This is a genomic window from Herbidospora sakaeratensis, assembly GCF_001570525.1.
Taxonomy (GTDB): domain Bacteria; phylum Actinomycetota; class Actinomycetes; order Streptosporangiales; family Streptosporangiaceae; genus Herbidospora; species Herbidospora sakaeratensis.
In genome coordinates, this window is record NZ_BBXC01000008.1 from 461841 (window position 1) to 690800 (window position 228960).

Annotated in this window: 211 protein-coding genes, 1 tRNA gene and 1 other RNA gene (1 of these 213 cut by a window edge); 110 read left to right on the plus strand and 103 right to left on the minus strand. The window is 71.5% G+C overall.

The window, feature by feature from the left end:
- Window positions 1-86: 86 nt before the first annotated feature.
- Window positions 87-437, plus strand: coding sequence for a hypothetical protein (locus tag AW271_RS42805; RefSeq protein WP_062334176.1), 351 nt, complete (start codon window positions 87-89; stop codon window positions 435-437).
- Here AW271_RS42805 and AW271_RS07910 read toward each other — a convergent pair.
- Window positions 434-1879 (minus strand): PH domain-containing protein, encoded by a 1446-nt coding sequence (locus AW271_RS07910; protein WP_245653011.1) that lies wholly within the window; start codon window positions 1877-1879, stop codon window positions 434-436. The two genes, AW271_RS42805 and AW271_RS07910, sit on opposite strands and share 4 nt — an antisense overlap.
- Window positions 1880-1881: 2 nt before the next feature.
- The gene (locus AW271_RS07915; RefSeq protein WP_062334179.1) at window positions 1882-2391 is read right to left on the minus strand and encodes a PH domain-containing protein; all 510 of its coding nucleotides are present in this window, start codon (window positions 2389-2391) and stop codon (window positions 1882-1884) included.
- Window positions 2392-2629: 238 nt separating this feature from the next.
- Between AW271_RS07915 and AW271_RS07920 the strand changes: the two genes are divergently transcribed.
- The 6 genes from AW271_RS07920 to AW271_RS07945 all read left to right on the plus strand — a co-directional run bounded on the left by AW271_RS07920 (window position 2630) and on the right by AW271_RS07945 (window position 10306).
- Complete coding sequence (locus AW271_RS07920; RefSeq protein ID WP_062334182.1) at window positions 2630-3187, plus strand: YbhB/YbcL family Raf kinase inhibitor-like protein; 558 nt, start codon at window positions 2630-2632, stop codon at window positions 3185-3187.
- 260 nt (window positions 3188-3447) lie between these two features.
- Window positions 3448-4878 carry a chromosomal replication initiator protein DnaA gene (locus tag AW271_RS07925; protein ID WP_218007995.1) on the plus strand — a complete coding sequence of 477 codons (1431 nt, stop codon included), beginning with the start codon at window positions 3448-3450 and terminating at the stop codon, window positions 4876-4878.
- A gap of 51 nt (window positions 4879-4929) precedes the next feature.
- Complete coding sequence (locus tag AW271_RS07930) at window positions 4930-7107, plus strand: SulP family inorganic anion transporter (protein WP_062334189.1); 2178 nt, start codon at window positions 4930-4932, stop codon at window positions 7105-7107.
- 58 nt (window positions 7108-7165) lie between these two features.
- Window positions 7166-8167 (plus strand): NAD-dependent epimerase/dehydratase family protein, encoded by a 1002-nt coding sequence (locus tag AW271_RS07935; RefSeq protein WP_062334192.1) that lies wholly within the window; start codon window positions 7166-7168, stop codon window positions 8165-8167.
- Between the two features lie 100 nt (window positions 8168-8267).
- Window positions 8268-10016 carry a hypothetical protein gene (locus AW271_RS07940; protein WP_062334195.1) on the plus strand — a complete coding sequence of 583 codons (1749 nt, stop codon included), beginning with the start codon at window positions 8268-8270 and terminating at the stop codon, window positions 10014-10016.
- A 14-nt stretch (window positions 10017-10030) separates the two neighbouring features.
- A complete protein-coding gene (locus AW271_RS07945; protein WP_062334213.1) occupies window positions 10031-10306 on the plus strand; it encodes a hypothetical protein in 276 nt (91 codons plus the stop codon).
- Here the strand turns inward: AW271_RS07945 and AW271_RS07950 are convergent.
- Entirely contained in the window at window positions 10303-10677 is a 375-nt protein-coding gene (locus AW271_RS07950) for a cupin domain-containing protein (protein WP_062334216.1), read from the minus strand. The two genes, AW271_RS07945 and AW271_RS07950, sit on opposite strands and share 4 nt — an antisense overlap.
- Before the next feature lie 57 nt (window positions 10678-10734).
- Here AW271_RS07950 and AW271_RS07955 point away from each other — a divergent pair, with 57 nt between their 5' ends.
- Window positions 10735-11190, plus strand: a complete 456-nt coding sequence (locus tag AW271_RS07955; protein WP_062334218.1) for a MarR family winged helix-turn-helix transcriptional regulator — start codon at window positions 10735-10737, stop codon at window positions 11188-11190.
- Here AW271_RS07955 and AW271_RS43090 read toward each other — a convergent pair.
- Together AW271_RS43090 and AW271_RS07965 are read right to left on the minus strand one after the other, a co-directional pair.
- The gene (locus tag AW271_RS43090; protein ID WP_083976285.1) at window positions 11187-12149 is read right to left on the minus strand and encodes a nitroreductase family deazaflavin-dependent oxidoreductase; all 963 of its coding nucleotides are present in this window, start codon (window positions 12147-12149) and stop codon (window positions 11187-11189) included. The genes AW271_RS07955 and AW271_RS43090 overlap by 4 nt on opposite strands.
- A complete protein-coding gene (locus AW271_RS07965; protein WP_062334221.1) occupies window positions 12142-12666 on the minus strand; it encodes an NADPH-dependent FMN reductase in 525 nt (174 codons plus the stop codon). The genes AW271_RS43090 and AW271_RS07965 overlap by 8 nt, the downstream gene beginning before the upstream one ends.
- Window positions 12667-12718: 52 nt before the next feature.
- Here AW271_RS07965 and soxR point away from each other — a divergent pair, with 52 nt between their 5' ends.
- Complete coding sequence (gene soxR / locus AW271_RS07970) at window positions 12719-13102, plus strand: redox-sensitive transcriptional activator SoxR (protein WP_062334224.1); 384 nt, start codon at window positions 12719-12721, stop codon at window positions 13100-13102.
- 37 nt (window positions 13103-13139) lie between these two features.
- Window positions 13140-14207 carry a YhaZ family DNA alkylation repair protein gene (locus tag AW271_RS07975; RefSeq protein WP_062334227.1) on the plus strand — a complete coding sequence of 356 codons (1068 nt, stop codon included), beginning with the start codon at window positions 13140-13142 and terminating at the stop codon, window positions 14205-14207.
- On the opposite strand, the gene AW271_RS07980 is transcribed toward AW271_RS07975, so the two are convergent.
- The 4 genes from AW271_RS07980 to AW271_RS07995 form a co-directional block, all read right to left on the minus strand.
- Window positions 14201-14989, minus strand: a complete 789-nt coding sequence (locus AW271_RS07980; protein WP_062334229.1) for a hypothetical protein — start codon at window positions 14987-14989, stop codon at window positions 14201-14203. The genes AW271_RS07975 and AW271_RS07980 overlap by 7 nt on opposite strands.
- A 64-nt stretch (window positions 14990-15053) precedes the next feature.
- On the minus strand, window positions 15054-15686 hold the full coding sequence (locus AW271_RS07985) for a response regulator (RefSeq protein ID WP_245652982.1): 633 nt from the start codon (window positions 15684-15686) through the stop codon (window positions 15054-15056).
- The gene (locus AW271_RS07990; protein WP_062334232.1) at window positions 15683-16783 is read right to left on the minus strand and encodes a sensor histidine kinase; all 1101 of its coding nucleotides are present in this window, start codon (window positions 16781-16783) and stop codon (window positions 15683-15685) included. The genes AW271_RS07985 and AW271_RS07990 overlap by 4 nt, the downstream gene beginning before the upstream one ends.
- A 4-nt stretch (window positions 16784-16787) precedes the next feature.
- Entirely contained in the window at window positions 16788-16979 is a 192-nt protein-coding gene (locus AW271_RS07995; RefSeq protein WP_062334235.1) for a hypothetical protein, read from the minus strand.
- An 81-nt stretch (window positions 16980-17060) separates the two neighbouring features.
- Here AW271_RS07995 and AW271_RS08000 point away from each other — a divergent pair, with 81 nt between their 5' ends.
- The 3 genes from AW271_RS08000 (at window position 17061) to grrM (ending at window position 19482) form a co-directional block, all read left to right on the plus strand.
- Complete coding sequence (locus AW271_RS08000; protein ID WP_063817906.1) at window positions 17061-17462, plus strand: hypothetical protein; 402 nt, start codon at window positions 17061-17063, stop codon at window positions 17460-17462.
- Window positions 17463-18034: 572 nt separating this feature from the next.
- Window positions 18035-18349: a hypothetical protein gene (locus AW271_RS08005; RefSeq protein WP_157553961.1), complete on the plus strand. Its 315-nt coding sequence runs from the start codon at window positions 18035-18037 to the stop codon at window positions 18347-18349.
- A gap of 11 nt (window positions 18350-18360) precedes the next feature.
- Window positions 18361-19482 (plus strand): cyclophane-forming radical SAM/SPASM peptide maturase GrrM/OscB, encoded by a 1122-nt coding sequence (gene grrM / locus AW271_RS08010; RefSeq protein WP_063817907.1) that lies wholly within the window; start codon window positions 18361-18363, stop codon window positions 19480-19482.
- A gap of 109 nt (window positions 19483-19591) precedes the next feature.
- Here grrM and AW271_RS08015 read toward each other — a convergent pair whose 3' ends face one another.
- Window positions 19592-19861, minus strand: a complete 270-nt coding sequence (locus AW271_RS08015; protein ID WP_157553962.1) for a hypothetical protein — start codon at window positions 19859-19861, stop codon at window positions 19592-19594.
- A 408-nt stretch (window positions 19862-20269) separates the two neighbouring features.
- Window positions 20270-20661, minus strand: an RNA gene (rnpB, locus tag AW271_RS08020) — RNase P RNA component class A.
- Window positions 20662-20889: 228 nt separating this feature from the next.
- Here rnpB and AW271_RS08025 point away from each other — a divergent pair.
- Window positions 20890-21471, plus strand: a complete 582-nt coding sequence (locus AW271_RS08025) for a GNAT family N-acetyltransferase (protein WP_083976288.1) — start codon at window positions 20890-20892, stop codon at window positions 21469-21471.
- On the opposite strand, the gene AW271_RS08030 is transcribed toward AW271_RS08025, so the two are convergent.
- The 3 genes from AW271_RS08030 to AW271_RS08040 are packed head-to-tail and all read right to left on the minus strand — an operon-like array spanning window position 21437 to window position 24219.
- Window positions 21437-22648, minus strand: coding sequence for a bifunctional RNase H/acid phosphatase (locus tag AW271_RS08030; RefSeq protein WP_062334250.1), 1212 nt, complete (start codon window positions 22646-22648; stop codon window positions 21437-21439). The two genes, AW271_RS08025 and AW271_RS08030, sit on opposite strands and share 35 nt — an antisense overlap.
- Window positions 22645-23385, minus strand: a complete 741-nt coding sequence (locus tag AW271_RS08035) for a zinc ribbon domain-containing protein (protein ID WP_062334253.1) — start codon at window positions 23383-23385, stop codon at window positions 22645-22647. The genes AW271_RS08030 and AW271_RS08035 overlap by 4 nt, the downstream gene beginning before the upstream one ends.
- Before the next feature lie 3 nt (window positions 23386-23388).
- Complete coding sequence (locus AW271_RS08040; RefSeq protein WP_174553076.1) at window positions 23389-24219, minus strand: Nif3-like dinuclear metal center hexameric protein; 831 nt, start codon at window positions 24217-24219, stop codon at window positions 23389-23391.
- A 38-nt stretch (window positions 24220-24257) separates the two neighbouring features.
- Here AW271_RS08040 and AW271_RS08045 point away from each other — a divergent pair, with 38 nt between their 5' ends.
- The 4 genes from AW271_RS08045 to AW271_RS08060 are packed head-to-tail and all read left to right on the plus strand — an operon-like array spanning window position 24258 to window position 28560.
- The gene (locus AW271_RS08045) at window positions 24258-25679 is read left to right on the plus strand and encodes a flavin-containing monooxygenase (RefSeq protein WP_062334255.1); all 1422 of its coding nucleotides are present in this window, start codon (window positions 24258-24260) and stop codon (window positions 25677-25679) included.
- A gap of 36 nt (window positions 25680-25715) precedes the next feature.
- Window positions 25716-26738, plus strand: a complete 1023-nt coding sequence (locus AW271_RS08050; RefSeq protein WP_062334258.1) for a dipeptidase — start codon at window positions 25716-25718, stop codon at window positions 26736-26738.
- Window positions 26735-27838, plus strand: coding sequence for a M20/M25/M40 family metallo-hydrolase (locus tag AW271_RS08055; protein ID WP_218007996.1), 1104 nt, complete (start codon window positions 26735-26737; stop codon window positions 27836-27838). Before AW271_RS08050 ends, AW271_RS08055 begins: the two co-directional genes overlap by 4 nt.
- On the plus strand, window positions 27835-28560 hold the full coding sequence (locus tag AW271_RS08060) for a hypothetical protein (RefSeq protein ID WP_062334264.1): 726 nt from the start codon (window positions 27835-27837) through the stop codon (window positions 28558-28560). Before AW271_RS08055 ends, AW271_RS08060 begins: the two co-directional genes overlap by 4 nt.
- Here the strand turns inward: AW271_RS08060 and AW271_RS08065 are convergent.
- Window positions 28542-31376 (minus strand): hypothetical protein, encoded by a 2835-nt coding sequence (locus AW271_RS08065; RefSeq protein ID WP_157553963.1) that lies wholly within the window; start codon window positions 31374-31376, stop codon window positions 28542-28544. The two genes, AW271_RS08060 and AW271_RS08065, sit on opposite strands and share 19 nt — an antisense overlap.
- A gap of 23 nt (window positions 31377-31399) precedes the next feature.
- Complete coding sequence (locus tag AW271_RS08075; RefSeq protein WP_062334273.1) at window positions 31400-32839, minus strand: AMP-binding protein; 1440 nt, start codon at window positions 32837-32839, stop codon at window positions 31400-31402.
- A 162-nt stretch (window positions 32840-33001) separates the two neighbouring features.
- Between AW271_RS08075 and AW271_RS08080 the strand changes: the two genes are divergently transcribed.
- Both AW271_RS08080 and AW271_RS08085 read left to right on the plus strand, forming a co-directional pair.
- Window positions 33002-34285 carry a sensor histidine kinase gene (locus tag AW271_RS08080; RefSeq protein WP_245652983.1) on the plus strand — a complete coding sequence of 428 codons (1284 nt, stop codon included), beginning with the start codon at window positions 33002-33004 and terminating at the stop codon, window positions 34283-34285.
- A 30-nt stretch (window positions 34286-34315) separates the two neighbouring features.
- The gene (locus AW271_RS08085) at window positions 34316-34897 is read left to right on the plus strand and encodes a TetR/AcrR family transcriptional regulator (RefSeq protein ID WP_245652984.1); all 582 of its coding nucleotides are present in this window, start codon (window positions 34316-34318) and stop codon (window positions 34895-34897) included.
- Here AW271_RS08085 and AW271_RS08090 read toward each other — a convergent pair.
- The 6 genes from AW271_RS08090 to AW271_RS08115 are packed head-to-tail and all read right to left on the minus strand — an operon-like array spanning window position 34885 to window position 42787.
- On the minus strand, window positions 34885-36837 hold the full coding sequence (locus tag AW271_RS08090; RefSeq protein WP_062334281.1) for an acetate--CoA ligase family protein: 1953 nt from the start codon (window positions 36835-36837) through the stop codon (window positions 34885-34887). The genes AW271_RS08085 and AW271_RS08090 overlap by 13 nt on opposite strands.
- Window positions 36834-37952, minus strand: coding sequence for a Glu/Leu/Phe/Val dehydrogenase dimerization domain-containing protein (locus AW271_RS08095; RefSeq protein WP_062334285.1), 1119 nt, complete (start codon window positions 37950-37952; stop codon window positions 36834-36836). Before AW271_RS08095 ends, AW271_RS08090 begins: the two co-directional genes overlap by 4 nt.
- Window positions 37949-39466 (minus strand): thiamine pyrophosphate-binding protein, encoded by a 1518-nt coding sequence (locus AW271_RS08100; protein ID WP_062334289.1) that lies wholly within the window; start codon window positions 39464-39466, stop codon window positions 37949-37951. Before AW271_RS08100 ends, AW271_RS08095 begins: the two co-directional genes overlap by 4 nt.
- A complete protein-coding gene (locus AW271_RS08105; protein WP_062334293.1) occupies window positions 39463-40629 on the minus strand; it encodes an acyl-CoA dehydrogenase family protein in 1167 nt (388 codons plus the stop codon). Before AW271_RS08105 ends, AW271_RS08100 begins: the two co-directional genes overlap by 4 nt.
- On the minus strand, window positions 40596-41567 hold the full coding sequence (locus tag AW271_RS08110) for a DMT family transporter (RefSeq protein WP_083976290.1): 972 nt from the start codon (window positions 41565-41567) through the stop codon (window positions 40596-40598). The genes AW271_RS08105 and AW271_RS08110 overlap by 34 nt, the downstream gene beginning before the upstream one ends.
- Window positions 41564-42787 carry a metal-dependent hydrolase family protein gene (locus tag AW271_RS08115; protein ID WP_083976293.1) on the minus strand — a complete coding sequence of 408 codons (1224 nt, stop codon included), beginning with the start codon at window positions 42785-42787 and terminating at the stop codon, window positions 41564-41566. Before AW271_RS08115 ends, AW271_RS08110 begins: the two co-directional genes overlap by 4 nt.
- Window positions 42788-42862: 75 nt before the next feature.
- Between AW271_RS08115 and AW271_RS08120 the strand changes: the two genes are divergently transcribed.
- Window positions 42863-44644: a S9 family peptidase gene (locus AW271_RS08120; RefSeq protein WP_062334296.1), complete on the plus strand. Its 1782-nt coding sequence runs from the start codon at window positions 42863-42865 to the stop codon at window positions 44642-44644.
- Between the two features lie 6 nt (window positions 44645-44650).
- Here AW271_RS08120 and AW271_RS08125 read toward each other — a convergent pair whose 3' ends face one another.
- The 4 genes from AW271_RS08125 to AW271_RS08140 form a co-directional block, all read right to left on the minus strand.
- Window positions 44651-45493, minus strand: a complete 843-nt coding sequence (locus AW271_RS08125) for a hypothetical protein (protein WP_062334299.1) — start codon at window positions 45491-45493, stop codon at window positions 44651-44653.
- A 65-nt stretch (window positions 45494-45558) separates the two neighbouring features.
- Window positions 45559-47091, minus strand: coding sequence for a glycoside hydrolase family 43 protein (locus tag AW271_RS08130; protein ID WP_062334303.1), 1533 nt, complete (start codon window positions 47089-47091; stop codon window positions 45559-45561).
- Between the two features lie 90 nt (window positions 47092-47181).
- The gene (locus AW271_RS08135) at window positions 47182-50052 is read right to left on the minus strand and encodes an endo-1,4-beta-xylanase (RefSeq protein ID WP_062334306.1); all 2871 of its coding nucleotides are present in this window, start codon (window positions 50050-50052) and stop codon (window positions 47182-47184) included.
- A gap of 84 nt (window positions 50053-50136) precedes the next feature.
- Window positions 50137-51507 (minus strand): glycoside hydrolase family 5 protein, encoded by a 1371-nt coding sequence (locus tag AW271_RS08140; RefSeq protein ID WP_062334309.1) that lies wholly within the window; start codon window positions 51505-51507, stop codon window positions 50137-50139.
- Window positions 51508-51664: 157 nt separating this feature from the next.
- Between AW271_RS08140 and AW271_RS08145 the strand changes: the two genes are divergently transcribed.
- Window positions 51665-52693 (plus strand): LacI family DNA-binding transcriptional regulator, encoded by a 1029-nt coding sequence (locus tag AW271_RS08145; protein WP_030454448.1) that lies wholly within the window; start codon window positions 51665-51667, stop codon window positions 52691-52693.
- Here the strand turns inward: AW271_RS08145 and AW271_RS08150 are convergent.
- The 3 genes from AW271_RS08150 to AW271_RS08160 are packed head-to-tail and all read right to left on the minus strand — an operon-like array spanning window position 52668 to window position 55823.
- Window positions 52668-53525: a carbohydrate ABC transporter permease gene (locus AW271_RS08150; protein ID WP_062334312.1), complete on the minus strand. Its 858-nt coding sequence runs from the start codon at window positions 53523-53525 to the stop codon at window positions 52668-52670. The two genes, AW271_RS08145 and AW271_RS08150, sit on opposite strands and share 26 nt — an antisense overlap.
- Entirely contained in the window at window positions 53522-54523 is a 1002-nt protein-coding gene (locus tag AW271_RS08155; protein ID WP_062334315.1) for a carbohydrate ABC transporter permease, read from the minus strand. The genes AW271_RS08150 and AW271_RS08155 overlap by 4 nt, the downstream gene beginning before the upstream one ends.
- A 7-nt stretch (window positions 54524-54530) precedes the next feature.
- Window positions 54531-55823, minus strand: a complete 1293-nt coding sequence (locus tag AW271_RS08160) for an extracellular solute-binding protein (RefSeq protein WP_062334318.1) — start codon at window positions 55821-55823, stop codon at window positions 54531-54533.
- A gap of 280 nt (window positions 55824-56103) precedes the next feature.
- On the opposite strand from AW271_RS08160, the gene AW271_RS08165 reads away from it, so the two are divergent.
- From AW271_RS08165 to AW271_RS08190, 6 genes are all read left to right on the plus strand, one after another.
- Window positions 56104-57855 (plus strand): alpha/beta fold hydrolase, encoded by a 1752-nt coding sequence (locus AW271_RS08165; RefSeq protein WP_157553964.1) that lies wholly within the window; start codon window positions 56104-56106, stop codon window positions 57853-57855.
- Between the two features lie 237 nt (window positions 57856-58092).
- Complete coding sequence (locus AW271_RS08170) at window positions 58093-59127, plus strand: Gfo/Idh/MocA family protein (protein WP_062334325.1); 1035 nt, start codon at window positions 58093-58095, stop codon at window positions 59125-59127.
- A complete protein-coding gene (locus AW271_RS08175) occupies window positions 59115-59954 on the plus strand; it encodes a DUF6807 domain-containing protein (protein ID WP_062334327.1) in 840 nt (279 codons plus the stop codon). The genes AW271_RS08170 and AW271_RS08175 overlap by 13 nt, the downstream gene beginning before the upstream one ends.
- Window positions 59942-60580, plus strand: coding sequence for a cupin domain-containing protein (locus AW271_RS08180; RefSeq protein WP_062334330.1), 639 nt, complete (start codon window positions 59942-59944; stop codon window positions 60578-60580). The genes AW271_RS08175 and AW271_RS08180 overlap by 13 nt, the downstream gene beginning before the upstream one ends.
- Window positions 60581-60761: 181 nt before the next feature.
- A complete protein-coding gene (locus tag AW271_RS08185; protein ID WP_062334332.1) occupies window positions 60762-61331 on the plus strand; it encodes a copper resistance CopC family protein in 570 nt (189 codons plus the stop codon).
- Window positions 61328-62350: a CopD family protein gene (locus tag AW271_RS08190; protein ID WP_062334335.1), complete on the plus strand. Its 1023-nt coding sequence runs from the start codon at window positions 61328-61330 to the stop codon at window positions 62348-62350. Before AW271_RS08185 ends, AW271_RS08190 begins: the two co-directional genes overlap by 4 nt.
- Here the strand turns inward: AW271_RS08190 and AW271_RS08195 are convergent.
- Window positions 62331-63449: a hypothetical protein gene (locus tag AW271_RS08195; RefSeq protein WP_245652985.1), complete on the minus strand. Its 1119-nt coding sequence runs from the start codon at window positions 63447-63449 to the stop codon at window positions 62331-62333. The two genes, AW271_RS08190 and AW271_RS08195, sit on opposite strands and share 20 nt — an antisense overlap.
- Before the next feature lie 57 nt (window positions 63450-63506).
- Between AW271_RS08195 and AW271_RS08200 the strand changes: the two genes are divergently transcribed.
- The 4 genes from AW271_RS08200 to AW271_RS08215 all read left to right on the plus strand — a co-directional run bounded on the left by AW271_RS08200 (window position 63507) and on the right by AW271_RS08215 (window position 70501).
- Window positions 63507-65798: a beta-glucosidase family protein gene (locus AW271_RS08200; RefSeq protein WP_083976300.1), complete on the plus strand. Its 2292-nt coding sequence runs from the start codon at window positions 63507-63509 to the stop codon at window positions 65796-65798.
- Window positions 65795-68365 carry an alpha/beta fold hydrolase gene (locus AW271_RS08205; RefSeq protein WP_062334337.1) on the plus strand — a complete coding sequence of 857 codons (2571 nt, stop codon included), beginning with the start codon at window positions 65795-65797 and terminating at the stop codon, window positions 68363-68365. The genes AW271_RS08200 and AW271_RS08205 overlap by 4 nt, the downstream gene beginning before the upstream one ends.
- The gene (locus AW271_RS08210) at window positions 68362-69204 is read left to right on the plus strand and encodes an ABC transporter permease (RefSeq protein WP_062334339.1); all 843 of its coding nucleotides are present in this window, start codon (window positions 68362-68364) and stop codon (window positions 69202-69204) included. The genes AW271_RS08205 and AW271_RS08210 overlap by 4 nt, the downstream gene beginning before the upstream one ends.
- A 298-nt stretch (window positions 69205-69502) precedes the next feature.
- The gene (locus AW271_RS08215) at window positions 69503-70501 is read left to right on the plus strand and encodes a terpene synthase family protein (protein WP_062334342.1); all 999 of its coding nucleotides are present in this window, start codon (window positions 69503-69505) and stop codon (window positions 70499-70501) included.
- Window positions 70502-70514: 13 nt separating this feature from the next.
- Here AW271_RS08215 and AW271_RS40595 read toward each other — a convergent pair whose 3' ends face one another.
- Complete coding sequence (locus AW271_RS40595) at window positions 70515-70679, minus strand: hypothetical protein (protein ID WP_169806296.1); 165 nt, start codon at window positions 70677-70679, stop codon at window positions 70515-70517.
- Window positions 70680-70806: 127 nt separating this feature from the next.
- Between AW271_RS40595 and AW271_RS08220 the strand changes: the two genes are divergently transcribed.
- Window positions 70807-72915: an ATP-binding protein gene (locus AW271_RS08220; protein ID WP_062334345.1), complete on the plus strand. Its 2109-nt coding sequence runs from the start codon at window positions 70807-70809 to the stop codon at window positions 72913-72915.
- On the opposite strand, the gene AW271_RS08225 is transcribed toward AW271_RS08220, so the two are convergent.
- Entirely contained in the window at window positions 72912-73298 is a 387-nt protein-coding gene (locus AW271_RS08225) for an ankyrin repeat domain-containing protein (RefSeq protein WP_062334348.1), read from the minus strand. The genes AW271_RS08220 and AW271_RS08225 overlap by 4 nt on opposite strands.
- A 102-nt stretch (window positions 73299-73400) precedes the next feature.
- Here AW271_RS08225 and AW271_RS08230 point away from each other — a divergent pair, with 102 nt between their 5' ends.
- Window positions 73401-74300 (plus strand): proteasome assembly chaperone family protein, encoded by a 900-nt coding sequence (locus AW271_RS08230; protein WP_062334351.1) that lies wholly within the window; start codon window positions 73401-73403, stop codon window positions 74298-74300.
- Window positions 74293-75303 carry a Gfo/Idh/MocA family oxidoreductase gene (locus tag AW271_RS08235; protein ID WP_062334354.1) on the plus strand — a complete coding sequence of 337 codons (1011 nt, stop codon included), beginning with the start codon at window positions 74293-74295 and terminating at the stop codon, window positions 75301-75303. Before AW271_RS08230 ends, AW271_RS08235 begins: the two co-directional genes overlap by 8 nt.
- On the opposite strand, the gene AW271_RS08240 is transcribed toward AW271_RS08235, so the two are convergent.
- The 3 genes from AW271_RS08240 to AW271_RS08250 all read right to left on the minus strand — a co-directional run bounded on the left by AW271_RS08240 (window position 75293) and on the right by AW271_RS08250 (window position 79435).
- A complete protein-coding gene (locus AW271_RS08240; protein ID WP_062334356.1) occupies window positions 75293-75745 on the minus strand; it encodes a hypothetical protein in 453 nt (150 codons plus the stop codon). The two genes, AW271_RS08235 and AW271_RS08240, sit on opposite strands and share 11 nt — an antisense overlap.
- Window positions 75746-75907: 162 nt before the next feature.
- A complete protein-coding gene (locus AW271_RS08245) occupies window positions 75908-76714 on the minus strand; it encodes a tyrosine-protein phosphatase (RefSeq protein WP_062334359.1) in 807 nt (268 codons plus the stop codon).
- A 123-nt stretch (window positions 76715-76837) separates the two neighbouring features.
- On the minus strand, window positions 76838-79435 hold the full coding sequence (locus AW271_RS08250) for an ATP-binding protein (protein WP_062334363.1): 2598 nt from the start codon (window positions 79433-79435) through the stop codon (window positions 76838-76840).
- Between the two features lie 157 nt (window positions 79436-79592).
- Between AW271_RS08250 and AW271_RS08255 the strand changes: the two genes are divergently transcribed.
- From AW271_RS08255 to AW271_RS08265, 3 genes are all read left to right on the plus strand, one after another.
- The gene (locus AW271_RS08255; protein WP_157553965.1) at window positions 79593-80747 is read left to right on the plus strand and encodes an SGNH/GDSL hydrolase family protein; all 1155 of its coding nucleotides are present in this window, start codon (window positions 79593-79595) and stop codon (window positions 80745-80747) included.
- Window positions 80748-80816: 69 nt separating this feature from the next.
- Entirely contained in the window at window positions 80817-82349 is a 1533-nt protein-coding gene (locus AW271_RS08260; protein WP_063817909.1) for a choice-of-anchor I family protein, read from the plus strand.
- 18 nt (window positions 82350-82367) lie between these two features.
- Window positions 82368-83948 carry a serine/threonine-protein kinase gene (locus AW271_RS08265; protein WP_062334374.1) on the plus strand — a complete coding sequence of 527 codons (1581 nt, stop codon included), beginning with the start codon at window positions 82368-82370 and terminating at the stop codon, window positions 83946-83948.
- On the opposite strand, the gene AW271_RS08270 is transcribed toward AW271_RS08265, so the two are convergent.
- The gene (locus tag AW271_RS08270; RefSeq protein WP_062334380.1) at window positions 83949-84593 is read right to left on the minus strand and encodes an HAD family hydrolase; all 645 of its coding nucleotides are present in this window, start codon (window positions 84591-84593) and stop codon (window positions 83949-83951) included.
- A 256-nt stretch (window positions 84594-84849) separates the two neighbouring features.
- Here AW271_RS08270 and AW271_RS08275 point away from each other — a divergent pair, with 256 nt between their 5' ends.
- Window positions 84850-86142: an MFS transporter gene (locus AW271_RS08275; protein ID WP_062334386.1), complete on the plus strand. Its 1293-nt coding sequence runs from the start codon at window positions 84850-84852 to the stop codon at window positions 86140-86142.
- Here AW271_RS08275 and hrpA read toward each other — a convergent pair.
- Window positions 86117-89950 (minus strand): ATP-dependent RNA helicase HrpA, encoded by a 3834-nt coding sequence (gene hrpA / locus AW271_RS08280; protein ID WP_062334391.1) that lies wholly within the window; start codon window positions 89948-89950, stop codon window positions 86117-86119. The genes AW271_RS08275 and hrpA overlap by 26 nt on opposite strands.
- Before the next feature lie 48 nt (window positions 89951-89998).
- Window positions 89999-90442 (minus strand): winged helix-turn-helix domain-containing protein, encoded by a 444-nt coding sequence (locus AW271_RS42810; RefSeq protein ID WP_063817910.1) that lies wholly within the window; start codon window positions 90440-90442, stop codon window positions 89999-90001.
- Between the two features lie 109 nt (window positions 90443-90551).
- Between AW271_RS42810 and AW271_RS08290 the strand changes: the two genes are divergently transcribed.
- Window positions 90552-91451, plus strand: a complete 900-nt coding sequence (locus AW271_RS08290) for a diacylglycerol/lipid kinase family protein (protein WP_245652986.1) — start codon at window positions 90552-90554, stop codon at window positions 91449-91451.
- A gap of 103 nt (window positions 91452-91554) precedes the next feature.
- Here AW271_RS08290 and ppgK read toward each other — a convergent pair whose 3' ends face one another.
- From ppgK to AW271_RS08305, 3 genes are read right to left on the minus strand one after another with little or no spacing between them, the layout of a single operon-like run.
- Window positions 91555-93030 (minus strand): polyphosphate--glucose phosphotransferase, encoded by a 1476-nt coding sequence (gene ppgK / locus AW271_RS43095; RefSeq protein ID WP_063817911.1) that lies wholly within the window; start codon window positions 93028-93030, stop codon window positions 91555-91557.
- A gap of 29 nt (window positions 93031-93059) precedes the next feature.
- On the minus strand, window positions 93060-93692 hold the full coding sequence (locus tag AW271_RS08300) for a response regulator transcription factor (RefSeq protein WP_062334407.1): 633 nt from the start codon (window positions 93690-93692) through the stop codon (window positions 93060-93062).
- A 2-nt stretch (window positions 93693-93694) separates the two neighbouring features.
- Window positions 93695-95647, minus strand: coding sequence for a sensor histidine kinase (locus AW271_RS08305; RefSeq protein ID WP_062334410.1), 1953 nt, complete (start codon window positions 95645-95647; stop codon window positions 93695-93697).
- A gap of 112 nt (window positions 95648-95759) precedes the next feature.
- On the opposite strand from AW271_RS08305, the gene AW271_RS08310 reads away from it, so the two are divergent.
- Window positions 95760-96323 carry a hypothetical protein gene (locus AW271_RS08310; RefSeq protein ID WP_157553966.1) on the plus strand — a complete coding sequence of 188 codons (564 nt, stop codon included), beginning with the start codon at window positions 95760-95762 and terminating at the stop codon, window positions 96321-96323.
- A gap of 56 nt (window positions 96324-96379) precedes the next feature.
- On the opposite strand, the gene AW271_RS08315 is transcribed toward AW271_RS08310, so the two are convergent.
- The gene (locus AW271_RS08315) at window positions 96380-96565 is read right to left on the minus strand and encodes a hypothetical protein (protein ID WP_157553967.1); all 186 of its coding nucleotides are present in this window, start codon (window positions 96563-96565) and stop codon (window positions 96380-96382) included.
- A 40-nt stretch (window positions 96566-96605) separates the two neighbouring features.
- On the minus strand, window positions 96606-97382 hold the full coding sequence (locus tag AW271_RS39550; RefSeq protein ID WP_157553968.1) for a hypothetical protein: 777 nt from the start codon (window positions 97380-97382) through the stop codon (window positions 96606-96608).
- Between the two features lie 13 nt (window positions 97383-97395).
- On the opposite strand from AW271_RS39550, the gene AW271_RS08325 reads away from it, so the two are divergent.
- Complete coding sequence (locus AW271_RS08325) at window positions 97396-98928, plus strand: HEAT repeat domain-containing protein (protein ID WP_157553969.1); 1533 nt, start codon at window positions 97396-97398, stop codon at window positions 98926-98928.
- 52 nt (window positions 98929-98980) lie between these two features.
- Here the strand turns inward: AW271_RS08325 and AW271_RS08330 are convergent, their stop codons facing one another.
- Window positions 98981-102376 (minus strand): discoidin domain-containing protein, encoded by a 3396-nt coding sequence (locus AW271_RS08330; RefSeq protein ID WP_157553970.1) that lies wholly within the window; start codon window positions 102374-102376, stop codon window positions 98981-98983.
- A 516-nt stretch (window positions 102377-102892) separates the two neighbouring features.
- Between AW271_RS08330 and AW271_RS08335 the strand changes: the two genes are divergently transcribed.
- The 9 genes from AW271_RS08335 to AW271_RS08375 all read left to right on the plus strand — a co-directional run bounded on the left by AW271_RS08335 (window position 102893) and on the right by AW271_RS08375 (window position 121200).
- Entirely contained in the window at window positions 102893-108082 is a 5190-nt protein-coding gene (locus tag AW271_RS08335) for a non-ribosomal peptide synthetase/MFS transporter (protein ID WP_245652987.1), read from the plus strand.
- Window positions 108079-108399 carry an acyl carrier protein gene (locus AW271_RS08340; protein ID WP_157553971.1) on the plus strand — a complete coding sequence of 107 codons (321 nt, stop codon included), beginning with the start codon at window positions 108079-108081 and terminating at the stop codon, window positions 108397-108399. The genes AW271_RS08335 and AW271_RS08340 overlap by 4 nt, the downstream gene beginning before the upstream one ends.
- The gene (locus tag AW271_RS08345) at window positions 108387-109625 is read left to right on the plus strand and encodes a glycosyltransferase (RefSeq protein ID WP_157553972.1); all 1239 of its coding nucleotides are present in this window, start codon (window positions 108387-108389) and stop codon (window positions 109623-109625) included. Before AW271_RS08340 ends, AW271_RS08345 begins: the two co-directional genes overlap by 13 nt.
- Window positions 109622-112657, plus strand: a complete 3036-nt coding sequence (locus AW271_RS08350; protein ID WP_062334432.1) for a non-ribosomal peptide synthetase — start codon at window positions 109622-109624, stop codon at window positions 112655-112657. Before AW271_RS08345 ends, AW271_RS08350 begins: the two co-directional genes overlap by 4 nt.
- Before the next feature lie 65 nt (window positions 112658-112722).
- Complete coding sequence (locus AW271_RS08355; RefSeq protein WP_062334436.1) at window positions 112723-115134, plus strand: glycoside hydrolase family 3 C-terminal domain-containing protein; 2412 nt, start codon at window positions 112723-112725, stop codon at window positions 115132-115134.
- Window positions 115135-115247: 113 nt separating this feature from the next.
- On the plus strand, window positions 115248-116135 hold the full coding sequence (locus AW271_RS08360) for a GNAT family N-acetyltransferase (protein WP_062334439.1): 888 nt from the start codon (window positions 115248-115250) through the stop codon (window positions 116133-116135).
- Between the two features lie 100 nt (window positions 116136-116235).
- On the plus strand, window positions 116236-117573 hold the full coding sequence (locus AW271_RS08365; RefSeq protein ID WP_062334443.1) for a DUF1996 domain-containing protein: 1338 nt from the start codon (window positions 116236-116238) through the stop codon (window positions 117571-117573).
- Between the two features lie 130 nt (window positions 117574-117703).
- On the plus strand, window positions 117704-120142 hold the full coding sequence (locus tag AW271_RS08370) for a LuxR C-terminal-related transcriptional regulator (protein ID WP_062334446.1): 2439 nt from the start codon (window positions 117704-117706) through the stop codon (window positions 120140-120142).
- 35 nt (window positions 120143-120177) lie between these two features.
- Window positions 120178-121200 carry a hypothetical protein gene (locus tag AW271_RS08375; protein ID WP_062334449.1) on the plus strand — a complete coding sequence of 341 codons (1023 nt, stop codon included), beginning with the start codon at window positions 120178-120180 and terminating at the stop codon, window positions 121198-121200.
- Here AW271_RS08375 and AW271_RS38310 read toward each other — a convergent pair.
- The 4 genes from AW271_RS38310 to AW271_RS08390 form a co-directional block, all read right to left on the minus strand.
- A complete protein-coding gene (locus AW271_RS38310) occupies window positions 121173-121856 on the minus strand; it encodes a lasso peptide biosynthesis B2 protein (protein ID WP_062334455.1) in 684 nt (227 codons plus the stop codon). The two genes, AW271_RS08375 and AW271_RS38310, sit on opposite strands and share 28 nt — an antisense overlap.
- A complete protein-coding gene (locus tag AW271_RS08385) occupies window positions 121853-123592 on the minus strand; it encodes an asparagine synthase-related protein (RefSeq protein ID WP_275935755.1) in 1740 nt (579 codons plus the stop codon). Before AW271_RS08385 ends, AW271_RS38310 begins: the two co-directional genes overlap by 4 nt.
- Before the next feature lie 88 nt (window positions 123593-123680).
- Complete coding sequence (locus tag AW271_RS42270) at window positions 123681-123824, minus strand: hypothetical protein (protein WP_157519762.1); 144 nt, start codon at window positions 123822-123824, stop codon at window positions 123681-123683.
- Between the two features lie 61 nt (window positions 123825-123885).
- Window positions 123886-125037 (minus strand): ROK family transcriptional regulator, encoded by a 1152-nt coding sequence (locus tag AW271_RS08390; protein WP_157553974.1) that lies wholly within the window; start codon window positions 125035-125037, stop codon window positions 123886-123888.
- A 281-nt stretch (window positions 125038-125318) separates the two neighbouring features.
- On the opposite strand from AW271_RS08390, the gene AW271_RS08395 reads away from it, so the two are divergent.
- From AW271_RS08395 to AW271_RS08430, 8 genes are all read left to right on the plus strand, one after another.
- Window positions 125319-127691: an ABC transporter substrate-binding protein gene (locus AW271_RS08395; RefSeq protein WP_062334469.1), complete on the plus strand. Its 2373-nt coding sequence runs from the start codon at window positions 125319-125321 to the stop codon at window positions 127689-127691.
- 101 nt (window positions 127692-127792) lie between these two features.
- A complete protein-coding gene (locus tag AW271_RS08400) occupies window positions 127793-128554 on the plus strand; it encodes a DeoR/GlpR family DNA-binding transcription regulator (RefSeq protein WP_062334474.1) in 762 nt (253 codons plus the stop codon).
- A 46-nt stretch (window positions 128555-128600) separates the two neighbouring features.
- Window positions 128601-129539: a 1-phosphofructokinase gene (gene pfkB / locus AW271_RS08405; protein ID WP_062334478.1), complete on the plus strand. Its 939-nt coding sequence runs from the start codon at window positions 128601-128603 to the stop codon at window positions 129537-129539.
- Window positions 129540-129597: 58 nt separating this feature from the next.
- On the plus strand, window positions 129598-130701 hold the full coding sequence (mtlA, locus tag AW271_RS08410) for a mannitol-specific PTS transporter subunit IIC (protein ID WP_062334481.1): 1104 nt from the start codon (window positions 129598-129600) through the stop codon (window positions 130699-130701).
- A 5-nt stretch (window positions 130702-130706) separates the two neighbouring features.
- Entirely contained in the window at window positions 130707-131018 is a 312-nt protein-coding gene (locus AW271_RS08415; protein ID WP_062335289.1) for a PTS sugar transporter subunit IIBC family protein, read from the plus strand.
- Window positions 131011-131448, plus strand: a complete 438-nt coding sequence (locus tag AW271_RS08420) for a PTS mannitol transporter subunit IIA (protein WP_062334484.1) — start codon at window positions 131011-131013, stop codon at window positions 131446-131448. The genes AW271_RS08415 and AW271_RS08420 overlap by 8 nt, the downstream gene beginning before the upstream one ends.
- Window positions 131445-132470 (plus strand): zinc-dependent dehydrogenase, encoded by a 1026-nt coding sequence (locus AW271_RS08425; protein WP_062334486.1) that lies wholly within the window; start codon window positions 131445-131447, stop codon window positions 132468-132470. The genes AW271_RS08420 and AW271_RS08425 overlap by 4 nt, the downstream gene beginning before the upstream one ends.
- On the plus strand, window positions 132470-132739 hold the full coding sequence (locus AW271_RS08430; protein ID WP_030454501.1) for an HPr family phosphocarrier protein: 270 nt from the start codon (window positions 132470-132472) through the stop codon (window positions 132737-132739). The genes AW271_RS08425 and AW271_RS08430 overlap by 1 nt, the downstream gene beginning before the upstream one ends.
- A 65-nt stretch (window positions 132740-132804) precedes the next feature.
- Here the strand turns inward: AW271_RS08430 and AW271_RS08435 are convergent, their stop codons facing one another.
- The 5 genes from AW271_RS08435 to AW271_RS08455 form a co-directional block, all read right to left on the minus strand.
- Window positions 132805-134067, minus strand: a complete 1263-nt coding sequence (locus AW271_RS08435; protein ID WP_245652988.1) for an ATP-binding protein — start codon at window positions 134065-134067, stop codon at window positions 132805-132807.
- 252 nt (window positions 134068-134319) lie between these two features.
- Window positions 134320-134994 (minus strand): hypothetical protein, encoded by a 675-nt coding sequence (locus tag AW271_RS08440; RefSeq protein ID WP_062334489.1) that lies wholly within the window; start codon window positions 134992-134994, stop codon window positions 134320-134322.
- 12 nt (window positions 134995-135006) lie between these two features.
- Window positions 135007-135216, minus strand: a complete 210-nt coding sequence (locus AW271_RS08445) for a hypothetical protein (protein ID WP_062334492.1) — start codon at window positions 135214-135216, stop codon at window positions 135007-135009.
- Between the two features lie 10 nt (window positions 135217-135226).
- Window positions 135227-135595, minus strand: a complete 369-nt coding sequence (locus tag AW271_RS08450) for an MmcQ/YjbR family DNA-binding protein (protein ID WP_083976303.1) — start codon at window positions 135593-135595, stop codon at window positions 135227-135229.
- Between the two features lie 31 nt (window positions 135596-135626).
- Complete coding sequence (locus AW271_RS08455; protein ID WP_062334495.1) at window positions 135627-136037, minus strand: MarR family winged helix-turn-helix transcriptional regulator; 411 nt, start codon at window positions 136035-136037, stop codon at window positions 135627-135629.
- A 52-nt stretch (window positions 136038-136089) separates the two neighbouring features.
- On the opposite strand from AW271_RS08455, the gene AW271_RS08460 reads away from it, so the two are divergent.
- Window positions 136090-137838 carry an ABC transporter ATP-binding protein gene (locus AW271_RS08460; protein WP_062335292.1) on the plus strand — a complete coding sequence of 583 codons (1749 nt, stop codon included), beginning with the start codon at window positions 136090-136092 and terminating at the stop codon, window positions 137836-137838.
- On the opposite strand, the gene AW271_RS42815 is transcribed toward AW271_RS08460, so the two are convergent.
- Window positions 137807-137935: a hypothetical protein gene (locus AW271_RS42815; protein WP_275935756.1), complete on the minus strand. Its 129-nt coding sequence runs from the start codon at window positions 137933-137935 to the stop codon at window positions 137807-137809. The two genes, AW271_RS08460 and AW271_RS42815, sit on opposite strands and share 32 nt — an antisense overlap.
- 270 nt (window positions 137936-138205) lie before the next feature.
- Here AW271_RS42815 and AW271_RS08465 point away from each other — a divergent pair, with 270 nt between their 5' ends.
- Entirely contained in the window at window positions 138206-138865 is a 660-nt protein-coding gene (locus AW271_RS08465) for a ThuA domain-containing protein (protein ID WP_062334497.1), read from the plus strand.
- On the plus strand, window positions 138850-139911 hold the full coding sequence (locus AW271_RS08470) for a Gfo/Idh/MocA family protein (protein WP_062334500.1): 1062 nt from the start codon (window positions 138850-138852) through the stop codon (window positions 139909-139911). The genes AW271_RS08465 and AW271_RS08470 overlap by 16 nt, the downstream gene beginning before the upstream one ends.
- On the opposite strand, the gene AW271_RS08475 is transcribed toward AW271_RS08470, so the two are convergent.
- From AW271_RS08475 to AW271_RS08485, 3 genes are read right to left on the minus strand one after another with little or no spacing between them, the layout of a single operon-like run.
- A complete protein-coding gene (locus tag AW271_RS08475) occupies window positions 139896-140582 on the minus strand; it encodes a response regulator transcription factor (RefSeq protein WP_083973832.1) in 687 nt (228 codons plus the stop codon). The two genes, AW271_RS08470 and AW271_RS08475, sit on opposite strands and share 16 nt — an antisense overlap.
- Complete coding sequence (locus AW271_RS08480; protein WP_157553975.1) at window positions 140579-141694, minus strand: hypothetical protein; 1116 nt, start codon at window positions 141692-141694, stop codon at window positions 140579-140581. The genes AW271_RS08475 and AW271_RS08480 overlap by 4 nt, the downstream gene beginning before the upstream one ends.
- The gene (locus tag AW271_RS08485) at window positions 141691-142827 is read right to left on the minus strand and encodes a sensor histidine kinase (RefSeq protein ID WP_157553976.1); all 1137 of its coding nucleotides are present in this window, start codon (window positions 142825-142827) and stop codon (window positions 141691-141693) included. Before AW271_RS08485 ends, AW271_RS08480 begins: the two co-directional genes overlap by 4 nt.
- 150 nt (window positions 142828-142977) lie before the next feature.
- Between AW271_RS08485 and AW271_RS08490 the strand changes: the two genes are divergently transcribed.
- From AW271_RS08490 to AW271_RS08505, 4 genes are all read left to right on the plus strand, one after another.
- A complete protein-coding gene (locus AW271_RS08490; RefSeq protein WP_062334512.1) occupies window positions 142978-143193 on the plus strand; it encodes a hypothetical protein in 216 nt (71 codons plus the stop codon).
- A 13-nt stretch (window positions 143194-143206) separates the two neighbouring features.
- Window positions 143207-144139: an alpha/beta hydrolase gene (locus AW271_RS08495; protein ID WP_062334514.1), complete on the plus strand. Its 933-nt coding sequence runs from the start codon at window positions 143207-143209 to the stop codon at window positions 144137-144139.
- Between the two features lie 10 nt (window positions 144140-144149).
- Window positions 144150-144839 carry a helix-turn-helix transcriptional regulator gene (locus AW271_RS08500; protein ID WP_062334517.1) on the plus strand — a complete coding sequence of 230 codons (690 nt, stop codon included), beginning with the start codon at window positions 144150-144152 and terminating at the stop codon, window positions 144837-144839.
- A 163-nt stretch (window positions 144840-145002) separates the two neighbouring features.
- Window positions 145003-145215, plus strand: a complete 213-nt coding sequence (locus AW271_RS08505; protein ID WP_062334524.1) for a hypothetical protein — start codon at window positions 145003-145005, stop codon at window positions 145213-145215.
- Window positions 145216-145327: 112 nt separating this feature from the next.
- Here the strand turns inward: AW271_RS08505 and AW271_RS08510 are convergent, their stop codons facing one another.
- The 7 genes from AW271_RS08510 to AW271_RS08540 all read right to left on the minus strand — a co-directional run bounded on the left by AW271_RS08510 (window position 145328) and on the right by AW271_RS08540 (window position 152415).
- Complete coding sequence (locus AW271_RS08510) at window positions 145328-146437, minus strand: sensor histidine kinase (protein WP_062334530.1); 1110 nt, start codon at window positions 146435-146437, stop codon at window positions 145328-145330.
- Window positions 146438-146442: 5 nt separating this feature from the next.
- The gene (locus tag AW271_RS08515; RefSeq protein ID WP_062334536.1) at window positions 146443-147096 is read right to left on the minus strand and encodes a response regulator transcription factor; all 654 of its coding nucleotides are present in this window, start codon (window positions 147094-147096) and stop codon (window positions 146443-146445) included.
- Window positions 147097-147131: 35 nt separating this feature from the next.
- Window positions 147132-148319: an ABC transporter permease gene (locus AW271_RS08520; protein WP_062334541.1), complete on the minus strand. Its 1188-nt coding sequence runs from the start codon at window positions 148317-148319 to the stop codon at window positions 147132-147134.
- A complete protein-coding gene (locus tag AW271_RS08525; RefSeq protein ID WP_062334546.1) occupies window positions 148312-148980 on the minus strand; it encodes an ABC transporter ATP-binding protein in 669 nt (222 codons plus the stop codon). The genes AW271_RS08520 and AW271_RS08525 overlap by 8 nt, the downstream gene beginning before the upstream one ends.
- On the minus strand, window positions 148977-149990 hold the full coding sequence (locus AW271_RS08530; RefSeq protein WP_063817912.1) for a peptidoglycan-binding protein: 1014 nt from the start codon (window positions 149988-149990) through the stop codon (window positions 148977-148979). Before AW271_RS08530 ends, AW271_RS08525 begins: the two co-directional genes overlap by 4 nt.
- A complete protein-coding gene (locus tag AW271_RS08535) occupies window positions 149987-150493 on the minus strand; it encodes a hypothetical protein (protein ID WP_063817913.1) in 507 nt (168 codons plus the stop codon). The genes AW271_RS08530 and AW271_RS08535 overlap by 4 nt, the downstream gene beginning before the upstream one ends.
- Before the next feature lie 158 nt (window positions 150494-150651).
- On the minus strand, window positions 150652-152415 hold the full coding sequence (locus tag AW271_RS08540) for a S1 family peptidase (protein ID WP_062334558.1): 1764 nt from the start codon (window positions 152413-152415) through the stop codon (window positions 150652-150654).
- 126 nt (window positions 152416-152541) lie between these two features.
- On the opposite strand from AW271_RS08540, the gene AW271_RS08545 reads away from it, so the two are divergent.
- Window positions 152542-154386: a C1 family peptidase gene (locus AW271_RS08545; protein WP_062334562.1), complete on the plus strand. Its 1845-nt coding sequence runs from the start codon at window positions 152542-152544 to the stop codon at window positions 154384-154386.
- Window positions 154387-154441: 55 nt separating this feature from the next.
- On the opposite strand, the gene aceE is transcribed toward AW271_RS08545, so the two are convergent.
- The gene (gene aceE, locus AW271_RS08550; protein WP_062334565.1) at window positions 154442-157189 is read right to left on the minus strand and encodes a pyruvate dehydrogenase (acetyl-transferring), homodimeric type; all 2748 of its coding nucleotides are present in this window, start codon (window positions 157187-157189) and stop codon (window positions 154442-154444) included.
- 268 nt (window positions 157190-157457) lie between these two features.
- On the opposite strand from aceE, the gene AW271_RS08555 reads away from it, so the two are divergent.
- The 5 genes from AW271_RS08555 to AW271_RS08575 all read left to right on the plus strand — a co-directional run bounded on the left by AW271_RS08555 (window position 157458) and on the right by AW271_RS08575 (window position 160172).
- Entirely contained in the window at window positions 157458-157868 is a 411-nt protein-coding gene (locus AW271_RS08555; protein ID WP_062334568.1) for a secondary thiamine-phosphate synthase enzyme YjbQ, read from the plus strand.
- Window positions 157869-157990: 122 nt separating this feature from the next.
- Entirely contained in the window at window positions 157991-158416 is a 426-nt protein-coding gene (locus AW271_RS08560) for a DUF3052 domain-containing protein (RefSeq protein WP_062334571.1), read from the plus strand.
- 66 nt (window positions 158417-158482) lie between these two features.
- Window positions 158483-158923, plus strand: a complete 441-nt coding sequence (locus tag AW271_RS08565) for a peroxiredoxin (RefSeq protein WP_062334574.1) — start codon at window positions 158483-158485, stop codon at window positions 158921-158923.
- An 80-nt stretch (window positions 158924-159003) separates the two neighbouring features.
- Window positions 159004-159243, plus strand: a complete 240-nt coding sequence (locus AW271_RS08570) for a hypothetical protein (RefSeq protein WP_245652989.1) — start codon at window positions 159004-159006, stop codon at window positions 159241-159243.
- Between the two features lie 14 nt (window positions 159244-159257).
- Entirely contained in the window at window positions 159258-160172 is a 915-nt protein-coding gene (locus tag AW271_RS08575) for an ROK family protein (protein ID WP_062334580.1), read from the plus strand.
- Window positions 160173-160294: 122 nt separating this feature from the next.
- Here the strand turns inward: AW271_RS08575 and AW271_RS08580 are convergent, their stop codons facing one another.
- A complete protein-coding gene (locus AW271_RS08580; protein WP_062334582.1) occupies window positions 160295-161686 on the minus strand; it encodes an amidohydrolase family protein in 1392 nt (463 codons plus the stop codon).
- A gap of 118 nt (window positions 161687-161804) precedes the next feature.
- Between AW271_RS08580 and AW271_RS08585 the strand changes: the two genes are divergently transcribed.
- The 8 genes from AW271_RS08585 to AW271_RS39555 all read left to right on the plus strand — a co-directional run bounded on the left by AW271_RS08585 (window position 161805) and on the right by AW271_RS39555 (window position 167421).
- A complete protein-coding gene (locus AW271_RS08585) occupies window positions 161805-162614 on the plus strand; it encodes an IclR family transcriptional regulator domain-containing protein (RefSeq protein WP_062334586.1) in 810 nt (269 codons plus the stop codon).
- A 69-nt stretch (window positions 162615-162683) separates the two neighbouring features.
- Window positions 162684-163790 (plus strand): CaiB/BaiF CoA transferase family protein, encoded by a 1107-nt coding sequence (locus AW271_RS08590; RefSeq protein ID WP_062334589.1) that lies wholly within the window; start codon window positions 162684-162686, stop codon window positions 163788-163790.
- Entirely contained in the window at window positions 163787-164545 is a 759-nt protein-coding gene (locus AW271_RS08595) for a citryl-CoA lyase (RefSeq protein ID WP_062334592.1), read from the plus strand. Before AW271_RS08590 ends, AW271_RS08595 begins: the two co-directional genes overlap by 4 nt.
- Before the next feature lie 13 nt (window positions 164546-164558).
- Window positions 164559-165422 (plus strand): DODA-type extradiol aromatic ring-opening family dioxygenase, encoded by an 864-nt coding sequence (locus AW271_RS08600; protein WP_062334594.1) that lies wholly within the window; start codon window positions 164559-164561, stop codon window positions 165420-165422.
- A complete protein-coding gene (locus tag AW271_RS08605) occupies window positions 165419-165781 on the plus strand; it encodes a hypothetical protein (RefSeq protein ID WP_062334597.1) in 363 nt (120 codons plus the stop codon). Before AW271_RS08600 ends, AW271_RS08605 begins: the two co-directional genes overlap by 4 nt.
- Window positions 165778-166725: a quinone oxidoreductase family protein gene (locus AW271_RS08610; RefSeq protein WP_157553978.1), complete on the plus strand. Its 948-nt coding sequence runs from the start codon at window positions 165778-165780 to the stop codon at window positions 166723-166725. Before AW271_RS08605 ends, AW271_RS08610 begins: the two co-directional genes overlap by 4 nt.
- 15 nt (window positions 166726-166740) lie before the next feature.
- Window positions 166741-166812 (plus strand) — tRNA-Val (locus AW271_RS08615).
- 456 nt (window positions 166813-167268) lie between these two features.
- Entirely contained in the window at window positions 167269-167421 is a 153-nt protein-coding gene (locus AW271_RS39555) for a hypothetical protein (protein WP_156045872.1), read from the plus strand.
- A 747-nt stretch (window positions 167422-168168) separates the two neighbouring features.
- On the opposite strand, the gene AW271_RS08620 is transcribed toward AW271_RS39555, so the two are convergent.
- Entirely contained in the window at window positions 168169-169560 is a 1392-nt protein-coding gene (locus AW271_RS08620) for an LVIVD repeat-containing protein (protein ID WP_062334600.1), read from the minus strand.
- A gap of 227 nt (window positions 169561-169787) precedes the next feature.
- Between AW271_RS08620 and AW271_RS08625 the strand changes: the two genes are divergently transcribed.
- Complete coding sequence (locus AW271_RS08625) at window positions 169788-170510, plus strand: DUF305 domain-containing protein (RefSeq protein WP_083976309.1); 723 nt, start codon at window positions 169788-169790, stop codon at window positions 170508-170510.
- A 249-nt stretch (window positions 170511-170759) separates the two neighbouring features.
- Here the strand turns inward: AW271_RS08625 and amaP are convergent, their stop codons facing one another.
- From amaP to AW271_RS39560, 10 genes are all read right to left on the minus strand, one after another.
- Entirely contained in the window at window positions 170760-171353 is a 594-nt protein-coding gene (gene amaP / locus AW271_RS08630) for an alkaline shock response membrane anchor protein AmaP (RefSeq protein WP_062334603.1), read from the minus strand.
- Window positions 171350-171964 (minus strand): DUF6286 domain-containing protein, encoded by a 615-nt coding sequence (locus AW271_RS08635; protein WP_157553979.1) that lies wholly within the window; start codon window positions 171962-171964, stop codon window positions 171350-171352. The genes amaP and AW271_RS08635 overlap by 4 nt, the downstream gene beginning before the upstream one ends.
- On the minus strand, window positions 171961-172215 hold the full coding sequence (locus AW271_RS08640; RefSeq protein WP_245652990.1) for an Asp23/Gls24 family envelope stress response protein: 255 nt from the start codon (window positions 172213-172215) through the stop codon (window positions 171961-171963). Before AW271_RS08640 ends, AW271_RS08635 begins: the two co-directional genes overlap by 4 nt.
- Window positions 172216-172262: 47 nt before the next feature.
- Window positions 172263-172448 carry a hypothetical protein gene (locus AW271_RS08645; protein WP_062334620.1) on the minus strand — a complete coding sequence of 62 codons (186 nt, stop codon included), beginning with the start codon at window positions 172446-172448 and terminating at the stop codon, window positions 172263-172265.
- Window positions 172445-172693 (minus strand): hypothetical protein, encoded by a 249-nt coding sequence (locus tag AW271_RS08650; protein WP_245652991.1) that lies wholly within the window; start codon window positions 172691-172693, stop codon window positions 172445-172447. The genes AW271_RS08645 and AW271_RS08650 overlap by 4 nt, the downstream gene beginning before the upstream one ends.
- 122 nt (window positions 172694-172815) lie before the next feature.
- A complete protein-coding gene (locus AW271_RS08655; RefSeq protein ID WP_245652992.1) occupies window positions 172816-173229 on the minus strand; it encodes an Asp23/Gls24 family envelope stress response protein in 414 nt (137 codons plus the stop codon).
- Window positions 173230-173917: 688 nt separating this feature from the next.
- Window positions 173918-174406: a hypothetical protein gene (locus tag AW271_RS08660; RefSeq protein ID WP_062334629.1), complete on the minus strand. Its 489-nt coding sequence runs from the start codon at window positions 174404-174406 to the stop codon at window positions 173918-173920.
- On the minus strand, window positions 174390-175142 hold the full coding sequence (locus AW271_RS08665; protein WP_062334634.1) for a hypothetical protein: 753 nt from the start codon (window positions 175140-175142) through the stop codon (window positions 174390-174392). Before AW271_RS08665 ends, AW271_RS08660 begins: the two co-directional genes overlap by 17 nt.
- Window positions 175143-175531: 389 nt before the next feature.
- Window positions 175532-175969 (minus strand): pentapeptide repeat-containing protein, encoded by a 438-nt coding sequence (locus AW271_RS08670; RefSeq protein WP_062334639.1) that lies wholly within the window; start codon window positions 175967-175969, stop codon window positions 175532-175534.
- A 338-nt stretch (window positions 175970-176307) separates the two neighbouring features.
- Window positions 176308-177129, minus strand: coding sequence for a hypothetical protein (locus AW271_RS39560; protein WP_157553980.1), 822 nt, complete (start codon window positions 177127-177129; stop codon window positions 176308-176310).
- Between the two features lie 733 nt (window positions 177130-177862).
- Here AW271_RS39560 and AW271_RS38315 point away from each other — a divergent pair.
- Window positions 177863-178444 (plus strand): DUF4352 domain-containing protein, encoded by a 582-nt coding sequence (locus AW271_RS38315; RefSeq protein ID WP_062334648.1) that lies wholly within the window; start codon window positions 177863-177865, stop codon window positions 178442-178444.
- Between the two features lie 2 nt (window positions 178445-178446).
- On the opposite strand, the gene AW271_RS08685 is transcribed toward AW271_RS38315, so the two are convergent.
- Complete coding sequence (locus AW271_RS08685; RefSeq protein ID WP_083976315.1) at window positions 178447-179175, minus strand: LysR family substrate-binding domain-containing protein; 729 nt, start codon at window positions 179173-179175, stop codon at window positions 178447-178449.
- A 54-nt stretch (window positions 179176-179229) separates the two neighbouring features.
- Between AW271_RS08685 and AW271_RS08690 the strand changes: the two genes are divergently transcribed.
- Together AW271_RS08690 and AW271_RS08695 are read left to right on the plus strand one after the other, a co-directional pair.
- On the plus strand, window positions 179230-179601 hold the full coding sequence (locus AW271_RS08690) for a DUF5997 family protein (protein ID WP_062334654.1): 372 nt from the start codon (window positions 179230-179232) through the stop codon (window positions 179599-179601).
- A 64-nt stretch (window positions 179602-179665) separates the two neighbouring features.
- Window positions 179666-180082, plus strand: coding sequence for a hypothetical protein (locus AW271_RS08695; RefSeq protein WP_157553981.1), 417 nt, complete (start codon window positions 179666-179668; stop codon window positions 180080-180082).
- A 237-nt stretch (window positions 180083-180319) separates the two neighbouring features.
- Here AW271_RS08695 and AW271_RS08700 read toward each other — a convergent pair whose 3' ends face one another.
- Entirely contained in the window at window positions 180320-180952 is a 633-nt protein-coding gene (locus AW271_RS08700; RefSeq protein WP_369408344.1) for a sigma factor, read from the minus strand.
- A 114-nt stretch (window positions 180953-181066) separates the two neighbouring features.
- Window positions 181067-183172: a TerD family protein gene (locus AW271_RS08705; protein ID WP_062334664.1), complete on the minus strand. Its 2106-nt coding sequence runs from the start codon at window positions 183170-183172 to the stop codon at window positions 181067-181069.
- Between the two features lie 122 nt (window positions 183173-183294).
- On the opposite strand from AW271_RS08705, the gene AW271_RS08710 reads away from it, so the two are divergent.
- A complete protein-coding gene (locus AW271_RS08710) occupies window positions 183295-184791 on the plus strand; it encodes an alkaline phosphatase PhoX (protein WP_062334667.1) in 1497 nt (498 codons plus the stop codon).
- Here AW271_RS08710 and AW271_RS08715 read toward each other — a convergent pair.
- Window positions 184779-185363: a hypothetical protein gene (locus AW271_RS08715; RefSeq protein ID WP_062334669.1), complete on the minus strand. Its 585-nt coding sequence runs from the start codon at window positions 185361-185363 to the stop codon at window positions 184779-184781. The two genes, AW271_RS08710 and AW271_RS08715, sit on opposite strands and share 13 nt — an antisense overlap.
- A 100-nt stretch (window positions 185364-185463) precedes the next feature.
- On the opposite strand from AW271_RS08715, the gene AW271_RS08720 reads away from it, so the two are divergent.
- From AW271_RS08720 to AW271_RS08745, 6 genes are read left to right on the plus strand one after another with little or no spacing between them, the layout of a single operon-like run.
- On the plus strand, window positions 185464-185859 hold the full coding sequence (locus AW271_RS08720; protein ID WP_062334673.1) for a GntR family transcriptional regulator: 396 nt from the start codon (window positions 185464-185466) through the stop codon (window positions 185857-185859).
- Window positions 185856-186737, plus strand: coding sequence for an ABC transporter ATP-binding protein (locus tag AW271_RS08725; protein ID WP_062334677.1), 882 nt, complete (start codon window positions 185856-185858; stop codon window positions 186735-186737). The genes AW271_RS08720 and AW271_RS08725 overlap by 4 nt, the downstream gene beginning before the upstream one ends.
- Window positions 186734-187783, plus strand: coding sequence for an ABC-2 membrane transporter-related protein (locus AW271_RS08730; protein WP_062334680.1), 1050 nt, complete (start codon window positions 186734-186736; stop codon window positions 187781-187783). Before AW271_RS08725 ends, AW271_RS08730 begins: the two co-directional genes overlap by 4 nt.
- Entirely contained in the window at window positions 187780-189087 is a 1308-nt protein-coding gene (locus AW271_RS08735; protein WP_062334683.1) for a S41 family peptidase, read from the plus strand. Before AW271_RS08730 ends, AW271_RS08735 begins: the two co-directional genes overlap by 4 nt.
- Window positions 189084-190181: an alpha/beta hydrolase family protein gene (locus tag AW271_RS08740; protein ID WP_062334686.1), complete on the plus strand. Its 1098-nt coding sequence runs from the start codon at window positions 189084-189086 to the stop codon at window positions 190179-190181. The genes AW271_RS08735 and AW271_RS08740 overlap by 4 nt, the downstream gene beginning before the upstream one ends.
- Window positions 190178-190507, plus strand: coding sequence for a hypothetical protein (locus AW271_RS08745; RefSeq protein WP_062334688.1), 330 nt, complete (start codon window positions 190178-190180; stop codon window positions 190505-190507). Before AW271_RS08740 ends, AW271_RS08745 begins: the two co-directional genes overlap by 4 nt.
- On the opposite strand, the gene AW271_RS08750 is transcribed toward AW271_RS08745, so the two are convergent.
- From AW271_RS08750 to AW271_RS08770, 6 genes are all read right to left on the minus strand, one after another.
- Entirely contained in the window at window positions 190482-190946 is a 465-nt protein-coding gene (locus AW271_RS08750; protein ID WP_062334690.1) for a MarR family winged helix-turn-helix transcriptional regulator, read from the minus strand. The genes AW271_RS08745 and AW271_RS08750 overlap by 26 nt on opposite strands.
- Window positions 190947-191012: 66 nt before the next feature.
- On the minus strand, window positions 191013-191150 hold the full coding sequence (locus tag AW271_RS39565; RefSeq protein WP_157553983.1) for a hypothetical protein: 138 nt from the start codon (window positions 191148-191150) through the stop codon (window positions 191013-191015).
- Between the two features lie 50 nt (window positions 191151-191200).
- Window positions 191201-191737, minus strand: a complete 537-nt coding sequence (locus AW271_RS08755) for a PDDEXK family nuclease (RefSeq protein ID WP_062334692.1) — start codon at window positions 191735-191737, stop codon at window positions 191201-191203.
- A gap of 59 nt (window positions 191738-191796) precedes the next feature.
- Window positions 191797-192252, minus strand: coding sequence for a hemerythrin domain-containing protein (locus tag AW271_RS08760; protein WP_062334694.1), 456 nt, complete (start codon window positions 192250-192252; stop codon window positions 191797-191799).
- 36 nt (window positions 192253-192288) lie between these two features.
- The gene (locus AW271_RS08765) at window positions 192289-192747 is read right to left on the minus strand and encodes a helix-turn-helix transcriptional regulator (RefSeq protein ID WP_062334696.1); all 459 of its coding nucleotides are present in this window, start codon (window positions 192745-192747) and stop codon (window positions 192289-192291) included.
- A 47-nt stretch (window positions 192748-192794) separates the two neighbouring features.
- Complete coding sequence (locus tag AW271_RS08770) at window positions 192795-193799, minus strand: PHP domain-containing protein (RefSeq protein ID WP_062334698.1); 1005 nt, start codon at window positions 193797-193799, stop codon at window positions 192795-192797.
- 93 nt (window positions 193800-193892) lie between these two features.
- On the opposite strand from AW271_RS08770, the gene AW271_RS08775 reads away from it, so the two are divergent.
- From AW271_RS08775 to AW271_RS08790, 4 genes are read left to right on the plus strand one after another with little or no spacing between them, the layout of a single operon-like run.
- Entirely contained in the window at window positions 193893-194324 is a 432-nt protein-coding gene (locus AW271_RS08775; protein WP_245652993.1) for a hypothetical protein, read from the plus strand.
- A 3-nt stretch (window positions 194325-194327) separates the two neighbouring features.
- Window positions 194328-195488, plus strand: a complete 1161-nt coding sequence (locus AW271_RS08780; RefSeq protein WP_062334702.1) for a glutathionylspermidine synthase family protein — start codon at window positions 194328-194330, stop codon at window positions 195486-195488.
- Window positions 195489-195512: 24 nt separating this feature from the next.
- Entirely contained in the window at window positions 195513-195953 is a 441-nt protein-coding gene (locus AW271_RS08785; protein WP_062334704.1) for a DUF350 domain-containing protein, read from the plus strand.
- 52 nt (window positions 195954-196005) lie between these two features.
- Window positions 196006-196392, plus strand: a complete 387-nt coding sequence (locus tag AW271_RS08790) for a VOC family protein (RefSeq protein ID WP_062334711.1) — start codon at window positions 196006-196008, stop codon at window positions 196390-196392.
- Here the strand turns inward: AW271_RS08790 and AW271_RS08795 are convergent.
- Window positions 196352-197026: a helix-turn-helix transcriptional regulator gene (locus AW271_RS08795; RefSeq protein WP_062334714.1), complete on the minus strand. Its 675-nt coding sequence runs from the start codon at window positions 197024-197026 to the stop codon at window positions 196352-196354. The two genes, AW271_RS08790 and AW271_RS08795, sit on opposite strands and share 41 nt — an antisense overlap.
- 112 nt (window positions 197027-197138) lie before the next feature.
- Between AW271_RS08795 and AW271_RS08800 the strand changes: the two genes are divergently transcribed.
- From AW271_RS08800 to AW271_RS08825, 6 genes are all read left to right on the plus strand, one after another.
- Window positions 197139-198239: a PucR family transcriptional regulator gene (locus tag AW271_RS08800; RefSeq protein WP_062335296.1), complete on the plus strand. Its 1101-nt coding sequence runs from the start codon at window positions 197139-197141 to the stop codon at window positions 198237-198239.
- A 116-nt stretch (window positions 198240-198355) separates the two neighbouring features.
- Window positions 198356-199267 carry an ACP S-malonyltransferase gene (locus tag AW271_RS08805; RefSeq protein ID WP_062334717.1) on the plus strand — a complete coding sequence of 304 codons (912 nt, stop codon included), beginning with the start codon at window positions 198356-198358 and terminating at the stop codon, window positions 199265-199267.
- On the plus strand, window positions 199264-200220 hold the full coding sequence (locus AW271_RS08810) for a beta-ketoacyl-ACP synthase III (protein WP_062334720.1): 957 nt from the start codon (window positions 199264-199266) through the stop codon (window positions 200218-200220). The genes AW271_RS08805 and AW271_RS08810 overlap by 4 nt, the downstream gene beginning before the upstream one ends.
- Before the next feature lie 55 nt (window positions 200221-200275).
- Window positions 200276-200515, plus strand: coding sequence for an acyl carrier protein (locus AW271_RS08815; RefSeq protein ID WP_062334723.1), 240 nt, complete (start codon window positions 200276-200278; stop codon window positions 200513-200515).
- A gap of 43 nt (window positions 200516-200558) precedes the next feature.
- Window positions 200559-201791 (plus strand): beta-ketoacyl-ACP synthase II, encoded by a 1233-nt coding sequence (gene fabF, locus AW271_RS08820; RefSeq protein WP_062334725.1) that lies wholly within the window; start codon window positions 200559-200561, stop codon window positions 201789-201791.
- A 22-nt stretch (window positions 201792-201813) separates the two neighbouring features.
- A complete protein-coding gene (locus tag AW271_RS08825) occupies window positions 201814-203238 on the plus strand; it encodes an acyl-CoA carboxylase subunit beta (protein WP_062334728.1) in 1425 nt (474 codons plus the stop codon).
- A gap of 1274 nt (window positions 203239-204512) precedes the next feature.
- Here AW271_RS08825 and AW271_RS08830 read toward each other — a convergent pair.
- Entirely contained in the window at window positions 204513-205010 is a 498-nt protein-coding gene (locus tag AW271_RS08830) for a DUF3145 domain-containing protein (RefSeq protein ID WP_062334731.1), read from the minus strand.
- A 310-nt stretch (window positions 205011-205320) separates the two neighbouring features.
- Here AW271_RS08830 and AW271_RS08835 point away from each other — a divergent pair, with 310 nt between their 5' ends.
- From AW271_RS08835 to AW271_RS08845, 3 genes are read left to right on the plus strand one after another with little or no spacing between them, the layout of a single operon-like run.
- A complete protein-coding gene (locus AW271_RS08835) occupies window positions 205321-205878 on the plus strand; it encodes an RNA polymerase sigma factor (RefSeq protein WP_062334733.1) in 558 nt (185 codons plus the stop codon).
- On the plus strand, window positions 205868-206329 hold the full coding sequence (locus AW271_RS08840) for a hypothetical protein (RefSeq protein ID WP_245652994.1): 462 nt from the start codon (window positions 205868-205870) through the stop codon (window positions 206327-206329). The genes AW271_RS08835 and AW271_RS08840 overlap by 11 nt, the downstream gene beginning before the upstream one ends.
- Window positions 206316-208523, plus strand: coding sequence for a CHAT domain-containing protein (locus AW271_RS08845; protein WP_062334736.1), 2208 nt, complete (start codon window positions 206316-206318; stop codon window positions 208521-208523). Before AW271_RS08840 ends, AW271_RS08845 begins: the two co-directional genes overlap by 14 nt.
- A 6-nt stretch (window positions 208524-208529) precedes the next feature.
- Here AW271_RS08845 and AW271_RS08850 read toward each other — a convergent pair whose 3' ends face one another.
- From AW271_RS08850 to AW271_RS08870, 5 genes are read right to left on the minus strand one after another with little or no spacing between them, the layout of a single operon-like run.
- Entirely contained in the window at window positions 208530-209522 is a 993-nt protein-coding gene (locus AW271_RS08850; protein WP_062334738.1) for an endonuclease/exonuclease/phosphatase family protein, read from the minus strand.
- On the minus strand, window positions 209483-210289 hold the full coding sequence (locus AW271_RS08855; protein WP_062334740.1) for a sulfurtransferase: 807 nt from the start codon (window positions 210287-210289) through the stop codon (window positions 209483-209485). The genes AW271_RS08850 and AW271_RS08855 overlap by 40 nt, the downstream gene beginning before the upstream one ends.
- The gene (locus tag AW271_RS08860) at window positions 210286-211371 is read right to left on the minus strand and encodes an alkaline phosphatase family protein (RefSeq protein WP_062334742.1); all 1086 of its coding nucleotides are present in this window, start codon (window positions 211369-211371) and stop codon (window positions 210286-210288) included. The genes AW271_RS08855 and AW271_RS08860 overlap by 4 nt, the downstream gene beginning before the upstream one ends.
- The gene (locus AW271_RS08865) at window positions 211371-211955 is read right to left on the minus strand and encodes a DUF5998 family protein (protein ID WP_030454595.1); all 585 of its coding nucleotides are present in this window, start codon (window positions 211953-211955) and stop codon (window positions 211371-211373) included. Before AW271_RS08865 ends, AW271_RS08860 begins: the two co-directional genes overlap by 1 nt.
- Before the next feature lie 43 nt (window positions 211956-211998).
- On the minus strand, window positions 211999-214569 hold the full coding sequence (locus tag AW271_RS08870; protein WP_245652995.1) for a bifunctional acetate--CoA ligase family protein/GNAT family N-acetyltransferase: 2571 nt from the start codon (window positions 214567-214569) through the stop codon (window positions 211999-212001).
- Between the two features lie 151 nt (window positions 214570-214720).
- Between AW271_RS08870 and AW271_RS08875 the strand changes: the two genes are divergently transcribed.
- Window positions 214721-215614 carry a carbohydrate kinase family protein gene (locus AW271_RS08875; protein WP_062334747.1) on the plus strand — a complete coding sequence of 298 codons (894 nt, stop codon included), beginning with the start codon at window positions 214721-214723 and terminating at the stop codon, window positions 215612-215614.
- Between the two features lie 94 nt (window positions 215615-215708).
- A complete protein-coding gene (locus tag AW271_RS08880) occupies window positions 215709-216332 on the plus strand; it encodes a DUF2306 domain-containing protein (protein WP_062334750.1) in 624 nt (207 codons plus the stop codon).
- On the opposite strand, the gene AW271_RS08885 is transcribed toward AW271_RS08880, so the two are convergent.
- From AW271_RS08885 to AW271_RS08900, 4 genes are read right to left on the minus strand one after another with little or no spacing between them, the layout of a single operon-like run.
- Window positions 216319-216954 (minus strand): response regulator transcription factor, encoded by a 636-nt coding sequence (locus AW271_RS08885; RefSeq protein WP_062334753.1) that lies wholly within the window; start codon window positions 216952-216954, stop codon window positions 216319-216321. The two genes, AW271_RS08880 and AW271_RS08885, sit on opposite strands and share 14 nt — an antisense overlap.
- Complete coding sequence (locus tag AW271_RS08890) at window positions 216951-218021, minus strand: sensor histidine kinase (RefSeq protein WP_062334756.1); 1071 nt, start codon at window positions 218019-218021, stop codon at window positions 216951-216953. Before AW271_RS08890 ends, AW271_RS08885 begins: the two co-directional genes overlap by 4 nt.
- Window positions 218022-218025: 4 nt before the next feature.
- Window positions 218026-219216, minus strand: a complete 1191-nt coding sequence (locus AW271_RS08895) for an endo-1,4-beta-xylanase (protein ID WP_062334758.1) — start codon at window positions 219214-219216, stop codon at window positions 218026-218028.
- Window positions 219217-219229: 13 nt separating this feature from the next.
- Complete coding sequence (locus AW271_RS08900; RefSeq protein ID WP_062335297.1) at window positions 219230-221287, minus strand: RecQ family ATP-dependent DNA helicase; 2058 nt, start codon at window positions 221285-221287, stop codon at window positions 219230-219232.
- A 44-nt stretch (window positions 221288-221331) separates the two neighbouring features.
- Here AW271_RS08900 and AW271_RS08905 point away from each other — a divergent pair, with 44 nt between their 5' ends.
- Together AW271_RS08905 and AW271_RS08910 are read left to right on the plus strand one after the other, a co-directional pair.
- Window positions 221332-221820 carry a GNAT family N-acetyltransferase gene (locus AW271_RS08905; RefSeq protein ID WP_083976318.1) on the plus strand — a complete coding sequence of 163 codons (489 nt, stop codon included), beginning with the start codon at window positions 221332-221334 and terminating at the stop codon, window positions 221818-221820.
- A 37-nt stretch (window positions 221821-221857) separates the two neighbouring features.
- The gene (locus AW271_RS08910; protein WP_062335298.1) at window positions 221858-224299 is read left to right on the plus strand and encodes a DNA gyrase/topoisomerase IV subunit A; all 2442 of its coding nucleotides are present in this window, start codon (window positions 221858-221860) and stop codon (window positions 224297-224299) included.
- Window position 224300: 1 nt separating this feature from the next.
- Here AW271_RS08910 and AW271_RS08915 read toward each other — a convergent pair whose 3' ends face one another.
- From AW271_RS08915 to AW271_RS08930, 4 genes are all read right to left on the minus strand, one after another.
- Window positions 224301-224792: an SRPBCC family protein gene (locus AW271_RS08915; RefSeq protein WP_062334761.1), complete on the minus strand. Its 492-nt coding sequence runs from the start codon at window positions 224790-224792 to the stop codon at window positions 224301-224303.
- 3 nt (window positions 224793-224795) lie between these two features.
- The gene (locus AW271_RS08920; RefSeq protein WP_245652996.1) at window positions 224796-225092 is read right to left on the minus strand and encodes an ArsR/SmtB family transcription factor; all 297 of its coding nucleotides are present in this window, start codon (window positions 225090-225092) and stop codon (window positions 224796-224798) included.
- 38 nt (window positions 225093-225130) lie between these two features.
- Window positions 225131-225493, minus strand: a complete 363-nt coding sequence (locus AW271_RS08925) for a VOC family protein (protein ID WP_062334765.1) — start codon at window positions 225491-225493, stop codon at window positions 225131-225133.
- A 107-nt stretch (window positions 225494-225600) separates the two neighbouring features.
- Window positions 225601-225888, minus strand: a complete 288-nt coding sequence (locus tag AW271_RS08930) for a hypothetical protein (RefSeq protein WP_062334767.1) — start codon at window positions 225886-225888, stop codon at window positions 225601-225603.
- A gap of 137 nt (window positions 225889-226025) precedes the next feature.
- Here AW271_RS08930 and AW271_RS08935 point away from each other — a divergent pair, with 137 nt between their 5' ends.
- The gene (locus AW271_RS08935; protein ID WP_062334769.1) at window positions 226026-226544 is read left to right on the plus strand and encodes a beta-class carbonic anhydrase; all 519 of its coding nucleotides are present in this window, start codon (window positions 226026-226028) and stop codon (window positions 226542-226544) included.
- Window positions 226544-227293, plus strand: a complete 750-nt coding sequence (locus AW271_RS08940) for a GNAT family N-acetyltransferase (RefSeq protein ID WP_062334771.1) — start codon at window positions 226544-226546, stop codon at window positions 227291-227293. Before AW271_RS08935 ends, AW271_RS08940 begins: the two co-directional genes overlap by 1 nt.
- A gap of 290 nt (window positions 227294-227583) precedes the next feature.
- On the opposite strand, the gene AW271_RS08945 is transcribed toward AW271_RS08940, so the two are convergent.
- A protein-coding gene (locus tag AW271_RS08945; RefSeq protein ID WP_245652997.1) for a DNA gyrase/topoisomerase IV subunit B crosses the window boundary here: on the minus strand, window positions 227584-228960 show its 3' portion. The gene runs 690 nt beyond the window's last position; the window shows 1377 of its 2067 coding nt (coding positions 691-2067); the start codon falls outside the window, past its right edge; it ends in the stop codon at window positions 227584-227586.

The following is a 228960-nucleotide window of genomic DNA, read 5'->3' on the forward strand; positions in this document are numbered from 1 at the left end:
CCCCCCCCCCCCCCCTCCCCACCCCCCCCCGGAAACCCCCGCCCCCGCGGCCCGCCCCCGCCGAGCCGCAGGCCGCCGCCGCGTCCGTGGACCGTGCCGTCGATGAGGCGCCCGCGTTCGTCGCGCCCGAGGCTCCCGCCGTGGTGCCGGCGCAGGCCGCGCCCGAGCCGGTCGCCGAGGAGCCCGTCAAGGTCGAGGAGCCGCCGACGCCGGCGGTCATGCCGAAGGCGGTCAAGCCCCGGCCCGCGCCGCCGCAGGCGAAGCCGCCCGCGCAGCGGCCCGCGCCGAAGGAGGAGAAGCCGGCCGAGCCGGTGCCCGCCGGCGCCGCGCCCGCTCCGGCGCCCAAGCCGCCGGCCCCGCGCCGCAAGTCGCGGGCCCGCCGCGCCTCGGTGCCGTCGTGGGACGAGATCATGTTCGGCGCGCCCAAGCAGGACTAGCGCTTCAGGAAGGGCGCCAGCCAGTCGGGGGTGACCTCGGCGGCGAAGGCGGCCCCCTGGGTCTCTCCGGCGTCGATCGCCTTGTAGCCGCCGCTGCCCGCGCCGACCCCGGCGATCACGGTCACCAGACCGGCGCGGCGCTGGAACCACGACTGCTCGATGGTCCAGCCGACGACCGCGCGGCGTTCGACGACCGCCTGGGCCCGGCGCAGCGAACCGGAGCGCACCGACAACCGGGTGCCGTCGTAGGTGTGGCCCAGCGACCGGTATCGGTCGAGGCCGAGGGCGATTCCGGCCACGGCCAGGACGGTGGCGGCGACGCCGATGAGGGCGTAGCCCAGGGCGTACATGACCAGGGCCAGGACCACCCACGGCGCGATCGCCCGGAACAGGCGGCGGCGGCGCGCGGCGGGCGGGTGGGGGCGCAGCGCCTCGCTGAACGGGCCGACGGCCTCGGCGGCGATGTCGTCGACGGCGGCGCGGGGGGCCACGGGGAGCAGCTGGCCCCGGGTCTGGGAGTCGCCGAGGCCGGTCACCACCGCCCACAGGCGGGCCACCCGGGCGCGGCGCTCCAGCGGGCTTTCGGCGATCTCGTAGCCGCGGATGCGGCGGCGTTCGAGGGAGACCACGCGCCGGTTGACCAGGCCGCGTTCGGCCACCAGGTGGTCGCCCCGGCCGAACAGCACGAAGTTCCAGTTGAAGACGGCGTACATGGCCGCGGCCAGGAACGGCATCAGCACGACCAGCACGATCGCGGCGCCGACGAGGAGCAGCGGGTGGCCCCAGAGCCACTCGCCGACGGCCACCGCGTCGTCTTCGTCGAGGCCGAGCTCGCCGCCCCACTGGAAGGCCAGGCCGACGGCGCCGGCGACCAGCGCGAACGGGGTGAACAGGTAGGCGCCGGACAGCGGGCCGTAGCGCAACCAGGCCCGGGGCACCGTGAGGAACACGTGGTCCCGCGGTGCGGTGGGCTGCTCGGGAGTGACCACGGCATGGTGGCGGGACAACAACACGGCGCGCAGCCGCTCGGCGTCCTCGACGGTGATGCCGTCGAGCTCGCCCTCCTGCTTGTCGCCCCCGGCGCCGGTGTCGAGCTTGAGCACGGCCAGGCCGAGCAGCCGGTGGAGGAAGGGCGTGGTGACGTCGACGCCGCGGATGCGCTCCAGCGGGATGACGCGGGTCGAGCGGCCGATGAAGGCGCGGGACAGTTCGAGCCGGCCGCCGGTGATGGTGTAGGAGAAGGTGGCCCAGCGCACGACGGCGTACAAGACCGAACCGGCGACGCCGAGCGCGGCCCAGATGAAGGAACGCGGCGAGAACCCCCCGGCGATCAGCACGCCCGCCAGCGGGACGAGCAGCGACGGCAGCACCCTGATCGGGTCGATGAGCAGCAGCCTGGGGCTGAGCCGGGCGGCCTCCGGCACCGGCTCGTGGACGGGCATGCTCACGTCGCGTCGTCCCTGAGTTCCTGGGCCCGGCGCGACAGCTCCTCGGCCAGCCGCGCGGCCACCTCGTAGTCGAGGCCCTTGATCGTGGACGACCCCGCGTAGGAGGCGGTGCGGATCTCGACGGTCGCCAGCCCGAAGAAGCGCTCCAGCCAGCCCTGCGCCTTGTCGACGGTCTGGATGCGGGACACCGGCACGAACACCCACTTGCGCGACAACCAGCCGGAGCGCGCGTAGACGACGTCGGCGGCCAGCTCCCAGCGGTGCACCGCGAACCGGACGACCGGCTCGGCGAGCACGAACGGGATCAGCAGCAGCCCGATGACCAGCGCGGCCACCCAGGTGCGGTCGAGCAGCCACTGGGGCAGGAACTCCCACCCCGTCATCCACATGGAGAGCAGCACCAGCCCGCCTGCCAGCAGCACCGTCACGATGACGGCCTCCGCGAACCAGAGCGACCTGGCCCTCGGCGAGACCTGGTTGGCGGGGTCACGCAGCGCGTCACGCATCTGGCATCACGATCCCACCCTAAATCGTCGGGATGTGCCGTTGGTCACCCCCCAACCCGCGCTTGAAGATTTCTACCGGCGAGTACCACTTCCCCACCAGAATCATAGGAATCCCAGGTCACATGGGTCCGTCCGGGGTGGACCATGGAACGAACCCGGCGAATATGGAGATTCTTCTCGCTGTGGATCATCGCGATCGGGTCGGCGCACCTGCGGGATCCGCGTAGCATCATCGGGCATGGGGTCGCTGACGAAGTCCGTTCGCACGCGCCGAGCCGCTCTCATTCCGGCGGCCGTCGCGGCGCTGACGGCATCGGCCTCGGGCTGCGGGATCGTGGGCGGAGGATCGCCCGCCGACCTCGACGTGATCAGTGTGTCGAGCCCGCAGTTCCGTGACGGCGACCCGCTGCCGTCGGGCTACTCGTGCAATGGAGACCTGGGCAATCCGCCCCTCCGGTGGTCGGGTACGTCGGGCGCCAAGTCGGTGGCCCTCGTGGTCGACGACAACGCCGCGGGAGACAAGGCGATGGTGCACTGGGTGGTGTTCAACATCGAGCCCGACACCACCGAACTCGCGGAGAACGGCATCCCCCGGGGTGCACGGCAGGGGCAGACGACTAGTGGAAAAGTCGGATATGTGCCCCCCTGCCAGCCCAATGACAGCTACCGTTTCACCGTCTACGCCCTGAACGAGAAACTGGACCTCCCGCAGGGTGCCCCCCTCTCGGAGAGTCTGGCCACGATCGCGTCGCACACGATCGCCCGAGGTCGCCTCACTGCGGCTGACATCGAGTGACATGCTGATGACCGGAGGTAGTAGTGGTGGACCAATCTTCGCCTAGGGTGTGACAACGGTCATTGTGGTCGAGCAGAATCGGATCCTGAATTGCTGAGCGCAGGTGATCACAGGGGGCAGGTCGCGTCGATGGCCGCGCGATCTCACCGGCGCCGCTGGAAGGCCATGGCCTTGAGGGTGGTGCTATGACCGCGGTCATTTTGGGCCTTGTCGCCGTTGTGCTGTTGGTGCTGATAGTCGTGGCACTCGGCATGCGGTCGATGAACCGGAGAGAGAGCGCGCTCTCCTCCGAGCGCATCAAGGCGATGGCCGAGGGCGCCGCGAAGAAGAAGGGCAGCCGGCCCGCCGAAGAGACCTTTTTCGAGAGCTTCCCCGAGGGCTTCGACGCCTTCGAGGAACCGAAGAAGGCTCCGCCGAAACCGGCGAAGGCCCCCGGTGCGCCGCCCCGTCCGGGCAGCCGCCAGGGCGCCAAGCAGCCCGCCGGCGCCGGCGCTCCCCGCGGCAAACGCGGGGTCGACGAGTGGGGCGCCGACGACGACTACGACGACGACTACTGGTCGCGCGTGCGCGCCGACGACGGGGCGTTCGGCGGCACCATCAAGCAGCGCATGGCCACCCCCCGCCCGGTCGAGGCCGAGCCCGCCGCGGCCGGCCCCGCCCCCATCGCGTCGGTCACCCCCATCAGCGCCGTCGACCCCAACGCCGCGACCGTCCAGGGCGTCCTCCCTCAGCGCCCGGCCGCGCAGCCGCCCGTCCAGCCCGCCCCGACCCCCGGCGTCGTGACCCCGATCGCCGCCGCGCTCACCCCCGGGGTGGTCACCCCGATCGCCGGTCTGTCGACCGGCCCGCTGAACACCGGAACCCCGTCCAACGGGTTCCTGTCCCCCGACACCGGCATGGTCGACGGCCTGCGTGCCACCCCCTCCTCGCAGCTGGCCGAGCAGAAGACCGTCACCTTCTCCGCGCCGACCCCCGACCTGAGCAGCCCGGCGACCGGGCCGTTCGTCCCGCCCGGCGCCTCGACCGGCCCGTTCTCCTCGGGCCCGTCGACCGGCATGTTCGAACGGCCGGCCAGCTACGACCAGCCCCCGACCGGACCGTTCCCCAGCCGTCCGGCCTACGACGGCGGCTACGACACCGGCTACACCAGCGGCAACTTCCCCGTGCCCGCCGCGCCGCAGCCCGAACCGATCCCGCCGGCCTACCCCGAACCGGCCGGCTGGCCCGCCCCGCCCGCCGGTGGCACCTACCAGCCGCCGGCCGCCGCGCCCTCGTGGGGCAGCACCAGCGGCGACGTGTTCGACGACCCCGAGCCGCCCCGTCAGGGCAGCGGATCGACCTGGTCGACCGGTGAGGCGGCGGGCTACCAGATGCCCGCGGCGCAGCCGTCCTACAACGACTTCTCGACCGGCGCCTACCAGACCGGCAACCTGCCGACCCCGGCGCCCGGCTCCTACGAGGTCAGCGCCGGCTGGGCGACGATCGACGACTCCGACTCGGTGGCCGGATCCTACGGCTACGACCAGCAGGGCTACCCCGGGGCCGTCCCGCCCGCCCCGCCGCAGAACAACGGCGGCAGCTGGCCCTCCTACGACGAGCTCTACGGCGAGCAGACCACCCGCAGCGGCGGCGGCCGCCGGGGCACCCATCGGAACGGCCCCGAGACCGACCAACCCGACTATTACCGCTGATTTCGGCGTTCCAAGTAGGACCCTCGGCTGACCTTGGCATAAGGTCGCCGCATGACCGGGGGTAACAGTTCGACCACGCAGCGTGCCATCTCCGTGCTGCGGCATGACGTACCGGCCTCACTCGTGGTGTTCCTGGTGGCGGTTCCGCTGTCACTGGGCATCGCGGTGGCGTCCGGGGCGCCGATCGCGGCCGGGCTGGTCGCGGCGATCGTCGGCGGCATCGTGGCGGGCGCGCTGGGCGGCTCCGTCGTCCAGGTGAGCGGTCCGGCGGCCGGGTTGTCGCTGGTGGTGGCCGATCTCGTGCAGGTCTACGGCTGGCGGGCCACCTGCGCCATCACCCTCGCGGCGGGGCTGCTGCAGATCGTGCTCGGCGCGTTCCGGGTGGCCAGGGCCGCCCTGGGGGTCTCCCCCGCCGTCATCCACGGCATGCTGGCCGGGGTCGGCGTCGTGATCGCGTTGTCGCAGCTCCACATCGTGCTGGGCGGCAGCCCGCAGCGGTCGGCGCTCGACAACCTGCTGGAGGTGCCGGCCCAGGTGGCCACCCTCCACGGCGACGCGGTGATGATCGGGCTGCTGACGATCGGCGTGCTGCTGATCTGGGACCGCATCCCCAAGGTCCGGCTGGTGCCCGCCCCGCTGGCGGCGCTCACCATCGCGACGGTGACGGCGGCGCTGGCGGGCTGGAAGTTCACCGAGGTCGACCTGGCCAACGGGCTGAGCCAGCTCGCCGGGCCGATCCTGCCCACCGGCGACTGGCACGCCATCGCGGCCTCGATCCTGCTGGTGGCCGTGCTGGCCGGCGTCGAGTCGCTGCTGACCTGCGTCGCGGCCGACCGCATGCACGACGGGCCGCGCGCCGACCTCGACCGGGAGTTGTGCGCGCAGGGCGTCGCCAACGTGGTGTCGGGCGGTCTGGGCGGCCTGCCGGTGTCGGGCGTGGTGGTCCGGACGACCACGAACGTCCGGGCGGGCGCGCGGTCGCGCTGGTCGACGGTGCTCCACGGGGTGTGGGTGCTGATCGCCACGATCGCGTTCGCGTCGGCGCTCGGGCTGATCCCGATGGAGGCGCTGGCGGCGCTGCTGCTGTTCATCGGCGTGAAGATGGTCAACCTGGGCACCGCGCGGGGGCTGCGCGGCCACGGCGAGATGCCGATCTACTTCCTGACCATGGGCGCGGTCGTGCTGGTGGGGCTGGCCGAGGGCATCGTCATCGGGCTGGGCCTGGCCGCGCTGCTGGCGCTGCGGCGGCTGACCTGGGTGTCGGTCGAGGTCACCGAGGGCGGCGGGCGCTGGCGGGTGGTGGTGACCGGGTCGCTGATCTTCATCGGGGTGCCCCGGCTGACCGACTCGCTGCGCACGATCCCGCGCGGCGCCGAGGTCGACCTGCTGCTCAACGTCGACTTCATGGACAACGCGGCGTTCGAGGCGCTGCACAACTGGCGGCTGGAGCACGAACGGGGTGGCGGCACCGTCGACATCGACGAACTCCACGACGACTGGTACACCGCCGCCGCCAGCGGGACCCGGGTCTTCCCGGCCAAGACGCCGCCCAAGCTCGACTGGTCGTGGTTGCCGTGGGCCTACCGGCGGCCCCCGGCGGCCGTGCCCGGCGACCTGCTGGAGGGCACCCGCGAATACCAGCGCCGGACCGCGCCGCTGATCCGGCCGCTGCTGACCCGCATGGCCCGCAAGCAGTCGCCGTCGCACCTGTTCATCACCTGCGCCGACTCGCGGGTGATGCCCTCGCTGATCACCGCGAGCGGGCCGGGCGACCTGTTCATGGTCCGCAACGTCGGCAACCTGGTGCCGCGCTTCGAGTCGGTGCCGGCCGACGACTCGGTGGCGGCGGCGATCGAGTACGCCGTCGGCGTCCTCGGCGTCAGCACGATCACGGTGTGCGGACACTCGGGGTGCGGCGCGATGGCGGCGCTGCTCGGTGACGCGCCCACGGGCCTGACGGCGGTCGGCAACTGGCTGCGCCACGGGCACCACTCGGTCGAGCGGTTCGAGAACACCCCCCACGGGCCCGAGCAGGCGCCGCTCGACCACCTGTGCCGGGTCAACGTGATCCAGCAGCTCGAGAACCTGCGCAGCAATCCGATGGTCGACCGGCTGGAACGTTCCGGGAAGCTGGAGCTGTCGGGGCTCTACTTCGACATCGCGACCGCCCGGGTGCACGTGCTGAACGAGGAGGGCTTCACGCCCGTGCCGGAGCTTCGCACAGGGTGAAATCGGCTCCCGGTGAAACGGGGCAGACCACCCGACACCGGGCACCCAGGATGGGGCCATGAGAATTCTGGTGATCGGCGGCTCGGTGTTCCTCGGCCGGGCCGTCGTCGAGGAGGCCCTCGCCCGGGGCCACGACGTGACCATGTTCAACCGGGGGGTGAGCCGCGCCGACCGTCCCGACGTCGAGTCGGTGCACGGCGACCGCGGCGTGCACGACGACCTGCTGCGCCTGGTCGAGGGCCGCGCGTGGGACGCCGTCGTCGACGTGTGCGGCTACACCCCGGCGACGGTGCTCGACGGGGTGCGGGTGCTGAACGGGCACGCCGCCCACTACACGTTCGTCTCCAGCATCAGCGCCTACCGGGGCTTCCCCGGCGAGATCGGCGTCAACGAGGAGTCGGAGCAGTTCCCGGGCGACCCCGAGGCGACCGAGGGCGAGTACGGCCCGCTCAAGTCGGGCTGCGAGCTGGCCGTCAGCGAGAACTTCGAGGGCGGCGTGCTCATCGTCCAGCCGGGCCTGATCCTCGGCCCCCACGAGAACGTCGGCCGGCTGCCGTGGTGGCTGACCCGGATCGAGCGCGGCGGCCGGGTGGTCGCGCCCGGCAACCCCGACCGGGAGATGCAGCTCATCGACGCCCGCGACATCGCGGCGTTCACGATCGCGCAGGTCGAGAAGGGCACGACCGGCACGTTCCTGACCGGCGGGGTCCCGGCCAACACCACCTACGGCCAGTGGTTGCGCGAGTGCGTCGAGGTCACCGGGTCGGACGCCGAACTGGTCTGGGTCGACGACGCGGTGCTGCACGAGCACGGGGCGCAGATGTGGACGGAGTTCCCGCTGTGGGCCGACGACAGCATGCCCGGCGTGTGGCTGAGCGACTCGTCGAAGGCGCACGCGGCCGGGCTGACGTGCCGCCCGGTGAGCGAGACCGTGCGCGACACCTGGGAGTGGCTGCGGCACGTCCCGGTGGAGGAGCGGGTGTTCGGGGCGCGGTTCAGCCACGGGATCGATCCGGACAAGGAGGCCGCGATCCTCGCCGACTGGGACAACCGGGGCTGACGACTTTCCCGGCATCCCCACCGAGAGCGGAACGCTGCCCCTAGGATTCACGAGCCGCGATCAGACGGCTACGCCACGTGATGACCCGGGAGAGCGTTTCATGGCAAGGTCCATCAAGGGGAACTCCGCCCTTGCCCGGCCCTACCGCGACCTCGTGTGGCTCGCCTATCTGACGCTGCCGCCCGACAGCGGCGAGCGGCGGGTGCTGCTCGCCCACCGTCTCGCCGCGCGGGCGCTACTACGGCGTCCCGGCGACCCCGCGCAGGCCCGTCTCGACGTGCTGAAGCGGGTGCTGAAGCGACGGCCCTATCCGCTGATCGGGTTCGGGCGCCGGCTTGAAGTGGTGCCCGCGGTCGTCCGCAGCGACGAGCGCGCGTTCACCGCCGCGCTGGAGGAGCTGCCGCCGGCCGCCCGCGCCGCCTACGCGCTCACCCGCATCGAGGGCCTCGACGCGGGCGAGGCCCGCCGCCTGCTGGGGGCGGCCGGGGTGGCCGAGCCGACGATCGCGCTGGCGCTGATCGACGCGCTCGACGACGAGCACGGCCGCCTGGAGGACCACCGCCCCGCCGCCGACCCGACGCTGGCCCGCATCTACGGCCGGGGCCCGTCCAAGGTCCTGATCACGCTGGCCGCCGCCGGGGGCCTGCTCGCCGTCGCGGGCGTGCCCCACCTGCTGGGCCTGCACGACGTCCGCGCGGCCACCGCCGCGCCCGCGTTGCCCGAGGTCAGCCGGGTCTCGCCGGGCACGTGGCGGACCACCACCACCCTCGACCTGCACACCTGGGAGCCCCGGGGCGACCTGACCGGCGACGACGGGCTCGTGGTCCGCGCGGTCCGGGCCTGGCAGGGCGAGGTGACCCCGCAACCGGTGTCGGGCGCGCTGCCCGGCCCGCCGGTCGCGCCCCAGCTGCTCTACGCGGGCCGCCTCGACGGCACCACGGTCGTGCTGCTGCGCGACTCCGGCCGGGTCGCCCGCTACGCCGAGACCGGCCGGTCGCGGTCGCTGGAGGTGTTCCCCGAGCCCCGGCTGAAGGCCGACGGGTCGACCCCGCTGAAGTTGTCGGGCGGCCGTTACCTGGTGCCGCCGTGGGTGACCGAGGCGTCGGCGGCCAACCTGAGCCGGCTGGGCGCGAAGTGGCGTCCGGTGGCGCTGGCCGGCGGGGTGACCGATCCGGTGCCGCAGGTCACGGCCGGTCCGTGCTGGCGCGGCCCGGTGTTGCGGCTGCGCGCGCCGGGGGTGGCCCACGGCATGGCGTACACGATGCTCGACCTGGGGCGGCTCGCGCTGGCGAACGTGACCCACCAGGCGCCGCCGCCCGCCGAGATCAACCGGATGGGGCCCGAGGAGATCGACGTGTCGCCCGGCGGGTTCAGCGCGTGGGCGCACCTGTCGTGCGCGTTGCCGTTCCCGCCGGTCGAGGCCGAGGCGGCGACGGCCTGGGAGTTCTGGTCGGGCGAGCTGCCCGAGTCGGCGCGGGCGCGGTGGATGTGCGCCCGGTTCGGCAACGCCGACGGAACGAGCTCGGTCAGGGCGGTGCTCGCCGTCGCGACGCCCGGCCGGACCGTGACGATCCCCACGGGCTCCCGCGCCGGCACGTGGGACTGCAGCCGCCTGAAGCGCCACGTGGTGGCGGCGACCTGGTGGCAGGCCCCCTCGGGCCAGTGGTACTACCTGGTCGCGGGCAGCCGCGACGTCGCCCGCATCACGGTGACCGGCCCGACGGTGAAGGACGTCCTGGCCGGACGCGGCCTCGTCGCGGCCCTGGGCCCGAACGGCGGCACGCAGCCGCCCGGCGAGGTCACGGTGACGGCCGGCACCACGACCGTGCTCCGCGAGACGGCGCCCTGACTATCGTGACCCCCGTGAACCAGTGCGTGTGCGGGCACGACGACCATCGGGCGCCGCTCGACAAGGCCGAGGGCCTGGTGCTGGCCGGGCACCTGCGCGTGATCGAACCCCTGCTGGAAGTGGTCGCCCGCGACGACTCGCGGTGGCTGGGCGTCCTGCGCTGCGGGTCGTGCGGCCGCTACTGGGCCGAAGACAGCATGACGTCGGGCCACGCCGACCTGTTCTTCGTCTATCCGGTCGACACAACCGACCCGCACGCCTGGCTGGCGGCGGCCCGGCCGCTCTTCTAGGCGATCCAGAGCGGGGTGCCGTGGACGGTCCCGTCGGGCAGGATCGCCTTCGCGTCCCCGGCGGCCGTGACGACGGCGGTGAAACCCCCGGCCGCGGCGGTGACCCGGCGGGCGGTGTGGGGCGGCATGACCACGGTGTCGCCCCCGGCGACCTCGAAGGTCTGGCCGCCGAGTTCGACGGTGGCGCCGCCGGTGACGAACGCCCAGATCTGCTCACGGTCGAAGTCGTGCCTCGGCCCGGCGGCGCCGGGCGTGGCGTCGACCCGCCAGACCGACTGGGCCGAGCCGCCCTGGCCGGGCGAGGCGAAGGTGGTCATGACCCCGGCGGGCGTCTCGGAGCGGCGGGCCTCTGCGGCGCGGATGACGGTCATCTCGATCCCCTACGATAGACAATGTCGTTGTCCATATAGTCAATCAGGTTGTCTTTCATGTCAAACGGGTTCGAGCTGCCGCTGCGGCTGCTGATGGCGTTCCGTGTGCTCATCGACGCCCTGCACGAGGAGCTCGCCGAGCGGGGCCACCCCGACATGCGGCCCATGCACGGCTTCGTGCTGCAGGCGGTCGCGCGCGGGGCCGACTCGGCCGCGTCGCTGGGCCGCACGCTGGGCGTCTCGAAGCAGGCGGCCGGCAAGACCGTCGAGACGCTGGAGGAGCTCGGCTACGTCACCCGGGTCCCCGATCCGGCCGACTCCCGCCGCAAGACGGTCGTGCTGACCGGCCGGGGGGTCGACGCCCTGCGGCAGTCGGCCGAGGTGTTCGACGAGCTGCGGGCGCGGTGGGCCGCCGAGCTCGGGGCCGGGCGACTCGACGACCTGGAGGACACGCTGCGCCGGATGACGCCAGACGACCTGTTCCGGCTCGACGTGCCCGGCTGGTTCGGCTAGCTCCCCCAGCCCGGGACCGTCTTCTCCAGGATCACCAGGGGCAGGTCGCGGGGGGATTTGGCCTCGTAGGAGGCGTACAGGGGGAAGATCTCGGTCATCGTCGGCCAGAGGGCGCGCTTCTCCTCCGGGGTCGCGGTGCGGGCGCGGGCGGTGAAGACCTCCGGGCCGACCTGGACCGTCACATGGGGGTCGGCGGTCAGGTTGAGATACCAGGCGGGGTGGGCCGGGGAGCCCGCGTTCGAGGCGACGAGCAGGTGGCGGGGGCCGTCGACGCCGTAGAAGAGGGCGGTGCGGCGGGGGCGGCCCGACCGGCGGCCGGTCGTGGTGAGCAGGAGGGCGGGTTTGCCCTGGTAGGTGTGGCCCTTCTGGCCGCCCGACTCCACGTAGGCCGCCACGTGGCTCGCGACCCAGCCCGTGGGGCTGGCCTCGATGTCGGCGCGCGGCCTGATGGGGGCGTACCGGCGGAAACCACCGCTGGTCATGCCGGGGAAGTCGTAGACCCGCTGCCAGGCCGGGCTGCGGAGGGTGAGCGCCTCCTCGTGGGCCTCGGCGCCGGTCCAGCCCGCCAGGTTGAGCATGCGGGTGCCGTCGAAGCTGGTGTGGAAGCGGCCCGAGACGCCGCCCGGATGGGGGTCTTCTGCGGCCATGGCCTCGAAGACGGTGTCGATCCAGCGGCGCAGCCGGTCGGGGTCGGGGCCGTCGAACTCCGCCTCGACCGCGACCACGCAGCCGGGCTCGCGTCCGTCGGCCGCGTGCCGGTAGAGGTGGTAGGCGGTGGGCTCGGCGCCGGTGAGGCCCGTCAGGAAGGCGGCGCCGTCGGTGGTCCATCGGCTGTACGTCATGACGGTGGCCGCGTCGAGGCTCTCGTACACCTCGAAGGAGACGAGCCCCTCGGGCCACGGCGCGGGCGGCCAGCCGTCGGCGGCGTTCGACTCGGTGGTGAAGAACAGGTCAGGCAACGGGAACTCCGTAGGGGTGGGCCCGGCGGGCCGACGCGAGCGCGTGGCCCCACCAGGTGAGCTGGTCGAGCAGCCGGTCGGCGGCGGCGCCGCACGGTCCGGGGTCGAGCGGACGGCCGTCGTCGCCGAACTGGCCCGGCGCCCAGATGAAGGAGACCGTCTCCCGGACGGTGACCGCGTGCAACTCGGCGAAGACCTGCCACAGGTGCTCGACCGCGCGCAGGCCGCCCGAGATGCCGCCATAGGAGACGAACCCTACGGGTTTGGCCTGCCACGGCGTGACATGCCGGTCGATGGCCGTCTTCAGCGGGCCCGGGAAACTGTGGTTGTACTCGGGCGTGACCACGACGAACATGTCGGCCGCCAGCAGCGCCTCTCCCCCGGGCTCGCCGTCGACCAGGTCGACGACCTCGACGGTCAGACCGGCGCGCTGCCGGGCGTGGCCGGTGAACCACTCGGCCACGACGGGCCCGAACCGGCCCTGGCGGGTGCTGCCGACGATCACGACGAGTCTCATGGCTCCACCCTGGGACCTCAACCGGGCTTGAGGTCAAGCTAGGGTGCGGGGCATGTCCCCGGAGATCACGATCGGCGAACTGGCCGACCGCAGCGGCGTGCCCCACTCGGCGCTGCGCTTCTACGAGAGCCAGGGCCTCATCCACAGCCGCCGGACCGCCGGCAACCAGCGGCGCTACGTGCGCGCCACCCTCCGGCGGGTGGCGTTCATCCGCGCCGCCCACCACCTCGGCATCCCGCTCTCGCAGGTCGGGGAGGTGCTGGCCCTGCTGCCGTCCGACGGGGCGCCCACCCGCGAGTTCTGGGAACGCGCCTCGCACTGCTGGCGCGCCCACCTCGACTCGCGCATCGACCGGCTGGAACGTATACGCGACCGGTTCACCCGGTGCGCCGGATGCGGCTGCCTGTCGTTCGACGGTTGCGCGCTGCTCGACTGACGACTTTGTCGGTGGCGGCTGGCAGCATGGGCGGGTTATGGCTGAACCGCTGAAAGACCAGATCAACGCCGCCTCGGTGACCGTGCTCGCCGACGGCCTGGCCGCCTGCTCCCCCGCCTTCCCCCGCGACCGCTTCGTCGCCGCCGCCCTGTCGGGCCTCGACGGTCTCGAACTCAAGGATCGGGTACGTTCCGTCGCCGCCGCCCTCGCCCCCGCGATGCCGGCCGACTTCCCCGAGGCCGCCGCGCTGCTCCGGGCGGCCGCCACGCGGGTGCGGCTCGACCTGTGGAGCGGCTGGCCCGCGACCGAATGGGTCGCGCTGGCCGGGCTCGGCCACCTGGCCGACGCGATGACGACACTGGGCGCGCTGACCCCCTACGCGACCGGCGAGTTCGCCGTCCGCCCCTTCCTGTCCCGGCACGGGGAGGAGGCCCTCGCGGTCATGCGCGGCTGGGCCGAGGCGGATGACGAGCATCTGCGGCGGCTGGCGTCGGAGGGCAGCCGTCCCCGGCTCCCGTGGGGGTCGCGGGTGCCGTGGCTGATGGGCGGCCCGACCGTGCCGATCCTCGACGCGCTGCGCGACGACCCGAGCGAATACGTGCGCCGGTCGGTCGCCAACCACGTCAACGACCTCACCAAAGACCATCCCGACCTGGCGCTCGACGTGCTCGACCGCTGGCGGGCCGAACCGGGCGAGCACACCCGGGCCGTGCTCCGCCACGCCCTGCGGGGGCTGCTGCGGGCCGGCCATCCGCGGGCGCTGACCCTGGTCGGGGCCACTCCGGGCGGCGGCTCGGTCGACGCCCTGACCGCCGAGTCGGCGACCGTCGAGATCGGCGGGCACCTGCGGTTCACGGTCACCGTCCGGGCCGACGCCCCCGGCCCGCTCGTGCTGCGCTACGCCGTCACCAGGGAACGTTCGCGGCGCGTCTTCCACCTGGGCGAACGGGTCGCGACGACCGCCGGGCAGACGTTCACGCTGACCAAGGCCCACTCGTTCCGCCCGGTCACCACGCGCAGCGAGCCGGTCGGAGACCGCCACCTGGAGATCATGGTGAACGGGGAGATCCGGGCGGGCCTGCCGTTCGTGCTGACCGGTCAGTAACCCGGCACCACCCGGCCCGCGAAGTCGACCACGACCCGGTTGCCGAGGGGTTCCTTCAGGGTGAGCGTCGCCTTGGTGAGCGGCGCGGCCACCCGCTGGTCGCAGCCGCCCGTCTCGGCGCCCGACACCTTGAGCCCGATCGAGACGAACGACGGATGCTCGACGACCGTCGGCACGATGCGCGGCTCCGTCGTCCCGGGGCAGGGCATGCCCCCGCTGACGGTGAAGGTCGCCGACACCGTCCGGCCGTCGACCGACAGGTCGCTGACCAATGTGGACGGCACGATCGAGCCCAGCCGCCAGAAATGGCTCGCCGTGAGGGCCGGCCAGCGCACCGTGCCGCCCTCGGCCAGGCGGAACTCCCAGGCCGGCAGGTCGACCGGGCCCCGGTCGGTGCTGAACGGGGAGACGGTCAGCGCCGTGCCGGTCACGTGGGCCTCCGGCCGGTCGGCGTGCGGGGTCTGGGAACGGATGGCGGCGAGCGCGTCGCGGGCGCTGGTGAGGGTGACGTACCGCGACAGGCCCTGAACGGTGAGCTGCCTCGACGGCGGCGCGGCCGACGACAACGCGGCCGAGGAGGCGGGCATCCGGCCCCGGGCCGCCTCGTCGGCGAGCGGCAGCGGGTCGAGCACGATGAGCGGGCGGTCGAGCGCCGAGGTGACCGGGAAGTCGCGCCAGAGGTCGGCGACCTTCGGGCCCGGCGCCTTCGGCGGCGCGGCCGGGTCGGGGGTGCAGGCGGCGACGGCGACCACGGCGGCCAGGAGCACGAGGAACCTGCGCATGACGCCTCCCGTTCCGGGCTCCCAACCCAAGAGACGGATTCGGCGGACGTGCGGTTCGGGACCCTCAGCCCAGATTCTCACGCGCGTAGACGGCGGCCTCCGTCCGGTTGCGGACACCGATCTTGGCGAAGGCGTTGTTGATGTGCGTCTTGACGGTCGTCTCGGCGATGAACAGGGCCGCCCCGATCTCGGTGTTGCTGAGCCCCCGCGCCACCAGCCGCAGCACCTCGGCCTCCCGCGCGGTCAGCCCGTCGGGCAGGGTCGCGCTCGGCGGCGGCGCGGCCCTGACCAGCGCCTCGACCAGCCGCCGCGACACCGCGGCCGTGAACGTCGACTGCCCGGCGGCGGCCGACCGGAGCGCGGCGGCGATCTCGGCCCGCCCGGCGTCCTTGGTCAGGTAGCCGCGTGCCCCGGCGAGCAGCGCCGAGTCGACCGACTGGTCGTCGTCGTAGGTGGTCAGCACCACGACCGCCGTGCCGGGATACCGCCGGGCGATGCGCCGGGTGGCCTCGACGCCGTCCATGACGGGCATGCGCAGATCCATCAGCACGACGTCGGGACGCGCCTCGGCCACCAGGCGCAGGGCGTCCTCCCCGTTGCCGGCGTCGCCGACGACCTCGACCCCGTCGACCAGCCCGAGCAGCGCGACCAGCCCCTCGCGCATGACCTGCTGGTCGTCGACGACCACGACCTTCACTCGGGCACCTCCGCGCGCACCACCCAGGCTCCGTGCGCCGCTCCGGCGGTCAGCGTCCCGCCGGCCAGGGCGAGCCGCTCCCCCATGCCGCGCAGCCCGTGCCCGGCGGCGCGGGGAACGCCGGAGCAGGGATTGCGCACCACCAGCCGGACCGCGTCGTCGCCGTAGGCGAGCTCGACCGTCACGGGCGTGTTCGCGGCGTGCCGGGCCGCGTTGGTCAGCGCCTCCCGCGCGGTCCGCAGCAGGCACACCTCCGCCGCCGGGGTGATCGGGCGGCGGGCGCCCTTCGTGCTGAGTTCGGCCGCGACGTCGTGGTCGCGGCGATGCTCGGCGACGAGCAGGCCCAGCGCCTCGGGCAGCGGCGGCACGTCCTCCCGCAGCGCCGCCACCGCCGACCGCGCCTCCAGCAGCCCCTCCCTGGCCAGCGCCCTGGATCGGCGGATCCGCGCGGCCGCGCCGTCGACGTCGCCCTTCTCGGTGAGCAGCGCCTCGGCGACCTCCAGCTGCACCCCGAGGGCCCCGAGGGAGTGCGCGAGCACGTCGTGGAGCTCCCGGGCGATGCGGGCCCGTTCGTCGAGGGCCATCGCCCGCATCCGGTCGTGCTGCGCCCGGCGGTAGTGGCGGCGGTGCAGGGCGAACAGCACCGCGCACGTCATGACGGCCCCGCTGACCACGATCGCCGACCGTGGTTGCGTCCACCAGAGCATGCTCGCGGCCATCAGCCCAAGATCCGCGGCGGTGACCACGACGATCGCCGCCATCGACGGCGTGCCGTGCGCCGCGAACAGCAGCAGCGTCGCGAACAGGAAGATCGTCGGCGCCGCCTCGGCCGACCCCGAGACGGCCGCGGCCGCGCCCGACGCGAGGCCGAGCAGGACCGCGGCCGTTCCCGGGCGGCGGGCGTCGAGCAGGACGAAGGCCAGCCAGCAGGCCATCGACACCCCGAGGGCCGACCAGACGAACACGGGAGCACGATCGGGCGAGGCGGTCGCCAGCGACCAGGCCAGCACCAGCGTCATCAGCAGCCTGACCAGGCGGCCCGTCTCCGGGTCGTCGGCCGCCAGCAGGCGCAGGACCCGTGCGCGCACCTCGGACATCGGCTTAGCCGGCGTCCTTCAGGGTCAGAATCATGTCCACCAAGATAAGGCGGAAGGCGACGAAGCCGACCACCACCAGGACAGCGACCACCACGATCGCGAGCAGGAGCTTGCCGTTCATCTTTCCCCCGTTGGCGTCCAGAAGCCGATGCAGCAGGTCGAGCCAGATGGCTGACCGGTTTGGGCGTTTGGTCATGGTGTGGACGGTATTGAGGGGGTGGGGTGGAGTCGGACCTTCGATGGGTGGAGACGGGGGTGGAGAGTTAGGTTGGCCCTCATGGCCATGCCGAGGAAGGGCTCCCGGCTCATCACCGTGGGCGGGACGGTCTACCGGTGGCGGGTTCGGCACAAGCCGACGTACTGCGAAGGGCTCTGCTGGGGTCCGCTGGCGTTCTCGGTGGAGCACGCGGAGCGGCCGGGGGGCGTCCTGAAGGTGACGCTGCCTTCTCCCCGGCCGGACAACTGGCTCGGCGAGAGGGCCATGGCGGTACGGCCGGTGCTGGTGGCATCGGTCATCCGGCGGGCGCTCGACGGGGGGTGGACGCCGGGCGCCGGGACTGTCCACGTCGCCGTCACGGAGGACGAGCTGCCGGAGCTGCTGGGCGGGTGTAATCCTTTCAGCCAGCCCCCATCCGCGCGTCTGGAGGGCGGCCCCGAGCGTCGCGTCCGGGCACGGTAGGCGGCCCGGTTTCCGCACATCTCGTAGGAGTGCCCCCGCGTGGTGTCGTAGAAGGCGTGTGAACAGTCCGTCGGCGGCGAGTTCCGCCACGGCGCGGACGACGCCGCCCACCACCGGCGAACCGGACACCCGTCATCGTCGCCGGGGACGACCTGGGCGACCGCATCTCGGCCGCCCTGGGAGGCGAGCGGTCGCGGCTGGCGTTCGACGGCACCGCCGACCCCGCGCATACGGCGGCGCTATTGCGAGCTCTGGAGGACGGCGGCACCGTCGTCACCTTCGCGGCCGTCACCGGTCAGGTGCCCGCCGTCCCGCTGGGCGACCTGATCTACCGCGGCATCGTCCGGCGTGCCTTCTTCATCCTCAATCGAGCGGGTGTACGCCGAACTGGCCGGACTGGTCGAGCAGGGGGTGCTGAGGGCGCCGGTCGAGGCGACGTACCCGCTGGAGGATCACCCGGCGGCCCTCGGTGCCAGAGCGCCCGTTTGAGCATGGGGCTACTCATTTCCGCTGCCGGCGACGGTGTTAAACCGGATCTACGCGAGGCACCCCATCACGCGAGAGAGGTCTTGATGAGCCAACCGATCAATCCGGCACGGCGACAGGAACTGCTGGAGAAACTGAGATCCATCGATCCGCGAAATCTCGACGCCCTTCGATTCCGTGTGATCACCGTGGCCGAGTCGTTCAGGGATTCCTTCACCGACTCGTTCTACGACTCCTTCTCGGACTCGTTCTCCGACCAATTCGGCGACGGCTTCACCGACGGCGCCCCCGACAGGCTCAGATTCCTCCCGGCGGAGAGGATGCTCAAGCAGATCACCACCCTGGGCCCCGAGCAACAACTGGTGTCGGTCGAATTCACGATCGCCAGGGATCAGGCCTGACGGACGCGCAGATGCTTCGCCAAGTGATCATGCAGCCGACCTCGTCGTGCAATCTGAACTGCACCTACTGCTACGTCCCGAACCGGCGGGACCGGACCCTCATGAGCCCGGAGGTGCTCGACCACGCCATCCGGAAAACGCTGCGCAGCGACCTCGTTCGGGGCCGCGTCGAATTCCTCTGGCACGCCGGCGAGCCGCTGATGGCGGGCCGACAGTTCTACGTGGACGCGATGCGGTCGGTCGCCACGCACAATCATCGCGGCATCGAGGTGCGCCAATCCCTCCAGACCAACGGAACCCTGGTGACGAGGGACTGGTGCGCCTTCCTGCAGGAGCACGGTTTCTCGGTCGGCCTCAGCGTCGACGGTCCCGCGGCGATCCACGACCGGAGCAGGCGCAACTGGAGCGGCGGCCGGTCCCACGAGAAGGTCATGCGCGGCTACGAACTGCTCACCGGCCACGGCATTCCGCTGGGCGCGATCTGCGTGCTCACGCGCGAGAGCCTGCGGCACCCCGACGAGATATTCGCCTTCTTCCTCGGCAACGGGTTCACCAGCGTCGGCTTCAACGTGGAGGAGGTCGAGAACGGCAACACCAGCTCGTCGCTGACGGAAAGAGGCGGCGAGGTGGCCGGGGAATACCGCAGGTTCATGGACCGGATCTACGACCTGTGGCGGGCCGAGGCCGGGCGACTGTCGGTTCGCGAGTTCGGCGACCTCTCGTGGATCATCCGGCACAAGTTCTCCGACCCCGGATATCAACGCCGCCCACTGGAGACCCAGCCGCTCGGGATCATCACCATCCAGAAGGACGGCACCATCTCGACGTTCAGCCCGGAGTTCGCCGGGGCCAAAAGCCCGGAATACGGCGACTTCAGCATCGGCAACATCCTGGACGTCGACGAACTCGACGACGTCCAGGACGATGCGAATCTCCGGCGGATCGTGCAGGCGGTGGACGCCGGAATCCAGGCGTGCGCGGACGAATGCCTGTTCTTCGACCTCTGCGGCGGGGCGTACACGTCGAACAAGTTCTTCGAGAACGGTTCCCTGACGAGCACCGAGACGACCGCGTGCCGCCTGCACCGGCAGGAACTGTCCGCGGTGCTCATCGAGAAGTTGTCCCGGAGGTAGTGGACCGGCCGGGGGCTCTCCGGGTGGCGCCCCCGGCCGGTTGTCTGCCGGAACCGGCCGGGGTGTGCGCCGGGAATCCCCGGCCGGTCGTCTGTGGGGTGGCAGGTGCTCAGGTGTGCCGGGGAGACGTCGCCGCCTCCACCAACTCCGCCTGCCTCATCAGGTGGCGGAGCTCGTCCAGCACGGTCGACTCGACGATCAGCGGCTTGGACACGGGCCAGGCGGCCATGGCGAAGAACCGCCGGCTTCCGGTCCCGTAGGAGATCACCCACGCCGGCTCGACCTGGTCGAGATGGGCGGCAGCGCGGCGTTTGTCGGCGTCCCAGTCGCGGCGTGCCACTTCGCCGTCGTGGGGCCTCGTCTTCGTTCGGCGAGCCATGTTCAGCACCTCCTGCGTCTATGACACTGCGGAGGGCCGGGGCGGGGACAGTGCGAGTCGGGGACACTGCGGGATGGAGGCGAACTCTCACCACATATAAGACGGAACGGGGGTCTCAGGGTGCTGGGTGACGTTCCTGGCTCCGCGCCATGGAACAGCCTCCGAAATCACCACCGGAAGGCCGGTCGTCAGCACAACGGGTGTGCACAGAGGCTGTGATGTCACATCGACCAGGTGAGCCGACGTCGTGTGCGGCAAGGGAGGCGTCACCGACCGGCTACATGAGAGCTGAGGGGCGATCTCAGGTGCGACGGTGATGGCGAGGCCGGCTGCCATCGCGCACAGAGAGCGGGAAACGTCCCACCCCAAGAGGGAGCGCACGCCCGTACAGATCAGAGAGTCGTAAGGCGGACGAGTCGGCCTATAGGCCGGGTTCTGTGGTCATCGCTGACCGACGGCCATCCATCTAGGGCCACGATTGCTCGTGGTCTCAAGCGGTCTACCCGCGCACCATCGGACGGGCAGTCCTCAAGCGGCGCGCGCGGGAACCCGGAGGTTCCCTTCTTGACCTTGCTCCGGGTGGGGTTTACCGAGCCGCCCCCGTCACCGGGAGCGCTGGTGGTCTCTTACACCACCGTTTCACCCTTACCTCCCCCGTGAGGGAGAGGCGGTCTGTTCTCTGTGGCACTGTCCCGCGGGTCACCCCGGGTCGGCGTTACCGACCACCCTGCCCTGTGGAGCCCGGACCTTCCTCGGCGGAACCCCGTGAAGGGTCCCGACGCGGCCGTCCGGCCGGCTCGTCCGCCGTACCTCCAACCCTATCGGCTCCCCCATGTGGCCCACTCCAAGTGGCCCACCGGCGGACAGGCAGAAGACCTGGCAGAACACGAAGTGGCCCACCGTCAAGTGGCCCGATTCTCAAGTGCACCCCAACCGTAAGGCAAGCGGCTGCGCGTCCAATGTCACAGAACGTGGTCGCGGTTGCGGCTACACAGGTGTCCACGCAATCCACTGGGGGGTAGTCGACGATGAACGCCACGAACCGGCCACCGAGAGGGCCGCGCCCGATTCCGGTCAGGGCCCACCCTCGGCTGCGGATCGACGGGGTCGATCTGGTCACGCGGCCGATGACGGCCGACGATGCCCAGGGCGTGCGGGAGATGCACGAGAGGTGTTCGCCCGAGTCGCTGCGGTCCCGTTACTTCGGGCCGGTGCCGCGGTTGAGCGACGCCGTCATCCGGATGTTCACCAATCCCGAGCGCGGGATCACGCTGGTCACGCACCTGGCCGGGGAGCCGGGGAGCGTGGTCGCGATGACGAACCTCATGGATCTCGGGTCCGGGGAGTCGGAGGTGGCGCTGCTGGTCGAGGACCGGTGGCAGGGGCGGGGGCTCGGGCGGGTGCTGATGCGGTGTGCGGTCGCGCTCGCGCCGTCGCGGCGGGCGCGGGTGATAACCGCCAGTGTGTACGCCGCCAACACCCGCATGCTCGCGATCCTGGAGGGCGCGGGGGCCGAGAAGCCGTCGATGACCGGGTTGATCCTCGACGTCCGGCTCCCGCTCGACTCCTCCGACGTCAGCGCTGGAGCGTCAGGTGGGCCGTGTCGTTGAAGACGCGGAGCACCGACGGGCCGTCGCTGTAGTAGTCGATCGCCGACAGGCAGGCCAGGTCGAGATGCATTCTGTAGAGCGCCTCGGGGGGCGCGTTCAGGGCGTATCTCACCAGCAGCTTGATCGGGGTCACGTGGGAGACCACCAGGACGGTCTCGCCGGGGTGGCCGGCCAGGATACGTTCCCGCGCCCATCGCACGCGGCGGCCGGCCGCCTGGAAGCTCTCGCCGCCGGGCGGGGCGACCGCCGGGTCGGCCAGCCAGGCGTTCATCTCGTGGGGCCAGCGGTCTCTGATCTCGGCGAAGGTGCGGCCCTCCCACGCGCCGAAGTCGGTCTCGCGCAGGTCGTCGTCGACGTGGACGGGCAGGCCGGTCGCCTTGGCCACGGCCTCGGCCGTCTGGCGGGCGCGGCCGAGCGGGGAGGAGACGATGGCGTCGAGTTTCGCGCCGGCCAGGCGCACGGCGGCCTTCTCGGCCTGCGTCTCGCCCAGCTCGGTGAGCGCGGGGTCGCCCAGGCCGGAGAAACGTTTCTCGACCGAGAGGGCGGTCTGGCCGTGGCGCAGCAGGATCAGCGTGGTGGCGACGCGGGTCGCGCCGGTCCACGCGTTGCCCGTCAGAACAGACGTCTCAGCAGTCGTGCGAACAGTCGTCTCAGCAGACTCCGGCGGCGGCCCGTCCGCAGCCTGACCCTCGTCTTGCCGTGCCGGATCCGGATCCGGCTCGACGAACCGCGTCGTCGTATGCGTACTCGTACTCGTCCATTTTTCGCCACGTGCCGCCGCATCCATCGCTTCGTTGGCCAGGGCGTCGGCGTGGGTGTTCCGCTCGCGGGGGATCCACGTCCACGTCACGCGGAAGCGGCGGGCCAGCGCCGCAGCCTCGGTGGCCAGGGGCCGGAGGCCCTCGTTCTTGATTTTCCAGCGGCCGGCCATCTGCTCGATGACCAGCTTCGAGTCCATCCGGACCTCGACCGGGACGCCGTCGAGGCCGAGGCCCGACAGGGCGGTCAGGCCGGCGATCAGGCCGCGGTATTCGGCCACGTTGTTGGTGGTCACGCCGATCGACTCGGCCGCCTCGGCGACGACCTCGCCGTCGGGGGCGTAGACGACCGCGCCGTAGCCCGCCGGGCCCGGGTTGCCCCGGGAGCCGCCGTCGGCCTCGATGGAGTAGGTCGTCACAGGCCCGACTCGTTGGTGCGGACCAGGATCCGGCGGCACTCCTCACACCGCACGACCTCGTCGGGCTTGGCGGCCTTGATGACGTTGAGGTCGGCGATCGACATGGTCGTGCGGCAGCCCAGGCAGCGGCCGCCGTGGAGGAGGGCGGCGCCCACGCCGCTCGACTCGCGCAGCTTCTCGTAGAGGGCGAGCAGGTCGGCGGGGATCTCGCCGGCGATGGTCTTGCGACGGGCGGTGACCTCGGAGCCGTCCTTGTCGATCTCGGCGAAGGCGGTGTCGCGGCGGCTCTCGGCGCCGACGAGGTCGGCGGTGATGGTCTCGCGTTCGGCGCGGAGGGCGTCGACGCGGGCGTCGGCGGTCTCGCGGCGTTCCATGATCTCCAGGACGACCTCCTCGAGGTCGCCCTGCCGGCGGTGCAGGGAGGCGATCTCGGACTGGAGGCCGGCCAGGTCGCGCGGGGAGGAGACGGCGCCGGAGTCGAGGCGCTTCTGGTCGCGCTCGGCCCGCTGGCGGACGGCGTCGACGTCGGACTCGGCCTTCGACTGCTCGCGGCCCAGGTCGGCGGCCTCGGTCTCGGCGGCGATGATCTGGGTGGCGATCTGGGCGAGGCGTTTGCTCAGGTCGTCGATGCCGGCCAGCTCGGGGAGGGTGCGGCGGCGGTGGCGGAGCCGGTCGAGGGCTGCGTCCTGCTCAGCCAGGTCAAGGAGGCGCTTCTGTGCGTCCGGTGCGGCTTTCATCCCTCATCCTCGCTGTGCTGTTGTGGTCCAGGCGTCGGTGACCCTCTCGGAGACGCGCGCCTCCACATTATTGCCCGTCGCCGCGAGGGCCGTGGTCAGCCGTTCGGCGGCATCGGTGAGCCAGGGCCACTCGGTCGCCCAGTGGGCGGCGTCGATCAGGGCGGGGCCGTCGTCCTCGGCGTACTCGCTGGCGGGGTGGTGGCGCAGGTCGGCGGTGAGGAACACGTCGACGGCGGCCCGCCTGGCCGCTCTGAGCAGGGAGTCGCCCGCGCCGCCGGAGACGGCGACGGTCTTCACCAGGCGGTCGGGGTCGCCGGAGACGCGCAGGCCGCCGGACGTGCGGGGCAGGCCGTGGGCGGCCAGGGCGGCGAACTTGGCCAGCGTCATCGACACCGGCAGCTCGCCCACCCGGCCGAGGCCCAGCCGGGGGCGGTCGGGCAGCGGGACCAGCGGGCGCAGCGAGCCGGTCAGGCCGACCGCGCGGGCCAGCGCGTCGGAGACGCCGGGGTCGGCGACGTCGGCGTTGGTGTGGGCGGTGTAGAGGCCGACGCCCGCCCTGATCAGGCGGTGGACGATGCGGCCCTTGGCGGTGGTGGCGGCGACCGAGGTGACGCCCTTGAGGTAGAGGGGGTGGTGGGTGACGATCAGGTCGGCGCCCCAGTCGAGGGCCTCCTCGGCGACGGTGGTCACCGGGTCGACGGCGAACAGCACCTTCCCCACCGGCTGGGCGGGGTCGCCGCAGACGAGGCCGACGGCGTCCCACGACTCCGCGGTGGCGGGGTCGTAGGCCGACTCCAGCGTGCGAATGACCGTTTGCAGGGTGGTCTCAGTCACCCTGGGAGGTTACCGGCCCCCGGGTTAGCGTGGATTCCATGCGCGTCGCCATCGTCGGAGCCGGGTTCGGCGGCCTGTGCATGGCCGTGAGACTGGCTCGCAGGGGGATCCCCCACGTCGTCTTCGAGAAGGGCGCCGGGGTCGGCGGGACCTGGCGTGACAACACCTATCCGGGGGCGGGCTGCGACATCCCCTCCCACCTCTACTCCTACTCGTTCGACCCCTACTGCGACTGGTCGCGGCGTTATCCGGGCCAGCCGGAGATCCTCGCCTACCTGGAGATGATCGCGGCCAAGCACGGGATCAGGCCCCGGTTCGGCACGGAGGTGACCGAGCTGGCCCACGACGGCCGGGGCTGGCTGGTGACCACGCCAGAGTCGGTCGAGCGGTTCGACGTGGTGGTCACGGCCGTCGGGCAGCTCAACCGGCCCCACGTGCCCGCCATCGCGGGCGCCGAGACGTTCGCGGGCGACGCCTTCCACTCGGCCCGCTGGGCGGGCCGCGACCTGGCGGGGCGGCGGGTCGCCGTCATCGGCACGGGCTCCTCGGCGGCCCAGCTCATCCCGCCGGTGGCCGAGACCGCCGCGCACGTGGACGTCTACCAGCGCACCCCCAACTGGGTGCTGCCCAAGGCCGACGCCGCGTTCGCGCCGCTGACCAGGGCGGTGTTCCGATGGGTGCCGGGGGCGCATGGGGCGTACCGGCGATGGTTCTTCGACTACGTCGAGAAGACGCTCTGGCCCGCGCTGGTCGGCGGGTGGAGCAGCGACCTCGTGCGGCAGAAGGCGCTGGCGCACCTGCGCCGCCAGGTGCCCGACCCGGCGCTGCGCCGCGCGCTGACCCCCGCGTATCCGCCCGGCTGCAAGCGGGTGGTCTTCGACAGCCTCTTCTACCCCGCGCTGACCAGGCCCAATGTCGACCTGGTGACCGAGCCGATCGTCCGGATCGCCCCCGAAGGGGTGGAGACGCCCTCCGGGCTCAGAAGAGCCGACACGATCGTGTACGCCACCGGCTTCCGCTCCACCGAGTTCCTGCTGCCGATGGCCGTCACCAACGCCGCCGGCCGCGACCTGCACGAGCAGTGGAAGGACGGCGCCGAGGCCTACCTGGGCCTGGCCGCCCCCGGCTTCCCCAACCTCTTCTTCCTGTACGGCCCCAACACCAACCTCGGGCACAACTCGATCGTCTACATGCTGGAGGCGCAGGCCGGCTACGTCATGGGCTGCCTCGACCTGATCGCCCGCAGGGGCCAGATGGAGGTGACGGAGGGGGCGCTGTCGGCGTACACGAGCGCTTTGAACAGGGCCCTGGCGGCCACGGTCTGGAACGGCGAGTGCCACAGCTGGTACAAGACGCCGGGCGGGCGGATCACCACCAACTGGCCGCGGACCGCCCGCGAATACGGCCGGCTCACCCGGCGTCCCAGGCCAGGGGCATACAAGTTCGGGGCGGGGCGGTAACGTCCGGTAGACGCTCTCCCCGGAAGGAGCCCCGCCATGCTGCACTTCGACGCGGTGGTGGCCGACACCCACAACGACCTCCTGATGTCCGTGGCCGCCCGCCCGCCGAAACAGTGGGCCCGGTACTTCCGCGACAACTGGCTGCCCCAGCTCGCCGAGGGCGGGGTGGACCTCCAGGTGCTGCCGGTGTTCATCGACGACTGGTACCGCCCCGAGGGCGCGCTGCGGCACACCCTGCGCATGATCGAGTCCGCCCACGTGATCGCCGCCGAGGTCGAGGAGGTGCGACTCTGCCTCGACGGCGCCGGGATCGACGCCGCCCTGGCCGACGGCAAGATCGCGCTGGTGCTGGCCATGGAGAGCATGCCGGGTCTCGACTCCAGCGTGGAGCTCATCCCGACCCTCCACCGGCTCGGCGTGCGGGTCGCCTCGATCGCCCACTGGGGCCGCACCCCCCTGGCCGACGGCAGCGGAGAGGACGCCACCGGCTCGCGGCTGACGGCGGCGGGCGTCGAGGCGCTGGCGGCCATGGAGGAGCTGGGGATCGTCTTCGACGTCTCCCACCTGAGCGCCTCCGGCGTCGCCCACGTGCTGGAGCTGGCCCGGCGGCCGGTGATGGCGACCCACTCGTCGGCGCGGGCCCTGCTCGACCACCACCGCAACCTGACCGACGACCAGCTCCGGGGCGTCGCCGCCACCGGCGGCGTGGTCTGCGTGAACTTCCTGCCCGCGTTCCTCACCGAGCATCCGCGCAGGGTCACGGTCGACGACCTGGTCGACCACATCGCCCACATCGCGTCGGTGGCCGGCATCGAGCACGTCGGGCTCGGCCCCGACTTCATCCGCGAGGTGCTGCGCGACGTCACCCCGCCCTGCTGCGAGGCCGCGCCGTCGGGTCTCGACGTCGACGCGGTGATCCCCGACCTCGACGGCCCGCGCGGCCTGCCGCTGGTCACCGAGGCGCTGGAGAAACACGGCTTCTCCCCCGAGGAGATCCGGCTGATCCTGGGCGAGAACGTGCTGCGCCTGTTCCGCGCCGAACTGGGAGTGCGCCGGTGAACCTCGACGCGATGGTCGACGACCTGGAGGAACTGGTCGGCTGCGAGTCGTTCTCGGCCGACCACGAGGCGGTGGCGAAGAGCGCCGAAGTGGTCGCCGAGGTCGGGGCCCGGCGGCTGGGCGCCGCCCCCGAGCGGGTGACCATCCGGGGGGTGTCCCACCTGCGGTGGACGTTCGGGCGGCCCCGGGTGCTGCTGCTCGGCCACCACGACACCGTCTGGCCGGTCGGCACCCTGCGCGACATGCCGTGGAGCTGCCGCGACGGCGTCGCGCGCGGGCCGGGCGTCTTCGACATGAAGGCCGGGCTGGTGCAGCTCTTCCACGCCCTGTCGGGCCTGCCGTCGCTCGACGGGGTGTCGGTGCTGGTCGTGGGCGACGAGGAGCTCGGCTCCCCCACCTCGCAACCGTTGATCGAGGAGGCCGCCCGGGGCCTGGCCGCCGCGTTCGTCCTGGAGGCCAGCGCCGACGGCGGGGCGTTGAAGCTGGCGCGCAAGGGCATCTCCCGGTACGAACTCCTGGTGCACGGCCAGGCGGCCCACGCCGGCCTCGAACCGGAGAAGGGCGCCAACGCCGGAATCGAGCTGGCGCACCAGATCATCGCCATCACCCGGATCGCCGGGAACGTGGCGTCCTCGTCCCGCCCGGGGTCGTTGTCGGTGACGCCGACGCTGATGTCGGCCGGGACGTCCACGAACACCATCCCCGCCCTCGGGCGGGTGGCGATCGACGTGCGGGTGCCCGACGTCGCCTCGCAGCAGCGGGTCGACGAGCTGATGCGGGCCCTCACCCCGGTCGTGGCGGGCACCCGCCTCGAACTGCTGGGCGGCCCGAACCGGCCGCCGTTCGACGGCACCGCCTCGGCCGCCCTGTTCGAGCGGGCCGTGGAGATCGCCGCCGCGCTCGGCATGCCCCCGCTGACCGGGGTGTCCGTCGGCGGCGCCTCCGACGGCAACTTCACCGCCGGGGTCGGCACCCCCACCCTCGACGGCTTGGGCGCCCTCGGCGGCGGGGCGCACGCGCCCGGCGAACACGTCCTGGTGGAGCACATGCCCGTCCGGGCCCGGCTGCTGACGGAACTGGTGCGGTCGGTGCTGGCGTGATCGTGCGGGAACTGACCACCCTGGCCGAGTTCGAGGCGCTCCACGGGGTGTTCGACGAGATCTGGCGGCCCGAGCCGACGAACCCGCCGGTGACCGTGGAGCTGATGCGGGCCTTCTCCCACGCGGGCAACTACGTGGCGGGGGCCTTCGTCGACGGGCGGCTGGCGGGCGGGTCGGTGGGCTTCTGCGCCCCGCCGCGTGAGGCGTCGCTGCACTCCCACGTGACGGGGGTGGTCGCGCCCGGGGCGGGGCTGGCGCTCAAGCGGCACCAGCGGTCGTGGGCGCTGGCACGCGGCATCTCGACGATCACGTGGACGTTCGATCCGCTGGTCCGGCGCAACGCCTACTTCAACCTGGTGAAGCTGGGGGCGCGGCCGGAGCGGTACTACGAGAACTTCTACGGCGAGATGGCCGACGGGGTGAACGCCGGCGACGAGTCCGACCGGGTGCTGGCGGTGTGGCGGCTGACGGCTCCCCGGGCGGCCGAGGAGGCGGCGGCGGAGGTCGCGGTGGCGGCCGACCCCGACGGTCCGGCCGTGCGGGAGACCGCCTCGTCCGTCGTGCTGGTTCAACTGCCGGAGGACATCGAGGGGCTGCGGCGCGACGACCCGGCCACGGCTAAGCGGTGGCGGATGGCGGTTCGAGAGGAGTTCGGGGGCAGAGTCCGGCGGGGGTGGACGGTGATCGGGTTCCGGGATGGAGGCTACGTGCTGCGGTCGTGAGCCGGCGGTCCGGTCACCCGGCGGGCCGACCACGTCCGGGCTATGTCCCGTAGGTAGGCGGCGATCTGCCAGTGCTCCGGCGGGCTGTTGGTGACCATCATCGCGAAGGCCTCGGCGACCGCCGGCCGGCCGAACGTCTCCTCCAGCAGGCTGTAGTCGGTGGTGGCGCCGGTGCGGGCGAGGAGCAACTCGGCGGGCCGCAAGCCCTTCGCCTGCGCCAGGTGAAGCCGGTCGACGGGAAGCGCGGCGAACAGGCGCAGCGCCGCGTCACGCTCCGCCGTCGCCAGCTCGGGCAGGCCTTCCACGAGATAGTTCGGCAGAGTCAGGCCGGTTTCCGAGACCTCCGGCAGGGCGGCGGGGTTGGCGCCGTTGAAGAAGGCGAGGCCGGGATCTCCCTCGACGTCGGCGTCCCGCAACAGCCGGCTCGCCCACTCGCCGAGAACCGAGGGCAGCTGCGAGATGTGCGCGAGCACCAGCAGCGCGTAGGCCCGCGATCCGCCCTCCCCGGTCAGCAGCCCCGCGAGCCTCTCCTTGGTCTTCTGCCGGACGAGCGGATCCTCCGCCGCCAGGCCCGACAGCACCGACGCCAAATAGGGCAGGCTTCCGTCCGGAAGACCGACGAGCCGGTCCAGGGCGTGATCGGCGAGCAGCCGCCGATACTGCGGCGATTTGATCGCCAGATCATCGCCGAGCAACTCGGTCGCCAGCTCCGCACCGGCCCGGATCAGCCAGGACATCAGGTCACGGTTGTCGAACTCCCGCAGCAGGCTGATGACCTGCTCACGCAGTCCTTCACGATCGGTGAAGAGCCGGCCCGCCGCCAGCAACCAGGTGTTGCGCCAGTGCGCGGACGGCACGAGAGGGCGCAGGTGTGCCAGGACCTGCGCGCCCTCACCCCGGGTGAGCGCTCGGGCCGCCAGATACTCCCGGAGGCTGCGGATCTCGAACCCGACCCCGTTGTCCCCGTACGGAACGAGCATGACAAGCCGGTGCACCGCCGCCACTTCCACCAGCTTGGCGAGTTTCAGGGCCTGCTCCTCGTCGTTCCCCTCGCTCCGCAGCCGCTCGAAGGCATGCCGGCGTACGTCGGCCGAGGGCAGCGCCCCTTCGTGCTCGACGACCCGTTCCGCCTGCCGCTGGAGTTCGAGCGCGACCGACTCGTGGATGGCCTCGACGTCGGACCGGTAGTCCTCGAGGAACCGTCCCAAGGTGGTCGGCTTGTTCAGCTCCCTGGCGTAGATCGTGTCGAAATAGGCGTGGAAGAGCTGATAGCGGTTGGCGGGCACTCTCTGCCGTCTCTCCAGGAGCAACGTCATGATCGTGACCTGGAGCGGAGTGCGCATCAACCGGGAAGTCTCAGACTCCTTCGTCGATTCGGCGAGCCGGTGGTTCACCTGCTGTTCCAGATCCGGATCGTCGCCGAGCCTCAGCGCCGTGAGCTTGCGGGCATAGGACAACGCCTCGTCGGGTTCGAGATCGGATAGTTGCACCGTCCGGTAATCGGCGCTCCTGAACTCGCCCAGGTACCCCTGCGGCCTCGTGGTGATCACGACCAGCACGTCGGCCTTCACGACACCGGCCTCGATCAGGAAGTCGCGCACGCCCGCGCTCGCCCGCTCACGGATCGTCGGCGAGACGACCTCGTCCATTCCATCGAGCACGATCAGCCACGGCCAGGCGCCCAGCCAGTCGTTCAGCCCCACCTTGAAGACGTCGAAGGAGGCCGCCGTCAGAACCCGTTGCATGATGTACCGCATCAGCGAGAGAGACGGGTTGGCGGCCAGCTGGTCGCCGTAGTCACTCAGTACCACCCGTATGGGCCAGCGCAGGTTGCGCGGCGTAGGCAACCCCAGGTCGTCGAAATGCGCCGCCAACCGGCTGCGCAGGCGTCGCGGTTCCGGACCCAGCACGGCATCCTTGAGCAGCGCGACCCGGTAGGCCTGGCAGACCATCTGGGTGAGGGTCGACTTCCCCTGACCGGGGCCGCCGAAGACCAGGATGTGCGATGAGTCCTCGGTGAAGTCGACGACACGGTTGCCCTGCAAGAGGATGTACTCGGCGGCCATCACCTCACGGCCGACCCGCCCGCGAATGCTGTGGCCTCCCGCGACGGCGGGCAGGTCGATGCCGATGCTGTCCAGGGCGAGCTTGTCGTCACTGTTGTCGCCCGCCTTGCCCAGCCGAACGTACTGCTGGGCCATCATGTCCTTGATCGTGTGCGCGGTCAGCAACTCGCCGAGTTTGTCGTTCTTCCTGTCAAGCCACAGATGAAGGCGTGCCAGTACGTCACCACTGGTCAAGAAGCCGCCATAACGCACCCGGACATCCCGATGCGCATCCAGGAGCGCACGGAAGGTGTCATAGTGCCATATCCGCCATCCACGCAGATTGATGCCGAACGACCTCAAAGCCGCCGAAATCTCGTCATGCGCCCTGTCAATGCCGCCTCCGGCAGTCGGCGAAAGGGTGACATTGGTCGCTATGAGAAGATAGTCCGGAAGAGGATGACCCCGGCGATTGTTGGCCCATGTGGTCATCTCCCGGCGCACCTCGCCGAGCAGCCATTTCAGGTTGGCGGCCGGATCTGCCGGGCGCTGGCGGAATTTGGCCTGTACGACGGTGTAACCGTGCCAGGTCTCCGTCGCACCTTCGTCGATCTCCGGATTCCAGTGAATTCGCCCCTGAACGGCAGCGTCCCGTCCGCCGTCGGCGCCGTCACCGTAGATCTGCACCTTTTCCCCGAGTGCGGCGACACACAGAGCTTGCGTCAGATGTTCGAACTCCCGCGGGCCAAGCCTCGCCAGGTCATAGTCCACGGAGAGAATTCCATCATGTGGCTTTAGTCCACATCTGTCGTTAGATAATTCTCCCTGACCTTCGTACGCGACAACTTGCCGGTCGGCGTCCGGGGCAGTTCCTCCCGGAACTCGATCACCCGGGGATGCTTGAACCTCGCCAGCCGAGGCCCCAGATGCTCCCTGAGCTCCTCCTCCGACACCTTCTCCGCCGTCTGGACCAGCGCCACCACCGAGTGCCCCCACTCCTCGTCGGGCACCCCGATCACCGCCGCCTCCACCACGCCCGGGTGCGACAGCAGGGCGGCCTCGATCTCGGCCGGGTAGATGTTCACCCCGCCGCTCACGATCAGGTCGGTGCGCCGGTCGAGCAGGAAGAGGTATCCCTCGGGGTCGAGGTAGCCGATGTCCCCCGGCGTGTACCAGTCGCCGCGCTTGGAGGCCGCGGTCTTCTCCGGGTCCTTGCGGTATTCGAAGGTGCCCAGCGACGACTTCACGTAGATCATGCCGGGGGTGCCCGGCGGGACGTCCGCGCCGTTCTCGTCGAGGACGCGGGCCTCCATGCCGGGGACCGGGCGGCCGACGGTGCCCGGGTGGGCGAGCCACTCGTGGGGCTTCACGGCGAAGGCGATGGTCGACTCGGTCGAGCCGTAGTACTCGTAGAGGACCGGGCCGAACCAGTCCATCATCGCCTGCTTCACCGCGACGGGGCAGGCGGCGGCGGTGTGGGTGACCTGGCGCAGCGAGGAGACGTCGAAGCTCTCCCTGGTCTCGGCCGGGAGGCGGAGCATGCGGTGGAACATGGTCGGGACCATCATCGTGTCGGTCACGCGGTGGCGTTCGATCAGTTCCAGCACGGGTTCGGGGTCGAACCTCGGCGCGATCACGACGGTGTGGCCCAGATGGAGGGCGAACTGCGCGTGGGCGCAGGGGGCCGAGTGGTACATCGGCGAGGTCACCAGGTGCACGCCGTCGCCCGGCCGCAGGTCGAGGACCTGGTCGATGAACCACAGGTAGAGCGGCAGGACCTCTTCGGGGGTCTTGGACGTCCGGGGCCGCTGCACACCCTTCGGAAAGCCCGTGGTGCCGCTGGTGTACCACATGACCTGGCCGTACGTCCGGTCGGGCGGGTCGGTGACCGGGTTGCCCAGGGCCAGGGCGGCGACGTCCTCCGGGGCGCGGACGACCAGTTTCGCGTCGCTGTCGCTGACGATGTAGCCGATCTCGGCCTCGGTCAGGTGCCAGTTGACCGGCACGTAGTAGAGGCCGGTCTGGCCGGTGGCCAGCAGCATGACGAGGGCGTCCAGGCCGTTGCGGAGCGTGCCGGCGACGACGTCCCCGGCCCGCAGGCCCTGGTCGCGCAGGCCGTGGGAGACCTGGTTGGCGAGGGCGAGCAGGTCACCGGCGCGGACCTCCGCGCCGTCGACGATCACCGCGAGGCGGCCGGGGTCGCTCCGGGCGATCAGGTAGAAGCTCGGGTCCATACGTCGAGCATTGCGCCAGACGACCTGTTTGCCCAGCCTTGACCACCTTGAGTAGCCACCTTCCGACGTTCTGTGATCATCTGGGACATCAGGGGGAACAGGTTGTTCGGATGGCGCCGATGGTCGATGCGGGGCCGGTTGACGTTGGTCGCCGGTCTGGTCATGACGCTCCTGTGCCTGGCCGTGCTCGCGACCGCCCTCATCGGCCTGCGGGGCCTGGCGAGCCAGTACAACGTCGACCGGATCGTCCGCGTCACCCTCAAGACCATCCACATGCTGAAGAACGACCAGATCCCGGACGTGCTGCCGGCCCAGGGCATCGCCGGGCTGCAGGTGATCCGGCCCGACGGGTCGGTGGAGTCGTCCAGCGTGCTGCTCCAGGGCAAGCCCCGGATGGCCTTCTTCCAGCCGCCCGACACGACCGTGCGGCAGGACATGGTGCACTGCGACTCCGACCTGTGGCCCGACCAGTGCATGGTGATCGTCGCGATCCGCGTCTACAGCCCCGACGGCGACTACCTGATCTACGCCGCCGACCCGGTGGTGCCCTGGTACGTCGACCCGCGCGTCGACCTGCTGCTGTTCCTCGGCGCGGGGGTCATCGTCACGGTGACCACCTTCGGCACGTACGTGCTGGTGGGCAAGGCGCTGCGGCCGGTCGACGCGATCAGCGAGGAGCTCGCCACGATCACCGGCAGCGAGCTCGACCACCGGGTGCCGGTGCCGAAGAACCACGACGAGATCCGCCGCCTCGCCGAGACCGCCAACGCCACCCTCGACCGCCTGGAGGAGGCCGTCGAGCAGCAGCGCCGGTTCGCCTCCGACGCCTCCCACGACCTGCGCAGCCCGCTGACCGCCATGCGCGCCGAGGTCGAGTCGGCCCTCCTCGACGTCGAGACGGCCGACTGGGAGCAGACCGGCGAGGCCATCCTCGGCAGCATCGACCGCCTCCAGGCGCTGGTGGACGACCTGCTCCAGATCGCCCGTCTCGACTCGGGCGCCCCGGGGCGGATGGACCCCGTCGACCTCGGCCAGCTCGCCGCGACCGAGCTCGACCGGCGCAGACGCCGGGTCAGGGTCATCCGGGAACTCCAGCCCGGGGTGATCATCATGGGCGACCGGCTGCGGCTCGCCCGCGTGCTGACCAACCTCCTCGACAACGCCGAACGCCACGCCAACTCGGTGGTGATCGTCAAGGTCTACGAGGAGGCCCTCTGCGGCGTGCTGGAGGTCATCGACGACGGCGCGGGGGTGCCGCGCGACAAGTGGGAGCACGTCTTCCAGCGCTTCACCCGCCTGGACGCCGCCCGCTCCCGCGACGCCGGCGGGACCGGCCTCGGGCTCGCCATCGCCCGCCAGATCTGCGAGGGCCACGGCGGCACCCTCGCCATCGAGGACAGCGTGAAGGGCGCCCGGTTCGTCCTGCGCATCCCCGTGTCGCGCTAGGGTGCCGATGTGGCACGGGGAATCAGCCGAATGCGCAGGGAGGATCTGCTCAAGGTCGCCTGCGAGGTCATCGCGGCCCAGGGATTCGGGCACACCCGGACCGTCGACATCGCCCAGGCGGCGGGGGTGAGCCAGGCGCTGCTCTTCTACCATTTCGAGACGAAGGAGAAACTGTTCGCCGCGGCTTTCGGATACGCGGCCGAACGCGATCTCGACAATCTCGAGGCGCTGCTCGAATCGGCCGGGGGGCCGGTCGACAAACTCCGGGCGATGCTCAAGTTGTATTCGCCGAGCGGCAAGTCGAAATCGTGGGCGCTCTGGATCGACGCGTGGTCGGAATCGATGCGCAACCCGTCTCTCGAAGACGTCTCGCGGGCGCTTGACCTGCGATGGAAGGACGCCCTGCGGGGAATCCTGGCGGCCGGGGCCGAAGAGGGCGTCTTCCGGTGCCCCGACCCCGAAGGGGCGGCGTGGCGGTTGATGTCGCTGATCGACGGGCTGACCGTTCAGGTGACCGTACACAAAAGGATGTTGACCCGGGCGCGGTTGTTCGAGCTGGTGCGCACCGCCGCCGCGGTCGAACTCGGGCTGGCGCCCGATCAGCTGGCGTAGGCGTCGAGCGCGACGCCGTCTTTCAGCGGGTTGACTTCTATTTCGGTGAGCTCCGGATGGGCGTCGAGAATTGTCCCCAGTACGACCATCGCGTGCGCGACGGCGCCGAGGTCGGCGGGCGGGGCGCCGCGCCAGCCGGCCAGCAGACGGGAAACGCGCGTTTCCGCGATCACGTTCTTGGCCTCCTCCCGGGTGAGCGGTGCGAGGGCCGTCACGGTGTCGGCGAGCAGCTCGGCGAGCACTCCCCCGGCGCCGAACGTGACGACCGGCCCCACGTGGGGGTCGCGGTGCGCGCCGACGATCAGCTCCACGCCCGGCGACGTCACCTGCTCCTCCACCCAGAGCGGCAGGCCGCCGAGCCGGGCCCGCATACGCGCCGCCTCCCGGTGGAGCTCCGCCGGATCGCCGATGCCGAGCACGACCCCGCCCACCTCGGTTTTGTGCGCCGGGCCCAGCGCCTTCAGCACCAGCGGGTACGTCAGACCGGGGTCGCCGCCGTCGTCGTAGAGGAGCCCGGCGGGGAAGGCGAGGCCGGCGGCCATGAGCGCGCGGCGAAGGTCGACGAATCCGGAGAGGTCGCCCGACGAAGGCGTCGCCTCCCTCGGACCCGGCGTCGGCGCGTCCCGGCGGGACCTCAGCGCGCTCAGCCCGGTCATGACGGCGTCGATCGTGCCGTGGACGGGCACGCCCGCCGCCCGCAGGAAGTCCACCGTCGGGCCTTCGGGGCGCATCGTGTGGATCAGGCAGGGCCGCGTGGTGAGCGTCTCGGCCAGGTGGGCGGCGGCGGTCAGCTCCGCGCCCTCCAGCGCCGGGCTGTCGGCGGCGTAGCTGGCGAAGTAGCCGGTCAGGACGACCGCGTCGACCTCGGGCGCGACGATCTCCGCGATCCTCGGGTACGTCGCCAGGTCGGCCTCCCCCGCTCCCGCGAGGTCGACGGGGTTCAACAGGCCCGCGCCGGGCGGCAGGAGGGCCCGCAGCGCCTCGACCGTGGCCGGGGTGAACGCCGGGACCTCCAGGCCGAGCCGTTCGGCCAGTTCGGCGGCGACGGCCCCCTGGCCGCCGCTGTCGGCCACCACCGCCACCCGCCGCACAGGCCCTGGGACGGCCAGGCACGCCTGGGCGATGTGGATCGCCTCCTGCGGGGTGCGGGCCCGCAGCACGCCCGCCGCCCGGCACAACGCGTCGACGACCGCGTCGGGGGTGGCGAGCGCGCCGGTGTGGGAGGTGACCGCGCGGCGGCCCGCCGCCGAGCCGCCGACGGTCAGCAGGATCACCGGCTTGCCGCCCGCCAGGGCGATCAGGTCGCGGCCGATCGACAGGTCTTCGAGGTAGAGGACGACGACGCGGGTGTGCGGGGCGGCGACGACCGCTTCGGCCAGCTCCCGGACGCCCAGGTCGGCCGCCGCGCCGACGGAGACGAACCGCGACAGGCCCAGGCCCTCCTTCGCGGCCAGGTAGCCGAGTTCGAGGCCGACCGAGCCGCTCTGCGAGACGACGCCGATCGGGCCGGGGGTCAGCGTGCCCCAGGTGAGGGCCAGGGCGGCGGCGGAGTCGTACACCCCCATGCTGGTCGGGCCCACCAGACGGGCGCCCGCCGAGCGCACCCGCCCGGCCAGCGCGGGCAGGCCGCCGGGGTAGGCGACCCCGGCGGTGATGGCGACGAGGTGGCGGGCGCCGGCGTCGAGGGCGTCGCCGACGACCTGCTCGTAGGTGTGCGGCGGGGTCGCGATGGCGACCAGGTCGGGGGTCTGGGGGAGCTCGCGCAACGAGCGGTGGGTGGCGTGGCCGAGGACGTCGGCGCCCCGGGCGTTCACCAGGTGCACCGGCCGGCGCGACGCCCCGCTCAGGGCGCCCCTGGCCAGCCAGTAGCCCCATTTGGCCGGGTCGCCGGACGCGCCGACGACGGCGACCGAGCGGGGGTCGAACAGGGCCTCGGTCATCGCCCGGCCGCCATGTTGCGGGCGCTCAGGTCGTGGGCGACCTCGCGCGGGGTGCGGGCCGGGTCGGACATGATCTCGGTCGTCACCCGGCGCATCCAGGAGCGGATCTTCGCGAAGGCGGCGTCGGCGTCGGCCGGGACGTCGCCGAACAACGTCCACCACCACCAGGAGTTGGTCGCCGAGTTGGCCACCACGTCCGGGACGACCACCACTCCCCTGTCGGCGAGCAGCCGCTCGGCCTCGGGGGTGACCGGCACGTTGGCCGCCTCCACCACCAGCCGGGCCCGCACCCGGGGGGCCTCTTCGGCCCCGACGCAGTAGGAGACGGCGGCCGGGATCAGCAGGTCGCAGTCGACGTCGAGCCACTCGTCCCGGGGCCGTTTCGCGCCGGGGACGCGGCCGAACGGGTCGCGGGCGCGCAGCAGCGCCTCCACGTCGAGGCCGCCGGGATCGGCCAGCAGGCCGTCGGCGTCGGCGACGCCGACGATCCGCACCCCCGCCCGCGCCAGGAACCGCGCCGTCGCGCCGCCCATGGAGCCGAAGCCCTGGACGACCGCCGTCGGATTCCGGATGCCCAGGCGGTCGAGCGCCGTCAGGGCCGACCCGGCCACGCCGCAACCACCCGCCAGGTCGCCCAGGCCGATGCCGTCGACGGTGACGGCGAAGGCGGCGTCCAGGCGCTTCAGGGCCGTGTCGGGATCGTCGAGCAGCGGCAGGACGGCGTCGATCGAGGTGCGCAGCCCGGCCGCGTGACAGGCCGCCTCGATCGCCTCCTGTCGCAGCCCGAGGTCCTCACCGGTCGCCCAGTAGGTCGCCAGCAGGGGCTTCATCGCGGCGACGTAGCGGTGCAGCATCCCGGTGGCCTCCGGGTCGAGCGGGTCGCAGTCGATGCCGCCCTTCGCCCCGCCGAGCGGCTGGTAGGCCAGCCCCGGCTCGTAGGCGATGGCCTCCTTCCGCGACATGCCCCGCGCCAGGTCGGCGACCTCGTCGAGGGTCACCCCGGCGCGCATCCGCAACCCGCCGCTGGCGACCCCCCGGCCCAGCCGGTCGATGACGAGGTAGCCGGGCCGGCCGGTGACGTCGTCGGTCCAGACGACCTGGAGGAACGGGCTCATGACTGCTCCTGGATGACGATCACCGTGGGGCGGTCGGCGGCGAACGCCGCGCCGATCTCACCCGCCAGGTCGTGCGGACACGCGACGCCCCGGGCACCGAAGGCCCGGGCGAGCTGGACGAAGTCGGGGCCGTGCAGGTCGACGGCCACCGGGGCCATGGGCCGGGCCGCCATCTCGGCCCGGATCTCGCCGTAACCGCCGTTGACGGCGACGACGATCGGCAGGTTGAGCCCGAGCTCCACGGCGGTGGCCAGCTCCTGGACGCTGAACTGAAGCGCGCCGTCCCCGGCGAGCACGCAGACGGGCAGGTCCGGGTTCGCGACCTTGGCGCCGACGGCGGCGGGGAGCGCGTAGCCGAGGGTGCCGAAGCCGGTGGGGAACAGGAAGCGGTGCGGGAGGGCGGCCAGGGCGCCGTAGTAGCAGAACATCGAGTTGTCGGCGGCGATGACGGCGTGGTCGGGGAGGGCCCTGGCGATGGCTTCGAGTTCGGCGCGCCAGGGGGCGGAGAGGGCGGCGCGTTCTTCGCCGATCCGGCGGACGACCTCAGCGAGGTCGGTGCGGGGTGCGTGATCCGGCCGCACCGTGTTCGCCACGAGTGTGGCCAGGGCTGGGAGGGCGGTTTCCGCGCGGGCGGTGATGGGGATCGTCGCGTCCGTCGTCTGGGCCGGGTCGACGTCGACGCGGATGAGGGTGCCCTCGTAGACGAAGTCCGTCCACAGATCCGAGGGGGCCAGTTCGGTGCCCACCGCCACCAGGACGTCGCAGGAGTTCAGCCACGCCTGGGTGGCCTTCAGGAAGAGCCCCGGGCCGAGGTTGCGGGCATGCGTCGGGAGGATGCCCGTCCCGTTGATGGTGGTGACGATCAGGGCGTCCACGGCCTCGGCGAGCCGGAGGGCCGCCTCGCCCGCGTTCCGGGCGCCGCCGCCCAGCACGATGCCCACCCGTCGGGCCCCGGCCAGGGCCGCCGCCGCCTCCGGGAGGCCGCCCCGCCCCGGGAGGGTCACCTCGCCCTCGGCGTCGAGGAGGTCGGCCGGGATCTCGATGTGCACGGGCCTCGGGCGGCCCGCCGCGAAGAAGGTGAACGCCGCCGCCAGCGCCGACGAGATCTCGGCCACGGTGGTCACGCGGTGGCTCCAGGCGCAGACGGCGTCCATCGCCGCCGACTGGTTCTTCGTCTCGTGCAGGTAGCCGGTGCTCCGGCGCGGATGCGTCGTCGGCACGCCGGGTGAGATCAGCAGCAGCGGGATCGAGTCGGAGTAGGCCTGCCCGGCCGCCGCGATGGCGTTGAGGATGCCGGGGCCGGTCGTGGTCAGCACGACCCCGGGACGGCCCGAGATCCGGGCGTAGCCGTCGGCGGCGTAGCCCGCTCCCTGTTCGTGCCGGGGGGTGACCAGCCGGGTGCCCTGGCGGGCGAGGGCGTCGTACAGGGCGAGGTTGTGGGTGCCTGGGATGCCGAAGACCGTGTCGACCCCGTGGGCGGCCAGGGTGGCCGCGACCGCCGTCGCGCCCGTCATGAGCGGGCCAGCGAGCGGGAGATGATCAGCCGCTGGATGTCGGAGGTGCCCTCTTCGAGCTCCTCCAGTTTGGCGTCGCGCAGCCACTTCTCCACGAGGAACTCCCGCGAGTACCCCCAGCCGCCGAACGTCTGCATCGCCGCCCACGCGCACCACACCGCGTTCTCCGAGGCCGTCAGCTTGGCGATCGCGGCCTCCTCGGTGATCGGGTGGCCGAGGTCGTGGAGGTCGGCGGCCCGGCGGGTCAGCAGCGCCGACACGTCGGTCCTGGCGGCCATGTCGGCGAGCCGGAACGCCACCGCCTGGTGGCCGATGATGGGCGTGCCGAACTGCTCCCTCTCCTTCGCGTACGCCAGCGCCGCGTCCAGGGCGGCGCGCGACAACCCCGTGCAGGCGGCGGCGATGAGCACCCGGGAGGCGTCGAAGGTCCGCATCAGCCCCCGGAACCCCTGCCCCTCCTCGCCGAGGCGGTCGGCCACCGGCACGCGCACCCCGTCGAGGAAGAGCTCCGCGCACGCGATGCCGCGCTGCCCCATCTTCGGCATCGGCGACCCGACGGTGAGACCGGGCGTGTCGCGGTGCACGACGAAGGCCGTCACCCCCTTGGAGCGGGTGCCGGGCGCGACGGTCGCGAAGACGACGAACCACTCGGCGAAGGGCGCGTTGGAGATCCACGTCTTCTGGCCGGTCAGCACGTAGTGGTCGCCGTCGCGCCCGGCCCGGGTGGTGATGGCGGCCGCGTCGGAGCCGACGCCGGGCTCGGTGGTGGCCAGCGCGGTCAGGGGCGGGTCGTCACCGGTCAGCGGCGCGAGCAGCCGTTCCTGCTGGGCCGGCGTGCCGAGCTCCAGCACCGGCCCGGCGAAGAACCCCCCGGACGTGATCAGGTTGCCGATCGAGATGTCGCCGTGGCAGAGCTCCTCCTGCACCAGGCACTGGGTGACCAGGTCGGTGACCCCGCCCCCGCCGAACTCCTCGGGGATCATGAACGAGGTCAGCCCGGCCGCCGCCGCCTTCGCCCAGACGTCCCCGGGGAAGACGTGATCGCCTTCGTCGACCTCCCGCGCCCGGGGCCGGATCTCCTCGGCGGCGAACCTGCGGGCCAGCGCGACGACGTCGGCCTGCTCCGCGCTCAGCTCGCGGCCGAGACGGGGGACTCTGGGCATGGTCTCTCCTCGGGTACGGGCCGGGCCACGATCCCCATGGCGGCCAGCATGCAGCCGCCCCCGACGAGGACGGTCCAGGTGAGCGGCTCGCCGTACAGGACGGCGGCGAACGCGGTCGCCCACACGGGCTCGACCGCGATGACGACGGCGGCGGCGGTCGGCGGCACGTGCGCCTGCGCCCACGTCTGCGCGAGGAACGTGCCGGCCCCGGCGATCGTGGCGAGGTAGACGACCCCGGTCCAGTCGACGGCGTTCTGCGGCAGGGTGATCCCGCCGGGCGCGGCGGCGACGGTCATGACGACGGCCAGCGTGAGGATCTGCACCACGGAGAGCGCGTACGCGTCCTGCGGCCGCGACCACTTCCCGAGCGCGACCAGATGGACGGCGTACAGCGCCGCCGACACGGCGGTCAGCGCCACCGCGCCCGCGGGCGCGCCGGCCGGCCCGCTGAGCAGGCTGAACGAGGCGGTGCCGACGGTGGCCAGCCCGACGGCCGCCCAGGTCGACCGCCCGACCCGCGTCTTCAGCCAGACCAGCGCGATCAGCGGCGTCATCACGAGATAGGACCCGGTGACGAACCCGGACACCGACGACGGGAGCTCGGCCAGCCCGATGGTCTGCAGCGTCAGCGCGACCCCGTAGACGAGCCCGAGCAGCGCGCCGACCGCCCACAACCGGGCGGGCAGATGGCGCAGCGCTTTCGGCCGGATGGCGACCAGGACCACCACGGCGATGCCGAACCGCGCGGCGTAGAGGTCGGCGATGGGAAGCCGCGCGACGAGGTCCTTGGTCAGCGGGAACGTCGATCCCCAGATGGCGGTGACCGACACCAGCGCGAGGACGCCCAGGTGATAGTGACGCCTGCCCGACCCCCCGGACGGCGCAGCCGCCAAGCCGCCACCGATCGCCGACGCTTCGGGCTGTTCGCGGATGGTCATGGAGACGCCCGCAGGGTGTTCTTGACCACCTCGCCGCCCTTCATCACGAACGCCACGTCGGCGAACTTCGTGATGTCGAGCTCTCCGGGCACGGCGACCAGATCGGCGTACAGACCAGGAGCGATGGACCCCACCCGGTCGTCCCACCCCATGCACTCCGCGCTGGTCAGCGTCGCCGCCTTCAGCGCCTGGATCGGGGTCAGCCCGTGGCCGACCATCGTGGCCAGTTGCCGCCCCTGGAGCCCGTGGGGGAAACCGCCCGCGTCGGTGCCGAAGCCGATCTTCACCCCGGCCCGGACCGCCGTGCGGAACCCCTCGCGCTGGGCCTCGGCGGTCTCGTCGTTCTTGCGGAGTTGTTCGGCGTCGTAGCCCTGCGACGGGCCCGTCTCGCGGATCCAGTCGGCCCACCAGATGTCGGCCGACAGGTAGGTCCCGTGGGCGGCCATCAGGTCGGCGGCCTCCTCGTCGAGGAAGCAGGCGTGCTCGATCGACCGCACCCCGGCGCGCACGGCCCGCTTGATGCCCTCGGCGCCGTGGGCGTGCGCGGCGACGTACCGGCCGTACCAGGACGCCTCCTCGACGGCGGCGCGCATCTGCGCCTCGGTCAGCTCGGGCGCGCCGGGGACGGTCCCGTTGGCGAGCACCGCGCCGGTGGCGATCAGCTTGATCAGGTCGGCTCCGTGGAAGACGATCTCGCGGACCCGCTCCCGGATGTCGTCCACCGACCGCGTCTCGCCGAACCGGAACTCCTTCGGCACCTCGACGTCGTGGGCGAACCCGGTCAGCATCCCGCCGCCGCCGCGAACGGTCACGTAGGCCCCGGCGACCGCCATGCGCGGGCCGAGCACGTGCCCGGCGTCGATGGCGTCGCGCAGCGCGACGTCGACGAACGCCCGGAAGGTGCCGACGTCGCGGACGGTGGTGAACCCGGCGAGCAGCGTGTCGCGGGCGTTGGGGATGGAGGCGAACGCCTGCCGGGCGGCGCTGTGCTTGAGCTCCTGGGCGTAGTCGCCGCACGCCGCCACCCCGACGAGATGGGTGTGCAGGTCGATCAGCCCGGGGGCCACGGTGACGTCGCCGAGGTCAAGGACCTCTCCGGCGAACCCGGCGGCGGGACCCGTCGAGACGATCCGGTCACCCTCGACGACGACGAGCTGATCGGTCAGCAGCCGCTCGCCGACGACGTCGACGAGCCGGGCGCACCGCACCGCTCTGGCCACCGGTCCTCCCCTCCTGTTTTACTGAGTCGCTACTCAAACACAGCAGGGTTTACCTTGGCAATAACGGGAGAACCGATGCGACCGAAGGACCTGGCGACCGACCGTCTGCTCACCGAACTGACCGTCTCGCCCGACGGCTCCCACGTCGCCGTCGTCGAACGCCGCGTCGTCGCCGGCCGCGAACGCCACCGCCTCCTGCTGGTCCCGACGGCCGGCGGCCGGCCCAGGGTGCTCACCGCCGAGGCGTCCGCGCCGTCGTTCTCTCCTTCCGGTGCGTCCATCGCCTACCTGTACAAGAACCAGGTCCGGGTACGCCCCCTCGACGGCGGCCCCGCCCGCACGGTGACGGCGTTCAAACGGGGCGTCGTCGAGTTCGCCTGGCTCGACGAGACCCGCTTCGCCGTCCTGGCCCCCGACGACGGTTCACCGGCCGACGACGTCGCCCGGGTGATCCGCCGCCTCGACTGGCGCGAGGAGGGCCACGGCCTGCGCCTCCATCCGACGCACGTCCACGTGGTCGGCGACGAGGTGACCCGGCTGACCGCCGGGAACTGGTGGGCGTCGTGCCTGCGCGTGCACGGCGAGAAGATCGGCTTCATCGCCGACCCGGACGGCGACGACCGCGACCCCCACCCCCAGGTCCACGAGGTGACCCTGACCGGCGAGCTGACGCGGCGCACCGCCCTGGACGGCCCGGTCGTGCGCTTCACCTACACCGAGCAGGGCGACGTCGTCGCGGTCGCGCCCCCGGTCCGCCGCCCGACCGACTGGGACCCGGAGACCGTCTGGCACGAGACCGAGCCGCTGACCGCCCACCTGGACCGGTTCGCCGGCCAGGCCCCCACCACCGACGAACGCCTGACGGTCGTCTGCGACGACGGCCGCGAATACGCCCACGACCTGAGAACCGGCCGGGACCTGACCCCGAGGGAGCTCGACCCGGTGGTGCACGCCCTGGCCGAAGGCGGCGGCGTCGTCTGCGCCATCGTGTCGTTCGGCGGCGCGGCCCGACCGGACCTCTACCGCCTCGACCCGCTCGAACGCCTCATGTCATCGGGCTCGGCCTGGCTGGCGAAACACCCCGCGCCCGTCGAGCGGGAGATCGAGGTCGCCGGCATCCAGGTCTTCCTCACCGCCCCGCCCGGCACCGACCTCGACACCGCCCGCGGCCTCCCCACGGTGCTGGCCCTGCACGGCGGCCCGGCGTGGGCCTGGCCCGTCGCCCCCGACTCCGACGCGCTGCTGCTGGCGTCGGCGGGCTACCTGGTCGTGCGCCCCAACATCCGGGGCTCCTTCCACCGGGGCCGCGCGTGGGGCGACGCGCTCGGCGCGGACTGGGGCGGCCCCGACGCCGCCGACTGCCACACCGTCGTCGACCACCTGACGGAGTCGGGCCTGGCCGGGAAGGTGGCCTGCTACGGCAACTCCTACGGAGGCTTCCTGGTCAACTGGCTCATCGGCGTCAGCGACCGCTTCGCCGCGGCCATCAGCCAGAACGGGGTGACGAACCAGGTGTCGGGCTTCGCCGCCTGCGATCTGGGAGCCGTCTACGACGTGGATTCGGGCCTGGGCGACACCTGGACGGAAGAGGGCGTCGACCGCCTATGGAAGATCAGCCCCCTGCGCAACGTGGCGGGAATCAGCACACCGCTGCTGCTCCTGCAGGGAGAACAGGACTACCGCTGCCCGCCGTCGGACGCCGAGCAGATGTTCGTGGCACTGCGACGGTTGAGGAGGGATGTGGAGTACGTCCTCTATCCGGACTCGGGCCACTCGATGACCCACGACGCCCGCCTGGATCGACGCATCGACCGCTCAGAGAGGATGCTCCACTGGCTCAACCGCCACCTGCGCTGAGGATCGCTAGACGAACAACTCAGCCGCGTCGTCGACCAGAGCCGCCCGGACGACCAGGTCGCTGAGGCGCTCGGGCTCGGCGCACCCGGTGATGCGGGCGCGCTGCTCGTCGGTCAGCACGATCTTCCGCGCTTCGAGCACGGCCAGCACGTCGGCGACGCCCTGCTCGACCCGGCCCACTCCGACGTACTTCTTGCCGGTCGGGCTGTTGACCGGCCAGTTGGTGAGCATGAACTCCTCCATGTTCGCCTTCACCGCCATGGCGGCGAGTTGGTGGGTGTATTCATAGTACGACGCAGCGTCACCGGGAGGCAGGTCCTTGAAGCCGCGCATGATGTCGGCCGCGACCTCGCGGTCGGCGCCGTGGGCCATCAGAGACAACACCGCGAGATGCGGGTTCTCCGCCGCCTGGGCGCGACCCATCACCGGGATGTCGTCGGGCCCGACGGCGAGGGGGTCGAGATAGAAGGTCTCGAGTTCGGTGGGCATCCGGGTGGCGGCCCAGCGGGCGGTGCGCCGGTCGGGGCAGACGACCACGACGTGGACGGGGCAGTCGAGGTGCAGCCACACCGCGGCCGCGTAGCGCGGTAACTGGCGGGCCTTGGCCTCCGAGGGCTGCAGCTGCATCTCGACGATCAGCGCCGCGTAGGGCTCCCGCTCGGGGCCGAGCGTGAGCAGCAGGTCGGGACGGAGCTCCTTGGAGACGCGGTCGCTGAGTTCGAGCTGGTGTGCCCGGACGGGGAGACCGTCGGGCACCTCCAGCAGTTTGGCCCGCCTGACCAGGTCGAGGGCGAGCTGCGGCCGTTCTCGGAAGAGCTGGTTGAGTGAATCGTGTTGTGTTGTCGGCACGTGTCAGGAAGTTACCGACCGATCACCGTGCGCGCAGCCGATTCACTAGAACAGTCGATCGAATCTCAGAGTGCCCGATAGTCATACCAGGCAAAATGCGCCGAATTCGAGCTCTCCCGCCCCTCCGACGTCGCGTACAGAGCGATCATGGCGCCGATGAAGCCCCCCGCCACCGTCGAGCTCAGGATGCGCCCGTCGAGCACCGGGCCCAGGGACTGCCACTCCCCCGGGGCGAGGGCGTAACGGGCCTGGTAGTCCTGGCCGTGGGCCTCGAAGCCCAGCCACACGCGGCCCCCGGGGGCGGCGGTCCACCCGGCCAGGGTGTCGACGCCTTCGGCGCGGTGGACGAGTTCGAGGGCGCCGGCGCGCAGTGACAGGCGGATGTGGAAGTCGTCGTTCTGGATGAGGGCCAGGCCGGCGTGCTCCCCCTCGCCGGGTGTGAAGGCGAGTTCGGCGCAGGCCGCGAAGTCGACGTGGGCCTGCGGGCGGGCCACCAGGCTGGGGTTGCCGTGTCCGGTCAGGCCGGGCGGGCGCACCTTCAGGGTCAGGCCGTCGCCGACCGTCCAGAAGGTCTCGCGCGGGGTGCGGAGGAACTGCCAGGCCGGGGCGAGCCGGTCGAAGTGGTCGCACGCCGGGGTGGCCGGCCACCGGTGGACGGGCAGCGAGGGGCCGGCGAAGTCGAGGGTCACCTCGTCGAAGACGGGCCATTCGTCCTCCCACCGCACCCGGGTCAGGAAGGTCTCCCGGCCCAGGTTGTAGCCGTGTTCCCGGCGCACGGAGGCCATGTCGGGCGGGGTGGTGTCGGTGCCGCCGTACGGGCGGGTGGCCAGCAGGACCGACCACCACTCGCCGTCGGGGGTCTCGACCAGGTCGGGGTGGCCCGTTGAGGTGATGGGGTGGCGCAGGCCCAGGTGGCGGTGGGTCAGCACGGGGTTGCGCGGGTTGCCGGCGTAGGGTCCGGTGATCGACCGGGAGCGGGCCACCATGACGGCGTGGTCCTCGGCGGTGCCGCCCTCGGAGGTCAGCAGGTAGTACCAGCCGCCCGACTTGTAGATGTGGGGGCCCTCGGCCCAGATGCCGCCGCGCAGGTGGGGCGTCCAGATGACGTGTTCGTCGCCGACGAGCTTGAGCGAGGTCAGGTCGAGTTCGCGGAGCCAGATCTCGGTGTCGCCGTCGTACTCCTTGTTCTCGCGTTCGCGGGTGCCGTGCATCCAGCAGCGGCCGTCGTCGTCGAAGAACAGGGAGGGGTCGAAGCCTCGGGTCTCGGGGAACCAGACCGGCTCGGTCCACGGCCCTTCGGGCGAGGTGGCGGTGACCAGGAAGTTGCCGGCCGTCTCCATCAGCGTCGTGATCATGTAGAAGACGCCGTCGTGGTGGCGGATGGTCGGGGCGAAGATGCCCGCCGACGGCTTGAGGCCGTCGAGGTCGAGGTCGTGGCAGACGTGGCCGAGCTGCCGCCAGTGCGTCAGGTCGCGGCTGTGGAAGATCGGGACGCCGGGGAACCACTCGAACGACGAGGTCACCAGGTAGTAGTCGGCGCCGACGCGGCAGATCGAGGGGTCGGGGTGGAAGCCGGAAAGGATCGGATTGGCGGACACCGGCGGGAGCCTCCGGGCTTTCTTGAGTGGCGCCGGGCCCCGCACGCTGCGGAAGGCGGGGCCCGGCGCCAGAACCTATTGGACCATGCACTACTTACCGAGCCGTAGCACTCCCCATCGCGCCGTGGACAGATAGCTCTGTCCGGTCGGGTCGTGCCAGGTCACCGCCGCGGTACGGGCGGCGCCGGTGGCGTCGTTGATCTGCACGTCGAAGCCGACGACCCGGTCGCGCGCCAGGGTCACGGTGGGCAGCTTGATCGCCGCCTCGACGATGTAGCCGGTGGAGGTGCGCGACACGGCGCTGGTCAGGTTGCCGCGGATCGCGAAGGCGTCGAAGGTGCCGCCGATCGACTCCGCGCCCGTGAAGGAGATCCGGTACTGGCCGTCGTCGTCGTCATAACCCTTGGTCTTGTTGTTCTCCGGGTCGACGAAGATCTCGACGCTGTCCTCCTCCCACACGTTCGGCGACTCGTCGCTGAGGACGGGGTCGGTGACCTTCGCCAGCACGTACAGCACGCCCGACGGCGACCACAACGCCCGCACCTTGGCCGTCGCGCCCGACGTGCCCTGGATCCAGGTGCCGGTGTCGACCGGGGTGGCCTTGTTCCAGACCGCCTCGGCGACGCCGTCGACGACCGGGGTCTCCTTCGGCGCGGTGAACTCCCTGACCTCGGGGACGAACGTCAGGGTCCCGCTGTAGACCGCGTCGGGGCCGGTGGCGGCGTCGTCGACGGTCAGGTCGAGGGTGGTGGCCGATCCCGACGGCAGCAGGGCCTCGGCCTGCCAGCCCCCGTCGGTCTTCTTGGTGTGCGCCTTGAAGCCCTGGGCGTGGGTGCCGCCGCGCTGGATCTTGTACGTCGCCGGCCCGAGCCTGAGCGTCAGGGAGTCGGTCGTGTCGTTGGTCGCGTCGGTGACGTCCGCGAAGACGTACACGCCCGAAGGGGCCTTTCGCAGTTGGAAGGAGGCCGACACCGACCCGGACCGGGCCACGGGCTGGTCCGGCTGCCGGTCCCACTGCTCGTCGCGTTTGCCGTCGACGGTGACGGTCCCGGCCGGCACGACCAGGGCGAGCCGCGACGCGGGCAGCTTCGTCGGGTCGGCGATGCCCCAGAAGGCGGGCTTGGCCTGGAGTTCGTCGTCGAAGGGCAGCGGCGCGTTGACGCGGTTGATCGGGAAGGTCGACAACCAGGTCTCGTCGTCGGCGACGCCCCAGATGGTCACCGAGGTCAGCTTGGCGGCCTGGCGGCGGAAGACGTCGAAGATCTCCTTGTAGCGCCGTCCCTGCTGCGCGAGCACCTCTGCGGGCACCGTCGCGTAGCTCGACACGAAGTCGGTGTAGACCGACACGTCGAGCTCGGTGACCTGCTGCTCCACGCCGAGCGTCGCGAACCGCTCGATGGAGTCCTCGATGAAGTACGCCGGCGGCTGCTCGATGTTGACGTGGAGCTGGTGGCCGACGGCGTCGATGGGCACGCCCTCGTCGCGGAGCTGCTTGACGACCTTGTACATCGCCTCCCGCTTGCGCGGGAACTCGGTGTTGTAGTCGTTGAACACCAGCGTCGCGGCGGGGTCGACCTCGCGGGCGACCCGGAACGCGGTGCGGATGTAGTCGAGGCCGGTGATCTCGAACCACGGCGAGCGGCGCAGGCCGTCGGGCTGGTTCTCGTCGATGACCTCGTTGACGACGTCCCAGGTGCCGATGCGGCCCTTGTAGCGGCCCATCACGGCGCGGATGTGGTTCTCGACGCGCTGGAGCAGGACCTCCTTGGTCGCGCCCTCGAAGACCCACGCGGGGGTCTGGCTGTGCCAGACGAGGGTGTGGCCGCGGAACTCCAGGCCGTTCTCGGTGGCGAAGTCGACCAGGGCGTCACCGTCGTCGAAGGTGAACCGCCCCTCTTCGGGCTCGGTGGCGTCCCACTTCAGCGAGTTGCCGGGGGTGACGCTCCCGAAGTGCCTGCCGATCAGCTTGGCGTGCTCGCCGAGCGTCGCGCCCCGGTAGAAGGCCGCGCCCAGGGTGAAGGGCACGGTGTCCTTGAGCGAGGGGATGTCGGTCTGGATGGGCTTCGGCTCGATGTACTCGAGCGTGAAGTCGTCGATCTCGAACGGGAGCGTGCCCTCGCCCGACTCGACGTAGACGCTCAGGAAGTCGACGTCGTGCGCGAGGGTGTAGGTCCCGGTCAGCCGGGTCCAGCCGGTCACGGCCACCGGCGCGGCGACGCGCTCGTACGACGGCGTGCCGTTCTGCCGCCGCTCGATCGACAGGCCGAGCGACTGGGCCTCGGCGCTGCGCACCCAGACCGACAGCGTGTACTTCGAGCCCTTGGCCAGCTTGCCCAGGACGTTCAGCGACGGGCCGTCCCACGACGCCTGGCGGTTGGTCACGGCGAGGCCGTACGCCCCCGCGTGCGCGGCCGCGCCGGACGCCGTCAGCGTCGCCCCGCCGCGCGGGTTCCAGCCCTGCGCGGTCCCCGTCTCGAAGTCGGTGGACAGGCCCGACTGCGTGGGGTCGCCATCGGCCGTGATGACGATGTCGTCGACCGTGAACTCGGCGGTCGCGTCGGCGCTCTCGAAGTAGAGGTTCAGGGCCGAGTCGGCCGAGAAGCTGTACGACCCGGCGAGCTCGGTGAACTGACCGGGGGCCGACGTGGCCGCGCCGACGCGCTCCCAGGTCGTCGAACCGCCCGCGGGCGTGCGCTCGACGGTCAGGGCGACCGCCCCGGACACTTTCGCGGTGACGTTGTAGGTCACGCCCTTCTCGAAGGGCGGGGTGATCTGGGCGCCCATCCAGTTCTGGGTGCGCCCGGTGACGCGCAACGCGCCGGTGGAGGTGTCGAGCACGACCCCGTCGCCGCGCGGGCCCCAGCCCTGGGCGCCGGAGGAGAAGTCGTAGGAGGCGATGGTGGTGACATCCGCCCTGGCCGGGACGGCCAGGCATAACAGGACGAGCAGCGAGGCCGTCACGGCACGGAAGGAGCGACCCATGGTCGGCCGAAGGCCGGCCGTGGGTCGCGCCCTGGAATCTGCCTCAATGAGCAAGGGGGTCTCCTAGTGCAGGTTCTCGTGGAGCAGGTCGAGCAGGGGCCGGCGCCGGGCGCACGAGGCCAGGGCGAAGGAGTCGGCCAGGGCCAGCAGTTCGTCGTCGGAGCGGCCGCGGAACACCTCCGCGTACTCGGGGACGAGCGCCTGGGCGATGAGGATGTGCCGGATGAGGTCGTCGATCTGGTAGCGGGCGCCCCAGGGGTAGGGGTCCCAGGAGGGGAACTCGGTCTCCATGAGCTGGTGCAGCGGCGTCAGTTCCGCCGTGCTCTCCTCCATGGTCGAACCCCACCGGTCGGCCCCGAGACGGCCCTTCTTGGCGATGAAATCGCCGAAGACGCCGATGTAAGGTTCACCGGCCGTCACGAGTCCCTGGAGACCGACGTCCTTGTACGTCCACAGCGACCACCCCGCCGAATGCGCGTCGAAGATCTCCAGCTGGTCGCGCAGGATCTGGTAGCGCTGCGCGTCGACGTCGGCGTTTCCGGTGTAGACGGGGCCGAACTCGCCCACCCAGATCGGGGTGCCGGTCTCGCGCTGGAACACCGTGCGCTTCTCGAAGGTGGCCTCCAGGGTCGAGCGGTCGACCCATTCGCCGCGTGTCTCGCCGGGGTAGGGGCCGCCGTGCGCGAACCCGGCCAGGGCGTAGTCGTGGCAGACGAAGACCGTGTTCTCGTACACCTCGCGGAAGATCGAGAAGTCGGTCGAGTAGGTGTTGCCGTCGAGGAACAGCACGTGGCCGGGGTCGACCGCGCGGATCGCCTTGACCAGGCGGTCGTAGTAGGGGCCGACGACCCGCCCGTGCACGTCGCCGGGCTCGTTGATGGGGTTGTAGCCGGCCACCCACGGGTTGTCCTTGTAGCGGTCGGCCATGGCCTCCCACAGGTGCACCGCGCGGTCCTGGAACTGGCGGTAGTTCCAGAAGTTGGCGATGTGGGTGGGGTTGTCGGAGTGCCAGTGCTGGTTCTGGCTGCCCGGCAGGGCGTGCAGGTCGATGACGCTGTAGATGCCGCGTTCGCCCAGCAGGCCGATGACCCGGTCGAGGTGGCGGAAGCCGTGTTCGATGATCTCGAACGGCCGGTCGTCCGACTCGAAGTGGTGGTAGTTGACCGGGATCCGGACGCAGTTCATGCCCAGGTCCCGTAAGAGGTCGGCGTCCTCGGGGCCGAAGAACGAGGTCAGCAGGCGGTCGAAGAACAGCTCCGAACGCTCCTCACCGAGGACCTCCCGGACGGCCGACCGCATGGACGACTCGTTGGCCGAGTAGCCGGTGATGAAGTTCTCCATGTTGAGCCAGCCGCCGAGCCCGACGCCACGAAGGCGCACCGGACGCCCGGACGGGTCGACGAGGTGAGATCCGGACACGCGCAGGTCGGGCATCGCTTCCCCTTGAAAGTTTCGGACTGTTACCGAATATTTCGCAAGCCGCAGCATAGATATCCAGCTCGCGGACCGTCAACAAAGTGCTGGGAGCGCTACCACCGGGAATGACACCCCTGGTACGCGTACCCGAAACCTTTCGGATACACTTCCGGCCATGCCAGCGAAAAGGCGGGTGACGATCGCCGTAATCGCCCAAGAGGCGGGTGTGTCGGTCCCCACGGTGTCCAAGGTCATCAACGGCCGCCCAGAAGTCGCGCCGGAGACCCGGCAGCGGGTGGAACGACTGCTGCACAAACACGGCTACCAGCGCCGGGTCAGCCCCGGCGACGGCCCCGTGGGGCTGATCGACCTCGTGTTCGCCGAGATCGAGAGCCCCTGGGCCATGGAGATCGTGCGGGGCGCCGAGACGGCCGCCCGCGAGGCCGAGGCCAGCGTGGTCATCTCGGTCCTGCACACCCACGCCGGGCCGGGCCGCGACTGGCTGGAGCGCATCGCCGCCCGCCGCACCGACGGCGTCGTCGTCGTCGCCTCGCGGCTGTCGGCCGGTCTGCAGAACCAGCTGGCGGCCCGCTCGATGCCCTTCGTGGTGGTCGACCCCGAGGGCGAGCCGGCCGGTGGCGTCGCCTCCGTCGGCGCCACCAACTGGCACGGCGGCCTGGCCGCCACCCGCCATCTGCTGGAGCTCGGCCACCGCCGGATCGGGATGATCGGCGGCCCGGCCGACATGTTGTGCAGCCGGGCCCGCATAGACGGCTACCGCGCCGCCCTGGAGACCGCCGGGGTGCCCGTCGAGCCGGGCCTGATCCGCTACGGCAGCTTCCTCGCCGACGCCGGCCACGACCACGGTCATGCCCTGCTGTCGCTGCCCGACCGTCCGACGGCCATCTTCGCCGGCAGCGACATGCAGGCGTTCGGGGTGTTCGAGGCGGCCCGGCAGCGCGGGCTGCGCGTGCCCGAGGACCTCAGCGTGGTCGGCTTCGACGACCTGCCGCTGGCCCAGTCGGCCTGGCCGCCGCTCACCACGGTCCGCCAGCCGCTCCAGGACATGGCCGCGCTGGCCACCCGGATGGTGCTGGCGATGGGCCGCGGGGAACACCCCGAGGCCCGCCGGGTCGAGCTGGCCACCGATCTGGTGGTCCGCGAGAGCACGACGCCGATCACCCTTTCGTCGCCCCCGCAGTGAGGCCGCCGATGAGCTGCCGCTCGGCGACCGCGTAGAAGGCCAGCGCGGGGATCATCGCCAGGACCACGTACGCGAGGATCTTGGCGGTGTCGGCCGAATACTGGCCGCTGAACTGCTGCACGCCCACGGGGAGCGTCCACCACACCTTGTCGTTGAAGACCACCAGCGGCAGGAAGAAGTTGTTCCAGCTGTTGACGACGGCCAGCACCGACACCGTGGCCAGCGCGGGGCGGGCCATCGGCAGCAGGATCCGCCAGAAGAACCCGAACGGCGAGCAGCCGTCGAGGATGGCGGCCTCCTCCACCTCGTGCGGGATCGACCGGAAGAACGACCGCAGGATGATGATCGTCAGCGCCAGGCCGAAGGCGGCCTGGGGCAGGATCACCCCGAGCGGGTTGTTCAGCAGGCCGAAGAACCGAAGGATGATGAACAGCGGCAGGATCGCCACCGCGAACGGGAACATCAGCCCGGCCGCGAAGATGGTGAACAGCAGCTCCCGCCCCCGGAAGGCGAACCGCGCGAACACGAACGCCGCCAGCGCCGAGACCGCGACCGTGACCAGCGCCGTGCTGAGCGCGATCAGGGAGCTGTTGAAGACCTGCCGCCAGAAGTCCGACGAGGCCAGCACGTTCGTGTAGTTCTCAGGTACCCACGGTGCCGGCAGGCCGATCGGGTTGTTGGCCAGCTGCGGGTTGTCCTTGAAGCCGCCCAGGATGCCGTACACGATCGGCACCATGATGAACACGCCGATGACGATGACGATCGTGTGCAGGGCGATCGGCCGGACGATCCTGGCCGGCGTGCTCCGGCGTTCCCGCGCGTGGACGCTCATCTGCGGCCACCTCCCATGGTCGTGGTGGCCCCGTCGAGGTCGCGCTTGAGCACGAACCGCTGGTAGCCGATGGCGAAGACCAGGCTGAGCAGGAACATCACCACGCTGATCGCGCTTGCGTAACCGACCTGGAAGCGGTTGAAGCCGATGTCGTACATCGTCACGCCGAGCGTCTCCGACGCGTGCACGGGGCCGCCCCCTGTCAGCACGTACACCAGGTCGAAGAGCTGGATGGTGCCGATCACGGACAGGAAGATCGTGATCCGGATCGTCGGGCCGAGCAGCGGCAGCGTCACGTAGCGGAACACGTGCCAGGGGCCGCAGCCGTCGATCTGGGCCGCCTCGGTGAGCTCCTTGGGGATGCTCTGCCGGCCGGCCAGGTAGAGGATCACGTAGAACCCGAAGTACTTCCACGTGATGACGATGAACAGCGAGAACATGACCGTCTCGGGCTCGGACAGGAAGCTCGACGACCCGAGTCCCAGGAAGCCGAGCACCTCGTTGGCCAGCCCGCGCTCCGGCGAGAGCAGCATGCTGAACAGCACGGCCGCGATGACCTCGCTGAGCACGTACGGCGCGAAGAACAGCAGCCGGTAGAGGGCCCGCAGGCGCATCTTCTGGTTCAGCAGCAGCGCGATGGCCAGGGCCAGCGGCAGCTGCACCACCAGCGACAACACGATCAGGAGCGCGCCGCGCCGCAGGTCGCCGAGGAAGATCTCGTTGTCCAGCAGCCGGGTGAAGTTGTCCAGCCCGACGAAGTTCGTCGGCAGCAGGCCGAAGCCGTTCCACTTGAACACGCTGGAGTACATCGCCAGCAGGATCGGCGCCAGCACCAGCAGCGAGAACAGGATGACGCCGGGGAGAAGGAACAGGATGATGGTGATCCGCTTCCGCGCCTTGCCCCGGTTCTTGCTCGGGCGGGGCTGGGGCGGGGGGACCAAGCGTCGCGGGACCGGAGAGGCCGTGACGGCGCTCTCCGGTCCTTTCGTCGTCTTCACGCCGCGACTACTCCGACTGCGCGGTCTCGGTGATGGCCTTGACCACTTCTTCCGGCGACTTGGTCCCGGCGATCAGCTCGGCCACGCTGTCGTTGACCTGCGCGCCGACGGCCGGCGGGTAGGCCTGGTCGAGGTAGAGCTGGAAGCCGGTCGCCTTGGCCAGCACGTCGACGACCATCTTGCCGCGGGGGTCGGTGACGGCGTCCTCGGTGCCCTTGACAACGGGCAGCAGGGCGCCGGTGGCGATCTCCTTGCGGGCGTTGTCGGCCGACAGGATGAACTTCAGGAAGTCGGTGGCCTCCTTCGGCGCGTCCACGCCGACGGCGAAGCCGCCGCCGCCGCCGAGCGCCTCGGTCGCCGCGCCCTTGCCGCCCTCGACCGAGGGGAAGGGGAAGAAGCCGAGCGCCTCGCCGAGGTCGCCGGCGGTGTCCTTCTGGACGGTCGGGGCCCACTGGCCCATCAGCTCCATGGCGGCCTTGCCGCCGCCCATCGCGGCGGCCTGGCCGTCGGGGGTGTCGTAGGGGGCGCCCAGGAAGCCGTTCTGGAACGGCTTGAGGTCGGCCAGTTCCTTGAGCTTCTGACCCGCGGCGATGAAGTCGGGGTTCTCGAACGACTTGGCGGTCGCCGCCTCCTGGAGCGCGGGCAGACCGGCGATCCGCATCGCGAGGTAGGTCCAGTAGTAGTGGCCCGGCCACTTGGCCTTGCCCGCCAGGGCGATCGGGGTGATGTTGGCGGCCTTCAGCTTGTTGACCGCGTCGAGGAACTCGGTCCAGGTCGCGGGCGGCTGCTCGATCCCGGCCTTCTTGAAGAGGTCCTTGTTGTACCAGAAGCCGACCATGCCGATGTCGTACGGGACGCCGTAGGTCTTGCCGCCCAGCTGGTACGCCGCCAGGGCGGCCGGGTTGAAGGTGCCCGACCAGTCGGCGATGTCGGCGGTGATGTCCTTGGCGATGCCGCCGTCGGCCTGCTGCTGGAGCACGCCGCCGCCCCACGTCTGGTAGATGTCGGGGCCTTCACCCGACTGCGCCACCGTGGTCATCTTGGCCTTGAAGGCCTCGTTCTCCAGCGGGTTGATGTTGATCGTCACGTTCGGGTGGGCGGCCATGTACTCCTTGGCCATCGCGTCCCAAACCGGCAGCATGGGCTCGATGTTCTGAATGTGCCACCAGTCGATGACGACCTTCTCCTGCGCCGCCTGCCCCCCGCCGGGCGCGGGCGTTTCCTCGGCTCCGGATCCGCAGCCTGCGAGTAACAGCGCGGCGGCAGCCGCCGTCACCACTGCGCGTCGTGTCAGCGACATATCGGTGGTTCCTTCCGTCCCGGGAATGGACTCCAAGAAACTTTCGATGAAATTCCGATAGTTTCCCTTGATGGCAGGGAGGTTACATCGCGTTTTCCACGGGATCAACGGCCGTTGTGGAGCTGTTACTCGGCCCTTGCCGCTAGGGTTCTGCCGTGGTCCGGGCGGAGATCACGTGAAATCGCGTGCGATCCCCCATCAAGTGCGGATTTGGCAGTGAGGTTGACGGGTGCCCGGATGGAAGACGGCGGTGAGCCTGATCGCGGCTTCCGTCACGCTCATGGGACTTTCAGCGCCCGCGTCCGCACGGGCGCGGGCGGACATGGAGGAGCGACCCTGTCCCGTCGCCGTGCCCGCGGGCACCACGTGCGGCTATCTGCTGGTCCCCGAGCGGCGCGACGCCTACCAGAGCGACACGATCAAGGTCGGCTACGCGATCCGCAAGGCGGCGAATCCGGTCGGCGAGCCGGTCGTCTTCATGAGCGGCGGCCCGGGTTCGGCGTCGATCCCGCTGACCGAGCTGATCACCTCGATCGCGCCCGACCGCGACGTCGTGGTCATCGAGCAGCGCGGCGGGCGATGGTCCGAGCCGCGCCTGGAATGCCCTGAGATCGTCGACGGCGTCCTGAAGGACCTCGCGCCCCCCGCCGCCGTCGCGGCGAGCCCCAGCCCCCCGCCGGTCACGATGCCGATCACGGCCACGCCCGCGCCCGCCCCCAACGGGGCGATGGGCCTGGCGGCCCGCACGTGCAAGGCGCGGCTGACGGTGGACCTGCGGGGCTACCGCACCCAGGAGATCGCCGCCGACGTGGTCGAGCTGCGCCGCTCGCTCGGCTACGACAAGTGGACCCTGTTCGGCGTCAGCTACTCCACCCGCGCGATGCTGCTGGCCGCCGCGATGGACCCCGACGGCGCCAGGTCGCTGGTGCTCGACTCCTACCTGCCCGAGCGCCTCCCCTGGTACGACCAGGCGATGGGCGCCCTGCGGAGCACCCTCGACCGCCTAGGCGTGACCGCCCGGTTCGACGTGGCGGTGCGGAACATCAACGCCAATCCGGTCACCCTCGCCACCCGCGACCCGCTCACCCGCCGCCGCGTCATGGTCCGGCTCACCGGCGACGACGTCGCCACCCTGCTGGCGGAGTCGTTCGCCGACCCCGAGGCGGTGCCGATCCTGCCGGCGCTGGTCGAGGGCCTGGCCGGCGGCCACACCGACCTGCTGCAGCCGCTCGTCGACGCCGCGGGCGGCGCGCTGACCAGCCACGAGTGGGGCCTCTACTACGCCGTGCAGTGCCAGGACGAGACGCCCGCCAACACCTTCGCCGACCGCCGCCTGTTCACCGCCGACAACGACGCGACGGTGTGCGCGGAGTGGCGGCTGCCCCCCTCGGGCGAGGAGGGCGCGATCACCCAGGCGCCGGTCCTGATCCTGGCCGGCCAGGACGACCCCATCACCCCCTCTGCGGCGGCGGCCCAGGCGACCGAGAACCTGCCGGGCGCGCGGTTCCAGGAGTTCGCCGGCGTCGGCCACGGGGTGTTCCTCAGCAGCGACTGCGGCCGCCGGACGATCACCGCGTTCCTGGCCGACCCGGCCGCGCCGGCGCCCTGCGACGCCGCCGTCGCCCCCCGGGCGATGATCGACCCGGGCTCGGTGCACTTCACCGGGGCCGCCTACACGGCCGTGGGGGCGCCGTGGGTGCTGGCGCCGCTCGGCGCCTTCGCGCTGCTGTCGCTCCTCCAGGTCGTCGGCGGCGGGCTCACGGTGCGGCGCGACGGGCTGCTGACCCTGCTGGCCGGGATCGCCGGCGTGCTCTTCTGCGCGGTGGCGGCCTGGAGCGTGCTGACGGTGGACGACGAGGTGTCCTTCGCCGTCGGCATCCCGCCGATCATCTTCTGGACGAGCCCCCTGGCGGTCGTGTCGGCGGGCCTGTCGGTCGTGGCGGCCTTCCGGGAGCGCGCGCCGGGCGTGCTCATCCTGCCCGCGGCGACCGGACTCGTCTTCGCCGCCTGGCTCGTCGGATGGGTTCTCTGACTCTTTTCCGACTCACGGCGTTGACGAGCGCCGTGTGCAGCCTTTACGTTACCCGCAACGAAAAGTCTCGGTAATCTTTTGAAACTTTCGGTAACCGGGTTTCCGAACGTCTCGACGTCGTCCGGACGGAACCCCGGTCCTGATCGCTCACGACGCTCGTCGTGAGGTGAGACGCCCGCGCGGGCGCCCCTGGGAGCGTGGGCGCCCGCGCGGGTCACAACTGGAAGGGATGGCCGGATGATCCGGGTCGCCGTCGTCGGGACCGGCGGGATCGCCGGCGCATGCCATCTTCCGGCGCTGCGGGCGGAGGCCCATCGCGCCGAGGTGGTCGCGGTCGCCGACGTGGACCTGGGCCGGGCCTGGCGGTTCGCCCGCGAGCACGGCGTGCCGCACGCCTATTCGTCGGTGTCGGAGCTGCTCCAGCGGGCCCGTCCCGACCTGGTGCACCTGTGCACGCCGCCCGGGATGCACGCCGTCCAGGCGATCGAGTGTCTCAAATCGGGCGCTTGGGTGTGGATCGAGAAGCCCGCATGTCGTTCACTTGCGGAGTGGGACGCCATCACCGCCGCCGAGGGGCCCGGCTACGCCTCCGTGGTCTCGCAGCACCGCTTCGGCTCCGGCGCCCTCCACCTGAAGGAGATCGCGCCCCTGCTGGGCCGCCCGCTGGTCGCCCAGTGCGTGACGACCTGGTTCCGCGACCACGACTACTTCACGGTCCCGTGGCGGGGCCGGTTCCGGACCGAGGGCGGCGGCCCGACGGTCGGCCACGCGATCCATCAGATCGACGTGATGCTCTCGATCCTGGGCGACTGGGCCGAGGTGAGCGCGACGACCGCGACCCTCGACCGCGACGTCGAGTACGAGGACGTCGCCATGGCCACGGTCCGTTTCACCACCGGCGCGCTGGCCTCCGTCGTGACCAGCCTGCTGTCGCGGCGCGAGGAGAGCTACCTGCGCTTCGACTTCACCGGCGCGACCGTGGAACTCCGTCACCTGTACGGCTACCGCAACGAGAACTGGACCGCCACGACCGACCTGTGGAGTCCGCCCGACGACCGCCCCAGCTCCCACGCGGCCCAGCTGAGCGCGCTGCTCGACGCCTACCAGAAGGACGAGCGCCCGCCCATGAGCGCCCGCCAGGGCCGCCAGGCCCTGGAGCTGGCGACCGGCATCTACGCCTCGGCCCACCGCCGGCGCCCGGTGACCCGCGCCGAACTGACCCCCGACGACCCCTTCTACCACCGGCTGGACGGCGGTGCATGGACGAGCTGATCTACGACGAACGCGGCGTGGAGATCCTGCGCTACGTCTACGACGACCGCGCCTCCGACGTCTTCGAGTCGCCCAAGCCCTACTTCCACCCGATCAGGACGCTCGACGGCGATCTGGTAAGCGCCTTCCGCCCGCACGACCACCGGTGGCACAAGGGCCTGGCCATGACGGTCTCCGACCTGTCGGGGCAGAACTTCTGGGGCGGCGGCACCTACGTCCGCGAGAGGGCGGGCTACGTCGACCTGCCCAACACCGGCACGATCCGGCACGACGGCTTCGAGCGCCCGGGCGTCCAGCGGCTCAGCTGGCACACCCGGGACGGCGAGCACTGGATCGACGAGCTGCGCGAGTTCCGGGTGACCGACGTCGAGGACGACTCGTGGGCGCTGGAGTTCGCCACGACGCTCCGCAACGTCCGGGGGGCCGATCTGGTGTTCGGCAGCCCGAGCACCAACGGCCGCCCGATGGCGGGCTACTGCGGCCTGTTCTGGCGCGGCCCGCGCTCCTTCGAGCACGGTGAGGTGCTCGCCGAGACGGGTGAGGGCCCGGAGATGATGGGCCGCACCTCCCGGTGGCTGGCCTACGCCGGCCGCCACGACGGCGTCGACCGGTCGTCGACGCTGCTCTTCCAGTCCCCCGTCCCGGTGACGTGGTTCGTGCGGACGACGCCGTTCGCGGCGGTCAACCCCTCGATCGCGTTCGACGAGATTGTTAACCTGCCGCCTGGAGAGAGCATGCGGCTTGGCTACCGCGTCGTCGTCTGCTCGGGGGCCTGGGACCGGTCCCGGCTGGTCGCGTACGTTAAGGAGCACGCATGTTCGGCATAGGCGTCACCGCCCTGAGTGTCTACGACTGGCCCGGGGCCGACGGCAGGTGCGGGGGCTCCCCCCACCTGCACACGTTGTGCGCCGAGGCCTACGTCGTGGTGGCGGGCAGCGGGTCGGTGCAGACCCTGACCTGGGAGGGCTACCACGAGACCCCGCTCGTGCCGGGGGCGGTGGTGTGGTTCACGCCGGGCACCGTGCACCGGCTGGTGAACGACGGCGGGTTGAAGATCGTGGTGGTGATGCAGAACAGCGGGCTGCCCGAGGCGGGCGACGCGGTGTTCACCTTCCCCAACGCGGTGCTGAGCGGCGACTACAACCGGGCCGCCGGCATGGCTCCCCGCTGGCGGCGCGATCTGGCTTTAGAGGGTTTCCGGCAGCTCAAGGAGGCGGGCCGGCCCGGCTTCGAGAAGTTCCTGGAGCACGCCGTGCGGATCGTCGGCGACCGGCTCGACGACTTCGAGGACCTGTGGCGCGAGGGCCCGCTCAAGGCCGTCGAGGACACCGAGAAGCAGCTGGCGTCGCTGCGCCGGGGCGACTACGACTACCTGCGCGAGGCCCGCATCCAGGAGGCGTCGGGCGAGCCGCGTGACGGCATGTGCGGCCACCTGTTCACCTATCCCGGATAAGCGCGGCTTAAGAGCGGCTTAAAGCAGTACTATCAGTAAACTTTCTTAAAAGAAGACATTGACTCACCTGATCACGCGGCTTAGGTTCACGGTCATCGGGGCGGAACGACTCTGCCCGCCGAGGCGTCCGGGCCGCGTGAGAAAGGTGACGCTCACGCGGCCCGGGCTTACCCTGCCAATCGTGCGATTTCTCACCGTCCCGCTGGTGCTCCTGGCGGCCCTGCTGCTGCCGCTCCCGGCGTCGGCCCACAACGTCCTGAAGGGCAGCGACCCCGCCGACGGCGCGACCGTCTCCCGGCTCGACCGGGTCACGCTGACCTTCGACCAGCCGGTCCGCCCCGACTTCGCCAAACTCGCGCTGACGGGCCCCGACGGCGGGCGTTACGAGGCCGGCCTGACGGTCCGCGACGAGGTCGTGACCGCGACGGTGAAACCCCTTCCCTCCGGGGGCGTGTACGTCATCGGCTGGCAGATCGTCTCCAACGACGGCCACCCGGTGACCGGGACGATCCGGTTCACGTACACCCCGAATGGAGCCGGCACCCCGACGGGGGCCGCGGCGACGCTGGCGCCCGCGCCCGGCGCGGTGGCCGCCCCGATCCCGGCCGCCTCGGGCGGCGGCTGGGTCTGGGGCCTGCTGGTCTTCGCCCTGCTGCTGCTGGCCCTGTCGACCTGGGTGCTGCACCGCCACGAGTCGCGCCCGCGCCGCGCCGGCTCGACGCCCCCCGCCCACGACCGGACCCTCGCATGACCCTGCTCGCCTCCCGTCCCGCCGCCGTCGACCGGCGGCTGCGCGCCCTCCCCCTGGCGGGGCTGATCGGCGCCGGACTGACCGCCGTCGTGGTGGCCACGTGGGCCACCCTCCCCGAACCGCCCTTCGGGCTGCCCACAGCGGGCCCCTGGGTCGAGTTCGGGCTGCCGGTGGCCCGATTGGTCCTGGATGTCGCCGCGCTCGTCACCGTCGGTCTCAGCCTCTTGCCGAAGCTGCTCGGGTTCGACCATCCCGAGGCCACCGAACCGGCGGCCTCGCGGGCGCGGCGGTGGGCGGTCTACTCGGCCGTCGTGTGGGCGTTCGCGGCGCTCGTCTCGACGTTGCTGAGCGCCGCCGAGGTGATGCCCGACCGGTTCCCCGACGTCCCGCTGTTCGTCGACGCGATCGGCTCGGGGCAGGGGCTCGTGGTGAGCGCGGCGGCGGCCACGCTGAGCGCGGCCATCGGCATGTTCGCCGTCAGGTTCGGCGAGAAGGTGCCCGCCGAGCTGCGGGTCGGCGCGGCCGTGTTCGGGCTGCTGCCGCTGCCGGTGACCGGGCACGCCACGAACTGGTACTGGCACGACCTGAGCATGGTCGCGATGGAGCTGCACGTCATCGGCGCGGCCCTGTGGACCGGCGGGCTGCTGGCGGTGGCGCTGCTGCTGGCCGCCGACCGCGAACTGCTCGGCCGCACGCTGCCGCGGTTCTCACGGCTGGCCACCTGGGCGCTGCTCGTGGTCGCCGCGTCGGGCCTGTTCAGCGGGATCGTGGAGCTGCTGCTCTCCCCCGCCGTGCCGTTCCCCGCCTCGCTGGTGACGACCGACTACGGCGTGCTGGTGCTCGTGAAGGGCCTGCTGGCCGGGGTGATCGCCCTGCTGGGCGCCAACATCCGGTTCCGGCTGCTGCCCGGGGTGGTCGCCCGCCGCCCGACCGCGTTCGCGGCCTGGGCGGCGGTCGAGCTGACCGTGCTGGGCCTCGCCTACGGCGTGGCCGTCGTCATCACGCGGACGGGCGGCTGATCCGCCGGCCCACGAGCTCGACGACGAGCCACGCCACCGCGAGCCCGCCGATCGCGTAGGGCCACGCCCAGGGGGCGTACGGCGGCGCGACCAGGTAGGCGTCCTGGAGCCAGAGCCCGCCGAACACGCCCCCGGTGACGAGCAGCGCCCCCACGGCCACCCGCGCGTAGAGCACGGGCACCAGGAACGCCAGGTCGACGCAGATCGCCCCGAGGAGCAGGAAGAACGGGATCGCCGAACCCGGGAAGCCGACGCCGACGAGCAGCGGCCAGATCACCATCCGGAAGGCCAGGTATCCGGCCGCGATGAAGGTGGCGGTGAACCGGTGGCGGGTCGCCAGCCGCGCCGCCACCAGGATCGCCATCCCGACGATCACCGCCCAGAGCGAGTAGACCTGGTCGGGCACCGGCAGCGCGAAGTTCTGCACCGCGATCGTGTCGACCGGCCGCTCGAGCTGGGCGGCGGCGAAGTTCAGCAGTTCCGTGTCGGCCTCGGGCTCACCGCGCAACCAGGCGGCGAGGCCCAGCACGCCGTACTCCTGGTGCTCGCTCGGGAAGATCGCGTTCTCCAGGAAGAAGCCGAAGAACGCCGCCAGCACGACGGTCCGCCGCCGGCCCGGGGCCGCGCCGACGTACCAGCCCCGGATCACTCCGGCGATCATGAACGCGGTGCCGATGAACAACAACGCGTGCGACGGGCTCCACGCGGTGACGTCGAGGCCGTTGATCCGGTGGTTGATCAGGTCGAGCGGGACGGCCACCAGGAAGGTGCCGGTCCCCCACAGGATCAGCCGCTGGGCCGCCTTGTCGACGCCGTAGCCGGTGTACCAGTGCACGATCGTCAGGCCGACCACGATCATCGTGCCGACCGTGTTGATCAGATGGGGCGGCGCGAGATCGTCGCGCAACCAGCGGAAATGCCACGACACGTCCCAGGACGCGCCGAGCACTTTGAGGCAGAACGCCACGATCCAGGCCGTGTAGAGCACCCGGAAGAGGTCGGGGGGCGTCGGGCGGCCGGGCAGGCCACGCGACCAGAGGGGCAGGCCCCAGGCCACGACCTGGCGGGGCACCCGCGTGAGCATCGTTCCAGTCACCACGCGCGAAATGATGCCGTTCCCTTTACTCACGGCGCAATCAAGAGATGAGGTAGCTCAATGGACCTCGATCGCAAAGCCGCCCTTCTCGGCGGGCAGGACATGTGGACGCTCCCCGCCGCGCCCGAGATCGGCCTGCCGTCGCTGGTGACCTCGGACGGCCCGATCGGGGTGCGCGGCGCCCGCTGGATGGCCGGCGACCCGGCCGTCGCGCTGCCCTCGCCGACCGCCCTCGCCGCCACCTGGGACGTCTCGCTCGCCCGCCGCGTGGGCGAACTGCTGGCCGCCGAGTGCCGCCGCAAGGGCGTGCACGTGCTGCTCGCGCCGACGGTCAACCTGCACCGCACCCCCGTGGGCGGCCGCCACTTCGAGTGCTTCTCTGAGGACCCGCTGCTGACCGGGGAGATCGGGGCGGCGTACGTGGCCGGGGTGCAGTCGGGCGGGGTCGGCGTGACGGTGAAGCACTTCGTGGCCAACGACTCGGAGACCGACCGGATGAGCGTGGACGTCCGGGTCGACGAGCGCACCCTCCGCGAGCTCTACCTGGCCCCCTTCGAGCACGTCGTGCGCACGGCGCGGCCGTGGGGGGTGATGGCGGCCTACAACCGCGTGAACGGGGTGCCGATGTGCGAGCACACCGAGCTGATCGAGGGCGTGCTGCGCGGCGAGTGGGGCTTCGACGGGGTCGTGATCTCCGACTGGACGGCCGCCCGCGACGCCGTCGGGTGCGCGCTGGGCGGGCTCGACCTGGCCATGCCGGGACCGGCCAGCGTCTACGGGGAGCCGCTGGTCAGGGGGGTGCTGGAGGGGCTCGTACCGGAGGAGCTGCTCGACCGGAAGGTGGCCAGGCTCCGGGAGCTGCACGACCGCGTCGACCTGTCGGAGCGCGCGTCGCCCGACGGGGTGGCGCTCGCCCGCGAGGTCGCGGCGCGGTCGGCCACGCTGCTCGTCAACGACGGGGTGCTGCCGCTCGCGCCCTCGGCGAAGGTCGCGCTGATCGGCGGCCTGGCCGCCGACCCCCGGATCCTGGGCGGCGGGAGCGCCCTGGTCTTCCCCGAGCACGCCGTCTCGCCGCTCGACGGCCTCACCGCCGCCGGGGTCGACGTCGCCTACAGCCGGGGCGCCGACGCGAGCGACCGCATCGCCCCCGCCGTGATGGCGGCCACCGCCACCGCGCGCGACGCCGCCGGGCGCGTGCTCGGCGAGTTCCCCCTCCGCGACGGCGCGCTCGTCTGGCTCGGCGACGTGCCCGTCCCCTACGAGGAGCTGCGCACCGTCGAGATCAGCGGCGTCCTGGACGCGGCCCCCGGCTGGAACACCCTGGCCGTCGAGGGCGCCGGCCGCTTCACCCTGGAGGCCGACGGCCAGACGTTGTTCGACGGCGTGGTCCGCCCGGACGGCGCCGACCCCATGAACGTCTTCTTCCTCCCGCCGCAGCACCAGGTGCTCGCCGACCTGCCCGGACCGGTCGTCGTCAGCCTGGTCCACACCGTCACGCCCGCCCCGGCCCACCAGCCCTACGTCGGCTTCTCCCTCTGCCACCGCCCGCCGAGGCCCACCACCGGCCGGATGATCTCCGAGGCCGTCGCGGCGGCCCGCGAGGCCGACGTGGCCGTCGTCGTGGTCGGCACCTCCAAGGAGGTCGAGAGCGAGGGCTTCGACCGCACGTCGCTGCGGCTCCCCGGCCGCCAGGACGAACTCGTCGCCAGGGTCGCCGCCGCCAACCCGCGCACCGTCGTCGTGGTCAACGCCGGGTCGCCGGTCGAGATGCCGTGGCGGGAGGAGGTCGCCGCGATCCTGCTGACGTGGTTCCCCGGCCAGGAGGGCGGCCACGCCCTGGCCGACGTGCTGACCGGCGCCGCCGAACCGGGCGGCCGCCTGCCGACCACCTGGCCCGCCGCCCTCGCCGACTGCCCCGTGACCGACGTCACACCCGTCGGCGGAGTGCTCGCCTACGACGAGGGCCGCTTCATCGGCTACCGCGCCTGGGACCGCCACGACACCGCCCCCGCCTTCCCGTTCGGCCACGGCCTGGGCTACACGACGTGGTCGTACGACCAGATCGCCGTCGACGGCCTGACCGTGACCGTCACCCTCACCAACACCGGCGACCGGCCCGGACGCGAGGTCGTGCAGGTCTACCTGGCCCCCGACGACCCGGGCGACCGCCCGGCCCGCTGGCTGGCCGCCTTCACGACGTGCGAGGCCGACGCGGGCCAGACGGTTTCGGTCACCGTCGAGATCCCGAGGCGCGCGGTCGAGAGCTGGACCGAAAAGGGCTGGCAGGCGGCGCCCGGCACGTACCGGGTCCTCAGCGGACTCTCAGCGAGCGCCGATAGTCTCGCGATATGACGTTTCGCGGGGGCCGGCGCGGCCTCGCCGTGCTCGCCGCCGTGCTCGTGGCCATCGCCGGGATCATCTGGATCGCCTGGCCCTCCGACGGGCCGCCCCAGGGCCAGGACGTGGTCATCCCCGTCGTCGACGGCCCGGCCGACGACCAAAAGGTGCTGATCGACGCCGCCTACTTCCCGCCCGAGGGCGGGGGCAGGGCGCCGGCGGTGCTGCTCGGGCACGGGTTCGGCGGAAGCAAGGACAGTGTCCGCGACCAGGCCGGGCAGCTGGCCGAGCAGGGGTACGCGGTGCTCACCTGGTCGGCGCGCGGGTTCGGGCGCTCGACCGGCGAGATCGCGCTCAACTCGCCCGACTACGAGGTCAAGGACGTCCGGCAGCTCATCGACTGGCTGGCGAAGAAGCCCGAGGTGCTGCTCGACGCCGCCGGTGACCCGCGGGTCGGCATGGCGGGCGGTTCCTACGGCGGCGCGATCGCGCTGATGACCGCCGCCCACGATCCCCGCGTCGACGCCATCGCGCCCTCGATCACCTGGTACGACCTGGCCGACGCCCTGTTCCCCGAGTCATCGGGGGCCGGTCCGGCCGCGGGCGTGTTCAAGAAGATGTGGGCCGGGATCTTCTTCAGCGCCGGCGGGTCGGGGCTCAACCCCGCCTCGCAGGCCGACGGGCTGGCCCGGCTGCTGACCGGCTCGGCCGGGCAGCCCGCCCCGGCCGAGGTCACCCCCGACCAGGCGCAGTGCGGGCGGTTCCTGCCCGCGATCTGCACCGTCTACCAGCAGATCGCGGCCACCGGGAAGGCCACGCCCGAGGCGATCGACCTGCTGCGCAGGTCGAGCCCCGTCTCGGTCCAGGGCAGGATCAAGGTCCCGTCGCTGATCATCCAGGGGCAGCGCGACTCGTTGTTCCCGCTCGGCCACGCCGACCTCAACGCCAAGGCCATCGCCGCCACCGGCGCCCCGGTCGAGGTCGTCTGGATCGCCGGAGGCCACGACGGCGGCGACGCCGAGAACGACTTCGTCTTCGCCCAGACCCTCAACTGGTTCGACGCCCACCTGAAGAAGGACGGCGCGGCCACCGGCCAGGCGTTCACCGTCTCCCGCGACGGCGGCCGCGACCCCGGAACCCGGCAGAACGTCCTGCTGCACGCCGAGGGCCCCGCCTACGCCGGGCTCGGCGGCACCGTGACGACCGCGCTCGACCTGCTCGGCCCCGACCAGGAGGTGGCCACCCCGCCCGGCGGCAGCCCGGCCGCGATCTCGTCGGTGCCCGGCCTGAGCGGCCTGCTCGGCGGCGGCGCGGGCGGCGGCGGCTCGGCGGGCGCCTCGCTCGACCTGCCCGGCCAGGTCGCCCTCTTCCAGACCCGCCCGCTCGACACCGCGCTCACCGTGACCGGTTCGCCGACCGCCGAGATCAAGGTGTACGGCGAGGGCGAGGTCACCCTCTTCGCCAAGCTCTACGACGCCGCCTCCGGCCAGCTCGCGGTGCTGCCCGGCGGCCTGGCCGCGCCGCTGCGCGTCACCGCGACCCCGGCGGGCACGCCGGTCAAGATCGCCCTCCCGGCGATCGACCGCCGCGTCGAGGCCGGTCACGTGCTGCGCCTGGCGATCACCACGACCGACATGGCCTACGCGCTCCCGGCGCAGCCGAGCGTGCACAAGATCGGCCTGGGCTCCACCACGCTGACCATGCCGGTCGACGCCGGGCTGGCCGCCCCCGCGCAGGGGCCCGCCTGGTGGACGTGGGCGTTCCCGCTCGCGTCGGTGCTGGCGGCGGCGGTGATCCTGCTGACCGGACGCCGGCGCCGCGCGGAGATCGCGCCCGACCCGGCGCTGGCCGAGGTGCCGCTGGAGATCACCGGCCTGGCCAAGCGCTACGCGAACGGCCACAAGGCCGTCGACGACCTGTCGTTCCGCGTCGAGAAGGGCCAGGTCCTCGGCCTGCTCGGGCCCAACGGCGCGGGCAAGACGACCACGATGCGGATGATGATGGGCCTCATCCACCCCGACGGCGGCGAGATCCGCATCTTCGGCGAGAAGGTCGTGCCGGGCTCGCCGGTGTTGGCGCGGCTGGGCTCGTTCGTCGAGGGCGCGGGCTTCCTGCCGCACCTGTCGGGCCGCGACAACCTCACGCTCTACTGGCAGGCGACCGGCCGTCCCGCCGCCGACGCCCACTTCGAGGAGGCGCTGGAGATCGCCGGTCTGGGCGCCGCCGTCGAGCGCGCCGTCCGCACCTACTCCCAGGGCATGCGGCAGCGGCTGGCCATCGCGCAGGCCATGCTGGGCCTGCCCGACCTGCTCGTGCTCGACGAACCCACCAACGGGCTCGACCCGCCCCAGATCGCCGAGATGCGGCGGGTGCTGAAGGCGTACGCCACCGAGGGCCGGACCGTCATCGTGTCCAGCCACCTGCTCGGCGAGGTCGAGCAGACGTGCAGCCACGCCGTCGTCATGCACCGGGGCCGGCTGGTCTCGGCCGGTCCGGTCGCCGAGCTGCTGCGCCGCGGCGAACTCAACGGCTCCACCCGCCTGGAGGACGTGTTCCTCGACCTGATCGGAGAAAAGGCATGACCGCGACCGGCTACGCGCCCGGGCGCACCCTCCCGCTGCGGGTCGAGTTCGTCCGCCAGTTCCGCCGCCGGCGCACGATGGTCATGTTCGGGCTGCTCGCGGCGCTGCCGTGGATCCTGGTGATCGCCTTCCAGTTCGGCCCGAACAACAACCGGGGCGGCAACGGCCTGCGGATCTCCGACCTCGCCATGGAGGGCGGCCTCAACTTCGCCGCGTTCGCGCTGTCGGTGTCGGCGAGCTTCCTGCTGATGGTCGCGGTGGCGCTGTTCTGCGGCGACACCGTGGCGAGCGAGGCCAACTGGTCGTCGCTGCGTTATCTGCTGGCCGCGCCGATCCCGCGCGACCGCCTGCTGCGGCAGAAGCTGATCGTCGCGCTCGCCTACTCGGCCGCCGCCGTCACGGTGGTGCCGGTGATGGCGGTGCTGGCGGGCACGCTGGCGTTCGGCTGGAACGACGTGCGGGTGCCCGGCACGGGTGAGGTCATCGCGGCCATGGACGTGCTGCCGAAATTCGGAATCGTCATCCTGTACGCCATGGTGACCAACCTGGTCGTCGCATCACTGGCGTTCCTGCTCTCGGTGAGCACCGACTCGCCGCTGGGCGCGGTCGGCGGCGCGGTCGGCCTGGTCATCGTCAGCACGATCCTGCAGGCGGTGGAGGCCCTGGGCGGCCTGCGGGAGTTCCTGCCGACCTTCTGGAACACCGCCTGGCTCGACGCCCTGGCCCCGGTCCCCGACTACAGTGGCATGATCAAGGGCGCCGCGATCGCGGTCACGTACGCGGCCGTCCTGCTGGCCTTCGCGTTCCGCCGGTTCCGCCGTAAGGACGTCGTTTCCTGACATTGACAGGTCTCCGATTTCGTGTAGGAATCGATGGGACAAAAGGCTCAATTAAGCTCGGACGCTTTAATTAAGCGCAATCACGCCCACACAACGCACCGGGCCGAAAACTCCTGCGCCCCTGGGACCGTGCCATTGCCGGTTCACTTTTGTCGCGCCCGGCCAGACGAATCGGAAGGACCTGCTCGTGACCAGTGTCGTTTCGTCGCCCCGGTTGGATGTCCCCTCCTTCTACTGCCCCTTCCCCTACGCCATCTCCCCTGAAGCCGACGCTGTGGACCGTGCCACAGTGCAGTGGATGGACGACTTCGGTCTCTTCCGCTCCCCGGAACAACGGCAGTACCTCGCCGCCCAGCGCATCGGGCACTGCGCCGCCCTCGCCCTGCCGCACGGACGCGGCGAAGGGCTGCGCCTCGCCGCCGACTACGTCTTCTGGTTGTTCACCTTCGACGACATGTACTGCGACGAACGTGTCCACGAGATGTCGCTCGACGCCTTCGTGCAGTTCGTCAGCAAGCTGACGCGGATCGTCGAGGCGCCGACCGCGAGGATCCTCACCGACGACCCGTGGGCCGAGGGGCTGCGCGACATCCGGTTACGGATGGAGCGGACCGCCACCCCGGTCCAGCTCGCGCGCTGGGTCGAGGAGCAGCGCAAGTACCTGTTCGGGCTGATCTGGGAGACGGCCAACCGGCTGGAGGGGCGGATCCCCCCGGTCGACGACTACGTGACCATGTGGCTCAACGCCAGCGCGTGCGGCGCCAGCGTGATGTTCGTGGACATCAGCGCGGGCTACGAGGTCAGCGCCGATGACATGGCCGACTCGAGGGTACGGGCGCTCACCGAGATGGCCAACGCGATCATCGCCTGGGACAACGACCTGATCTCCTTCAACAAGGAGTCGTACCGGCAGCACCGCTACGGCTACCCGCAGATCCAGAACCTGGTGAGCGTGCTGACCTCGGGCGGCCGGTCGGTCGAGGCGGCCTCGGCCGAGGCCGTTCGCATGCGCGACCGGGTGATGACCCTGTTCCTGCGGGTCGCCGACGAGGTGCGCGCCGACGCCTCGCCCGAGCTCGACCGGTACGTCTACGGCCTGGGCGAGTGGATCAGGGGCTATCTGGCCTGGGCGATGAGCACCGGCCGCTACCTCGACCCGCGCAACCCGACCGACCGGATCGCGGCCGATCCGGTCACGATGCCGGGCACGTGGAAGGAGCGGGCCAGCGACGACCGTCTCGACCCGCTGCCGCTGCCCGCCATCACGTGGTGGTGGGACCAGCTGGGCGCCCGGTGATCACCAGGGGTGATCACCAGTGGGGCGGGCGGTCTTCGAGGAGGCGGGCGTCGTCGTCGGACTCCCGCCACTCGCCCCACCCGTGATCGGTGTCGTCGATGGTCTGGTCGGGGAGCACCGGCAGGCCGTCGTCGGACAGGTCGACCGGGCGCAGTTCATCGGGCTGCGGCTCTGACATGCCAGCAAGCCTAGCGAAGCGCGGGCGCGGGATGAGGTATCTCCACCACGCTCCCACCGGCAAATGACATCAAAGGTACGATGCCGGAGCAGGTGCAAGCCGGAACGCGACACCCCCGTGAGGCGGCATGGCGACCCCAGCAGGTTGGCGGAGAGACGGCAATCTTCCCGCGGAGCTCACGAGCTTCGTCGGTCGGTCGCGGCTCCTGACCCAGATCAGACAGCGCATCCAGCAGTCGCGCCTGGTCACCGTGACCGGGATCGGCGGCGTCGGGAAGACCCGCACCGCCCTGCGGGTCGCCCATCAGCTGCGCCCGCAGTTCGACGACGGCATCTGGTACGTCGACCTGGCCCGCCTCCAGGACCCGTCGATGCTCCACCACACCGTCCGCACCGCGCTGGGCCTGGCCGACCAGTCGAGCCGCACCAGCGGCGACTCCCTGGCCGACTGGCTGGGCGACCGCACCGTGCTGCTGATCCTCGACACGTGCGAGCACATGGTCGACGCGTGCGCCGAGCTGATCGAAGACCTGCAGAGCCGCAACCCCAACCTGAAGGTGCTGGCCACCAGCCGGCGGTCGCTCAACGCGGCCGGCGAGTCGGTCATCCCGATCCCGCCGCTGCCGGTGCCGGGCGACGACCCGGCCGAGTCGCCCTACCACAACGACGCCGTCGAGCTGTTCCGGCAGCGGGCCACGGCCGTGGTGCCCGACTTCTCGATCGAGGAGAACAACGTCACGTCGGTCGCCGAGTTGTGCGTGCGGCTCGACGGCATCCCGCTGGCGATCGAGCTCGCGGCGGTCCGGCTGCGGGCCCTGTCGGTCGACCAGATCCTCGGGCTGCTGACCGACCGGTTCTCGCTGCTGGCGGGCGCCTCGCGCACCGCGTTACCCCGCCACCAGACCCTCCGCGCCGCGATCGGCTGGAGCCACGAGTTGTGCGAACCGGCCGAGCGCCTGCTGTGGGCGCGGTTGTCGGTCTTCGCGGGCGACTTCGAGCTCGACGCCGCGCGCTACGTCTGCGCCGGCGACACGCTGCCGCCCGACCGCATCATGGACGTCATCACCGGCCTGGTCGACAAGTCGGTGCTGCTCAGCTACAACACCGTGTCGGGCCAGCGCTACCGGCTGATCGACACCCTGCGCCAGTACGGCGAAGAGTGGCTCGACAAGCTCGGCGAGACCGACAACCTGCGCCGCCGCCACCGCGACTACTACCTCCAGCTGGCCGAACGCGGCGAGCACGCCTGGTCGGGCCCGCGTCAGGTGCACTGGTTCGTCCGGATGCGCCAGGAGCACGACAACGTCCGCACGGCCGTCGACTTCTGCCTGTCGCTGCCGGGCGAGCACCGGATCGGCCTCGAACTGCTGTCGTCGCTCTGGTTCATGTGGGTGGCCTGCGGCTTCATGCGCGAGGGCCGCCACTATCTCGAACGCGCCCTGCGGGAGTCGCGGCAGGCCAGCAAGGAACGCTGCCGGGCGTTGTGGACGCTCGCCTACGTCTGCAACATGCAGGGCGACCACGACGGCGCGACCGAGGCGGCCGAGAAGTGCTCCTCGGAGGCGCTGGAGGTCGGCGACTCGGGCGCGGTGATCTTCGCGACCAAGATGCTCGGCACCAGCGCGATGCTGAAGGGCGACTTCAAGCGGGCCACCGCGCTGCTCGGCGTGGCGATCGAGTTCCACAAGAGCGGCCGGGAGCTCAACCCGGGCCTGCTCCCGGCGGTCGCGGAGCTCGCCCTCGTGCTCACCTACCAGGGCGACTACATGGAGGCCGAGACCCTCGTCCAGGACTGCCTGAAGATCTGCAACGAGCGGGGCGAGTTGTGGATCCGCTCGTACGCGGTCTGGATCCAGGCCCTGCTGGAGATCGAGACCGGGCGGCACGACCAGGTCAAGACCAGCGCCCGGGAGGCGCTGCGCATCAAGCGGCACTTCCACGACGTACCCGGCGTGCTGCTGTGCCTCGAGACGATGGCCCGCCACGCCGCCTCGTCGGGCGAGGTCGCCCACGCGGCCTACCTGCTGGGCGCCTCGGAGCAGAACTGGCGGGCCTCGGGCCTGGCCCAGCTGGGCTCGCCCTTCCTGAGCGACGACTTCAAGCGCACGATCAAGGAGTGCCGCGAGACCCTGGGCAACCACGAGTTCGACCGGCTGTTCCTGGCCGGGCAGGCCCTGTCGCTGGAGGACACCATCGCGGTGGCGCTGGGCGAGCTGGAGATCTCCGACTCGCTCTAGGCCTCGCCGAAGATCTCCAGGGCGGTCGTGTCGCCGAACATCCGCGCGGTGTCGGCGGCCGACGGCCGGCCGGCGTGGGGGTCGGCGCCCGCCTCGAACAGGGCCCTGACGACGTCGTGGTTTTTCTTGAACACGGCCCCGGCCATGGGCAGCTGCCCCTTGTCGTTGGGCCGGCCGGGGTCGGCGCCCCGGTCGAGCAGGGCCCGCACCGTGTCGGCGTGGCCGTGGTAGGCGGCCAGCATGAGCAGGGTGTCGCCGTTGTCGTTGTGCAGGTCGACCGGCACGCCCGCGTCGACGTAGGCGACCAGTTCGGCGGTCTGCCCGGCGCGGGCGTGGCCGAACAGTCGGGTGGCGAAGTCGACGAGTTCCGGATCCGGCTCCATGCGCCCTATTGTCCAACGGTAGGGTCCCCGAAACGGCGTGGAATCGATTCACCTCGCCGTAGGTTCTGTAGATGAGACAGACCGTGAGAAAGGCTGCCAGTCGTGTACGACCCGACGGATCTCTACCGGCTCGACGGTGACGTCCCCGAGCTGACCGATCCGGTGCTGCTCTACCACTTCGAAGGCTTCGTCGACGCGGGCGGGGCCGGACGGCTGGCCCTCGGGCACCTGATGGCGGAGCTGGACCACCGGGTCGTGGCCACCTTCGACGTCGACCGCCTCATCGACTACCGTTCGCGGCGCCCGATCATGGTCTTCGACACCGACCGCTGGGTCGAGGCCGACATGCCGGAGCTGACGCTCCACCTGGCCCACGACCTGACCGGCACCCCGTTCCTGCTGCTCACCGGGCCCGAGCCCGACCGCGAGTGGGAGCTGTTCACCGAGGCGATCGGCATGCTGGCGACCCGGCTGAACATCGGCAAGATGGTGACGATCCACGGCATCCCGATGGGCGTCCCGCACACCCGCCCGATCGGCCTGACCGCCCACGGCAGCCGCCCCGAGCTGATCAACGGGCAGGTGAGCCCGTTCGGCAAGGTGCAGGTGCCCGGCAGCGTGGCGGCCCTGCTCGAACTGCGCCTGGGCTCCAAGGGCCACGACGCGCTCGGCTACTCGATCCACGTGCCCCACTACCTGGCCCAGGCGGAGTACCCGCAGGCCGCGGTGACCGCCCTCGAGGCGATCACCCGGGGCACCGGCCTGGTCTTCCCGATGGACGCCCTGCGCGATGCCGCCGACAAGACCACCGCCGAGATCGAGGAGCAGATCCAGGCCAGCGCCGAGTTGTCGGGCGCGATCACGGGCCTGGAGCAGCAGTACGACGCCTTCACCGCCGGCAAGGACAACCTGCTGGCCGAGTCGACCCCGATGCCCACGGGCGACGAACTGGCCGCCCAGTTCGAGGCGTTCCTGGCGGAGCGCGACGACCGCGATGGCTGATGACCTGAGGGTCGGCCTGGTCGGCTACGGCCCGGCCGGCGAGTTCTTCCACGCCCCGCTGATCAGGGCCACCCCGGGCCTGCGGCTGGCCGCCGTGGTGACGGGCGACCCCGAGAAGGCCGCCCGCATCGGCCCCGGCGTGGCCGTGGTCCGGCACGCCGCCGACCTCCATCCCCTGGTCGACCTGGTCGTGGTCGCCTCGCCCAACCGCACCCACGTGCCGATCGCCGGCGAGGCGCTGCGCGCCGGGCTGCCGGTCGTGGTCGACAAGCCCCTGGCCGCCACGGCCGAGGAGGCCCTGGAGCTGGCCGCGCTGGCCCGCGAGCGGGGCCTGATGCTGACGGTCTTCCAGAACCGCCGCTGGGACGGCGACTTCCTCACGATCGAGCGCCTGCGCCCCCGGCTGGGCGAGATCCGGCGGTTCGAGTCGCGCTTCGAACGCTGGCGGCCGGTCCCGAAGGGCGGCTGGCGCGAGCAGGGCGGCCCCGAAGACCTCGCCGGTCTCCTCTACGACCTGGGCAGCCACCTGGTCGACCAGGCCCTCCAGCTCCTGGGCCCGGTGACCTCCGTCTACGCCGAGGCCGACATCCGGCGCGCGGGGGTGCGGGCCGACGACGACAGCTTCATCGCCCTGACCCACGTGAACGGCGCCCGCTCCCACCTGTGGGTGAGCGCCGTCGCCGCCGACCTGGGCCCCCGGTTCCGGGTGCTGGGCTCCGAGGCGGCCTACGTGAAGTGGGGCATGGACCCCCAGGAAGACCGCCTGCGGGCGGGCCGCAGCCCCGCCGAACCGGGCTTCGGCAACGGCGAGCCGGGCTTCGTCGGCGACGAGCGGGTGCCCACCGAGCCGGGGAACTACCGCGCCTTCTACGAGGGCGTGGTCCGGGCGTTGTGGGGCGAGGGACCGCCGCCGGTGACGCCGGAGTCGGCGGCCGAGGCCCTGGTCGTCCTGCGCGCCGCCCGGGTGTCCGCCGACGAGGGCCGCGTGGTCGCTACCAGTTAGGGAACAGCGGGCCGTTCGGATCGTGGGCCGGCGAATACGCGTTGGCCGGGCGATGGTGTTTTTCGGCCGCCGACCTGAGTTCTTCGGGGAGCACCTCGCGGATCTCGGCGTAGTAGAAGCCGAGCGAGTCGAGGATCATCTCCTCGACCAGTCCCCGTAGATACGTCCTGTCGGCGTCGGGGTTCTCGGCGGCGATCTCCAGAATGAGCCCGGAGAGCCGGGAGAGCGTCGCCGCATCCTTGTTCTCGATGGCCGGCCAGAGGCGGTCCCAGAGAATCTGCAGGAATTCGCGATGGGAGAGCGGGTAGTCGGGCTCGATGAAGTCGTGCTCGCGCTCCGCCTGCTCGATGTCGGGCTCGAATTCGGGCAGCCACTGGATCATCGCGCCCCGTAGGTAGGCGATCTCGGCCGCCATCGCCTCGACGACCTCGCGGGGCGGCACGTAGTTCAGGGCCAGCTCGATCAGCGAGCCGTGGACCGGCCGCAGGCCGAACCAGCGGCGGACCCGGTTCCGGACTGCTCTGAGGTGCAGGGCGGGCTCCTCGGGTGGCCGCGCCTGGTCGGGTGGCCGGCCAGGCGGAGCCGTAACGGAGAAAAGAGCTTTTCAGTCGCGCAGGCGGGCGCGGAGGGCGGCGGTGTCGTCGGCGGTCCAGCCGTGTTCGGCGAGCCAGCCCATCGGGCCGCCGTAGCGGGTGTCGAGGATCTCCAGGAAGTGCTCGATGTACTCCGCGCGCGGGACGTGGCTGTCGGCGGGCTTGGAGTCGAGGTCGACGCGGTAGGTGTCGCTCGATCGGAGGCGCTCCAGGATCGCCGCGATGCGCTCGCCGGTGGCGACGTAGTCGGCCACGATGGCCTCCCTGGTCACTCCGGCGACCTCTTCGGCCAGGGCGCAGAGCACGCCGGTGCGGTCCTTGCCGGCGGCGCAGTGGACCAGCGCGGCGCCGTCGCCGTGGGCCATCACGCGGAGGGCGGCCACCACCGAGTCGGGGCGGTCGCGCAGGTAGCCGTAGTAGTGGCCGGTGACGCGCAGTTCGGGGTCGAGGCGCTCGGCGTCGGCCCAGGGGAGGGCGCGTTCGTCGAGTTCCTCCTCTTCGGGGTCGTCGCTGGCCGCGTCGGTGAACAGGCCGCCCTCGGCGAAGAGCGTGTGGTGGTGGATCTCCACGACCGACTCGTCGGTGAGGGGGCCGGGGCCCTCCAGCCGGACCTCGGTGTTCGACCGCAGGTCGATGACGTGGCGCAGCTTCAGCTCCGCCACCAGCAGGTTCACGTCGGCCTGAGTCAGGCTCTGCAGGTTGTCGCCGCGCAGCACCCGGCCGGAACGGGTGACGCCGCCGTCAACGGTCGGCAGGCCCCCCAGGTCCCGGACGTTGACCGCGCCTTCGAGAACTATCCAACGCCCATTCTCATTCATCACGTATGAGCCTATCTGTCTGAGCGAGACGCGCACGGCCGGAGGCCGGGTGTGGCTCGCGCCTCGGAATCTGCCCGATCAACACGTCGGCGGCGTGGCCCCCGCATGAACTCCGTACCCGGATCAGCGCGGGGGCCGGGCCTGGTCCAGGGCCTCCCTGGCGCGGCGGGCGCCGGACTCGTTGCCCAGGCGCAGGTAGATGTCCAGCGCCTGGCGGGCCGGGTGGTACGCCTCGGTCAGGCGGCCGGCCCGGATCAGCACCTCGGCCTCGGTGCGCAGCCCGCGCGCCTGCCACCACCGGTCGCCGAGGGCCTCGAAGTCCTGGACGGCCCCGCGCAGCATCAGCACCGCCTCGTCGACCCGGCCCAGGCGTTCCAGCACCCGTCCCTCGCTGACCTCCGACCGGGCCACGCCCCAGGAGTCGCCCAGTTTGGCCAGCATCTCCTTGGCGTCGCGCACGTTGGCGTGCTCGGTGAGCATGTTCGACGGGTCGCCGATCTCCCCGGCGGCGCGCAGGCTGCGGGCCTGCTCCCACTCCTCGCCCCGGTCGCGGAACGAGCGCACGGCGAACCCCAGCGCGTTGCCGGCCAGCACGAAGGTGCGTTCGGCCGCGTGGGCGTCGCCCCGGTTCAGGTGCATCCGGGCCTCGGCGGCCAGCACCTCGCCCAGGGCCCGCTGGGTCTGCGCCTCGGAGTAGCGGTTGCCGGCGCGCTGGAAGGTGGTCAGCGCCTCCTCCAGCAGTTCGCGGGCCTCGGTGTAGCCGCGCTGGGCCAGGCGCAGCTCGGCCAGGTTGCGCTGGGTGCGGGCGGTCCACCAGCCGTCTCCCCCGGCCTTGAAGGCGGTGATCGCGCCGATGAGGTAGTCCTGGCCCCGGTCGAGGTGGCCGCTGGTGAACAGGGTCATGCCGACCGCGCGCATGGCGCGGGCCGCCCACCACGCCTCGTTCTGCTCGGTCAGCAGGTCGAGGGCGCGCTGGGCGTCCTTCAGCGCCTCCTCGCCGCGGCCCACTCCCCCGGCGACGGCCGAGCGTTCGAGCAGGGCGATGCCGAGGGCGCGGGGGTCCTCCATACGTTCGGCGGCGGCGCAGATGACGTCGGCGACGGCCTGCCAGTCGGACCAGTAGGCCCGCAGCGAGTGGCACAGGGAGCAGAAGGCGCGGCCGATGCCCCAGGCCAGGTCCCACATCTCCTCGGCCTGGGCGGTGTGCACGGCCGACAGCAGCGACAGGCGTTCGGCGGAGAACCAGGTGCCCGAGGTGACCTCGGGGCTCTTCAGCACCCGGATGGCCGAGCCGGTGGCCTCGATGCGGGGCCAGGTGATCTCCTCGGCCGGGCGGGTGGCGGGGTGCGAACCGGGGCGGGGGCTCCAGTCCTGGGGCCAGCGGATGGCGGCGGCGGCCTCGGCGCGGCGGCGGTAGCCGTAGAGGACTCGTTCCAGGGCGGCGTGCCGGGCGGGGGCGTGGTCGGCGCGTTGTTCCTGGGCGAACAGGCGGACCAGGTCGTGGAGGCGGTAGCGGGTCTGGCCGGTCAGGTCGCGGCCGGTCACCTCGGCGAGGTGGCTGGCCACCAGCGCCTCGATCTGGTCGGCCCCGTCGGTCTCGGAGACGTCGAGCAGGTCGCCGGCCACCCAGTCGGGCACGTCGGGGGCGGGGAAGCGGGCCAGCAGGCGTAACAGGCGGCGCTGGGTGCCGGTGCACTCGTCGTAGGACAGCTGCACCGAGGCCCGTACGCTCTTGTCGATCTCGCGGCCGACCTCCAGCTGGTCGAGGCGGCGGCGTTCGTCTTCGAGGCGGTCGTACAGGTCGGAGAGGGACCAGTGGGTGCGGGTGGCCAGGCGGCCGCCGCAGATGCTGATGGCCAGGGGCAGCCGGTCGCAGGCCCGGACGATGCCGAGCGCGGCGTCGAGGTCGGCCGCCACCCGCTCGGAGCCGGCCAGCCGGGCCAGCAGCTCGACGCCCTGGGCCTCGGTGAACGCCTGCACCTGGGCGTCGTAGGTGTTGCGCAGCATCAGCGACTTGCGCGAGGTGACGATGACGGCGCAGCGCGGCTCGGTCGGGATCAGGTCCTTGATCTGGTCGCCGTCCTGGGCGTTGTCGAGGAAGATCAGCAGGCGCCGGCCGGTGGTCCACGTCCACCAGAGTTTCTGCAGTTCGCGCAGGCTGCCGACGTCGGTGGTGAGGCGGGCGCCCAGGGCCCGCAGGAAGGCCATCAGCACCTCCTCGGGCCGCACCGCCTCGTCGGCGCCGCGCAGGTCGAAGTAGAGCTGGCCGTCGGGGTAGCGGCCGACCATCTCGTGGGCGAACCGGGAGGCCAGCGCCGACTTGCCGACGCCGCCCTGGCCGTAGAGGGAGGCGACCGTCGGGGAGTCGCCGTCGCGGCGGCCGAACAGCTCGCGCAGCTCGGCGAGGAGGTCGGCCCGGCCGGTGAAGTGGGCGATGACCGGCGGGAGTTCGGCCGGGACGGGCGTGCCGCCCGGCTTGGCCTTGCGTTCGCGGCGGCCCGAGGGGTCGGCGGTGGCCCAGGCGAGCACCCCGGCGAGCGCGGCGGCCACCCCGGTGATGCCGATGCCCGCCGCGACGGGGAGGTCCCAGATGTTGGTGACGGCCGCCATGGCGCTGGCGACGGCGGCCACGATCCCGATGGCGGCCGGGGCGGCGGCGGACGAGCGGCGCTTCGACGGCAGACGATCGTCGTTGTCGTCGTCGCGGGAGGCTTCCGACATCCTGGGGGTCCCCTCACGAAAGTGATCTAGTCAGGATTCAAGCACGCCTGTCACCATTCATCCGCAACTAACGGTCTCCTGGGCTAAATGGCCGTAATGTATGGCGTCTCAGCGATCAAACGTTCAGGGGAGATGAATGTCGCGGCCGGTCGTCCGGGTGATCGTTCTGGTATCGGTGCTGGTCGCGGGGTTACTCGCGCCCGGGCAGGCCGTCGCCGCGCCGAGGACCCACCTGGTGGGCACCTGGTCGGCCGCGACCGACCGGCTGCCGACCGCGATCGGCGGGCAGACCGTGCGCATGATCGTCCGGCTCTCCGCGGGCGGCTCGGGGCTGCGGCTGCGGTTGTCGAACCTGTACGGTCCGGCTCCGATCGTGCTGCGGTCGGTGCACGTCGGCCGCCAGGCCTACGGGGCGGAGATCGAGACCGGCACCAACACGCCGGTGTTGTTCGGCCGCCGGAACTACGTCCGGATCCCGGCGGGCAAGGCGGTGTGGAGCGATCCGCTGCCCAAGAGGTTCGCCGCCGGGAGCGACCTGGTCGTCAGCGTGTTCGTGCCCGGCAACCACGCGCGGGTGACGGGGCACGAGAGGGCGTACGCGACGACCTTCCTGTCCGACCCGGGCGACCACGCGGCCAAGGACGACGGGTTCCAGTTCAGCTACACCAGCACGCAGTGGTACTTCCTCGACCGCGTCGCCGTCACCGCCCCCGCGACGGTGCCCGCCGTGGTGGCCATCGGCGACTCGCTGACCGACGGCGCGGGCCAGCCGACCGACTCCAACCGCCGCTGGACCGACTTCCTCAGCCAGCGGCTGCGGGGCCGGGCCTCGGTGCTGAACGTCGGCATCTCGGGCAACCGGCTGCTCCGGCCCGTCACGGGCGCCAGCGTGCTGCAGCGGTTCAGCCGCGACGCGCTCGGCCAGCCGGGCGTGAAGACGGTCGTGGTGTTCTCCGGCATCAACGACATCTGCAAGGGCGACTACACCTCGGCGGGGCCGCTGATCGCGGCGTACAAGAGGCTGATCAAGCTGGCGCACCGGCAGAAGGTGCGCGTCGTCGGCGCCACGCTGACGCCCTTCTACGGCTACCCCGCGTGGAGCGAGGAGCGGGAGGCGGTGCGGCAGCAGGTCAACCGGTGGATCCGCACCAGCGGGGCGTTCGACGCGGTCGCCGACTTCGACGCGGCGCTGCGCGACCCCACCTATCCCGACCAGTTGCGGGTCTCCTATGATTCGGGCGACCACATCCACCTGAGCGACGCGGGCCGGCGGAAACTGGCCTATTCACTCCGGCTGTCCCAGATCGTCTGAGACGTCCGGTTAACGCGTGGGCCACCGCGCCGTCAGCGCCGGTTCACGCTGCTTCGCCACGCTTCGCGCATGCACAACAGGACCCTCCTCCTCACCGGCGCGCTCGTCGCCGGGCTGCTCGTCGCCACGCCCGCGGCCGCGACCCCCGGCAAGGGCATCACGCTGCAGTTCCTCGGCCGGTACACCACCGGCGCCTTCGACGCCGGCGCGTCGGAGATCACCGCGTACGACGCGAAGACCCGCCGCGTCTTCGTCGTCAACGCCCAGGACGGCACCGTCGACGTGCTCGACATCCGCGACCCGAGGGCCCCCAAGAAGGTCGGCACCCTGCAGACCCCCGGCGCCAACAGCGTCGCGGTCAAGAACGGCCTCATCGCCGTCGCCCAGCAGGCCGACGACAAGACCAAGCCGGGCACGGTCGGCTTCTTCTCGGCCACCACCCTGAAGAAGCTGCGCTCGGTGACCGTCGGCGCGCTCCCCGACATGCTGACCTTCACCCCCGACGGCTCCAAGGTGCTCGTCGCCAACGAGGGCGAGCCGGCCGGCTACTGCGAGGGCGACGTCGACCCCGAGGGCTCGATCAGCATCGTGGACGTCCGCCGCGGGTCGGTGAAGACCGCCGACTTCAAGAAGTACATCGGCAGGGAGGACCGGCTCCGCGCCCAGGGGATCAGGATCTACGGCCCCAGGGCCAACGCCGCCCAGGACTTCGAGCCCGAGTACATCACCACCGACAAGCACGGCCGCACCGCCTGGGTCTCGCTCCAGGAGAACAACGCGTTCGCGATCGTCGACCTGCGCTCGGGCCGGGTCGAGGACGTCGTGCCGCTGGGCCTGAAGGACCACAACCGCCCCGGCGCCGGCCTGGACGCCTCCGACAAGGACGGCAAGATCAACATCGTGTCGCGTCCGGTCAAGGGCATGTACCAGCCCGACGCGCTGGCCTCCTACCAGTCGCACGGCCGCACCTACGTCGTGGCCGCCAACGAGGGCGACGCCCGCGACTGGGAGTGCTTCGCCGAGGAGGTCCGCGTCAAGGACCTCACGACCACGCTCCCCGACGCGCTGAAGGCCGACGCCGAGCTCGGCCGGCTGACCGTCAGCTCGACCTCGCCGAAGAACGCCCAGGGCGTCACCACCGAGCTGCACGCCATGGGCGCCCGCTCGATCTCGATCCGCGATGAGGACGGCCGCCTGGTGTGGGACTCGGGCGACCAGATCGAGAAGCTCGTCGCCACGGAGCTCCCGGCCGAGTTCAACGCCGACCAGGAGAACAAGAGCTTCGACTCGCGCAGCGACAACAAGGGCCCCGAGCCCGAGGGCGTGACCGTCGGCGACGTCAGGGGCCGCACCTACGCCTTCGCCGGCCTGGAGCGCGTCGGCGGCGTCGTCGCCTTCGACGTGACCGACCCCCGCCACCCGAGGATCGCCGACTACGTCAACAGCCGGAACTTCGCCGGTGACGTCGAGGCCGGCACCGGCGGCGACTCCGGCCCCGAGGGCGTGCTGTTCGTGCCCGCCTCCGACAGCCCGACCCGCAAGCCGCTGCTCGTGGTGGGTCACGAGATTTCCGGTACGACGGCGATCTACGAGATCCGGTAAAGGTCTACCGTTTGGGGCATGGTGACCCCGCTCGACCCCGACGACCCGCGCTCCCTGGGCGAATACCGGCTGACCGGACGCCTCGGGGAGGGCGGGCAGGGGGTCGTCTACCTGGGCGTCGCGCCGTCGGGCGGCCACGTGGCGGTCAAACTGCTGCGCGGGGCCGACGACGGCGTCCGCCACCAGTTGGGCCGGGAACTGGCCGCCCTGCGGAACGTGGCCCCGTTCTGCACGGCGCGGGTGCTGGCGGCCGACGTGGCCGGGCGGCGGCCCTACGTGGTCTCGGAGTACGTCGACGGCCCCTCGCTCCAGGAGCGGGTCTCCTCGGCGGGCCCCCTGACGGGCGGGGAGCTCGACCGGCTCGCCGTCGGGACGGCGACGGCCCTGGCGGCCATCCACGCGGCCGGGGTGGTGCACCGGGACTTCAAGCCCGGCAACGTGCTGCTGGGCCCCGACGGGCCCCGCGTGGTCGACTTCGGCATCGCCCGGCCGAGCGAGAGCGAGACCATCACCGGCGGCCCGATCGGCACGCCCGCCTACATGGCCCCCGAGCAGATCGCCGGCCAGCGGGCCTCGGCGGCCTCCGACGTGTTCGCGTGGGGCGCGACCATCATCTACGCCGCGACCGGGCGGGCGGCCTTCGGCGCCGACTCGGTCGCGTCGGTGCTGCACCGCATCATGACCGTGGACCCCGACGTGTCGGGCGTGCCCGCCCCGCTGCGCGGCCTGGTGGCCCGGTGCGTGGCGAAGGACCCTGCGGCCCGGCCGTCGGCCCGTGACCTGCTGCTGACGCTGGTGGGCGCGGCCCCCGACCCGTTACGGGCGGGCGAGGCGGCGGCCCACGGGATGCCTCCGCGACCAGACGACCCGGCAGCCCGCCACGGCTCCGGATTCGACAGGCCCGCCGCTTTCGGTAACCCCGTCGCTTTCGGCACCGGGCCGAGTGATCCTCGGGCTTCGAGTGATCCGGCGCCCGGCCTTTGGGCCGACGACCCCGACCGGCGGCGGTTCACCGAGCCGCCCGCGTGGGCGGGGCACTCGACGCAGGGTCCCGGCGCCGCGCCGCCGGCGACGCCCCCCGCCAACCGGAAGGCGCTGGCGTTCGCGTTCGCCGCGCTGGGAGCGGCGCTGTTCGCGGCCGCCGCCGTCTTCGTGCCGCAACTGCTCTCCCCCGACCGGGAGCCCACGGTCGTGAGGACGACGTCGACGCCCACGGAGGTCAGGACCTCCGCGCCGCCGCCCCGGGAGATCGACCCCACGGCCTCCCCGTCCACCGACGCGGGCTCGGGCATCCCGGAGGCGTTCGACGGCAGGTGGGAGGGGCACATCGTGCCGTCCAACCCCGTCATGAGCGAGCACGACGTCTCCGTCGACCTCGACGCGGGCGAGACCACCGGCAGGTGGTCGGAGGACCCGTGCGAGGGCACCCTCACGCTCACCTCGGCGTCGGCCCAATCGGCCGAGTTCCGGCTCGACGGGCTCGGCGGGCAGTGCGTGCCGGGCACCGTGGTGCTGACCCTGAAGGACGGCAAGGCCGAGTACGTCTGGAACGACGACCTCGGCCTGCTCTCCTACACCGGCACGCTGACCCGCCGCTAGCTAACGGAGCCGTTCGGCCAGCTCGGTCAGGCTGTCGACGATCATGTCGGCCTTGGCGGCGTCGTCGCGGCGGGCGTGCAGAAAACCCCACGGGCCACGGCGCAGCAGCGCGGTCTTCATCCCGGCCGCCAGCGCGGGCAGCACGTCGTTGTCCACCCGGTCGCCCACGTAGAGGATCTCGTCGGGCGCGCGGCCGGTCACGGCCACGACCTTGGCGAAGAACGCGGGGTCGGGCTTGGAGACGCCCCAGCCGGCGCTGGTGTAGATGCCGTCGTGGGGCAGGTCCATGACGACCAGCTGGTCGTACGCCTGGATGGGCTGGTTCCCGGCGATGACGACCTGGTAGCCGCCGTCGCGCATCGCGGCCAGCGACGACCGCACGTCGGGGTAGAGGTCGTCGGCGTCGAAGTTCTCGCGCAGGCCGTCGGGGTCGTCCTTCTCCCAGGCGGCGAGTTCGGCGGAGAGGTCGATGCCGGGGCGGACCAACTCGAAGGCGGCGCGGTAGGAGCCGTTGGTGGCGGCCATGGCTCCCAGCGCGCCCATCAGGGTCATCGGGGTGACGCCGAGGCGGACCGCCCAGCGCGTCCAGATGCGCGTCTCGTCGATCAACGTCTCCCCGACGTCGAGCACCACAGACCTGATCATTTTTCCCCCTCCACGAACGACCACCCACCCTATATGGCCGACATCGGCAGATCATGACGACAGGTCGGCCGACGACGTGATTTACCACGATTAACCAAGAGACTTTTCCCATTTCCTCCTTTACCGACATTGGAGGCGAAGCACAAAAAAATTTCCAACGCTTCCCTTCTCGCGATAGCTTGCGATATAAATCACACAGACCGAGGGCCACACGAGCCACGAAAAGCCACTCCAAGAACAGGCGACCACTCAGCTCATGCATTTCAATATCGGCCGGTTGGCAATGTGGTGTGGCGGGCTGACCCAGACGTCTTTCTGCCTGCTTGAGCTGAGTGTTCCTCTGGTCGCATTGATGAACGGCCACTCGCCGCTCACGATGGGGTTACTGCTCTCCGTCTCCATGATCAGCAGGCTCGTCGCCACTTTCCCGGCCGGCCTGTACATTGAGAAGTTAAGCCCTTTCAGCGTGCTCAACTGGAGCAACGGCATCCAGGCGATCGTGATCGTCCTGCTGATGTGGGCCGGCGACGCCGGAAATCTGAACATGACGAGTCTCATCGTCTATTCCGTTTCCAGCGGGTTCATCGGAGCCTTCACATCAACCGCCGGCACCAGAATGTTGTCCAGCATAAGAAGCCGCCGGTCAGAGGGAAGCGGCGCCGATCGCTACGAAATGATCATCCAGGGAGCCAACGTGGCAGGGCGCCTCGTCGGCGTCTGCCTGATGGTCCTCGACCCGGCCGCCGGATTGGCCGCCGGCACGATCATGTCTGTGGCGGCGCTGCTGATCGGGGCGGAGGCCGCGAAGTACCAATCGCCCGTCTACTCCCCCGCACGCAGGAGTCTCCCCGACGCCGTCGACGGACTGCGCCACATAGGCGCCGACTCCTTCCTGACCACGGCGCTGTGGGTTGTCCTGATGACGACGATGACGGCGCAGGCACTCACCATCGATCTCCTCTCGACGCTCGCCGGCGATCCGATGGTGACCGGTCTCATCGTCGCCATGGCGCCGTTCGGAGGGCTCGTCGGGGCCCGCCTGGCCCGCTATCGCAAGAGGTTCGGGTGGCGTCTCGAACGTCTCACCAGTCGTGGACGATGGCCGCGGCAACGGCAGGTCCAGTGGGCGCTGGCTTCCGGGTTCGCCCTGGTGGGCCCCAATCGCTCGATCCTTATCGTGCAAGCCTGGGTCTGGGTGGTCGTCCTGCTGCTCCCCGTGGAGAACACGTGGCGACTTGGCTTCGGATTGTTCACGATGGGATTCATCGGCACGATCGCCAATGTGTCGATTATGACGGTGATCGAACACCGCGTGGAGGAAGGCAAACGCGGACCGGTTCATGCTGCGATACGCCTCGCGGCAGTGGCCGGTCTCATTCTGGGTCCCACCATAGGCGGCTTTCTGGCTGCTCAAACGGGAGAGACGGGCACTTCGTCTTCTCTCGCGGTAGCCATGCTCGCGGCCACGGTAACAGGTACCGTGGCCCATCTATGGCGGGGCAGAAAACGTCACGTATGCGTGCCTACAGCTGGGCCATCGCCTTTCTGATGCGTTTCTCCGACACGGGGGTCGGGGTGCCCAACTGCTGGGCGAAGAAGCTGACCCGGAGTTCCTCCAGCATCCACCGGATCTCGCCGACCGCCGGGGCGTCGCGGCGGGCCGGGGGCAACCCCGCGACCAGGTCGCGGTAGTCGTCTTCGAGGTCGTGGAGCTGGTGCATCAGGGTGCGGTCGCGGTGGACGTCGTCGGCCAGCTTCTCCAGCCGCCGTTCGACGGCCCGCAGGTAGCGGTGCAGGTCGGGCAGGCGCGAATAGCCGGTCTCCAGGACGAAGCCGGGGTAGACGAGCGACGAGAGCTGGTCGTTGACGTCGGCGACGATGTCGGGCGGGCCCTGGAGCCGGTTCTGGACGGCGTGCCAGACGCCCAGCACCTTCTCGACCCGCGTCACCGTCTCCCAGGTCACGGCGTAGAGGTCGGCGCGGACCTGGTCGAGGAGGGTGGTGAAGGCCGGTTCGTCCCACGCCGGGCCCTTGGCGTCGGTGATGAGCTTGTCGGCGGCGCAGGCGACGCAGTCGTCGAACAGGGCGGGGGCGCCGCCGTGGGGGCTTCGGGAGAGCGACAACTTCTCGGCCGTCGACAGGCCGCGCAGGATCTGCTTCGCCGGGTTCACCACGTTGAGCAGCACCAGCCTGCGGGTGCCGGCCCACATGGCGCGCTCCTGTTCGGCGACGGTCTCGTACATGCGGACCGAGACGCTGGTCGTCTGGTCGGTCAGGGCCGGATAGGCCTTGAGGCGGCCCTGTTCGAAGACCTTCGGGAGGGCGCCGACGGTCCACGACGTGAGGCCGGTGCGCTCCAGGTTGTCGGCCGCCTCCGACAGGGTCTCGCGGATCTTCGGGGCGAGGCGGCGCTTGAGGCCCTGGAGGTCCTTGTCCTCGCCGACCATGCGCCGTTTGTCGTCGACGACCCGGTAGGTGACCCGCAGGTGGTCGGGCAGGGCCTCGACGTTCCACGCGTCGCGGGGCACGGCGACGCCGGTCTGCCGCAGCAGCTCGCGTTCGAGGGCGTCGAGCAGCGGCTCGCTGCCGGGCCTCACCTGGGCGAGCACGGCCTTGGCGTAGTTGGGGGCCGGCACGAAGTTGCGGCGCAGGTGCTTGGGCAGCGACCGGATCAGGGCCGTGACGAGCTCTTCGCGCAGGCCGGGGATCTGCCAGTCGAGGCCCGCGTCGGTCACCTGGTTGAGCACCGACAGCGGCACGTGGACGGTCACGCCGTCGGCCTCGGTGCCGGGTTCGAACTGGTAGGTCAGCCGCATGCGGTGGCCGCCCTGGCGGACGGCGTCGGGGTAGTCCTGCGCGGAGACGCCGGAGTTCTCGTTGACCAGCATCTCGGGCGTGAAGGTCAGCGACGACTTGTCGGGCTGCTTCTTCCACCACGCGTCGAAGTGGGCGCCGGAGACGACGTCGGAGGGGATGCGCTGGTCGTAGAAGTCGAACAGGGTCTCGTCGTCGACGACGATGTCGCGCCGCCGGGCCTTCTCCTCCAGCTCGGCGGCCTCGGCGAGCAGCTTGCGGTTCTCGTGGAAGAACTTGTGGTGGGTGCGCCAGTCGCCCTCGACCAGGGCGTTGCGGACGAACAGCTCGCGGGCCAGCTCGGGGTCGATGCGGCCGTAGTTGACCTTGCGCTCGGTGACGATCGGGACCCCGTACAGGGTGACCTTCTCGTAGGCCATCACGGCGGCCTGGTCCTTCTCCCAGTGGGGTTCGCTGTAGGTGCGTTTGACCAGGTGCTGGGCGAGCGGCTCGATCCACGACGGCTCGATCTTGGCGTTCACCCGGGCCCACAGGCGCGAGGTCTCGACCAGCTCGGCCGACATGACCCACTGGGGCTGCTGCCGGGCCAGTGCCGAGCCGGGGAAGATGGCGAACCGGGCGTTGCGGGCGCCGATGTACTCGGTCATCGGGCGGCGGCCGCCCGGCTGGTCCTTCTTGGCGACGTCCTTCACGCCGATGTGCGACAGCAGACCGGCCAGCAGCGACAGGTGCACCCGCTGCGGGTCGGCGTCGGCGGTGTTGACGACCACGCCGAGGCTGCGGGCGACCGAGCGGAGCTGGGCGTCGATGTCCTGCCACTCGCGCACGCGCAGGTAGTTGAGGTATTCGGCCTTGCACAACCGCCGGAACGCGCTCGACGACAGTTCCTTCTGCTGTTCGCGCAGGTAGCGCCACAGGTTCAGGTAGGTCAGGAAGTCGGATTCCTTGTCGGCGAAGCGCCGGTGCTTCTCGTCGGCGGCCTGCTGCTTGTCGGCGGGCCGCTCGCGCGGGTCCTGGATCGACAACGCCGCCGTGATGATCATCACTTCGCGGGCGCAGCCGTTGGTCTGGGCCTCCAGCACCATGCGGGCCAGGCGGGGGTCGACCGGGAGCTGGGCGAGCTTGCGGCCCATCGGGGTCAGGCCCGTGTTGTCGAGGGCGCCGAGCTCCTGGAGCAGGTTGACGCCGTCTTTGACCTGGCGCTGGTCGGGCGGCTCGACGAACGGGAACGCCGAGATGTCGCCCAGGCCCAGGCTGGTCATCTGGAGGATGACGCTGGCCAGGTTGGTGCGCAGGATCTCGGGGTCGGTGAACTCGGGGCGGCCGGTGAAGTCCTCCTCGTCGTAGAGGCGGATGCAGATGCCGTCGCTGGTACGCCCGCAGCGGCCCTTCCGCTGGTTCGCCGACGCCTGCGAGATGGGCTCGATGGGGAGGCGCTGCACCTTCAGCCGGTGGCTGTAGCGCGAGATGCGGGCGGTGCCGGGGTCGATGACGTACTTGATGCCGGGCACGGTCAGCGAGGTCTCGGCGACGTTGGTCGCCAGCACGATCCGGCGGCGCGACCCCCGCTGGAACACCTTGTGCTGCTCGCCGGCCGACAGGCGGGCGTAGAGCGGCAGCACCTCCTCGCGGCGGTTCTTCAGCGCCTCGGCGGTGTCGCGGATCTCGCGTTCGCCGCTGAGGAAGACCAGGATGTCGCCCGGCCCCTCGGCGACCAGTTCGTCGACGGCCTCGACGATGGCCTGGGTCTGGTCGTCGGTCTCGTCCTCGATCGGGCGGTAGCGGACCTCGACCGGGTAGGTGCGGCCGCTGACCTCGATGATCGGGGCGTCGTCGAAGTGGCGCGAGAACCGTTCGGGGTCGATGGTCGCCGAGGTGATGACGACCTTCAGGTCGGGGCGCTTGGGCAGCAGCTGCTTCAGGTAGCCGAGGATGAAGTCGATGTTGAGGCTGCGCTCGTGGGCCTCGTCGATGATGAGGGTGTCGTACTGGCTGAGGAAGCGGTCGGTCTGCATCTCGGCCAGCAGGATGCCGTCGGTCATCAGCTTGACCAGCGTGTTGTCGCTCGAATGGTCGGTGAACCTGACCTTGTAGCCGACCGCCTCGCCCAGCTCGATGTCGAGCTCTTCGGCGATGCGCTCGGCGACCGTGCGGGCGGCGAGCCGGCGTGGCTGGGTGTGCCCGATCTGGCCCTGTACGCCCCTCCCGAGCTCCAGGCAGATCTTGGGCAGCTGGGTGGTCTTCCCGGACCCCGTCTCCCCCGCGACGATCACGACCTGGTGGTCGCGGATGGCGGCGAGCAGGTCGTCTCTGCGCTGGCTGACGGGCAGCTGCGCAGGGTAACCGATCGCCGGCCTCGCCTCGCGGCGGGCGGCGACCCTCGCCTCGGCGGTCTCGACCTCGCCCGACAACTCGGTGAGGATCTTCTGGCGGGCCTTGGGGTCGCGTACCTTGCGCACGCCGTCGACGCGGCGGCGCAACCGCCGCTGGTCGCGCAGCATCAGGCCGGACAGGCGGGTCTGGAGATCGGAGAGCGTGTTCATCCCATCCTCAAGGATAGGCAGCCTGCCCGGCCCTCCAGCCAATGGTTTTTACCCGGCGTACTTGTAACCCACGTTACGCACCGTGACGATCCGGGCCGCGTGCCGGCCCAGCTTGCGGCGCAGTCGCAGGATGTGGACGTCGACCGTGCGGGCGCCGGCGTCGTCGTAGCGGTCCCAGACGGCGGCGAGGAGCTGGCGGCGGTTGTAGACGCGGCCCGGCGCGGCGGCCAGGTAGTCGAGCAGCTCGAACTCGCGGTAGGTCAGGTCGATCTCGGCGCCGTCGGCGGTGACGGTGCGGCTGTCGCGGTCGATCTCGATCTCGCGCCGGGGGCGCGGGGCCGCCGAGGTGTCGCCGACCAGGTAGCCGACGACGACCAGGGAGGCGCCGGTCTCGGGCACGGGGATGACGCCCAGCACGGCGCCTTCGCCGGGGTCGGCTCCGGCGGTGTCGCGCTGGCGAGCCATGAGATCGATGACTGTCGCATGGGTCATGGTCGTCCCCTTTCCTCGTCGTTGCCGAGAACAATACCACCTATACAAGTAGGAATTAAGGGTTGGGGGCTGTGGCATGTGCGGCACTTTGGCGGGTAGCAAGGCGCGCGTGAAGACGATCGCTGTTGTCGCGCATCAGAAGAAGACGCTCGGCGGGGGTCTCGACCGCCTCCGGTCGCTGCTGGCCGAGCATCACGACGGTGAGCTGCTCTGGTACGAGGTCCCGAAGAGCAAGAAGGCCCCGAAGGCCGCCAAGGCCGCCCTCAAGAAGGGCGCGGAACTGGTCTTCGTGTGGGGCGGCGACGGGACCGTGCAGCGTTGTGTCGACGTGCTGGCCGGCTCGAAGGCCGCGGTGGCCATCCTGCCCGCCGGCACCGCCAACCTCCTGGCCCGCAACCTGGGCGTGCCGACCGACCTCGAAGAGGCGGTCCGGATCGGGTTCCACGGCCGCCGCGAACGGCTCGACCTGGGCCGGCTCAACGGCGAGCACTTCGCCGTGATGGCCGGGGCCGGGTTCGACGCCGAGATGATCGCCGACGCCGACCGGGGCCTGAAGGAGCGGATGGGCAAGCTCGCCTACTGGTGGACGGGCCTGCGGCACGCCGGGTCGAGCGTGGTGGCCACCAGCATCGACCTCGACGGCGAACGCTGGTTCGAGGGCGACGCCTCCTGCGTGTTGTTCGGCAACGTCGGCACGGTCGGCGGCGGCATCGAGGCGTTCGACGACGCCAAGCCCGACGACGGGTGGCTGGAGGTCGGCGTGTCCACGGCCAAGGGGCCGATCGAGTGGGCGCGCACCCTCGGCCAGATGTCGTCGGGGCGGTCGGACGAGTCGCCGTTCCTGCGCATCACCCGGGCGCGGAAGGTGACGGTCCGGTTCGCGGCGCCGACGACGTACGAGATGGACGGCGGCGCCCGCGGACGGGCGACCAAGCTGAAGGTCAAGATCGTCCCGAAGGCGATCACCTTCTGCGTGCCGGACGCGGCGCCCTTCGCGAAGAGCGCCTGAACAGCCTTCGGGGTGCCGCCTGGTCTCCAGGTCGGCACCCCGGTGCCGTCACCTCACGGACGTAATAAGGGCCCGGCCGGCTCCATCTGGCCGGGACCCCGGATCAGCCCCTCATCCGGCGCGACCCGTTGGAGCGCTTCGGCGTCGCCGACCGGCGGGTGGTGCCCCCGGCCGAGCGGGTGGTGCGGCGCGCGGTGGCCGACGGGGTGCCGTTCGACCGGCTCGTCGAGCGGGCCGGTGACGTCCGCGTCGAGCGGCTCGTGGTGGAGCGGCCCGACTTCGGGGTCCCGTTCGAGCCGCTCTTCGCGGTGAACCGGCCCGACGTGGAACGGCTCGGCGTCGAACGGCTGGTCGTGCCGGTCTTCTGGGCCGTGGTCGAACGGCCGGTGGTCGAACGGCCGGTGGTCGAACGGCCGGTGGTCGAACGGCTCGGCGTGGCGCGGCTGGTCGTGCCCGTCTTCCGGGCCGTGGTGGAGCGGCTCGTGGTGGAGCGCCCGGTGGTCGAACGGCTCGGCGTGGCGCGGCTGGTCGTCGAACGGCTGGTCGTCGAACGGCTGGTCGTGCCGGTCTTGCGCGCCGGGGTCGAACGGGTGGTTGAGCGGCCGGTGGCCGAGCGGCCCGTGGTGCTTCTCGACGTACCGGAAGCGGCTCGGCGGGCCGTCGTGGTCCCGGACCTGGTCCCGGACCTGGACGAGGTGCCGCGGTTCGGGGTGGTCGCGGCGGACCTGCGGGCGGCACTGCGGGTCGCGCCCGTGGTGGCGCGGGCGCCGCGGGGCCGCGAGGTGGTCGAGGTGGTGCGCCGTGCGGTGGTGCGGCGCGAGGTCGCCGGGCGCGACGGCTTCAGGGCCATGGTCTCCTCGGCGGCCAGGGCCGCGCCGATGATGCCGGCCTCGTTCAGGAGCTTGGCCGGGACGACCGGGGTCCGCAGGTCGACCATGGGCAGGTACTTGTCGCTCTTCTTGCTGATGCCGCCGCCGAGGATCATCATGGCGGGGCTGAAGAGCATTTCCATGTGGCGCAGGTACTGGCCGATGCGCTTGGCGTATTTTCCCCATGACATGTTGCGTTTGTCGCGGGCGGCGTCGGACGCCCTGGACTCGGCTTCCTTACCCTTGAGTTCGAGATGGCCGAACTCCGTGTTGGGCACCAGCTTGCCGCCCATGAAGAGGGCGCTGCCGATGCCGGTGCCGATGGTCATGACCAGGACGACGCCCTGGTTGTTCTTGCCCGCGCCGAAGGCCATCTCCGCCATGCCGGCGGCGTCGGCGTCGTTGAGGACCATGACGCTGTCGAGTTTCTTGCCGAAGAGCTTGTTGGCGTTGACGCCGATCCACGACTTGTCGACGTTCGCGGCGGTGCGGATCACTCCGTCGACCACCACCCCCGGGAACGTGATGCCGACCGGACCGGTCCATTGGAAATGGTCGACGAGTTTGGCCACGACCTCCGCGACCGCCTTCGGGGTGGCCGGCTGCGGGGTCGGAATCCGGTGGCGGGCCCCGACGAGTTCGCCCGTTTTCGTGTCAACGGGCGCGCCCTTGATTCCGGAGCCGCCGATGTCGATACCGAGAACGTTCATACTCGGAGCGTTACCCGGAGGAATCACCCTCATTCCCCCATACCGGCGTCTCTAGCTCGGGCAACGGCCGCCGCGCGGTCGGTCACGCCGAGTTTCGTGAAGATGTTGGAGACGTGATTTCGCACGGTTTTCTCGCTGAGGACGAGCTTTCTGGCGATGGCGTGGTTCGTCAGCCCACGCGCGAGGAGGGCGAGCACCTCCGATTCGCGTCCGGTCAATTCCGGGAACGGGCTTGACCTTTTCGATGGGTTCGAAAGCGCGGCCAGAACGCGTGTCCCGGCCCCGTGGCCGAACACGACCTGCCCGGCGGCGACCGCGGCGACCGACCGGGCTATCTCCTCCGGGGTGGCCTCCTTCAGCAGGTAGCCGCGCGCGCCGGCCCGGACCATGTCGTGGATGGTGGCGTCGTCGCCGAGCATCGTCAGCGCGAGCACCGCGACGCCGGGCTGCTCCGCCACGATGACGCGGGTCGCCTCGACCCCGCTCATCCCGGGCAGGTGCAGGTCCATCAGCACGACGTCGGGCCGGGTCTCCCGGGCTAACTCGACCGCGCGCTCGCCCGTCGCGGCGTGCCCGGCGACCTCCACGCCGTCGAGGTCGCCCAGCAGGGCGACCAGGCCGTCGGCGAACATCGGGTGGTCTTCGACGACGAGCACCTTCATGGCTACTCCAGGGGCAGGACGACGCGGACGGACAGGCCGCCGCCGGGCTGGTCGACCAGGTCGAACGTGCCGCCGAGGTCGACGGCGCGGCGGCGCATCGACGACAGTCCGACGCCGGGCCGCACCGGCTCGGGCAGCCCGGAGCCGTCGTCGTCGATCCGGAGTCGCAAGCCACCTTCGCAGACGTCCAGGTCGATGGCGCAACATGACGCGCCCGAATGGCGGGCGGCGTTGTTCAGCGCCTCGGCGGCGATCCGGTAGGCGGCCAGTTCGACCGCGGCGGGCAACACGGGCAGCGCGCCCCCGGTCCGCACGTCCACCGCCAGGCCGCCGGCGAAGTTCCCGGCCAGTTCCGCCAGCGCGCCGGTCAGGCCCAGGTCGTCGAGGGGCGGCGGGCGCAGGTCGTTGACGATCGCCCGGACGTTCACCACGGTCGCCCTGATCTGGGTCGCCAGCCCGGCCAGCAGCTCGGCCGCCTCCGGGGCCTGACGGCGGGCCCGGTCGGCCTGGAACGCCAGCGCGGCCAGGGTGGGGCCGACGCCGTCGTGCAGCTCGTGCATGAGGCGGGCGCGCTCCTCCTCGCGGGCCGCCAGCAGCCGCCGGTGCGACCGTTCGAGGTCGGCGGCCAGGCGGTGGGCCCGCACGGTCACCGCGATGTGCGGCGCGAGCTCGGTCAGCACGGTCCGGTCGCGGCGGCGCAGCGGCCCGCCGACGACGAGGGTGCCGGTCTCCGCGCCCCGGTGCCGCAGCGGGACCCGTTCGAGCGGCCCGCCGGGCTCGCCCCAGGCCGCGACGACCACACCGCCCTCCTCGACGGCGACGTGCCGCACCCGCAGCGCCCGTCCCAGCGACTCGGTGACCTGTTCCAGCAGCTCGGAGGGGTGCCCGGCGCCGGCGAGCCGGTCGCCCAAGCGGCGCAGGGCGGCCACCGGGTCGTCGCGGTCGCCGAAGACCACCTGGTTGGCCCGCCGGTGGATGCGCGTGTACGCCGGATGCGCCAGCACCGCCGCCGCGGCCAGGGCCAGCGGGGAGAGGTTGCCGAGGAGGAGGGCGCCGGCGGCGTACACGACCACGAGGGTCACCACCAGGGCGGCGACGGTGAGGGTGCGGGCCAGCAGCAGGTCGACGTCCCACAACCGGTGCCGCAGGACCGCGACGGCGAGCGCCACCGGCAGCGGGACCGGCGCCAGGATGATCAGCTCGGCGCTGTCCAGCACCGGCGGCGCGGCCGCCGCGACCACCGCGAGCGTGAGCAGCCCGCCCGCCAGCACCCACTGCACCTGCCGCCGGACCTCCCCCGACGCCCGGCGGTAACGCCAGACGAGCGACCCGATCGCGGCCACGGCGGCGGTCAGCCCGAGGACCTGCCCCGCCGTCTGGAACGGAGCCGCGAGCCACGGGAACGGCGGCTCCATTCCGGTGTAGCCGGGCGGGAACAGGTCCGGCACGTCGACGTCCTGGGCCGGCATCAGCGCCCACCCGGCCGCGCCGGCCGCCATCGCGGCCACCGCCAGCGCCGCCACCGGCCACCAGCGCCGCGAGGGCAGCCGCCCGTCGGGCAGGAACAGCGGGAACAGCGTCGGCACGGCCAGGTAGGGCGGTGCCCACAACCAGTTCGACACCCACATCAGCTCGTCGTCGAACGGCAGCGGCCGGTCGTTGATCCCGACGAGCCCGTAGGCCCCCGCCGCCAGCGAGAACCCCTGCGCGAACCCGACCGCCAGCAGCAGCCACCCGACCCGCAACTCCGGCCGCCGGGTGACCACGAACGCCCCCGGCACCCCGAACGCAATGGCCGCGACGGCCCGGAACGCGTCGAACCGCTCGACGAACCCGGCGACGTGGCGCTCCCGGAGCACCGGCTCGACGGCGAGCGCGCCCGCCACGAACAGCAGGATCAACCCGGCGACCGCGAATCCGGAATCGCCGAGAATCCGTCTCTTCCTGCCGTTCATCCGGCACATCGTCGCATTCGGGACGTCCCGCCGTCATGGGACGAGAAGTCCCGGGCGGGGACGTGACCCGTGGCTCATGCGGCCGTCCCGCGCGGGCTTCCAGGCTGGCCGCATGAACGCACGCCCGTCGTCGGCCGAGACGCCGACCCCGTTCGCGGTGGCCGGGGCGGTGAGCGCGCTGGGGTGGTTCGGCCTGGGGATCGAGTCGATCGTGCGACCGGATCCGGCGGACTTCCGCGACGCGCTGGTCCTGGTGCCGTGGACCCTGCTGTCGGTGACCCTGCTGGGGGTGCACCTGGCGCAGCGCGCCCGTTCGGGGCGGGCCGGGCTCGCCGGGCTGGTCCTGATCGTGGCGGGGGCGGCGATCGCGATCACCGGGAACGTGGGGCTGGTGCTCGGCACCGAGGCGCTGGTGTTCCTGTCGTTCCCGGTCGGGCCGCTGGTGTTCGGCGCCGGTCTGCTCGTGTTCGGGGTGGCGACGTGGCGGGCGGGGGTGTTCCCGAGGTGGGTGGCGGCGCTGATCGGGACGAGCCAGGTCATGACGACCGGGCTGGGGGTGGCGTTGTCGGCCTGGGTCCCGGTCAGCGACCACGGGAGCTACACGGGCGGGTTGTGGCACGGGGTGACCATGCTGGTGGTGGCCGCGCGGCTGCGCGATGACGAAGATCTGGGATAGAACCGGGGCAGACACCCACCCCGGGAGCGATCGTGGATCAGGCGTCGATGGAAGCGCTACTCCCCTATGGCGGCGGACTGCTGGCCCTGTTCGTGTTGTTGTGGGCGGCCGACAAGTTCACCGGCGGCATCGTCGAGGAACTCGGGAAACAGCTTCTCGGGCGGTTCCAGACCAACCGTCCCCAGGACGTCCTGAAGCCCAAGGCGCTGAGGGCCTACACCGCGGCCGTGCACCAGAATCACGGCCGCCACACGATGGGATTCCGTCGCGACGACGACCCGATCATGGTGGAGAAGGTCTACGTGCCGGTCCGCTACCAAGCCAGCGGAGAGCGGCTGGCCATCGAGGAACGATTACGCGACGCCGATCGCGCGGTGATCGTCGGAGAGCCCGGCGCCGGCAAGTCGATCCGGCCTCGACGAGATCCTGCAGGCCCACTACGACGCGGCGCTCGCCGACATCAAGAACCTGGCCAGGCAGCACCACAACTGCCCGATCGTCGTCACCTGCAGAGACGAGGTGTACGACGGCGAGCTGGCGGCCGAGTTCGGGCCTCCCATCGCCGTGGTCGACCTCGACGACGAGGCGCTGCGGCTGCTCCTGCGGCATCTGCTGGAGAACGACCTCCAGGTCGAGGCGCTCTTCAGGTCCCTGCAGGAGAACCGGCCCGTCCTGGCGCTCGCCCGCAGCCCGATGCTGCTGACCATGATCGCCTACCTCTTCGTCGAAGGGGTGTTCGGCGGGCGCGGGGAACTCATGCCGCGCTCTCGCTGGGAGTTCTACGAACAGGCGATCGGCTATCTGCTCCGCCGCGACGAGGCCAGAGGGCTCGGCGGGATCACCCGGCACGGCCCCGCGATCAAGCTCGCGATCCTGCGCAAGGTCGCCCTGCTGCTGATGGACCGGCACGCCTCCGACGACGCGAACGACCGCCGGGTGATCACCCATCTGGAGCTGCTCCGGGTGATCAGGAGCCAGGGCGACGACTTCAACCTCGACGCCGGCCAGGCCGACGACCTGATCCGCGAGATCGTCGAGCGCAGCCCGGATCGACAGCACGTTCGCCGCCGAGGTGATCGGCCACTATGTCGGCCGGCTCGACTCGCACACCAGGCTCCCCGACGCAGCCGTCCGCGCGCTCGGCGCCCTGGGCGGCACCAGTGGGCCGCGCGGCGACCGTCTGATGAGACACCTGCTGTCGATGGCGTCGAGAGATCCGTCCACGGTCCGGAGGAATTCCCTGTCAAGGCGACAGACGTTCCGGGTGCTCGCCACCACCGGCCGGGCCGACGCGGTCGACGCCCTGATCGCGCTGACCCCGGCGGAGTCGGCCGCCCGGTCGGAGCTGCGGTCGATGGGGGATCTGGCGATTCCGGCCCTGGCCAGGGTCGCCCGCGACGGCAACCTGTGGGCGATCGACGACCTCGGCCGGATCGGCACCCCGGCCGCGGCCGAGGCCCTGGTCCCGCTGCTCACGCCGGAGACCACCCGGGTGCCCGCCGCCTGGTGGCTGGCGGTGTTGCTGAACAGCGACGACGTCCTGGCCACGCTGAACAGGGACCAGGAGGACAAGGACGTGGTCACCGGCGAGCGAATCGGCTGGATCGCGGAGCCCTTTCACGGCGAATGGTCGCCCCGCCTGAGATCGATCGTCGGCCGGACCGCCTGGCTCGTCGGAGAGAACCTCGGCGAAGGCGTGCCGAAGGACCTGCCGCCCGTGAGCCCTCTGATCGCCCTTCCCCTGCACGTGGAGCTGCGGCCGAAGGTCACCCAGCGGCTGTTCACCGTCGATGCCGAGATGAAGGAGCTGGCCCGGAGGATCACGGCCGAGAATCCGGCCTTGCCGTCCCTGTCCCCCATCGGCGCCTCCGCTTCGGAGGTCTACCGGCTGATCGACACCATCGGCCTGGCCGCCCAAGCCGGGTCGGTCGAGAGCGGCACGTCTCGGCTGGCTGACAGACTCGCCGGAGAAGTGCTCCGGAGGGCGTTCGGCGAATCGCCCGATCAGCCGGTCGATCTGTATGACCTGCTGCTGAGAAGGCTGGACTCGCCGGTCAAGCTGGGGCTCGTGGCCAGCCTCGGGATCAGGGATTGCCGCCGTGAGGACTGGGAGCAACTCGCGAAGCCCACGCCCAGACCGCGTCTTCTCGGCACGCTGACCACCGGCGTCTGGATCTGCGTCGGACTGGTCCTGTCGATCTCCGGCGTGTTCCAGTTGATCAATACGATCAGGGGCGTGCACGGCTGGGGGCCGTCCTGGCTGGCGAGCGCGGGGGCCGTGGCCGTCGCGGCGGCCGTCATATCCCTGGGCGTGGCCCTGGCGATGGAGCCCGAATCCATCCAGAGCGACACGTCTTATGGCATTTTCGCCGTCTCCGTGATCCCCGGCGCGCTGGCCTTGATCAGCAATGGGTTCGCGGCCACCCAGGCCTTCCTGCGCGGGTATGTCGGCTCATGGAACTGGTGGCTCATCGTCGTCGTTCTCGTCGCCGCCCTCTGGTTGTTCGGCGTCTACTCGGCACGGGTGGAGCGGTTCGAGAACCCCCTCCGGAACCTGTTGCAGAAATACGCGCCGCATCTGCTGCCGGCCCGGAACGCCGGTTGACCACCGCGGGTTCGCCCGGCCCCGGAACCGGGCGAACCCACCGCGTGGAGAGCTACACGTAGACGCCGAACTCCCACAGCGAGTAGCCCCACGGAGTGCCGCGCTGGGTCATCTCGACCCGCACGTACCGGGCCGTCGCCGTCAGGTTCAGGCTGTCGAAGCCGCCGTCACCGGTCGTCGTCGCGTAGGACTCGGTCCACGTCGTTCCGTTGGTGCTGGTCAGGACCTTGTACGACTTCCCGTAGGCCCCCTCCCAGGCCAGCTGCACGTGCTTCACCGCCTGGTTGGAGCCCAGGTCGACCTGGATCCACTGCGGGTCGGCCCACTCGCTGGCCCAGCGGGAGGTGTAGCTGCCGTCGGTGGCCCGCGCGGCGTTGAAGGGGCCGCCGTCGCCGGTCGCCTGGAAGGTCGAGGCCGTCGTCGTCTTGCCTGCGGCCACGTTGACGCCCGGCGCCACGGGCGGCACGACGCGGAACGACTTGGTCTCGATTCCGACGTTGCCGTGGCCGTCGTAGGCGTACACGTACACCTTCCAGACGCCCATGGCCTGCGGGGCCGTCACCGAGAACCGGCCGGGGGCGGTCTCGGTGAAGCGCACGTGGTCGAAGCCGCGGTTCCCGTTGACGTGCTTGTTGGAGAACATCAGGTTGTAGCGGATCAGGTCGCCGTTCGGGTCGGTGGCGCCGGTCTCCACGACGAACTGCGAGCCCGCCGGGACCGCCGTCTGGTTCTGGACGGTCATCGAGTTGATCTCCGGCGGGGTGTTGGCCGAGGCCGTGCCGGTGTAGGCGCGCTTCAGCGAGTGGTAGCCGTGCCGCCGCCAGCCGCCCGTGAGGGTGTTGAGCCACACGCCGCCGAAGTCGTTCTCCAGGCCGTAGTGGAACTGGGTCGCGCCCAGCGCCACGCCGGTGTGGTTGTGGATGGCGTTGTAGCTGGCCGTGTACATGTCGCGTTTCTGCAGGTCGGTCGGCTCTGTCGGCACCCCGTTGACGTCGTTGGGCACCTCCCACTCGCCGTCGGGGCCGGCCTCGGTGACGATGTAGGGCTTGGTGTAGCCGCCGTTGATCCAGTCGGTGCGGACGGTGTGGATCGCGCCGTAGGAGTTGACCGCCAGCAGGTCGAGGGCCGGCGAGTGGGCCCGGTAGTAGGTCCAGGCGAAGGTGTAGGCGTCGGTCGAGGTCACCGGGTGGTTCGGGTCGGCCGCCTTGATCGCGACCGCGACCTCGTTGACGAACTGGGCGTAGGCGACCCGCCGGGCCTCGACGGTGGCGGCGGGCAGGCCGTGGTCCTGCATCGTCAGGATGACCTCGTTGCCGACGTCCCACATGAGCACGCCCTGGCGGCCCTTGAGCGTGTTCACCCGGGCCACGATCTCGGCCTTCACGGCGGTCTTGTACGCCGTGTCGTTGACGTAGTCGGCCCCCTGGTTCAGCCAGTGGCCGACGATCACCTTGATGCCGTGCTGGGCGGCCTTGTCGAGCAGCGCCGGGGTCGCGTCGTCGACGCCCCAGATGCGGATCGTGTTGACGCCCATGTTCTTCAGGTCGCGCATGTAGCCGTCGCCGGCGCCCTGCGGCGGGCCGTACGTGATGCCCTTGACCTCCCACGGCTGGCCGTTCACCTGGAGCTGCCAGTTGCCCTGGGTGCCCGTCACCCGCACGACCGACGGCCCGGCCGGGGTGGCGGGGTCGGTCATCGCGGCCGGGGTCGTGCCGGTCTGGCGGGCGACCTGCACCCAGTCGACGCTCAGCACGCCCCCCGGCGTGGTCGCGGCCGTCGGGGTGGTCTGACCGGCCAGCGCGTTCGGCAACGAGCCGCCGATGGCCAGGTCGAGACGCAGGTAGAAGCCATGGTGGATGGCCGCCTGCCAGGCCGCCACGCCGACCTGGGACTCCCTGACGACCCAGGTCTGCCGGCCGTCGAGGTAGAAGCGGATCTCCTCGTCGGTCTTGGTGCGGTCGATGATCTGCGTGTACTCGTGGTAGCCGGTCTGGCAGCCCGTGCACGACGCGAAACCGCTGGTCCGGCCGTCGTACTCGTTGCAGACGCCGGCGGGGGCGGTGCCGCAGTGGAGGGTCTGGGCGAGCTGGTTGCGGCCGTTGACGTTGGTCATGATGTCGGTCTCGCCGACGCCGGGCCAGTTGGTGTAGTTGCCCCGGTAGGCGGCCCCCGTGGCGCGGAAGCCGGGCCAGTAGCCCAGGGCGTTGGCGACGTCGGGCTGCTTGAGGCGGGCGCTGAACCGGAGCATTTGACCGGGCTGCGGGGCGAAGTCGGTGCGCTGGGTCTCGACGCGGCCGGAGGTCCAGTTGCCGGCGCCGTCGCGCAGCGCCTTGATCTCCAGGAAGCCCTGGCCGTTCAGCGCCACGTTGGCGGTGGAGGCGCTCATGGTCTCGACCTCGCCGGTGCCCCAGTTGGCCGCGCCGCCGGGGTAGGAGGTGCCGGTGCGCAGCAGCCAGTTCGCGGCGCTCGGCGAGGTGCCGGATCCGCCGGTGAAGTCGTCACGCCAGACCTCGGTCCAGGTGCCCGGGTCGGGATCGAGGTCCGGGTCGGGGTCGGTCCCGCCGCCGCTGTGGACGGCCATCTCCCACAGGCTGTAGCCCCAGCCGGAGTTGCGGGCGGTGCCGTGCATGCGGATGTAGCGGCCGGTCCCGCTGACGTTGATCGTCTGGGTGCCGCCGGTGCCGGTCGTGGTGCTGTGGAGGTCGGTCCAGGTCGTGCCGTTGGTGCTCGACTGGATCTTGTACGCCGTCGCGTACGCCCCCTCCCAGGTCAGCACGACCTTGCAGACCGGCAGCGAGGAGCCGAGGTCCACCTGGAGCCACTGCGGGTCGCTGTAGGCGCTCGACCAGCGGGTGGTGGCGGAGCCGTCGAACGCGGCGCTCGCCGGGGTGCCGGCGTTCTCGACGCTGGACGCCGTGGCGGTCTTCCCCTGGGCGACGTTGGCGGTGCCGCACGTGCCTCCGGGGTCGCCGGTCCCGCCGCCCGGACCGAAGATCTGGAACTCCCAGAGCGAGTAGCCGTAGCCGGTGCCGCGCTGGGTGCCGTGGAGGCGGACGTACCGCCCCGAGCCGGTGACGTTCAGGGTCTGGACGCCGCCCGCGCCGGTCGTGGTGGTGTAGACGTCGGTCCAGGTCGTGCCGTTGGTGCTGGTCTGGATGGCGAAGGAGCGGCCGAAGGCGGCCTCCCAGTGGAGCACGACCTGGCTGATCTGCTGGGTGGAGCCGAGGTCGGCCTGGATCCACTGCGGGTCGCTGAAGTTGGAGGCCCAGCGGGTGGTGAGGTCGCCGTCGAAGGCGGCCCCCGGCAGGAAGGCCCCTTCGGAGGAGGAGGCGGTCGCGGGTTTGCCCTGCGAGATCGGCGGGTCGGCGGCCGCCGCCGGGGAGGTGACGGCCAGCCCGGACGCGACGAGCGCGACCAGGGTGGCGATGAACAGGCCTAAGCGGGACACGGCCGCTCCTTGGGGGGTGAAGGGCTTCGCGGTTGGAGAGCGCTCTCCAAATCAAGAGACTCGCGCGGGCGGCTGACAGGTGTCAAGGCCCCAATCCCCGGCGGGGAAACACCCGCGAAACACCCGGGAGGGCCGGAAGGGGGCGTCGACGCAGGTGGAGAGCGCTCTCCATGGAATTGGACCGCCGACCGAAACACCCGCTTTGACCTGCAGTAAGACGCCGCCTGACGTAGATCGTCTCGGCGCCGGGCTGTCAAGAGGCGGCCCTGAATTCGCGATGAAACTGCAGGCCGTTACCGCGATGTCATGAAACGTAATGAAATTTCATCGTTTCCTTGACCCTGCCGAAAGCGCGTCCCTAGCCTCGCTGAAGGGCGTAGTGGGAGCGCTCCCAAATCAATCGGCGGGGGCGCGGATTCGTGCTGTCCGCGAAGCGGGACGCGGCCGGCCCCGGGCCGATCGCAGCTCGCGCCGCGCATCTGCCCCAGACGGGCCTCGACGAATCCGGAGCATCTGTTGACCAGTCTCTCCCCGGCCAAACAGGCACTTCTCGCTCGCCGGCTCCAGCGCCGGACCGTCTCGGAGACCATCGCGCCACGCTCACCCGAGGTCGTCCCGCCGTTGTCGCACGCGCAGGAGCGCCTGTGGTTCCTGGAGCACTACCGGGCGGGCACGACGGCGTACACGGTCCCCTTCACGGCCCGCCTCACCGGCGACCTCGACGCGGCGGTCTTCGCGGCGGCGGTGACGGAGGTGTCACGGCGGCACGAGAGCCTCCGCATGCGTTTCCTCGCCTCCGACGACGGCCTGCCCGAGGTGGTCGTCGACGCCGAGCCCACCACCGAGTTCTCGCTCGTCGAGGCCGGATCGGAGGAGGCCGCCCGGGAGCTGATGGCCGCCCAGCTGGCCCGCACGTTCGACCTGTCGGCCGGGGGGCTGCTGCGTGTCCTGCTGATCCGGCTGGCCCCCGGCGACCACGTCCTGCTGATGGCCGCCCACCACGCGGTGACCGACGGCTGGTCGGGTGAGATCCTGCTGCGCGAGCTGCTCACCCTGCACGCGGGCGGCGCCCTCGACCCGCTGCCGATCCAGTACGGCGACTACGCCCTGTGGGAACGCACCCGCGACCACACCCGCGACCTCGCCTACTGGCGCGAGCGGCTGACCGGGGTGCCGCCGCTGGAACTGCCGCTCGACTTCCCCCGCCCGGCCGAGCAGACCACCGCCGGCCGGAGCCGGCGTTTCCGCGTCGATCCCCGGCTCCTGGCCCGCTTCGCCGACCAGGGCGTGACGCCCTACATGGTCATGCTGGCCGCGCTGCAGCTCACCCTCGGCAGGTGGTCGGGGCAGTCCGACTTCGCGGTCGGCTCGCCGGTGAGCGGACGGCCGCTGCCCGAGCTCGAACCCCTCGCCGGCATGTTCGTCAACACGCTCGCGATGCGGGCCGACCTGTCGGGCGACCCGACCTTCGGGGAGTTCCTGCTGCGGGTCCGCGACTCGTGCCTGGACGCCTACGCGCACCAGGAGATGCCGTTCGACAAGCTGGTCGGCGAGCTGAAGGTGGAGCGCGACGTCAGCCGGTCGGCGGTGTTCCAGGTGCTGCTGGCGCTGCAGAACTATCGGGCGCCCGAGGACAACGGGCTGGCCGTCTCGCCGTTCCACCCCGAGGCCACGGTGAGCCGCTTCGACCTGGCCTTCTACCTCTGGGACGACGACCTCCTGGTCATCTACAACCCCGACCTGTTCCGGCCCGAGACCGTCGCCCGCCTGACCGACTCGTTGACGACGGTGCTGGGCGCCGCGCCCGAGACCCCGTTGTCGCAGGTGGCGTGGGTGCCCGACGCCGGCGAGGTGCTGGCCCTCGGCGTCGCGGCCCCGGCCCGGCCGCTGTCCGCGCGGCTGCTGCACGAGCTGCCGTCCGGCGGCGACGCCCCGGCCGTGGTGTTCGGGGACGACGTGCTGACGTACCGGGAGCTGGACCTGCGCGCCAACCATCTGGCCCACCGGTTGTGCTCCCTGGGGATCCGGCCCGGCGACCGGGTGGCCGTCTGCCTGGAGCAGTCGGCCGGGCTGGCCGTCGCGCTGCTGGGCGTGCTCAAGGCGGGCGCGGCCTACGTCCCGCTCGACCCCGAGCAGCCGGACGACCGGCTCGCCTACCTGATCGGCGATTCGGGCGCGCGGGTGTCGGTCACCGGACGCCCGCTGCCCGGCGGGACCGTCGAAGTCGGCCTGGAGCCGGGCGAGGCCGACGCGCCGCCCGGCACCGGGGTGACCCCCGACGACCTGGCCTACGTGATCTACACCTCCGGCACCACCGGCCGGCCCAAGGGCGTGGCGGTGCAGCACCGCGAGGTGCTGACCTACCTCTCCGGGGTGCGGGAGCGCTTCGGCGTCGAGGACGGCAAGGTGTTCGCCCTCCCGCAGTCGCTCGCCTTCGACTTCGGGGTGACGATCTTCTACCTGTCGCTGATGACCGGCGGCACCCTGCACCTGATCCCGCCGAAGTCGACCGACCCGTGGCCGGTCCGCCCCGACTACCTGAAGATGACCCCCTCCCATCTGGCGGCCCTCGACGTCGACCCGCCGAAGGAACTGCTCATCCTCGGCGGCGAGGCGTCGACCGTCGGCTGGGCCTCCGACCTGGCCGCGCACTGCCGGGTGGTGAACCACTACGGCCCCACCGAGGCCACCGTCGGCGTGACCACCTTCGAGGTCGAGCCCGGTCAGACCGGCCAGGCCACGCTGCCCATCGGCCGGCCGCTGCCGGGGGCGCGGGTCTACGTCCTGGACGAGCACCTGCGGCCCGTCGCGGCCGGGGTCACCGGCGAGATCTACCTGGGCGGCGACCGGCTCGCCCGCGGCTACCTCGGCAAGCCCGCCCTCACCGCCGAGAAGTTCCTCCCCGACCCCTACGGCCCGCCCGGCTCCCGCGTCTACCGGACCGGCGACCTGGGCCGGTGGACCCACGACGGGGTGCTGCAGTTCCTCGGCCGCCGCGACCTCCAGGTGAAGATCCGGGGCTACCGGGTCGAGCTGAGCGAGGTCGAGACGGTGCTCGCCGAGCATCCCGCCGTCGCGCAGGCGGTGGTGGAGCTGCGCGACCAGCGGCTGGTCGCCTACCTGGTCGGCGACGAGATCCCGGCCACCGAGGTGCGCGCCTGGGCGAAGGACCGGCTGCCCGACTACATGGTCCCGGCCCGCTGGACGTGGCTCGACGTGCTGCCGCTCAAGTCGCACGGCAAGGTCGACCGCGCGGCCCTGCCGTCGCCCGACGAGCCGGTCATGACCGGCCTGGTCGCGCCCGAGACGGAGGCCGAGGAGACGATCGCCGCGATCTGGGCGGCGGTGCTGGGGCTGGAGCGGGTCGGGGTGACCGACGACTTCTTCGACCTGGGCGGTCACTCGCTGCTGGCCATGCAGGTGGTGGCCCGCATGCGCAAGGCCGGGCACGAGGTCACGCTGATGCGATTGTTCTCCCACCCGACCGTGCGCGAGCTGGCCCGCGCGGACGCCGGCTCCGGCGGCCTGCTGCACCGGCTCACCCCCGCGCGTCCCGTCACGGCCTCGCTCGTCTGCGCGCCCTACGGCGGCGGCAGCGCCGTCGTCTTCAAGCCGCTGGCCGACGCGATGCCCGCCGACTGGGCGCTGCACTCGATCGCGGTGCCCGGCAACGAACTGGGCGAGGAGCCACGCCCGACCGACGAGGTCGCCGACCAGGTGACCGCCGAGATCCTGGCGGGCGTCGAGGGCCGCGTCGTCCTCTACGGCCACTGCGGCGCGGGCACCACCCTGATCGCGGCCATCGCCCGCCGCCTCGAAGCGGCCGGCCGCCCGGCCGAGGCCGTCTACCTGGGCGGCGTGTTCCCCTTCACCCGGCCCCGGGGCCTGTTCACCCGGTTCGGCGAGTGGCTGGAGGACCACGGCAGCGACCAGTCGCGCATCAACGCCCTGGTGGCCTCGGGCCTCGACGTGGCCGAGTTCGACCAGGACGAGCTGGAGCTCATCGTCCGCAACCGGCGGCGCGGCACCCGGGAGGCCGAGCAGTACTTCGCCCGGCTCTTCGAGGAGGGCGGCGAGCCGCTGTCGGCCCCGGTGATCGCGGTGGCCGGGGAACGCGACCCGGTCATGGAGTTCTACCAGGAGCGCTACCGGGAGTGGCACTGCCTGTCCCGGGTGACGGCCTGCGTGGTGCTCGACGAGGCGGCGCACTACTTCGTGAAGTACCGGGCGCGGGAGCTGGCCACCATCGTGACCACCGTCCACGCCGACCTCGACACGGCCGAGGGCCCGGGGTCGTGGTGGGTCGAGGGCGTCTCGCGGACCACGCCGGAGAGCCCTCCCGGTCTGCCCCAGTCGGCCGGGCCCGCGCCGAGCCTGCGGCGTTTCCTGGTGCTCGCGGCGGGTCAGCTCGTCTCGATGACGGGATCGGCGCTGACCGAGTTCGCCGTCCCGCTCTGGATCTACCTGGAGACGGGCTCGCTGGCGAACTTCGCGCTGTTCTCGGTGCTGGGCCTGCTGCCGGGGCTGCTCGCCGCCCCGCTCGCGGGGGCGGTGGTCGACCGGTTCAACCGGCGGGCGGTGCTGATGTGCGCCGACATCGCGGCCGGGGGGACCCAGCTCGCGCTGGGCATCCTGGTCTGGACCGGAACGATACAGATCTGGCATGTCTACCCGTTGCTCGTGACGTTGTCGGTCGCGCTCACCTTCCAGCGGGTCGCGTACGCCTCGGCGATCCCGCAGCTCGTGCCGAAGCGGTTCCTCGGGCACGCCAACGGGGTGGTCGGCATGGCCAACGGGGTCGCGCAGCTCGTGGTCCCGCTGGTCGCGGCGGGGCTGCTCGCGGTGATCGGGCTGGGCGGCATCCTGGTCATCGACGTGGTCAGCTACGTGGTCGCGATCGTCGTGCTGGCCGTGATCAGGTTCCCGCGCACCCTGCCGTGGAAGCGGCGCGAGACCGTGCTGAAGGAGATGGCCGAGGGCTTCCGCTACACCTGGGGCCACCTGGGCATCCGGCGGATGTTGTTGTTCTTCGCGGTCGTGAACCTGTTCATGTCGCCGCTGTTCCTGCTGGTCTCGCCGCTGGTGCTGAGCTTCGCCGACACCGCCGACGTCGGGCGGGTGGCGTTCTTCGGCGGGCTCGGGGTGTTCCTGGGCGGCCTGGCCATGACCTTCTGGGGCGGCCCGCGCCGGCTGCGGCTGCGCGGCCAGTTGTTCGCCACGCTCTCGCTGGCGGCGTTCGCGCTGGTGGTCGGCGTGCGGGAGGACCTGGTCGTGATCGCGGTCGGCGTGTTCGGCATGTTCGCGTCGCTGACCGTGCTGAACGGCGTCTACAACACGATCATCCAGGTGAAGGTGCCCCAGCGGTTCCACGGCCGGGTCTTCGCGCTCAACCAGCTTGTGGCCTTTTCGACACTCCCGATCGGCTATGGGCTGATCGCCCCCTACGGAACGGCGCTGTTCGAGCCGTTGATGGCCGCGGACGGCCCGCTGACCAGCACGGTCGGCCTGATCATCGGCACCGGGGAGGGCCGTGGGATCGCTCTCATGTACGTCCTGTTCGCCCTGGTCATGGCGGCCGCGGTCGCCGTTGGGACGCGGATGCGGCGGTTGTGGAATTTCGATCTGGAGGTTCCGGACGCCATCCCCGACGATGTCATCGGGTTCGCCGAAATCGGCGCGAAAAGGCAAAGCACGGAGGAAAAGTGAACGTAGAGCGGGTCATGCGGCTCTGGAGCGAAATCCTCGGCGTTCCGGTGACGTCACCGGACGACGACTTCTTCGATCTCGGCGGTCAGTCGCTCTCGATGGTGCAGTTCCTGGCCCGGGTGGAGGGCGAGTTCGGCGTGGAGTTGCCGATCGAGGTGCTGTTCGCGGGCGACCTGACCGCGTCCGGGGCGGCACGGGCCATCCAGGACGTGCTCGACGAGGAGGGCGACGACGTCGACGCGCTGCTCGCCGAGGTCGACGCCCTGCCGGCGGGCGAGATCAAGGCGCTCCTGGGAGACCGCACGTGGCACGAGTGATCATGTCCACGCACGGCAGCCATGGTGACGTGCTGCCGTTCGTGGCCCTGGGCCGGGCGCTGCGCGAGCGTGGTCACGAGGTCGAGCTGCTCACCCACGGCCCCTTCCGGGACCTGGCCGAGCGGGCCGGCCTGGAGTTCACCGCGATCGACACGAAGGAGGCGTACGAGGCGAACCTGGCGGACACTCCCCCGCTGCTGGGCGCCGGCCTCCGGCGGTGGCGCGACTACTACGACGCCAACGGCCTGTTCGAGCAGATCGCCTTCGAGACCCGGCACACGATGGAACGATACGTTCCCGGCGAGACGATCCTGGTGGGGCGGCACACCACGGCCATCTCCACGCTGTTCGCGGCCGAGGCGCTCGACGCCCCGGCGGCCTGGGTGGCGGTGACGCCGATCCAGTACATGTCCGAGCGCGGCGTCGCGCACACCTACGCCCGGACCATGGCCGACCGCCTCGACGCCGTCCGGGAGGTCCACGGGCTGCCGCCCGTCCGCGACTGGGCGGCGTGGTTCGCCTCGGCCACCCTCGACGTCGCGCTGTGGCCCGCGTGGTTCGACCAGGCGGGCACCCCCGCCCCCAGCCGGGTGCGGCTGACCGGCGCGCCGCTCGGCGACGCGGGCGGCGACCACGAACTCCCGCCGGAGGCCGAGGAACTGCTCGACCAGGACGCCGTCCTGGTCACCGGCGGGACCGGCCGGATGTTGCACCAGCGGTTCTACGAGGTCGCCGTCGAGGCCTGCCGGGCCGTCGGGCGGCCGGCGCTGCTGGCCGTACGGCACCGCGATCTGGTGCCCGGGACGCTGCCCGACGGCATGCGCTGGTTCCCCGGCCTGCCGTTCGACCGGGTCGTCCCGCGGGTGGGGGCGATCCTGCACCACGGCGGCATCGGCACCCTGATCAGGGCGGCCGCGTCGGGCACCCCGCAGGTCGTGCTCGCCCACGGGTTCGACCGGGCGGAGAACGGCGCCCGCGTCGCGGCGGCCGGGCTCGGGTCGTGGCTGCCCGAGCAGCGGTGGTCGCCCGAGGAGGCGGCGGCGCTGCTGAAGACCGCGCTGACCGGGCCGCGTGTCCGGGTGCCCGCCGACGGCGGGCTCGGCGCGGCGGCCGAGGCGATCGAAGGGCTGGCCGGACGCCCGGCCCCCTACTCGGCCAGACATCTACTCACCCGGGAGGAGCGTCTGACGCTCGCCCGCCGACTGCGTTCAGGAGAGACGGCATGACCCCGGCTCAGTTACGCGCCTGGTTCCTCCAGCAGTTCGACCCCGAGGACGCCGCCTTCAACCTGCACCGGGTCAGGCTGCTGACCGGGCCGCTCGACCCGGCCGCGCTCGAGAAGGCGGTGACGGCGCTGGCCCGGCGGCACGAGACGCTCCGGACCCGGTTCCCCGCCGTCGACGGGCGGCCGGTGCTGGTCGTCGAACCGGCCGAGCCGGTCGAGGTCGAGTGGTTGCGGGCGTCGTCGGCCGAGGAGGCGGAGGCGCTCGTCGCCGCACGCACCAACCGGCCCTTCGACCTGGTCGGCGACCTGCCGTTCCGGGTGTCGGTGGTCGGGCTCGGCCCCGAGAGCCACGTGCTGGTCGTGGTGGTCCACCACATCATCTGCGACGGCTGGTCGCTGGACGTCCTCATGGACGACCTGGCGGTCTTCTACGGCGGCGGCGAGCCCGAGCCGCTGCAGATCACCGCCCGGGAACACGCCGAGCAGACGCCGGAGATCGACCCGAAGGAGCTGGCGTACTGGCGCGAGCGCCTGGCCGACCCGCCGACCCTGGAGCTGCCGGCCGACCGGCCCCGCCCGGCCGAACGGGTCGGGCGCGGCGACGAGACGGCCTTCCGCATCCCGGCGTCGCTGGTCTCGCGGCTCTCCGAGGTCGCCCGCGGCTCGCGCTGCACGCTGTTCGCGCTGCTGCTGGCGGCCTACCAGGTGCTGCTGTCGCGGCACTCCGGCCAGGACGACGTGACCGTCGGCGTGCCCGACGGCGGGCGCGACACCGAGGAGACGCACGCCCTGGTGGCGGGCCTGTCGGGGATGCTGGTGCTGCGCGGCGACCTGTCGGGCGACCCGCCGTTCCAGAAGTTCCTGCGCGGCACGATGGCCTCCCTGCTGGGGGCGCTGTCGCGGCGGCGGGTGCCGTTCGAGCGGCTCGTCGAGGAGCTCGACATCGGCCGCGACCTCAGCGTCACGCCGTTCTACCAGACCACGCTCACCCTGCACCCGGGCGAGCTGGAGCGCGAGCAGCACTTCTCCGGGCTGACGGCGACCCCCTTCCCGCACGGCTGGAAGTGGGTGCGCTGCGACGTCGCGGTCGACGTCTTCTGGGCCGGGGACGACAGCGGCGACCTGGTGACCGTGGTCCGCTACGACACCGACCTGTTCGACGAGCCGACCGTCACGGCCCTGTTCGAACGGTTCCGGGTGCTGCTGCGCGGCATCGCCGACGACCCTGCGCTGCCGATCTCGCGGCTGCCCCTCATGACCGACGACGAGCGCGACCGGCTCGTCACCACCTGGAACGCCACCGGCCGGCCGGTCCCCGCGCCGCTGCCCCGGCTGTTCGCCGAGCAGGCGGCCCGCACCCCCGACGCCATCGCCTTCTCCGACGGCGAGCACGTGCTGACCTACGCCGAACTCGATCAGGCCGCCGGCCGGATCGCGGGGCGGCTCGGCGACCGGCGGGGCTCGGTCGTGGCGGTGTGCGTCGACCGGTCGGTGCGGGTGCTGCCCGCGCTGCTGGGCGTGATGCGGTCGGGGGCGGCGTACCTGCCGATCGATCCCGACAACCCCCCGGCCCGCATCCAGTACATGCTGGAGGACTCCGGCGCGGCGCTGGTGCTGGCCGACGAGGGGCCCGCGGAGCGCCTCCCGGCCGACGTCAAGGTCGTCACGGTCTCCGAGGCCCTGGCGGCCGACCCGTCCGACCGGTTCCCGCCGGGGCCCGGCGACCACGCGTACACCCTCTACACCTCGGGCTCCACCGGGCGGCCCAAGGGGGTGGTGATCCGGCACTCGGCGCTGGCGAACTTCCTGGCCGGGATGGCCGACCTGCTCGGGTCGGACCCCGGGCAGGTCTGGCTGGTGCTCTCGTCGGTGTCGTTCGACATCTCGGCGCTGGAGCTCTACCTGCCGCTGGTCGGCGGGGGCCGGGCCGTCATCGCCGGGCGCGACGTCGCGGTCGACGGCGCGGCGCAGATCAAGCTGATCGAGGACGCCGGGGTCACCCACATCCAGTCGACGCCGTCGGGCTGGCGGGTATTGATCGAGGCCGGGTTCGCCGATCCGGAGATCACCGGCCTGGTCGGCGGCGAGGCGCTGCCCGAGGAGCTGTCGCGCGAGCTGCGGCCGAGGCTCGGCCGCCTGGTCAACGTGTACGGCCCCACCGAGACCACCATCTGGTCGACGACCTGGGAGGTGCCGCCCGGCGGCGGGGAGCCCCGGATCGGGCGGCCGATCGCCAACACCACCTGCTACGTCGCCGACCGCGCGGGCGGCGTCGCGCCGACGTTCGTCGCGGGCGAGCTGCTGATCGGCGGGGCCGGGCTGGCCGACGGCTACCACGGCCGCCCGGAGCTGACCGCCGAGCGGTTCGTCGAGTTCGCGGGCGAGCGGGTCTACCGGACCGGCGACCGGGCCCGGTGGGGCTTCGACGGGAACCTGGAGTTCCTCGGCCGGATGGACAACCAGGTCAAGGTCCGCGGGTTCCGGGTGGAGCCGGGCGAGGTCGAGGCGGCGATCCTCACCTGCCCGGGGGTCGACCAGGCGGCGGTGACGGCGCGGGGCGACATCCTCGTCGGCTACATCGTCGGCGACGCCGACCTCGGCGACCTGCGCGACCACCTGGAGAAGATCCTTCCGGCGTACATGATGCCGGCGCTCTGGACCCGCCTGGGGTCGATGCCGATGACCATCAGCGGCAAGGTCGACCGCAAGGCGCTGCCCGATCCGGTGGCCGAGAGCGGCGCGGAGTTCGTCGAGCCGCGCACCGACGCCGAACGCCTGGTGGCCGACATCTGGCAGGAGGTCCTCGGCCTCGACCGGATCGGCGCGCTCGACGACTTCTTCGCCGTCGGCGGCCACTCCCTGATCGCGGTACGGGTGGCGGCCCGCATCCGCGCGATCATCGACCTCGACGTGCCGATCAGGTATCTGTTCCTCCGCCGGACGGTCGAGGAGCTGGCCAGGACCATCGAGGACCTGCTGGCCGAGGAGTTCGACGAGCTGACCGACGAGGAGGCGGCGCGGCTGGTGGATTGACAGGGCCCGTCCCGGATCCCTTCAATGGAGAGCGCTCTCCAACCCACTCAGACGCGGGGGGATCTGTGGACTACGTCCGGCTGTTGTCCGGGTCGTCGGTATGGCGCACCGCTTCGGAGCCTCTCCTGGGGCTGCCCGAACTCGTCATGTCCGACGGCCCGGTCGGGGTGCGCGGCCCCGGCTGGGACGAGCGGCGCACCTCGCTCGTCCTGCCCTCCCCCACCGCGCTGGCGGCGACCTGGGACGTCGGCCTCGTGCGCGACCTCGGGGCCCTGCTGGGCGCCGAGGCCCGCCGCAAGGGGGTCGACGTCCTGCTGGCCCCCAACCTCAACCTGCACCGCTCCCCGCTCGGGGGCCGCCACTTCGAGTGCTTCTCCGAGGACCCGCTGCTGACCGGGCTGGCCGGGGCCGCCTACATCGCCGGCGTGCAGTCGCGCGGGGTCGCGGCGACGGCCAAGCACTACGTGGGCAACGAGGCCGAGACCGAGCGCATGACCTACGACTCGCTCATCGCCGCCCGCGTGCTGCGGGAGGTCTACCTCGCGCCGTTCGAGGCGGCGGTGGCGGCCGGGGTGTGGGTGGTGATGTCGGCGTACAACCAGGTCAACGGCGCTCCCATGGCGGAGAGCCCGCTGCTGCGCGACCCGCTGAAGGCCGAGTGGGGCTTCGACGGGGTGGTGGTCTCCGACTGGGGCGGCGTCCGGTCGACGGTCGCCTCGGCCCTGTCGGGCCAGGACCTGGCGATGCCGGGGCCGAACGACTTCTGGGGCGACCCGCTGCGCGCGGCCGTCGACGAGGGAACGGTTCCCGAGGAGGTCGTGCACGACAAGGTCGCCCGCCTGCGGCGGCTGGCCACGCGGGTCCGCGTCTTGCCCGAGGCGGCGACCGGGCCGGGATCAGACGCCGGACGCGACGCGCCCTTCCCGGCGGCCCTGCCCGCGATGACGCTGGCCGAGCGGGTGCAGCTCGCCCGGAACGGTCGGCCGGCGCCGGAGATATCCGGATCGGAGCGGGCCGCCGACGGGCCTGCGGGCGATCCCGCCGAACTCGCGCTGCTCCGGCGGGCGGTGGCCGACTCCTGTGTGCTGCTGAAGAACGACGACGGGGTGCTGCCGCTGGGCACACCCCGCATCGCGGTCATCGGCGCGCACGCGGCGCGAACCCGGATCCAGGGCGGCGGGAGCGGCGGCGTCTACCCCTCGGAAGTGGTGTCGATCCTCGACGGGCTGCGCGAGGTCACGCCCGGCCTGACCTATGCGCCCGGGGTCGACCTCCAGGCCGGGCCGACGCCCGTCGACCGCGTGTGGGTGCGCATGCTCGGCGACGACGGCGAGGAGTTGTTCGCCGAGGACCGGCGGACCGGCTGGTTGCCCGAGCCGTCGGTGGTCGAGGGCACCAGGACCGTCGAGGTCAGCTCCTTCCTGCGTCCGGAAATTTCAGGACACTGGCGGTTGTCGATGGCCGGGTGGGGGCGGCTCACCCTGAGCGTCGACGGGCGGCCGGTCCTCGACACGCACGTCCCGTGCGACAGCGACGACCCCGCCACCGTCCACCTGAAACCGCCGTTCCGGCAGGCCGTCGTCTGGCTGGAGGAGGGCGTCGAGGTGCTCGTCACCGGCACCCGGGCGATCGAGCCGCACACCGGCCGGGCGTGCGTGCTGGCCGCCGACCCGCCGCGCCCCGACGACGACGCGGCGATCCAGGCCGCGGTCGACGCGGCGCGGACCGCCGACGTCGCGATCGTCGTCGTCGGCACCACCGAGGAGATCGAGAGCGAGGCGCACGACCGGACCGGCCTCGGCCTCCCCGGCCGCCAGGACGACCTCGTCAAGGCCGTCGCCGCCGCCGCGACGACCGTCGTCGTGGTCAACTCGGGCGGGCCGGTCGCGATGCCGTGGCGCGACGAGGTCGACGCCCTGCTGCTGTGCTGGTTCCCGGGGCAGCAGGGCGGGCACGGCGTCGCCGACGTCCTGTCGGGACGCCGCGAACCGGGCGGGCGGCTGCCGACGACCTGGAGCGACGTCCCGCTGGTGGAGGCCGCGCCGGCGCACGGGCAGGTGATCTACGCCGAGGGGCTGAACGTCGGCCATCGCGGCTGGCTGACCGCCGACCGGTCGCCCGCCTACTGGTTCGGCCACGGGCTCGGCTACACGACGTGGTCCTACGAGGACCTCACGCCGACCGGCGACGGGGTCCGGGTCAGGGTGCGGAACACCGGCGAGCGGCCCGGCCGGGAGGTCGTGCAGGTCTACCTGTCGAAACCGGGGTCGGGCCGGCCGCCGCGCTGGCTGGCCGGGTTCGCCGTCGTGCGGGCCGATCCGGGCGAGGCCGTCGAGGTGGCCGTGGCGCTGCCCAGGAGGGCCTTCCAGCACTGGGAGGCGGGCGGGTGGCGTACCGAGGACGGGGAGTTCGTCGTGCACGCCGGGCGTTCGGTGGTCGACCTGCGGCTCAAATGCGTTGCGTCGCCATCGCCGTGACCGCTATCAATGGGGGCCGGACGAAAGGAGGAATCGCTATGTATGGCAGCGTCACGCCCGATTCCTCCCGACAGGGCGAGGAGTGATCGGGCGACCTCTCACAAAGGAAGCCCATGTTGGAACTCCGGCCCCTGAAGGGCCGTCACGAACTCGACCTCTTCCGCTGTTTCCCCTCGTCGCTCAACGGCGAACTGGAAGCCGACCTGGAGGCGGGCCGCCGCCGCCTCGGCTGGTTGTGGGTGGCGCTCCGCGACGGCGAGCCCGTCGCCCGCGCCGCCTGGTGGGGGCGCGACGCCGCCGAAGCCCCGCTGCTCATGGACGTCTTCGACCTCGCCACCCCGGAAGACGGCCGGGCCCTGCTCGACGCCGCCCTGCGCCACGTGGTCACCGGGACCCCGCCGCAGTTCCTGCGGTTCGTCCCGCCCGACTGGCGCGACCACGACACGACCTGGCTCGACGTCCTGCGGGAGGCGGGCGCGAAACCGCTCGTGGAGCGCCTGCGCCTGGAGTGGCGTCCGGGCACGCCCATCGCCGTCACGAACGTCGAGTTCCGCGAGCCCGCAGGCCGCGCGGAACTGGTCGGCCTGATGACCCGGGTGACCGAGGGCAGCCTCGACGTCCACACCCGAGCCGAGCTGGCCCGGATGACCCCCCGGGAACAGGCCGAGAGCCAGTACGAGCAGGAGCTGGCCCTCTACCGGTCGCCCCGTGAGTGGTGGCGGGTCGCGGTCGTCGGCGGCGAGCCCGCCGGTTTCGTCATCCCGGCCAGGAACGCCTACAACCCGATCATCGCCTACATCGGCGTCGTCCCGGCCCACCGGGGGAAGGGGCTCGTCGGCGAACTGCTCGCCGAGGGCACCCGGATCCTGGCGGGAAACGGCGTTCCCAGGATCCGCGCCAGCACCGACGTCACCAACGTGCCGATGGCCCGTGCCTTCGCCCGCGCGGGCTACGTCACCATCGAGCACCAGGTCGACCTGGTCTGGGAGCAGCCTGTGTGAACTGCGTGTTTCCAACACGGTATTGACAAGGTGAGATGACACGGCCCACTCTCCTTTGGAGAGCGCTCTCCATCACCCCCCTTCTTGCCGAGGAGACGCCGTGCATCCACGAATACGCCTAAGCCTGATCGTCGCCACCATCGTGGCGACGATCACGGCCGGGCTGGCCGTCATCGCGCCCGCGATGGCCGCCGACGCCCTCATCTCCCAGAACCGGCCGGCCACCGCCTCGTCGAACGAGGGCGACGGCTACGCCGCCGGCGCCGCGTTCGACGGCAACACCGGCACCCGCTGGGCCAGCGCCTTCAGCGACCCCCAGTGGATCCAGGTCGACCTGGGCGGCAACGCCACGATCTCCCAGGTGGTCCTCCAGTGGGAGGGCGCCTACGGGAAGTCGTTCAAGATCCAGACCTCCGCCAACGCGGGCGGGCCGTACACGGACGTCTACACCACCACGACCGGCGCGGGCGGCACGCAGACGCTGAACGTCACCGGCTCGGGGCGCTACGTCCGCCTCTACGGCACCCAGCGCGGCACCGGCTATGGCTACTCGATCTGGGAGTTCAAGATCTACGGCACGGGCGGCTCCGGCCAGCAGCCGGTCCCGAGCCCGACGTTCACCGACCCGGTGACCCACCGCGAGTTCCAGGCCAACTGCTCGCTCACCCAGCACCGCCCGGACGACCCCATCGTCTACCCGAACCTGCCGGGCGCGTCTCACATGCACACGTTCGTCGGCAACACCACGACGAACGCGTCCAGCACCTCGGCGTCGCTGCTCAACGGCTCGACGTCGTGCACCAACCCGCATGACAAGTCGGCCTACTGGTTCCCCAGCTTCTACAAGGGCGACCAGCTGATCGCCCCGACCGGCCACCAGGTCATCTACTACAAGTCCGGCATCCACGAGTACTGGCGCGTGGTGCCCTTCCCGCAGGGCCTGCGCTTCGTCGTCGGCAGCCCGACCGCCACGCTCGCCGAGTTCCGCGACTCCCCCGGCCGGGTCGAGGGCTTCGAGTGCGGCAACCTGTCCTTCCAGTGGGACATCCCGGCCAACTGCCCGGCGGGCAGCCAGGTCAACGTGCGTTACCAGGCCCCGAGCTGCTGGGACGGGGTGAACCTCGACAGCGCCAACCACAAGAGCCACATGGCCTACCCGGTCGGCGGCTACTGCCCGTCGTCCCACCCGGTGGCGGTGCCGATGCTCGAATTCAAGATCGCTTTCCCGGCGAGCGGAGACCTGTCGAACGCCAGGTTGTCGAGTGGCCGCGGCTACTCGTGGCACTACGACTTCTTCAACGCCTGGGACAACCCGGCGATCCTGGCCGCGCTGGTCCGCCACTGCATCAACGGCGGCCTCCAGTGCAACCCGCGCGGCTACGACCTCTACAAACCCCACCGAGGGGCGGCGCTGACGGAGAACTTCGAACTTCCGTGACGCGCCGCTGAAGAGCTCCCGGCTCGGCGCGGCCGGGAGCCCGTGAAAGATTCAAAAGCCAAAAGCAGCTTTCTTTACGGCTACCGCCCACACTTGGGCGAAGTCGGCGCGAGCGCGTTGAATAGCCGGAATGCAGGAGGTTTTCGTCGGCCGCGAGGCCGAGCTGACCTGGCTGGCCACCACCCGCGCGCACGTGGTGGGGATCGACGGCGAACCGGGCATCGGCAAGACGGCGCTGGCCCGCCGCTTCACCGCGAGCCAGGACCGGCCGGTCTTCTGGGCCGCCGCCGACGAACACGAGCCGGAACTGGCCTGGGAGGGCCCCGAACCGGTGTTCCGCGACTGCGTCGTGGTGCTCGACGACGCCCACTGGGCCGACCGCGACCAGCTCGGCGCGCTGCGCCTGGCGATCCGGCGGCGTCCCGACGTGCTGGTGCTGGTCGTCGGCGACCTGGAAGCCCTGGGCGACGGCTGGCGCCGCCTGATGACCGAACGTGTCACGCTGTCCGGCCTGACCGCCGGCGACCTGATCCGGCTGGCCGCCCTGTGCGGGCACCCGGAACTGTCGGCGGCCGGGGCGGCCCGCCTGCACGAGCACACCGGCGGCCATCCCCTGCACGCCCGCCACCTGCTCGACGAGCTCGACCCGCACACCCTCGCCTACGGCGCCGGCCCGCTGCCCGCGCCCCGCTCGGTCGTGACGGCCGTCCGCGACCGCCTGCGCAGATGCACGCCGGAGGTCAGAGCCCTGCTGGAGGCCGGTTCGGTGGAGGGGCGGCGCTGGCCCGCCGACTCCGACGCGGCGGTGGCGACCGGCCTGGTCAGGCGGACCGGCAAGGGGCTGGAGTTCACCAGCGCGCTGGTCCGCAGCGTGCTCTACCACGACATCCCCGAGCCCCGCCGCCGCACCCTGCACGCCCGGCACGACTCGCTGCGGCACCGCATCGCCGCCGCCGGCGGCACGCCCGACGAGACGCTGGCCGCCGACATCGCCCGCGAGGCGACCCGGCTGCAGCGCGACTCCCGCACCCAGGAGGCGGCGGTCCTGCTGGCCCAGTCGCTCCCGCTGACCGGCGACCGGGAACTCCGGCTGGCCGCGCTCGAGGCCATGCTGGTGGCCGGCGACCTGGCCCGCACCCTGCCGTTCCGCGGCTGGCTGGCCGCCGACCGCAGCAGGCGGGGCCGCTACGTGCACGGCTACCAGACGCTCCTCATGGGCCAGGTCGCCGAGGCCCGGTCGCTGCTGCTGCGGGCGCTGGACCTGCCGGCCGAGCGGGGCCCGGCCGACCTCGACGCCCGGATCGCCAGCCAGCTCGCCGTCATCGGCGTCGTCACCGTCTCCGACCACGACATGATCACCTTCGGCGCGCGGGCGGTGGCAGGCGCGCGGGAACCCTGGGTGGCCGCCTTCGCCTGGTTCGCCCGCGCTCTGGGCCTGGCCGTCGCCGGGCGCGGCGCGGAGGCGCTGGAGCTGCTGACCTCGGCCGACACCCCCGGCGCGCCCGCCGGGCTCGACGGCCTGGTGGCCCGCGGCATGATCCGCCTGTGGCGGGGCGACCTCGACGGCTCCTGCGCCGACCTGCGGCTGGCCGTCCACCGCGCGGCCGAGGGCGAACCGCTGCGGGTCGGGCAGGCGCTCGGATTCCTCGGCGAGGCGCTCTACCGGCGCGGCGAACTGGCCGAGGCGGTGCTGCACACCGAGCTCGCGGTGGCCGACGCCCAGGACAACGAGCGGGTCTGGGACTACGCCATGCTGCACGCCCAGGCCGCCTACCCGCTGGCCGCGATGGGCGAGTGGGCCCGCGCGGGCGCGCACGCCGAGGAGTCGGCCCGCTGGGCCCGCGCCACCGGCATCCCCGCCGCCCGCGTCTACGCCGCCGCCGCGGCCATCGCCATCGCGCGGGCCCGCGACGACCCGTCGTGGGCGCTGGCCGCGTCGACCGACCTGGCCGGGGTCTATCCGGCCGGTGAACCGGGCACCCACCTGCTCGGCGCGGTCCGGGAGGAGGCCCTCGCCCAGCTGGGCCGGGCGGACGATCTCGGGGACGTCCCGGACTTCCCCGACGGTCTGGGCGCCTCCCGGGCCCGCGGGCTGATCGCGATGGCGCGCGGCGACCACGAACGGGCGCTGGCCTGCTTCGCCGAGGCCCGCGCGCACGCCGCGCCGTTCCCGCTGGAGCGCGCGTTCGTCGACCTCCTCACGGGCCGCTGTCACCTGCTCCGGGGCCGGGCGAAGGCGGGCGAGCGGGCGCTGCGGACGGCGTACCGGGAGTTCGAGCGCATCGGCGCCCGCGCCTACCAGGACCTGACGCGCGCCGCCGCCCGCGACGCGGGCCTGGTGGTCGACGGGCCCGCGCGCCCGTTCGACGACCTCACCCCCGCCGAACGCGCCGTCGCCGGGCTGGCCTGCGACGGCCTGACCAACCGGGAGATCGCCGACCGGCTCGTGGTCAGCGTCAAGACGGTCGAGTTCCATCTCGGGCACGTGTTCCGGCGGCTCGACATCTCCTCGCGGCGGGAGCTGCGCGAGCTGGGGTCGGCGGCCGGAATTCCCGGGGTCGCACCCTGAAGCCCCCGGGCGGCGAGCGCGCCTACCCTCGCGCCATGCCGCTGCGCAAAGCGCTCATCCTGACACTGACGACGGCGCTGGTCCTGACACCGGCGACGGCCGACGCCCACCCCAAGCCGGTCAACGGCTTCGCGAAGTGGGGCCCGTGGAACCAGAAGCTGCCCCGCAACGTGCCGCTGGCCCCGAACTCGCAGGCCATCGTGGACAACATCAAGCTCGACAAGGAGCAGAACTACGGCAGCTGGGCGATCAACACCGACGAGTACTCGGCGCCCATCTACACCGTCGGACGGCACACCCCCCGCAAGCAGTGGCGTTTCTCCGACTGCCTGGGCCTCCCCCACCTGGCCCCGGTCATCGCCGACTCGCTGCGCTCGGTGCCCACCCCCGCCGACCTGATCGTCTCGAAGGGCACCGACGCCTCCGTGGCGATCTACCAGCCCTCCACCGACACCTACTGGGACTTCTGGCGCGCCGAGAAGGACGCCCTGGGCAACTGGTCGGCCTGCTGGGGCGGCAAGATCGAGAACTACTCGCGGAACCCGGGCATCTTCGACAACCCGCTCGGCGCGACCGCGACCGGCCTGCCGTTCGGCGCGTTCACGATCCGCATCGAGGAACTGCGCCGGGGCCGCATCGACCACGCCCTCAACATCGTGACGGTCCGGACCAGGGCGAACTGCAACAGCTGGCCCGCCACCCGCAACGACGGCTTCGTGGAGGGGGCCGACATCCCGTGCGAGGGCCAGCGTTTCCGCCTCGACCCGGCCTTCGACGTCTCGACCCTGACCTCCCCCGCCGCCCGGACCATCGCGCGGGCCATGCAGGAATACGGCCTGATCATGACCGACAAGGGCGGCGCCCTGGTGACGTACGCCGAGGACCCCCGGCCGCACATGGCCCGCAACGGCGGCGTGGACCCGTACTTCGAGCTCTTCGACCCCGACCACCTCGTGGAGCCCGACGGGCCGGAGAAGTACTTCGTGTTGTCGGAGATCCCGGTGGAACGCCTCCAGGCGCTGCCGATGGACTACGGCAAGGGCCGCAGCCGGTGGTAGGACGGCTCGTCGCCGGTGGTGATCCGCTCGCCGCCGGCCTCGATCCAGGCGTGGAAGGTGTACGGGTCGGGCAGCACCCCGAAGCACCAGTCGGCGCGGCGGCCCCGGGAGCCCGCCCACAACACCGTCGCGAGCGAGATCTGCAGGCAGGCCGCCCGGCCGGGGAACCACCCGGCGGCGCGGGAGACGTCGGCGGCCATCCGGCGGGCGGTCGCCGGATCGAGGGCCGGCCGGTTCCGGCCCGCGCGCAGGGCGAGCCGGTGGGCGACCTTGAACGGGAACACCACGAGCACCGCCGCCGCCACCGCCAGGAAGAGGGCCGCCCGGACACCCGGGCGGCCCGGCGGCCCGGCCGCCATCGGCACGTCGACCGGCTGGGCCCGGCCCGCTCGGGGCGGCGCGCCGCCGGGCGCGGCCACCGGCACCAGGCCGACCTGGTGGAGGTCGTCGAGCAGGGCGTCGACGTCGGCGCGCAGCCGCTCGCCCGGGACGGCCGGATAGCGGGAGGCCAGCGCGCTGACCGCGTCGTCGCGGGTGCCGCCCGAGCTCAGCACGCTCCAGGTCACCATGCCGGGCGGGTTCAGCACGTGGCACTCGCCCGTGCGGACGTCGACCAGGACGAGACCCCGCTCGTCGTCGGCCAGTTGGTAGATCATCCGCGCAGCCACACCTCCAGGGCGACCAGCCGCCCGAGCGCGCTCAGGGGGACCGGCGCCCCGGCGTTCAACCGGGTCAGCGTGGTTCTGACGGCGGCCGGGTCGACCACCCCGAGGTCGGCCAGCCGGGAGTCGGCCAGCAGACCGGTGATGCGCCGCCGGGCGGCGCGCGCGCCCGCGTACTCCTCGGCCTGGTAGGCGCCCTTGGTCCGGCGGGCCAGCACCACCTCGGGCACCAGGCCTCTCAGGGCGTCGGCCAACTGCGGCTTGGCCCTCGACGGATCGGGAATCGGTTCCGGACCGTCGAGAGCCGCCCTGACGACCGCGTCGTCGAGATAGGGGGCGTGCACCGGCACCCCGAGGCGGTCGCCGAGCGTGCGGAGGAACCGCTGCGCGTCGGCCGCCGAGCGGAGCGCGGCGAGGGTCGCGTGCCGGGCCGGGGTCACCCCCTCCGGAAGCCTCCGCGCGGTGGCCGGGTCACCCGCGAGGTCGGCGAGGTCCTGTCTGATCCGGGGCGTCAACCATCCGGCGGCCTCACCCGCCACACTCCACCAGCCGATGGCGTCGGCCGGTCCCGAGGCGTCGGCGATCGAGGGCCCGGTCAGCGAGCGGGCCAGCGAGCGGAGCGCCCGGCCGTGAGAGGTGGCGGCCAGGCGGGCCGCCCGCACCGCCAGGTCGAGCGCCGACGCCTGCCGCAACCGGCTCAGCCGGGCACTGTGGCTCGCCCATCTCCCCAGCTCACCCCGCCTGACGAGGGTGGCGAGATAGGAGGGCGGCGGCTGGAACAGCGCGTCCGCGCCTTCCCCGGTGAGATGAACAGCCCTCGCGGGAGCCCTCCGGCGGACCCACTCGAGTCGCAGCGCCGCCCGCCGATGAGCCAGCATGCCGGGCGCCGGCCAGTCGAAGCCCGCCGGCGCCCTCCCACCGGCGGGACCGCCTGGGACGAGCCAATCGCCTCCCATCGCCGCCCTCCCGTCAGGGCCGCCCGGCGCAGGCCAGTCGACTGCCGTCGTCGCCCTTCCATCACCCGGGCCGACCATGGCCGCCCTTCCGTGGGCCCCGGTGTCCGGCGCGTCGAGGATTCCCTGGTAGGGAAGCGTCTCCTCGTCTCCTCTCACCACGCTCAGCCTGATCCGGTCGCTCAGCGCCGCCGCTCGCCGAGCCGCGTCGAGGTCCGCCGCGGGGACCTGGTCGTGGTGGTAGACGACCGCGTCGACCGGCCCCTCGGCGGCGGCGAGGAACGCCAGGGAGGTCGAGTCGATGCCGCCGCTGAAGTCGGCGCTCACCCCCGGCCCCCGCCGGCGCACGGCTTCCACCAGCGCCTCGCGGAGCGGACCCACGGGGCCGTGGTGCGCATTCTCGTATCGGCCGACATCGGTGAAGAAGGAACGGCCCATTGTCAGCGCAAGCACATTCGGGGAGGCGATCTGAATCGCTGCCGAGAGCGGGTCGGGGGTGCGGGAATGGAGCGCGGCCAGGAGGGTCGCGTGATGGGCGATCAGGGTCTCGTGGCCGCGTACCGAGATATGGAAAGGGAATTGACCCGCGCGGTCGGTGTGGAGCTCGACTCCGTCGGCGGTGACCACGACACAGGAATAGGCCCCCGGCAGTTCCCGGACGGGGCCGGTCCGCAGTTCCCGGTCGCTCGCCAGCACGTGGCCGACGAAGACAACCCGCCCCCCGTCGCGGTCGACGGCTCTGAGCAGGCCCGATGGGGGAGATCCGTAGACCCTCACCGCCTCGGCCCCGGGCCGGACCGCTTCCCCGGGGAGCCCTGCGCCACCTTCCAGCCGCCCCCCGACCATCCGGATCAGGATTCCGAAATCACCAGTAATAGTCGGAATTCGCGTCGGCGTTTCCGCTGCTGGAGTTCCCGCCGAATAGATCGGTGACCCGGCCGAGGCGGATGAGGGTGGGCGGTTCATAGTCGGGCTCCGGCGAAGGCAGTTCGGGCCCCTCTGCTGACATGAATGACCACCTGTGCCTGTGAAGTGGGATACGGAAGAGACCAGAGTGACTCTACCGAGAGTCAGCGGAGATGGCCGATGAGCCCGAGAATCAGCGCCCCGTGGGCGGCGGCGTCCGGCTGGGCGAACCGCAGTTCCAGGTGGCGGGTCCACGCGGAGCGGCGGAGTTCCTGTTCGCACTCCGCCGCGACCAGCCGCAGGCCGGGGGCGAGCGGGCCGCCCAGCACGACCGCCTGGGTCTCCAGGGTGGCGGCGCTCTCGCGCAGGGCGCGGGCCAGCCTCTTCGCGGCGGCGGTGAGGGCCCACCGGCAGTCGGGGTCGCCGTCGCGGGCCCGGTCGATCAGGGCGCCGACGGAGGCGGGCGGCTCCTCCCCTCGGGCCCGGAGGCTCACGTACACCCCCTCGAGCACCGCCGGAACACTGATGTAACGTTCCAAACACCCCCTCTTTCCACACCAGCAGTCGAGCCCGCCGGGCTCGACCACCTGGTGCCCCACGCTGCCCGCCCGGCCGAGCGCGCCCCGCACCATGCGCGGCCCGACGACCAGCCCGCCGAGCACGTGCTCGGCGATCTCGACGTAGAGCAGGGTCTCGTACGGATGGTGGTAGGTCTGCTCGTTCAGCGCGCCCAGCCGGGCGTCGGCGTCGACGACCACCTTGACCTCCCCGAAGACCTCGCCGAAGACCTCGCCGAACCGCGCCGAGAGCCGCCGGTGCAGGTCGGGCGCGGCGAACCAGGGCGACGGAGGCGAGGGCGACAGGTCGCGCGGGTCGACCGGCCACGGCACGGCCAGCCCGACCGTCGCCAGGTCGGCGGGTCCCCGCCCGATCGAACCGGCGAGCCCGGCCACCGCGTCGGCGGCGGCGTCGATCCAGGCGGCTCCGTCGCGCAGCCCCTGCCCGAGCGACACGAGCCGCACCTGCTCACGCGGCCAGTGGGGCAACCGGGCGGCCACGGTGACGTGGCGCGCGCCGACCTGAATCCCGACGGCGACCCCGGTCACCGGCCGCAGGGCGACGGCCTCCTTCTTGCCGCCGTGGGCGATGCCGTCGTCGAGCAGCCGCTGCACCGCCGTGCTGACCGACGCGATCGACAGGCCGGTGCGCCTGGCGAGCTCGGTGCGCAGGCCGGAACGGCACATCAGCGCCCTGATGACCTGGAGGACGCTGTCGCTCCTGGCCTCCGGGTCGAGTAGGTCACGTGTCTCGTGCACGGGCACCCCGCCGCCGAATTCGAATTACGAGTCGTGCCGCCTCGATCGTGACACAGCGAATTCACCTCGAAAAGCGATCACACGGTGACATGTCGCCACATCACGGCCTACCTGGGGAGAGGTGGGGCGGTCGCTGGAGGTGACCACTGAAACTTGAAATTCCGTGATATCCATGGCCGAGCCGCCGCGACTCACAGTAGGTTCCCGGTTACGATTCGAGGTCAACCGGGGGAAATGTCATGCAGAATCCTTTTTTGCCGCGTGGCGTCCATCATCTGGCGATGCAGCTCGACGCGGTCATCGCCACCCGGCCGCGCCGGTCCGCCCTGCCCGCCCTGCTGCTCGGCGGACCGGCCGCCGGCGCGATCGTCGCCGGTTACCGCGACCGGCTGGTCGACCCCCGGTTCGCCCGCCGGAACGTCAGCCTCGTCCCCCACGCCTTCCTGACCGACGACGTGGCCGGCGCGCCGGAGCCGCACGTCCGGATCGTGCTCGACCTGGCCGGCCGCCTCGACCAGACGATGCCCCAGGGCAGCGGCGCCCTGCGGCTGCCGCTGCTGCGGACCTGCGAGGCCGTGCTGGGCGCGGCGGCGACCGGCGGCGACCCGTCGGCCCGGCGCAGGGCCCTGCGTGACCGGCTCTACGAGGAGCTGACGCTCCGGCGTCCGTGGCTCGGCCACGCGCAGCGGGCCGCCGCGCACACCGGACAGGGCGTCTCCCTCGCCGCCGTCGCGCAGGCGATCCTGCAGGTGGTCGTGGTGGTGTTCCCCCGCTGGGTGTACGGCCTCTGGTTGTCACGACGGGCGCTGCACTGGGCCGGGGAACTGCTGGAGGCGCCCGACCGCAGGTTCCCGCACGCCGCGCTGGAGCTCACCGAGGGCGGCGGGCTGCGCGGCAACGCGGCGCTGGTCCAGGAGTTGCTGGTGACGGCGCTGCTCCGGGATCTCGACCGGGCCGCGCGGCCGTCGCGGTGGTGGGTGCGCCGGGTGCGGCGGCGCTGGTCGTTCGTCGCGCTGCTCGGCACGGTCGGGGGCGCCGACTCACCGTGCAAGGTCCTCCTCGACACCTACGAGCGGGCCGTGGCCAAGGGGGCGCCCTCGCCGCTGCTGGTGCTGGGGGCGCTCACCGGCGAACCGCCGTCGGTCGCGGTCGCGCTCCCGGCGGCCGACGTCGCGGCGTTCTTCCACCGTCCCGGCGGGCGCGTGTACGCCCTCAAGCTGTCCGAAGAGGCGGACGACGGCGCCGCGCGCCAGTGGTTCGAGACCAACCTCCGGATCCGCCCCCGGGCGGCCGCCAGGGCCGACTACGCGCGGGCGGTGGCCCCGGTGGCCGCGCTGCTGCTGGCGGCGGCCGCAGTGCCCCTCTACGTGTGGGGTCCCGACGGGTGCCGGGCCGTCGAGGGCGGCGAGACCATCGGCGTGACCGACGGCGCGGAGTGCAGCCTGGCCCCGCCCGGCCCCGAGGGCGACCAGTTGAGGGAGCTGGAGCGGCTGGCGGCGGCCCACAACGCCGCGGTCGACCTGAGCGAGCCCCACCGGACCATGGTCTTCTTCGCCCCTCTCACGGTGCGGGACGGTTCGGGCAACACCACGCTGAACGGGATCCAGAGCCTGCGCGGGGTGCTCGTCGCATTAGCCGAGGTCAACGCGAGTCCCGGCGTGAACCACATGCGCCAGCGCCTCCTCGTCGCCAACCCGGGCGACGCGTTCGCCCACGGGACCGAGGTCGCCCGGATGATCGTCGAGCGGGCGGCCCGCGACCGGGTCTCGGCCGTGGTGGGCATCACCCAGAGTCGCCCGGCCGCGCTGGCGGCCGTGACGGCGCTCAGCGACGGCAAGATCCCGGTGATCGGCAGCTCCGTCACGGGCAGCGCGATGGTGGAGGGCCCGGACGCGCCCGCCCGCTACCTCCAGGTGTCGCCGTCGAACGCCCAGGTCGCCGAGGTGATGACCGAGTTCGTCCGGGGCCGGGGCGCCACCTCGGTGGTCCTCGTGGTCCATCCCGACGACGAGGTCTTCAGCGTCGACCTGGCCGACAAGCTGGCGGCCCGCTTCACGCCGGCCCGCACGGTCCGCGTCGACTACTCGGAGTTCGGCCAGGACCACACCGCCGACGACGCGGCCCGGCAGATCTGCGCCAAGGCCGGTTTCGTCGTGTACGCGGGCCGTTCGGCCCGGTTGGCCGAGCTGCTCAACGCCATGCGCGGCCGGTCGGGCTGCGCCCGCGGCGACGGCGGCCGCATCGGCTTCCTGGCCGAGGCCCTGCCGAGCGAGTACCTCGACGACCCGGCCAAGCTCACCACGGGCTATCCCTTCGCGGAGTTCTCCCACGTCTCGTTCTCGCCCGACGTGCGCGGGCCCCGGCCGCACCACTTCGTCCGGAGCTTCCCGGCCTACTTCACCGGCCGGGGCCTGCCCGCGCACGTCCCGAACAGCGACGCGGCGGGCGCCTACGACGCGGTGATCGTGGCCGCCAAGGCCACCGACGGCGCGTTCGCCGACGAGGCCCCCGACGAGGACTTCCCCGCCAACGCCGTCTACGGCCGCCTCATGGAGCCGGGCGTGCGGGACGTCAACGGCGCGACCGGCGCCATCACGCTGAACCGCGAGCACCGCTATCCGGTCGGCCGGACCCTGTACGTCCTCGGCGTCTGAGGCGTTTCGCTTGGTTTCGTATTGGTTTCAGCTCTTGACCGTCCAGGTAAAACGGGTGTAATCACAGATAAAACAACACACCCAAGGACGAAACCAACATCATGTACGCCGAGGAGCGACAGCAGGAGATCCTGCGCCGGGCCCGCGCCGCCGGTCGGGTCGACGTGGTGACCCTGGCCGAGGAGTTCGCCGTCACCACCGAGACCGTGCGCCGTGACCTGACCGTCCTCGAGAAGGCCGGGGTGCTGCGGCGGGTGCACGGCGGGGCCATCCCCGTCGAGCGGCTCGGCTTCGAGCCCGCGCTGGCGGCCCGCGACGAGGTCATGACGTCCGAGAAGGAACGCATCGCCAAGGCCGCCCTCGCCGAGCTGCCGCAGGACGGCGCGATCATCATCGACGCCGGGTCGACGACCCGGCGGCTGGCCCAGGAGCTGCCCGCCGACCGCGAGCTGACGGTCATCGTGAACTCCCCGCCGCTGGCCACGATCCTGGCCGCGCGGGCCAACCTGAACGTCATCATGCTCGGCGGCCGGGTGCGCGGCCGGACCCTCGCCACCGTCGACGACTGGGCGCTGCGGCCGCTGGCCGACATCCACGTCGACGTGGCGTTCATGGGCACCAACGGCATCTCCGTGGCCAAGGGCCTGACCACGCCCGACCCGGCCGAGGCCGCGATCAAGCGGGCGATGATCGCCTCGGCTCAGCGCAGCGTGCTGCTGGCCGACCACACCAAGTTCAGCGACACCTTCCTGGCCCGCTTCGCCACCCTGGCCGAGATCGACGTCGTGATCACCGACACCGTCCTGGACCCCCAGGTGGCCGCCGACCTGGCCCTGCACGGCCCGGAGGTGGTCCGCGCATGACTCCCCCGCTCGACCCCGCGCCGCACGAACCCGAGGTGACGCGCGCATGATCCTCACGCTGACCCTCAACCCCAGCCTCGACCGCACCGTCGACATCCCCTCGCTGGCGCGCGGTGAGGTCATCCGGGCCGCCGCCGCCCACCTCGACCCCGGCGGCAAGGGCGTCAACGTCTCCCGCGCGCTGCTCGCCAACCACGTGCGCTCGTGCGCCGTCGTCCCCTACGGCGGCGAGGAGGGCCGGCGGCTCATCGAGCTGCTCGACCTCGAGGGCATCGACATGATCATGGTCCCGGTCGCCGGGACCACCCGGTCCAACATCACCCTCGCCGAGCCCGACGGCACCGTCACCAAGGTCAACGAGCCCGGCGCCACGCTCAGCGCGCGCGAGCTGGAGGAGATCGCCACCGCCGTCCTGGGCGCCGCGCACAGCGCGGACTGGGTGGTCGCCTCGGGCAGCCTGCCGCCCCAGGTCCCCTCCGACGTGTACGCCACCCTCTGCCGCCGCTTCCGCCAGGCCGGCATCAACGTGGCCGTCGACACCAGCGGCCCGGCCCTGCTGGCCGCGGTGCAGGCCGGGCCCCGGCTGATCAAGCCCAACCGCGAGGAACTCGCCGAGGCCACCGGCTCCCCCATCGACACGGTCGGCGACGCCCTGGAGGCCGCCGCGAAACTGCGCGCGATGGGGGCGGAGACCGTACTGGCGAGCCTCGGACGTGACGGCGCCCTGCTGGTCGACGACGGAACCGTGTGGCACGGCGAGTGCGCGGCGGAGGAGCCGCGCAGTTCCGTCGGGGCCGGCGACGCCTTACTGGCCGGGTTCCTCGCCGCCGGAGCGCGCGGGAAGGCGGCCCTCGTCGAGGGGCTGGCCTGGGCGACCGCGGCGGTGCAGCTGCCGGGCAGCCGCATGCCGGGGCCCGGCGACATCAGACGTGACCGGGTGACCGTCAGCGAACCCGATCCGACGAGGCCGCTTTCGGGGGGCTGATCGCGGCCTGAAAACTCCCCCCTTTCCACCCCCCGAGCTCCCCGGAAAGGAGCAAAGAATGACCACCGACTACACCCCGCCCGTCCAGGGCACCGGGATAAAGGCCACGATCCAGAGGTTCGGCGGCTACCTGGCCGGGATGATCATGCCGAACATCGGCGCGTTCATCGCGTGGGGCCTGATCACCGCCCTGTTCATCCCGACCGGCTGGATCCCGAACGAGATGTTCGCGGCCCTGGTCGGACCGATGATCACGGTGCTGCTGCCGGTCCTGATCGGCTACACCGGCGGGCGCATGGTCCACGGCCAGCGCGGCGCCGTGGTCGGCGCGGTCGCCACGATGGGCGTCGTGGTCGGCGCCGAGGTGCCGATGTTCCTCGGCGCGATGATCGTCGGACCGCTGGCCGCGTTCCTGCTGAAGCTGTTCGACGACGCGGTCAAGGACCGCATCAAGGCCGGCTTCGAGATGCTCGTCGACAACTTCTCGGCGGGCATCATCGGCGGCGCGGTCGCGCTGCTGGGCGTGTGGGGCATCGGCCCGATCATCGAGGCCGTCACCAAGGTCGCCGGCGACGCCGCCGGCTGGCTGGTCGACAACAGGGTGCTGCCGCTGGCCTCGATCATCATCGAGCCCGCCAAGGTGCTGTTCCTGAACAACGCGATCAACCACGGCGTGCTCACCCCGCTCGGCGCCGCCGACGTGGCCGCGGCCGGCAAGTCGATCCTGTTCATGCTGGAGACCAACCCCGGCCCGGGGCTGGGCCTGCTGCTGGCGTACTTCTTCTTCGGCCCGCGCGCCCTGCGGCCGAGCGCCCCGGCGGCCATCATCATCCACTTCCTGGGCGGCATCCACGAGATCTACTTCCCGTACGTCCTGATGAAGCCCCGCCTGATCCTCGCCATGATCGCCGGTGGCGCCTCCGGCATCCTCGTGTTCATCGCGACGGGATCGGGCCTGGTGGCCTCCCCGGCCCCGGGAAGCATCTTCGCCTATCTGGCCGTTACCCCGGCGGGCGGCTACTTCGGCGTGCTCGCGGGCATCCTGGTCGCCACCGGCGTCACCTTCGTGGTCGCCTCGGCCCTTCTCGGCTTCGGGCGGGGCGAGAAGGAGGCCCCGGCGGAGGAGACCGAGCAGCCCACCACCACTCCCCAGGAGGCGTGATCCCCATGGCCGGCATCGACAGCACGGCAGTCAAGAAGATCGTCATCGCCTGCGACGCGGGGATGGGCAGCAGCGTGATGCTGGCCTCCACGCTCCGCAAGCAGCTCAAGGGCAACGGCGTCGAGGTCGTCCACTCACCGGTCGACCAGATCCCGGCCGACGCGAACGTCGTCGTCACGCACGCGGGCCTCGCGGCCCGCGCCCGAAAGTCGACGCCCGAGGGCGCGGTGCTCATCCCGTTCCAGGTGTTCATCGGCGACCCGGCGGTGACCAAGCTGGTGAACGCCATCAAGAACGGCGGCGTGGTCGGTGGCTGACATCCCGCTCGACCCGGCCGCCATCAAACTCGACTGCGTGGCCGCCGATCGCGACGACGCGATCCGCCAGTGCGGCGAGACGCTCGTGGCGGTCGGGGCGGCGGCGGAGCCGTACATCGCGGCGATGCTCGAACGCGAGCGCACGCTCTCGACCTACGTGGGCGAGGGCGTCGCGATCCCACACGGCACGCTGCAGGCCAAGGAGGTCGTGCACCGCGACGCGGTGTGCGTGCTGCGTTTCCCCGGCGGCGTCGACTGGGACGGCGAACAGGTCAAGCTGTGCGTCGGCATCGCCGCCAAGGGCGACGGCCACGTCCGCCTGCTGGCCGAACTGGCCGAAATACTCATGGACCCCGACGCCGCCGAGGCTCTGCGCGAGACGGCCGACGAGGCGGAGGTCCGAAGGCTTCTCATGGAGGGAACAGAATGAAGGTCGCGCGTTTCCACGCGCCCGGCGACATCCGGGTCGAAGACGCCCCGGAGCCGGTGGCGGGTCCGGGCGAACTGCTGATCCGGGTGCGCAACTGCTCCACCTGCGGCACCGACGCCAAGATCCTGAAGTTCGGGCACCACCACATCCGGCCTCCGCGCGTCATGGGCCACGAGATCGCCGGTGAGGTCGTGACCGGGACCGGCGCGTTCGAGCCCGGCGACCGGGTGCAGGTGATCGCGGCGATCCCGTGCGGGACCTGCGGCGAGTGCACGCGGGGCCGGATGACCGTCTGCCCGAACCAGGAGTCGATGGGCTACCACTACGACGGCGGCTTCGCCGAGTACATGGTCGTGCCCGCGAAGGTCCTGGCCGTCGACGGCGTCAACCGCATCCCCGCCGGGGTCGGCTTCGCCGAGGCGTCGGTCGCCGAACCGCTGGCCTGCGTGCTGAACGGCCAGGAACTCGCCCGCGTCGGCCCCGGCGACGACGTGGTCGTGATCGGCTCGGGCCCGATCGGCTGCCTGCACGTCCGCCTGGCCCGCGCCCGGGGAGCCCGGCGGGTGATCCTCGCCGACCTGAACCCCGACCGCCTGGAGATGGCGGCCGTCCTGGTCAACCCCGACGCCGCCCTGCACGGCGACGACGTGACCGAGGCGGTCCTGAAGCTGACCGAGGGCCGCGGGGCCGACGTGGTCATCACCGCGGCGGCCTCGGGCGTGGCCCAGGAACAGGCCCTCGGCATGGTCGCCCGCCAGGGCCGGATCAGTTTCTTCGGCGGCCTGCCGAAGGACAACCCGATCATCCGCCTCGACTCGAACCTCGTCCACTACCGCGAACTGACCATCGTCGGCGCGAACGGTTCGAGCCCCGCCCACAACAAGCAGGCCCTGGAACTCATCGCGACGGGCGCGGTCCCGGTCGCCGACCTGATCACCCACCGCCTGCCGCTCACCGACGTCCTGGAGGGCATCGACATCGTCATGCGCGGCGAGGCCATCAAAGTCACCGTGGAGCCGTGATGCCAGAGAGAACAGTGACCGTGGCCTCCTCGACGGGCCTGCACGCCCGCCCGGCCAAACTATTCGTCCAGGCCGCGGCCGGCACGGGCGTACCGGTGAAGATCCGCGTCGGCGAGGGGAAGGCGGTGCGGGCCGACAGCATGCTCGCGGTCCTGTCCCTGGGCGCGACCCACGGAACCGAGGTGACCCTGTCGGCGGAGGGCGAGGGTGCGGAAGCCGCCCTGACGACGCTGGCGGAACTGCTGGAACGCGACCTCGACGCGGAGTAGGACGACGGGGACGGCCGGGCACCCATTCGGGGGGCGCCCGGCCGTCTTCCGCATTGTCTCGCCGATCAGGGTGAGGTTTCCCAGAGACAAGACATCGGCAGGGCCTTCATGCCGTCGCCGAAGGGGAGCACGTCTCTGCCCGCGTACATCACGAACCCGGCCAGGAACCGGTCACCCGCCTTCCTGGAGAGGCTGCGGAGACCCCGGAAATCCTCCGCCCGCACCGTCTCCGCCGCCTTGACCTCGATGCCGACGATCTCGCCGGAGGCCCGTTCGAGGACGCCGTCGACCTCGACGCCGTCGCGGTCGCGGTAGTGGTGGAGCCGGACGGGCTCCTCGCTCCAGGTCAGCTGGCGGGCCAGTTCTCCGAGGACGAAGTTCTCCATGAGAGGCCCGACGGGCGCGGTGACGTCGGTGACCCTCGACGGCGTCAGGCCGGCCAGACGGGCGCCCAGCCCGGAGTCGACGACGAGCAGCTTCGGCACGGCCACCGCCCTGGTGGTGGCGTTCGACGACCAGGCCGGGATCCGCCGGACGAGATAGACCAGGTCGAGCAGGTCGACGTAGCGCTTGACCGTGCTTCGCGGGAGCCCCAGGTCGCGGGCGATGTTGTCGAGCACGAGCAGGCCGCCCATACGCCCGCACATGACGTTGAGCAGGCGCCGCATGTCGAGCGGCCGCTCGATGTCGGAGATCTGCTTCACGTCGCGGGTGATGAGGTCGGAGACGTAGGACTCCAGGAACCGGGCCCGCCGGCGGTGATTCGGCCGGTGGACGGCCTCCGGATATCCGCCGCGCATCGCCCGGTCGAGGTAGTCGGCCCGGCGCAACGACGACGACGCGAAGGCGGTCTCGGCCCCGGAGCGGAAGACCACGTCGACGAATCCGTCAGGGCGGCCGTCGATCTCTCCCTGCGAGAGCGGCCACAACTCGATGGTCTCCGACCTGCCGGGCAGCGCGTCGGGCAGGTCGTGCAGTCCCGACAACCGGGCGGAACCCGTGAGGAGGAACCGGCCGGGGCGCGGATCGGCGTCGACCTCACGTTTGATCGACAGCAGGAGATCAGGCACCCGCTGGACCTCGTCGATGACCAGCAACCCGTCATGGTGGACGAGCCCGTCGGGATCCTGACGCGCGGCCGCCCGGACGGCGGCCTGATCGAGATAGATCTCCCGCGAGCCCGGAGTACGCCGGGCGACCGAGCGGGCGAGAGTGCTCTTGCCGACCTGCCGCGCCCCGTTGATCACCACGACCCGGGTGTCGGCCATGGCCTCCCACACCATCGCTTCGGCCCGCCGCGGATAGAGGGCCAGTCCATCGGTGTCCACACAGCCGATGATAAGGCCGAACGCCCGCCTCATGGCGGATGTGCCGAGGACCTCATGGTCACTCTGCCGGAAACCGAGTGGCCATTCTGCCGCTGATGGTGTGGTCGATCTGCCGCACTTTCCATGGTGGATCTGCCGCATGGTCCGTAGTCGGCGTGCCGAACCTCCAATGGTGGATCTGCCGCGTGATGCATGATGGCGGCGGAACGGCGGATCCGACCACCGGCGGGAGCTGCGCGCTCTCTGCCGGCGCTAGGTCGTCGCGCGCTGGGAGATGAGCTGGTCGAGGTTCCAGATCGTGATCTCGTATTGGTCGACCGCGCCCTCCCACATCGCGACGACCGCCTCGTTCAGCGTCTGCGGGCAATAGGCCAGATCGTCGGAGGCGGTGTCGGAGAACGCCTCCAGGTGCGCCAGCACCGCCCGCTCGTCGGGCTCCTCCGACGGAGGGATGAGGCTCTGGGGCGAGTCGCCGACGGCAGTGGCGGCCCTGAGCGCGCCGAGCAGGGTGCCGTCGGAGGCGATGCGCGCCTGCCACAACTGCCAGCCGGGCTCGCCGGGGTGCCCGTCGAGCAGCGCGGCCAGGTCGGACCCGCGCACGATCCCCGGCTTGGCGAACACCGACACCGATGCGACCTGGCCGTCGGCGAAGTCGCCGGGGTCGACCTCGAACAGCGAGCCGCTCGCGTCGAACACCAGGTCGGCGTAGCCGTCGAGCAGGATCAGCACCTGCGGGAAAGCAACCGTCTCCTGCCCGGACAGCGCCTCCCGGCGCACCCACCCGGGGTCACGGTCGAGGCCGGTCTCGTAGAGCCAGTTGCCGCCGTAGAACGCCCCGTAGGTCGCGGTGGCGTCGTGGTCGGCGAGCGGCCGGCCGAGCAGCTGCCCGAAGGCGTGCGTCAGCGCGGATTCCCAGGCGGAGGGCACAGTCAGAGGTTCCTATTCGTCGTCGCGGAGGCGGTCGTCAATGTGGGAGAGCACATGCCGGGAGCAGGCCGCCCACTTTCGGCCCGCCCGGTCGATCACCGTGTAGGCGGGCGGCCCAGGACACGGGGTCACGCCGTCGCCGCCCCAGGTGCACTGGCGGCGACTGGCCGCGCCGGCGGAGAAATCCTCCGGCCGCCAGCGCCGGATGTCGAACGTCGCCACGGCGGGCCTTTCAGGTCGAGGGGTAGAGCTGCGGCCACAACACGATCTCATGGCTGTCGACCAGGGACTTCGGGGCCGTCATGCACCACGCCTCGGTCACCAGTTCGAACAGCTCGTCGGCCTCGATCCGGTCGAGGTGGACCACCACCCACCCGGTCGACTCGGTCGTGAACTGCACCTCGAAGACGTCGGGACGCTCCCCCACCAGGGCCGCCTGCTCTTCGACGGTCGTCTTCAGGCCGACCGTCTGGGTGCGTTCCCACAGGTAGGCGAAGCCCTTGCCGCGCACCTTCAGCGACACCCAGTCGCCGCCGAAGCCCTGCTTCACCTCGGGCAGATGGTCAAGCATCTTCAGGAACTCGTCCACGCTCACCGCCATGCCCTAGGGCTACCAGACCCCACCGACATTTTCAGCCGTCGAGCAGACGCAGCAGGTCGGACAACTGCCGGCGCTGTTCGTCCGAAAGAACCGAGAAGACCTCCGCCGCGGCCTCCCTGCGGGCCACCCGCGCCCGTTCGTGGACGGCCAGCCCGGCGGGGGTGACGGAGACGAGGGTGGAGCGCCGGTTGGTGGGGTCGACGGTCCGGGCGACGAGGCCGGACGTCTCCAGGGCGTCCACGACCGAGGTCAGGGAACGGGGGACGATGCCGAGCAGTTCGGCGAGGCGGGCCATGCGCAGCGGCTCGCCGGCGGAGACCAGAGCGCGCAGGGCGCGCGACTGGCCCGGGTTGACGCCCAGGGGTTCGAGGCGTTCGCGGTAGCCCCGCCGGATGCGGTGGTCGACCCGGTGGACCAGCTCGAACAGTTCTCCGTCGGACAACGCACTCGCCTCAAGGAATGAATGTGAGCTAACCTCCGTTTGAGTGTACATCATGGACAATGAACCCCGAGCGCCCTTGCGGCGCGTCATCCGCCTTTTCAGGCCCTACCGCCGCAGGCTGGGCGCGGTCGGGGCGCTGATCGTGTTGTCGTCGGTGGTGTCGCTGGCCTCGCCGTTCCTGCTGCGGGAGATCCTCGACGTCGCCCTGCCCAACCGCGACGCGCGGCTGCTGTCGATGCTGGCCCTCGGCATGATCGTGATCGCCGTGACGACCAGCGTCCTCGACGTGCTGCAGACGTTCATCTCGACGACGGTCGGCCAGCGGGTCATGCACGACCTGCGCAAGTCGGTCTACAACCACCTCCAGCGCATGTCGCTGGCCTTCTTCACCCGGACCAAGACCGGTGAGGTCCAGTCGCGCATCGCCAACGACATCGGGGCCATGCAGGCCGTGGTGACGACCACGGCGACCTCGTTCATCTCCTACCTGACCTCGGTGATCGCCACGGTCGTGGCCATGGTGGCGCTCGACTGGCGGCTGACGCTGATCTCCCTCGGGCTGCTGCCGGTGTTCGTGTGGATCAGCCGGAAGGTCGGCAAGGAGCGGCGGCGGATCACCACGCAGCGCCAGGTCAAGATGGCGTCGATGGCCTCGATGGTGCAGGAGTCGCTGTCGATCAGCGGCATCCTGCTGGGGCGCACGATGGGGCGTACCGGGACCCTCACCGAGCGGTTCGCCGCGTCCTCCGACGACCTCGCCGAACTGGAGGTCCGGTCGTCGATGGCGGGGCGGTGGCGGCAGTCGTCGATCCAGATCGTGATGGCGGCCATGCCGGCGGTCGTCTACTGGGCCGTCGGGTGGACGGGCGCGGTCTCGGTCGGCACGCTGGTGGCGTTCACCACCCTGCAGACCTCGATGTTCCGGCCGTCGGTGCAGCTGCTCGCGCTCGGGGTCGAGGTGCAGAGCTCGATGTCGCTGTTCGGGCGGATCTTCGAGTACCTCGACCTGAAGGTCGACATCCATCCCGGCGAGCGCGTGCTCGACCGGGTCAAGGGCGACGTGCGGTTCGAGCACGTCGACTTCTCCTACGGCGCGGGCCCCACCCTCACCGGCGTCGACGTCGCGGTGCCGCCCGGCAGCCGCCTCGCCATCGTGGGCGAGACCGGGTCGGGCAAGACCACCCTCAGCTACCTGCTCCCCCGCCTCTACGACGTCACCGGCGGCCGGGTCACCATCGACGGCGTCGACGTGCGGGACCTGACCTTCGAGTCGCTCGCCGAGACGGTCGGCGTGGTCTCCCAGGAGACCTACCTCTTCCACGCCTCGGTGGCCGACAACCTGCGCTTCGCCAAGCCCGACGCGACCGACGAGGAACTGCACGCGGCGGCGCGGGCGGCCCGCATCCACGACCACCTCATCTCGCTGCCCGAGGGCTACGACACCCTCGTCGGCGAGCGCGGCTACCGCTTCTCCGGCGGCGAGAAGCAGCGCCTGGCCATCGCCCGGACCTTGCTCCGCAACCCCCCGGTGCTGATCCTCGACGAGGCCACCAGCTCCCTCGACACCCAGACCGAGCACGCCGTCCAGGAGGCTCTGGACGAACTGGCCGAAGGCCGCACCACCCTGACGATCGCCCACCGGTTGTCCACGGTCCGCGACGCCGACCAGATCATCGTCCTGGACGCCGGCCGCATCGTCGAACGCGGCACCCACGACGAACTGCTCGCCCTGGGCGGCCACTACGCGACACTGGTCAACCGCGACGAACTCACCCTGACAACGACTGAAGCGGCAGGCTGACGACCAGACAGGCGAGGCCGGCCAGCGGCACCGCCGCCGGCAGCGTCAGCCCGATCTCCCGCACCGAACGGGCCAGGAACGGCACGAGCAGGAACACCGCCAGGCACGCCCACGCCTGGGGGCGTATCCCAGCACGAACGCGTAGTGGGCGCGCTCCATCCCGAAGACCCCCGCCGGCGCGGCGAAGCCGCCGACCCGCCGCCACCACAACCCCGCGACAGGTTGGTCAGCACCCCGAAGACGAGCCCGGCCCCCAGGGCGAGCGTCGTCGTCTGCCAGATCCGCATCGTGTCCCCGTCGCTCACCAGGCCGGAACGGTAGCCCGGACATCTGCTCATTCGCCCCGCAAAATGGGATAATTCGGCTGGTGAAGTTACGACACGCTCTAGTCGTCCGAGGCGGCTGGGAGGGCCATGAGCCCGTCGCCGCCACCGATCTCTTCCTCCCCTTCCTCTCCCACGAGGGCTTCACCCTCACGGTCGAGGACTCCCCCGCCCCCTACGCCGACCCCGAGTTCATGGCGGGGGTCGATCTGGTCGTCCAGTGCTTCACGATGGGCACGATCACCCGCGAGCAGAGCACCGGCCTGTCCCGGGCGGTCGCGGCGGGCACCGGGTTCGCGGGCTGGCACGGCGGCATCGTCGACTCCTTCCGCGCCGAGCCCGACTACCTCCACCTGACCGGCGGGCAGTTCGCCTGCCACCCCGAGGCGGGCGGGGAGACCTTCGTGCCCCACCGGATCGAGATCACCGACCCCGACCACCCGATCACCAAGGGGATCGCCGACTTCGACCTGGTCACCGAGCAGTACTGGATGCTGACCGACCCGTACAGCACCGTTCTCGCCACCACCACCCACGCCGCGCAGGGGCCATGGAAACGGCCGGTCACGGTGCCGGCCGTCTGGACCCGCGAGTGGGGCGAGGGCCGCGTCTTCGTCGCCACGCCGGGCCACGACCTGGCCACCCTCGAGAACGCGAACGTGCGGACCCTGGTCGAGAGGGGGCTGGCATGGGCGAGCCGGTGAAGGTCGGGATCGTCGGCTGCGGCAAGATCTCCGAGCAGTACACCGCGACCCTCACGAAGCTGCCTGGTCTGGTCCTGTACGCCGTCGCGGACCTCGACCCGGCCCGCGCCCTGGCCATCGCCACCGAAACGGGCGCGACCTCGATGGGCGTCGACGACCTCGTCGACGCCTGCGACCTGGTCGTCAACCTCACCATCCCGGCGGCGCACACCGAGATCGCGCTCCGGGCCATCGCCGCGGGCAAGGACGTCTACGGCGAGAAGCCCCTCGCCGCGACGCTCGACGAGGCGAAGACGATCGTCGCCAAGGGCCAGGGGGTGCGGCTCGGCTGCGCCCCCGACACCGTCCTCGGCACCGGCTTCCAGACCGCCCGCCACCACCTCGACGCCGGGCTCGTCGGCCGCCCGGCGGCGGCCGTGGCGACCATGGTCACCGGGGGCCCGGAGCCGTGGCACCCCGACCCCGACTTCTACTACCGGCCGGGCGGCGGCCCGCTGCTCGACATGGGCCCCTACTACGTGACGGCCCTGGTGACGCTGCTCGGGCCGGTCGTGTCGGCGATGGGGGCGGCCAGCCGGACCCGGGACGAACGCGTCATCGGCAGCGGCCACCGGCAGGGCGAACGGCTGCCGGTCAGCACCGACACGCACGTCACCGGGGTGCTCACGCACGCCTCCGGCGCGTTGTCGACGCTGATCATGTCGTTCGACGGGGTGACCTCCCGCGCGCCCAACATCGAGGTGCACGGCGAGCTCGGCACGATGATCGTCCCCGACCCCAACCGCTTCGACGGCGACGTGCTGCTGCACCGGCCCGGCGGGGCGTGGGAGACGCTCCCCGTCGCCGCCGGCTACCGCGACACCGGCCGCGGCATCGGCGTGTACGACCTGGTCACCGCCCCCCGCCCGCGCGCCTCCGGGGAACTGGCCCTGCACGTGCTCGACGTGATGGAGTCGCTGCTCCGGTCGGCCGCCACCGGACGGGTGGAGACGGTGGAGAGCACCTGCGAGCGGCCCGACCCGGTCGCGCTTCAGTCTCTCGTGTGATGGTCGGCGGCGAGTGACTGGTATTCGATGATGTCGTCGGCCGTGATCAGGCCGTCTTGGATGGCGCGGGCCAGCAGGGTCGTCTTGGTCGGGGCGGCCCTGCCGGTGCTGGCGTACTTCACCCGCGCGCGTTCGATGTACTGCTTCACGGTCGCCTCGGAGATGCCCATGCGCAGCGCGACGGACTGCTTGTTCATGCCCTGGAACCACAGGAGCAGCGCCTCGCGCTCGCGCGCCGACAACATCGGCCGCGACGTCTGCCCGTCGGCGGCCACCAGCGCCCCGGCCATCACCGGCGGCACGTAGGGCCGGTCGCGGGCGACGGCCACGATCGTGTCGACGCAGTGCTCCTTGGTCTCGTTCTTGGCGATGAACGTGGAGGCGCCCGCCTGGAGCACCGCCATCACGGTCGCGTCGTCCTCGTGCACCGAGTAGACGACCACCCGCCGCCCGGCCGCGACCAGCTCGGGGATGCGCGGCAGCGAGTTGACGCCGTTGTCGAGCTCCAGGTCGAGCAGCAGCACGTCGGCGTGCGCGCCCGCGCCGTCGAGGACCGAGTCGACCGTGTTGCCGCTGGCCACGATCTCGACCCGTCTGCCGGGGTCGGCGGCCACCCACGACCGGATGCCCTCCAGCACGACCGGGGTGTCCTCCACCACGGCGAGGGTCACGGGGCGGTCCAGCGGCTCTCTATCCACAGTTGGTTTCCTCCGTTCTCGGCTTCGACGCGGGTGGCGACCCCGGCGGCGCGGAACCCGTCGGCCGAGGGCGGCGACGGGGCGTCGGTCAGGACGCTGACGATGACCTCGCGCGGGGTCGCGACCAGGGTGACCCTGGCCTGGCGGCGGGCCCGCGCCATGCCCTCGATGGGGGCCTCGACGAGCGCGCGGCGCACCTCCAGCGGCAGCGGCGGCACCGTGCCGGCGGTCAGGAAGAGCACCACGACGCCGCGCCGTTCGACGTCGAAGGCGCAGGCCCGCAGGGTGTGCAGGAGCGGGTCGGGGGCGTCGTCGGTCTCGGCGATCAGGCGGCGCAGCCGGGCCGCGCCGACGGCGCTCTCGTGCCGCACGTCGGGGTCGGCCGGGTCGGCTCCCCCGGCCAGCAGGTTCAGCACGGGCGCGACGGCCGAGCGCACCTCGGCGTAGCGGGCCAGCCGGTCGGCGTGGACCTGGTCGGCGGCCTTCCTGGCGGCCTCGGCGCTGGCGGTCCGGTTGGAGTTCTCCACCGCCCACCGGGCGGCCAGGTCGAGGGCGTGGCCCCCGGCGCTCGCGCCCGCCTGGAGGGTGATCGCGCCGACGCTGACGACGAGGAACTTGCTCAGCGAGCGTGCGTCGAGGGTGCCGGCCAGCGCCAGCCCGGCCAGCGTGACGACCACGTTGGCCAGCAGGAACACGCTCAGGTCGCGCAACCAGGTCGGCCGGGGCCAGAACAGGATCATGGCCAGCCAGCCGACCGAGCCCCACCCCCAGTCGGCGGCGTTCACGACGTCGCCCGGCTGGCAGGCGGCCATCACCATCGCCGACACGGCCAGCGCGCCGACGGCGTAGGGCCACACCGTGAAGCGGAGCGGCAGCTCCTTCAGCAGGGCGACGGCGGCGAGCACGCCGATCGCGGCGTAGAGCACCCAGGCGAACCCGGCCAGCCACGGGAGCCGGTAGGAGTCCCAGGTGCCGACGGTGCCGACGAGGTCGAAGCCGAGATGCCAGGCGGCCACGACCGACACGGCGGCCCGGCGCGCGCCCAGGCTGTAGTTGCGGCGCACGCTCGTCTCGGAGGCGGTCACGGCGTCCACCTGAGGGTGATCTTGGTGCCCTGCGGGCCCGACTCGACCACGCCCCGGCCGCCGACCATCTCCATGCGGGCCAGGATCGACACCCGCAGGCCGTAGCGGTGGTCGGGCACCCGGGCCACGTCGAAGCCCAGGCCCCGGTCGCGCACCTCGACGACGACCTCGCCGTCGTCGGCCAGGGTCAGCGTGACGGCGGCGACGGTGACGTTGGCGTGCCGCACGACGTTCGCGATCGCCTCGGCGACCGCTTCGAGGAACGCCTCGGCGACCTCCCACGGCACCGACACCGGCGTCAGCCGGGTGTGCACGGTCAGCCCCGACCGGGCCGCCCCGGCGGCCAGCCGCTCGTGCAGCGGCACGTGGTCGGGCCCGGTGCCGCCGCCCTCGGACATGCGGTCGAGGTCGGCCAAGTGGCGGGCCGCGGTCTCGCGCAGCATGGGCGAGGTCGCGCCGATGCCGCCCGCGCCGATCATCATGAGGGTGGCCAGCACGCTGCCGTGCATGCGGCTGTTCTGGGCGCGTTCGTCGCGGCGGCGTTCACGTTCGACGGTGGCCTGCTCCTCGGCGTCGCGGGCCGCCGCGAGCTCGCGGTCGGCGTCGGCCGCGCCCTTGCGGAGCAGGCTCATCAGCACGGCCGTCGCGCCGACCTGCAGCACGTGGATCCCGGCCACGGCGTACGCGCCGGAGCCGACGAGGTGGGCGGCGACCACCACGAGCCCGGCCGGGACCGCCGGACCGGCCCGCCAGGCCAGGTTGACCGCCACGATCGTCATGGTCACCAGCCCGCCGACCCAGCTGGCGCTGTCGCCGATCAGGGTGCCCGCGACGAGTTCCCGCTGGAAGACGCACAGGGCCGAGGTGATGAGCACCTCGACGGTGATCACCCAGGGCAGCAGGCCGTAGGTCCAGCCCGTCCAGGTGAAGAAGACGCTCCAGCACAGCAGCCCGGCCATGACCGGGACCAGCACGGTCGGGTCGACCGGCGGGGCGAGCCCCAGCAGCGCCGCCGTGACCGCGACGACCCCGGCGACGCCCCGCATGACGGCTCCGCAGCGGGCGGTCACCCGGTCGAGCGCGGCGGTCGCGGGCATGCGTCCACCCGCGTCGAGCCGAACACCCAATGCCATCAGACGCCCCACTCGGAAGGCCGGATCATGACCGCGCCCTGAGAGTGTAGAGCCGTTTGTCCGGCTGTCGGCCGAACGGCCGTCATAGGTACGCGTCTGTAACCCGGTCTAATTGAGACGATATTCGTCACGGGTGGAGGGCCGGGCAACATGCAGTACGCGACGGAGAGCGAGATCCGCTCGACGATCACCTCGGCGCGCGTCACGGATCCGGGGATCGCGATCCAGTTCGACGACCGGGTGAGCCGCGGCGACCTGCCCGCCCTGGTCAGCCTGATCGCCAGCATCGTCCGGTTGTTCCTGGGGCTGGCCAAGAAGATCGACGACGAGACGGCCTCCCGGGTGGCGCGCTCCTACCTGGCCTGATACGCATGGGTTCATGACGCTTCACCCCCATCTCGACCCCGATCTGCGCGCCGCCCTGGAAGCGGCCCCGCCGCTCTCGTACGACCTGAGCACCGCCGACCTGGCTGAGGTCCGCCGGGCGCGCGCCGACGCGTGCCTGCCGCCGGGGCCCGGGACCAAGGTGACCGACGTCGACGCCGACGGCCTGCGGCTGCGCGTCTACCGCCCGGCCGGCGCGGGCGACGAGCCGCTCCCGTGCCTCTACTGGATCCACGGCGGCGGCATGGTGCTCGGCCTGCCGGAGATGGACGACTCCCGGATCTCCCGGTTCGTCGAGGCGCTCGGCTGCGCGGCGGTCTCGGTCGACTACCGGCTGGCGCCCGAGCACCCCTACCCGATCCCCTTCGACGACTGTTACCGGGGTCTGGTGTGGACGGCCGAGAACGCCGCCACGCTGGGAGTGGACGCCGACCGGCTGGCCGTCGGCGGCAACTCGGCCGGCGGCGGCCTGGCCGCCGGGCTGGCCCTCATGGCCAGAGACCGGGGCGGCCCGCGCCTGTGCTTCCAGCTGCTGCTGTGCCCCATGCTCGACGACCGCGACGACACGGCGTCGGCGGCCCAGTTCGAGCAGGCCGTGTCGTGGCCGCGCGGCAACAACCGGTTCGCCTGGCGCGCCTACCTGGGCGACCTCACCGACGCGCCGGTCTACGCCGCCCCCGCCCGCGCCACCGACCTGTCGGGCCTGCCGCCCGCCTACCTCGACGTCGGCGACCTGGAGGTCTTCCGCGACGAGGACGCCCACTACGCGCTGCGCCTGGCGGCGGCCGGGGTGCCGGTCGAGTTCCACCTGTGGCCGGGCGCCTTCCACGGCTTCGCCGGCGCGCAACCCGACACCCCGATCGGGCGGCGCTCCACGGCCGAGCAGATCGAGGCGCTGCGGCGCGGTTTTGTCGGTGGGGGTATCTAGGCTGCCGCCTGTGAACCGTACGGATCGGCTTTACGCCCTCGTCGAGGAACTGCGGGCCGTCTCGCCCCGGCCCCGGTCGGCCCGCGAGCTGGCCGAGAGGTTCGAAGTGAGCGTGCGCACCATCGAGCGCGACGTCGCCGCGCTCCAGGAGGCCCGCGTGCCCATCTACGCCGAGTTCGGCCGCCGCGGCGGCTACGTGCTCGACCGGCGCATGTCGCTGCCGCCCCTCAACTTCACCCCCGAAGAGGCGGTGGCCATCGCCGTCGCCCTCAGCCACGAGGAACTCCCCTTCGCCGAACAGGCCAGAAGCGCCCTGCGCAAGGTCATGGACGCCATGCCCGACGGCGAGGGCGAACGCGCGCGGGCCCTGGCCGAACGCGTGCAGCTGGTCCGCGACGACGACCGCCCCGCCGACCCGATCGCCACCGTCATCGACCAGGCCGTCCTGGACGGCGGCGTCCTCCGCATCGGCTACGCCGACGCCAAGGGCGTGCCGACCGAACGCGAGGTGGAGCCGGGTGTCTTCGTCGGCAACCGCCGCGGCGAGTGGTATCTGGTGGGCTGGTGCCGCTTACGCGAGGCGGTCCGCGTCTTCCGCCTCGACCGCATCGCGGGCGCCGAGGCCACGGGAGAACGTGCCCCCATGCGGCCGGCGGCGACCTTCGCCTCGGAAACGGGCCTCCTGCGCCAGCCCGCCTGACCCGGCCCGCCGAAGCCGATCGCGAGCGCCTGCTGACGTGTGGCCGGCGTGGATTGCGGGCGCTTGCCGGCCGCCCAATTCCGCGGTCGACTGCGGATAATGTTGAAACAATCGGCCATAAGTCGGCGCACCCGCTGAACAACCCGTGAGTTAGCCTTCGGCCATGAGAAAGCTGGTCGAGATACTGGGCTTCTTATTCCTCATTCAGGGCGTCGGCGGGCTCGTCTATGAATGGATCGGCTGGTTCCGGCTCTGGGTCGTGGTGCGATTCCTCGATTTCCTCCAGGGTTATGAGATAGCGGCGAACATCGGCCTGATCGTGATCGGCCTGCTGATGCTGGTGCTGGCCTGGAGCGGCAGCGGCGAGAAGGCCTGAGATGACATCGCCCGACCGTTTCGGGGCGCGGCTCTGAAGGCGGCTGCGTGGAGGGGCACGTCGGCGTGTTCCTGCTGCGAAGGGCGCCGCGACGACGGGGAGAAGCGACGTCTCAGACCGTGGCGGGTTCCGCGAGGAGGGGTAGCCGGACCGTCACGATCAGCCCGCCGCCCTCCCTCGGCCGGGCCTCCGCCGTCCCCCCGTGCGCCCGCGCGATGGCGCGCACGATCGACAGGCCCAGCCCGGCGCCGCCGGCCGATCCGGTCCGGTCGGGGTCGAGGCGGATGAAGGGGTCGAACAGCCGGGCGGCCTGGGCGGGGGCGATCTCGCGGCCGGTGTTCTCCACGGTCACGTACGAGTGGCCGGCGCCGTTGCCGGTGCGGACCGTCACCTGGGCGCGGTCGTCGTTGTAGCTCACCGCGTTGTCGACCAGGTTGCGGATCATGCGTTCCAGCAGCACCCCGTCGCCCATCACCGGGGCCGGGAACTGGCGCGACACCGTCAAGCCGTGGGCGAGCAGCGACGGGCGGGCCAGGTCGGCCAGGTCGCCGTTCTCGCGGCCCGACAGGTCGCGTTCGCTCAGCGCCAGGGTGAGCAGGCCCTCGATGAGGCGTTCCTGCCGGGAGTTCGACTCCAGCAGTTCGTCGCGGACCGGCCGGAGCGACGCGGGGATCAGGCCGTCGGACATGGAGACCTGGAGCAGCGCGCGGTTGATGGCCAGCGGGGTGCGCAGTTCGTGGGAGGCGTTGGCGACGAAGCGGCGCTGGCCGTCGAAGGCGTTGTCGAGGCGTTCGAGCATCGAGTCGAAGGTGTCGGCCAGGTCCTTGATCTCGTCGTGCGGGCCGGTCATCGAGATGCGCCGGTGCAGGGTGTCGGTCGACAGGCGGCGGGCCGTGTCGGTGACGTGCTGGAGGGGGTCGAGGGCGCGTTTGGCGACGTACCAGCCGACGGCGAGGCCGACCAGGCCGACCAGCACGGCGGCCAGCGCCGACCACCAGACCAGGGCGCCGAGCACCGTCTCGTGGTAGTCCTCGACCTGCTTGTTGAAGAAGAACAGCTGCTTGTCGCCGGTGAGCGGCGGCAGGTCGTCGAGCGGGAGGCGGATCGTCACGCGCCGCGTGAGCTGCCGGCTGACGACGATGTAGTTGATCATCACGAGGATCAGCGCCGCCGCGAAGAACAGGCTCCCGTAGACGAGGGTGAGCCGGGCCCTGATCGGCATGCGGTTCACAGGCGGTATCCGGCGCCGGTGACGGTCTCGATGACGGGCGGGTCGCCGAGCTTCTTGCGCAGGGTCATGACGGTGACCCGCACCGAGTTGGTGAAGTAGCTGATGTTCTCGTCCCACGCCTTCTCCAGCAGGTCCTCCGCGCTGACCACGGCGCCGTCGGCCCGCAGCAGGATCTCCAGCACGGCGAACTCCTTGGGGCTGAGGGCGACGTACCGGCCGTCGCGGAAGACCTCACGGCGGGCCGGGTCGAGCCGCACCCCGGCCCGCGCCAGCACCGGCGGGTGCGCGAGCGGCACCCGCCGGGCCAGCGCCCGCAGCCGGGCGACCAGCTCGGGGAAGTCGAACGGCTTGGCGAGGTAGTCGTCGGCGCCGATCGACAGCCCTTCGACCTTCGACCGCAGGTCGCCGGCGGCGGTCAGCATGATGATGCGCGCCGGGATCCGCCGGGCGACCAGCTGGCGGCACACGTCGTCGCCGTGCACCGCCGGCAGGTCGCGGTCGAGCACGATGACGTCGTAGTCGTTGGTCAGCGCGCGTTCCAGGGCGGCGTCGCCGTCGTGCACGACGTCCACCGCCATCGTCTCCCGGCGCAGCCCGGCCGCCACGACCCGGGCCAGCACCTGCTCGTCTTCGGCCACCAGCACCCGCATGGTCCGCATCCTGCCGGTCCGGGGGTAAACACGGCTTAAGCGCTCAGGGCCAGGGTCGGCGACATGCGCGCCGCCCGCATGGCCGGGTAGAGCCCGGCGACCGTCCCGACGAGCAGGGTCGCCGTCAGCGCCCCGCCCGGCGCCCAGGCCGGCACCGTCGGGGGCAGGCCCATCCAGGTCGCGTACGCCACCGTCACCGCCGCGCCCAGCACCGCCCCGGCCACCCCGCCGAGGCCTGAGAGCAGCAGCGACTCGGCGAGGAACTGGCCGCGCACCTGGCCCCGGGTCGCCCCGAGTGAGCGGCGCAGGCCGATCTCCCTGCGCCGTTCCAGCACCGAGATGACCATCGTGTTGGCCACCCCCACCCCGCCGACGAGCAGCGCGACCGCGCCGATGCCCAGCAGCAGGCCGGTGAACGCCGAGTCGGCGGCGGCGCGGGCCGCCAGCGCGTCGGACGGGCGGCTGACCTCCACCTCCTCCGGGCTCTCCGGCGAGGCGGTGGCCGGCAGGACCGCGCGCACGGCGTCGACCTGCGAGGGGTCGGTCCGGGTGTAGATCGTGGTCGGGTGGCCGTCGAAGTTCAGGTACGTCCCGGCCGCCCCGAACCCGACCAGCGCCGACCGGTCGACCTCTGGCGCCAGCGGCGAGGCCGCCAGGATGCCGACGACGGTCCACCACCGGCCGCCGATCCACAACTGCTCCCCCACGTCGCGCACCCCGAGCCGGTCGGCCGCCACCGCGCCGAGCACGACGGCCCGGAGCGCGTCCGTGGCGTCGTTCAGCCAGACGCCCTCGGCGACCGGCGTCTGCAACGCCCGTAGCAGTTCCGGCGAGGCGGCCCGGGTGGTCAGCCCGCCGGTCGACTGGGGGTCGATCCGGTCGGTGCGGTAGACGGGCGTCCCGGTGTCGCCGGTCGCGCCCGCCACCTCGACCGGGCCGACCGCGCCGACCATCGCGAGCGCGGTCTCCGGCAGCGTGGTCGGCTGCCCGAACAGGCTCTGGCCGGGGGTGACCCGCAGCAGGTTGGTGCCGAGCCGGTCGAGCTCGGCCAGCAGCTGGGCCTTGGACGACGACGAGATGCCGACGACGGCGACCATGGTCGCGATGCCGATGGCGATGCCGAGCGCCGAGAGCACCGCCCGCGCGGGCCGCACCCGCAGCCCGGCCGCGCCCACCCTGACCAGGTCGCCCCACGAGAGCCGGGCCGGACGCAACTCAGCCATCGGACACCACCACGCCGTCGCGCAGCCGGATCCGGCGCGGCGCGGCGGCGGCCACGTCGGCGTCGTGCGTGATGATCACCACGGTGGTGCCGGCCGCGTTCAGCTCGCTCAGGAGGGTGAGCACCCCCGTACCGGAGACCGAGTCGAGGTTGCCGGTCGGCTCGTCGGCGAGCAGCAGCGCGGGTTCGCCCACGACGGCGCGGGCCACCGCGACCCGCTGGCGTTCGCCGCCCGACAACTGGTTGGGCCGGTGGTCCAGCCGGTGGCCGAGGCCGACCCGGGCCAGCGCGTCGGCGGCCCGTTCCCGGCGTTCGCGGCGGCCGACCCCGGCGTACAGGAGGCCGTCGGCGACGTTGTCGAGCGCGGCGACGCCGTCGGCCAGGTGGAACTGCTGGAAGACGAAGCCGATGCGGCGGGCGCGCAGCGCCGACAGCTCCCGGTCCGACAGGGAGGCGACGTCGTATCCGGCGATCTTCACGGTGCCCTCGGAGGGCCGGTCGAGGGTGCCGATGAGGTGCAGCATCGTCGACTTGCCCGACCCCGACGGCCCGGCGATGGCCACCAGTTCGCCGGGGGCGACGTGCAGGTCGACGCCGCGCAGGGCGTGCACGCCGCCCGGATAGGTCTTGGCGGCGCCGGCCAGTTCGATGACGGCGGTCATTCGGCCGGCACCTCGACCTTCATGCCCTCGGCCAGCCCGGCGCCCTCGATCTCGACCCGCCCGGCCGCGAACAGCCCGGTCGTGACCTTCGTGACCGTACCGGCGATCCGCACGCCGTAGCCGCCTTCTCGCAGCGCCAGCAGCGCCTCGACCGGCACCGACAACACGCCCTTCCGGGTCTCGCCGGTCAGCGCGACGTCCACGGGGGCCTGGTCGAACCGGCCGAGCCGCCCGTCGGCGGTGATCTCGACGTCGATCGTGGCCTCCCCGCCCTCCTGCGCGGGCGGGCGGGCGACCGTGCCGATCGAGGTGATGCGCCCCTTCCCGGTCCGCCCGTCGGGCGTCTCCAGCGTCACCGCCGCGCCGAGGCGGGCGAGCTCCTGGTCGGAGGCGGCGAGGTCGACGTGGACGACCCGCTTGGTGCCGGTCGTGGCGATGACCGACCGCCCGGCGGGCATGCCCGGCTCGGCCGTCACCTGCGCGACCCGCACCGCGCCGGAGGCGACCACCACCTCCTCGGGCCCGACCGTGCCGGTCTCGTCGAGGTTCAGGTCCTCCTGCCAGTCCTGTACGGCCTCCCGGGTCGACCAGGTGAAGTCGTCGTCGACCGTGCCGGGGTCGTAGCCGAGCGCCTTCAGGTTGCGCTCCAGCTGCCGGACGTCGCGCCCCGACGTGCCGGTGTCGAGACGGCGGTACATGGGCGTGGCGCCGTACAGGAGGGTGACGGGTTTGCCGGAGACGGCGTAGAGCCGTTTGCCGCGCCGGATGACGGCGCCCTCCTCGGGCGTCCAGGTGACGGTGCCCCGGGCGGAGTTGGGCAGGTCGCGCCGGTTCTCGTAGCCGAGGGTGCCGCCGACCGTCTCGGCGTCGGCCAGGTCGCCGCGGGTGATCTCGGCCGTGGCCACCGCGACGGGCGCGGGCGGCGGGGGCTCGTCGAGCGTGGCCGCCGCGACGCCGCCCCCGGCCAGCGCGGCGACCGCCACCCCGCCAGCGAGCAGCCCCTTCCTCACTTCGGGCCCCCGCCGGGCAGGTGCTTCTCGCACGCGGCCTGCGCCTTCTTCGCCTCCGGCGAGTCCATTTCGCCCTTCGGCCCCCGGATCATCACCCGCCCGCCATCGACCTGCGGGTCGGGCAGGTCGACGCCGTTCTCGCGCATGCAGTCGGTGTATTTCTGGACGGCGTCCGCGAATTCCGCGTCGCCCATTCCCGGCCCGCCGCCGATCGGCCGGTACTGCGCGCACGCCTCGTTGGCCTTCTCGACGGTCGCGGGGTCGACCCCCTCCTTGATCCGCACCCTGACGGCGTTGCCGCCGGGCTCGGGGTCGGGCACGTCGATGCCGTGCTCACGCATGCACTGGGCGAACTTCACGGCGTCTCCGGACGCCGCCGGGCTGGGCGCCGGGGCCGAGGCGGACACGCCTCCGGCGGTCGCGACGCCGCTCTGCTGGGCGGTTCCGCAGGCGGCCAGGAACAGCGGCACCGCCGCGATCAAAGCCATTCTGATTCGGGTCATGCGCAATTTCTAGCGAGAACCCGTTAAACACCCATTAAACGAATTCGCTTATCTCATGTTTATGCGAACAGAAAAGGCCCGCGGGGAAGGCGGGCCTTTCTCGGTTCCGGCCGGGGACAGCCACCGGGCCTCCTGCCGAGGCAGCGGCCGATGCCGGGCTACTGCGGCGGCCGGTTGCCGAGCTGGCGGCGAAGCTCCTCCAGCTCCCGCTCCAGGTCGGCCACGTTCCGGTCCTGCGGCTGCTGCGGCTGGGCCTGCGGCTGGTGGCCGTAGGGCTGGTGCTGCGGGACCGGTCCACCACCCTGGGACTGCCCATAGGACTGCCCGTGGGACTGCCCGTGGGACTGCCCGTGAGCCTGCCCGTGAGCCTGCTGGTAGGCCTGGTAGGGCTGCGACGGCGGGCGGTAGCGGGTCGTGCTCTCGGCCGGGGGCAGCGAGTGGGCCGGCGGCGGCTGGTAGGCCGGGATCTGCTGGGCCTGCGCCTGGTAGGGCGGGGCGCCGTTGTAGACCGGGATCTGCGGCCGCTTGTTGCGCTTGGCCCGCTTGACCAGCAGGCGGAGCAGCACCAGGCCGAGCAGGATCGCGACGATCACTCCCGCGCCGACGAGCAGCCAGAAGCTCGACGACTGCGGCGACTCGTCCTTGCCGGCCGTGATGGCCTGCTGCGAGTTGGTGATGTACTCGGCGACCCACGGGTGGGTCGGGTGCAGCGCCTGGACCTCGCGGAAGACGGGCAGTGCGACGGAGTAGTGCTTCAGGAAGAAGGCGTCCAGCGCGGTGTTCCAGCGCGTCGTGGTGGCCGACGCGGTCGGCTTGATGCCCTTCTCGTTGAGCTTCTCCTTGATCACCGAGATCGGGAGCACGAACGACTCGTTCTCCGACGCCTCCCCGCCCTCGGAGACGGTGCCCGCGATCAGCATGCCGATGACGTCGCCGTCCTTGGAGAACACCGGCCCGCCGGAGTTGCCGTGGTAGGAGGGCGCCTGCGTCTGGATGTACGGAACGCCCTTGTCGGTCGTCCGCAGCGCGTTGTACGGCCCCTCGGTCAGCGCCGGGTCGAGCTTGGACTCCAGGCTGAAGAACGGGGTGTTGGTGACCAGCCCGGGGAAGCCGCTGATGTACAGCGTCGACCCGACCTGCACGTCGGCGTCGTCGCCCAGCGGCACGGTCGGCAGGTTCTGCTGCCCGTTGACCTTGAGCAGCGCGTAGTCCTTGCCGGGGTAGCTCTCGCCGACGTCCACGAGCTCGGCCACGATCGGCTTGGCGGTCTTGTCGACGCCGCCGCCCGGGTGGGCCTGCAGCACCGCGATCTCCTTCTTGAGACCGTCGATCCGCATGTTGGCCGCGTTAAAGTTGATGAACAGGTTCTCGGCGAGCTTGATCATCTCTTCGTCGGGCGAGAGGTCCTTGACCATCTCCAGGATCCCCTGGGCGTCCTCCTCGTAGAACTTGGAGAGCGCCTGCTGGGCGAAGACGTCGTTGAGCTGCTTGTCGCCCATCTCGACGCAGTGCGCGCCGGTGACCATGTACCCGTCGGGGGTGACCCACCAGCCGGTGCACATGCCGCCGACCTCGGCGTCCACGACCCGGTTCGGGCTGCCCGGCACGAGGTAGGCGCCCACGTTGGCGTTCATCTGCTCGAACATGTACTTGGCGATGGTCCGCTGGTCGGAGGCGACCTTGCCGGCCACGACGTCGGCGGTGATCTTGTCGACGAGCGCGTAGAGGTTGGCCTCGTTGACGGCGGGGGTGGGCACGCTGACCTGGCCCGTGTAGGTCAGGCTGGTGAGCTGGACGGCGGGGTGGGTCTGCGCGGCGAGCCGGGTCCCGATCGGGACGTCCGGCGTCTCGTCCGCGTACGCGGGAGAGGCGGCGAGCACCGACACCGCGGCGGCGGCGACGACGATTCTTCTGAGGTTCACGGCACTGATCGTCGGCCAGCGGCCTTGTCCGCCACTTGTGAGTGACTTGGGGTTTCCATTACCCGAGGGAAAACCCCAGGGCAGACCCGGTGGTGCCCGCTCCGGCCCGTTCCTACCGTTGCGGACATGGCCAGAGCCGTCCCTCCCGGGACCATCAGCGTCGACGGCCGCCCCTTCGTCGCGGCGGTGCTCCCCGACGTGTACGACGCCCGCGACCTCCCCTACCGCCCCCTCCTGCGGCCGCTGCCCGACGTGGTCGACAACCGCGCCGGCCGGCGGGTCCTCACCCAGGAGGGGGCCTCCTGCACCGGCCACGCCCTGGCCGCCGTCATCGCCTCGGCGCGCGGCGGCCTGGCGGTGAGCCCGTACATGCTCTACCGCCTCGGCCGCCGCTACGACGAGTTCGCCGGCGAGGAGGACATCGGCTCCTCGCTCCGGGGCGTGCTGAAGGGCTGGTACCACCACGGCGTGCTCCCCGAGGACGCCTGGACCGACCCCGAACCCGACCTCAACGACCCGCTGGTCGCGGCCGAGGCCGCCCGCATCCCGATGGGCGCCTACTACCGGGTGACCCCGGGCAACGTCGACGACCTGCAGTCGGCCATCGCCGAGGCGGGCGCGGTGTGCGTGTCGGCGCTCGTCCACGAGGGCTGGCGGGAGCCGTGCCCGGAGAACGGCGCCCACGTCATCCGCCGCCTGGGCGGCCACGCGGCCCTGGGCGGCCACGCCTTCGCCCTGGTCGGCTACGACGAGACGGGCTTCCTGGTGCAGAACTCGTGGGGCCCGTCGTGGGCCGGCGGGGGCTTCGCCACCCTCCCGTACGACGAGTGGCTGGCCACCGCCTACGACGCCTTCGCGGTCCGACCCGGCGTCCGGGGCACCCCGTTGAGCGCCCGCTCGCGACCGGCCCCGGAGGTCGCCGCCGCGGCCTCGGGCGTGGACCTGGCCCCCCACGTGGTGAACCTGGGCAACGACGGCCGCCTGGCCCGGATCGGGACCTTCGAGAGCTCCCCCCGCCAGATCGAGGCGGCCCTCACCCAGATGGACGCCGCGCACGCCAAGTGGGGCGGCCGGGAACGCCACGTGGTCCTCTACGCCCACGGCGGCCTGACCAGCGGCGGCCGGGGCCAGGACATCGCCCGGCGGGACCTCGGCTGGTGGCTGGCCAACCGGATCTACCCGATCACCTTCGCCTGGCAGACGGGCGCGATCGAGACCCTCCTCGACCAGCTGGCCGACCTGACCCGCCGCTTCCTGCCCGCCGGCGGCCCGGCGGAGTGGCTGACCGAGCAGGCCGACCGCGCCGTCGAGGTGCTGGCCCGCGGCAGCCTGGCGTGGGCCTGGGACCAGATGAAGCAGAACGCCCGCGCGGCCTCGGAGCCGGTGGCGGGCGAGGTCGACTGGGCCGCCACCCGGTCGCCGCACCCCGGCGCCACCCTGACCGCGCTGGCGCTGCGCAACCACCTGCACCCGGGCACCCGCGTCCACCTGGTGGGCCACAGCGCCGGCTCGATCTTCCTGACCGCTCTCGCGGAACGCCTGGTGGCGGCGCAGGTCCCGATCGCGTCCACCACGTTCCTGGCCCCCGCGATCACCGTGGACGACTACCGGCGCACCCTCGCGCCGCTGCTCCCCCGCATCGGCCGGTTCACCACCTTCGCCCTGACCGACGACCTGGAGCTCGGCGACGCGTGCGGCGCCGTCTACCGCAAGTCGATCCTCTACCTGGTCTCCCGCGCCTTCGAACGGCCCGCCCAGGCGGGCGGCGAGGTGCCGATCCTCGGCATGGCCAAGCACCTGGCGGGCCTGGACGTCCCGGTCGTGCTGGCCGGCACGATGACCCCGATCACCGACCACTGCGCCGCGCGCGGCCACTCCGACTTCGACACCGACCGGGCCACCATGACCTCGGCCCTCCTCCGCATCCTGAACCGCACGGCCCTGGACACGACGCTGACCCCGTACCGCTGAGAAGACGGGAAAGGCCCCCGAGAACCTCGGGGGCCTTTCTGCGAGACGCCTGGGCTCAGACGCCCATCGCCTCGGTGTCGTTCGACTCGGCGGTGGTGCCGATCTCGGTGACGCCGTTCTTGAGGTGGTAGCGGGCGATCGCGTCCTTCAGCGTCTCCGGCTTCACCTCGCCGCGCTTGGCGAGCTGGGTCAGCACCGCCAGGGTGATCGAGGCCGCGTCGACGTGGAAGTGCCGCCGCAGCGCCGAACGGGTGTCGGACAGGCCGAAGCCGTCGGTGCCCAGCGACGTCCAGTCGCCCGGCACCCACTGCGCGATCTGGTCCTGTACGGCCCGCATGTAGTCGCTGACGCCCACGAAGGGCCCGGGTACGTTCGACAGCTTGGTCGTGACGTAGGGGACCTTCTGCTCGGCCTCAGGGTTGAGCAGGTTGTGCTCGTCGCACGCGAGGGCCTCGCGGCGCAGCTCCGACCACGAGGTGGCCGACCACACCGAGGCCGCCACGCCCCACTCGTCGGCCAGCATGCGCTGCGCCTCCAGGGCCCACGGCCCGGCGACGCCCGACACCAGGATGTTGGCCTTGGGGCCGTCACCCTGCGCGGGGGCGAACAGGTAGAGGCCCTTGAGCAGGCCCTCGACGTCGAGGTTCGCCGGCTCGGCGGGCTGCTGGTAGGGCTCGTTGTAGACGGTCAGGTAGTAGAAGACGTCTTCGGCGTTCTCGCCGTACATCCTCCGCAGGCCGTCGCGCACGATGTGGGCCACCTCGTAGGCCCACGACGGGTCGTAGGAGACCGCCGCGGGGTTGGTCGAGGCGATGAGCGGCGTGTGGCCGTCTTCGTGCTGGAGGCCCTCGCCGTTCAGGGTGGTGCGGCCGGCGGTGGCGCCGAGCAGGAAGCCGCGGCCCATCTGGTCGGCCAGCTGCCACATCTGGTCGGCCGTCCGCTGCCACCCGAACATCGAGTAGAAGATGTAGATCGGGATCATGTGCTCGCCGTGCGTGGCGTACGCCGAGCCGACCGCGATCGTGGAGGCCATCGAGCCCGACTCGGTGATGCCCTCGTGGAGGATCTGACCCTCGGTCGACTCCTTGTAGGACAGCAGCAGGTCGCGGTCGACCGCCTCGTAGGTCTGCCCGTAGGGCGAGTAGATCTTGGCGGTCGGGAACATGGCGTCGATGCCGAAGGTGCGGGCCTCGTCGGGGATGATCGGCACGAAGCGCTTGCCGATCTCCTTGTCGCGCATGAGGTCTTTCAGCAGGCGGACGAACGCCATGGTGGTGGCGACGTTCTGCTTGCCCGACCCCTTCGACAGCTGCTTGTAGGCGTCGTCGCCCGGCAGCGTGAGGCTCTTGGCGCGCACGACCCGCTTGGGCAGGAAACCGCCCAGCGCGTGGCGGCGCTCCTTCATGTAGGCGATCTCGTCGCTGTCGGGACCCGGGTGGTAGTAGGGCGGCAGGTCGCCCTCGAGGTCCTTGTCGGGGATCGGAAGGTAGAGCCGGTCGCGGAACTCCTTGAGCTCCGCCTTGCTCAGCTTCTTCATCTGGTGGGTGGCGTTGCGGGCCTCGAAGTCCTTGCCCAGCGTCCAGCCCTTGATCGTCTGCGCCAGGATGACCGTCGGCTGGCCGACGTGGTCGCGGGCCGACTTGAAGGCCGCGTAGACCTTGCGGTAGTCGTGGCCGCCGCGCGAGAGCTTGCGGATCTCGTCGTCGGACAGGTGCTCGACCATCTTGCGCAGGCGCGGGTCGCCGCCGAAGAAGTGGTCCCGGATGTAGCCGCCGTTCTCGACCGAGTAGGTCTGGAACTGGCCGTCAGGCGTGGTGTTCATCTGGTTGACCAGCACGCCGTCGACGTCGGCCGCCAGCAGCGGATCCCAGTCACGGCCCCAGACGACCTTGATGACGTTCCACCCGGCGCCCCGGAAGTACGACTCGAGCTCCTGGATGATCTTGCCGTTGCCCCGGACCGGGCCGTCCAACCGCTGAAGGTTGCAGTTGATGACGAAGGTCAGGTTGTCGAGCTCCTCGCGGGCCGCGAGGCCGATGGCGCCGAGCGACTCGGGCTCGTCCATCTCGCCGTCGCCGAGGAAGGCCCACACGTGGCTGCGCGAGGTGTCCTTGATCTTGCGGTCGTGCAGGTAGCGGTTGAACCGCGCCTGGTAGATCGCGCCGATCGGGCCCAGGCCCATGGAGACCGTGGGGAACTCCCAGAAGTCGGGCATCAGGCGCGGGTGGGGGTAGGACGGCAGCCCCTTGAACCCGTGGGACAACTCCTGCCGGAAGGCGTCGAGCTGGGTCTCGGTGAGGCGGCCCTCGAGGAAGGCGCGCGCGTAGATTCCGGGGGCCGCGTGGCCCTGGAAGAACACCTGGTCGCCCGACTCGCCGTGGTCCTTGCCGCGGAAGAAGTGGTTGAAGCCCACTTCGTAGAGGGACGCGGCGGAGGCGTAGGTGGCGATGTGGCCGCCCACGTTGGTGCGGGCGTTGGCCCTGGTCACCATGATCGCGGCGTTCCACCTGCTGTAGGCGCGGATCCGCCGCTCGACGTATTCGTCGCCGGGGAACCACGGCTCGCGCTCGGGGGCGATCGTGTTGATGTAGTCGGTGCTGCGCAGACCCGGGACGCCGACCTGATGCTCACGCGCCCGTTCGAGCAGGCGGAGCATCAGATAGCGCGCTCGGGTTCGCCCCTCCGTCCTGACGACGTTGTCGAGCGACTCAAGCCACTCCTGGGTCTCGCTTGGATCGACATCAGGGAACTGGCTGGGTAGGCCGTCACTGATGATCGAGAAACGCTGGCGTCCGGAAGCCACTGGGTCTCGCCTTCCGAGAATGGACTTTTGTCGGTCTAGGGTTCGGGTTCCATCCTGGCTGCTCCCTGCGGAAGATGCATCTCTACCGCGGGGTAACCGGGTGGTCTTTGGCCTAGACCACCGATGGTAGGACGATTTTCGCCCAAGCTTGCACATCCCGCCACCACCGGGTGTGCTCACTTCGTCAGCGTAACGTTTTGACCTAGGTTGTCCCTCACCTGGTCGCACGGCCCCGATTTGCGGGCAGGCCGCACCTTAGTATCCCGATGTGAGATCTCAGGTCATCGAGGTGCGGACGGGCTCCCGGGAACGGGTGCACGACATCACCGCGGAGTGCGCGAGGTTCGTCGGAGACGCCGGAGGCGACGGTCTTCTCAACGTCTTCGTCCCTCACGCGACGGCGGGCGTGGCGCTGATCGAACTGGGCGCCGGCAGCGACGACGACCTGCTGGCAGCGCTGGGCGACCTGCTCCCGGCCGACGACCGCTGGCGGCACGCCCACGGCTCTCGGGGCCACGGGCGGTCTCACGTGATGCCGGCCCTGATTCCGCCCTATGCGACGGTGCCCGTCATCGGGGGGCGACTGGCGCTGGGCACCTGGCAGTCGATCGCCATCGTGGATCTCAACGTGGACAACATGGAACGTCGTGTTCGTTTGTCCTATTTGTCCGAATCGTAGATAACGGTGCGGGTCACTGACCGTGGCGACCGTTGACGACGATGGGTCACAGCGTGTGGACTGTGCCGAACGATACCCGCAGCGGTTTCCGAGCGGGGTCGATCCGAGCAGGAGGGATGAGAGTGAGCGCGACCGCGGGTCAGGCGCAGGGCGAGCGCGGCCTGGCCGAACGACTCGGCCTCAAGCCGGGTCAGGTGGTGCAGGAGGTCGGCTGGGACGAGGACAGCGACGAGGCGCTTCGTCAGTCCATCGAGGAGCTGACCGGCAACGAGATGGTCGACGAGGACTATGAAGAGGTCGTCGACGTGGTGCTCCTGTGGTACCGCGACGGGGATGACGATCTGTTCGACATCCTGAGCGGTGTGACCACGGCGCTGGCGGACGGCGGCCAGATCTGGCTGCTGACCCCCAAGGCGGGCCGTGACGGCCACGTCGAGCCGAGCGACATCGGCGAGGATGCCACGACCGCCGGCCTCGCGCAGACCAGCAGCATCAGCGCGGCCAGAGACTGGTCGGGCACGAGACTCGTCTTCAAGGGCCGCCGCTAGCCGGCCGGGCCCCGTCCTGCCGTACGGCCGCCGCCGTACGGCAGGCTCACTACGGGCGGAGCGATCATGGACATGCCGGCCGCCGGGTCTCCCGCGCCCGACTTCGAGCTGACCGACCAGCACGGCACGCCGGTCCGCCTGTCGGGTCTGCGCGGCCGCAAGGTGCTGCTGGTCTTCTTCCCGTTCGCCTTCACCGGCGTCTGCCAGGGCGAACTCCACGATCTGCACGGGTTCGGCGAGGCGGTCGTGCTGGCCGTCTCGGTCGACTCGATGTTCGCGCAACGGACCTGGGCCGACCGCGAGGGCTGGGACCTCACCCTGCTCTCGGATTTCTGGCCCCACGGTCAGGTCGCGCGTCTTTATGGTGTTTTCGATGAGGTGAAGGGGGTCGCCTCCCGGGGGACCTTCGTCATCGACGCCGAGGGCGTGGTGCGCTGGACGGTCGCGACCGCGATGGGGCAGCCGCGCGACGTCGCCGAATATCGGAAAGTCCTCAGCGAGCTGTAGGGGAGGCCGACATGCCCTGCTACCGATGCGGGGCCCGGCAGACCGACCCGGTTCGTGGCGCGAGCCCGTGGAGGCGCGGGGTGCGCTCTGACGCCCAGGTCCTGATCTGCCCGGACTGCCAGCGAGCCCATGACCTCGAACTCGACGCCTGCTCCTCGTGCGGCTCGACCACCCTGGTCTGCCGCCTGGGCGAGGTCGAGTGCCGCTCCTGCGGCCACGTGCGCAGCGCCGGCGACGGCGACCCGGGGCGGCCCCCGGTGCCGGCCGATCTCGCGGCGGAGGTGGAGGCGGCCCTGTCTCGCGTACTCGGGCGGTCGTGAGATTAGATGTCCGGATGAGTTACGTGGTCGCCCTGGATGTGGGCGGGACATCGATGAAGGGCGGCCTCGTCAGTGAATCGGGCGAGGTGACCGGTTTTCCCGGACGTCCGACCGGGCGGGAGGACGGGCCCGAGGCCGTGGTCGCCAACATCCGGGCCTACGTGGCCGAACTCGCCGCGTCCGGCGACGGGCCGCCGAGCGGCGTGGGCCTGGCGGTGCCCGGGATCGTCGACGGCGACACCGCCCTGTTCTCGGCCAACATCGGCTGGCGCGACGTCCCGGCCGGCGCGTTCGTGCCCGAGGGGCTGCCGGTGAGCCTGGGCCACGACGTGCAGACGGCCGGTCTGGCCGAGAGCGTCTTCGGGGCCGGGCGCGACGTGACCGACTTCCTCTTTCTTCCGATCGGTACGGGGATCGCCGGCGCCCTGATCATCAAGGGCGAGCCCTACGGGGGCGTCAACGGCTGGGGCGGCGAGATCGGGCACACGCCCGTGTGGCCCGACGGCGAGCGGTGCGCCTGCGGCCAGACCGGCTGCCTGGAGACCTACGCCTCGGCGGCCTCCCTGGGCCGCCGCTACACCGAGCGCACCGGGAAGCCGGCCACGGCGGTCGACGTCATGGCGAACGCGGCCACCGACCCCCACGCCTACGCCGTGCTGGCCGACGCCGTCGAGGCGCTGGCGATCTCGCTGGCGTCGTACACGCTGCTCATGGACCCGGCGATGATCGTCATCGGCGGCGGCCTCGGCGAGGCCGGCGAGGCCCTGCTGATGCCGCTCAGAGACCGCATGACCGAGCGCCTGAGCTTCCGCAAACCCCCGCCGCTGCGCCAGACGGCGCTCGGCGTGCGCGCGGGGATGCTGGGAGCGGGCATCCTCGGCTGGCGCGCGGCGGGGATCCGCGGCTGGGCCCCTCAGCTCGACCTGTAGTCCGTGCACATGCACAGCGGGGTTGTCGAGAAAAGGCGGCCCGGTTCGGCGGCTCAGCTCGACCTGTAGTCGGTGCACATGCACAGCGGGGTTGTCGAGAAAAGACGGCCCGGTTCGGCGGCTCAGCTCGACCTGTAGTCGGTGTACATGTAGGGGTTGTCGAGGATCTTGGTCTCCGGGATGTCGGGGTTCATTCCGGAGAGCCAGGCGTCGCCCAGTTCGCTCATGAGGTGGTCGACCGTCTGCGTCACGGCGGCGCGGGCGGCGTCGACGCCGTCGACCCTGCCGTCGCGCTTGACCACCACGCCGTTCACCAGGACCGTGTGGACGTCGCCGCGCTGGGCCTGGAAGGCGATGTGGCCGTAGGGGTTGAGGATCGGGAACATGACCGGCGAGGCGTCGTTCTTGATCAGCACGATGTCGGCCTTCTTGCCGGGCTCCAGGCTGCCGATCTTGTCCGACAGGCCCAGAGCCGCCGCGCCGCCCCGGGTGGCCCACTCGACGACCTGCTCGGCCCGCAGGTGGCAGTGGGTCACTGTCTCCGACTTGAGGTGGGCCTCCAGGTGCTCGCGCGACCGGTCGGCGCCCAGGGTGGCCCGCATCGCCGAGAACAGGTCGCCGCTCCACCACACGCTGGTGTCCATCGACAACGACACCGGGATGCCGTGGTGCCGCAATTGCCACGTGGGCGGGTAGCCCTGCCCGGCGCTCTGCTCGCTCTCGGTCGAGACCGACACCGAACCGCCGGTGGCGGCGATCCGGTGGTAGGAGTCGGCGCTGAGCGTGGCGGCGTGGACATAGGTGGTCTCCGCCGTCATGAAGCCGTTCTCGTACATGAGCCGGATGCCCTCGTCGTTGGTCGCGCCCCACACGCCCGCGTGGGTGGTGACGGGGAGCCCGAGGTCGCGGGCGGCCTCGAAGGCGGCCTTCTCGGGGAAGGCGGGGTCGCCGGTGACGTCGAAGGCCAGCTGGAGCCCCAGCATGTCGCCCCATGACCGCCGCCCGATGAAGTCGCGCAGGTCGGCGGAGGGCGCCCAGTCCCAGGGGGCCTGCTGAATGTTGCCGTACGCGAGCACGAACCGCCCCGGCACCGCCTCCAGCGCGTCGACGGCCGCCTCGGCGTGGTCGACGGTCTGCAGCCCGTGCGACCAGTCGACAGTGGTGGTCACCCCGGCGTCGAGCGCCTCGACGGCGCCCAGCAGGTTGCCGGCGTAGACGTCCTGGGGACGGAACTTCTTGCCCCATTCGAGGTAGTACCAGACGAAGTACTGGGTGAGGGTCCAGTCGGCGCCGTAGCCGCGCATCGCGGTCTGCCACAGGTGACGGTGCGTGTCGATCATGCCGGGCATGACGATGCCGCCGGACGCGTCGATCTCCTCGGTGCCCTCGGGCACCTCCAGGTCGGGCCCGACGGCGACGATGAGCTCCCCGTCGGCCAGCACGTCGCCGCGCGCCAGCACGGTTCGCCGGTCGTCCATGGTCAGCACGAGTCCGTTGCGGAGGACGATGGGCATAGAGCTGCCTCCCAGAGTCGCGGACCAACGTCCGCCTGGCGGTCGCAGAAAGGTGAATGCAACAATGCGAGCCCCCTCCGCCGATGTCAAGACACTCCGGGCCGTCTAAAGTCGACCCATGCCACGCAAGGACACCGGACCCGACTTCATCGAGGCGCTGGCCAGGGGGCTCGATGTGATCAAGGCGTTCGGCCCGCGCCAGCGCGCGATGACCCTCACCGAGGTCGCCACGGCGGCCCAACTGGCCCGCCCGACCGCCCGCCGCATCCTGCTGACCCTGGAGGAGCTCGGCTACGTCAGGGCCGCCGAGGGCGGGTTCGCGCTCACGCCGCGGGTGCTGGAGCTGGGGGTGGCCTACGTCCACTCGATGGGCCTGTGGGAGATCGCCCGGCCGCACCTGGAGCAGCTCTCGGCGCTGACGCGCGAGTCGTGCTCGATCGCGCAGCTCGACGGCTCCGACATCGTGTACGTCGCCCGCGTCGCGGTGCCCAAGATCGTCACCCTGTCGGTCAGCATAGGGACCCGGTTCCCGGCGCTCCAGACCTCGCTGGGCAAGGTCCTGCTGGCCGCGCTGCCGTCCGCCGAGGCCGACGCGGTGCTCGAGACGCCGAGCCAGTCGGGCATCACGCCGCGCTGGCGGCCGTCCGCCGAGGAGCGCCACGCGGCGCTGCGGGCGGTCCGGGCCAGCGGCTGGGCGGTCACCGACGAGCAGCTCGCGCCGGGCATCCGCTCGGTGGCCGCGCCGCTGCGCGACGGCCACGGGAAGGTGATCGCGGCCATCAACGTGAACGCCCACTCGGCCGAGACCTCGATGGAGCGGCTGACCGAGGAGTTCCTGCCCGCCCTGCTCCGCACGGCCGGCGCTATCGGCGCCGACGTCGCCCTGCACGAGTCGATCCCCCAGTCGACCTCCCAGGTCCCCGCTTGACATCGCCTTCGCCGCCCGACCAGACTCGGGATCGCGGACATATGTCCGCGTGACGGACGAAGGGAACTCATGGGCGCACTCGACGGCATCCTCGTGGCCGATTTCTCCCGGGTGCTCGCCGGGCCCTACGCCACGATGCTGCTGGCCGACATGGGCGCCGACGTCATCAAGGTCGAGGCGCCCGGCGGCGACGACACCCGCAACTGGCTGCCGCCGGAGCGCGACGGCGTCTCGACGTACTACCTGGGCGTCAACCGGGGCAAGCGCTCGGTCGCCCTCGACCTGAAGGACCCCGCCGACCGGGCGCTCGCCCACGAGCTCTCGGCCCGCGCCGACGTCTTCATCGAGAACTTCAAGCCCGGCGGCCTGTCCGCCTACGCGCTCGACTATCCGGCGGTCCGGGAGCGCAACCCCAAGGTGGTGTACGCCTCCATCACCGGCTTCGGTGCGGAGGGAGGCGCCCATCTGCCCGGGTATGACCTGATCGTGCAGGCGGTCTCGGGGCTGATGAGCCTCACCGGTTCGGCCGACGGCCCTCCCTACCGGGCGGGCATGTCGGTCTTCGACGTGATCACCGGCCTGCACGCGGTGTCGGGCATCCTCGCCGCGCTCTACGCCGGCGGCGGCCAGCGCGTCGAGGTCAACCTGATGTCGTCGGCCCTGTCGGCGCTGGTGAACCATTCGAGCGCCGTGGTGGCCGGAGAGGTCACCCCCCACCGGATGGGCAACGCCCACCCGTCGCTCTTTCCCTACGAGCCGCTGGAGTGCGCCGACGGGGAGCTGGTCGTCGCGGCCGGCAACGACGGGCAGTTCCGGAAGTTGTGCGAGGTGCTCGGGGTGCCCGAGTTGGCCGATGACGCGCGCTTCGCGCGTACCCGGGATCGGACCGCGAACCGGGCCGAGCTCAAGCCGCTGCTGGTCGCGGAGCTGAGGAAGCGGACGCGGGCCGAGCTGTTCGCGGCGCTCAGCGCGGCGGGGGTGGCCTGCGGCCCCATCAACACGGTGACCGAGGGGGTCGCGCTGGCCGAGGACCTGGGCCTGGAACCGGTGGTGGAGCCGGGCGGCGTGCCGTCGGTGCGCCACCCCATCCGCTTCTCCGGCACCCCCGCGGGCTACCGGCTGCCGCCGCCGGCCTTGGACGAACACGGGGACGAGATCAGGAAGTGGCTGCGATGAACTATCCCACCGGCATCGGCACGTCCGACGCCGACTCGATCAGCCTGCTCGGGCAGGACCTGGCCCACGACCTGATGGGCAAGGTCGGCTTCGGCGAACTGGCGTTCTGGCTGGTGGCCGGCCGCCGCCCCACTCCCGGGGAGACCCGGGTGTTCGAGGCGGTCCTGGTCGCCCTGGCCGACCACGGGTTCACCCCGACGGCCATCGCGGCCCGGCTGACGCTGCTGAGCGCCCCCGAGAGCGTCCAGGGGGCGCTGGCGGCCGGGCTGCTGGGCGGCGGTTCCCGCTTCCTGGGCGTGACCGAGGACGCGGGGCGCTTCCTCCACGAACTCGTGGAGTTCGCCAACGGAGACGACTGCTGGGACAACGTGGCACTGGAGGCCGTGCGCGAGGCGAGGGCCGAGAAGCGCCTGATCCCGGGCCTGGGCCACCCCGTCCACAAGGTCGAGGACCCGCGCACCCCGGTGCTGTTCGCCATCGCGCGGGAGGAGGGCGTCTTCGGCCCTCACCTGGCGCTGTTCGAGGCCATCGGGCGGGTGCACCCCGAGGTGCTGGGCCGCCGGCTGCCGCTCAACGGCGCCGGGGTCTGCGGAGCCGCACTGGCCGACCTGGGGCTCCCGGTCGACCTGCTGCGCGGCTTCGCCCTGCTGGCCCGCGCCGCCGGCCTGCTCGGCCATCTGGCCGAGGAGCGCCGCCGCCCCATCGGCATGGACGTCTACCTGACCGTCGACCGGAACGCGACGTACGAACCCTAGAGAAGGTGTCCGCATGGCAACACTGGCCGCCGTGATCGCGTCCACGCACCACCCGTTCTACTACAAGGCCAGCACCGCGCCCCCGGAGGAACGCCCGCCGTTCGCCGACGAGTGGGTCGCGAAGATCACGGCCTTCCGCGAGACCCTGACCCGGGCCCGCCCCGACGTGCTGGTCATGGTCGGCTCCGACCACTTCCACCAGTTGTGGCTCGACAACATGCCGCAGTTCCTGGTGGGCAAGGCGCCCTTCTACGACGCCAACTGGTACAACGAGGAGCGCGAGTTCGGCCTGCCCCGCATGCTGCTGCGCGGCCACGAGGAGCTGTCGTCCCACATCCTGCGCGGCGGCCTCGACGAGGGCTTCGACCTGGCCTTCTCCAACGAGCTGCGGATCGACCACAGCATCACGTGCCCGATCATCACGCTGCGCCCCGAGGCCGACCTGCCGATCGTGCCGATCTACACCAACATCTTCGCCCCGCCGCTTCCCCGGCCGGGGCGATTCGTCGAGCTGGGCCACGCGATCAGGCGCCTGATCGACACCTGGCCCTCCGACCTGCGCGTCGCCGTGATCGGCACCGGCCACCTGTCGCTCGAACTGGGCGGCCCGAGGCAGTTCGGCCCGCACGGCCCCGACCCGGAGTTCGACCGCAAGGCGGTCGAGTGGATCGCCTCCGGCGACATCGAACGCGCCCTGGCCGAGGTCACCCTCGACTCGTTGTGGACGCCCGGCAACGCCACCCACGGGTTCATGGACTTCATGCTCATGATGGGCGTGGCCGGAGAGGGCGCCAAGGCCGACTACGCCGACTCCCTCGACCTGTTCCACACGATGGAGGCCTACTTCACCTGGTATCCGAACGGGGTCCCGGCATGAGCAAGTACCTGCTGAACAAGTTCCTGTTCACCGTCGACCGCGACCCCGACCTGGTCGAGCGCTACCGCGCCGCCCCCCACGAGACGGTGGCGTGGTGGGAGTCGACCATCGCCAACGAGATCCTGAACTGCCACGGCGGGGAGGCCAGCACGTGGTTGTCCTTCTCCCCGGGGGAGCGTGAAGCGCTGACCTCCCACGACTACGTTCGCCTGTTCGAACTGGGCGCCCACCCGTTCCTGACGCTGACGCTGTTCATCGCGATGTTCGAGCGCGACTACGAGGAGCCGCTGGCGTTCCAGAAGGAGTACGCCGCCCGGTTGTCGCACTTCAGCCTGCCCTACCCGGACATCGCCACATGAGCTCACCGATGCGCGCGGCCCTGATCGAATCGTGCGGCCGCCCACCGGTGACAGGGAGCGTCCCCCGGCCTCTTGCGGGGGCCGGGGACGTTCTCCTCTCCGTCACCTGCGCGCCGATCACCCCGCTCGACCTGCTGTGCGCGTCGGGCGTGTCCTACTTCGGCGAACCGGCGCTGCCGTACGTACCGGGCGTGCAGGGCGTCGGGATCACCCCCGACGGAGAGCGGGTGTGGTTTCCCACGTCGGCCGGGATGGCCCCCGGAAACGGGAGCATGGCCGAGTTCTGCGCCGTGCCCACGTCCGATCTGGTACGCCTCCCCGACGACTGCGACGACGTCGCGGCGGCCTCTCTGGGGTTGTCGGCGGTGGCGGCGTGGCTGGCTCTGACGTGGCGCGCCCGGCTGACCCGCGGCGAGAAGGTCGTGGTCCTGGGGGCCGGCGGGACGGTGGGACAGGTGGCGCTCCGGGCGGCGTGGCTGCTGGGCGCCGGTGACGTGGTCGGCGTCTCCCGGGCTCCCCGGCCGGGCTGCATCCCCCTGGAGCCGGTGGCGACCCTGGCCGCCCGGCTGCGCGAGACGATCGGGACCGCCGACGTGGTGATCGACCCCGTGTTCGGCGAGCCGGCCGAGGCGGCGCTGCGGGTGCTGGGGCCCGGCGGGCGGCTGGTCAATCTGGGCGGCTCGGCGTCCGACTCGGCGGTGTTGTCGTCCGCCCTGCTGCGGAGCGGGGCCGTGTCCGTGCTGGGGTACTCGAACAACGCGGTCAGCCGGGAGCAGCGGGGGGCGGCGCTGTCGACGATCTTCGGGCATGCGGCCCGAGGGGAGCTGTCGGTTGATCACCATGTGGTGGGGCTCGACGAGGTCGGGGCGGCTTGGGACGGTACGGGAGGTGGGCGCGCGGTCGTGCGGGTTACCGAGGTGCCTTCGGGCTTGGGAGTGCCGTAAGGTGTAAGCGGTCCGGGGCGGTTAGCTCAGCGGTAGAGCACTCGCCTTACAAGCGAGGGGTCACTGGTTCGAACCCAGTACCGCCCACTTTGAGCCTCTTACCTGCGGAAACGGGTGAGGGGCTTTCGTTTTCAGCCGAGCTGCACAGCTCAGCGAGCCCTCGCCTTCGAACTCTTCCGAGCCGATCTGGGGTCTGCTGTGGCCGCGCACGTTCGCGGACGCCACGATGGCGGCCAGGCCCATGACGCCAGCACTGCACGACCGGCCTCCCCGAGACGGGCGAACGTGGTGCTCCACCACTGCGGTCACGACTATCTCGGCGTGCAGTGCGGGATCGCATAGAGGTCAGGGTTCGCGCGACTCCGGTCTCCGGAAACGCCCACGAAAAAGGGCATCCTGTCAACGACGTGGCGCCTTTTACGTCTGTGACCTGCGTCTGCATTGGGGCTCAAGCGCCCACCAAGTCGCGTGGAAGTGATCCCCAAGGGCCCCCCTGTCTACTGAGATCCGTCAACAACGACACCTCGACAACAGGAGATCCCCATGCGCACGCTCAAGCGCGCCGCCGCCCTCGCCGCCACCGCCGCCGTCACCATCACCACCTTCGCCGTCCTCGCGGCCCCCGCCAACGCCCAGCGCGGCGAGTGGTACCCCTGCACGATCGACGGCAAGCCCATGTGGTGCATGGACGTCTAAACGGCCGAGCCTCCGGCGATCCGGGCGAACCCGCGTTTCGCCACGTGAACCGATTGTCGGTCAGCTGCAGACACGAGCCCCCGTCCCAACTCGCTTGGGTCGGGGCTCGTTTTTTGTACTCTGCCGCGACCAGGGAGCTCCCGCGAATCGCGGGGAGTTCGATGCGAGGCCGGCCAGCCGGCGTCCGCACAAGAGCAGGGGAACCATGCCTCGCTCGAAGGCTTCACTCAAGATGGTCGAAGAACCCAGTACCGTCCACCTGCACGAAGACCTGGTTGCTGATCTTGGAAATCGGGTCTGGGTGAGCAACCCCCGAAGATGTCGTCCATGGCCTCGGCACCTTCCAGGAGGACCGGGCGGTCTCCGTGACGACCGTCGTGCGATGGCCCACCAGGCGGGAGATGTCCTTGATCGGGACTCCCGATCCGGAGAGCGGCGAGACGAAGCTGTGCCACCTCGCGCGGCGGCCAGTCGCGTTCCGGGAGAGCGATGACCTCGCGGAAGTCGCGCCTCACGTTGTGCGCGGTGAGGGCGTTTCCCGTCTTCGTGCGGAAGACGAGATCCGAGGCCGGCCTGTTCCTCGTGGAGAGCCTTGAGGGCTTCCACGCACCGGCGCGGCGGCTTGAGCGACCGACGAGACTTGACGGTCCTGGTGTCTCCTTCTGCCGGACGGACCGCCAGCACGACGACCGTCGGATGCGAACGCGGCCCTCGCCCGACGAGGCGAGGGCCGCGAATCGGGGCTGGCTAGTGCTTCTTGTCCTTGTAGGACGGCTGCGTCTGCGCGTTGAAGTCGTTCATCTTCACGCTGTTGGCCTGGTTCGTACGGGGGTCGTTGATCTTGAGCACATCGAAGCCCCGGGTGAACTCGGAGCCGTAGATGTAACCGTTGTAGTAGTAGGCCGACCAGTAACCGTCACCGAGGTTCTCACCGGGACCGCGCTCGAAGTAGCCGATCTCGTGCGGGTTGGCGGAGTCGGTGAAGTCCCAGATCGAGACGCCTCCCTGGTACCAGGCCTGGACCATGATGTCGCGGCCCTTGACCGGGATCAGCGAGCCGTTGTGGGCCACGCAGTTCTCGGTGTCGGCCTGGTGGCGGGCGATCTTGTAGTAGCTGCGGAAGGTCATCTGACCGTCCGCGATGTCGAAGATGGCGTTCGCACCGCGGTTCGGTCCGATCGCCTCGTTGCAGGTGGCGGCGCTGCCGCCGCCCAGCTCGTCGGTGAAGATGACCTTGTCGCCCTCGTTGTTGAACGTGGCGGAGTGCCAGAAGGCGAAGTTCTCGTCGTCACGAACGACGTCGAGAACGGCGGGGGCCTCCGGGTTGCGGATGTCCAGCAGGATGCCCTCGCCCATGCACGCGCCCGCCGCGACGCCCTTCTCCGGGTACGCGGTGATGTCGTGGCAGCCGCTGGTGGCCGACGTGCGGAAGGGGTAGGGGAGGCTCTCGCCCGGGTTGCCACCGTCCGGGAACAGGTTCGGCGTGGCGACGACCGAGGCGGCGGCCGGGTCCTTCAGCGGCACCTTGACGATCGAGATCAGGTCATGGGGCGGCTGGCAGTCCGGGAACGACGCCGACGGGCTGTAGGAGGAGATGTACAGGTAGACGCTCGCCTTGTCCGTGCCGGGGACGAGCGTGTGGGTGTGCGAACCGCAGTTGGTCTCGATCGACTTGACGTAGCGCGGGTTGGCCTTGTCGCTGATGTCGAAGACCCGGATGCCCTCCCACGACGACTTGATCGCGGCCGACTGGGCCACGCTGGTGCAGGAGTCGTCGCTGCGGGAGGAGTCGACGGAACCGAACAGCAGGTTGCCGTAGACGGAGATGTCCATCTGCGACCCGGGACACAGCACCGAGCTGACCAGCTTCGGCTTCTTCGGGTGCTTGATGTCGTAGACGGAGAAGCCGCCGTAGTTGCCGACGTAGGCATAGTCGCCCTGGAAGGCGATGTCGGTGTTGATGGTGGTGAGCAGGGAGTCGGGCCGCGGCAGGTTCGCGACGTGCTGGACGTTGTCGCTCATGTCGATGGCGCCGGGGGGCAGGATGTCAGCGGCCTGAGCCGGTGTCGTGGAGAGCGCCAGCGCTCCGGCGGCACCGAGCACGGCGAGTAAACGCCCAACTCTGCGGAGGGGGGACATTGAGGGAACCTCCGGGTAAAAGGTGGCAAACACCCCTTATGGTTTCTTTACTCAGGCCCTCAAGCAAGTCGTCAATATGTCACATATTTCCTACGATCCGTCTCCTTTACTGTCACAAGCCCAGGCCATTAGGTTCCTCAGGAGGACCGAAATGGGGACGGGTGCGCGCATCTCCCCCCATCATGACCAGGCACAATCGCTCCGCGACCACAGCCGAAAGGACCGAAATGCGCAGAGCTCCCGCCGTCATCACGAGCCGCGTTCCCGCCCCGAGCGCCGAGCCCCATGTGCTCAGAACCCTCCCGCTCCGCCAGGCCGGGACCACCGCGGTCAAAGCTCTCCTGAGCATCGCGGCGGCCACTCTGCTCTTGACCGCCTGCTCGTCTCCCACCGACCCGCCCGAGGTCATCACCGACGCCCCGGTCATCGTCCCCGGCAAACCGGGCGAGGTCGCCGCCACCCTCACCCCCGGCCAGACCTTCGCCCCCCTGCCCTCCCCCACGATCAACGCCACCGACGTCCGCTACGTCCAGGACATGATCGTGCACCACCGCCAAGCCCTCGAAATGGCCGCGCTGGCCCCCGACCGCGCCCAATCCCCCCGCCTGAAGTCCCTGGCCGACCGCATCTACGACGCCCAGGGCCCCGAGATCAATGCCATGACCACCTGGCTCGAAGAAGAGGGTCTGCGCGAACCCGACCACCACGCCGACCACGCCACGATGCCCGGCATGGCCACCCCCGCCCAGCTCACCGACCTCCGCAACGCCAAGGGGGAATCCTTCGACACCCTCTTCCTCACCCTGATGATCGCCCACCACAAGGGCGCCATCACCATGGCCGAAACCCAATTGATCAACGGCTCCCACGACCGCGTCCTCACCTGGGCCCAGGACGTCGTCGCCGAGCAAAGCGCCGAAATCACCCGCCTCCAACGCCTACTCGGCTAGCAGGCCGCTGAGGATCTTGCTGGCGTGTGGCGCCCTGCACCTGTGCTGACCTCGGTTCCTCAGACGGGTGCGGAGACCGCAGGTTGGGCGCGGCGGCGCGGGTGTGGAGCCAGGCGTTGTTCTTGACGGTGCCGATGTAACGTGATCGCCGGTTGCCCCGTGCGTGATGCGGTCGTCATCACGATCGCCGAACGCCTCGGGCTGGGGGAGGTCGGCGTAGACAGCCCAGCCGTCCGGCTCCGCGCCGTTTCAGTGGACCTGGCGGGTCCGCCGGCTCGGGTCGAAGCGGAGCCGTATCAGGACCGGCAGGTGTTCCAGCCCCAACGCGGTCCGCAGGTCGGGGAGCGCCTCGTCGTGCAGCCGGGTGATCAGGGCGTCCGGGTGCGCCGGATCTTGTGAGGTCACCCGCAGGTCGAGGGCGGGCGCGTCCGGCTTGCCGCGTACGGAGGCCCGCGCGCGCCGCACGCCCTCGTAGGCGCTCACCTGGTCGGCCAGGGTTTCGCCGGCCTGCCTGGCGCCGATCTCGGTCACCCCGGACGGGCCGGACTCCAGCCGCATACGATCCAGCCGGTCGAGCCGGAACTGGGCGAGCAGCCAGCCCAGCCCGATGGCGCCCAGCACGAAGCCCCCGGCGGCGACGGCGGGCCAGAACCAGGAGGTGGAGCCGGCGAAGGTGGAGACGGCACTGGGCAGCAGGGGCGTCCGGGCCGCGTTCGAGCCGAAGACCCCCAGGCCGAGCGCCAAGGCGGCGGCGCCCGCCGCGAGAAGGATCAGGCCGAGCACCACCAGGCCGGTTCGGTTGCCCCACGCGATGCCCCGGCCGAAGGCCCTACCTCGTGTCATGGCGCACCCCTCACCTTGGTGTTGACCGTGTAGCGGCCGACCGGTGCGAGCTTGGTCAGCTCGTCCTCCACGGCGTCCCGCACGCGCTCGCGCACCGCGGCCGTGTCGCGCAGGTCGGTGCCCGCGTGGACGGTCACCTGCCGCCCGCGTATCCGGGCCCGCGCCCGGCGTACACCGTCGACCTGAGCCGCGACCGTGCCGAGCACCCGGGCCAGCATGCGCCGGGGCGTGCTGATGATCATGTCGGGGTCGCCGCTGCGCAGCGCCACCAGCCGGGTTCGCCCGGGGACCGCCCCGATCAGGATGAGCAACGCCCCCACGATCCCTACGGCCCCGGCGGCCGCCATGACCGCATTGTCCTGCCAGGTCGTGGCGCTGGCCCAGGCCACCACCCGGTCGTACGGCACGATCCGCACCGGGTGGCCGAACAGCGCCGAGATCGTTCCCACCGCGATCAGCAGCCCGGCGGCGAACAGGACGAGCGCGGCGATCGCCGCGGGCACCTTCCGCCTGGGGCGCAGGAAGCGCGTCGTGCCCTTCGCTCTCGTGGACGCGCGGGAGACCGGTTCAGGGGTCTCCGGGAATTCAGCTCCCGTGTGGAGAGTCGTCATAGCCCGCTCCTCCGTTTCGGCACGAGCCGGACGACGTCGACGTCGACGTTCTCGACGGCGATGCCGGTCAGGTCGCGTACCCGGCTCATGAGCCGCTCGCGCGCCTCCGCCGCGACCTGACGCACGGGCGCCGGGTAGCGGACGGCGATGCCGAGACGCACGGCGGCGACGGCTCCGCTGACAGACGCCGTTACTTGCGGCTGTTCCGCGAGCCGGTCGTCGGCCCCGGCCACCTCCGTGGCGATCTTCACGAACGCACGCTCCGAGACCGTGGTCGCGCCGTGCCCGGCCGTGGTGGTCACTGCCGCCTTACCCGAAGTTTGGGCATCTGGACGCCGCCTTCGAGGATGAGCCCGACGAAGAAGCCGACGACCCCCAGGACCAGCACGATGAGGAAGGCGTTGAGGCCGCCGAAGGCGCCCACGATTCCGAGGATCGTGCCGAACGTGAGCCCGACGATGGTCCAAACTGGGAACTGGTTCATGATCGTCCTACCTTCCTGGCTTCTTCGGTGTCGGTGACGTCTTCGACCATCACGTCCACACGCCTGTCGCCGGACAGCGGGCTCACGACTTCGCGAACCCCGGCCACGATCTCGGGAATCGGCCTGCCGTACCGGACGGCCACATGGATCTCGACCGCCTCGTCGCGCAGGCACACCCCCGGCACGGATCCGCCGGGAAGGTAGGTGGCAGCCGTCCCGTACGGACCGCGGGTGAGCGCGGACACGCCGGGACACGAGGCCGCCTTCTCGGCGATCCGCCTTGCGTCCGGAGCGGTCCGGGGCGTGGCCCCCGGGTTCGGCGGAGCCGCCGAATCGAACCGGGGGGCCGTACGGCCCCTGCGCCTGGTCATTGGACCCGCGCGCCTTCCCTGGCCCCCGAGGACTGGTCCTGGCCCGGCAGGTAGACGTCATCCACCGCGACGTTCACCTCGGTCACCTCAAGCCCGCACATCTGCCCGACGGCCGTGATCACGTGGTCTCGGACGGCTGCGGCGAGGTCCGGAATGGCCACGCCGTAGTCGACGACCAGATCGATGTCCACGGCTGCCTGGCGCTCCCCTACCTCGACGGCGATGCCGCGGGTGACGCCGTCCTCGGCGCCGAGTCTGCCCTTGAACGCGCCGAACGCGCGGGCCGGGCCGGTGCCGAAGTCGTGGACGCCGGAGATCTCCCGGGCGGCCACGCCGGCGATCTTCGCGACGACGTCCCCCGCGATGGTGGTGTGGCCGTGGTCGTGGGCGCGCTCTCGCGGGACTGGCATGCCCTGGGCCGATGGCGTACTGGTTTCCGTCATACGAATCCCCCGCTTTGACCTTTTGACAGCCTTGTTGGTGTTTGGCCGCCTTCCTCACTTAGTACCCCTTTTGATGAAGGAAGGGATGAAAGTCAGGGTTAGGTTGCGTCACGTACCCGCCTCGACTTGCCCAAGCGTCTTTTCTCGGATGTCCATGCGGCCAAAGGCCATCTCTCTCTGCACGTGAGGCGAACCGCGCAGACACGTTTTCCCCGGCTCGGTGAAACCCCTGAGGGCGGTTCCACGGGCGATGGACGTCGAGGGGCTGATCGTCGAGCAGCACCAGCCGGCGGCGGCTACCGCCGGATGCGATCCCGCCGGCAGACAGACCACGTGTTCGGCTGCCGCCCTCCGGCCTTCATGCCTATCCGCGTAGTCGGGGCACTGGTCACAGCGCCGTCCCGCAGCGCTCAGCCGACGTTCCACAGCCGCACCCTCTCGTCGCGGCTGATGGTGGCGAGTAGGTGATCATCGCATGGGCCGGTGTGGCCGGTGAGGGGTTGGCCGATCTACTGGCTGGCCCAGGGTCCCACCGCCGCACCGGGTTGCCGGTGCCGGTGGCGGCGAACAGGTGTGCGCCGGGTGCCATGACTGATGTGGTCACCGGTCACGATCGCCTGTGCGGGGTTCCGTTCTGCCCACGGTACGCGGGGCCTCAGAAGGTGCCGAAGTAGCGGTCCCACCAGGTGGGGCGCCGCGAACACACGGCGGTCGGCCCGTCGTAGTCGCTCGTGAGGAGTTCCTCCGGGACGACCACGTAGCCCAGTTCGGTGAGCGCCCGTTCGACCTTCGCCAGATCCCCGGCGTCGAGCGCCCCCTCGTCGTGTGCCTCCCACGTACCGAGGAAGGCGCCGGGGTTGTCGGCCGCCACGAAGGCCAGGGAGCCGAACGTGCTGACCGAGACGACGATCCGCTCCCCGCACACCGTCGCGTGCGCGGGGACTTCGACCCGTCCGTACTCGCTGGAGTCCTGGGTGTCCCGCTCGGCCGGGCAGGAGGCGCCGAAGCCGGCCTCCAGCCTGGCCACCAGGTGCTCGAACAGCGCGCCGGTTCCGTGACGGTCGTAGCCCTTCGGCCATTCGGGCCGTTCGGGATCGTCGAGCCGGCGCAGCAGCTCTGTCAGATGATCATTTGGGGAGGTCACGTTCGTCGATCACCTGATCGGCGGGCGGAGCGGTGACGACCAGCGGGAACCCCCAGTCGCGGAATCGGGTGTCCAGCGTCGTATCGGAATCCAGGTCGCCAGGCGCGATGATCGTGGTCCGCAGCCGGGTGGGCAGGCCCTTGGCGTCGGTCCAGAGCCGCCAGCTGATCTTGTTCTTCGCCCAGCGCCCCTTGGCCGTGCCCAGTTGTCCGTGAGTCACGACGCCCTGGTAGGCGTACCCACCGGAAACGGCCTTGCCGGTGACACCGCGCAGCACAGTGCGCAACATCCGCGCGTCGAACACGTCGATGGGCTGGCTGCTGAAAGCGTCGTCATAGAAGCGGTCCGGCTTCAACCGGATCCACGCCTTGCCGTCGGGGAGGTAACCGGGCAGGGCGTGGAGATAGGTGACCCCGCCGACATGGGTGATGTCGTCCCAGTCCATCTCGGCGAGCGAGTTGTGCATCGCGGTCTCGGGCGCGTCCGGAATCAGATCCGACAACACCAGGTAATGGGTGAAGGAGTCGTAGGCGACCGGTCCGGAGGGACTCAGCTGCACCTGGCTGCGCGTGCGCCCGAAGGGCTTGTTGCGGTAGCTCGACACGATGAGCTCGGAGAGCCGCACCCCGTGTCCGTGGCGCAACTGCTTCTGCACGGCGCGCACCGGATCGGGCGGCGCGGCCTTCCCGATGGCAGGGGCGGGCACCGCCACCGCCCCGGCCAGCATCGCGACCACGATCAGGGTTGACCATCGCCTCATGGAGCCACTGCCCTTCGGAAACGGCGAACTTGCGGAGCGCTCATCATCACAGACACCGGCAAACAAATTGATTACCATTTGTCGACGATTGCGAGCCGAGGCGTAGCGCTCGGGGCAACTTCGAGCCGCTCCGCTGACCGCGCGGGTTGTTGACGACGCACATGACGTCGCCTCCGGTCCAGGTTTCGGCGGTCGACATGACGAACCCGCAGGTCAGAAATCTGCGGAGTCACAGGTCAGAAGACCGCAGAGTTCATCACGCTTCTCTACTCGACAGAATAAACAGGCTTATGATGGGCCAATAACCGAATTATGGGCGGGCGCCCACGGGCCGTCTTGAGGCCCAGCTGCGGGCTTGTCGGACTTCACCAAACGTGGCCCTGTTCTCCGCGGTCTTCAGCCGTCATCCCGCCGACCAAATTGGCGTCGGGCCGAAGGTCGCCCTGTAGCTGGACTTCCCCGGTGAAGGTCGCCGCGCTGAACTCCGCGACCTTGGTGAAGGCCGCCGCGCCGAACTCCGCGACCTTGGTGAAGGCCGGCGCTGAACTCCGCGTCCCTGGTGAAGGTGCAGCGCTGAACTCCGCGTCCTCGGTAAAGGTCACCGCGCCGAACTCCGCGCCCCTGGTGAAGGCCGCCGCGCTGAACTCCGCGACCTTGGTGAAGGCCGCCGCGCTAAACTTCGCGTCCCTGGTGAAGGTCACCGCGCTGAACTCCGCGTCCTCGGTAAAGGTCGCGGCGCTGAACTTTGCGACCTTGGGGAAGGTCGCCCTGTCGAACCAGGCGGTCTTAGTAAAGGTCGCCATTCGAACTGGGCGTCGCCGGTGAAGGTTGCCTCGGGCCCACACAACCCGATCCCGGCAACAGCTCGGTGCTACCCAAGCGGGCGGTCGATGCGTCGGCGGTGAGGGCGGCTCGCCCGGCTGATGCTCGCCACCGACCCCGCCCCGGCCGTCGCAGAACCCCGCAGGCGCAGAACGACCGCCCGAGCCGGTCGCGTTCCGCTCCGCCGCCGCCCCGTCCTGCTGCGGGGGCTACACGACGCTGGACGGTTCGGCCTCTCCGTGGAGGCCGAACCGCTTCTCCGATCGCCTCCTGCGCGCCTGGGTAATCGCTGCTTAGGCCGGCGCGGACCAGACAGGCTCTACAACCCGTGCTTACTCCACAGGAACAGTGCTGCGCCGTGAAGTTTCACGAACTGCCACTCGCTTGACGTCAGACCGGCTTTGACGTCTTTCAGGATCGGCGTGACATTGGCTTTGGTGAGATATCCGGCCACCATAACGTGCACCTGTTTGGCGCATTCCGACTGGGACTTCCCGCTTTTCTTCATCGCGAGAATCTTCTGGCTGATGTTCTTGTAATATGGTTCGAAGTGGCGGAGCAGGACCGCGTTGACCTTCGTCAGCGGGGCGCCGGAGGTCGAGCCGCTCGCCAGCTTCGCCAGGACCGTGATTTGACTTGCGGTGAGACCACTCGAGGTGATGAGAGTGGCGGATGATTCTTTTAATGTCTTGTTCGCGTAGATGTCCGCCGCCAGCTTGTCCAGGATTCTGGACAGTTGCTGATCGGTGAAGAACGTCGTCAGCAGCGCCTTGGTCTTGTCAATGACCGTCTGCTTGGGCGTGACAAGCGTTTGCGACCCCTGCAGCAGGCCCGATGGGGCTGACATCGATGCGTAGGCCGGTGAGGAAGAAGCTGCGCTTACCGCTGAGGCATTCGCAATACAGGCCGACACCGTGAGGGCGGCGACCAGAAGAGAGGTTCGTGGCACCGGCGTCAGGTTACTGATTTCCCCGGTGCCCGTCCACGCGACCTCGCGGCGCGGAGTTTTGGCGAGCAGACCGCCAATGCCGAGGTCGGCCGCGTCGAGCGTGCGTCCGCAGTACCGCGGATGACATGGGCGGCGCGAACCCGGTGCACTCTCTGTACAAGCACACGCACAGGTCGATTCCCATCGCGCCATCCGCCGTGCCATTTCGCCCCGCGGGAAGCCTTCCTCTGCGGCCAGACCTGGTCAATGAGATTCGCTTGGGCCACGGCTGTCCCCCGGTCACCCATCGGTCATCAGCAGGGCGCCACGGCTTCCAGCCGAGTGCTCGCCACCCAGAATCCCCGGGCCGGTCTACGCAGTGAGCTGAGGCGTTCGAGCCGTAGGGCCGCCTGGCAGATGATCCATCCGGTCGTCATCGATCACCGTGAGAGTGCCGTCGCCGCACGATTCGAGGGTCGCGCACCAGGTAGTCGACGAGGTTGGTCTACTCCGGACCGGGAAGTGCGCCCGCTCTGTGGTGACAGCCACCACCGGACAGGTCCACTCTGCTCGACCGGGAGGAAACCATGGTCCAGCTTGACCCGGGCCTACTTCGAGTTTCTCGTCTGCGAAAGCAGATCCGGCTTGCGCCGCCGAGAAGAAATCACCGAATGCAAAGTCCGGCACACCACATTCGTGGCGATTATTGGATCAGCCTCATAAAGGTCACATACCCGACGAAAAACCCTCTGCGAAGTAACGCCGAACGCCTCCGCGTGCGATGTCAGAGCACACCTGAATTCACCCGGAGCCAGCGATGTCGAATCCGTACGGGCAGCAAGGACAACCTCCGCATTACGGGCCGCCCGTCTATGGGCCGCCTCCCGGACACGGGTATCCGCCACCTCCGCCGCCTCCCAAGCGGACCAACACCCTCGCCGTCCTCATGGTCACCGCGGTGGTCTTCCTGTTTCTCGTGGGGGGCTGCTTCGCGTTGATCCTCAACGTCGACGACGGCTCCGCCGACCGGGAGACGCTGGGCTCCCCCAGCCGCGGCCCGGTCACGAGCGAGCCCACCTCCCCCGCGACCGAGGAGCAGCCCGCCGGTGACGGCCCGGTGGCCGTCGGCGCCGCGATCACCCTGCACGGGATGGATTCCGACCTGCGGGTGGACGTCACCGTGACCCGGGTCTTCGATCCGGCCACGCCGGCGAACGACTTCCTGAAGCCGGACGCGGGTTCCCGGTGGGTGGCGGTCGAACTGCGGCTGAAGAACACCGGGACGGCCGTCTACAGCGACGCGCCCGGCAACGGTCTCAAGCTGATCGACACAGAAGGCCAGCAGTACAACCAGACCTTCGGGGAGGTGAAGGAGGGTGTGATCCTCTCGTCGATCACGGCCAACCCCGGTGACTCGCGTAAGGGCGTCATCCTGTTCGAGGTGGCTCAGGACGCCGGACTCGCGACCCTTCAAATGGCTCTGAACAGCGGTTTCGCCGACGAAAAGGGCGAGTGGAAGCTCCCGTGACGTCAGCGGGGCCGGTTGCCCTTCTTCTTGCGCGCCGCCGGGGCGGCCCGGCGGCCGGAGCCGTTCTGGGCCGGTTTGCGGGGCTGCCGCTGGGCCGGTTTCTCCGCCGGGGTGTCGGCCGCGCGCCCGCGTGAGCTGTTGACCGTCCGGCCGCGGACGACGCCGATGAAGTCTTCCACCAGGTCGGTGGTCGCGTCGGTCGGCCAGGCCAGGCCGATCTGGGACTGGGGGGCGTCCGGCATCGGCCGGTAGGTGAGATCCCTGCGGTGGTGGAGGCGGGCCAGCGACTGCGGGACCACGAGCAGGCCGCTGCCGGCCGCCACCAGTTCGACCGCGTCGGCCGTCGTGGCGGGGCGGGTGAACGCCGGGAGCCCGGGGCGGACCGCCCAGTCGATGGTGTCGTCGAGGGGGTGGAAGACCTCGTCGTCGGCCAGGTCGGCGACGGTCACCTCGTCGGCGGCGGTGGCCTCGTGATCTTTGGGGACCATGACCACCGTGATCTCCACGTAGAGGGGGATCACGCTGAGGCCCTCCCGGTCGACGGGGAGCCGCACGAACGCCGCGTCGGCGGCGCCATCGCGCAGGAGGCCGACCGCCTCGGCCGCGGGCACCGCGAGGAGGGTGATCGGTACGTCCGGCATCCTCTCGGTCCAGACGTTGACCCATTTCGCGGGGGTCACCCCGGGCACGTACGCCAGCCGGAACACCCTGCCGGTCTCCCCATCAGTCACCGCCCCAGGGTATCGACGTCAGGAAACCCGTTCCGACTGACTATTCTCGACGCCATGACCTCGTCCAAACCGAAGACCGTCCAGACGATGAAGCCCGAGACCGCGGCCAAGAAGCTGGACGTCCTGTTGTCGGCCACGCCCGCCGAGTTCCAGGAGGGTGTCGTCTCCCGGGACGAGCTGAACGAGCTGCAGTCGGCGCCGCCCGCCTGGCTCGTCGACCTGCGCCGCAACGGGCCGCATCCCAAGCAGGTCGTCGCCGCGAAGCTCGGCGTCTCGATCTCCGGCCTGATCAGGGGCGGGATCACCGAACCGCTCACCACCGCCGAGATCGACGCGCTGAAGGCCGAGAACCCGGCGTGGCTGGAGCGCGAGCGGTCCGTCCAGAAGGAGACCCGCAAAGAGGCGCTCCGCCTCAAGCAGCGATAGAGCCGCAAGCGGCGATGGACGTGACGGCGGTCAACGCGGAGCCCATCCGGCGCGTCCTTCCCACGTGTCCACTTCTCGGCTTGAGATCTTCGCCCTGACCATGGGCGTGATCGGCCTTGTCGCCCTCGTGGTCCTCGTGATTCAGGGGATCGGGCTTTTCGTCCACGTCATGTCCACGCCCGACGGGCAGCCCGCCGAGGTCCGGCTCGCGGTCTCCGGAAGCGGGGCCCGGCAGACCGGCCCGTTCACCACGTCGGGCCCCTGGGAGCTCCACTACACGCTGGACTGCGCGAACACCGAAGTCCGGGAGGGCGCCGGCGGCATCGAGATCGCCCTCTTCGAGGACGAGAACCGCAAGGCCGCCGTGGTCGACGACCACGGCGACCACCTCGACAAGCGGGTGCGCCGCACCGAGGCCGGCACGTTCACCCTCGCCGTTCGGGCGCCGTGCCCGTGGACGATCCAGGTGACCGGGCCGTGACACGCCGATGTCCCGCGTCTTCCGTTCCCGTGGGGCGACGATCCGTCGCCGAAGGGCACTGACCCCATGGGCAAGCTGGTAGACGACCGCATCCCCGCCATCATCCGCGAAAGCGGCGGGAACCCGAGGAACTCGCCGACCTCCTCGAAGTGCTGAAAGCCGTCGCCGCCCGCCACGGCCACTCCTGGGAACACGTCGAGCACGTCGCCGAAGACAGAAGCGCTCGACGCGGCGCCTTCACCGCACGGCTCTACCTGCACTGACGAACGCGACGATCGCCCCGACGAACTCCTCCGGCTGTTCGAGGTGCCCCATGTGCCCGCTCTCATCGAGCACCGTCAGGCGCGCCCCCGGGATGAGCTCCTCGGCCTCCCGGCGGCGGGCCCTGGTCAGCGCGGCGCGTCGTCGTGGGCCAGGTCGGCCGTGCTCACCAGGGATTCCGCGAGTTCCAGCGGGCCTCGCTGAGGCGGCCGCGGACGGTGCCGACGGGCAGCTCGCACAGTGCGGCGATCTGGTCGTAGGAGGTGACGTCGCTGAAGTAGCGCAGACGAGCTCGGAGAGGTCGTTCAGCACGTGCCAGACCCAGTCGCGCAGCGCCCGGCGCTCCAGCAGCTCCTCCGGAGTGGGGCCGGGCGCGGGGAGTTCGGCGGCGGGGAGGGGGACGGCGGCGGCGGTCCGCAACCGGGCCCGGCAGGCGTTGCGGACGATCGCCCGCAACCACGGCCCCGCGGCGTCGGGGTCGCGCAGGTCGTCGATCCGCCGGACGGCGACGAGCATGGCGTCCTGGACGGCGTCCTCGGCGTCGGCACGGTGGCCCAGGAGCGCGAGCGCCACGGCGTGCATGCCGGCCCGGTGCCGGGAGAGCAGCAGGCCGAGGCCCCCTCAGGTCTGTGACCTGGGCAAGCTTGGGCGAGGAAAGCGGGAGAGCTAGCAAGCCAGAGTTGAGAAGGAAGCGTCTCCCATGGCCTCGCGACGACGACCGTATCAGCCGGGAATCAGCTCGTGCAGCGTCGCGGCGGTGATCACCCTCGCGCCGGGCGGCGGGTCGGCGGGCGCGGCCAGGCCGACGAAGGTCACGCGGTCGGTCACCGCCGATCTGGCCCGGAGCAGGTCGACGAGGTAGCCGACGCGCAGATACTCGCGTTCGACGATCGAGCGCACCAGCAGGCTCGTGGTCAGCCGGTGCGACTCCACCTGGTTGAAGGCCGGATGGCCCTTCAGGTAGAGGTGCAGCCACTTCGCCCGCCATCCGCCGGCCTCGTCGCGGAGGAAGGCCAGCGGGAGGGCGACCCGGCCGGCGCCGCGCAGGTCCGACTTGGCCCGTACCGTCCGGGCCTCGAACGGCCTGCCCAGTTGGTCCTCCGACCGGATCATGAAGCCGAAGAACGCCTCGGCCGCGTCGTCGAACCTCTCTCCGCTGAAGACGTCGACCTGCGGGATGATGATCGGCCGGGTCGCCTGCGCGAGGCGGACGTCGACGAACTCCGACGCGCCGTGGGGCGCTTCGGTGAGGTCGCCGGAGTACTGGGCGAAGCCGGTGCGGTAGTTGGTCCACGACACGTGCCGGGCGTCGCCGTAGTCGGCGTCGAGCATGAGGGCCGACAGGTCGTAGTCGGTGGTGCGCTCGTTCTCGCGCCAGTGGACGAAGAAGCGCAGCAGCTCCCCGTCGATCGATGAGACCGAGCCGCGCGGCAGCAGGCCGAGCCCCGGGGCGACCGCCTTGCCCGACAGGGGCAGGGCGACGTCGAGCACGTCGTCGTCCACGACCAGCACGCCCGGGTCGGGGAGGCGGCGGCCGATCTCCTCGTCGAGGAGGGCCAGCGCCTCGGCGACGACCCCGCCGTCGAGCGGGGGCCGCGTGTCGGGGGTGACCCAGGCGCGGCCGTGCCGGTTGGCGAACACCCTGGGCGCGGAGGCGGCGGCGCGGTTCTGGAGGTGCTCGCGCAGTGACAGCAGCACCCGGCCCGAGGTGCTCGCGGCGGCCTGACGGGCGGCGTACAGGACCGAAGAAGGGGACTCCCCCGCCCGCAGCAGGTGGTCGAGGCGGCGCAGCAGCGCGCCGGGGCTGTCGCCCAGCAGCCGCAGGGCCTCGCTGACGCGGCCCGCCGCCAGGGCGGTCTCGACCCGGCCGGGCAGGCTCACGGCCGGGCGTTCGCCCCGGGCGACCTCGAAGACGTGGGCGGCGCGCGGGAACCTGGGGTGTTCGTGGGCGTGCAGCCGCTCGCCGAGGCGTTTCCACTGTTCGCGGTGGCGGGGCACGTCGCCCAGCTTGGCGGTGGTCGCGACGCCGTCGAGGGCGGCCAGCAGGGCGCGCCGCTCGGCCCGGGTGAACGATCGGAAGCGGGTCGGGCCGAGCAGCGTGACGTCGCCGCCCGAGAGGCCGCAGGCCAGCCGCAGCACGTCGGTGACGGTGTCGACCAGCGGCGGTCGCCCGGCGGCGAACCTGGCCTCGTTGAGCACGGCTCGGTTCTCCCGTACGGGGATGCGTCCCGGCTCCCCCACGCACACCGCGGCCAGGTCGCGGAGCAGCGTCACGTCCTCGGGCGACAGGGGGACCTGCGACCCGGCCAGCGAGGCGAACAGCGCCTCGGCCTCGGCGGCGAGGGGGCCGCCCAGGTCGAGCACGGTCACCCGGTCGCCAGCGAGCGGCACGAGCTCGGCGTGCGCCGCCAGCAGGTCGGCGTAGCTGTGGCGGTAGACGCCGTAGCCGGGCAGCGTCAGCAGGTTGCCGGGCGACACCCGCCCGGCGGCGACGGGGTCGCGCAGCGCCTCGGCCAGCAGACCGGCCCAGAACTCGACCGTGTCGGGCACGTTCCTGGGAAAGTCGACGAAGTAGGCGTTGTGCCGCACGTGGTCGCCGACCAGCGTCCGGACGGCGGCCAGCACACGGACGCCCAGGTCGACGACCTCACCGGCGGGCAGCCGGCCCAGGCGGTCGAGCAGCGCCGGGGAGCAGGCGAAGCCGACGCTGAGCAGGGCGGCGTCGAGCTGGCGGGCGGCGGGCGCGCCGGGCGTGCCCTCCACGGGCTCCGGCGAGGGGTCCATGGGCACCCTGAGACGGCGCGTGATGACGAGGCTCTCCAGTGCCATCGGCACAGCATCACACAAGAGGTGCATTCTGCGGCAACGCGAAATTGGCCTGGGGTTCAGGTGAGCCTCCAAAGCTCTTCAGGTCGGGGACACACCGCCTGGCCGTACCGCAGGAGTTACGAATGAGCATTTCTCGCCGCCAGATCTTTTCCGGAAGCGCCGCCACCGCCGTCGGCCTCGCCGTCGGGGGCGTGCTGCCCACCCTTGGCGCGACCCCGGCCTCGGCCGCCTCCAGCACGGGCGCCGCCGGGCGGCCGCTGCGTCCGTTCCCGCCGCTGAAGGACGACCCCAACGGCATCCTCGCGCTGCCCGAGGGCTTCTCGTACAAGATCGTCACCCGTGAGGGCCTGACCGACATGTCGTTCGGCCAGGGCAAGACGCCCGGCATGCACGACGGCACCGGTGTCGTGGGCATGAAGCACTCCGGCCTGACCTTCATCTTGAACCACGAGTCGGCGCCGCACGCGGTCACGCACGGCGTCCCGCACATCCCCGGCACCGTCTACGACCCGGGCGCGCCGAACGCCGGCGGCTGCACGGTCGTCACCACCGACCCCAACGGCAACCTCACCGGCCAGTGGGTCGGCATCTCCGGCACGGTCCGCAACTGCGCCGGCGGCGTCACCCCGTGGGGCACCTGGCTGACCTGCGAGGAGTCGTCGAACCGCGCCGGCAGCAGCTGGTCGGGCGGCGGCCAGACCGGCACCTACCAGAAGGACCACGGCTACGTCTTCGAGGTCTACCCCGACCCGTCGAACCAGCAGCTGCCCAAGCCGATCAAGGCGTTCGGCCGCTTCGACCACGAGGCCCTCGCCGTCGAGCCCAAGCAGCGCCGCGTCTACCTCTCCGAGGACGCCAGCGGCCCCAACGGCCTGTTCTACCGGTGGACGGCCAGCCAGGGCCGCCTGGAGAAGGGCATCGCCGACCAGCTCGGCGACACCGAGGGCACCCTTGAGGCGATGCAGATCCGCCTGGACGACGGCAGCATCGTCCCCGACGTCGCCTACATCACCTCGGCGCAGCTCGGCCGCCCCTTCAACGTGACCTGGGCGCCGGTCCCCGACCGTGACGCCAAGACCACGCCGACGCGCCTCCAGTTCGCCGACGGCACCGTCACCCGCGGCAAGAAGTTCGAGGGCGTGTGGAGCAACGGCGACGGCTGCTACATCGTCAACAGCTACGCCTTCGCCACCGCCGACCTGCCCCCGGACGCCGCCAAGCACGACGGCATGGTCTGGTTCTACGACTACAAGGACGAGACCATCACGCTGGTCACGTACTTCCCGCACAACCCCTTCTCCGAGGGCGAGGGCGTGAACCCGAAGTACGCCGACATGACCTTCGACGGCCCCGACAACGTGACCGTCACCCCGTGGGGCACGCTGGTCCTGGCCGAGGACGGCGCCCGCGCCTCCCACGTGCTCAGCTCGGTCCCGGGCGGCCCGACCTACGCCATCGCCCGCAACCAGCTCCAGATCGGCACCAGCAACGGCCAGCCGACCTACTCGGAGTTCACCGGCCCGACCTTCTCCCCTGACGGCAAGGTCCTGTTCGTGAACATCCAGACCCCGGGCATCACCCTGGCCATCACCGGCCCGTGGCAGGACTACCTGCGCTGACGCGCGGCGAGATAACGCTCGAACTCCTCGGCGGTGCGGACGCCGGACGCCATGACGGCGTCGTAGACGTCCGTGCCGCCGACGACGTTGGGGTACTCCGGCCGGGTGTGCCAGAGGTGCTTCAACCGCAGGATCGCCAGCCGCTGCTCGGGGGTGACCTCCCGCGCGAGCCGCTCGGCCTCGGCCCGGGTGGGCCGGTCGACGGTGTGCAGCCAGACGGTGAGGTCGACCTTCCAGACGCCGCCGGGCCCCTGGTGGCGGCAGACGGCGTAGTGGCGTTCGTCGACGGGACTCGGCGTGGGCCGGCGGTCGCCGCGTTCGTCGCGGTAGTCGACCGCGATCAGGCCGGGGAGCGCCGCCAGGGCGGTGAGCACGCCGGCGGTGGTGGCGTGGGGTGCGGTGAGGACCACGTCCAGATCCCGCCAGACCATCAGCCCCGAGACGACGCTCCCGACGGCCTCCGCCGGGCCGAACCCGGCGAACGCCCGATCCAGGCGCAGTGACTCCAGCACCTCGCGGCCCTCGGCCTGGAGCGCGTCGGCGGTGGCGAGAAGTTCGTCGTCACTGATCACATGAGCAGTTATAACGGCCGGCCGGTCGGACAGCCTCCTTATGCGCGCTTAACAACTAGTTTCCTAAAGTACTAGGAGACTAGATAAATGGAGCGCTACCGTGATCGAGTTCCACCTGGACGGCAGGTCCGGCGTCTCGTCCTACCTGCAGCTCGTCCATCAGGTCCGTCAGGCCATGCGCCTCGGCCTGCTGCGGGAGGGCGACCAGCTCCCCACCGTCAAAGAGGTCGTCGCCCAGCTCGCCATCAACCCCAACACCGTCCTGAAGGCCTACCGCGAGCTCGAACACGAGGGTCTCGCCGCGGCCCGGCCGGGCGTCGGCACGTTCATCACCCGGACCCTCACCGACGCCTCCAGCCGGGCCGCGCAGGCGCCGCTGCGGCAGGAGCTGCGGCGCTGGCTCGGCGAGGCCCGCAAGGCGGGGCTCGACGACGAGTCGATCGAGGCCCTGTTCATGACCACGTTCCGTTCGGCGGCCCAGGAGGACATCGCGTGACCCCCGTCCTGCAGGCCCGGCAATTAGGCAGGAGATACGGCCGGCGCTGGGCCCTCCGCGACTGCACGCTGGAGATCCCGAAAGGCCACGTCACCGGCCTGGTCGGCCCCAACGGGGCGGGCAAGACGACGCTCCTGAAGCTGGCCAGCGGGCAGCTCGCCCCCTCCGAAGGCGAGCTTCGGGTCCTCGGCGAGCGGCCGGGGACGGTCCTGCCCAAGGTCGGCTTCGTCGCCCAGGACACCCCCGTCTACGCCGGGCTGTCCGTCGGCGACCACCTCACGCTCGGCGCGCGGCTCAACCCGACCTGGGACGCCCGGCTGGCCGCCGACCGCATCGCCGAGCTGGGGCTTGATCCGAGGCAGAAGGCCCGGCGGTTGTCGGGCGGCGAGCGGGCCCAGCTGGCCCTCACGCTGGGCCTGGCCAAGCGGCCGGAGCTGCTCATCCTCGACGAGCCGGTGGCCTCGCTCGACCCGTTGGCCCGCCGCGAGTTCCTCCAGGGGCTCATGGAGGCGACGGCGGCCGACGAGTTCGGCGTCGTGTTGTCGTCGCACCTGATCGCCGACCTGGAACGGGTCTGCGACTTCGTCATCGTGCTGGTCGACTCGCGCGTGCTGGTGGCGGGCGAGGTGGACGTGCTCCTCGGCAGCCACCACCGGCTGACCGGGCCGCGCCGCGACCCCGACCGGCTGCCCTCGGGCCAGTACGTCGTCTCCGCGCGGCACACCGACCGGCAGAGCACCTACGTCATCCGGACCGACGAGCCGATCCTCGATCCGGCCTGGGTCGTCACCCCCCTCACGCTGGAGGACCTCGTGCTCGCCTACATGGAACGGCGTCCCGCCGCCGGCCGCCGCGCCGGGCTGGAGGTGCTGCGATGATCTGGCTGACCTGGCGGCAGTTCCGCGGCTCGGCCGTGTTGACGGCGGCGCTGGTCGCCGTGTGCGCCACGGTCCTGGCGATGACCGGGCCGGGCCTGGCCGACCGCTACGCGCGGGGCGTCGCGGCGTGTGTGGCCGACGGGACCTGCGACCGGTTCTTCGACCGCTTCTTCGACGAATACCAGCTGCTCTTCGTGCTCGTCGGCTTCGTGCTGCTGGCGCTGCCGGCGTTCATCGGGCTGTTCTGGGGGGCGCCGCTGATCACCCGGGAGCTGGAGGCGGGCACCCATCTGCTGGTGTGGAACCAGGGGGTCAGCCGGGTGCGGTGGCTGGCCGTCAAGCTGGGCCTCATCGGGCTGATCGCGGTGGCCATGGCGTGCGTGGCGGGGCTCGTCGTCACCTGGTGGTCGCGGCCGCTCGACGGGTCGGCCGTGCCGGAGCTCGCGCAGATGACGCCGGTCGTCTTCGGGGCGCGGGGCGTGGTGCCGATGGGGTACGCCGCGTTCGCGTTCGTGCTCGGGGTGACCGTCGGCATGCTGGTGCGGCGCACGCTGCCCGCCATGGCGCTCACCCTGGTCGTCTTCGTGGCCGTGCAGGTGGCGATGCCAACGCTGGTCCGGCCCCACTTCATGGCGCCGGTCTCGGCGACCCACGAGCTCGGCCGCGTCAACGTGGGCGGGCTGCACGTCCAGCAGGGCGGCGGCGAGGTGCGGGTCGCCATCCAGCCGGCCGTGCCCGGCGAGGCCGGCGCGTGGGTGCTCTCGACGGAGCTGGTCGACGGGTCCGGGAAGGCGGTGGCGGGCGACGGCCAGGACGCGCCGGTCGCGGTGTCGGGCACGTCGGGGCCGTGTTCGCCGCAGGGCGCCGGCGCGGGTCTCGACGCCTGCTGGGCCGAGATCAACGCGCTGGGCTACCGGCAGCGGGCGCTCTACCATCCGATCGACCGGTTCTGGCCGTTCCAGTGGATCGAGACCGGCCTCTACGCCGGGCTCACCCTGGGTCTGACCTGGTTGTCCTTCTGGCTGATCCGGAGACGGCTGTCATGACCCGGGCCGTGGCGGCGGGGCTGCTGCTCCTGCTGGCGGTCGCCTGTACGACCCCCGAACCGCCCCGAGCCCAGGCGGGCGCACCGGAGAACACCGCCTGCGGGCCGCCCCAGGGGCCGCCGCGCGAGCGCACCCCCGCCACGATCGACGTCGTCGAGCAGGCCTACTTCTGCATCCTCGCCAAGTACTGGCGCGCGCCCGCCATGGACCACCGCGACCTGCTCGTCGCCGGGTTCGCCGCGCTGACCGGGGCGCTGCCCGAGGCCCCGCTGGAACTGCCGGCGCTGACCGGCGACCGGCGGGGCGACTGGGCGGCGTTCGAGGCGGCGTACCGGAAGATCACCGACCGGGCGGACCTGGCCGAGGTCACCCTCGACGCGATGGTGGCGGCGCTCGACGACAACCATGCCCGCTGGGTGCGCGACGCCGGCCGGCCGCCCGGCTACTACGACGGCGACGGCTACGGGCTGGGCTTCCAGGTGAGCGACGGCGACCCGCTGTTCGTCTCCGAGGTGGAGGGCGGCGCGGCCCGGCGGGCCGGGCTGCGGCCGGGCGACGTCATCGAGAACGTCGACGATCCCGAGGTGCTGCGCCCGCGCTACCCCGACGCCGCGCCGGTCGAGCTGCGCCTGCGGCGCGGCGACCGCCGCTGGAGCGTCACCCTCACGCCCGGCCTCTATCCGCGTGACCTGGCCACGCTGCAGACGGTCCGGTCCCGGCTGATCGACGACGAGGTGATCTACGTACGGATGCGCGGCTTCTCCCCCGACGCCGCCAACCGGGCCTTCCGGGCGATCACCCGATTGCGCGCCGGCCGGGACGTCCGCGGGATCGTGCTCGACCTGCGCGGGAACGGCGGCGGCAGCCCGGTGGAGGCGACCCGGCTGGTGAGCGCGTTCACGCACGGGAAGGTCACCTCCTACCTGTGCACGGTCGACGACCGGTGCGAGCCCGGCCAGACCGACGACACGGTCGAGCTGGTCGGCCTGCCCCTCGTGGTGCTGGTCGACCGGGGGTGCGCGTCGGCGTGCGAGCACTTCAGCTCGGCGGTCAAGGACCACTCGGCGGGTCTGCTGGTCGGCACCCGCACGGCCGGGGTGATCTCGGGCCCGGGGCACCCGTTCCTGCTCCGCGACAACACCGTGCTGAGCTTCCCCACCCGCCGCCATCTCGGCCCGAAGCGGGAGATCGTCGACCGGATCGGCGTCTCGCCGCACCACTTCGTCCCGCCGACCCCCGAGGACGCGGCGGCCGGCCGCGACGCCGCCCTCGCCACGGCCCTGACCCTGCTGGACAGACGATGAGACGAACCCTCGCGGCCCTGCTCGTGCTGACCGCCTGCTCCGCGCCCGCCCCGCCGCGCGCGGCCGCCCCCTCGCCCACCCCGCCGCAGCCCGCCACCCTGGTGGCCCCGACCGGGGAGCATCCGGTCGGCACGGCGGTGGTGCACCTGACCGACGCCTCGCGGCCCGACCCGTGGAACCTCGACGCCGAGGCCAGAGAGCTCCGGGTCACCCTGTGGTATCCGAGCGGCGAGGGGGAGGGGAAGCGGGCGGCGTACATGAGCCCCCGGGAGTCGGAACTCACGCTGGCGGGCTCCGGCGCGGGCGGGGTCCCGCCCGCCATCCTGAGCAGAACGGTCGTGCACGCCACCACCAACGCCCCCGCGACCGGCCGCTTCCCTCTGGTGGTGGTGTCGCCCGGCTTCACCAAACCGGTCAGCACCCTGACCTCGCTGGCCGAGGACCTGGCCAGCCGAGGCTACGTCGTGGCCGGGATCGACCACGCCTACGAGAACCACGCCACCACGCTCGCCGACGGCACCGTGGCCGAGTGCCTGGCCTGCGACAGCGACACCGACCCTGGCTTCGGCATGGGCGTCGTCGGCATCCGCGCGGCGGACGTCTCCTTCGTCCTGGACGAGCTCCTGGCGAAGCGACCGGCCTTGATCGACCGCACCCGCATCGCCATGGCCGGCCAGTCGATCGGCGGCGCGAGCGCGCTGGCCGCCATGGCCGCCGACCCGCGGATCGACGCCGGCGTCGACCTCGACGGCACCACCTACGCCCGCCTCCCGGGCGGCCTCGACCGCCCGTTCCTGTTCGTCGGCGCCCCGGAGCACGCCCCCGGCGGCCGCGACCACTCGTGGGACCGCGACTGGAAGCTGCTGACCGGCTGGAAACGCTGGGTCGTGGTGACCGGCGCCGACCACCAGTCGTTCACCGACCTCCCCCAGCTGCAGCACACGCTCGGCCTGAAGCCCCTGGCCGGAGCACCGAGCGCCGCCCGCCTGGCCGAGATCACCCGCACCTACGTGGCGGCGTTCCTCGACGAACACCTGCGGTCCCGCCCGCAGCCTCTCTGGAAGGCCCCCATCTCTGGTACGACATTCGGATGACGCGCAGCCGCAACTACCAGGTCCTCGCCGCCGCCAAGGCCGTCGCCCGCGCCCTCGGCCACGATCCCGCCGACGCGAACCTGCTCGCCCTCGAACTGGCCGCCGAGGGGCGGCTCGACTGGGACAACAGCGAACTGCTGCTGCTGGCCCTGGAACGCCTCGCCGGCCTGGTCGGCGAGGCGGGCGCGGCCGAGACCCTCGGCGTGCCGCCCGAGGAGCTGGGAGAACTGGCCGCGCGACCCGGCTTCCCGCCCGCTCTGTACGACCTGGCCTCCGGCCCCCTCTGGGCGAGAAAGGACCTCACCGCCTGGCGTCGTCCCGATTGAGGAACACCGTCCCGACGGTGTTGTCCCTGACCACCCGGCCGAGCAGGTCGGCCAGCATGCCCTGCTCCGCCGCGCCGAGGCCGCCCGGCACCCGGGCGACGCGGTCGCACGTCTCGTCGTGGAAGGTCTGCGCGACCGCCGCGCCCTGGTCGGTGAGCGCCACCAGCACCGCCCGCCCGTCGGACGGGTCGGGTTCGCGCCTGACCAGCCCGCGCTGCGAGGTGCGGTCGACGAGTTCGGTCAGGCTCGACTTGGCCAGCCGGAGCGTCGCGCCGAGGTCATTCATGCGATAGGGCCGGCCCATCAGAACGCACAACAACTGCCCCTGCTGCGGGGTCAGGCCGTGGTCGCGCGCCGACTCGGCGTAGACGGCCGAGATCAGGAACGACGCCCGCACCAAGGCCGCGACGACCCCGAGACTCTCTTCCCGACCACCCATGCGGGCCAAACTAGTACGAATTGCGGCGTCGGCGTCTCCCGCGCGGTCGCGGCCGGCTGACGCGTCTCACGTGGGAGGTTGGCGGCCCACGCCGCCGCAGGGCGTGCAGGTCAGCCAGACCTCCTTGCCGTCCTTGCTGATCCATTCGCCGCCCTCACCTCTGCACGTCCGGCAGATCGGCGGCAGGTGGTCGTCTTTCGCCATGCGATCACGGTACGCAACTTTCCGGTTACCAACCGGCGGTCGCCGAAACTTCAGGCGGCCCGCCGCAACGGCTCGGGACGCGGGGCGCGGGTCATCCGCCACGTCGGCCCGACGGTGTCGCCGCGGGCCGGCCGGTAGAAGGAGTGGGACCCGCCCAGGTCCTCCCGGTGGCAGGCCCAGCACCGGCCGTCGTACCAGGCGAACCGGTTCTGCCGCTCGCCGCACTCGACCAGCCAGCACGACCCCACCGGCACGTGCCAGCTCGCGGCGTCGCCGGGGCCGGGCGCCTCCAGCACCACCACGTGGACCTGCTCCCACCACCCGGCCCCGCCGGCGACGGCCAGGGTCGCCCGCAGCTCCACCGGCTTGGCCAGCCGCTCCCAGTGGGGGCCCTTCACCTCGGCCCAGGCGTTCAGCGCGGGCAGATAGAAGTCGGGCACGTAGACGGCGCCGCTCGGCAGCCGGAGGGCGAGCGGTTCGTACTGCCAGTAGACGCCCAGGGCGTCGAGGGTGGCCGCCCAGTCGGCCTCCAGGGTCGACCGGAACATGACCCCGTTGTAGACGAGCGGCACCGCGCTGATGTCCATCCCGGCACCCTGTCACCGCCGTGACCGGCCGCGACGGGCTCGGCGAGGCCCTGTGGAAACTAGTGGGTCAGCTGCGCGAGCACCGCGCCGAGCGACTCCTCCTCGTAGGCCAGGTGCTCCAGGAACCGGTCGGCGAGCGCGTCGAGCGCCTTGACCAGGCGGGCCCGGTCGTCGTCGGCCCGCGCGGCGGCCTCGACCTCCTCGAGCAGCCCCGACACGGCGACGTGGTCGGCCTCCAGCCGGTCGACGGCCGCGTTCAGCTCGGGGGCCAGCACGCGGATGCGCGGGAACAACGTCGCGCTCTCGATGCCGTGGTGGGTGTGCACGATCGAGCAGTAGCTCAGGCAGTTGGCCTTGAGCTGGAACAGCGGCCCCCGCGTGGCGAGGTCGCGCAACCCCTGGCGCACCTCGGCCAGGTCTCCCCCGGCGGCGGCCGTCTCGGCCATGCGCCGGATCGTGGCCAGGTCGCGGCGGAGCATGTTGTGGACGAAGGTCAGTTCGGACAGCAGCGACATCGTTCGGGTCCCCCAGATCAGCTGCCGTACAGCGAATCAGAGGGGCAGCGCCGATGTCATCTCGGACAGCCGCTGCTCGTCGGGCTCGGGGTAACGCTCGTCGAGCACTTCGGCCCGGGTGATGCGGTCGACCCGGAAGACGCGCACGTCCTCACGCAACCGGCACCAGGCCACCAGATACCAGAACCCGCCGCGCCCGCCGAGCATGATGCTGGGTTCGAGGTCACGGGTGCTGAGCTCGCTCTTGCTGTTCAGGTAGTCGACGCGCAGGACGCGGCGGCCCGTCAGCGCGCGGTCGACGGCCCGTTTGACCTCTTCCGCCCCGTCGATGAGGTAGCCGCCCGGGTCGAGCCGGATCGGCACGCCCTCGCCCTGGAGCCGGGCGATGTCGCGGATCACCGTCCGTTTGCTCACTCCGAGCCGGTCGGCGAGGTCCTTGGCCGACAGCTGCCCGTTGCTCCGTAACTCCTCTACCAGCGCACGTCGACGGTCCATGACGCCGACGTTACGTGCGGTGAACGACAAATCCTGGTATTTCCCACCTAACTCAGCGGCCATATACCCGTATTGACCACTCGTTCCGGTTCCACACCACACAGGGCGGCGCGCTCGCATCCGTACCCGAGCCAGTCGAGCTGCCCCGGAGCGTGGGCGTCGCTGTCGATCGCGAACACGCAGCCCGTCTCGTAGGCCAGGCGCAGCAATCGTTTGGGCGGGTCGAGTCGGTCGGGCCGGGAGTTGATCTCGACCGCCACCCCGAACCGGCGGCACGCCTCGAAGACGATCTCGGCGTCGAACCGCGACTCGGCGCGCAGCCCGCCCCGTTTCCCGCCGGCCTTCACGATCCGGCCGGTGCAGTGGCCGAGCACGTCGACGTGGGGATTGGCGACCGCGGTGACCATCCGCCGGGTCATCTCGCCGGCGTCCATCTTCAGCGACGAGTGCACCGAGGCGACCACGCAGTCGAGCCGGGCCAGCAGGGCCGGATCCTGGTCGAGCGACCCGTCGGCGAGGATGTCGACCTCGATGCCGGTACGGATCTCGAAGGGCGCGAACCGCTCGCGCAGCCCCTCGATGACCTCGATCTGCTCGGTCAGCCGCTCGGCCGACAGGCCCCGCGCCACGGTGAGCCGGGGCGAGTGGTCGGTGATCGTCAGATAGGAGTGCCCGATCGCCCGCGCCGCCTCGGCCATCTCCTCGATCGGCGAGCCGCCGTCGCTCCACGTCGTGTGGCTGTGCAGGTCGCCCTTCAACGCCTTCCGGAGCCGGGCGGCGGCCTCCGGCAGGTCGGTCCCGGACGTCGCCTCCAGGCGGCGCAGGTAGGTGGGCGTCTGGCCGGCCAGCGCCTCGGTGATCGCCAGCGCGGTCACCTTGCCGACGCCGGGCAACTCGGTCAGCGTCTCGGCGAGGGCGCGCTCCTCCAGCTCCTCGCGCGGCAGCTCCCCGACGGTCGTGGCCGCGCCCCGGAAGGCGCGCACCCGATAGGTGGGTTCACCGGCCCGTTCGAGCAGGAACGCGATTTGGCGCAACGCGTCAACTGGCTCCATGTCGAAGACGTTATCAACCGGCCAGTATTGATGTTTGTACCGTTCAAACAGACACCGATAGGCTTGCCCGACCTCAAGGAAGCATGGAGCCTTATGGCCGCCTCACCCCCACCGCCGGGACCGCCCACGTTCCCCATGGCCGGCGGCCCGCCGCCGCCGAAGAAGAACAAGAAGGCCTCCACCGCCGTCAAGCTCGGCGCCATCGGCGTGTTGTCGGTTCTGGTCGTGGGTTTCTGCGCAGCGGTCGACGACGACTACGAGGAGGTCGACGCCGACTGCGTCGACATGAACAACCCGCTGCCCGACGGGTCCTACCCGATCGTCGACGACGACCTGTGCGACGACGACGGCCGGGTCTACCACGGCTCCCACGGGGCCTACGGGTGGTATTACGGCGGCGTCCGCGCCGGTTCGCACATCCGCGGCGGCACCACGCTGCGCCCGTCGAACGCGCAGATCTCCACCCGGTCGGGCAAGGTCATCCAGCGGGGCGGCTTCGGCTCGCGCAGCAGCGGCGGCAGCTGACCCGTGCGCAGGGAACGGTCCGCACCCCGGCCCGGCTGGGAGTCCACGGTCGAGAGCCACGGCCTGGCCTACCACCGCTCCGCCCACCCGAGCGGAGTCGACCGGCCCTACTGGGACGAGAGCGTCCACTACGTCTTCTCGATGGACGAGGTGCTCACGCTGGAGGCCCAGGTCGAGGAGCTCCACCGCATGTGCCTGGAGGCCGTCGACCACGTCGTGGCCACCGGGCGTTTCCACGACTTCGCCGTGCCGCCCGAGTGGACGCAGGCGATCAAGGACTCCTGGTACCGCCGCGAACCCCACCTGTTCGGCCGCTTCGACCTCCGCTACGACGGCACGGGCCCGGCGAAGATGCTCGAATACAACGCCGACACCCCCACGAGCCTGCTTGAGAGCTCGGTCGTCCAGTGGTACTGGCTGCAGGACGTCTTCCCCGACGACGACCAGTGGAACTCCATCCACGAACGCCTGGTCGACCGCTGGAAGGCCATCGCCGCGACCCTCCCGACGGGCCCCTCCCACTTCGCCTGGACGAGTCTCGACACCTCCGGCGAGGAGGCGATGACCCTCGGCTACCTGCAGGAGACGGCCACCCAGGCCGGGCTGGCGACGGTCTCCATCGCCATGGAGGACATCGGCTGGGACGCGCTCAACCACCGGTTCGTCGACGTCGAGGAGCGGGTCATCCGCTCGCTCTGCAAGCTCTATCCGTGGGAGTGGATCGTCCACGAGCCGTTCGGCGCCCACGCGCTGCGGCTGATGCCGTCGATGACCTGGATCGAACCGGCGTGGAAGATGCTGCTGTCGAACAAGGCGCTGCTGGCGGTGCTCTGGGAGCTGTTCCCGGGCCACCCCAACCTGCTGCCGGCCTACCTCGACGGCCCCCGTGACCTGGCAGGATTCATCCGCAAGCCGCTCTTGGGGCGCGAGGGCGCCTCGATGACGATCCTGTCGCCCGACCACTCCCTGGAGACCGGAGGCACGTATGGCGCCGAAGGGTTCGTCTTCCAGGAGTTCCAGGCCCTGCCCGACTTCGACGGCCAGCGGCCGGTCCTGGGCGCCTGGGTGGTGGAGGACGAGTCGGCCGGGCTCGGCATCCGCGAGACCGCCGGCCTGATCACCGACGACACCTCGTCGTTCGTCCCCCACAGAATCAACGGTTAACACCCCCCAATAGGAGCAGGGTCAATGGACACCACTTCGTTCGGCGAGGTCCTCGGCAACGGCGCCCTGGCGATCGCCGCCTACGCCGTCCTCGGCGTGCTGCTGCTGATCGTCGGTTTCTACGTCATCGACATGGCCACGCCGGGCAAGCTCAGCAAGCTCATCCGGGAAGACCGCAACCCCAACGCGACCGCCCTCACCTCGGCGGGCCTGGCGGCCGTCGGGCTGATCGTGGCGGCCTCGATCTTCTCCTCCAGCGGCCGGCTCCAGGAGGGTCTGATCGCCACCGCCGTGTTCGGCGTGCTCGGCATCGCCGTCCAGACGCTCGGCATGTTCGCCTTCGACAAGGTGGCCGGCATCTCCATCCGCGCCCTGGTCGCCGAGCCGACCCTCCAGCCCGCCGCGATCCTGCTCTCGGTCACCCACGTCGCGATCGGCCTGATCACCGCCGTCGCGGTCATCTGACCCGTCCGATTCTTTCAAGACGGTCCGGTACGTCGTCTCGTACCGTCGGACCATGGCTATCCAGTTCAACGTCATCGGCCTGGTCGTCAGCGACATGGGCCGCTCGCTCGCCTTCTACCGCCGCCTCGGCCTGGACCTCCCGGCCGAGGCCGACGGCCTGCCCCACGTCGAGGCGACCCTGCCCGGCGGCTTCCGTCTGTGCTGGGACACCGAGGAGACCATCAAGTCGTTCGACCCCGAATGGACCCCCGGCCCCGGCCGCACCGGCCTGGCGTTCCAGTGCGACGACCCGGCCGAGGTCGACAAGACCTACGCCGAGATGGCGGAGTTCGGCCACCTCCCGCCGTGGGACGCCTTCTGGGGCCAGCGCTACGCGGTGCTGACCGACCCCGACGGCATCAGCGTCGACCTGTACGCCCCACAAGAGCCGTCAGCGTGACCCCGGCCAGCGCCTTCACCTCGCGCGCGAGGTGGGCCTGGTCGGCGTAGCCCTCGTCGTGGGCCACCCGGGCGAACGGCTGCCCGTTCCGCGCCTTCTCCAGGGCCCGGTTCATCCGCAGGATGCGGCCCAGCGTCTTCGGCCCGTAGCCGAAGACCCGCAGGCAGAGCCGGTGGAAACGGCGTTCGCCCAGGTCGAGGAGGCCCGCCGCGGCGGCCACTCCCCGCCCGTCGCCGAGCAGCTCAGCGGCGGCGCGCACCATCGGGTCGGGCCGCAGGCCATCGGCCAGGGCCTCGATCCCCGCACCCCTGAACAGCCGGTTCTCCAGGGCGCGCACCCGTCCGGCCGGCCAGATCTGGTCGAGGGGGACCCGGCGGTCGCGCAACTCGCAGGCCGGCACGCCCAGCAGGCCGGGCAGGTCGCCGGGGGCGAACCGCAGGCCGGTGTAGCCGGCCCCGGGGACGACCCGGGTGACGTAGGCGACCGAGTCGGGCCCGGCCACGACGAGCCGGCCCGACGTCCAGAGCAGGTCCATGCAGCCGTCGGGCAGGATGCGGCGCTCGCCCTCGCCCGACGCGGGAGGCGTCTGCCAGACGACCGCGCCGGGGATCACCGACGGCCGTTCCCGGTACACCGTCCCAGCTTGCCACGGCCCCACCGTTGACGAATCCGCGCAGGCGACCTGGCACGCTATAACCGTGAACGACAGGGTGCGTGAAGACACGGCGCGGCGGCTCGACCGCGCGATGGGGAGTCTGGGCACCGCCGCGATGGCCCGCATGGAGGAGCAGCTCGCCTGGTACCGCGCCCTGTCGGCCGAGGACCGTTCCTGGGTCGGCCTGGTCGCGCAGGCCGGCATCGCCGCCTTCGTCGAATGGTTCGGCCACGCCGGAACCGGCCGCCCCACCCCGAGCATCGAGTTCTTCGGCACCGCGCCCCGCGAGCTCAAACGCAGCGTCTCCCTCCAGCAGACCGTCGACCTGGTCCGCATCGTGGTCGAGGTGGTCGAGGCCGAGGTCGAAGACCTGGCCGCGCCCGGCGGCGAGGAGGTGCTGCGCAACGCGATGCTGCGCTACACCCGCGACGTCGCCTTCGCCGCCGCCCAGGTCTACGCCCGGGAGGCCGAGGCCCGGGGCTCCTGGGACGCCCGGCTGGAGGCCCTCATCGTCGACGCGCTGGTCCGGGGCGAGGTCGACGACGGCCTCCACTCCTGGGCCGCGGCCCTCGGCTGGACCTCCGCCCCCGTGGTCGTCTTCGCCGGGCACGCCCCGGGCGACGACCCCCAGAGCGTCATCGACGGCCTGCGCGACCGGGGCCGGCGGGCCGGCCACGACCTGCTCGCCGGGGTCCAGGGCGACCGGCTGATCGTGATCGTCGGCGGGGCCGACAGCATGAGGGAGGCCGCCCGCCTGGTCGTGCCGAGGTTCGCGCCCGGCCCGATCGTGATCGGCCCCGAGGTGCCCGACCTGCACGCCGCCGCCCGGTCGGCGCGGGCCGCCATCGCCGGGCTGCGCGCCGCCGCCGGATGGCCCGACGCGCCCCGGCCCGTGCTCGCCGACGACCTGCTCGCCGAACGCGCCCTCGACGGCGACGAGGACGCCCGCGCGGCGCTGATCGAGAACGTCTTCAAGCCCCTGGCCGGCACCCCGCTGCTCGACACCCTCGCGACCTACCTCGAACAGGGCACCTCGCTGGAGGCGACGGCGCGGCTGCTGTTCGTCCACCCGAACACGGTGCGTTACCGGCTCCGGAAGATCGCTGAGCTGACGGGGTACACCCCGACCGAAGGGCGGTCCGCATTCACCCTTCAGGTTGGGTTGATACTCGGTCGACTGACCGTAATCTGACCGCCGTCCGTTAATTGCGGAGAAACCGGAACTGTAGGGATTCCACAACAGAGGCAGGCCGAAGTTCGTTCGGATCCCCAGCTCTGTGTCGAAGGGCTACAGGGCAGGGTGGTACCGTGCTCGTCATCGTCGCGCCGGGACAAGGCGCCCAAACTCCAGGGTTCCTGAGTCCGTGGCTGGAGCTCCCCGGATTCCGTGACCGTCTGTCAGCATGGTCGGAGATCGCGAAGCTCGACCTCGTCGCCTACGGCACCACCGCCGAGGCCGAGGAGATCCGCGACACGGCCGTCGCGCAGCCGCTTCTGGTGGCCGCCGCACTGGCCGCCTTCGAGGAGCTCGGCGTCGCCCCCGACCTGGTCGCCGGCCACAGCGTCGGCGAGTTCGCCGCGGCCGCCGTGGCCGGAGTGATCACCGCCGACCAGGCCGTCTCACTGGTCGCCGAGCGCGGCCGGGCGATGGCCGAGGCCGCCGCCGTCACCGCGACCGGCATGACCGCCCTTCTCGGCGGCGTCGACGTCCTCGACGCCCTCGCCAGGCTCGGCCTGACCCCCGCCAACAACAACGGCTCCGGTCAGATCGTCGCGGGCGGCACCCTGGAGCAGCTGGCGGCCCTCCAGGCCGACCCGCCGCAGCGGGCCCGGCTGCGGCCCCTCGCGGTCGCCGGCGCCTTCCACACCCACCACATGGCCCCGGCCGTCGAGCGGCTGCGCGCCGCCGCGGCCGGCGTCACCCCCGCCGACCCGGCGATCCGGCTGCTGTCCAACGCCGACGGCGCGATCGTCATGTCCGGCCGCGACGCCCTCGACCGCATGGTCAACCAGGTCAGCAACCCGGTCCGCTGGGACCTGTGCATGGAGACCATGGCCGAGGAGACCGGCGAGACGCCCGTCACCATGATCGAACTGCTGCCCGGCGGCACCCTGACCGGCCTGGCCAAGCGCGGCCTGCCCGGCTCGGTGACCGTCGCGCTCAAGACCCCCGCCGACCTGACCCCGGCCCTCGACGCCGCCAAGGAGGCGATCAAGTGAAGCTGCCCGCGGGGGCGCCGGGAGCCAAGGTGCTGGCCTTCGGCCACTACCAGCCGGCGAACGTGGTCACCAACGACGATCTCGCCAAGATCATCGAGACCAACGACGAGTGGATCCAGAGCCGGGTCGGCATCAAGGAACGGCGCTTCGCCGGTCCCGAGGAGTCCGAGATCGACCTGGCCGTGCAGGCCGGCGGCAAGGCGCTGGCCGCCGGCGGCCTGGCCGCCGCCGACATCGACCTGGTGATCGTCGCCACGTGCACCCCCGAGGCCCCGATCCCGAACCTGGCCGGGCGGGTCGCCCACCGGCTCGGCATCGAGGCGCCGGGCGCCTACGACCTCAACGCGGCCTGCGCGGGCTTCTGTTACGCCCTCGCCGCGGCCAGCGACTCGATCCGCGCGGGCTCGGCCAGGAACGTGCTGGTCATCGGCACCGAGAAGCTCACCCAGTGGGTCGACATCAACGACCGCGCCACCTCGGTGATCTTCGCCGACGGGGCCGGCGCGGCGGTGGTCGTCCCGTCCGAGACCCCGGCCATCGGCCCGGTCGTCTGGGGCAGCGCGGGCGACAAGGCCGACGCCATCATGATCCAAGACCGGTCATCGTCCCTTCACCAGGAAGGTCAGACGGTGTTCCGCTGGGCCACCACGGCCCTTCACCCGGTGGCCAAAGAGGCTTGCGAGCGTGCGGGCGTGGCTCCCGCCGACCTGGCGGCGTTCGTGCCCCACCAGGCGAACCTGCGCATCATCGAGGCCATCGCGCGCAAGCTCGGCGCCGACAAGGCCGTGGTCGCCCGCGACATCGTGCTGGCCGGCAACACCTCGGCCGCGTCGATCCCGCTCGCGCTGTCCCGCATGATCGAGCAGGGCGAGGTTCCTTCGGGCGGCCTCGCGCTCCTCCTGGGCTTCGGGGCGGGCCTGACCTACGCCTCCCAGGTCATCGAGATCCCTTAATTCCAGTACGGTCTTCGCCGTACGAAAACCCAGAAACACCACTCAAAGGAGAGAAATGGCAGCCACCGAGCAGGAGATCCTGGCAGGCCTCGGCAAGATCGTGAACGAGATCACCGGGATTCCCGCGTCCGAGGTGACGCCGGAGAAGAGCTTCGTCGACGACCTGGACATCGACTCGCTGTCGATGGTCGAGATCGCCGTGGCGGCCCAGGACGAGTTCGGCGCGGAGATCCCCGACGACCAGCTCAAGCACCTGAAGACCGTCAAGGACGTCATCAACTTCATCCAGAACTGAGTTCCCCCGCACAACCGTTCGACCGTAGAGGAGTGCAGCCAAAGTGAGTACCAACCGGGTGCGAGTCGTCGTCACCGGACTCGGCACGACGACGCCCCTTGGTGGAGACGTCGCCTCGACCTGGGCGGCGCTCCTCGACGGGCGGTCGGGCATCCGCACGCTCACCGAAGACTGGGTCGACACCGTCCCGGCGAAGTTCGCCGGCGTCGCGGCGGTCGACCCCGGTGAGGTGCTGCCCCGCCCCGAGGCCAGGCGTCTCGACCGCTACGAGCAGTTCGCCCTGATCGCCGCCCGCCAGGCGTGGCAGGACGCCGGCGCGCCCGAGGTCGAGCCGACCCGGCTCGGCGTGGTCGTCGGCTCCGGCATCGGCGGCATCAACACGATCCTGCAGGCCTACGACACCTACCGTGAGAAGGGATGGAACCGGCTCTCGCCGTACACCGTCCCGATGCTCATGCCCAACGGCGCCGCGGGCTGGATCTCCATCGACCTGGGCGCCCAGGCGGGCACCCACGCGGCGGTCAGCGCCTGCGCGACCGGCGCCGAGTCGATCGGCCAGGCCATCGAGATGATCCGCTCCGGCCGCGCCGACGTGGTCGTCGCCGGCGGCAGCGAGGCGGCCATCCACCCGCTCAACATGGCCTCGTTCGCGGCCATGCGCGCCATGTCGACCCGCAACGACGAGCCCCACCGGGCCTCGCGCCCCTTCGACAAGGGCCGCGACGGGTTCGTGCTCGGCGAGGGCGCCGGGATCATCGTCCTGGAGTCGGAGGCCCACGCGAAGGCCCGCGGCGCGAAGATCTACGCGGTCGCGGCCGGCGTCGGCATCACCTCCGACGGCCACCACATCTCCGCGCCGGAGCCGACCGGCATCGGCGGCAAGACCGCCATGCTGACGGCCATCGCCGACGCGGGCCTCAGCGCCGCCGACGTCCGCCACGTCAACGCCCACGCCACCTCGACGCCCGTCGGCGACGAGATCGAGGCGCGGGCGATCCGCGAGGCGCTCACCGGCTCCCCGCTCGTCACCTCGACCAAGTCGATGACCGGTCACCTGCTGGGCGGCGCGGGCGGCATCGAGTCCGTCTTCACGATCCTGGCGCTGAGCGAGCGCATCGTGCCCGCCACCGCGAACCTCGACGACCCGGCCGACGGCCTCGACGTGGACATCGTGCGCGGCGAGCCGCGCAAGCTCCCCGACGGGCAGCTCGCCGCGATCAACAACTCCTTCGGCTTCGGCGGGCACAACGTCGCCGTCGCCTTCACCACTGCTTGATCAGCTGTCTGAGAGGGACCCAATGACTGTCGTTGACAACAGGGTGGTGACCGCCGCCTCCGACCAGGAGGCGGCCGACCCCCGCGATCCCGTCGTCCGGCTGGGCCACCTGCTCGACGAGGGTTCCATGCGGCTCATCTCGCCGCAGGACAAGAGCGGGGCCCTGGCGGTCACCGGCCGCGTCGAGGGCGTCCCCGTCGTGGCGTTCTGCAGCGACGCCCGCTTCCAGGGCGGCGCGATGGGCTCGGAGGGCTGCGAGCACATCGTCCACGCCTACGACGTGGCGGTCCGCGAGCGGGTGCCGATCATCGGCGTCTGGCACTCGGGCGGCGCCCGCCTCGCCGAGGGCGTGGAGTCCCTCCACGCCGTGGGCCGCGTCTTCGCGGCCATGACGAAGGCGTCGGGCATCGTGCCCCAGATCTCCGTCGTGGTCGGCGCGGCGGCGGGCGGCGCGGCCTACGGCCCCGCGCTGACCGACATCGTGATCCTCGCCGACGAGGGCCGCATCTTCGTGACCGGCCCCGACGTCGTGCGTTCGGTGACGGGCGAGACGATCGACATGGCGTCGCTCGGCGGCCCCGAGCCCCACAGCAAGCGCAGCGGCGTGGTCCACATCGTGACCAAGTCGGAGCCCGAGGCCCTGCTGAAGGCCCGCCAGGTCGCCACGCTGCTGGGCCACCAGGGCCGGGTGCGGCTGGGCGAGGTCGGCGAGGTCGACTTCTCGTCCCTGCTGCCCGAGAACGTGCGCCGCGCCTACGACGTGAAGCCGCTGGTCAACGGCCTGCTCGACGAGCCGGGCGTGGAACTCCACCCCAAGTGGGCGCCCAACATCGTGACGACCCTGGGCCGCCTCGGCGGCCGCACCGTCGGCGTCATCGCCAACAACCCGATGCGCCTGGGCGGCTGCCTCGACTCGACCTCCGCCGAGAAGGCGGCCCGCTTCGTCCGCATGTGCGACGCGTTCGGGGTGCCCCTGGTGGTCCTGGTCGACGTCCCCGGCTACCTGCCGGGCGTCGGGCAGGAACACGACGGCGTGGTCCGCCGCGGGGCCAAGCTCCTCCACGCGTTCGCCGAGGCGTCGGTGCCGAGGGTGACCCTGGTGACCCGCAAGTCCTACGGCGGGGCCTACATCGCGATGAACTCCCGCGCCCTCGGCGCGACCCGGGTCTTCGCGTGGCCGACGGCGCAGATCGCGGTCATGGGCGCGGTCGCGGCGGTCCGCATCCTGAAGCGCCGCGAACTGGCGGCGGTCCCGGACGAGGAGCGCGCCGAACTGGAGACCCGCCTGGCCGAAGAGCACGAGAAGATCGCCGGCGGCCTCGACCGCGCGATCGACCTGGGCGTGGTCGACGAGGTCATCAAGCCGGAGGAGACCCGGGGTGCCATCGCGAAGGTGATCGCCCGTGCGACGCCGGCGCGGGGGGCTCACGGGAACATCCCGCTCTAGTTTTCCTGTACGACCCGAGGCGCCGCTTCCACCGGTTGGTGGGGGCGGCGTTTCGGCGTTGTGGGGCGTGTGCGCCCGCCGCCTTTGGTCTGGCGGTTCTCACCGGTGAGTTGGTTGGTGGTGCGTTCGGTCGGGCGGCTGACGCCGCCCGAAATTTCGGCATATCGACCTGTACGAGGTCTCCTTGCGGGATGCAACCGGCCGAGTGAAGCGGCGCTCCCGCTGTCCACGAGGAGGCGGTCACCTGTCGGCCCCCGCAAGACCGTCCGCCGCGAGAAACAGCGCCACCGTACGGCGCGCGCTGCTGCGGGCAGACATGGCGAAAGGGTGAGCCTCCCGTCACCTCCGTCCACAGCTGGGCAGCCACAATCGGGCCCATGCCTGGACCGAAACGACTCCACTACGCGAGAGAAGTCCGAAACCAACGGCACGCGAGACACCCGGAATTCTTCTCCAGAAGCAGGTGACACCGTCGCCGCCAAGCACCCGAATGCGTGACAAAAGCGCGCCAGGTGTTGGGGCCCTCCCGGTGGGCCGGAGTGGCGCCCGACCGCACCGCCGCGCGACGTGAGAGCTGACGGTCCAGCCGCTGAAGTGACGAAGGGCTGCGCGGTCTCCCGGCCGAGCACCGCTCAACCCGCAACCCTGGAGGTAGCAGCTCAGCCCGTGAGCGCGATCAGGGACGGCGCCGTCTCCGGCCACCGCATGCCGCAAGGTGGGAGCCGCCGGCCCAGCCGCGAAGCGATGAAGGGGGCCCGGCCTCCCGGCCCGGCAGAGCGCAGCCCGCAACGCGGCAGGTGACAGCCCAACCCGTGAACATGATGAGGCCACTTGGACCAAGCACGGCGTGGCACCAATGCCGGAAACAGCCGCCCGCCCCCTCAGCACGAAAAATGGTCCGGTCGCCAAGCCAAGCACGGCGTGACACCAATGCCGGAAACAGCCGCCCGCCCCCTCAGCACGAAAAATGGTCCGGTCGCCAAGCCAAGCATGGGAGGTGGCAGCTCAGCCGGTGAACCATGATGGAGGCCGCCCTGGGCCAATGATCACCAAGCACCGTGTTGCCCCACGGTGAAAGTGGCAAGCCCAGCCGATGAACGTGAGAAAGGCAGCGGAGGCCGCCCCGGCCAAACCGCGTGGCCGACGCTGGTGAACACGATGAAGAGCGGGCGGCCGACCGCCGAGCGGCGCGCGGCAAAGGAGGTAGTGGCCGGGTAAGGCGGCCCCGGCCATGGGCGTGGTGAAGGGCGCGTGCCACGCGCCCCCCTTTACAGCTAGACGGCCGCGTGGAGCCAGCGCACCGGAGCGCCTTCGCCGGCGTACCGGAAGGACTCCAGTTCCTCGTCCCACTGCTTGCCCAGCAGTTTGTCGAGTTCGTCCTCCAGCACCACGCGCCCCTGGGTCGCCATCAGCATGACGTTCCGGAGGCGGTCCTCCGGGATCAGGATGTCGCCGTTGACGCCGATGGTCGCCGTGAAGGCTCCCAGGGCGGGGGTGTACGCATGGCGGGAGCCGTCGCTGCCCGGCGACGGGTCTTCGGTGATCTCGAAGCGGATACGCTGCCACCCCATGAGCGAAGAGGTGATCTTGGCGGCGACGCCGGCGGGCCCCTCCCATTCGGCCTGGGCGCGCAGGGCGCCGGGCGCAGCGGGCTGGGGCGTCCACGTCAGGTCGACGGGTACGCCAAGAATGCCTGCGACGGCCCACTCGATGTGTGGGCACAGCGCAGGCTGAGCCGAGTGGACGTACAGGACGCCACGAGCAGCAGCCACCGGACCTCCCGATTCGTACGAGGTGCGCCTTCCCCAACGGCCTCATACTGGGATGATCACAAGTGACTCTAGGGAAGACTACCGTCCGTCGCGGCGGGGCACCAGAGGAGGGTCATACCGATTCCCGCTTGGCCGCCGAACGAATCGGTCTCCCCTGAAGGCGTAAATCGGCGCGATCGTGGAAGTTGGGCGTCCTTCCGGAATTCCGCGATCTCACCGGGCCGCGCCGGACACCGTGGCTAGAGTTGCTCACGCAACGCTCCTCTGTCAGCACAGTCAGTGAGGCTGGTGCGGAAAGGGTCAGTGACGCGTGCTTTTCGAGGTTCACGACGAATCGATCCCTCTCGATCTGCTCGACGACCACGCCTGGTCCGAGTTGGTCGCCTGCTTCAACGGCCCGATGTGGGCCGTGGCGCGGGCGGCGGGTCTGGGGGCGGCCGACGCGTCCGACGCCGTACAGGGAGCGTGGCTCCGGCTGGTCGAGAGCGTCGACCGCATCCGCGACCCGCGGGCGGTCGGCGCCTGGCTGATGACGACGACGCGGCGCGAGGCGCTGCGGCTCGGCCGCAAGGCCGGCCAGGAGTTCCCGGCCGACCCGCCCGACCTCTACGGACATCCCACGCTCGCGGCGCCCGACCCGACGACGGAGATCGTCGACGCCGACTACGGGCGCACCCTGTGGTCGCGCGTGTCGCGGCTCAGCGAACCGTGCCGGACCATGCTCCGGCTCTTCGCCCTCAATCCTGATGTACGGTACGCGCAGGTCGCCGCCCGGATGCACATCCCGGTCGGCAGCGTCGGACCGACCCGATCGCGCTGTTCGGCCAAACTCCGGACCTTGCTCGCGGAGGATCCCCTTGAGTGCTGACGACGCCGCACTGGAGACGTACATGCTGGCGGCCATGCGACTGGCCGCCCAGGCCGACCCCGCCCCCGGACGCCTGGCCGCCGACGCGATGGCCGCCCTCGCGATGCGCCTGCCCGGCTGCGTCGTCGCCGCCCCGGCCGACCTGACGGCCGCCTCCGGCGCACGGGCGGGCGGAAAGCCCCAGATGCACCGTTTCGCCGCCGACGACACCACCCTCGACGTCGAGACGACCATCACCGAGGGCCGCCTGGAGATCGCCGGCCAGGTGAGCCCGCCGCCCGCGCCCGACGCTTATGTCGAGGTCCGCACCCCGCACGTGACGAAGGTCCGGGTCCCGTCCCCCGACGGCCAGTTCGCCGTGGCCGGGCTCCCGCCCGGCTGGGTGAGCGTGGCCTACCACCGCCCGAGCGATCCCCCGGTGGTCACCCGCTGGCTGCGTGTCCGCGCCTGAGTCCTACGGCCCGTTCGCGGCGGCCCGGCGCGCCGACATCCTGGCGGCGTTCGACGTCCATCTGGCCGCCGAGGATCTCCTGTACGAGTCCCCCGAGCGCCTGGCCCTCACCCGCGCCGAGTTCGCCTCGGCCCTGGTCGGAGCCCGCCTGCCGGGCGAGGCCCGGATGCTCCTGGAACTCGCCCTGCCGGATCTGACCTCGGCCCGCCCGGCGACGGCCCATGCGCGGCTGCTGCTGGCGACGGTGGAGTTGCTGACGGGGGATGTCCGGCGGGCGGAGGACACGGCTTCGACGGCGCTGACGGAGTTCGGGCGACTGGGACGGGCGGTGTGGGAACCGAGGGCCCGCGACGTGCTGCTGCGCGCCCGGCTCGCGCAGACGGCCGAAAGAGCAGGCGAGGAACGACTGCCGTCTCGGCGGCAGGCTCTGGCGGCCGGGACCGGGATCGATGTCGGAGAACGGCCTTGGCAGGTGGCCAAGACGGGGACCGATGAGGGGCCGACCCACAGTGCGGATTCCGCGCTCGATGGCGGAGCGCCCGTGGAGTGGCCGAAGCAGGTTGGCGAACCCGGGCTCATTGACGAGTTGCTCCGTGAATGTGCGGCCGGGGCCGATGGGCTGGAGGTCGCGGGGTGGCGGTCGCAGGCCGATGAACTGCGGCTGTTCGCGGTGTCGGCGTTCGTGCGCCGGTGTGGTCGCGGTGTCGGCGGGCTGGTGGTGGCGCAGCGGATGCTGGATCAGGTCCGGGACGGGTCGGCATGCCTGGCCACCCGCTTCCATGCGGAGGCGTTGCGGCGATGGGTGGGCGGCGACCTCGCCGAGGCGCTCGAACTGACCCGGCTGGGGTTCGCCGAGTCGCTCCGCGAGATGTCCCGGCTGGCCTCGCCGAGGGAATCGGCTGTGCGGGACGGCTCTGAGTCGCCTCATCCGATTCCGCTTCCGACGAATCGGCATCGTGACACGGTCTCGGGTGACTTCATCCGGGCATCGGCGTCAGACGTCTCCGGCGGGGAGAAAGGGCTTGCGGGCAGGCGCGCCACCACGCCGCCACCCACCCCAGATCCGGACCCAGCCATCCGCATGTCCCGAAATTTCGGGACATCGACGCTGGGTGCCGTCCCTCACGTGAAGCGGCTCGCCGATGAACGATGGCGCGCCTCCCGGGTGGCCGAGGAGATCGCCACGCTCGGGCTGGAGCTGGCCATCAGGCAGGCGAGCGCCGACAAGGTGCTGCTCTGGTCGGAGCGGTGGCGGGCTCTCGTCAGTGGTGCGGAGCCGGTCGACGACAGGCCAGAGGTGCTGGTCGAGCTGGTACGCGACCAGGACGCCCTGCACGCCGTCGTCGCCCACGGCGACCACGTCTCGCTCCACGGCCTCGGGTCGCTGTCGGCCGTCACCGAGGCGATGGTGCGAATCCGCTACAACCTCCGCAGAAGGAACCTCCGCGACACCCGGCCGGAAGGCGAGGAAGGGCTGTCCCCCGGGCTCCGGCGGGAACTGTCCGCACTCGACGAGGCGCTGGTCCGGCCGCTCGACCTGCCGCCGGGAGCCGTCAGCGTGGTCCCCACGGTCGCACTGCACTCGTTGCCCTGGTCGCTCCTGCCCTCGCTGCGCGGGCGGGCCGTGTTGGTGGCCCCTTCGGCCGCACTGGCCGTCACCCGCAGCGAGATCGGCGGGCCGGTGGTGGCGCTCGCGGGTCCCGATCTGGCGCATGCGGAGGCGGAGGTGGCGGCGGTTGTGGGCGTACACGAGAGAGGAGAGCGGGCGCCCGCCACGCGGGCTGCCCTGCTGGAGGCCCTTGGGCGGGCGGGCATCGTGCACATCGCCGCGCACGGCATCTTCTCGGGGCGGCGGCCGATGATGTCGAGCATCCTCCTGGACGACGGCCCGCTCCTGGTGCACGAGTTCTTCCGCCTGACGCGGGTGCCGCCCCTGGTGGTGCTGTCGTCGTGCGACGCCGGGATGGCGTCGGCACCGGCCGACGGGGCGGCGTTCGGCCTGGCCGGGGCCTTCCTCGACCGGGGGGCGCGCACGGTGATCGCGGGCATCGTGCCGGTCCGTGACGACGAGGCGGCCCGCCTGATGGTGGAGTTCCACCGGCGGCTGGCCTGGGGGCAGTCCCCGGCTTGGGCCCTCGCTGACGCGGCCATGACCACCGATGTGCCGGGATTCGCCTGCTTCGGCACTGGTTAAGGCAAATCAGTTCCCCGGCCCGGGAAGCTCCAGGTCCGCGAAGACCGCCTTGTGGTCGGTGCCCGGAAGCAGGTGGACCGAGAAGGCGTGGATCGCCGTCCGGTTGTCGGCCAGGACGTGGTCGATCGTCACCGGCGGAATGGGCAGCCCGTGGAAGTCACGTGGAAGGGCCGGCCACGTCGTCTGCAAGCCGTTCCCCGTCGCCTCGGCCGCATCGCGATACCCGGCGTCGAGCAGCTCCCGCACCCGAGCATGGTCGAGCGTCGCGTTGAAGTCGCCGATCAGGAGCCTGGTCGACCCGCCCGTCCGGGAAAGGGCATCGAGGCCCTCCCCCCAGCAGGAATGGAGGCGCGCGAGATAAGGCGCACACGGATGAACGGACACCATCTCCACCGCCACCCCGTCCACGTCGAGACGCCCGATGAGCTGCCCGAACCCCCCGAAGTCGAGCAACCCCACCCGGCTCACCGGATGGCGCGAGTAGATCCCCGACCCGCGCGTCCCCGCCCGGGCCTCCGTCACCCGATGCGGCAGCAGGGTGTCGAGGCCCGCCCGCCCCATCGCCTCCACCGCGACGGGGCTCAGCTCCTGGAAGGCCACCACGTCGGCCCGGACCGACCGCACCAGCCGCACGACCTCCGCGGCTCCGGCCCCGCCCGCCAGCAGGTTCACCGCCAGCACCCGTAACCTCGGCCCGCCCCCGCCCGACGGGCTCTCACCCACCATCCGCGGCACGACGATCGCCGCGAACACCACGCAGACGGCCAGCGCGGCGACCCCGGCCGCCCGCCGCCGGGCCAGCAGAGCGACGACAAGAGCCACCGGTGACGACAGCGCCACATAAGGGGTGAACGCCACCAGCTGCACCCACCAGAACCCCACGTCACCCGGGAACAGACGCAGCGCCGCCCAGGCCGCGTACGCGCCGACGATCAGCCACGTCGCGCAGGTGCGAACGGTCAGGGCCGTTCTACCGGGCGGCTGGGGTCGGTGATCCATTCGGACCACGATCCGGCGTACAGGGAGGCCGTGATGCCCGCCGACTCCAGGGCCAGCACCTCGTGGGCCGCCGTCACGCCGCTGCCGCAGTAGGCGCCCACCGGCACACCCTCGACGACGCCCAGGGTGTTGAAACGTTCGCGCAGGAACTCGGGGCGGTGGAAGCGGCCGCCGGGCTCCAGGTTGTCGGTCGTCGGGGCGTTCACCGCGCCGGGGATGTGGCCGGCCACCGGGTCGACCGGTTCAACCTCGCCCCGGTAGCGCTCGGGGGCGCGGGCGTCGAGGAGGACGCCGTCGGCGGCCAGGATCGCGGCCTGGTCGGCGGTGATCAGGGGCATGCCGCCGGGACGGGCGGTGAAGTCGCCGGGCGTCACGTCGGGGCTGTCTTTCGACAGGTCGCCCGGCCACGCGCGGAGGCCGCCGTCGAGCACCCGGACGTCGGGGTGGCCGAAGTAGCGCAGGCACCACCACGCGCGGGCGGCGGCCAGGGCGTTCCAGTCGTCGTACACGACGACCGGGCGCGCCTGCGAGACGCCGAGCGCGCGCATGGCGGACTCGAACGCGGCGGCCGATGGCAGCGGGTGCCGGCCGCCCTTGCCCGCCGGGGCGGCGAGGGCGGTGTCGAGGTCGCAGTAGACCGCGCCGGGAAGGTGGCCGAGCGCGTATTCGGCCGGGCCGGGCGGGCCGCCGAGACGCCAGCGCACGTCGAGGACGGTCACCTCGCCCAGCACGTCGGCGAGGTCGGCGGCGGTGATCAGTGGGCTCATCGGCGGATCTCCAGGAAGGGCACGTTCTGTTCGGCGGGGGTGACCGACCCGTGGTAGCCGGTCATCGACCACTCCAGTGGCTCTGCCCGCGACGACGCGATCACAAGCTCGCCCTCGGCCACGGCCACGACGTCGCCGACCCGGCCCAGCAGGGCGGGGTCGACCGGGCCGAACCAGCCGGAGTCGATCGCCTCCTCCCGGGTGGCGACCCGGGCCCGGTCGCCGAGCACCGAGCGCCACGTCTGGAAAACCCCGCTGGACGCGCCGGGAGAGGTGTAGAGGTGGCGCAGCCGGGCCTCGCCGCCGACGAGGGCGACGCCCTCGGTCAGCTCGGGATGGAGGTCGAGGTCGACCTTGTCGGTGGCGTTGATCATGCCGTGGTCGGCGGTGACGTAGAGGACCCCGCCGGGCGGCAGCGCGGCGGCGAGCCGCTCGGCCAGGCCGTCGACGACCGACAGCTGGTCGAGCCACTCGGGCGAGCCCCAGCCGGTCATGTGGCCCATCGCGTCGAGCTCGCCGTAATAGCAGGTCACGTAGGCTCTGCGGGTCGCGCGCAGGGCGGCGTGGACGCCGGCCACCCGTTCGTCGAGGGTGTCGGCCGGGATGTAGCGCACCCCCCGGTAGACCGCCGTGGTGAGGCCGGTGCCGTCGAAGGCGGCGGGCGCGACGTAGGAGGAGGCGACGTCGAAGCGGGCCAGCCGCTGGAACACGGTGTCGACCGGCTGCCAGGCGAGCGGGTCGACGGGCGGGCCGGCGGTCGTCCAGCGCAGGCAGTTGAGCAGCCGGTTCTCGCCGGGCACCGCGACGGTGATGCCGAGCATGCCGTGGTTGCCCGACAACACACCGGTCCCGATGGTGGCCAGGCTCGTGGGGGTCGACGACGGCAGGCCGGCCGTGAGCACCCGGGAGAGCGCCGCCGACAGGAACGGCGCGCGGGACGGGTGGGCGGTGAGCAGGTCGGCGCCCATGCCGTCGACGATGAGCAGGCACACCTTCTCGGCCGGGTCGAGCCCCAGGGCGCCGCCGCCGGTTCCGTCGAAGGTGGCGTGGACGGAACCGGCGATGTCGGCGAGGGTGGCCATCACGTGCGCGCCGTCGCCTCCGACAGGGCGCGGGCGAAGGCCAGGACGTGGCGCACGGCCTCGGGGCCGTCGGCGGCCTCGCTGACGCGGAGCTGGAGGTCGTCGGCGGTGATCGAGCCGGTGTAGCCGTGGTCGGCTTCGCAGTTCTCGTCGCCGCAGGTGGCGGGTTCGAGGTCGACGTGGGAGATGGCGCCCCAGCCGATGGTGAGCGTGACCTCGCTGGGGGCGACGCCCGGCGAGTAGGACGCCGGGTCGGGGACCAGGCGGGTGAGCGCGACCGACTGGACCCGGCTCAACCGGACCGCCTCGGTGGTCGTGGAGGCGTGGGAGGCGGGGTTTCCCTCGGCGGGCGGGTGTTCGTCGGTGTGGCAGACGAGCAACCGGGTGGGCGACAACACCAGGACCGTGACGTGCCGGCGGACTTCCATGGCAGGGTCGAACGTGGCCTCGTGGTGGACGACGTAGGCGCTGACGCTCTCCTTGCCCAGGGCGGAATCGACGGCGTCGGCGACCAGGTCGGGGTAGTAGCCACTTCGGTCGATGGCCTCGCGCAGACCTGCAGCCGAGACTCGGGTATCCCTCATGGGACCATCCTGCCCTGTCGACCACCCACATTTCACCGGGCAGTCAGGATGGGAGCCGCCTCGGGCCGACGTCCGGCCGCGGCCCGGTGACGGCCTTCAGCACCGCCCGGGCGCCCAGCACATGGACGCCGTTCTCACCCACCAAGACGGGGTCGAGCCGCAGCGCCGCGACCTGCGGATGCGCGTCGGCCAGCCGCCCGATCCGGCACAGCAGCTCCTCCAGGTCGGCCACCGCGACGGGCGGATAGCCGTGCGCGCCGAACAGCAGCGGCGCGGCCTTGGGGGCCCGGACCAGCCCGGCGGCGTCTTCAGCCGTGAGCGGAGCGAGCCGGTAGGCGTCGTCGCCGAGCAGCCGGGCGGCGATCTCGCCCAGGCCGAACGACACCACGGCCCCGAAGTCCCGGTCCTGCACCGAGGTGATCACCGTCGGCACGGCGGGCTGCGGCGCCATGCGCTGGACCGCCAGCCGGGGCCCGTAGACCCCTTCCAGGTCCGTGTACGCCCGCGCGACCGCGTCGCCGTCGGGCAGCGCCAGGCGGACCGTCCCGGCGCGACCGGTGCCGTCCCACTTGACCACCACGGGAAAACCCAGCCGCCCGGCCGCCGCGACCGCCTCCTCGGGCGAGGTCACCGGCTCGGCGGGCCAGACCTCGACGCCGTAGGCCCGCAGCAGGCCGGTGGCGTCGATCTCGACCGGCTCCTCGACGGCCCGGCAGACGATCTCCCGGGCGGCGACCACGTCGACGCCGCCGAGTTCGGGAATCGTGCCCTCGTCGCCGCGTCGCCACTGCGCATGGCGTACCGCCAGGGCGAGGGCCCTGACCGCCTCCTCGGGCGCGGGATAGGACGGGATCGAACCCCGTGCGGGACCCTCTCCCGGCGCGCGCAGCGCGGCCGGGACCCCGGCCTCGCCCCGGAAGGTGGCCAGCACCGGTTTGCCGCCCTCCCCCGCGACCCGCACCAGCTCGGCGGCGACCTCGGCGTCGGGGCCGGGCACGGGCGGCATGTAGACGACCACGGCGGCGTCGACGCCGGGCAGCACCGACGCGAGGGCCGCGCCGAACTCGGCGGCCCCGGCGCGGGCGCCGAGGTCGGCGGTCGACGGCGCGAGGCCCGCGCTGACGCAGGCGTGGGCGGCCAGCCGGGCCAGGGCGTCGGAGTTGCTGACGATCCCCACGCGCGGGCCTTCGGGGAGGGGCTGGCAGGCGAGCAGCTGGGCGACGTCGAAGAGCTGGGTGAGGTCGTCGACCCGGATCACCCCGGCCTGCTCGAACAGGGTCGACACCGCACTGTCGGGCAGGCCGAACTCGGCGGCCTGCGACTTGACCGCCACGATCGGCTTGGTGCGGGAGATGCGCCGGGCCAGCCGGGTGAACTTGCGCGGGTTGCCCATCGACTCCAGATAGAGGAGCACGACCTCGGTCGCGGGGTCCTCCTCCCAGTACTGAAGGAGGTCGTTGCCCGACACGTCGGCCCGGTTCCCGGCGGAGACGAAGGTGGAGATGCCCAGCCCGCGCTGGTCGACGCGGTGCAGCAGAGCGGTGCCGAGGGCGCCCGACTGGCTGAAGAAGCCGATGCGCCCGCGCGCGGGCAGTTGCCCGGCGAGGGTGGCGTTGAGCTTGATCGACCGGTCGGTGTTGGCGATGCCGAGGCAGTTGGGCCCGACGACCCGCATGCCGTAGGCGCGGGAGATGCGCACCAGCTCCTGCTCGCGCCGCAGCCCCTCCTCGCCCGTCTCGGCGAACCCGCTGGAGACCACGACCAGCCCCTTGACGCCTTTCTCCGCGCACTCCTCGACGACGTCGAGCACACTCTCGGCCGGGACGGCCACCACCGCCAGGTCGACCTCGCCGTCGATCGCCGCCATGTTCTTGTACGCCCGCACCCCCGCGACCGCCCGGACCTCTCTGTGCACCGGGTAGACCGGCCCGGTGAACTCGGCCCGCAGCAAATTGCGCAGCACGGTCTGGCCGATGCCGCCCGGCTCCCGGCTGGCCCCGATGACGGCCACCGACTCGGGCTTGAGCAGCCGGGCGATCGACCGGGCCTCGGCGCGGTGCTCGCGCCCGGTCACCACCTCGACCGAGTCGGGGGTGCTGGCGAGGTCGAGGGTCATCCGGACGACGCCGTCCTCGAACGTGCTCTGCGCGGTGTACCCGGCCTGCCGGAACATCTGGGTCATGCGGTGGTTGGCGGGCAGTACGTCGGCGATGAAGGTCCGGATGCCGCGTTCGCGGGCGGCGGCCCGCAGATGCTCGAGCAGCACCGCCGCGAGCCCGCGCCCCTGGTGGGCGTCCTCGACCAGGAAGGCCACCTCGGCGTGGTCGGCGGGCTTGACCCGGTCGTAACGGACCACCGCCACCATCTCGGTTCCGATGGTGGCGATCAGGGCGAGCCGGTCGTTGTAGTCGACCGTGGTGAACCGCGTCACCTCCCGGTCGGAAAGGCGCGGCCGGGGGCCGAAGAAACGGAAGTAGATCGATTGGGCGGAGAGGCGGGAGTAGAAGGAACGCAACGGTTCGGCGTCATCGGGGCGGATGGGCCGCAGGTGAGCGGTGCCGCCGTCGGAAAGGACGACGTCGGCCTCCCAGTGCGGCGGATACGCGGGTTCCACCATTCGAGGGTATCTGTGTGCAAACGCGGTGGTTGGGCAACGGATCCGCATCGACTGTGTACGAGTGTCCGCCTCACCCCCCACGAAGCTTGCAGAAGCTGTTAAGTTTCCGGGGTCAGCGTCGATTTGCAGTAAGCAAGGTGGTGACATCATGACGCGGGTCGTCGTGGTGGGCGATCTCATGACCGACGCGGTCGCCCGCGCCAGGTATCCGCTCGCCCGGGCAAGCGACACTCCGGCCGTGGTGACCATGCACGGCGGCGGTTCGGGGGCGAACATCGCCTCGTGGCTCGCCGTCGAGGGCTCCGAGGTCGCCTTCATCGGGCGCCGCGGCGCCGACATCACCGGCCGCAACCGCGACATGGAGCTGATGGGCTACGGCGTCGACGCCCGGCTCGTCATGGATCCCGAGCGCCCCACCGGCACCTGTGTCGTCCTGGTCACCCACAAGGGTGAGCGCACGATGCTCTCCGACCCCGGTGCCAACGCCGCGCTGTCGCCCGAAGACCTGCCCCGCGACCTGTTCACCCAGGGCAGCCACCTGCACATGTCGGGTTACACGCTGATCTGCGAGGGCTCCCGCGACGCCGGTCTGGCCGCCCTCGACCTGGCCCGCCGGGCGGGCATGTCGATCTCGGTCGACTGCGCCTCCTCCGCGCCGGTCGAGCGCACCGGCGCCGAGCCCTTCCTCGAATGGACCCACGGCGCGAAGCTGCTGTTCGCCAACGCCGACCAGGCCAAGGTGCTGACCGGCCGCGACGAGCCCGAGGCGGCGGCCAAGGTGCTGACCGCCTGGTTCCCGCAGGTCGTGATCAAGTGCAACGCCGACGGCGCGCTCTGGTACAGCAACAACCGGTCCGAGGCCGTCAAGGTCCCGGCCGAGCAGGTCGAGCGCGTGGTCGACGGCACCGGCGCGGGCGACGCGTTCGCCGCCGGGTTCCTGCCGAGCTGGCTCGACGGCAAGCAGCCGGCCGACGCCCTGGCGGCGGGCAACGCGCTGGCCGCCAAGTGCCTGGCCAATCTGGGCGCCCGGCCCCGCCTCTAGCCGAAAGTACGCCCGGCTACCGGCCGTTGGAACGATCAGGCCGGGGCCGTTGGCGCGATGTGAACGTGTGCCTCCGATCGCGACGATCTGAGGCATGACCCTCGTCGCTTCCCCCAGGCGCCCGTGGCTGCTGCCCGCCGGGCTCGTCCTCCTCGGCCTGATCCCGACCCTGGGCGGTGGCATCCGGCTCGGCGAGCTCTCCGCCGGCGGCCCCGTCACGCCCGACAACGTGCGCTTCTTCGACATGCCGCTGCCGGTCGTGGCCCACATCTTCGGCGCGGTGATCTACGCGCTGGTGGGGGCGTTCCAGTTCGTCCCGTCACTGCGGCGCGGCCCCTGGCACCGGCGGTCCGGGCGGGTGCTGGTCGTGGCCGGGCTCACCGTGGCGCTCAGCGGGATCTGGATGGCCCTCTGGTACGACATGCCGGCGTCCGACGACGGGCTGCCGATGACGATCATGCGGGTGGGCGTCGGCGGGGTGATGGCCTTCGCCATCGGGTACGCCGTCCTGGCGGTCCGCCGGCGCGACTTCACCACCCACCGGGCCTGGATGATCCGCGCCTACGCCCTCGCGATGGGCGCCGGCACCCAGGCGTTCACCCACATCCCGTTCGCCGTCGCCGGCGTCACCCCGGACGACACCGGCCGGTTCGCCGCGATGGCCGCCGGGTGGGCGATCAACGCGGCCGTGGCCGAGTGGGCGATCAGGCGTTCCTGATCCGGCCGGTCTCGTAGGCCCACATCGCGATCTCGACCCGGTTGCGGGCGCCGAGCTTGGCCATCAGGCTCGCGACGTGGGTCTTCACCGTGCTGACCGAGATGTGCAGCTCGTCGGCGATCTCGTGGTTGGTGCGGCCGCGGGCCACGGTCGTGATGATCTGCTCCTCGCGGTCGGTCAGCGGCTCGAACGGCTGGACCGGGTCGGCCGCGCCGGCGAAGGCGCGCAGCAGGCGGGCCGTGACGTTGGGCGCGATCAGGGCGTCACCGGCCGCCGCGGCCCTGATCGCCTGCGCGAGCAGCGCCGACCCGGCGTCCTTCAGCAGGAAGCCCCGGGCGCCCGCGCGCAGCGCGGCGTAGACGTACTCGTCGAGGTCGAAGGTGGTGATGACGACCACGGCGACCTCGCGGGAGAGCTCGCGGGTGGCGTCGATGCCGTTCAGGCCCGGCATGCGGATGTCGAGCAGGCACACGTCGGGTCTCAGCCGGCGGGCCAGTTCGACCGCGCGGCGGCCGTCGGCGGCCTCGCCGACGACCTCGATGTCGTCCTGGGCCTCCAGGATCATCACCAGGCCGGTCCGGACGATCTCCTGGTCGTCGGCCACGATCACGCGAATGGTCATGCGGTCCTCGGGAGCACGGCGGTGACGGTCCAGCCACGGCCGGGGGCGGGGCCCGCCTCGCAGGTGCCGCCGAGGAGGGTGGCGCGTTCGGCCATGCCGAGCAGACCATAACCCGTCGCGCCGGCCGACGGGGCCTCGCCGTCGTCGGTCACCCGCAGCCTGACCCGGTCGCCGTCGGCCGCGACGAGCACGTGGATGCGGGTGGCGTGGCGGGCGTGCCGCCGGGCGTTGGTGACCGACTCCTGGGCCAGCCGGAAGATCGCGGCGTCGGTCGGGGGCGGCAGGGCGCCGAGGTCGCCGGCCACCTCGACGTCGACCGGCACACCCGAGCCCTTCTGGAGCTCCGGCAGGTCGGCGACGCCGCGCGCCGGGTCGAGGTCGGCGGGGTGGCGCAGCACCCGGACCATCGTCCGCATCTCGGCCAGCGCCCGGGACGCCTCGGCCTCGATGACCTTCAGCGCCTCCACGGCCGCGCCGGGGTCCTTCTCCGCGCGGGCGAGCCCGGCCTGGGCCCGGATCGCCATCGCCGACACGTGGTGGGCGACGGTGTCGTGCAGGTCGCGGGCCAGGCGTTCGCGTTCGAGCAGCTTCACCTGCTCACGGTCGCGCTGCTGGACCCGGACCCGGAACCGGACGGCGAGGCCGGCGAGCAGCGCGATCGAGACCACGGCGAGCGCGCCGACCAGGTCGCCGGGCACCGGCACCGACAGCACGACGTTGCCCGCCATCAGCGCCGCGCCCGCCAGGACCTCGCGCCCCGACCCCCACCGGCCCAGCGTGTAGGGCAGGACCAGCAGGTACACCGCCGTGTAGGGGTCGGCGGGGCCGCCCATCAGCCGGTCGGCCACGAGGGTGCCGCCGAAGGCGATCACCACCACGAGCAGCGGATGCGACCGCCGCCACCACAACGTCGGCGCCAGCACGAGCGTCAGCGCCACCACCGGCCACGGCAGCTCCGGCCGCAGCGCCCCTTCGAGCACCACGGCCGGGACCAGCAGGCCGATCAGCGCGTGATCACGCCAGACCCTCTTCGGGGGAGGCGGAAACGGACGCGGCTCGTTCCACACGCCGTCATGGTACGAGTTCGCACCCGATCGCGGATCCGCCCGGAGTACTACCGTTTCCGAGGGTCACCGTGCCCGTCCGGCCCTGGTGTTCGATCGTGTACGTCCCCCGGAAGCCCTCCAGCGAGATCCGGCCCTCCTCGTCGGTCCGCAGGGTCGTCTCGGGCAACCACCACTCGCCCCTGACGAGGTCGCGCAGGGCGTGGAAGGAGGGCTTGGGGCTGCCGTCCTTTCTGATGAAGCCGCCGGGGGCGCCGAGCCACTCGCCGTCCTGGATGCCCCAGTAGGTGATCGCCCGGACGGCCGGGTGGCCGACCAGGGTGCGGTAGTGGCGGACGATCTCGTCGGCCTGGCGCTCCTCGCCCTCGGGCGTCGAGGGCCACTCGTCGATCTGGTAGTCGTTCAGGTCGACGATCTCGGGCGGCATCAGGTGCCCCGACACGATGGTCGTCTCGGTGAAGTGGATCGGCAGGCCGTACCGGGAGAAGCGGTCGAGGGTCTCCAGGGTGCGCTCCTCGCCCCAGTAGCCCTGGTGCATGTGGCTCTGCAGGCCGAGCGCGTCGATGCGCACGCCCGCTTCGAGCACGCCCTCGATGAGGCACTCGTAGGCGGCCGACATGTCGAAGTCGTTGAGCAGCAGCGTCGCGCTCGGGTTGGCGTGGCGGGCGGCGTCGAAGACCATCCGGATCATCGGGATGCGGCCGATGTCGCGGCACAGGTGGGTGATGCCGTTGGCGTACTTGTCGAAGATCGGCATGATGACGACCTCGTTGATCACGTCCCACATGTCGATCACACCGGAGAAGTCGGTGACCTCACGGGTGATGCGGGCGACCTGGGCGGCGGCGATCTCGCCGTTGTTCAGGTCGAGCAGCCAGTCGGGGGCCAGGGTGTGCCAGGCCAGCGGGTGGCCCTTCACGGGCACGCCCCGGTCTTTGAAGAACCAGGCCATCTCCATCAGCTTCTCGGTCTGCGGCCTGCCCATCTCGCCCTCGAACTGGCCCCAGTAGAAGGGCAGCGTGGCGAAGTTGAACAGCTCGAACCAGTGGTCGGCCAGCGGGATGTCGCGATCGAAGCCGGTGCAGCCGAACAGGAACTCGTGATCGGCCTGCCGGACGACGACGTCCTGCCCGGCGACGGGGTTCTGGTCGGCGGTGACGGTGACGAGGGCGTGCGAGACGCGGTGGGAGGGAAACACCCCTCCCCTATACCTACGTGGCGGTCGCCAACACCAGGGGGAGCACGACCGGTGCGCCCGCGTGCCGGATCTGTGCGGCGGCCAGCGTCAGCGTCCAGCCGGTGTCGGCGCGGTCGTCGACCAGCAGGACCGGGCCCCCCGCTTCGGCGATCTTGGCCCCCAGCTCGCGGGGCATGGCCAGGGTGGCCCTGATCGCCTGGACCCGCTGGTTGCTGTTGAACTGCCGGCCCGGCGTGCCGTTCCGGTAGCCCAGTTCCCCCAGGTAGGACAGGCGGCCGACCTGGGCGAGGCGCTCGGCGAGACTGCGTACGAGCCGGGGTTTGGAGACCGAGGGCACGCTGACGACGGCGACCGGCCGCTGCTCCCAGCCCCAGCCCTTGAGCACCTCGACGACGGCCCCGAAAACGTCGTCGGGCAGGTCGCGGTCGGGGCCGGCCAGGAGTTCTCGCAGGCGGGTGCCCCAGCCGATGTCGGTCAGCCGGCCGAGCGCGCGGCCGGTGCCGGCCGACAGCTCCGGCTTGATGCGGCCCTTGAGGTCGTCGAGGCCGGTCGGCCACTGGCGGCGCGGGTCGAGGTCGACGCCGGGCCGGACCAGCCGGTCGTGGGCGCTCTTGACCGCGCTCTCGGCGACGCCGGAGTCCCACCAGGAGCCGGTGCAGTTGTCGCAGCGGCCGCAGGGGGTGGCGGTGTCGTCGTCGAGGTGGCGGCGCAGGAACATCTCGCGGCAGCCGTCGGTGGTGAGGTAGGCGAGCATGGCCTCCTGCTCGGCGGTGCGCTCGGCGGCGACGCGCTTGTAGCGGTCGGCGTCGTAGGCCCACTCTTCGCCGGTGGCCTCCCAGCCGCCCTTGACCCGGCGGACCGCGCCGTCGACGTCGAGGACCTTGAGCATCATCTCCAGGCGGGTGCGGCTGAGGTCGACGCGGCTCTCCAGGGCGGCGGTCGAGAGGGTCTGGTCGCCGAGGGCGGCCAGGGCGGCCCTGACCTGGTTTTCCGGCGGGAAGGCCAGGGAGCCGAAATAGGCCCAGATGTCGCGGTCTTCCGTACCGGGAAGGAGGATGACCTCGGCCCGCGCCACCCCGCGCCCGGCGCGGCCGACCTGCTGGTAGTAGGCGACCGGCGACGGCGGCGCGCCGACGTGCACGACGAACCCGAGGTCGGGCTTGTCGAAGCCCATGCCGAGCGCCGAGGTGGCGACGAGGGCCTTGACCCGGTTGGCCAGCAGGTCGTCTTCGGCGGCGAGCCGCTCCGACGGTTCGGTCTGCCCCGAGTAGGCGACCACCGGGAACCCCTGGTCGCGCAGGTAGGCGGCGATCTCGGAGGCGGCGGCGACGGTCAGCGTGTAGACGATGCCGGAGCCCGGCAGCTCCTTGAGCGCGGTCGCCAGCCAGGCCAGCCGCTTCTCGGGCCCGCCGGGGTTGACCACCGACAGGCGCAGGCTGTCGCGTTCGAGCGGCCCCCGCAGCACCAGCGCGTCGCCGAGCTGCTCGGCGACGTCGCGCGTGACCCGCGCGTTGGCGGTCGCGGTCGTGGCCAGCACCGGCACGCCCGGCGGCAGCTCCTCCAGCAGGGTGCGCAGACGGCGGTAGTCGGGCCGGAAGTCGTGGCCCCAGTCGGAGATGCAGTGGGCCTCGTCGACCACCACGAGCCCGGCCGACTCGGCCAGCTCGGGCAGCACCTGGTCGCGGAACTCGGGGTTGTTGAGCCGCTCGGGGCTGACCAGCAGCACGTCGACGAGCCCCTCGGCGACCTGGCCGTAGATCTTCTCCCACTCCCCCGGGTTGACCGAGTTCACGCTGACGGCGTGGATCCCGGCCCGCTCGGCGGCGGCGATCTGGTTGCGCATCAGCGCCAGCAGCGGCGAGATGATCACCGTCGGCCCCTCGCCGAGCTCGCGCAGCAGCGCGGTGGCGATGAAGTAGACCGCCGACTTGCCCCAGCCGGTGCGCTGCACCACCAGCGTGCGCCGGCGGTCGAGGACCAGTGACTTGATCGCGGTCCACTGGTCGTCGCGCAGCGTCGCGTGGTCGCCCGCGAGCGCCCTCAGGCGCTCCTCGGCCTCCTCGCGCAGCATCTCCTCTTCGCTCACGGTGTCCTTAGTACCAGTAAATTCCTCCTGTGGACGTCACCACCTGGTACCTCGAACAGACCACCCCCTCCGATCTGCGCCCCGCCCGGCCCCCGCGCGACGATGTCGACATCGTCCGGGCCGAGATCCCCTCGCCCGACTTCCACCGCTTCCTCTACTCGGCGGTGGGCGGCGGCTGGCAGTGGACCGACCGCCGCGACTGGACCGACGAGCAGTGGCTCTCCTGGCTCGGCCTGGGCGTGGAGACCTGGGTGGCCTACCTGCGCGGCACGCCCGCCGGCTACATCGCCCTCGAACCGCAGGGCGCGTCGGTGGAGGTCGCCTACTTCGGGCTGCTCCCCTTCGCCATCGGCAAGGGCATCGGCGGGCACCTGCTGCACTACGGCGTCGAGAGGGCCTGGAAGCTCGCCACCGACCGGGTCTGGGTGCACACCTGCTCCCTCGACTCCCCGGCGGCCCGCGGAAACTACGAGGCCAGGGGATTCCGCCTGTACAAGACGGAAGTCTCGAAGGTCTGAGTCGCGGGCGTCGGTGGGGACCGGCAAAATGTTCGACATGGCCCGACGAACCACCAGCCCCCCGCCCGACGAGGACTTCGAGGAGCGGATCGTCGACATCGACGTGTCCGCGGAGATGCGCACCAGCTTCCTGGAATACGCCTACAGCGTCATCTACCAGCGCGCGCTCCCCGACGCCCGCGACGGGCTCAAGCCCGTGCAGCGGCGCATCCTCTACTCGATGAACGAAATGGGGCTGCGCCCCGACCGGGGCCACGTGAAGTCGTCCCGCGTCGTCGGCGAGGTCATGGGCAAGCTCCACCCCCACGGCGACGGCGCGATCTACGACGCGCTGGTGCGCCAGGCCCAGCCGTTCTCGATGCGGCTGCCGCTGGTCGACGGCCACGGCAACTTCGGCTCGCCCGACGACCTGCCGGCCGCCATGCGGTACACCGAGGCCCGCCTGTCCGACGCGGCGATGCTGATGGTGCAGTCGATCGACGAGGACACGGTCGACTTCAAGCCCAACTACGACGGCCAGGAGACCGAGCCCTCGGTCCTGGGCTCGGCGTTCCCCAACCTGCTGGTCAACGGCTCGACGGGCATCGCGGTCGGCATGGCGACCAACATGGCCCCCCACAACCTGGTCGAGGTCGTGGCGGCCGCGCGGCACCTGCTGAAGCACCCCGACGCGACGCTCGACGACCTGATGAACTTCATCCCGGGCCCCGACCTGCCCACGGGCGGCTACATCAACGGCCTGTCGGGCATCCACGACGCCTACCGGACCGGCCGCGGCACCTTCAAGATGCGGGCCACCGCGACGATCGAGAACGTCACCCCGCGCCGCAAGGGCCTGGTCGTCACCGCGCTCCCCTACAACGTCGGCCCCGAGCGCGTCGTCACCAAGATCAAGGAACTGGTGACGTCCAAGAAGCTGACCGGCATCGCCGACCTCAAAGACCTCACCGACCGGCACAAGGGCCTCCAGCTGGTCATCGAGATCAAGAACGGCTTCAACCCCGAGGCGGTGCTCGAGGAGCTCTACCGGCTGACGCCGATGGAGGAGACCTTCGGCATCAACAACGTGGCCCTCGTCGACGGCCAGCCGCGCACCCTGGGCCTGCGCGAACTGCTCTCCGTGTACGTCGAGCACCGCATCGACGTCGTGCGCCGCAGGTCGCTCCACCGCCGCCGCAAGCGCGAGGAGCGGCTCCACCTGGTCGAGGGCCTCATCATCGCCCTGCTGAACATCGACGAGGTCATCCAGGTCATCCGCAACGCCGACGACTCGGCGGCGGCCCGCACCGGCCTGATGGAGCGCTTCGAGCTGAGCGAGATCCAGGCCAACTACATCCTCGACACCCCGCTGCGCCGGCTGACCCGCTACGACAACCTGGAGCTCGACAAGGAGAAGGCAACGCTGACCCGCGAGATCGCGGAGCTCACCGAGATCCTCTCCTCCGACCTGAAGCTCCGGAAGGTCGTCTCCGACGAGCTCGCCCAGGTCGCCAAGACCTACGGCACCCCCCGGCGCACGCTGCTGCTCGAAGGCGGGGTGGCCGCGCTCGCGCCGGTGCCCCTGGAGGTCGCCGACGATCCGTGCCTGGTCCTGCTCTCCTCCACCGGCCTGCTGGCCCGCACCGCCGACGCCTCGCCGCTGCCCGCCGAGGGTGAGCGCACCGTCCACGACGTGCTGGTGTCGGCCGTGCGCTCGACGGTCCGGGGCGAGGTCGGGGTGGTGACCTCGCTCGGCCGCATGATCCGGGTCAGCGTGGTCGACCTGCCGACCCTGCCGGCCTCGGCCAACCCGCCTTCTCTGGCGGGCGGCCACCCGGTGGCCGAATACGTCTCGCTGGCCGCCGACGAGACCGTGATCGGCATCGGCTCCCTCGACCCCGACGGCCCCGGCCTGGCCATCGGCACCGAACAGGGCGTGGTGAAGCGGGTGGTGCCCGACTACCCGGCCAACCGCGACGAGTTCGAGGTCATCGGCCTGAAGGACGGCGACGTCGTGGTCGGCGCCGTCGAGCTCACCTCCGAAGACCACGACCTGGTCTTCATCACCTCCGACGCCCAGCTGCTGCGTTACACCGCGACCAACGTCCGCCCCCAGGGCCGCCCGGCGGGCGGCATGGCCGGGATCCGGGTCGAGCCCGGCGCCAAGGTCATCTGGTTCGGCGCGATCGACCCGGCGCGCGAGTCGCGCGTGGTGACGATCGCCGGTTCCTCGACCGCCCTGCCGGGCACCCAGATCGGCGGCGGCAAGGTCTCCGACTACGCCGAGTTCCCGCCGAAGGGCCGCGCGACGGGCGGCGTGCGCGCCCAGCGTTTCCTCAAGGGCGAAGACGTGCTGCTGCTGGCCTGGGCGGGCCCGGGCCCGGCGAAGGCGGTGTCGTCGGTCGGCAAGCCGGTGCCGCTGCCCGACGAGATCGGCCGGCGCGACGGCTCGGGGGTCCGGCTCACCCACACGGTCGCGGCCATCGGCGGAGCGCTGTGAGTCAGGCCAGCTTCGTCTCGTAGGCGTCGCGGAGGTCCTGCCAGCCGTGGTTCAGGGCCTCCTCGCCGACGACGCGGCCCTTCGGAGCGCCCGACAGGAGCAGGTCGGCGGTGTCGAGGCAGACGTGCCAGCCGGCCGCGTTGCGGGCCGCCCAGTCGGGGCCCGGCATCGTGTGCGAGAGCCGCAGGCGGGTGCCCGACTCCGTCGGCTCCAGCTCCCAGCGCAGGAGGTCGCCGCCCCACGTGTATTCGAGCAGGTGGGGACGGTCGGCGTTGAGGATCGTCTCCTCGGTGCCGGCGCCGTCCATGACCAGGGTGGCGTCACCGGGGGCGCCGAGGTCGCGGTCGGGCTCGAAGGGGGCCCACTCGCGCAGCTGACCCGGTTCGGTCAGCGCGGCCCAGACCTTCTCCGGCGGGTGGCGCAGGTCGCGGGTGAAGACGAGGGTCCAGCGGCCGTCGTCTGCCGGGTGCGCGGTGACGTCTGCGAGTTCCATGGCCTACTCCTGGCGGTCGAGGTGGGCTTCGAGGGCGTCGAGGCGGTCGTCCCAGAGGCGGCGGTAGGGCGCCAGCCATTCGTCCAGGGCCGCCAGCGGACGCGGCTCGACGCGGTAGATGCGCTGCTGCGCGGCCGTGCGCGAGGTGACCAGCCCGGCCTCCCTGAGCACCTTGAGGTGCTTGGAGACGGCGGGCTGGCCCATCGACAACTCCCGCACGAGCTCGCCGACGCTGCTCTCCGACCGGCGCAGCCGGTCGAGGATGCGGCGCCGGGCCGGCTCGGCGAGTACGGCGAACACGTCCACCCTCTTATATTCCCCTCCAGGAATATAAGCCGTCAATCGCAGAGGCAGAACAGGTGGCCCGCCGGGTCGAGGTAGACGACGAAGCCCTCCTCGTCGCCCGGCTGGTGGTGGTGTTTGACGGCCCCGAGGGCGGTGACCTTCTTCCCGGCCTCGACCAGGTCGTCGACGACGACGTCGAGGTGGGCCTGCTGCGGGTGGTCGACCTGCGGCCAGACCGGCGGCACGTAGTCGGGGGCGAGCTGGAACGCCATGTTCACCGAGCCGCCGTCACCGATGGTGACCCAGTCGACGTCCTCCTTCACGATCTCCCAGCCGAGGAGCTCGGCGTAGAAGCCGGCGAGGGCCTTGGGGTCGGGGCAGTCGTACACGAACGAGTGGAGGGTGGCGATGGCCATGGACGTCTCCTGCTTTCCCGTGACAATTGTAACCGGCTAAGAACCTATACCGGTGTTGCCGGATATAGCCAGACAATTACCCCGATCCCCGAGGCTCATGCGCCCGCCTATCGCGCCAGGGACGCCAGCAGCTGCGCCGGGTCGCCGCCCGGCCAGTCGGCCAGCAGCTGCGACTCCCGGTCGCCCGGCTCGAACCCGTCGGGCTTCAACATCCCGGCCTCACAGAGGGCCACGATCAACGGGTCGTCCTCCGGCAGCGTGTCGACATAACAGGCCGCGTCGATGAGCGCGAGGGCCAGGCGGGCGTTGCGGCCCTCGTCAGACGGCTCCACGCGGTCGAGACGGCGGCGGGCGCGGGCGCGGAGATGGTCGGACAGGGGCGCGGTGGTGCTCATGCTCTCGGGTCTCCTCAGACGGTCGGCGACTTTACGTCACGGATAATTACCTAGGGTGACACGAGTTCGGGGGTGCTTCATCGCATTGGTAGACCCCGAGAAAGGTCACGAATGTGGTCTGCGGGAACATTCCGTACATGAACGGTGCCTTCGATGACTTGCTGTCGGCCAACGAGACCTACTCCGCCACGTTCACGGGTTCCGGCCTGACCGGCACGGCGGCCCGCGGGCTGGCCGTCGTCACGTGCATGGACTCCCGCATCGACCCTCTCGGCCTGCTGGGCCTCAAGCCCGGCGACGCCAAGATCCTCCGGAACGCGGGCGCCCGCGTGACCGACGACGTGCTGCGCACCCTCGTCGTCGCCGTGTTCGTCCTCGGCGTCAACCGGGTCCTCGTCATGCCGCACACCGACTGCGGCATGACGAAGGTCACCGACGACGACATCCACGACCTGGCCATGGCCAAGGGCGTCGACACCCGGAGCCTCGACTTCCACACCGTCCCCGACCAGAACGCCGCCCTGCGGCACGACCTGATCCGCATCCGCACCAGCCCGTTCCTCGACGGCGTGGTGTCGGTCGGCGGCGCGATCTACGACGTCCGGACCGGCAAGCTCACCCCGGTCGAGGAACTCCGACGGGACGCCGCCGCGTAATGACCGACCTCGACCGGATCCTCCGGTTCAAAGAGGATCACATCCGCTCCCAGGCCGACGACGTCCAGGAGCACCTCTTCGGCTTCGCCGTCCGCAATCTCCGGTACGCCGCCTCGCACAACCACAACAAGGTCGTGATCACCGGCCCCGCCGACGCGGCGGAGATCACGGCCCTGGCCGACCACGCCCTCGACGGGGCGGCCCACCGCCTGGTGGAGATCCACCACGAGCCCACGGCCCTGGCCCTGGCCGGTGCGCTGACCGAGGCCGGCTACGACGGGGAGACGAACCTGCTGATGCGCCACCAGGGCGCGCCACCGCCCTCCGCGCCAGGCGTGTCGGTGGTGACCCTGGCCGACCTCCACGGGCCCGTACGGGCCAGTTGGGCCGCCGAACTGCCCCAGCTGACCGACGAGGAGCTCGACCAGCTCACCGAACGCCGGGCCACCCTCCTCCAGGACGGCTACGAGACCACGTTCCTGGCGGTCCGGGACGGGGGGACCATCGTCTGCCACGGCGACCTCTACGTGCACCGGCCGTCGGGCCTGGCCCAGTTCGAAGACCTCTCGACCGACCCCGACCACCAACGCCGCGGCCACGCCCGCGCCGTGGTGACCGAGGCGATCAACCGGGCGACGGGTCTGACCCTGTTCCTGGAAGCCGACGAGTCCGACTGGCCCAAGGACTTCTACGGCCGCCTGGGCTTCACGACGGTGGGCCGAACCCACCACTTCCGCCGAATGGTGTGACCACCCGGCAACCGATCACGACACCGGGCGGGCACGTCGAACGTGGAAACCTGGCCGCCCCACCGGGGCAGGCCAGGGGTCACAACCTGGCCACCTCATCCGGCGTCGGGGCCAAGCGAACCCTGGCCGCCCCATCGAGGCAGGCGCGGGCGTCACAAACGGCCTCCCGACACGGGAGCTGAACGCCGCCAGGCGTTGGGGAAAGCCAACACCTGGCCCCACCAGGTCACCATGAGCGGCATCCCGCACGAACTCGGGCGTCAGAGCTGAGCCAACCGCCTGAGCCGTCGTCAGGCGTCGATGTGGTCGCGGTCGATGTCGGAGGCCGAGCTGACGATGAACTCACGACGGGGCGCCACGTCGCTGCCCATCAGGAGGTCGAAGATGCGCTCGCCCTCTTCGACGTCTTCGATGCGGATGCGCCGCAGCACGCGGTGGCGCGGGTCCATGGTGGTCTCCGCCAGCTGGTCGGCGTCCATCTCGCCGAGACCCTTGTAGCGCTGGGGCGGTTCCTTCCACTTCTTGTTCCGCTTGCGGAGCCCGGCGAGGACCTTGTGCAGCTCGGCGTCGGAGTAGCAGTAGATGTACTTCTCCTGCCCCCGCCCCGGATTGGTCAGCTCCACCCGGTGCAGCGGCGGCACGGCGGCGAACACCCGCCCGGCCTCGACCATCGGCCGCATGTAGCGGTGGAACAGGGTCAGCAGCAGGCAGCGGATGTGGGCCCCGTCGACGTCGGCGTCGGCCATCAGGATGATCTTGCCGTACCGGGCCTGCTCGATGTCGAACGAGCGGCCCGAACCGGCCCCCACCACCTGGATGATCGCGGCGCACTCGGCGTTCTTCAGCATGTCGCTGACCGACGCCTTCTGCACGTTGAGGATCTTGCCCCGGATCGGCAGCAGCGCCTGGAACTCCGAGTCGCGGGCCAGCTTGGCGGTGCCCAGCGCCGAGTCTCCTTCGACGATGAACAACTCGCTGCGGTCGACGCCGTCGCTGCGGCAGTCGACCAGCTTCGCCGGCAGCGCCGAGCTCTCGAGCGCGGTCTTGCGCCGCTGGTTGTCGCGGTGCTCCCGGGCCGCGATGCGTGCCTTGGCCGCCGCGACGATCTTCTCCAGAACAGCCCTGAGCTGCTGCTTGGCCCCGCGCGGCGGGTTGGTGAAGGTCTCGCGGAGCTCCCGCGAGACGACGGTCGAGACGATGCGGGTCGCCGCGGAGGTGCCGAGCACCTCCTTGGTCTGCCCCTCGAACTGCGGCTCGGCCACCCGGACGGTCACCACGCCGGTCAGACCTTCGAGGATGTCCTCCTTGGTCACGCCGTCGTCGTTGGCCCGCAGCAGCCGCGACTCACGCAGTAACTCGTTCATGGTCCGGACCAGCGCGCGCTCGAAGCCGAGCACGTGGGTGCCGCCCTTGGGCGTGGCGATCACGTTCACGAACGACCGCACGGTCGAGTCGTAGCCCTTGCCCCAGCGCACCGCGACGTCGACGACCATCTCGCGCTCGACCTTGGTCGGCGTCATGTGGCCCTGCTCGTCGAGCACCGGCACGGTCTCGTGGAAGTGGCCCTGCCCCTGCATGCGCAGCACGTCGCAGACGGCCTCGTCGCGGGCCAGGAACTCGGTGAACTCGCTGATGCCGCCGTCGAACCGGAAGGTCTCCTCGGAGGG

Coding starts and splice junctions, on each gene's coding strand:
- AW271_RS07950 (WP_062334216.1), bottom strand. CDS start 10,677: ATGACCGTCATCCGCGCCGCAGAGGCCCGCCGCTCCGAGACGCCCGCC.
- AW271_RS08140 (WP_062334309.1), bottom strand. CDS start 51,507: ATGCCCGACCTGCGCGTGTCCGGATCTCACCTCGTCGACCCGTCCGGG.
- AW271_RS40595 (WP_169806296.1), bottom strand. CDS start 70,679: ATGTCAGAGCCGCAGCCCGATGAACTGCGCCCGGTCGACCTGTCCGAC.
- amaP (WP_062334603.1), bottom strand. CDS start 171,353: ATGACACGAGGTAGGGCCTTCGGCCGGGGCATCGCGTGGGGCAACCGA.
- AW271_RS08800 (WP_062335296.1), top strand. CDS start 197,139: ATGGGGAGTCTGGGCACCGCCGCGATGGCCCGCATGGAGGAGCAGCTC.
- AW271_RS08645 (WP_062334620.1), bottom strand. CDS start 172,448: ATGAACCAGTTCCCAGTTTGGACCATCGTCGGGCTCACGTTCGGCACG.
- AW271_RS08015 (WP_157553962.1), bottom strand. CDS start 19,861: ATGGCTCGCCGAACGAAGACGAGGCCCCACGACGGCGAAGTGGCACGC.
- soxR (WP_062334224.1), top strand. CDS start 12,719: ATGTCCCCGGAGATCACGATCGGCGAACTGGCCGACCGCAGCGGCGTG.
- AW271_RS07980 (WP_062334229.1), bottom strand. CDS start 14,989: ATGCGCAGGTTCCTCGTGCTCCTGGCCGCCGTGGTCGCCGTCGCCGCC.
- AW271_RS08605 (WP_062334597.1), top strand. CDS start 165,419: ATGAGCAAGTACCTGCTGAACAAGTTCCTGTTCACCGTCGACCGCGAC.
- AW271_RS08025 (WP_083976288.1), top strand. CDS start 20,890: ATGAACGCCACGAACCGGCCACCGAGAGGGCCGCGCCCGATTCCGGTC.
- AW271_RS08035 (WP_062334253.1), bottom strand. CDS start 23,385: ATGAAAGCCGCACCGGACGCACAGAAGCGCCTCCTTGACCTGGCTGAG.
- AW271_RS08075 (WP_062334273.1), bottom strand. CDS start 32,839: ATGGACCCGAGCTTCTACCTGATCGCCCGGAGCGACCCCGGCCGCCTC.
- AW271_RS08180 (WP_062334330.1), top strand. CDS start 59,942: ATGTTCGGCATAGGCGTCACCGCCCTGAGTGTCTACGACTGGCCCGGG.
- AW271_RS08100 (WP_062334289.1), bottom strand. CDS start 39,466: ATGACGGGCGCGACGGCGGTCGCGGCCACCCTGGCCGCCCACGGGGTC.
- AW271_RS08580 (WP_062334582.1), bottom strand. CDS start 161,686: ATGCCCATCGTCCTCCGCAACGGACTCGTGCTGACCATGGACGACCGG.
- AW271_RS08395 (WP_062334469.1), top strand. CDS start 125,319: ATGCAGCTCGACGCGGTCATCGCCACCCGGCCGCGCCGGTCCGCCCTG.
- AW271_RS08775 (WP_245652993.1), top strand. CDS start 193,893: ATGGCCGCCTCACCCCCACCGCCGGGACCGCCCACGTTCCCCATGGCC.
- AW271_RS08610 (WP_157553978.1), top strand. CDS start 165,778: ATGAGCTCACCGATGCGCGCGGCCCTGATCGAATCGTGCGGCCGCCCA.
- AW271_RS08350 (WP_062334432.1), top strand. CDS start 109,622: ATGACCCCGGCTCAGTTACGCGCCTGGTTCCTCCAGCAGTTCGACCCC.
- AW271_RS08470 (WP_062334500.1), top strand. CDS start 138,850: ATGGGCGAGCCGGTGAAGGTCGGGATCGTCGGCTGCGGCAAGATCTCC.
- AW271_RS08000 (WP_063817906.1), top strand. CDS start 17,061: ATGGCCATGCCGAGGAAGGGCTCCCGGCTCATCACCGTGGGCGGGACG.
- AW271_RS08935 (WP_062334769.1), top strand. CDS start 226,026: ATGAACGGTGCCTTCGATGACTTGCTGTCGGCCAACGAGACCTACTCC.
- AW271_RS08425 (WP_062334486.1), top strand. CDS start 131,445: ATGAAGGTCGCGCGTTTCCACGCGCCCGGCGACATCCGGGTCGAAGAC.
- AW271_RS08080 (WP_245652983.1), top strand. CDS start 33,002: ATGACGCTCCTGTGCCTGGCCGTGCTCGCGACCGCCCTCATCGGCCTG.
- AW271_RS08850 (WP_062334738.1), bottom strand. CDS start 209,522: ATGGATCACCGACCCCAGCCGCCCGGTAGAACGGCCCTGACCGTTCGC.
- AW271_RS07925 (WP_218007995.1), top strand. CDS start 3,448: ATGAACCGGAGAGAGAGCGCGCTCTCCTCCGAGCGCATCAAGGCGATG.
- AW271_RS08925 (WP_062334765.1), bottom strand. CDS start 225,493: ATGGCCATCGCCACCCTCCACTCGTTCGTGTACGACTGCCCCGACCCC.
- AW271_RS07975 (WP_062334227.1), top strand. CDS start 13,140: ATGGCTGAACCGCTGAAAGACCAGATCAACGCCGCCTCGGTGACCGTG.
- AW271_RS08215 (WP_062334342.1), top strand. CDS start 69,503: ATGGACGACTTCGGTCTCTTCCGCTCCCCGGAACAACGGCAGTACCTC.
- AW271_RS07935 (WP_062334192.1), top strand. CDS start 7,166: ATGAGAATTCTGGTGATCGGCGGCTCGGTGTTCCTCGGCCGGGCCGTC.
- AW271_RS07955 (WP_062334218.1), top strand. CDS start 10,735: ATGTCAAACGGGTTCGAGCTGCCGCTGCGGCTGCTGATGGCGTTCCGT.
- AW271_RS08495 (WP_062334514.1), top strand. CDS start 143,207: ATGACGCTTCACCCCCATCTCGACCCCGATCTGCGCGCCGCCCTGGAA.
- AW271_RS08595 (WP_062334592.1), top strand. CDS start 163,787: ATGAACTATCCCACCGGCATCGGCACGTCCGACGCCGACTCGATCAGC.
- AW271_RS08565 (WP_062334574.1), top strand. CDS start 158,483: ATGGACATGCCGGCCGCCGGGTCTCCCGCGCCCGACTTCGAGCTGACC.
- AW271_RS08860 (WP_062334742.1), bottom strand. CDS start 211,371: ATGGCCACCCTCGCCGACATCGCCGGTTCCGTCCACGCCACCTTCGAC.
- AW271_RS08245 (WP_062334359.1), bottom strand. CDS start 76,714: ATGAATGAGAATGGGCGTTGGATAGTTCTCGAAGGCGCGGTCAACGTC.
- AW271_RS08765 (WP_062334696.1), bottom strand. CDS start 192,747: ATGGACCGTCGACGTGCGCTGGTAGAGGAGTTACGGAGCAACGGGCAG.
- pfkB (WP_062334478.1), top strand. CDS start 128,601: ATGATCCTCACGCTGACCCTCAACCCCAGCCTCGACCGCACCGTCGAC.
- AW271_RS08760 (WP_062334694.1), bottom strand. CDS start 192,252: ATGTCGCTGCTGTCCGAACTGACCTTCGTCCACAACATGCTCCGCCGC.
- AW271_RS08745 (WP_062334688.1), top strand. CDS start 190,178: ATGACGCGCAGCCGCAACTACCAGGTCCTCGCCGCCGCCAAGGCCGTC.
- AW271_RS08045 (WP_062334255.1), top strand. CDS start 24,258: ATGCGCGTCGCCATCGTCGGAGCCGGGTTCGGCGGCCTGTGCATGGCC.
- AW271_RS08705 (WP_062334664.1), bottom strand. CDS start 183,172: ATGGCACTGGAGAGCCTCGTCATCACGCGCCGTCTCAGGGTGCCCATG.
- AW271_RS07910 (WP_245653011.1), bottom strand. CDS start 1,879: ATGCCCGTCCACGAGCCGGTGCCGGAGGCCGCCCGGCTCAGCCCCAGG.
- AW271_RS08620 (WP_062334600.1), bottom strand. CDS start 169,560: ATGTCCCCCCTCCGCAGAGTTGGGCGTTTACTCGCCGTGCTCGGTGCC.
- AW271_RS08260 (WP_063817909.1), top strand. CDS start 80,817: ATGCACAACAGGACCCTCCTCCTCACCGGCGCGCTCGTCGCCGGGCTG.
- AW271_RS08545 (WP_062334562.1), top strand. CDS start 152,542: ATGGCCAGAGCCGTCCCTCCCGGGACCATCAGCGTCGACGGCCGCCCC.
- AW271_RS08310 (WP_157553966.1), top strand. CDS start 95,760: ATGAACGCACGCCCGTCGTCGGCCGAGACGCCGACCCCGTTCGCGGTG.
- AW271_RS07995 (WP_062334235.1), bottom strand. CDS start 16,979: ATGACCAAACGCCCAAACCGGTCAGCCATCTGGCTCGACCTGCTGCAT.
- AW271_RS08145 (WP_030454448.1), top strand. CDS start 51,665: ATGCCAGCGAAAAGGCGGGTGACGATCGCCGTAATCGCCCAAGAGGCG.
- AW271_RS08200 (WP_083976300.1), top strand. CDS start 63,507: ATGGACCTCGATCGCAAAGCCGCCCTTCTCGGCGGGCAGGACATGTGG.
- AW271_RS08190 (WP_062334335.1), top strand. CDS start 61,328: ATGACCCTGCTCGCCTCCCGTCCCGCCGCCGTCGACCGGCGGCTGCGC.
- AW271_RS08005 (WP_157553961.1), top strand. CDS start 18,035: ATGAGCCAACCGATCAATCCGGCACGGCGACAGGAACTGCTGGAGAAA.
- AW271_RS08940 (WP_062334771.1), top strand. CDS start 226,544: ATGACCGACCTCGACCGGATCCTCCGGTTCAAAGAGGATCACATCCGC.
- AW271_RS07990 (WP_062334232.1), bottom strand. CDS start 16,783: ATGTCCGAGGTGCGCGCACGGGTCCTGCGCCTGCTGGCGGCCGACGAC.
- AW271_RS08460 (WP_062335292.1), top strand. CDS start 136,090: ATGGACAATGAACCCCGAGCGCCCTTGCGGCGCGTCATCCGCCTTTTC.
- AW271_RS08225 (WP_062334348.1), bottom strand. CDS start 73,298: ATGGAGCCGGATCCGGAACTCGTCGACTTCGCCACCCGACTGTTCGGC.
- AW271_RS08755 (WP_062334692.1), bottom strand. CDS start 191,737: ATGGACATCAGCGCGGTGCCGCTCGTCTACAACGGGGTCATGTTCCGG.
- AW271_RS08510 (WP_062334530.1), bottom strand. CDS start 146,437: ATGCCGATCAGGGCCCGGCTCACCCTCGTCTACGGGAGCCTGTTCTTC.
- AW271_RS08505 (WP_062334524.1), top strand. CDS start 145,003: ATGAGAAAGCTGGTCGAGATACTGGGCTTCTTATTCCTCATTCAGGGC.
- AW271_RS08265 (WP_062334374.1), top strand. CDS start 82,368: ATGGTGACCCCGCTCGACCCCGACGACCCGCGCTCCCTGGGCGAATAC.
- AW271_RS07930 (WP_062334189.1), top strand. CDS start 4,930: ATGACCGGGGGTAACAGTTCGACCACGCAGCGTGCCATCTCCGTGCTG.
- AW271_RS08855 (WP_062334740.1), bottom strand. CDS start 210,289: ATGAGCCCACTGATCACCGCCGCCGACCTCGCCGACGTGCTGGGCGAG.
- AW271_RS08690 (WP_062334654.1), top strand. CDS start 179,230: ATGACCTCGTCCAAACCGAAGACCGTCCAGACGATGAAGCCCGAGACC.
- AW271_RS39565 (WP_157553983.1), bottom strand. CDS start 191,150: ATGGCGAAAGACGACCACCTGCCGCCGATCTGCCGGACGTGCAGAGGT.
- AW271_RS08750 (WP_062334690.1), bottom strand. CDS start 190,946: ATGGGTGGTCGGGAAGAGAGTCTCGGGGTCGTCGCGGCCTTGGTGCGG.
- AW271_RS08085 (WP_245652984.1), top strand. CDS start 34,316: ATGCGCAGGGAGGATCTGCTCAAGGTCGCCTGCGAGGTCATCGCGGCC.
- AW271_RS08250 (WP_062334363.1), bottom strand. CDS start 79,435: ATGTCGGAAGCCTCCCGCGACGACGACAACGACGATCGTCTGCCGTCG.
- grrM (WP_063817907.1), top strand. CDS start 18,361: ATGCTTCGCCAAGTGATCATGCAGCCGACCTCGTCGTGCAATCTGAAC.
- AW271_RS08875 (WP_062334747.1), top strand. CDS start 214,721: ATGACGCGGGTCGTCGTGGTGGGCGATCTCATGACCGACGCGGTCGCC.
- AW271_RS08095 (WP_062334285.1), bottom strand. CDS start 37,952: ATGAGCCCGTTCCTCCAGGTCGTCTGGACCGACGACGTCACCGGCCGG.
- AW271_RS08090 (WP_062334281.1), bottom strand. CDS start 36,837: ATGACCGAGGCCCTGTTCGACCCCCGCTCGGTCGCCGTCGTCGGCGCG.
- AW271_RS08825 (WP_062334728.1), top strand. CDS start 201,814: ATGACTGTCGTTGACAACAGGGTGGTGACCGCCGCCTCCGACCAGGAG.
- AW271_RS08160 (WP_062334318.1), bottom strand. CDS start 55,823: ATGTCGCTGACACGACGCGCAGTGGTGACGGCGGCTGCCGCCGCGCTG.
- AW271_RS08625 (WP_083976309.1), top strand. CDS start 169,788: ATGCGCAGAGCTCCCGCCGTCATCACGAGCCGCGTTCCCGCCCCGAGC.
- AW271_RS08885 (WP_062334753.1), bottom strand. CDS start 216,954: ATGACCATTCGCGTGATCGTGGCCGACGACCAGGAGATCGTCCGGACC.
- AW271_RS08525 (WP_062334546.1), bottom strand. CDS start 148,980: ATGACCGCCGTCATCGAACTGGCCGGCGCCGCCAAGACCTATCCGGGC.
- AW271_RS08785 (WP_062334704.1), top strand. CDS start 195,513: ATGGACACCACTTCGTTCGGCGAGGTCCTCGGCAACGGCGCCCTGGCG.
- AW271_RS08535 (WP_063817913.1), bottom strand. CDS start 150,493: ATGACCCGAATCAGAATGGCTTTGATCGCGGCGGTGCCGCTGTTCCTG.
- AW271_RS08575 (WP_062334580.1), top strand. CDS start 159,258: ATGAGTTACGTGGTCGCCCTGGATGTGGGCGGGACATCGATGAAGGGC.
- AW271_RS39560 (WP_157553980.1), bottom strand. CDS start 177,129: ATGGCGCGATGGGAATCGACCTGTGCGTGTGCTTGTACAGAGAGTGCA.
- AW271_RS08110 (WP_083976290.1), bottom strand. CDS start 41,567: ATGACCATCCGCGAACAGCCCGAAGCGTCGGCGATCGGTGGCGGCTTG.
- AW271_RS08880 (WP_062334750.1), top strand. CDS start 215,709: ATGACCCTCGTCGCTTCCCCCAGGCGCCCGTGGCTGCTGCCCGCCGGG.
- AW271_RS08175 (WP_062334327.1), top strand. CDS start 59,115: ATGGACGAGCTGATCTACGACGAACGCGGCGTGGAGATCCTGCGCTAC.
- AW271_RS08730 (WP_062334680.1), top strand. CDS start 186,734: ATGATCTGGCTGACCTGGCGGCAGTTCCGCGGCTCGGCCGTGTTGACG.
- AW271_RS07920 (WP_062334182.1), top strand. CDS start 2,630: ATGGGGTCGCTGACGAAGTCCGTTCGCACGCGCCGAGCCGCTCTCATT.
- AW271_RS08120 (WP_062334296.1), top strand. CDS start 42,863: ATGCGACCGAAGGACCTGGCGACCGACCGTCTGCTCACCGAACTGACC.
- AW271_RS08520 (WP_062334541.1), bottom strand. CDS start 148,319: ATGGCTGAGTTGCGTCCGGCCCGGCTCTCGTGGGGCGACCTGGTCAGG.
- AW271_RS08485 (WP_157553976.1), bottom strand. CDS start 142,827: ATGGCATTGGGTGTTCGGCTCGACGCGGGTGGACGCATGCCCGCGACC.
- AW271_RS08150 (WP_062334312.1), bottom strand. CDS start 53,525: ATGAGCGTCCACGCGCGGGAACGCCGGAGCACGCCGGCCAGGATCGTC.
- AW271_RS08490 (WP_062334512.1), top strand. CDS start 142,978: ATGCAGTACGCGACGGAGAGCGAGATCCGCTCGACGATCACCTCGGCG.
- AW271_RS08165 (WP_157553964.1), top strand. CDS start 56,104: ATGGGACTTTCAGCGCCCGCGTCCGCACGGGCGCGGGCGGACATGGAG.
- AW271_RS08270 (WP_062334380.1), bottom strand. CDS start 84,593: ATGATCAGGTCTGTGGTGCTCGACGTCGGGGAGACGTTGATCGACGAG.
- AW271_RS08305 (WP_062334410.1), bottom strand. CDS start 95,647: ATGAACGGCAGGAAGAGACGGATTCTCGGCGATTCCGGATTCGCGGTC.
- AW271_RS07940 (WP_062334195.1), top strand. CDS start 8,268: ATGGCAAGGTCCATCAAGGGGAACTCCGCCCTTGCCCGGCCCTACCGC.
- AW271_RS08170 (WP_062334325.1), top strand. CDS start 58,093: ATGATCCGGGTCGCCGTCGTCGGGACCGGCGGGATCGCCGGCGCATGC.
- AW271_RS08900 (WP_062335297.1), bottom strand. CDS start 221,287: ATGCTGCGCGAGGAGGCCGAGGAGCGCCTGAGGGCGCTCGCGGGCGAC.
- AW271_RS08710 (WP_062334667.1), top strand. CDS start 183,295: ATGAGCATTTCTCGCCGCCAGATCTTTTCCGGAAGCGCCGCCACCGCC.
- AW271_RS08735 (WP_062334683.1), top strand. CDS start 187,780: ATGACCCGGGCCGTGGCGGCGGGGCTGCTGCTCCTGCTGGCGGTCGCC.
- AW271_RS08515 (WP_062334536.1), bottom strand. CDS start 147,096: ATGCGGGTGCTGGTGGCCGAAGACGAGCAGGTGCTGGCCCGGGTCGTG.
- AW271_RS08590 (WP_062334589.1), top strand. CDS start 162,684: ATGGGCGCACTCGACGGCATCCTCGTGGCCGATTTCTCCCGGGTGCTC.
- AW271_RS38315 (WP_062334648.1), top strand. CDS start 177,863: ATGGTCACCGCGGTGGTCTTCCTGTTTCTCGTGGGGGGCTGCTTCGCG.
- AW271_RS08740 (WP_062334686.1), top strand. CDS start 189,084: ATGAGACGAACCCTCGCGGCCCTGCTCGTGCTGACCGCCTGCTCCGCG.
- AW271_RS08930 (WP_062334767.1), bottom strand. CDS start 225,888: ATGAGCACCACCGCGCCCCTGTCCGACCATCTCCGCGCCCGCGCCCGC.
- AW271_RS08105 (WP_062334293.1), bottom strand. CDS start 40,629: ATGCCCAGAGTCCCCCGTCTCGGCCGCGAGCTGAGCGCGGAGCAGGCC.
- AW271_RS38310 (WP_062334455.1), bottom strand. CDS start 121,856: ATGATCTACCAACTGGCCGACGACGAGCGGGGTCTCGTCCTGGTCGAC.
- AW271_RS08400 (WP_062334474.1), top strand. CDS start 127,793: ATGTACGCCGAGGAGCGACAGCAGGAGATCCTGCGCCGGGCCCGCGCC.
- AW271_RS08205 (WP_062334337.1), top strand. CDS start 65,795: ATGACGTTTCGCGGGGGCCGGCGCGGCCTCGCCGTGCTCGCCGCCGTG.
- AW271_RS07915 (WP_062334179.1), bottom strand. CDS start 2,391: ATGCGTGACGCGCTGCGTGACCCCGCCAACCAGGTCTCGCCGAGGGCC.
- AW271_RS08910 (WP_062335298.1), top strand. CDS start 221,858: ATGGCCCGACGAACCACCAGCCCCCCGCCCGACGAGGACTTCGAGGAG.
- AW271_RS08415 (WP_062335289.1), top strand. CDS start 130,707: ATGGCCGGCATCGACAGCACGGCAGTCAAGAAGATCGTCATCGCCTGC.
- AW271_RS08865 (WP_030454595.1), bottom strand. CDS start 211,955: ATGAGGGATACCCGAGTCTCGGCTGCAGGTCTGCGCGAGGCCATCGAC.
- AW271_RS08210 (WP_062334339.1), top strand. CDS start 68,362: ATGACCGCGACCGGCTACGCGCCCGGGCGCACCCTCCCGCTGCGGGTC.
- AW271_RS08815 (WP_062334723.1), top strand. CDS start 200,276: ATGGCAGCCACCGAGCAGGAGATCCTGGCAGGCCTCGGCAAGATCGTG.
- hrpA (WP_062334391.1), bottom strand. CDS start 89,950: ATGAACACGCTCTCCGATCTCCAGACCCGCCTGTCCGGCCTGATGCTG.
- AW271_RS39555 (WP_156045872.1), top strand. CDS start 167,269: ATGCGCACGCTCAAGCGCGCCGCCGCCCTCGCCGCCACCGCCGCCGTC.
- AW271_RS08635 (WP_157553979.1), bottom strand. CDS start 171,964: ATGACGACTCTCCACACGGGAGCTGAATTCCCGGAGACCCCTGAACCG.
- AW271_RS08915 (WP_062334761.1), bottom strand. CDS start 224,792: ATGGAACTCGCAGACGTCACCGCGCACCCGGCAGACGACGGCCGCTGG.
- AW271_RS08585 (WP_062334586.1), top strand. CDS start 161,805: ATGCCACGCAAGGACACCGGACCCGACTTCATCGAGGCGCTGGCCAGG.
- AW271_RS07965 (WP_062334221.1), bottom strand. CDS start 12,666: ATGAGACTCGTCGTGATCGTCGGCAGCACCCGCCAGGGCCGGTTCGGG.
- AW271_RS08300 (WP_062334407.1), bottom strand. CDS start 93,692: ATGAAGGTGCTCGTCGTCGAAGACCACCCGATGTTCGCCGACGGCCTG.
- AW271_RS42270 (WP_157519762.1), bottom strand. CDS start 123,824: ATGTCAGCAGAGGGGCCCGAACTGCCTTCGCCGGAGCCCGACTATGAA.
- AW271_RS08450 (WP_083976303.1), bottom strand. CDS start 135,595: ATGGCGGTGAGCGTGGACGAGTTCCTGAAGATGCTTGACCATCTGCCC.
- AW271_RS08360 (WP_062334439.1), top strand. CDS start 115,248: ATGTTGGAACTCCGGCCCCTGAAGGGCCGTCACGAACTCGACCTCTTC.
- ppgK (WP_063817911.1), bottom strand. CDS start 93,030: ATGAACGTTCTCGGTATCGACATCGGCGGCTCCGGAATCAAGGGCGCG.
- AW271_RS08375 (WP_062334449.1), top strand. CDS start 120,178: ATGCCGCTGCGCAAAGCGCTCATCCTGACACTGACGACGGCGCTGGTC.
- AW271_RS08770 (WP_062334698.1), bottom strand. CDS start 193,799: ATGGAGCCAGTTGACGCGTTGCGCCAAATCGCGTTCCTGCTCGAACGG.
- AW271_RS08220 (WP_062334345.1), top strand. CDS start 70,807: ATGGCGACCCCAGCAGGTTGGCGGAGAGACGGCAATCTTCCCGCGGAG.
- AW271_RS08370 (WP_062334446.1), top strand. CDS start 117,704: ATGCAGGAGGTTTTCGTCGGCCGCGAGGCCGAGCTGACCTGGCTGGCC.
- AW271_RS08655 (WP_245652992.1), bottom strand. CDS start 173,229: ATGCCAGTCCCGCGAGAGCGCGCCCACGACCACGGCCACACCACCATC.
- AW271_RS08050 (WP_062334258.1), top strand. CDS start 25,716: ATGCTGCACTTCGACGCGGTGGTGGCCGACACCCACAACGACCTCCTG.
- AW271_RS08670 (WP_062334639.1), bottom strand. CDS start 175,969: ATGGCGACCTTTACTAAGACCGCCTGGTTCGACAGGGCGACCTTCCCC.
- AW271_RS08600 (WP_062334594.1), top strand. CDS start 164,559: ATGGCAACACTGGCCGCCGTGATCGCGTCCACGCACCACCCGTTCTAC.
- AW271_RS42810 (WP_063817910.1), bottom strand. CDS start 90,442: ATGACCCATGCGACAGTCATCGATCTCATGGCTCGCCAGCGCGACACC.
- AW271_RS08430 (WP_030454501.1), top strand. CDS start 132,470: ATGCCAGAGAGAACAGTGACCGTGGCCTCCTCGACGGGCCTGCACGCC.
- AW271_RS08235 (WP_062334354.1), top strand. CDS start 74,293: ATGGCTGATGACCTGAGGGTCGGCCTGGTCGGCTACGGCCCGGCCGGC.
- AW271_RS08275 (WP_062334386.1), top strand. CDS start 84,850: ATGCATTTCAATATCGGCCGGTTGGCAATGTGGTGTGGCGGGCTGACC.
- AW271_RS08790 (WP_062334711.1), top strand. CDS start 196,006: ATGGCTATCCAGTTCAACGTCATCGGCCTGGTCGTCAGCGACATGGGC.
- mtlA (WP_062334481.1), top strand. CDS start 129,598: ATGACCACCGACTACACCCCGCCCGTCCAGGGCACCGGGATAAAGGCC.